At 70.4% G+C, this 229,176-nt stretch carries 206 protein-coding genes, 1 tRNA gene, 1 pseudogene and 2 riboswitches (2 of these 210 only partly in view); of the genes and pseudogenes, 128 read left to right on the top strand and 80 right to left on the bottom strand.

Features of this window, described 5'->3' with window-relative positions; translation table 11 throughout:
- Positions 1-957, bottom strand: the 5' portion of a protein-coding gene (locus ACIBCK_RS02125; RefSeq protein ID WP_399386159.1) for a cysteine desulfurase/sulfurtransferase TusA family protein. The gene continues 423 nt to the left of window position 1, outside the view; the window shows 957 of its 1,380 coding nt (coding positions 1-957); the start codon lies at positions 955-957; its stop codon lies off the left edge, out of view.
- Positions 958-1,289: 332 nt separating this feature from the next.
- On the opposite strand from ACIBCK_RS02125, the gene coxB reads away from it, so the two are divergent.
- The 4 genes from coxB to ACIBCK_RS02105 all read left to right on the top strand — a co-directional run bounded on the left by coxB (position 1,290) and on the right by ACIBCK_RS02105 (position 5,765).
- On the top strand, positions 1,290-2,252 hold the full coding sequence (gene coxB / locus ACIBCK_RS02120; protein ID WP_399386158.1) for a cytochrome c oxidase subunit II: 963 nt from the start codon (positions 1,290-1,292) through the stop codon (positions 2,250-2,252).
- The gene (gene ctaD / locus ACIBCK_RS02115) at positions 2,249-3,988 is read left to right on the top strand and encodes a cytochrome c oxidase subunit I (protein ID WP_367041102.1); all 1,740 of its coding nucleotides are present in this window, start codon (positions 2,249-2,251) and stop codon (positions 3,986-3,988) included. The genes coxB and ctaD overlap by 4 nt, the downstream gene beginning before the upstream one ends.
- Positions 3,985-4,383 (top strand): cytochrome c oxidase subunit 4, encoded by a 399-nt coding sequence (locus ACIBCK_RS02110; protein WP_399386157.1) that lies wholly within the window; start codon positions 3,985-3,987, stop codon positions 4,381-4,383. Before ctaD ends, ACIBCK_RS02110 begins: the two co-directional genes overlap by 4 nt.
- A gap of 134 nt (positions 4,384-4,517) precedes the next feature.
- Positions 4,518-5,765 carry an Ig-like domain-containing protein gene (locus ACIBCK_RS02105; protein ID WP_399386156.1) on the top strand — a complete coding sequence of 416 codons (1,248 nt, stop codon included), beginning with the start codon at positions 4,518-4,520 and terminating at the stop codon, positions 5,763-5,765.
- An 80-nt stretch (positions 5,766-5,845) separates the two neighbouring features.
- On the opposite strand, the gene ACIBCK_RS02100 is transcribed toward ACIBCK_RS02105, so the two are convergent.
- On the bottom strand, positions 5,846-6,247 hold the full coding sequence (locus ACIBCK_RS02100) for a hypothetical protein (RefSeq protein WP_399386155.1): 402 nt from the start codon (positions 6,245-6,247) through the stop codon (positions 5,846-5,848).
- Positions 6,248-6,426: 179 nt separating this feature from the next.
- On the opposite strand from ACIBCK_RS02100, the gene ACIBCK_RS02095 reads away from it, so the two are divergent.
- The 6 genes from ACIBCK_RS02095 (at position 6,427) to ACIBCK_RS02070 (ending at position 13,564) form a co-directional block, all read left to right on the top strand.
- Entirely contained in the window at positions 6,427-7,047 is a 621-nt protein-coding gene (locus tag ACIBCK_RS02095; RefSeq protein ID WP_367041094.1) for a heme-copper oxidase subunit III, read from the top strand.
- 82 nt (positions 7,048-7,129) lie between these two features.
- Positions 7,130-7,939: a c-type cytochrome gene (locus tag ACIBCK_RS02090; protein ID WP_399386154.1), complete on the top strand. Its 810-nt coding sequence runs from the start codon at positions 7,130-7,132 to the stop codon at positions 7,937-7,939.
- Positions 7,936-8,991 carry a Rieske 2Fe-2S domain-containing protein gene (locus ACIBCK_RS02085; RefSeq protein ID WP_399386153.1) on the top strand — a complete coding sequence of 352 codons (1,056 nt, stop codon included), beginning with the start codon at positions 7,936-7,938 and terminating at the stop codon, positions 8,989-8,991. Before ACIBCK_RS02090 ends, ACIBCK_RS02085 begins: the two co-directional genes overlap by 4 nt.
- A complete protein-coding gene (locus ACIBCK_RS02080) occupies positions 8,988-10,619 on the top strand; it encodes a cytochrome bc complex cytochrome b subunit (RefSeq protein WP_399386152.1) in 1,632 nt (543 codons plus the stop codon). The genes ACIBCK_RS02085 and ACIBCK_RS02080 overlap by 4 nt, the downstream gene beginning before the upstream one ends.
- Before the next feature lie 136 nt (positions 10,620-10,755).
- Positions 10,756-11,820: an anthranilate phosphoribosyltransferase gene (gene trpD / locus ACIBCK_RS02075; protein WP_367048940.1), complete on the top strand. Its 1,065-nt coding sequence runs from the start codon at positions 10,756-10,758 to the stop codon at positions 11,818-11,820.
- Positions 11,821-11,894: 74 nt separating this feature from the next.
- Positions 11,895-12,011: riboswitch (SAM riboswitch) on the top strand.
- Between the two features lie 179 nt (positions 12,012-12,190).
- On the top strand, positions 12,191-13,564 hold the full coding sequence (locus ACIBCK_RS02070) for an aminotransferase class V-fold PLP-dependent enzyme (protein ID WP_399386151.1): 1,374 nt from the start codon (positions 12,191-12,193) through the stop codon (positions 13,562-13,564).
- Here the strand turns inward: ACIBCK_RS02070 and ACIBCK_RS02065 are convergent.
- From ACIBCK_RS02065 to ACIBCK_RS02035, 7 genes are all read right to left on the bottom strand, one after another.
- Positions 13,516-14,724, bottom strand: a complete 1,209-nt coding sequence (locus ACIBCK_RS02065) for a glycerate kinase (protein ID WP_399386150.1) — start codon at positions 14,722-14,724, stop codon at positions 13,516-13,518. The genes ACIBCK_RS02070 and ACIBCK_RS02065 overlap by 49 nt on opposite strands.
- Before the next feature lie 22 nt (positions 14,725-14,746).
- Positions 14,747-16,159: an SLC13 family permease gene (locus ACIBCK_RS02060; RefSeq protein WP_399386149.1), complete on the bottom strand. Its 1,413-nt coding sequence runs from the start codon at positions 16,157-16,159 to the stop codon at positions 14,747-14,749.
- Positions 16,160-16,234: 75 nt separating this feature from the next.
- The gene (locus ACIBCK_RS02055) at positions 16,235-16,900 is read right to left on the bottom strand and encodes a response regulator transcription factor (protein WP_367041081.1); all 666 of its coding nucleotides are present in this window, start codon (positions 16,898-16,900) and stop codon (positions 16,235-16,237) included.
- Complete coding sequence (locus tag ACIBCK_RS02050) at positions 16,897-18,408, bottom strand: ATP-binding protein (RefSeq protein WP_399386148.1); 1,512 nt, start codon at positions 18,406-18,408, stop codon at positions 16,897-16,899. Before ACIBCK_RS02050 ends, ACIBCK_RS02055 begins: the two co-directional genes overlap by 4 nt.
- The gene (locus tag ACIBCK_RS02045; RefSeq protein ID WP_399386147.1) at positions 18,329-18,667 is read right to left on the bottom strand and encodes a small secreted hydrophilic protein; all 339 of its coding nucleotides are present in this window, start codon (positions 18,665-18,667) and stop codon (positions 18,329-18,331) included. The genes ACIBCK_RS02050 and ACIBCK_RS02045 overlap by 80 nt, the downstream gene beginning before the upstream one ends.
- An 83-nt stretch (positions 18,668-18,750) precedes the next feature.
- Positions 18,751-19,032, bottom strand: a complete 282-nt coding sequence (locus ACIBCK_RS02040; RefSeq protein WP_249590376.1) for an Lrp/AsnC family transcriptional regulator — start codon at positions 19,030-19,032, stop codon at positions 18,751-18,753.
- On the bottom strand, positions 19,029-19,760 hold the full coding sequence (locus ACIBCK_RS02035; protein ID WP_399386146.1) for a rhomboid family intramembrane serine protease: 732 nt from the start codon (positions 19,758-19,760) through the stop codon (positions 19,029-19,031). The genes ACIBCK_RS02040 and ACIBCK_RS02035 overlap by 4 nt, the downstream gene beginning before the upstream one ends.
- 138 nt (positions 19,761-19,898) lie before the next feature.
- On the opposite strand from ACIBCK_RS02035, the gene ACIBCK_RS02030 reads away from it, so the two are divergent.
- The 5 genes from ACIBCK_RS02030 to ACIBCK_RS02010 all read left to right on the top strand — a co-directional run bounded on the left by ACIBCK_RS02030 (position 19,899) and on the right by ACIBCK_RS02010 (position 25,314).
- Complete coding sequence (locus ACIBCK_RS02030) at positions 19,899-20,138, top strand: hypothetical protein (protein WP_363208279.1); 240 nt, start codon at positions 19,899-19,901, stop codon at positions 20,136-20,138.
- A 34-nt stretch (positions 20,139-20,172) separates the two neighbouring features.
- Positions 20,173-21,522 carry an NYN domain-containing protein gene (locus ACIBCK_RS02025; protein ID WP_399386145.1) on the top strand — a complete coding sequence of 450 codons (1,350 nt, stop codon included), beginning with the start codon at positions 20,173-20,175 and terminating at the stop codon, positions 21,520-21,522.
- A 269-nt stretch (positions 21,523-21,791) separates the two neighbouring features.
- Entirely contained in the window at positions 21,792-22,823 is a 1,032-nt protein-coding gene (locus tag ACIBCK_RS02020) for an NlpC/P60 family protein (RefSeq protein ID WP_399386144.1), read from the top strand.
- 230 nt (positions 22,824-23,053) lie between these two features.
- Positions 23,054-24,079: an NlpC/P60 family protein gene (locus tag ACIBCK_RS02015; RefSeq protein ID WP_399386143.1), complete on the top strand. Its 1,026-nt coding sequence runs from the start codon at positions 23,054-23,056 to the stop codon at positions 24,077-24,079.
- Between the two features lie 74 nt (positions 24,080-24,153).
- The gene (locus ACIBCK_RS02010; RefSeq protein WP_399387190.1) at positions 24,154-25,314 is read left to right on the top strand and encodes a hypothetical protein; all 1,161 of its coding nucleotides are present in this window, start codon (positions 24,154-24,156) and stop codon (positions 25,312-25,314) included.
- Here ACIBCK_RS02010 and ACIBCK_RS02005 read toward each other — a convergent pair.
- Positions 25,271-26,539 carry a glycosyltransferase 87 family protein gene (locus ACIBCK_RS02005; RefSeq protein ID WP_399386142.1) on the bottom strand — a complete coding sequence of 423 codons (1,269 nt, stop codon included), beginning with the start codon at positions 26,537-26,539 and terminating at the stop codon, positions 25,271-25,273. The two genes, ACIBCK_RS02010 and ACIBCK_RS02005, sit on opposite strands and share 44 nt — an antisense overlap.
- A 114-nt stretch (positions 26,540-26,653) precedes the next feature.
- Between ACIBCK_RS02005 and ACIBCK_RS02000 the strand changes: the two genes are divergently transcribed.
- Positions 26,654-27,796 (top strand): glycosyltransferase family 4 protein, encoded by a 1,143-nt coding sequence (locus ACIBCK_RS02000; RefSeq protein ID WP_399386141.1) that lies wholly within the window; start codon positions 26,654-26,656, stop codon positions 27,794-27,796.
- Positions 27,797-27,991: 195 nt separating this feature from the next.
- Here the strand turns inward: ACIBCK_RS02000 and ACIBCK_RS01995 are convergent, their stop codons facing one another.
- Entirely contained in the window at positions 27,992-29,788 is a 1,797-nt protein-coding gene (locus tag ACIBCK_RS01995; RefSeq protein ID WP_399386140.1) for an AMP-dependent synthetase/ligase, read from the bottom strand.
- 339 nt (positions 29,789-30,127) lie between these two features.
- Here ACIBCK_RS01995 and ACIBCK_RS01990 point away from each other — a divergent pair, with 339 nt between their 5' ends.
- The 6 genes from ACIBCK_RS01990 to ACIBCK_RS01965 all read left to right on the top strand — a co-directional run bounded on the left by ACIBCK_RS01990 (position 30,128) and on the right by ACIBCK_RS01965 (position 34,962).
- Positions 30,128-30,877 (top strand): metallophosphoesterase, encoded by a 750-nt coding sequence (locus ACIBCK_RS01990; RefSeq protein ID WP_399387189.1) that lies wholly within the window; start codon positions 30,128-30,130, stop codon positions 30,875-30,877.
- A gap of 90 nt (positions 30,878-30,967) precedes the next feature.
- Entirely contained in the window at positions 30,968-31,411 is a 444-nt protein-coding gene (locus tag ACIBCK_RS01985) for an SRPBCC family protein (RefSeq protein WP_399386139.1), read from the top strand.
- Positions 31,412-31,438: 27 nt separating this feature from the next.
- Positions 31,439-32,569: an ArsA family ATPase gene (locus ACIBCK_RS01980; RefSeq protein ID WP_399386138.1), complete on the top strand. Its 1,131-nt coding sequence runs from the start codon at positions 31,439-31,441 to the stop codon at positions 32,567-32,569.
- A 72-nt stretch (positions 32,570-32,641) separates the two neighbouring features.
- Positions 32,642-33,109, top strand: a complete 468-nt coding sequence (locus ACIBCK_RS01975; RefSeq protein ID WP_399386137.1) for a DUF5304 domain-containing protein — start codon at positions 32,642-32,644, stop codon at positions 33,107-33,109.
- A gap of 54 nt (positions 33,110-33,163) precedes the next feature.
- Positions 33,164-34,105: an ROK family glucokinase gene (locus tag ACIBCK_RS01970; RefSeq protein WP_367041057.1), complete on the top strand. Its 942-nt coding sequence runs from the start codon at positions 33,164-33,166 to the stop codon at positions 34,103-34,105.
- Between the two features lie 92 nt (positions 34,106-34,197).
- Positions 34,198-34,962 (top strand): endonuclease/exonuclease/phosphatase family protein, encoded by a 765-nt coding sequence (locus ACIBCK_RS01965; protein ID WP_399386136.1) that lies wholly within the window; start codon positions 34,198-34,200, stop codon positions 34,960-34,962.
- On the opposite strand, the gene ACIBCK_RS01960 is transcribed toward ACIBCK_RS01965, so the two are convergent.
- On the bottom strand, positions 34,959-35,678 hold the full coding sequence (locus ACIBCK_RS01960; RefSeq protein WP_399386135.1) for a hypothetical protein: 720 nt from the start codon (positions 35,676-35,678) through the stop codon (positions 34,959-34,961). The genes ACIBCK_RS01965 and ACIBCK_RS01960 overlap by 4 nt on opposite strands.
- The gene (locus ACIBCK_RS01955; protein WP_399386134.1) at positions 35,590-36,369 is read right to left on the bottom strand and encodes an alpha/beta hydrolase; all 780 of its coding nucleotides are present in this window, start codon (positions 36,367-36,369) and stop codon (positions 35,590-35,592) included. Before ACIBCK_RS01955 ends, ACIBCK_RS01960 begins: the two co-directional genes overlap by 89 nt.
- Before the next feature lie 156 nt (positions 36,370-36,525).
- Here ACIBCK_RS01955 and ACIBCK_RS01950 point away from each other — a divergent pair, with 156 nt between their 5' ends.
- The 5 genes from ACIBCK_RS01950 (at position 36,526) to ACIBCK_RS01930 (ending at position 41,571) form a co-directional block, all read left to right on the top strand.
- Positions 36,526-37,272 carry a lysophospholipid acyltransferase family protein gene (locus ACIBCK_RS01950; protein ID WP_367048932.1) on the top strand — a complete coding sequence of 249 codons (747 nt, stop codon included), beginning with the start codon at positions 36,526-36,528 and terminating at the stop codon, positions 37,270-37,272.
- Positions 37,273-37,338: 66 nt separating this feature from the next.
- A complete protein-coding gene (macS, locus tag ACIBCK_RS01945; protein ID WP_399386133.1) occupies positions 37,339-38,559 on the top strand; it encodes a MacS family sensor histidine kinase in 1,221 nt (406 codons plus the stop codon).
- Entirely contained in the window at positions 38,556-39,239 is a 684-nt protein-coding gene (locus tag ACIBCK_RS01940) for a response regulator (RefSeq protein ID WP_399386132.1), read from the top strand. The genes macS and ACIBCK_RS01940 overlap by 4 nt, the downstream gene beginning before the upstream one ends.
- A 159-nt stretch (positions 39,240-39,398) precedes the next feature.
- On the top strand, positions 39,399-40,436 hold the full coding sequence (locus ACIBCK_RS01935) for a 6-phosphofructokinase (protein ID WP_399386131.1): 1,038 nt from the start codon (positions 39,399-39,401) through the stop codon (positions 40,434-40,436).
- Positions 40,437-40,566: 130 nt separating this feature from the next.
- Positions 40,567-41,571, top strand: a complete 1,005-nt coding sequence (locus tag ACIBCK_RS01930; RefSeq protein WP_399386130.1) for a 2-hydroxyacid dehydrogenase — start codon at positions 40,567-40,569, stop codon at positions 41,569-41,571.
- A 7-nt stretch (positions 41,572-41,578) separates the two neighbouring features.
- On the opposite strand, the gene ACIBCK_RS01925 is transcribed toward ACIBCK_RS01930, so the two are convergent.
- From ACIBCK_RS01925 to ACIBCK_RS01915, 3 genes are all read right to left on the bottom strand, one after another.
- Positions 41,579-43,453, bottom strand: a complete 1,875-nt coding sequence (locus tag ACIBCK_RS01925) for an anthranilate synthase family protein (protein ID WP_399386129.1) — start codon at positions 43,451-43,453, stop codon at positions 41,579-41,581.
- A gap of 112 nt (positions 43,454-43,565) precedes the next feature.
- Positions 43,566-43,625, bottom strand: a complete 60-nt coding sequence (locus ACIBCK_RS01920) for a trp operon leader peptide (RefSeq protein ID WP_106977022.1) — start codon at positions 43,623-43,625, stop codon at positions 43,566-43,568.
- 10 nt (positions 43,626-43,635) lie between these two features.
- Entirely contained in the window at positions 43,636-44,223 is a 588-nt protein-coding gene (locus ACIBCK_RS01915; RefSeq protein ID WP_399386128.1) for a TetR/AcrR family transcriptional regulator, read from the bottom strand.
- Between the two features lie 51 nt (positions 44,224-44,274).
- Between ACIBCK_RS01915 and ACIBCK_RS01910 the strand changes: the two genes are divergently transcribed.
- From ACIBCK_RS01910 to ACIBCK_RS01900, 3 genes are all read left to right on the top strand, one after another.
- Positions 44,275-45,204: a DUF2867 domain-containing protein gene (locus tag ACIBCK_RS01910; protein ID WP_399386127.1), complete on the top strand. Its 930-nt coding sequence runs from the start codon at positions 44,275-44,277 to the stop codon at positions 45,202-45,204.
- 35 nt (positions 45,205-45,239) lie between these two features.
- Positions 45,240-46,592 (top strand): class II 3-deoxy-7-phosphoheptulonate synthase, encoded by a 1,353-nt coding sequence (locus ACIBCK_RS01905; protein ID WP_399386126.1) that lies wholly within the window; start codon positions 45,240-45,242, stop codon positions 46,590-46,592.
- A gap of 144 nt (positions 46,593-46,736) precedes the next feature.
- Positions 46,737-47,024, top strand: a complete 288-nt coding sequence (locus ACIBCK_RS01900; RefSeq protein ID WP_399386125.1) for a bacterioferritin-associated ferredoxin — start codon at positions 46,737-46,739, stop codon at positions 47,022-47,024.
- Positions 47,025-47,039: 15 nt separating this feature from the next.
- On the opposite strand, the gene bfr is transcribed toward ACIBCK_RS01900, so the two are convergent.
- Positions 47,040-47,519 carry a bacterioferritin gene (bfr, locus tag ACIBCK_RS01895; RefSeq protein ID WP_399386124.1) on the bottom strand — a complete coding sequence of 160 codons (480 nt, stop codon included), beginning with the start codon at positions 47,517-47,519 and terminating at the stop codon, positions 47,040-47,042.
- Between the two features lie 174 nt (positions 47,520-47,693).
- Here bfr and ACIBCK_RS01890 point away from each other — a divergent pair, with 174 nt between their 5' ends.
- Complete coding sequence (locus ACIBCK_RS01890; protein WP_399386123.1) at positions 47,694-48,326, top strand: sulfite oxidase-like oxidoreductase; 633 nt, start codon at positions 47,694-47,696, stop codon at positions 48,324-48,326.
- 12 nt (positions 48,327-48,338) lie between these two features.
- Here ACIBCK_RS01890 and ACIBCK_RS01885 read toward each other — a convergent pair whose 3' ends face one another.
- The 6 genes from ACIBCK_RS01885 to thiO form a co-directional block, all read right to left on the bottom strand.
- The gene (locus tag ACIBCK_RS01885) at positions 48,339-48,854 is read right to left on the bottom strand and encodes a DUF4396 domain-containing protein (protein WP_399386122.1); all 516 of its coding nucleotides are present in this window, start codon (positions 48,852-48,854) and stop codon (positions 48,339-48,341) included.
- A 99-nt stretch (positions 48,855-48,953) separates the two neighbouring features.
- Positions 48,954-49,844: a deoxyribonuclease IV gene (locus ACIBCK_RS01880; RefSeq protein ID WP_399387186.1), complete on the bottom strand. Its 891-nt coding sequence runs from the start codon at positions 49,842-49,844 to the stop codon at positions 48,954-48,956.
- A gap of 60 nt (positions 49,845-49,904) precedes the next feature.
- Entirely contained in the window at positions 49,905-51,857 is a 1,953-nt protein-coding gene (gene pknB, locus ACIBCK_RS01875) for a Stk1 family PASTA domain-containing Ser/Thr kinase (protein WP_399386121.1), read from the bottom strand.
- Between the two features lie 91 nt (positions 51,858-51,948).
- Positions 51,949-52,743, bottom strand: coding sequence for a thiazole synthase (locus tag ACIBCK_RS01870; RefSeq protein WP_399386120.1), 795 nt, complete (start codon positions 52,741-52,743; stop codon positions 51,949-51,951).
- Between the two features lie 6 nt (positions 52,744-52,749).
- The gene (thiS, locus tag ACIBCK_RS01865) at positions 52,750-52,977 is read right to left on the bottom strand and encodes a sulfur carrier protein ThiS (RefSeq protein ID WP_367041020.1); all 228 of its coding nucleotides are present in this window, start codon (positions 52,975-52,977) and stop codon (positions 52,750-52,752) included.
- On the bottom strand, positions 52,974-54,176 hold the full coding sequence (gene thiO, locus ACIBCK_RS01860; RefSeq protein WP_399386119.1) for a glycine oxidase ThiO: 1,203 nt from the start codon (positions 54,174-54,176) through the stop codon (positions 52,974-52,976). The genes thiS and thiO overlap by 4 nt, the downstream gene beginning before the upstream one ends.
- Positions 54,174-54,286: riboswitch (TPP riboswitch) on the bottom strand. (Overlaps the previous gene by 3 nt.)
- Before the next feature lie 183 nt (positions 54,287-54,469).
- On the opposite strand from thiO, the gene ACIBCK_RS01855 reads away from it, so the two are divergent.
- The 5 genes from ACIBCK_RS01855 to ACIBCK_RS01835 all read left to right on the top strand — a co-directional run bounded on the left by ACIBCK_RS01855 (position 54,470) and on the right by ACIBCK_RS01835 (position 58,738).
- The gene (locus ACIBCK_RS01855) at positions 54,470-55,636 is read left to right on the top strand and encodes an NAD(P)/FAD-dependent oxidoreductase (RefSeq protein ID WP_399387185.1); all 1,167 of its coding nucleotides are present in this window, start codon (positions 54,470-54,472) and stop codon (positions 55,634-55,636) included.
- Between the two features lie 65 nt (positions 55,637-55,701).
- Positions 55,702-56,067, top strand: a complete 366-nt coding sequence (locus ACIBCK_RS01850; RefSeq protein ID WP_160504555.1) for an Rv2175c family DNA-binding protein — start codon at positions 55,702-55,704, stop codon at positions 56,065-56,067.
- Positions 56,068-56,154: 87 nt separating this feature from the next.
- Positions 56,155-56,811, top strand: a complete 657-nt coding sequence (gene thiE / locus ACIBCK_RS01845) for a thiamine phosphate synthase (protein WP_399386118.1) — start codon at positions 56,155-56,157, stop codon at positions 56,809-56,811.
- An 89-nt stretch (positions 56,812-56,900) separates the two neighbouring features.
- Complete coding sequence (gene metF / locus ACIBCK_RS01840) at positions 56,901-57,821, top strand: methylenetetrahydrofolate reductase [NAD(P)H] (protein WP_399386117.1); 921 nt, start codon at positions 56,901-56,903, stop codon at positions 57,819-57,821.
- Positions 57,822-57,865: 44 nt separating this feature from the next.
- On the top strand, positions 57,866-58,738 hold the full coding sequence (locus ACIBCK_RS01835; protein ID WP_399386116.1) for a hypothetical protein: 873 nt from the start codon (positions 57,866-57,868) through the stop codon (positions 58,736-58,738).
- 13 nt (positions 58,739-58,751) lie between these two features.
- On the opposite strand, the gene ACIBCK_RS01830 is transcribed toward ACIBCK_RS01835, so the two are convergent.
- The 5 genes from ACIBCK_RS01830 to ACIBCK_RS01810 form a co-directional block, all read right to left on the bottom strand.
- Complete coding sequence (locus ACIBCK_RS01830) at positions 58,752-60,278, bottom strand: phytoene desaturase family protein (protein ID WP_399386115.1); 1,527 nt, start codon at positions 60,276-60,278, stop codon at positions 58,752-58,754.
- A gap of 45 nt (positions 60,279-60,323) precedes the next feature.
- Positions 60,324-60,938 (bottom strand): DUF4126 domain-containing protein, encoded by a 615-nt coding sequence (locus ACIBCK_RS01825; protein ID WP_399386114.1) that lies wholly within the window; start codon positions 60,936-60,938, stop codon positions 60,324-60,326.
- Between the two features lie 411 nt (positions 60,939-61,349).
- Positions 61,350-61,967, bottom strand: coding sequence for a TetR/AcrR family transcriptional regulator (locus ACIBCK_RS01820; RefSeq protein WP_367041005.1), 618 nt, complete (start codon positions 61,965-61,967; stop codon positions 61,350-61,352).
- Positions 61,968-62,017: 50 nt separating this feature from the next.
- Positions 62,018-64,102, bottom strand: a complete 2,085-nt coding sequence (locus ACIBCK_RS01815) for a YhgE/Pip family protein (protein ID WP_399386113.1) — start codon at positions 64,100-64,102, stop codon at positions 62,018-62,020.
- Positions 64,074-64,835 carry an ATP-binding cassette domain-containing protein gene (locus ACIBCK_RS01810; RefSeq protein WP_399386112.1) on the bottom strand — a complete coding sequence of 254 codons (762 nt, stop codon included), beginning with the start codon at positions 64,833-64,835 and terminating at the stop codon, positions 64,074-64,076. The genes ACIBCK_RS01815 and ACIBCK_RS01810 overlap by 29 nt, the downstream gene beginning before the upstream one ends.
- A gap of 163 nt (positions 64,836-64,998) precedes the next feature.
- Between ACIBCK_RS01810 and ACIBCK_RS01805 the strand changes: the two genes are divergently transcribed.
- From ACIBCK_RS01805 to ACIBCK_RS01795, 3 genes are all read left to right on the top strand, one after another.
- Entirely contained in the window at positions 64,999-65,535 is a 537-nt protein-coding gene (locus ACIBCK_RS01805) for an SAV_6107 family HEPN domain-containing protein (protein ID WP_399386111.1), read from the top strand.
- Between the two features lie 148 nt (positions 65,536-65,683).
- Positions 65,684-66,460 (top strand): class I SAM-dependent methyltransferase, encoded by a 777-nt coding sequence (locus ACIBCK_RS01800; RefSeq protein WP_399386110.1) that lies wholly within the window; start codon positions 65,684-65,686, stop codon positions 66,458-66,460.
- A 273-nt stretch (positions 66,461-66,733) separates the two neighbouring features.
- Positions 66,734-67,144 carry a DUF3040 domain-containing protein gene (locus ACIBCK_RS01795; RefSeq protein ID WP_367040995.1) on the top strand — a complete coding sequence of 137 codons (411 nt, stop codon included), beginning with the start codon at positions 66,734-66,736 and terminating at the stop codon, positions 67,142-67,144.
- 92 nt (positions 67,145-67,236) lie between these two features.
- Here the strand turns inward: ACIBCK_RS01795 and ACIBCK_RS01790 are convergent, their stop codons facing one another.
- From ACIBCK_RS01790 to ACIBCK_RS01775, 4 genes are all read right to left on the bottom strand, one after another.
- Positions 67,237-69,651 (bottom strand): DUF3488 and DUF4129 domain-containing transglutaminase family protein, encoded by a 2,415-nt coding sequence (locus ACIBCK_RS01790; protein WP_399386109.1) that lies wholly within the window; start codon positions 69,649-69,651, stop codon positions 67,237-67,239.
- A gap of 67 nt (positions 69,652-69,718) precedes the next feature.
- Positions 69,719-71,086: a DUF58 domain-containing protein gene (locus ACIBCK_RS01785; RefSeq protein ID WP_399386108.1), complete on the bottom strand. Its 1,368-nt coding sequence runs from the start codon at positions 71,084-71,086 to the stop codon at positions 69,719-69,721.
- Entirely contained in the window at positions 71,086-72,105 is a 1,020-nt protein-coding gene (locus tag ACIBCK_RS01780; RefSeq protein ID WP_367040989.1) for a MoxR family ATPase, read from the bottom strand. The genes ACIBCK_RS01785 and ACIBCK_RS01780 overlap by 1 nt, the downstream gene beginning before the upstream one ends.
- A gap of 226 nt (positions 72,106-72,331) precedes the next feature.
- Positions 72,332-72,955, bottom strand: a complete 624-nt coding sequence (locus ACIBCK_RS01775; protein ID WP_399386107.1) for a beta-class carbonic anhydrase — start codon at positions 72,953-72,955, stop codon at positions 72,332-72,334.
- Between the two features lie 360 nt (positions 72,956-73,315).
- Here ACIBCK_RS01775 and rsmH point away from each other — a divergent pair, with 360 nt between their 5' ends.
- From rsmH to ACIBCK_RS01695, 16 genes are all read left to right on the top strand, one after another.
- Entirely contained in the window at positions 73,316-74,272 is a 957-nt protein-coding gene (gene rsmH, locus ACIBCK_RS01770) for a 16S rRNA (cytosine(1402)-N(4))-methyltransferase RsmH (protein WP_399386106.1), read from the top strand.
- 48 nt (positions 74,273-74,320) lie between these two features.
- Entirely contained in the window at positions 74,321-74,896 is a 576-nt protein-coding gene (locus ACIBCK_RS01765; RefSeq protein ID WP_399386105.1) for a septum formation initiator family protein, read from the top strand.
- 5 nt (positions 74,897-74,901) lie between these two features.
- Positions 74,902-76,857 (top strand): peptidoglycan D,D-transpeptidase FtsI family protein, encoded by a 1,956-nt coding sequence (locus tag ACIBCK_RS01760; RefSeq protein WP_399386104.1) that lies wholly within the window; start codon positions 74,902-74,904, stop codon positions 76,855-76,857.
- 21 nt (positions 76,858-76,878) lie between these two features.
- A complete protein-coding gene (locus ACIBCK_RS01755) occupies positions 76,879-78,531 on the top strand; it encodes a UDP-N-acetylmuramoyl-L-alanyl-D-glutamate--2,6-diaminopimelate ligase (protein ID WP_399386103.1) in 1,653 nt (550 codons plus the stop codon).
- A gap of 4 nt (positions 78,532-78,535) precedes the next feature.
- Positions 78,536-79,948, top strand: a complete 1,413-nt coding sequence (murF, locus tag ACIBCK_RS01750; RefSeq protein ID WP_399386102.1) for a UDP-N-acetylmuramoyl-tripeptide--D-alanyl-D-alanine ligase — start codon at positions 78,536-78,538, stop codon at positions 79,946-79,948.
- Positions 79,945-81,015 carry a phospho-N-acetylmuramoyl-pentapeptide-transferase gene (gene mraY, locus ACIBCK_RS01745; RefSeq protein WP_160504534.1) on the top strand — a complete coding sequence of 357 codons (1,071 nt, stop codon included), beginning with the start codon at positions 79,945-79,947 and terminating at the stop codon, positions 81,013-81,015. Before murF ends, mraY begins: the two co-directional genes overlap by 4 nt.
- Positions 80,997-82,421, top strand: coding sequence for a UDP-N-acetylmuramoyl-L-alanine--D-glutamate ligase (gene murD, locus ACIBCK_RS01740; protein WP_399386101.1), 1,425 nt, complete (start codon positions 80,997-80,999; stop codon positions 82,419-82,421). The genes mraY and murD overlap by 19 nt, the downstream gene beginning before the upstream one ends.
- A gap of 81 nt (positions 82,422-82,502) precedes the next feature.
- Positions 82,503-83,825, top strand: coding sequence for a putative lipid II flippase FtsW (gene ftsW / locus ACIBCK_RS01735; RefSeq protein ID WP_399386100.1), 1,323 nt, complete (start codon positions 82,503-82,505; stop codon positions 83,823-83,825).
- Between the two features lie 6 nt (positions 83,826-83,831).
- Positions 83,832-84,926 carry an undecaprenyldiphospho-muramoylpentapeptide beta-N-acetylglucosaminyltransferase gene (gene murG, locus ACIBCK_RS01730; RefSeq protein WP_399386099.1) on the top strand — a complete coding sequence of 365 codons (1,095 nt, stop codon included), beginning with the start codon at positions 83,832-83,834 and terminating at the stop codon, positions 84,924-84,926.
- Positions 84,927-84,960: 34 nt separating this feature from the next.
- Entirely contained in the window at positions 84,961-85,749 is a 789-nt protein-coding gene (locus ACIBCK_RS01725; protein ID WP_399386098.1) for a cell division protein FtsQ/DivIB, read from the top strand.
- 274 nt (positions 85,750-86,023) lie between these two features.
- Positions 86,024-87,250, top strand: coding sequence for a cell division protein FtsZ (ftsZ, locus tag ACIBCK_RS01720; RefSeq protein WP_399386097.1), 1,227 nt, complete (start codon positions 86,024-86,026; stop codon positions 87,248-87,250).
- The gene (pgeF, locus tag ACIBCK_RS01715) at positions 87,247-87,978 is read left to right on the top strand and encodes a peptidoglycan editing factor PgeF (RefSeq protein ID WP_399386096.1); all 732 of its coding nucleotides are present in this window, start codon (positions 87,247-87,249) and stop codon (positions 87,976-87,978) included. The genes ftsZ and pgeF overlap by 4 nt, the downstream gene beginning before the upstream one ends.
- A 6-nt stretch (positions 87,979-87,984) precedes the next feature.
- Complete coding sequence (locus ACIBCK_RS01710) at positions 87,985-88,704, top strand: YggS family pyridoxal phosphate-dependent enzyme (RefSeq protein WP_399386095.1); 720 nt, start codon at positions 87,985-87,987, stop codon at positions 88,702-88,704.
- A gap of 124 nt (positions 88,705-88,828) precedes the next feature.
- On the top strand, positions 88,829-89,473 hold the full coding sequence (locus tag ACIBCK_RS01705; protein ID WP_367040961.1) for a cell division protein SepF: 645 nt from the start codon (positions 88,829-88,831) through the stop codon (positions 89,471-89,473).
- A gap of 70 nt (positions 89,474-89,543) precedes the next feature.
- Positions 89,544-89,834: a YggT family protein gene (locus ACIBCK_RS01700; RefSeq protein ID WP_160504525.1), complete on the top strand. Its 291-nt coding sequence runs from the start codon at positions 89,544-89,546 to the stop codon at positions 89,832-89,834.
- Between the two features lie 46 nt (positions 89,835-89,880).
- Positions 89,881-90,975 carry a DivIVA domain-containing protein gene (locus tag ACIBCK_RS01695; protein WP_399386094.1) on the top strand — a complete coding sequence of 365 codons (1,095 nt, stop codon included), beginning with the start codon at positions 89,881-89,883 and terminating at the stop codon, positions 90,973-90,975.
- Between the two features lie 169 nt (positions 90,976-91,144).
- Here the strand turns inward: ACIBCK_RS01695 and ileS are convergent, their stop codons facing one another.
- Together ileS and ACIBCK_RS01685 are read right to left on the bottom strand one after the other, a co-directional pair.
- Positions 91,145-94,285 carry an isoleucine--tRNA ligase gene (ileS, locus tag ACIBCK_RS01690; protein ID WP_399387182.1) on the bottom strand — a complete coding sequence of 1,047 codons (3,141 nt, stop codon included), beginning with the start codon at positions 94,283-94,285 and terminating at the stop codon, positions 91,145-91,147.
- A gap of 361 nt (positions 94,286-94,646) precedes the next feature.
- Entirely contained in the window at positions 94,647-94,838 is a 192-nt protein-coding gene (locus ACIBCK_RS01685) for a DUF1059 domain-containing protein (RefSeq protein ID WP_367040956.1), read from the bottom strand.
- A 306-nt stretch (positions 94,839-95,144) separates the two neighbouring features.
- Here ACIBCK_RS01685 and ACIBCK_RS01680 point away from each other — a divergent pair, with 306 nt between their 5' ends.
- From ACIBCK_RS01680 to ACIBCK_RS01660, 5 genes are all read left to right on the top strand, one after another.
- Positions 95,145-96,044, top strand: coding sequence for a TraR/DksA family transcriptional regulator (locus ACIBCK_RS01680; protein WP_399386093.1), 900 nt, complete (start codon positions 95,145-95,147; stop codon positions 96,042-96,044).
- A gap of 78 nt (positions 96,045-96,122) precedes the next feature.
- Positions 96,123-96,746: a signal peptidase II gene (lspA, locus tag ACIBCK_RS01675; RefSeq protein WP_399386092.1), complete on the top strand. Its 624-nt coding sequence runs from the start codon at positions 96,123-96,125 to the stop codon at positions 96,744-96,746.
- Positions 96,747-96,819: 73 nt separating this feature from the next.
- Positions 96,820-97,761, top strand: coding sequence for an RluA family pseudouridine synthase (locus ACIBCK_RS01670; RefSeq protein WP_367040950.1), 942 nt, complete (start codon positions 96,820-96,822; stop codon positions 97,759-97,761).
- Positions 97,758-98,228, top strand: coding sequence for a GNAT family N-acetyltransferase (locus tag ACIBCK_RS01665; RefSeq protein WP_399386091.1), 471 nt, complete (start codon positions 97,758-97,760; stop codon positions 98,226-98,228). Before ACIBCK_RS01670 ends, ACIBCK_RS01665 begins: the two co-directional genes overlap by 4 nt.
- Before the next feature lie 127 nt (positions 98,229-98,355).
- Entirely contained in the window at positions 98,356-99,945 is a 1,590-nt protein-coding gene (locus tag ACIBCK_RS01660; RefSeq protein ID WP_399386090.1) for a Na+/H+ antiporter, read from the top strand.
- 23 nt (positions 99,946-99,968) lie between these two features.
- Here the strand turns inward: ACIBCK_RS01660 and ACIBCK_RS01655 are convergent, their stop codons facing one another.
- Positions 99,969-101,060 (bottom strand): mechanosensitive ion channel family protein, encoded by a 1,092-nt coding sequence (locus tag ACIBCK_RS01655; RefSeq protein WP_399386089.1) that lies wholly within the window; start codon positions 101,058-101,060, stop codon positions 99,969-99,971.
- A gap of 30 nt (positions 101,061-101,090) precedes the next feature.
- On the opposite strand from ACIBCK_RS01655, the gene ACIBCK_RS01650 reads away from it, so the two are divergent.
- Positions 101,091-101,660 carry a dienelactone hydrolase family protein gene (locus tag ACIBCK_RS01650; RefSeq protein WP_399386088.1) on the top strand — a complete coding sequence of 190 codons (570 nt, stop codon included), beginning with the start codon at positions 101,091-101,093 and terminating at the stop codon, positions 101,658-101,660.
- An 18-nt stretch (positions 101,661-101,678) separates the two neighbouring features.
- Here the strand turns inward: ACIBCK_RS01650 and ACIBCK_RS01645 are convergent, their stop codons facing one another.
- The 5 genes from ACIBCK_RS01645 to ACIBCK_RS01625 all read right to left on the bottom strand — a co-directional run bounded on the left by ACIBCK_RS01645 (position 101,679) and on the right by ACIBCK_RS01625 (position 107,991).
- A complete protein-coding gene (locus ACIBCK_RS01645; RefSeq protein WP_399386087.1) occupies positions 101,679-103,187 on the bottom strand; it encodes a serine/threonine-protein kinase in 1,509 nt (502 codons plus the stop codon).
- Positions 103,188-103,228: 41 nt separating this feature from the next.
- Complete coding sequence (locus ACIBCK_RS01640; RefSeq protein ID WP_399386086.1) at positions 103,229-104,929, bottom strand: alkaline phosphatase D family protein; 1,701 nt, start codon at positions 104,927-104,929, stop codon at positions 103,229-103,231.
- Between the two features lie 104 nt (positions 104,930-105,033).
- Positions 105,034-105,852: a thioredoxin domain-containing protein gene (locus ACIBCK_RS01635; RefSeq protein WP_399386085.1), complete on the bottom strand. Its 819-nt coding sequence runs from the start codon at positions 105,850-105,852 to the stop codon at positions 105,034-105,036.
- 44 nt (positions 105,853-105,896) lie between these two features.
- On the bottom strand, positions 105,897-106,583 hold the full coding sequence (locus ACIBCK_RS01630; protein ID WP_399386084.1) for a hypothetical protein: 687 nt from the start codon (positions 106,581-106,583) through the stop codon (positions 105,897-105,899).
- 79 nt (positions 106,584-106,662) lie between these two features.
- A complete protein-coding gene (locus tag ACIBCK_RS01625) occupies positions 106,663-107,991 on the bottom strand; it encodes a DUF2252 domain-containing protein (RefSeq protein WP_399386083.1) in 1,329 nt (442 codons plus the stop codon).
- A gap of 190 nt (positions 107,992-108,181) precedes the next feature.
- On the opposite strand from ACIBCK_RS01625, the gene dnaE reads away from it, so the two are divergent.
- Positions 108,182-111,718 carry a DNA polymerase III subunit alpha gene (dnaE, locus tag ACIBCK_RS01620; protein WP_399386082.1) on the top strand — a complete coding sequence of 1,179 codons (3,537 nt, stop codon included), beginning with the start codon at positions 108,182-108,184 and terminating at the stop codon, positions 111,716-111,718.
- Between the two features lie 91 nt (positions 111,719-111,809).
- Here the strand turns inward: dnaE and ACIBCK_RS01615 are convergent, their stop codons facing one another.
- Complete coding sequence (locus ACIBCK_RS01615) at positions 111,810-111,995, bottom strand: hypothetical protein (protein ID WP_367040930.1); 186 nt, start codon at positions 111,993-111,995, stop codon at positions 111,810-111,812.
- 236 nt (positions 111,996-112,231) lie between these two features.
- Here ACIBCK_RS01615 and ACIBCK_RS01610 point away from each other — a divergent pair, with 236 nt between their 5' ends.
- From ACIBCK_RS01610 to ACIBCK_RS01595, 4 genes are all read left to right on the top strand, one after another.
- Complete coding sequence (locus ACIBCK_RS01610) at positions 112,232-113,494, top strand: NYN domain-containing protein (protein ID WP_399386081.1); 1,263 nt, start codon at positions 112,232-112,234, stop codon at positions 113,492-113,494.
- Positions 113,495-113,628: 134 nt separating this feature from the next.
- The gene (locus tag ACIBCK_RS01605; protein WP_399386080.1) at positions 113,629-114,663 is read left to right on the top strand and encodes an ABC transporter ATP-binding protein; all 1,035 of its coding nucleotides are present in this window, start codon (positions 113,629-113,631) and stop codon (positions 114,661-114,663) included.
- A 40-nt stretch (positions 114,664-114,703) separates the two neighbouring features.
- Positions 114,704-115,522 (top strand): ABC transporter permease, encoded by an 819-nt coding sequence (locus ACIBCK_RS01600; protein WP_399386079.1) that lies wholly within the window; start codon positions 114,704-114,706, stop codon positions 115,520-115,522.
- Between the two features lie 77 nt (positions 115,523-115,599).
- Positions 115,600-116,265, top strand: coding sequence for a DUF2567 domain-containing protein (locus tag ACIBCK_RS01595; RefSeq protein ID WP_399386078.1), 666 nt, complete (start codon positions 115,600-115,602; stop codon positions 116,263-116,265).
- Between the two features lie 121 nt (positions 116,266-116,386).
- Here the strand turns inward: ACIBCK_RS01595 and ybaK are convergent, their stop codons facing one another.
- From ybaK to ACIBCK_RS01575, 4 genes are all read right to left on the bottom strand, one after another.
- Positions 116,387-116,893, bottom strand: a complete 507-nt coding sequence (gene ybaK / locus ACIBCK_RS01590; RefSeq protein WP_399386077.1) for a Cys-tRNA(Pro) deacylase — start codon at positions 116,891-116,893, stop codon at positions 116,387-116,389.
- 33 nt (positions 116,894-116,926) lie between these two features.
- A complete protein-coding gene (locus ACIBCK_RS01585) occupies positions 116,927-117,667 on the bottom strand; it encodes an LON peptidase substrate-binding domain-containing protein (protein ID WP_399386076.1) in 741 nt (246 codons plus the stop codon).
- A gap of 11 nt (positions 117,668-117,678) precedes the next feature.
- Entirely contained in the window at positions 117,679-118,686 is a 1,008-nt protein-coding gene (locus ACIBCK_RS01580) for a hypothetical protein (protein ID WP_399386075.1), read from the bottom strand.
- 137 nt (positions 118,687-118,823) lie between these two features.
- Positions 118,824-120,338 (bottom strand): oxidoreductase, encoded by a 1,515-nt coding sequence (locus ACIBCK_RS01575; RefSeq protein ID WP_399387181.1) that lies wholly within the window; start codon positions 120,336-120,338, stop codon positions 118,824-118,826.
- Between the two features lie 224 nt (positions 120,339-120,562).
- Between ACIBCK_RS01575 and hisD the strand changes: the two genes are divergently transcribed.
- From hisD to ACIBCK_RS01525, 10 genes are all read left to right on the top strand, one after another.
- The gene (gene hisD, locus ACIBCK_RS01570; RefSeq protein WP_399386074.1) at positions 120,563-121,885 is read left to right on the top strand and encodes a histidinol dehydrogenase; all 1,323 of its coding nucleotides are present in this window, start codon (positions 120,563-120,565) and stop codon (positions 121,883-121,885) included.
- Positions 121,882-123,000 (top strand): histidinol-phosphate transaminase, encoded by a 1,119-nt coding sequence (locus ACIBCK_RS01565; RefSeq protein ID WP_399386073.1) that lies wholly within the window; start codon positions 121,882-121,884, stop codon positions 122,998-123,000. Before hisD ends, ACIBCK_RS01565 begins: the two co-directional genes overlap by 4 nt.
- Complete coding sequence (hisB, locus tag ACIBCK_RS01560) at positions 122,997-123,590, top strand: imidazoleglycerol-phosphate dehydratase HisB (RefSeq protein WP_135330188.1); 594 nt, start codon at positions 122,997-122,999, stop codon at positions 123,588-123,590. The genes ACIBCK_RS01565 and hisB overlap by 4 nt, the downstream gene beginning before the upstream one ends.
- 4 nt (positions 123,591-123,594) lie before the next feature.
- Positions 123,595-123,759, top strand: a complete 165-nt coding sequence (locus ACIBCK_RS01555) for a hypothetical protein (RefSeq protein WP_365822656.1) — start codon at positions 123,595-123,597, stop codon at positions 123,757-123,759.
- A 17-nt stretch (positions 123,760-123,776) separates the two neighbouring features.
- A complete protein-coding gene (gene hisH, locus ACIBCK_RS01550; protein WP_399386072.1) occupies positions 123,777-124,418 on the top strand; it encodes an imidazole glycerol phosphate synthase subunit HisH in 642 nt (213 codons plus the stop codon).
- Between the two features lie 17 nt (positions 124,419-124,435).
- Positions 124,436-125,161: a bifunctional 1-(5-phosphoribosyl)-5-((5-phosphoribosylamino)methylideneamino)imidazole-4-carboxamide isomerase/phosphoribosylanthranilate isomerase PriA gene (priA, locus tag ACIBCK_RS01545; protein ID WP_360763937.1), complete on the top strand. Its 726-nt coding sequence runs from the start codon at positions 124,436-124,438 to the stop codon at positions 125,159-125,161.
- Entirely contained in the window at positions 125,158-125,562 is a 405-nt protein-coding gene (locus ACIBCK_RS01540; RefSeq protein WP_399386071.1) for a RidA family protein, read from the top strand. Before priA ends, ACIBCK_RS01540 begins: the two co-directional genes overlap by 4 nt.
- Positions 125,559-126,314, top strand: a complete 756-nt coding sequence (gene hisF, locus ACIBCK_RS01535; RefSeq protein ID WP_399386070.1) for an imidazole glycerol phosphate synthase subunit HisF — start codon at positions 125,559-125,561, stop codon at positions 126,312-126,314. The genes ACIBCK_RS01540 and hisF overlap by 4 nt, the downstream gene beginning before the upstream one ends.
- Before the next feature lie 128 nt (positions 126,315-126,442).
- Entirely contained in the window at positions 126,443-127,063 is a 621-nt protein-coding gene (locus ACIBCK_RS01530) for an ArsR/SmtB family transcription factor (RefSeq protein ID WP_399386069.1), read from the top strand.
- A 13-nt stretch (positions 127,064-127,076) separates the two neighbouring features.
- A complete protein-coding gene (locus ACIBCK_RS01525; protein WP_399386068.1) occupies positions 127,077-128,327 on the top strand; it encodes an MFS transporter in 1,251 nt (416 codons plus the stop codon).
- 450 nt (positions 128,328-128,777) lie between these two features.
- On the opposite strand, the gene ACIBCK_RS01520 is transcribed toward ACIBCK_RS01525, so the two are convergent.
- Both ACIBCK_RS01520 and ACIBCK_RS01515 read right to left on the bottom strand, forming a co-directional pair.
- The gene (locus ACIBCK_RS01520; RefSeq protein WP_399386067.1) at positions 128,778-129,173 is read right to left on the bottom strand and encodes a VOC family protein; all 396 of its coding nucleotides are present in this window, start codon (positions 129,171-129,173) and stop codon (positions 128,778-128,780) included.
- Positions 129,173-129,808 (bottom strand): TIGR03085 family metal-binding protein, encoded by a 636-nt coding sequence (locus ACIBCK_RS01515; protein WP_399386066.1) that lies wholly within the window; start codon positions 129,806-129,808, stop codon positions 129,173-129,175. Before ACIBCK_RS01515 ends, ACIBCK_RS01520 begins: the two co-directional genes overlap by 1 nt.
- Before the next feature lie 80 nt (positions 129,809-129,888).
- Between ACIBCK_RS01515 and hisI the strand changes: the two genes are divergently transcribed.
- The gene (hisI, locus tag ACIBCK_RS01510) at positions 129,889-130,269 is read left to right on the top strand and encodes a phosphoribosyl-AMP cyclohydrolase (protein ID WP_399386065.1); all 381 of its coding nucleotides are present in this window, start codon (positions 129,889-129,891) and stop codon (positions 130,267-130,269) included.
- Here hisI and ACIBCK_RS01505 read toward each other — a convergent pair.
- On the bottom strand, positions 130,250-130,717 hold the full coding sequence (locus ACIBCK_RS01505) for a hypothetical protein (RefSeq protein ID WP_367040897.1): 468 nt from the start codon (positions 130,715-130,717) through the stop codon (positions 130,250-130,252). The two genes, hisI and ACIBCK_RS01505, sit on opposite strands and share 20 nt — an antisense overlap.
- A 78-nt stretch (positions 130,718-130,795) precedes the next feature.
- Between ACIBCK_RS01505 and ACIBCK_RS01500 the strand changes: the two genes are divergently transcribed.
- The 10 genes from ACIBCK_RS01500 (at position 130,796) to lgt (ending at position 139,186) form a co-directional block, all read left to right on the top strand.
- Complete coding sequence (locus tag ACIBCK_RS01500; protein WP_399386064.1) at positions 130,796-132,307, top strand: anthranilate synthase component I; 1,512 nt, start codon at positions 130,796-130,798, stop codon at positions 132,305-132,307.
- The gene (locus ACIBCK_RS01495; protein ID WP_399386063.1) at positions 132,291-132,986 is read left to right on the top strand and encodes a TIGR02234 family membrane protein; all 696 of its coding nucleotides are present in this window, start codon (positions 132,291-132,293) and stop codon (positions 132,984-132,986) included. The genes ACIBCK_RS01500 and ACIBCK_RS01495 overlap by 17 nt, the downstream gene beginning before the upstream one ends.
- 102 nt (positions 132,987-133,088) lie before the next feature.
- The gene (locus ACIBCK_RS01490) at positions 133,089-133,325 is read left to right on the top strand and encodes an HGxxPAAW family protein (protein WP_399386062.1); all 237 of its coding nucleotides are present in this window, start codon (positions 133,089-133,091) and stop codon (positions 133,323-133,325) included.
- Between the two features lie 96 nt (positions 133,326-133,421).
- Complete coding sequence (locus ACIBCK_RS01485) at positions 133,422-133,865, top strand: DUF2752 domain-containing protein (RefSeq protein WP_399386061.1); 444 nt, start codon at positions 133,422-133,424, stop codon at positions 133,863-133,865.
- 185 nt (positions 133,866-134,050) lie between these two features.
- A complete protein-coding gene (gene trpC, locus ACIBCK_RS01480; RefSeq protein WP_367040889.1) occupies positions 134,051-134,860 on the top strand; it encodes an indole-3-glycerol phosphate synthase TrpC in 810 nt (269 codons plus the stop codon).
- A 7-nt stretch (positions 134,861-134,867) separates the two neighbouring features.
- Positions 134,868-135,089 (top strand): tryptophan biosynthesis modulator TrpM, encoded by a 222-nt coding sequence (gene trpM, locus ACIBCK_RS01475; protein WP_399386060.1) that lies wholly within the window; start codon positions 134,868-134,870, stop codon positions 135,087-135,089.
- Positions 135,090-135,189: 100 nt separating this feature from the next.
- Positions 135,190-136,476 (top strand): tryptophan synthase subunit beta, encoded by a 1,287-nt coding sequence (gene trpB, locus ACIBCK_RS01470; RefSeq protein WP_399386059.1) that lies wholly within the window; start codon positions 135,190-135,192, stop codon positions 136,474-136,476.
- Positions 136,473-137,288, top strand: coding sequence for a tryptophan synthase subunit alpha (gene trpA, locus ACIBCK_RS01465; protein ID WP_399386058.1), 816 nt, complete (start codon positions 136,473-136,475; stop codon positions 137,286-137,288). The genes trpB and trpA overlap by 4 nt, the downstream gene beginning before the upstream one ends.
- Before the next feature lie 63 nt (positions 137,289-137,351).
- A complete protein-coding gene (locus ACIBCK_RS01460; RefSeq protein WP_399386057.1) occupies positions 137,352-138,128 on the top strand; it encodes a DsbA family protein in 777 nt (258 codons plus the stop codon).
- 77 nt (positions 138,129-138,205) lie between these two features.
- The gene (gene lgt / locus ACIBCK_RS01455; protein WP_399386056.1) at positions 138,206-139,186 is read left to right on the top strand and encodes a prolipoprotein diacylglyceryl transferase; all 981 of its coding nucleotides are present in this window, start codon (positions 138,206-138,208) and stop codon (positions 139,184-139,186) included.
- Between the two features lie 63 nt (positions 139,187-139,249).
- Here lgt and ACIBCK_RS01450 read toward each other — a convergent pair whose 3' ends face one another.
- The 7 genes from ACIBCK_RS01450 to ACIBCK_RS01420 form a co-directional block, all read right to left on the bottom strand.
- Positions 139,250-140,083 carry an HpcH/HpaI aldolase/citrate lyase family protein gene (locus ACIBCK_RS01450; protein ID WP_399386055.1) on the bottom strand — a complete coding sequence of 278 codons (834 nt, stop codon included), beginning with the start codon at positions 140,081-140,083 and terminating at the stop codon, positions 139,250-139,252.
- Positions 140,080-141,267 (bottom strand): CaiB/BaiF CoA transferase family protein, encoded by a 1,188-nt coding sequence (locus ACIBCK_RS01445; protein ID WP_399386054.1) that lies wholly within the window; start codon positions 141,265-141,267, stop codon positions 140,080-140,082. The genes ACIBCK_RS01450 and ACIBCK_RS01445 overlap by 4 nt, the downstream gene beginning before the upstream one ends.
- A complete protein-coding gene (gene rbsK / locus ACIBCK_RS01440) occupies positions 141,264-142,172 on the bottom strand; it encodes a ribokinase (RefSeq protein WP_399386053.1) in 909 nt (302 codons plus the stop codon). The genes ACIBCK_RS01445 and rbsK overlap by 4 nt, the downstream gene beginning before the upstream one ends.
- Positions 142,169-143,533 carry an ADP-ribosylglycohydrolase family protein gene (locus ACIBCK_RS01435; protein WP_399386052.1) on the bottom strand — a complete coding sequence of 455 codons (1,365 nt, stop codon included), beginning with the start codon at positions 143,531-143,533 and terminating at the stop codon, positions 142,169-142,171. Before ACIBCK_RS01435 ends, rbsK begins: the two co-directional genes overlap by 4 nt.
- Entirely contained in the window at positions 143,530-144,693 is a 1,164-nt protein-coding gene (locus tag ACIBCK_RS01430; protein ID WP_399386051.1) for an ADP-ribosylglycohydrolase family protein, read from the bottom strand. The genes ACIBCK_RS01435 and ACIBCK_RS01430 overlap by 4 nt, the downstream gene beginning before the upstream one ends.
- Positions 144,653-145,876 (bottom strand): ADP-ribosylglycohydrolase family protein, encoded by a 1,224-nt coding sequence (locus ACIBCK_RS01425; protein WP_399387180.1) that lies wholly within the window; start codon positions 145,874-145,876, stop codon positions 144,653-144,655. Before ACIBCK_RS01425 ends, ACIBCK_RS01430 begins: the two co-directional genes overlap by 41 nt.
- A 74-nt stretch (positions 145,877-145,950) precedes the next feature.
- The gene (locus ACIBCK_RS01420; RefSeq protein ID WP_399386050.1) at positions 145,951-146,943 is read right to left on the bottom strand and encodes an ADP-ribosylglycohydrolase family protein; all 993 of its coding nucleotides are present in this window, start codon (positions 146,941-146,943) and stop codon (positions 145,951-145,953) included.
- A 224-nt stretch (positions 146,944-147,167) separates the two neighbouring features.
- Between ACIBCK_RS01420 and ACIBCK_RS01415 the strand changes: the two genes are divergently transcribed.
- From ACIBCK_RS01415 to ACIBCK_RS01390, 6 genes are all read left to right on the top strand, one after another.
- Complete coding sequence (locus ACIBCK_RS01415) at positions 147,168-147,899, top strand: VIT1/CCC1 transporter family protein (protein ID WP_399386049.1); 732 nt, start codon at positions 147,168-147,170, stop codon at positions 147,897-147,899.
- 306 nt (positions 147,900-148,205) lie between these two features.
- Positions 148,206-152,801: a glutamate synthase large subunit gene (gene gltB, locus ACIBCK_RS01410; RefSeq protein ID WP_399386048.1), complete on the top strand. Its 4,596-nt coding sequence runs from the start codon at positions 148,206-148,208 to the stop codon at positions 152,799-152,801.
- Positions 152,794-154,254, top strand: coding sequence for a glutamate synthase subunit beta (locus ACIBCK_RS01405; protein WP_399386047.1), 1,461 nt, complete (start codon positions 152,794-152,796; stop codon positions 154,252-154,254). The genes gltB and ACIBCK_RS01405 overlap by 8 nt, the downstream gene beginning before the upstream one ends.
- Positions 154,255-154,588: 334 nt before the next feature.
- The gene (locus tag ACIBCK_RS01400; RefSeq protein WP_399386046.1) at positions 154,589-155,890 is read left to right on the top strand and encodes a sugar ABC transporter substrate-binding protein; all 1,302 of its coding nucleotides are present in this window, start codon (positions 154,589-154,591) and stop codon (positions 155,888-155,890) included.
- Between the two features lie 58 nt (positions 155,891-155,948).
- Positions 155,949-156,908 (top strand): carbohydrate ABC transporter permease, encoded by a 960-nt coding sequence (locus ACIBCK_RS01395; RefSeq protein ID WP_399387178.1) that lies wholly within the window; start codon positions 155,949-155,951, stop codon positions 156,906-156,908.
- Positions 156,905-157,738, top strand: coding sequence for a carbohydrate ABC transporter permease (locus ACIBCK_RS01390; protein WP_399386045.1), 834 nt, complete (start codon positions 156,905-156,907; stop codon positions 157,736-157,738). The genes ACIBCK_RS01395 and ACIBCK_RS01390 overlap by 4 nt, the downstream gene beginning before the upstream one ends.
- A gap of 29 nt (positions 157,739-157,767) precedes the next feature.
- Here the strand turns inward: ACIBCK_RS01390 and ACIBCK_RS01385 are convergent, their stop codons facing one another.
- Both ACIBCK_RS01385 and ACIBCK_RS01380 read right to left on the bottom strand, forming a co-directional pair.
- Complete coding sequence (locus tag ACIBCK_RS01385; protein WP_399386044.1) at positions 157,768-158,664, bottom strand: chitosanase; 897 nt, start codon at positions 158,662-158,664, stop codon at positions 157,768-157,770.
- 54 nt (positions 158,665-158,718) lie between these two features.
- Positions 158,719-159,450 carry an SDR family NAD(P)-dependent oxidoreductase gene (locus ACIBCK_RS01380; RefSeq protein WP_399387177.1) on the bottom strand — a complete coding sequence of 244 codons (732 nt, stop codon included), beginning with the start codon at positions 159,448-159,450 and terminating at the stop codon, positions 158,719-158,721.
- A gap of 47 nt (positions 159,451-159,497) precedes the next feature.
- Here ACIBCK_RS01380 and ACIBCK_RS01375 point away from each other — a divergent pair, with 47 nt between their 5' ends.
- Entirely contained in the window at positions 159,498-160,223 is a 726-nt protein-coding gene (locus ACIBCK_RS01375; RefSeq protein WP_399386043.1) for a vWA domain-containing protein, read from the top strand.
- Positions 160,224-160,251: 28 nt separating this feature from the next.
- On the opposite strand, the gene ACIBCK_RS01370 is transcribed toward ACIBCK_RS01375, so the two are convergent.
- Positions 160,252-161,208, bottom strand: coding sequence for a tyrosine-protein phosphatase (locus tag ACIBCK_RS01370; protein ID WP_399386042.1), 957 nt, complete (start codon positions 161,206-161,208; stop codon positions 160,252-160,254).
- 357 nt (positions 161,209-161,565) lie between these two features.
- Here ACIBCK_RS01370 and ACIBCK_RS01365 point away from each other — a divergent pair, with 357 nt between their 5' ends.
- The 3 genes from ACIBCK_RS01365 (at position 161,566) to ACIBCK_RS01355 (ending at position 164,442) form a co-directional block, all read left to right on the top strand.
- Positions 161,566-161,769, top strand: coding sequence for a cold-shock protein (locus ACIBCK_RS01365; protein ID WP_037661310.1), 204 nt, complete (start codon positions 161,566-161,568; stop codon positions 161,767-161,769).
- A gap of 94 nt (positions 161,770-161,863) precedes the next feature.
- On the top strand, positions 161,864-163,480 hold the full coding sequence (locus ACIBCK_RS01360; RefSeq protein WP_399386041.1) for a DEAD/DEAH box helicase: 1,617 nt from the start codon (positions 161,864-161,866) through the stop codon (positions 163,478-163,480).
- Between the two features lie 113 nt (positions 163,481-163,593).
- A complete protein-coding gene (locus ACIBCK_RS01355) occupies positions 163,594-164,442 on the top strand; it encodes a pentapeptide repeat-containing protein (RefSeq protein ID WP_399386040.1) in 849 nt (282 codons plus the stop codon).
- Positions 164,443-164,505: 63 nt separating this feature from the next.
- Here ACIBCK_RS01355 and ACIBCK_RS01350 read toward each other — a convergent pair whose 3' ends face one another.
- Entirely contained in the window at positions 164,506-165,420 is a 915-nt protein-coding gene (locus tag ACIBCK_RS01350) for a hypothetical protein (protein ID WP_399386039.1), read from the bottom strand.
- A 239-nt stretch (positions 165,421-165,659) separates the two neighbouring features.
- Here ACIBCK_RS01350 and ACIBCK_RS01345 point away from each other — a divergent pair, with 239 nt between their 5' ends.
- On the top strand, positions 165,660-166,457 hold the full coding sequence (locus ACIBCK_RS01345; RefSeq protein WP_399386038.1) for a S1 family peptidase: 798 nt from the start codon (positions 165,660-165,662) through the stop codon (positions 166,455-166,457).
- A gap of 345 nt (positions 166,458-166,802) precedes the next feature.
- Positions 166,803-169,883 carry an endo-alpha-N-acetylgalactosaminidase family protein gene (locus ACIBCK_RS01340; RefSeq protein ID WP_399386037.1) on the top strand — a complete coding sequence of 1,027 codons (3,081 nt, stop codon included), beginning with the start codon at positions 166,803-166,805 and terminating at the stop codon, positions 169,881-169,883.
- Between the two features lie 46 nt (positions 169,884-169,929).
- Here ACIBCK_RS01340 and ACIBCK_RS01335 read toward each other — a convergent pair whose 3' ends face one another.
- Positions 169,930-171,699, bottom strand: coding sequence for a beta-galactosidase (locus ACIBCK_RS01335; RefSeq protein ID WP_399386036.1), 1,770 nt, complete (start codon positions 171,697-171,699; stop codon positions 169,930-169,932).
- Positions 171,700-171,827: 128 nt separating this feature from the next.
- Between ACIBCK_RS01335 and ACIBCK_RS01330 the strand changes: the two genes are divergently transcribed.
- The 6 genes from ACIBCK_RS01330 (at position 171,828) to ACIBCK_RS01305 (ending at position 180,207) form a co-directional block, all read left to right on the top strand.
- On the top strand, positions 171,828-172,736 hold the full coding sequence (locus ACIBCK_RS01330) for a helix-turn-helix domain-containing protein (RefSeq protein WP_399386035.1): 909 nt from the start codon (positions 171,828-171,830) through the stop codon (positions 172,734-172,736).
- Between the two features lie 11 nt (positions 172,737-172,747).
- Entirely contained in the window at positions 172,748-173,092 is a 345-nt protein-coding gene (locus ACIBCK_RS01325) for a chorismate mutase (protein ID WP_399386034.1), read from the top strand.
- Between the two features lie 48 nt (positions 173,093-173,140).
- Complete coding sequence (gene pepN, locus ACIBCK_RS01320) at positions 173,141-175,666, top strand: aminopeptidase N (protein WP_399386033.1); 2,526 nt, start codon at positions 173,141-173,143, stop codon at positions 175,664-175,666.
- Positions 175,667-176,075: 409 nt separating this feature from the next.
- On the top strand, positions 176,076-177,467 hold the full coding sequence (locus ACIBCK_RS01315; protein WP_399386032.1) for a pyridoxal phosphate-dependent decarboxylase family protein: 1,392 nt from the start codon (positions 176,076-176,078) through the stop codon (positions 177,465-177,467).
- On the top strand, positions 177,464-178,909 hold the full coding sequence (locus ACIBCK_RS01310; RefSeq protein ID WP_399386031.1) for a lysine N(6)-hydroxylase/L-ornithine N(5)-oxygenase family protein: 1,446 nt from the start codon (positions 177,464-177,466) through the stop codon (positions 178,907-178,909). The genes ACIBCK_RS01315 and ACIBCK_RS01310 overlap by 4 nt, the downstream gene beginning before the upstream one ends.
- Before the next feature lie 116 nt (positions 178,910-179,025).
- Positions 179,026-180,207: a GDSL-type esterase/lipase family protein gene (locus ACIBCK_RS01305; RefSeq protein ID WP_399386030.1), complete on the top strand. Its 1,182-nt coding sequence runs from the start codon at positions 179,026-179,028 to the stop codon at positions 180,205-180,207.
- A gap of 10 nt (positions 180,208-180,217) precedes the next feature.
- On the opposite strand, the gene ACIBCK_RS01300 is transcribed toward ACIBCK_RS01305, so the two are convergent.
- Positions 180,218-182,023, bottom strand: coding sequence for a bifunctional metallophosphatase/5'-nucleotidase (locus tag ACIBCK_RS01300; RefSeq protein WP_399386029.1), 1,806 nt, complete (start codon positions 182,021-182,023; stop codon positions 180,218-180,220).
- A gap of 150 nt (positions 182,024-182,173) precedes the next feature.
- On the opposite strand from ACIBCK_RS01300, the gene ACIBCK_RS01295 reads away from it, so the two are divergent.
- The gene (locus tag ACIBCK_RS01295; protein WP_399386028.1) at positions 182,174-182,887 is read left to right on the top strand and encodes an SIMPL domain-containing protein; all 714 of its coding nucleotides are present in this window, start codon (positions 182,174-182,176) and stop codon (positions 182,885-182,887) included.
- Between the two features lie 176 nt (positions 182,888-183,063).
- Positions 183,064-184,500: a pyruvate kinase gene (pyk, locus tag ACIBCK_RS01290; protein WP_399386027.1), complete on the top strand. Its 1,437-nt coding sequence runs from the start codon at positions 183,064-183,066 to the stop codon at positions 184,498-184,500.
- A 67-nt stretch (positions 184,501-184,567) separates the two neighbouring features.
- Here the strand turns inward: pyk and ACIBCK_RS01285 are convergent, their stop codons facing one another.
- The 3 genes from ACIBCK_RS01285 to ACIBCK_RS01275 all read right to left on the bottom strand — a co-directional run bounded on the left by ACIBCK_RS01285 (position 184,568) and on the right by ACIBCK_RS01275 (position 187,557).
- Entirely contained in the window at positions 184,568-186,469 is a 1,902-nt protein-coding gene (locus tag ACIBCK_RS01285) for an alkyl/aryl-sulfatase (RefSeq protein ID WP_399386026.1), read from the bottom strand.
- 142 nt (positions 186,470-186,611) lie between these two features.
- On the bottom strand, positions 186,612-187,391 hold the full coding sequence (locus ACIBCK_RS01280; protein WP_399386025.1) for a helix-turn-helix domain-containing protein: 780 nt from the start codon (positions 187,389-187,391) through the stop codon (positions 186,612-186,614).
- A gap of 83 nt (positions 187,392-187,474) precedes the next feature.
- Positions 187,475-187,557, bottom strand: a tRNA-Leu gene (locus tag ACIBCK_RS01275).
- Positions 187,558-187,655: 98 nt separating this feature from the next.
- Between ACIBCK_RS01275 and ACIBCK_RS01270 the strand changes: the two genes are divergently transcribed.
- Positions 187,656-188,312, top strand: a complete 657-nt coding sequence (locus tag ACIBCK_RS01270) for a response regulator (RefSeq protein WP_367040817.1) — start codon at positions 187,656-187,658, stop codon at positions 188,310-188,312.
- A gap of 84 nt (positions 188,313-188,396) precedes the next feature.
- Here the strand turns inward: ACIBCK_RS01270 and ACIBCK_RS01265 are convergent, their stop codons facing one another.
- The 9 genes from ACIBCK_RS01265 to ACIBCK_RS01225 form a co-directional block, all read right to left on the bottom strand.
- Positions 188,397-189,113: an ABC transporter ATP-binding protein gene (locus tag ACIBCK_RS01265; protein WP_399386024.1), complete on the bottom strand. Its 717-nt coding sequence runs from the start codon at positions 189,111-189,113 to the stop codon at positions 188,397-188,399.
- Positions 189,110-189,979, bottom strand: a complete 870-nt coding sequence (locus tag ACIBCK_RS01260) for an ABC transporter ATP-binding protein (RefSeq protein ID WP_399386023.1) — start codon at positions 189,977-189,979, stop codon at positions 189,110-189,112. Before ACIBCK_RS01260 ends, ACIBCK_RS01265 begins: the two co-directional genes overlap by 4 nt.
- 3 nt (positions 189,980-189,982) lie before the next feature.
- Positions 189,983-191,827, bottom strand: coding sequence for a branched-chain amino acid ABC transporter permease (locus tag ACIBCK_RS01255; RefSeq protein ID WP_399386022.1), 1,845 nt, complete (start codon positions 191,825-191,827; stop codon positions 189,983-189,985).
- 5 nt (positions 191,828-191,832) lie between these two features.
- Complete coding sequence (locus ACIBCK_RS01250; protein ID WP_399386021.1) at positions 191,833-192,762, bottom strand: branched-chain amino acid ABC transporter permease; 930 nt, start codon at positions 192,760-192,762, stop codon at positions 191,833-191,835.
- 150 nt (positions 192,763-192,912) lie between these two features.
- A complete protein-coding gene (locus tag ACIBCK_RS01245; RefSeq protein ID WP_399386020.1) occupies positions 192,913-194,160 on the bottom strand; it encodes a branched-chain amino acid ABC transporter substrate-binding protein in 1,248 nt (415 codons plus the stop codon).
- A 255-nt stretch (positions 194,161-194,415) separates the two neighbouring features.
- Positions 194,416-195,072, bottom strand: coding sequence for a Tat pathway signal sequence domain protein (locus ACIBCK_RS01240; RefSeq protein WP_399386019.1), 657 nt, complete (start codon positions 195,070-195,072; stop codon positions 194,416-194,418).
- Positions 195,063-195,464, bottom strand: a complete 402-nt coding sequence (locus ACIBCK_RS01235; protein ID WP_399386018.1) for a hypothetical protein — start codon at positions 195,462-195,464, stop codon at positions 195,063-195,065. Before ACIBCK_RS01235 ends, ACIBCK_RS01240 begins: the two co-directional genes overlap by 10 nt.
- Before the next feature lie 86 nt (positions 195,465-195,550).
- Positions 195,551-196,024: a PaaI family thioesterase gene (locus tag ACIBCK_RS01230; protein ID WP_399386017.1), complete on the bottom strand. Its 474-nt coding sequence runs from the start codon at positions 196,022-196,024 to the stop codon at positions 195,551-195,553.
- Between the two features lie 46 nt (positions 196,025-196,070).
- Positions 196,071-198,350 carry an FdhF/YdeP family oxidoreductase gene (locus ACIBCK_RS01225; RefSeq protein WP_399386016.1) on the bottom strand — a complete coding sequence of 760 codons (2,280 nt, stop codon included), beginning with the start codon at positions 198,348-198,350 and terminating at the stop codon, positions 196,071-196,073.
- Positions 198,351-198,472: 122 nt separating this feature from the next.
- Here ACIBCK_RS01225 and polA point away from each other — a divergent pair, with 122 nt between their 5' ends.
- The 5 genes from polA to ACIBCK_RS01200 all read left to right on the top strand — a co-directional run bounded on the left by polA (position 198,473) and on the right by ACIBCK_RS01200 (position 205,098).
- Positions 198,473-201,214, top strand: coding sequence for a DNA polymerase I (gene polA, locus ACIBCK_RS01220; protein ID WP_399386015.1), 2,742 nt, complete (start codon positions 198,473-198,475; stop codon positions 201,212-201,214).
- 196 nt (positions 201,215-201,410) lie between these two features.
- Positions 201,411-201,863: a hypothetical protein gene (locus ACIBCK_RS01215; protein ID WP_399386014.1), complete on the top strand. Its 453-nt coding sequence runs from the start codon at positions 201,411-201,413 to the stop codon at positions 201,861-201,863.
- Between the two features lie 199 nt (positions 201,864-202,062).
- Complete coding sequence (locus ACIBCK_RS01210; RefSeq protein WP_399386013.1) at positions 202,063-203,763, top strand: lytic transglycosylase; 1,701 nt, start codon at positions 202,063-202,065, stop codon at positions 203,761-203,763.
- Between the two features lie 185 nt (positions 203,764-203,948).
- Positions 203,949-204,083, top strand: coding sequence for an SPW_0924 family protein (locus tag ACIBCK_RS01205; RefSeq protein ID WP_160504431.1), 135 nt, complete (start codon positions 203,949-203,951; stop codon positions 204,081-204,083).
- Between the two features lie 22 nt (positions 204,084-204,105).
- Complete coding sequence (locus ACIBCK_RS01200) at positions 204,106-205,098, top strand: DUF3068 domain-containing protein (protein WP_399386012.1); 993 nt, start codon at positions 204,106-204,108, stop codon at positions 205,096-205,098.
- Here ACIBCK_RS01200 and hrpB read toward each other — a convergent pair.
- A complete protein-coding gene (hrpB, locus tag ACIBCK_RS01195; protein WP_399386011.1) occupies positions 205,088-207,709 on the bottom strand; it encodes an ATP-dependent helicase HrpB in 2,622 nt (873 codons plus the stop codon). The two genes, ACIBCK_RS01200 and hrpB, sit on opposite strands and share 11 nt — an antisense overlap.
- A gap of 4 nt (positions 207,710-207,713) precedes the next feature.
- Positions 207,714-208,544: a class I SAM-dependent methyltransferase gene (locus ACIBCK_RS01190; protein ID WP_367040790.1), complete on the bottom strand. Its 831-nt coding sequence runs from the start codon at positions 208,542-208,544 to the stop codon at positions 207,714-207,716.
- Between the two features lie 398 nt (positions 208,545-208,942).
- On the opposite strand from ACIBCK_RS01190, the gene rpsA reads away from it, so the two are divergent.
- Positions 208,943-210,466, top strand: a complete 1,524-nt coding sequence (rpsA, locus tag ACIBCK_RS01185) for a 30S ribosomal protein S1 (protein ID WP_160504427.1) — start codon at positions 208,943-208,945, stop codon at positions 210,464-210,466.
- A 126-nt stretch (positions 210,467-210,592) separates the two neighbouring features.
- Here the strand turns inward: rpsA and ACIBCK_RS01180 are convergent, their stop codons facing one another.
- The gene (locus ACIBCK_RS01180; RefSeq protein ID WP_399386010.1) at positions 210,593-211,573 is read right to left on the bottom strand and encodes a sheath polysaccharide-degrading enzyme; all 981 of its coding nucleotides are present in this window, start codon (positions 211,571-211,573) and stop codon (positions 210,593-210,595) included.
- A gap of 177 nt (positions 211,574-211,750) precedes the next feature.
- Here ACIBCK_RS01180 and ACIBCK_RS01175 point away from each other — a divergent pair, with 177 nt between their 5' ends.
- The 4 genes from ACIBCK_RS01175 (at position 211,751) to ACIBCK_RS01160 (ending at position 214,202) form a co-directional block, all read left to right on the top strand.
- Positions 211,751-212,689 carry a PAC2 family protein gene (locus tag ACIBCK_RS01175; protein WP_399386009.1) on the top strand — a complete coding sequence of 313 codons (939 nt, stop codon included), beginning with the start codon at positions 211,751-211,753 and terminating at the stop codon, positions 212,687-212,689.
- Between the two features lie 53 nt (positions 212,690-212,742).
- Positions 212,743-213,345, top strand: coding sequence for a dephospho-CoA kinase (coaE, locus tag ACIBCK_RS01170; RefSeq protein WP_399386008.1), 603 nt, complete (start codon positions 212,743-212,745; stop codon positions 213,343-213,345).
- Between the two features lie 14 nt (positions 213,346-213,359).
- Complete coding sequence (locus ACIBCK_RS01165; protein WP_399386007.1) at positions 213,360-213,743, top strand: DUF3592 domain-containing protein; 384 nt, start codon at positions 213,360-213,362, stop codon at positions 213,741-213,743.
- Between the two features lie 84 nt (positions 213,744-213,827).
- Positions 213,828-214,202, top strand: coding sequence for a tetratricopeptide repeat protein (locus tag ACIBCK_RS01160; RefSeq protein ID WP_399386006.1), 375 nt, complete (start codon positions 213,828-213,830; stop codon positions 214,200-214,202).
- Positions 214,203-214,208: 6 nt separating this feature from the next.
- On the opposite strand, the gene ACIBCK_RS01155 is transcribed toward ACIBCK_RS01160, so the two are convergent.
- Entirely contained in the window at positions 214,209-214,469 is a 261-nt protein-coding gene (locus ACIBCK_RS01155) for a DUF6343 family protein (protein WP_399387176.1), read from the bottom strand.
- A gap of 235 nt (positions 214,470-214,704) precedes the next feature.
- Between ACIBCK_RS01155 and ACIBCK_RS01150 the strand changes: the two genes are divergently transcribed.
- From ACIBCK_RS01150 to ACIBCK_RS01140, 3 genes are all read left to right on the top strand, one after another.
- A complete protein-coding gene (locus tag ACIBCK_RS01150; protein ID WP_399387175.1) occupies positions 214,705-215,607 on the top strand; it encodes an acyltransferase domain-containing protein in 903 nt (300 codons plus the stop codon).
- Positions 215,608-215,677: 70 nt separating this feature from the next.
- Entirely contained in the window at positions 215,678-216,370 is a 693-nt protein-coding gene (locus tag ACIBCK_RS01145; protein WP_399387173.1) for a class I SAM-dependent methyltransferase, read from the top strand.
- A gap of 109 nt (positions 216,371-216,479) precedes the next feature.
- Positions 216,480-216,941 (top strand): DoxX family protein, encoded by a 462-nt coding sequence (locus ACIBCK_RS01140; RefSeq protein WP_399386005.1) that lies wholly within the window; start codon positions 216,480-216,482, stop codon positions 216,939-216,941.
- 61 nt (positions 216,942-217,002) lie between these two features.
- On the opposite strand, the pseudogene ACIBCK_RS01135 reads toward ACIBCK_RS01140, so the two are convergent.
- Positions 217,003-217,422: pseudogene (locus tag ACIBCK_RS01135) on the bottom strand (RNA-binding S4 domain-containing protein); the annotation flags it as partial.
- A 189-nt stretch (positions 217,423-217,611) separates the two neighbouring features.
- Here ACIBCK_RS01135 and ACIBCK_RS01130 point away from each other — a divergent pair.
- The 5 genes from ACIBCK_RS01130 (at position 217,612) to ACIBCK_RS01110 (ending at position 224,576) form a co-directional block, all read left to right on the top strand.
- Positions 217,612-219,003 carry a M20/M25/M40 family metallo-hydrolase gene (locus tag ACIBCK_RS01130; RefSeq protein WP_399386004.1) on the top strand — a complete coding sequence of 464 codons (1,392 nt, stop codon included), beginning with the start codon at positions 217,612-217,614 and terminating at the stop codon, positions 219,001-219,003.
- The gene (locus ACIBCK_RS01125; protein ID WP_399386003.1) at positions 219,000-220,526 is read left to right on the top strand and encodes a YfcC family protein; all 1,527 of its coding nucleotides are present in this window, start codon (positions 219,000-219,002) and stop codon (positions 220,524-220,526) included. The genes ACIBCK_RS01130 and ACIBCK_RS01125 overlap by 4 nt, the downstream gene beginning before the upstream one ends.
- Positions 220,523-221,758 carry a nitrate/nitrite transporter gene (locus ACIBCK_RS01120; RefSeq protein ID WP_399386002.1) on the top strand — a complete coding sequence of 412 codons (1,236 nt, stop codon included), beginning with the start codon at positions 220,523-220,525 and terminating at the stop codon, positions 221,756-221,758. Before ACIBCK_RS01125 ends, ACIBCK_RS01120 begins: the two co-directional genes overlap by 4 nt.
- Positions 221,759-221,804: 46 nt before the next feature.
- Complete coding sequence (gene pip, locus ACIBCK_RS01115; RefSeq protein ID WP_399386001.1) at positions 221,805-222,758, top strand: prolyl aminopeptidase; 954 nt, start codon at positions 221,805-221,807, stop codon at positions 222,756-222,758.
- Between the two features lie 846 nt (positions 222,759-223,604).
- Positions 223,605-224,576: a glycoside hydrolase family 6 protein gene (locus ACIBCK_RS01110; RefSeq protein ID WP_399387171.1), complete on the top strand. Its 972-nt coding sequence runs from the start codon at positions 223,605-223,607 to the stop codon at positions 224,574-224,576.
- Positions 224,577-224,621: 45 nt separating this feature from the next.
- On the opposite strand, the gene ACIBCK_RS01105 is transcribed toward ACIBCK_RS01110, so the two are convergent.
- Complete coding sequence (locus tag ACIBCK_RS01105; RefSeq protein ID WP_399386000.1) at positions 224,622-225,038, bottom strand: RidA family protein; 417 nt, start codon at positions 225,036-225,038, stop codon at positions 224,622-224,624.
- A 52-nt stretch (positions 225,039-225,090) separates the two neighbouring features.
- Positions 225,091-225,255: a hypothetical protein gene (locus tag ACIBCK_RS01100; protein ID WP_399385999.1), complete on the bottom strand. Its 165-nt coding sequence runs from the start codon at positions 225,253-225,255 to the stop codon at positions 225,091-225,093.
- Between the two features lie 227 nt (positions 225,256-225,482).
- Between ACIBCK_RS01100 and ACIBCK_RS01095 the strand changes: the two genes are divergently transcribed.
- Both ACIBCK_RS01095 and ACIBCK_RS01090 read left to right on the top strand, forming a co-directional pair.
- Positions 225,483-228,728, top strand: a complete 3,246-nt coding sequence (locus ACIBCK_RS01095) for an SNF2-related protein (protein ID WP_399385998.1) — start codon at positions 225,483-225,485, stop codon at positions 228,726-228,728.
- A gap of 203 nt (positions 228,729-228,931) precedes the next feature.
- Positions 228,932-229,176: the start of an SWIM zinc finger family protein gene (locus ACIBCK_RS01090; RefSeq protein ID WP_399385997.1), read on the top strand. The gene runs 856 nt beyond the window's last position; only the first 245 of its 1,101 coding nucleotides appear in the window; the start codon lies at positions 228,932-228,934; the stop codon falls past the right edge of the window.

Here is a 229,176-nt window from a genome sequence, read left to right as displayed (position 1 = left end):
GGACGAGCCGGAGGAGACCGAGAAGCCGGCCCGGTCCAGCTCGTGCAGCACTGTCTCTCCGTCGACATAGAGACACGAGAAGGTCACCAGGTGGGGGAGGCGCCGCTCCGGATCGCCCACCACCTCCACGTCCGGCACGACACCGGGCACCCGCGCCCTGATCCGCTGCGTCAACTCCCGCAGCCGGGCGCCCTCATCGGCGGCCTCGGCCTGCACGGCACGGAGCGAGGCCGCCGCGGCGACCACGGCCGGAATGTTCTCGAAGCCGGGTGCGCGCCCCGACTCCCGCTCGTCGGCGGGCCCTTGCGCGGCGAACCGCACCCCCTTGCGCACGACGAGCAGCCCCACGCCAGAGGGCCCGCCCCACTTGTGGGCACTCGCGGCGAGCAGCGACCAGTCCCCGCCCACCCGGCCCCACGGAAGGGACTGCGCCGCGTCCACCAGGAGCGGCACCCCGGCGGCGCGACACGCCGAGGCGACATCGGCCACCGGCTGCTCGGTGCCCACCTCGTGGTTGGCGGACTGGAGGCAGGCGAGGGCCGTGTCGGGGCGCAGAGCGGCGGCATACGCGGCCGTGGACACCGCGCCGGACCGCTCCACCGGGATCTCCGTCACCGCGCCCCCGTCGGCTTCGAGGGACGCCGCCGCGTGGAGCACCGAAGAGTGTTCGACCGCCGACACCACCAGATGCCGCCCGACACGCCGACGCCCCGCGAGCGCCCCGGCAATTCCGGAGTGCACGGCCTGCGTACCCGAAGAGGTGAAGGAGAGCTCGTCCGGGCGGCAGCCCACCGCGTCGGCGGCGGCCTCCCGGGCGGCATCGAGCAGCAGCCTGGCCCGCCGCCCCTCGCGATAGAGCCGAGCGGGATCGGCCCACCCCTCGTCGAGCGAGGCCTGCAGCGCCTGGCGGGCCACGGGGTGCAGGGGAGCGGAGGAAGCGACATCGAAGTAGGACACACGGCAACGCTAAAGCGTGCGCCGCGGGGAGCGCCCGTAAGGGGGCGCGGGGAACTGCGCGACAAGCCACGAAGGCCCCGCAGTCGCGGACGAGGCGGTTCCGCGGCCCGGCGGGCGCCCGACCCACCGTCAGAAAGGGGTGAACGGCAGGGGGTCCCCCCCTTCGGAGTGACCCGCGGCGCGTTAGGCACCCTCCCCGCGCGACCCCAAATAGCGTCCAGTAAGGTTTGGCCCGCATAAACATCCAAACCCCTGCCCGCCGCAGGGCGGCGACCGACGACCGAGAAGGCCGCACCCGACCGCGCGGGCCGAGACTCTCGGGAAGGCGCTACGTGAGTCCCAACGGCTCCGACCGCTCGTCGCGGCGCCCGATGCGGCGGAAGCTGCCGCAGGTGCTGACTGCGGGCCTGATCTTGGCAACCGCTACCGGTTGCACATACAAGGACTTTCCCCGCCTTGGTATGCCCACCCCCGTAACGGAAGAGGCTCCCCGGATCCTCTCCCTCTGGCAGGGCTCGTGGGCGGCAGCGCTCGCCACGGGCGTGCTGGTCTGGGGTCTGATCCTGTGGAGTGTGATCTTCCACCGGCGCAGCCGCACCAAGGTGGAGGTACCTCCGCAGACGCGTTACAACATGCCCATCGAGGCGCTCTACACGGTGGTGCCTCTCATCATCGTCTCCGTGCTCTTCTACTTCACGGCACGCGATGAGACGAAGCTCCTCCACCTGGACAAGAAGCCGACTCACACGGTCAACGTGGTCGGCTACCAGTGGAGCTGGGGCTTCAACTACATCGAGGACGTGCCGGGCTCCAACAAGGGTGACGCGAAGACGGCCAAGGAACTGGAGGCCATCCCGGACAAGTTCCGTGATGCGTTCCCGGCCAACGCCGGCGGCGTCTACGACGTCGGTACCCCCGGCCAGCGGAACCCGCAGAACGGCAACCCCGGTCCGACCCTCTGGCTCCCCAAGGGCGAGAAGGTCCGGTTCGTACTGACTTCGCGTGACGTCATCCACTCCTTCTGGGTGGTGCCGTTCCTCATGAAGCAGGACGTGATCCCGGGCCACACGAACGCCTTCGAGGTGACTCCCAACAAGGAGGGCACCTTCATGGGCAAGTGCGCCGAGCTCTGCGGTGTCGACCACTCCCGGATGCTCTTCAACGTCAAGGTCGTTTCCCCCGAGCGCTACCAGAAGCACCTCGAGGACCTGGCGAAGAAGAACCAGACCGGTTACATCCCGGCCGGCATCGAGCAGACGAAGCACGAGAAGAACCGGGAGACGAACAACCTGTGAGCATCCTCAACGAACCTCAGGGTGCCGCGGCAGCAGAAGACTCGTACGAGAACGAGCTGCCGGTACGGCGCAAGCAGCCGGGCAACGTGGTGATCAAGTGGTTGACGACCACCGACCACAAGACGATCGGCACGCTCTACCTGGTCACGTCGTTCGCGTTCTTCTGCATCGGCGGCGTGATGGCGCTCTTCATGCGCGCCGAACTCGCTCGTCCCGGCTCGCAGCTCATGTCGAACGAGCAGTTCAACCAGGCGTTCACGATGCACGGCACGATCATGCTGCTGATGTTCGCGACGCCGCTGTTCGCCGGATTCGCCAACTGGATCATGCCGCTGCAGATCGGCGCGCCCGACGTGGCGTTCCCGCGGCTGAACATGTTCGCGTACTGGCTGTACCTCTTCGGCTCGCTCATCGCGGTGGGCGGCTTCCTCACCCCGCAGGGTGCGGCCGACTTCGGCTGGTTCGCCTACTCCCCGCTGTCGGATGCCGTCCGTTCGCCGGGCATCGGCGCCGACATGTGGATCATGGGTCTGGCCTTCTCCGGCTTCGGCACGATCCTCGGCTCGGTCAACTTCATCACCACGATCATCTGCATGCGCGCACCTGGCATGACGATGTTCCGGATGCCGATCTTCGTGTGGAACGTCCTGCTGACCGCGGTTCTGGTCCTGCTGGCCTTCCCGGTGCTCGCCGCCGCGCTGTTCGCCCTGGAGGCGGACCGTAAATTCGGTGCGCATATCTTCGACGCGTCCAATGGCGGCGCGCTGCTATGGCAACACCTCTTCTGGTTCTTCGGCCATCCAGAGGTGTACATCATCGCGTTGCCATTCTTCGGAATCATTTCCGAGGTCATCCCGGTCTTCTCCCGCAAGCCGATGTTCGGCTACATGGGCCTGATCGGCGCGACGATCGCCATCGCGGGTCTCTCCGTGACCGTGTGGGCGCACCACATGTACGTCACAGGCGGCGTGCTCCTACCGTTCTTCTCCTTCATGACGTTCCTGATCGCCGTGCCAACGGGCGTGAAGTTCTTCAACTGGATCGGAACGATGTGGAAGGGCTCACTGAGTTTCGAGACACCGATGCTCTGGGCCGTCGGCTTCCTGATCACCTTCACCTTCGGTGGTCTGACCGGCGTCATCCTGGCCTCGCCGCCGATGGACTTCCACGTCTCCGACTCGTACTTCGTGGTCGCGCACTTCCACTACGTCGTCTTCGGCACCGTGGTCTTCGCGATGTTCTCCGGCTTCCACTTCTGGTGGCCGAAGTTCACCGGCAAGATGCTGGACGAGCGGCTCGGCAAGATCACGTTCTGGACGCTGTTCATCGGCTTCCACGGCACGTTCCTGGTGCAGCACTGGCTGGGCGCCGAGGGCATGCCGCGTCGTTACGCGGACTACCTCGCCGCCGACGGTTTCACCGCCCTGAACACGATCTCGACGATCTCGTCGTTCCTGCTCGGTCTGTCGATCCTGCCGTTCTTCTACAACATCTGGAAGACGGCCAAGTACGGCAAGAAGATCGAGGTCGACGACCCGTGGGGCTACGGCCGTTCGCTCGAGTGGGCGACGTCCTGCCCGCCGCCGCGGCACAACTTCCTCACCCTGCCGCGGATCCGTTCCGAATCCCCGGCGTTCGACCTGCATCACCCTGAGATCGCGGCTCTCGACCAGCTCGAGAACGCCGGGCAGAAGGACACCGCACTGTTCGGCGGCGACAAGGAGGCCGCGAAGTGAAGATCCAGGGCAAGATGTTCATCTGGCTGAGCGTCTTCGTGCTCGTCATGGCGATCGTCTACGGCTGGTGGTCCAAGGAGCCGGCGGGTACGACCGCGCTGTTCCTGGCGTTCGGCCTGTGCATCATGATCGGCTACTACCTGGCCTTCACGGCCCGGCGTGTCGACGCGGCCGCACAGGACAACAAGGAGGCCGACGTAGCGGACGAGGCCGGCGAGGTGGGCTTCTTCAGCCCGCACAGCTGGCAGCCGCTCTCGCTGGGCATCGGCGGCGCGCTCGCCTTCCTGGGTGTCGTCTTCGGCTGGTGGCTGCTGTACTTCTCGGCCCCCATCCTGATGATCGGCCTCTTCGGCTGGGTCTTCGAGTACTACCGGGGCGAGAACCAGACCCAGTGAGTCTGTGATTCCCCGCTCCACCGAAGGGCCCGGACACTCCGTCAGGAGAGTCCGGGCCCTTCGGCGTGTCACGCTTGACACTCGTACGGGTCACCCGACGCGCCGGAGCCGATGAACCTTCATACCGTGTGTTCATGAGCCACTCACCGCGAATCCGCACGGTACTGAGCTGCACCACGCTGGTGGCCGCCCTCGGGGTGGGAACCACGGCGTGCGGCAGCTCCGACGGCCACCCGCTCTCGGCGAAGCCGTACGACGCGGCGGGCCAGATCGCCTTCAACGGCCCTGTGGGCAGTCAGAAGGCGGATCCGGACAAGCCCCTGGAGGTCACCGCCCAGGGCGAGGACGGGCGCATCACCGATGTGACGGCCACCGACGCGATGGGGCGGTACGTGGCGGGTGAACTCGCCGCCGACGGCGCGCGTTGGCAGAGCACGGCGCCGCTCGCGGCGGGCGCGCACTACACGGTGCGGGTGAGCACCGAGGACGACGAGGGCGCGCCGGGCCGCAAGGTCATGACGTTCGACACGAACACGGCGGAGAAGAAGAAGCGCCTGGACGTCACCTTCGGCCCCGAATCGGGGAAGTACGGCGTGGGCCAGCCGGTCACGGCCAAGCTCAGCGCCAAGGTGAAGGACAAGAAGGCCAGGACCATCGTGGAGCGCTCGCTGAAGGTCGAGTCGCAGCCCGCCACGGAGGGCGTGTGGCACTGGGTGGACAGCGAGACGCTGCACTACCGCCCCAAGGAGTACTGGCCCACGGGCGCGACCATCAACGTCCGGAGCAATCTCGAGGGCATCAAGGTCCGCGACCGGCTCTGGGGCGGCACCGCCAAGCCGCTGAAGCTGACCATCGGTGACCGCATCGAGGCCGTGACGGACGCCGGTTCGCACTACATGACGGTCTACCGCAACGGCGAGGAGATCAACTCCATGCCGGTGACGACGGGCAAGCCCGGCTACTCCACCCGCAACGGCGTCAAGGTCGTGCTGGGCAAGGAGTACTCCGTACGTATGACCAGTGCCAGCATCGGCGCATCGGACTTCTACGACAAGCAGGTCTACTACGCGACCCGGGTCACCGACTCCGGTGAGTACGTGCACGCCGCCCCCTGGTCGGCCGGCTCGCACGGCAACGCGAACACCAGCCACGGCTGCACCGGCATGAGCACCGACAACGCCGCGTGGTTCTTCGAGACCGTCCGGCAGGGCGACATCGTGCGGGTCGTCAACAGCTCCGGCGCCGACATGGACCCGTTCGGCAACGGCTTCGGCGACTGGAACGTCGGGTGGAAGGACTGGCGGGACGGCAGCGCCCTGTTGGGCGGGGTCAAGAAGGGCCCCACGGTCCTCGACGCGGCCCGATTGCGGCCGCAGGTCTGACAGCTCCCCGACCGCTTTGCGGAGAGCACAGAACAGCGCAGAAGGCCCCGCGTGAGGACGCGGGGCCTTCTGCCGTGGCGTCAGGCCTGCACGGCCAGCCTGTCGCGCAGCAGAGCGGCCAGGGAGTCCGCGAACTCGACCGGATCGACCGGAAGGGTCACGGCCGCCTCGGCGCGGCTCCAGGTGGCCAGCCAGGCGTCCTGCGGGCGTCCCATGAGCAGGAGCACGGGCGGGCACCGGAAGATCTCGTCCTTGAGCTGGCGGCAGACTCCCATGCCGCCGATGGGCGTGGCCTCGCCGTCCAGTACGCAGACGTCGACGCCGCCCCGGTCGAGTTCCTTCAGCACGGCGGGCAGCGTCGCGCACTCGATGAACTCGACCGCGGGGACGTCTGCCGCCGGCCTGCGTCCGGTGGCCAACCGGACCTGCTCGCGGGTGCTCGCGTTGTCGCTGTAGACCAGCACCGTGGCGGTCGGCTGCATTGTTCCTCCGCTTCGTTGAGGGGCTCTCGGCCAGGGACCGATGCGCGGATGCTACTCCTCCGGACACCCCGTCAACAGCGGTTCGGACAGCCCTTCGATGGGCCATACGGGCAGGACACACCCCGCAGACACTCCGAACGGCACCCCCCGGGGTGAGGGCGGGATAAGCGACCGACATAATGTCGGTCGTGGCGACAGCAACGACAGTAGATACCGGGCACGCGCACCCGCCGGTCAATCGGCCGAACCTCACCAGCGTCGGAACCATCATTTGGTTGAGTTCCGAGCTGATGTTCTTCGCGGCCCTCTTCGCGATGTACTTCACCCTGCGATCGGTGACAGGTCCTGAGCACTGGAAGGAAATGGCGTCCGCGCTGAACTTCCCGTTCTCGGCGACGAACACCACGATCCTGGTGCTCTCCTCCCTCACCTGTCAGCTCGGCGTCTTCGCCGCCGAGCGCGGTGACGTGAAGAAGCTCCGGATGTGGTTCATCGTCACCTTCATCATGGGTGCCGTCTTTATCGGCGGTCAGGTGTACGAGTACACCGAGCTGGTCAAGCACGAGGGCCTCTCGCTCTCGTCCGACCCGTACGGCTCGGCCTTCTACCTGACCACCGGCTTCCATGGCATGCACGTGACGGGCGGTCTCATCGCCTTCCTGCTGGTCCTCGGCAGGACGTACGCGGCCAAGAGGTTCACCCATGAGCAGGCGACCGCAGCCATCGTCGTGTCCTACTACTGGCACTTCGTCGATGTTGTCTGGATCGGTCTCTTTGCCACGATCTACATGATCAAGTAAACGGGGCCGGGCCCGGACGGGCCCGACGTTCCGACTCATTCCAGAAGCATCGACGCAGAAGATCCTGACACCGGGGTAATCCGTGAAAAAGCTCTCCGCACGACGACGCCACCCGCTGGCGGCGGTCGTCGTACTACTCCTCGCGCTGGCGGCCACCGGGGGGCTGTACGCCGCGTTCGCACCCGCGGACAAGGCGCAGGCCGACGACACCGCCCAGTCCCTCGCCATCGACGAGGGCAAGAAGTTGTACTCCGTGGGCTGCTCAAGCTGCCACGGAACCGGCGGTCAGGGGTCCTCCGACGGTCCTAGCCTGGTGGGCGTCGGCGCAGCCGCCGTCGACTTCCAGGTCAGCACCGGCCGCATGCCGCTCCAGCAGCCGGGCGCCCAGGCGCCGAAGAAGAAGGCCATCTACAACCAGGCCGAGATCGACCAGCTCGCGGCGTACATCGCCTCGTTGGGCGCGGGCCCGACCGTCCCCACCGAGAAGCAGTACAGCCCGGACGGCGCGGACATCGCCAAGGGTGGCGAGCTGTTCCGCACCAACTGCGCGCAGTGCCACAACTTCACCGGTGAGGGCGGCGCGTTGACGAAGGGCAAGTTCGCCCCCACGTTGGAGGATGTCTCCCCGAAGCACATCTACGAGGCCATGCAGACCGGCCCGCAGAACATGCCGTCCTTCCCCGACACGGTGATGCCGGAGAAGAACAAGAAGGACATCATCGCGTACCTCGACGCGGTCAACGGCGAAGAGACCGAGAGCCCTGGCGGTCTCAACCTGGGTGGCCTGGGTCCGGTCAGTGAAGGCCTGTTCGGCTGGATCTTCGGTCTCGGCTCGCTGATCGCGGTCGCCGTGTGGGTCGCCGCTCGGACCGCAAAGGCCAAGAAGTCATGAGTAGCCAAGAGAAATCAGAAGAGAACCTGCCCAGCACGCAGGAGACCGAGCACGGCTCGGTAGCGGTGAAGGACGAGAATCCGTTCGCCGACCCGGGGCTGCCGCCCCATGAGCACCGTGTGCAGGACATCGACGAGCGGGCCGCCAAGCGGTCCGAGCGTGCGGTCGCCTTCCTGTTCACCCTGTCGATGCTCGCCACGATCGGCTTCATCGCCTCGTTCGTGTCGTTCCCCGTCGACAAGAGCTTCTACATCTGGCCGATCGGTCACATCAGCGCGCTGAACTTCGCCCTGGGCATGACCCTGGGTCTGGCGCTCTTCTGCATCGGCGCGGGCGCGGTCCACTGGGCCCGCACCCTGATGTCCGACGTGGAGGTCGCCGACGAACGGCACCCCATCGAGGCCGAGCCCGAGGTCAAGGCCAAGGTCATGGCCGACTTCAAGGCCGGTGCCACGGAGTCGCAGTTCGGCCGGCGCAAGCTGATCCGCAACACGATGTTCGGCGCGCTCGCCATGGTTCCGCTCTCCGGCGTCATCCTGCTGCGCGACCTCGGTCCGCTGCCCGAGGACAAGCTGCGGCACACGCTGTGGGCCAAGGGCAAGCTGCTCGTGAACATGAACACGAACGAGCCGCTGCGCCCGTCGGACGTGGCGGTCGGTTCGCTGACCTTCGCCAAGCCCGAGGGCCTGGAGGAGCACGACCACGACTTCCAGAAGGAGATCGCCAAGGCGGCCCTGATGATCGTCCGGATCCAGCCGGAGAACATCAAGGACAAGCAGGAGCTCGAGTGGTCGCACGACGGTGTCGTCGCGTACTCCAAGATCTGCACCCACGTCGGCTGCCCGATCTCCCTGTACGAGCAGCAGACGCACCACGTCCTCTGCCCGTGCCACCAGTCCACCTTCGACCTCTCCGACGGTGCCCGAGTGATCTTCGGCCCGGCCGGTCACGCGCTGCCGCAGCTGCGCATCGGCGTGAACGAAGAGGGCTACCTCGAGGCGCTCGGCGACTTCGCTGAGCCCGTCGGTCCTGCTTTCTGGGAGCGCGGATGAGCACTACGACGACGGATACGCGTAAGAAGGAGGCGCCCGCAGGTGAGCGGGTCGCCGACTGGGCCGACGGACGACTGGGGATCTACTCCCTGGCCAAGGCCAACATGCGCAAGATCTTCCCGGACCACTGGTCCTTCATGCTCGGTGAGATCTGCCTCTACAGCTTCATCATCATCATCCTCACGGGTGTGTACCTGACCCTGTTCTTCCACCCGTCGATGAACGAGGTGGAGTACCACGGCAGTTACATCCCGCTGCAGGGCCAGCTGATGTCCGAGGCCTTCAACTCGACCATGCACATCAGCTTCGATGTGCGCGGTGGTCTGCTGATCCGGCAGATCCACCACTGGGCGGCGCTGATCTTCCTCGCGGCGATGTTCGTGCACATGATGCGCGTCTTCTTCACGGGTGCCTTCCGCAAGCCCCGCGAGGTCAACTGGGTCTTCGGCTTCCTGCTGTTCGTCCTGGGCATGTTCACCGGCTTCACCGGTTACTCGCTCCCTGACGACCTGCTCTCCGGTACCGGTGTGCGCTTCATGCAGGGCGCGATCCTGTCCGTGCCGATCGTGGGCACGTACCTGTCGATGTTCCTGTTCGGCGGGGAGTTCCCCGGCGGCGACTTCGTGGCCCGGTTCTACTCGGTGCACATCCTGCTGCTGCCGGGCATCATGCTCGGGCTCGTGGTGGCGCACCTGATCCTGGTCTTCTACCACAAGCACACGCAGTTCGCGGGTCCCGGCAAGACGAACAAGAACGTCGTCGGCATGCCGCTGCTGCCCGTCTACATGGCGAAGGCCGGAGGCTTCTTCTTCCTGGTCTTCGGTGTGATCGCGGCCATCTCGGCGATCGCGACGATCAACCCGATCTGGGCGCTCGGTCCCTACCGTCCCGACCAGGTCTCCACCGGAGCCCAGCCCGACTGGTACATGGGCTTCTCCGAGGGTCTGATCCGTGTCATGCCGGGCTGGGAGATCAACCTTTGGGGTCACACGCTCGTCCTGGGTGTGTTCATCCCGCTGATCATCTTCCCGCTGGTCCTGGTCGCGATCGCGGTCTACCCGTTCATCGAGTCCTGGGTCACCGGGGACAAGCGCGAGCACCACATCCTGGACCGCCCGCGCAACGTCCCGACCCGTACGGGCTTCGGCGTCGCGTGGATCACCTGGTACATGGTGCTGCTCGTCGGTGGTGGAAACGACCTCTGGGCCACGCACTTCCACCTGTCGATCAACTCGATCACCTGGTTCGTGCGCATCGCCTTCTTCGTGGCACCGGTCCTCGCCTTCGTCATCACCAAGCGGATCTGCCTGGGTCTGCAGCGGCGTGACAAGGAGAAGGTCCTGCACGGCCGCGAGTCGGGCATCATCAAGCGCCTGCCGCACGGTGAGTTCATCGAGGTCCACGAGCCGCTCAACCAGGAGCAGCTGCACACGCTCACCGCGCACGAGCAGTACGCGCCGCTCGAGATCGGTCCCGCGGTCGACGAGAACGGCGTCGAGCGCAAGGTGTCCGGTTCGCAGAAGCTCCGGGCCAAGCTCAGCAAGGGCTACTACGGGGAGGACAACCAGATCCCCAAGCCCACCACCGAGGAGTACAAGGAGATCACCAGCGGCCACGGCCACCACTGATCACCTGAGACTCTGACAAGGTCGCCACGGCGAGAGCCCCGTCCATGCGTTCCACTGCATGGACGGGGCTCTTTGCCGTCCCCGGGGCTGGATAAGGTGTTCCTGTCCCATGCCTAGACGAACCCAGGAGCGGCAGATGAGCGCTGTGACCCCCGCAGGAGGCAACACCGCGGCGGCCCGTTCCTGGCCGGGTGTGCTGAACGGACTGCTCGAGGGACGTGACCAGAGCACCGATGACACGGCCTGGGCCATGGACCGCATCATGCGCGGCGAGGCGACCGACGCGCAGATCGCGGGCTTCGTCGTCGCCCTGCGGGCCAAGGGCGAGACCGTGGAGGAGATCTCCGGCCTCGTCCGCACGATGTACGAGCACGCCAACGTGATCGAGGTACCCGGGCAGACCGTCGACATCGTCGGCACCGGCGGTGACGGCGCCAAGACCGTCAACATCTCCACGATGTCCGCGATCGTGGCCGCCGGCGCGGGCGCCAAGGTCGTCAAGCACGGCAACCGCGCGGCCTCCAGCGCCTCGGGAGCCTCCGACGTCCTGGAGAAGCTCGGGGTGAACCTGGAGCTGCCGCTGAAGCGGGTCGTCGAGGTGGCCGAGGAAGCCGGGATCACCTTCTGCTTCGCCGTGAAGTTCCACCCGGCGCTGCGGCACGCCGGCGGGGCGCGCAGCCAGCTGGGCATCCGGACCGTCTTCAACGCCCTCGGGCCGCTCACCAACCCGGCCAAGGTGCGGGCCCAGGCGGTCGGGGTCGCCGACCCCCGGATGGCGCCGATCGTGGCCGGGGTCTTCGCAGAGCGCGGGAACTCCTCCCTCGTCTTCCGCGGTGACGACGGCCTCGACGAGCTGACGACCACCTCGACCTCCCGGGTCTGGGTCGTGCGCGACGGCTCCGTGCGCGAGGAGGCCTTCGACCCGCGGGACGTCGGCATCGACCTCGTCCCCGTGGAGGCGCTGCGGGGCGCGGACGCCTCGTACAACGCCGAGGTGGCGCTGCGCCTCCTCGACGGTGAGAAGGGGCCGGTCCGGGACGCCGTACTGCTGAACACGGCGGCCGCCCTGGTGGCGCTGTCGCCGGGCGAGGGGACCCTCGTGGAGCAGATCGGCGCCGGGATCGCGAAGGCGGCGCAGGCCATCGACTCCGGAGCCGCGAAGAAGGCCCTGGAGCTGTGGGTGGCGGCCAGCAACAGGTGAGTGTGGTGCCCACCGCAGTCCGGATGCCGGACTGCGGTGGGCACCGAGAAGATCGTGTGGCAAGATGCTGCGCAGGTCATGAGTGACAGCGATTAGGCCCCGGCTCGCTGTCCGGCAACCCTCCGTCCGTGGCGGGGTGCCCCGGGTGAAGACCAGGCCGTGGACAGCAAGGTCCATGGCAAGCGCGGACCCCTGGACATCGGTGAATGTCCGCCCCTGGGGTCCTGGTCCTCAAGGGAGCAGTCTCGTGAGCAAGCGAATGCGATAGGGCTTTCCGGCCCCTTTTCCGCACCCCCCTTTTTCTTCGTCACTGCAGCGCCTTCCGAGCGCCCTCGCAGTGAACTCGCCTGCCTTCCCACGGGAGTTCGCCATGTCTGTCACCACCGCTGCCGCCGACCGCACCGTCTGTTCCAGCCCGCTTCCCGTCCTCGGCCGTGACGTCACCGTGCCGCTGGTCACCGGCGGCGAGGTGACCTACGCGGCGCTCGACTACGCGGCAAGCGCCCCGGCCCTGCAGCGGGTGTGGGACGACGTGGCCGCGTACGCGCCGTACTACGGCAGCGTGCACCGCGGTGCCGGCTACCTATCGCAGCTCTCCACCGACCTCTTCGAGAACAGCCGGGTCACCGTCGCCGAGTTCCTCGGCTGCCGCGAGGACGACCAGGTCGTCTTCACCCGTTCGACCACCGACTCGCTGAACCTCCTGGCCGCCGCGCTGCCCGCCGACTGCCAGGTCTTCGTCTTCGAGACCGAGCACCACGCTTCGCTGCTGCCCTGGCGCGACGCCCGCGTGACGTACCTGAACGCCCCGCGCACCGCCGACCAGGCCGTCGCCACCCTGGAGCGCGCCCTCGCCGACCGTGACCCCTACGGGCCCGCGCTGGTCTGCGTGACCGGAGCCTCGAACGTCACCGGTGAGCTGTGGCCGGTCAAGGAGCTCGCCGCCGCCGCCCATGCGCACGGCGCCCGTATCGTCCTGGACGCCGCGCAGCTCGCGCCCCACCACCCGGTCTCCATCAGCGAGCTCGACGTCGACTGGGTCGCCTTCTCCGGCCACAAGCTGTACGCGCCCTTCGGCTCGGGCGTCCTCGCGGGCCGCTCCGACTGGCTGCAGGAGGCCGAGCCGTACCTCGCGGGCGGCGGCGCATCGCGGAAGGTCGCGCGGCGTACGGACGGGGGCGTCGACGTCGAGTGGCACGACACCGCAGCGCGGCACGAGGCCGGTTCGCCGAACGTCATCGGCGTGTACTCGATCGCCTCCGCCTGCAAGGCGCTGACCGAGGCGGGCTTCGACGAGCTCGTCGCCCGGGAGCGCCGGCTCATCGCGAAGGTGTGCGAGGGACTCGCCGAGGTGCCGGCCGTGAAGGTGCTCTCGCTCTTCGGTGACGACGCTCCGCGCGTCGGCGTCATCTCCTTCGTCGTGGAGGGCTGGAACAGCTCGCACTTCGCCGCCGCGCTCTCCGCCGAGTACGGCATCGGCGTACGCGACGGTCTCTTCTGCGCCCACCCGCTGGTGCGCACCCTGCTCGGCAGCGACCCGCAGACGCAGGGCGAGTGCGGCGCCCCCGAGGCCGCGCCCGGCGAGAAGTCGCTCAACGCGATCCGCGTCAGCTTCGGCGCGGGCACCCCGGACGAGCACGTGGAGCGTTTCGTGCGCGCCGTGAAGGAGCTCGTGGCGGACGGCGCACGCTGGAACTACCGTACGGAGGACGGGCGTTGCGTGCCGGACACCAACGCCGCCTGAGCCCGGGGACGTCCCTTCAGACGTGACCCCAGAACGATCATCCGCAGGGCACGCTCGGTCGCGTCGGTGAGGAACTCGCCGCCCCGGCCGAGCGCCTCGGTGAGCGAGACCGGCGCCGGCAGGATCGCGCTGTAGGCGTCCACGCCGACCGCCCGCACGTGGTGTGCGCCCTGGCCGATCGTGCCGGCGAGGACTAGGACGGGGCGGCCGAACAGCTTCGCGCGCCGCGCCACTTCGGCAGGGATCTTGCCGCGCGGCGTCTGGTGGTCCAGGGCGCCCTCGGCGGTGACGACGAGGTCGGCGCGGGCCAGCCGCGCGTCCAGGTCCAGATGGTCGAGCAGGACGTCGAAGCGGGGCAGGAGCTGGGCGCCGAGGGCCGCGAGACCGGCACCCAGGCCGCCGGAGGCGCCCGTTCCGGGGCCGAGGGAGAGGTCCGCCGTGCTGTGCAGGTCGCGGGTGAGGATGTGCGCCCAGTGTTCGAGGGCCGCCGCGAGCTGTTCGACCTGCGTGGGCGTCGCGCCCTTCTGGGGGCCGAAGACGCGGGCGACGCCGCACTCACCGGTCAGGACGTTGAAGGGGTTGCAGGCGACGCGGATCTCGGTGTCCTTCAGGCGGGGGTCGAGGCCCGAGGGGTCGATGCGGTTCAGGCGGCTCAACTCCCGTCCGCCGCGCGGCAGTTCCCAGCCGTCCGCGTCCAGGAGCCGGGCGCCGAGCGCCTGCAGAGCCCCCGCACCGCCGTCCGACGTGCCGGAGTCGCCGCAGCCCACCAGGATGCGGCGGGCCCCCGCGTCGAGCGCGGCGCGGATCAGCTCGCCGACGCCGTACGTCGTCGTGGCCCCCGGGTCGCGCAGATCGCGGGGGACCAGGGAGAGCCCGGCCACGGCTGCCATCTCCACGACCGCCGTGCCGTCCGGGAGCAGCGCGAAGTGCGTGCCGAGCCGCTGGCCGACGGGACCGGTGGCGGGCAGCGCGACCAGGCGTCCGCCGCCCGAGGTGGCCAGGGCGCGCGCGGTGCCCTCGCCGCCGTCCACCAGGGGGATCAGGTCGGTCTCGGCGTGCGGGACGGCCCTGCGTACTCCCTCGGCGATGGCCTCGGCCGCGGACTGCGCGGACAGGGACTCCTTGAAGCCGCTGGGGGCGATGGCGAAGTGGGTCAGCATGAGGTCTCCAGTGCGGGCGGGGTCAGCGGACGGGTACGCCGAGCAGCGGCCAGAGCGCCACGGCGAAGAGCAGGACGAGGGTGGCGGTCAGCGGGGCCAGGACCGCGGAGAGGCGCAGCAGGTCGCGGGGGGTGTAGGTGGGGGTGCCCGGGATGTCGGCGAAGAGCGTGACGGGCTTCGCCGAGGCGGGCAGGGTGTGGCAGAAACCGGCGGCCGCCGTGGAGGCGAGCGCGGCGGCGACCGGGTTGACGCCCGCGCCGACGGCAGCCGCGACGACCAGCGGGACCAGGACGGACGAGCGGGCCGAGCGGGACTGCAGGACCAGGTGCGCGGCCGTGCTGACCGCCACCACGAGGGCCAGGAACAGCCAGGGCGAGACGTCCAGGGGAACCCCGCCGACCAGCCACTTCGCCGCCCCCGACTCGGCGAGCGCCACGCCCATCGCCATGGTCGCCGCCATGAAGAGCAGCAGCGACCAAGGCACCGTCTTCAGCGCGTCCTTCAGGCGTACGGTGCCCAGGGCGGGGGACGAGGCGACCACCGCGCCGATCAACGCGACCACGGCGGGCGGCACTTGGTGCAGCGGCTCGCTGCACCAGAGCGCGACGACCGTGGCGAGCAGGAGGGCGCAGCGGGTCTCGGCGGGCTCCCAGGGCCCGGTTACCGGCTGCTCGCTGTGTTCCTGGAGCTGCTCGACGCTGATGTGGACCGGGCCTTTGCGGTCCGCCCGCCGGGTCGTCGTCAACAGGACGGCCTCGGCCGCCAGATGGGACGAGGCGATGGCGAGCGGCAGGCCGAGCAGCAGCCACTGCGTGAAGCCGATCCGCTCTCCGGTGGCCTCCCAGAGGACGGACACCGTGATCAGGTGCGCTCCCGCGCCGATCAGGGTCGCGACCGCGGAGAGCAGGATCACCGTCGGGAACAGCAGGGCGAGCATCACCACCAGGCGTCTGCGGTCGGCGAGGACCTTGGCCAGTGCGAGGAAGACCGGCAGCGCGAGCGCGGCGCGGCCCGACGTGGCGGGCACCGCGAAGGCCGTCACGACCAGGGCGGCGGTCGTCAGATGCGTCAACTGCCGTACGCTGCGCGCCCCGCTGACGAGAAAGGCCGCCGCCCGGCCCGCGAGACCGCTGCGGGCCACCGCGGCCGCGAGCACGAAGGCGCAGATCAGCAGCCAGACCGTCTCGTCACCGAGGGTGCCGAAGAGCGTGTCGCTGCTGATCACCCCGGTCGCGGTGAGCGCGAGCCCGGCGCCGAGCGCGATGTACGTGTCGTCGATCGGCGTACCGATCCACGCGCAGGTCGCCAGGGCGAACACGGCGAGGGTGACCCGCGCGTCGCCGCTCAGGCCGGGGAAGTTGCCGGGCACCACCAGCAGCGCGCACAGGCTCAGCGCGACGCACAGGGTGATGGCTTGGCGGGGATTCAGGGTCACGCGTCGAGCCTCGGGCCCGGCCGTGAGCCCTCAATGAGCCGCGGATGAAAGGAAATTCACCCGCGGGCCCGGATGTCACCCCGGAAGGCGGTACCCCATGCCGCGCACCGTCTCCACCCGCTGGGCACCCAGCTTCTTGCGCAGCGCCCGTACGTACACGTCCACGATGTTGGACCCGGGGTCGAAGTCGTATCCCCACACGTGCGAGAGGATCTGCTCCCGCGAGAGCACCTGCCCCGGGTGGCGCAGGAACAGTTCGAGCAGCACGAACTCACGTGCCGTCAGATCCACCGTCCGTTCGCCCGAACGTGCCCTGCGCGTACGCAGGTCCAGCGTCAGGTCCCCGCCGCGCAGCACCGTCACCTCGGGCGCCCCGGCCGCCGTGCGCAGCCTCAGGCGCACCCGCGCGAGCAGCTCCTCGAAGCGGAACGGCTTGGTCATCCAGTCGTCGGCCCCGCCCTCCAGGCCCGCCACGGTGTCCCGGACCGAGTCACGCGCGGTCAGCACGATGACCGGGGTGGTCACGCGGGCCTCGCGCAGCTGCCGCAGGACCGTGAAGCCGTCCTTGCCGGGCAGGCCGATGTCCAGGACGACCAGGTCGAAGCCGCCGGTCAGGGCGTAGTCGTAGGCCGCTTCTCCGTCGCCGACGACGCTGGTGGTGAAGCCGTTGGAGCGCAGGCCCTTCTCGACGAAGGAGGCGATGCGGTCCTCGTCCTCGACGATGAGAATGCGGTTGTTCATGGCTGTCCAGGTTCCTGTTCTCGCAGGTCGAGTACGAAGGTGGCGCCGCCGCCCGCCGTGGGCCGCAGGTCGACCCGGCCGCCGTGCCCCTCGGCGATGGCCCGCACGATGGCGAGGCCGAGGCCGGCGCCGGTGGCGCGTGAGCCGCGGCGCGCGGTGCCGCGACGGAACCGCTCGAAGATCACTGAGGCGTCCTGGGCCTGGACGCCGGGCCCGCTGTCGGCGACGTACAGCTCGATCCGGCCCGCCGAGCTGCGCGAGCCGATGCCGATGCGCTGGCCGGGGACGGTGTGCTGGACGGCGTTCTGGGCCAGCTGCACCATCGCCTGGGTGATGCGCTGGGGGTCCAGGGCGGCCTCGCCCTCGGCCACTTCGGCCAGCTGCCACTCGCGGTCGCCGAGCGCGCGTGCCTTGACGAAGACGTCGGCGGTGAGCTCGGCGAGCTGTACCGGCTCGGGGGTGACGAAGTCGGGGCGTTCGGACTTGGCGAGGAGGAGGAGGTCCTCGACGATGCGGCTCATCCGGTCGAGCTCCTCCATGACGATCCGCGTCGTCTCCTCGCGCTCGCCCGGGTCGTCGCCCATCAGTTCCAGATGGCCGCGGACGATGGTGATGGGCGTACGCAGCTCGTGGCCGGCGTCGTCCACGAACTCGCGCTGCGCGGCGAAGGCCCGCTCCAGACGGTCGAGCATGCCGTTGAACGTCTCGGCGAGCGCCGCGATGTCGTCCCTGCCCTGCACGGGGATGCGCTGGGTCAGATCCTGTTCGGTGAGCTGAGCGGCGGTCGTGCGCACCAGACGTACGGGCTTGAGGATGCGCCCGGCGACGGCCCAGCCGATGCCGGTCGTCATCAGGAGCGCCACCCCGGAGATGGCGAGCAGCATCGTGAACACGTCGCCCGCCTTGGCCTGTTCGCCCGCCGGATGGAAGGCGACGACGAACGCCGCCGCCGGGTGGCCCGCGCTCGGCGCGATCTCCACCTTCGCCCAGCGGACCTCGCCGTGGTCGCGGTGCAGCGTGCCGGTCGCGTCGGGGGACTCGAAGACCGCTCGCAGCGCCGCGCCGTCCTCGGCGAGCGGATGGCCGATCCGCGGCTCGCGTGACTGCTCCTTCTTCGCGGGCGCCTTGCCGGGGCGGCCGACCAGACCGAGGAGCTCCTCGTCGGGGTCGGCGTACTGCCGGGAGAGGAAGAGCCGCAGCAGGGGGTCCGGAGCGGCGAACTTCTCGCCCGTCTGCGGGTCGACCCCTTCGCGGGCGAGGTTGGTGAACTCCGCGGTCTCCTGGGCGAGCAGCCGGTCGATGCGGTGGTCGACGTCGCGCAGCAGGACGGAGCGGGTGGTGGCCGCGACGGCCGTGAGCGCGACGGTCATCACCACGAGCAGCCAGAGCAGGATCCGGACACGGGCGGATATCCAGCGGTGCGGGCGCTCAGCCGTCGTCACCGGGGCCGTCGTCGTCGTTGTCGCCCTGGCCGCCGCGTCCTTCGTTGCCGTCGTCGTCGTTGTCATCGCCCGAGGAATTCTCGCTCACCGGCGGTGGGGACACCGTCTCGTCGCTCGGCGTCGGCCGGGGAGTGGTGGGCCTGGCTGAGGGTGAGGGGGGCGAGGGCGCCGACGACGACGAGGACGGCGAGCCGCTCTCCAGCTCCACCTTGGGCGGGGACTTGGGCCGCTCGGGGTCGTCGGTCAGGGCGTAGCTGGTCGCGGCGATGCCGAGGGGGATCGCCACGACGGCGGCGAGCGCGGCCATGCGGTGGGTGAAGACCATGACGGTGAGCGTGCCGGGCGCGGTGCGTCAGCAGCATGAGCGGCGGATGAAGAAACCCTCATCCGGCGCCCGGGAAGGGCGAGTCAGGAGTCGAGGCCGATCGCGAACGCCGCTTCGAGGTCGTGCTGCGAGTACGTGCGGAACGCGACGTGCGTGTCCGTCGCCTCCACGCCCGGGATCTTGCTGATCTTGCCGGGGATGACGTCGGCCAGGTCGTCGTGGCGTCCGACGCGCACCATGGCGATCAGGTCGTACGTACCGGTCACGGAGAAGACCTCGCTGACACAGTCGAGGGCGGCGATCGACTCGGCGATCTCCGGGATCCGGTCCACGCTGGTCTTGATGAGCACGATCGCGGTGATCACGGCTGACTGTCTCCCTCGGTAGCCGGTGCTGGCTTCTTCACTCTAGCTGTCCACCTGCAGCGCCCCCACGCGTAGATGAAGCCCAGGGAGAACCCGACCAGGTGCGCCAGATACGCCACCCCCGGCCCTGCCGCGCCCTGCCATGCCGCGAGCCACTGCAGCACCACCCAGAACGGCAGCACCACCCATGCCGGAAACCGCAGCGGCACGAAGAAGAGGAACGGAAAGAGGCTGGTGACCCGCGCCTTGGGGAAGAGTCGGAGAAAGGCACCGAGCACCGCAGAGATCGCTCCCGACGCTCCCACCAGGGTCTGGTGGGAGCCCGCGTGCGCGACCGCGTAGGCGAACAGGGCGAGATAGCCGCAGCCGAGATAGAAGAGCGCGAACTGGAGGTGGCCCATCCGTTGCTCGGCCATCGCCCCGAAGACGAACAGGAACAGCATGTTGCCGATCAGATGCAGCCAGCTGCCGTGCACGAACAGCGCGGTGGCCGGGGCGAGCAGGGGCCGCATCGCCCCGCTGAACAGCTCGGCGGGGATCACGCCCCAGCGCTCGAAGTAGGCCTGCTGGGCGGCGAGCAGCTGGTCGCCGAGCCCGTACGCGGGATTGAGCCCGGACACCGGCGAGATCACGAAGACCAGACAGCAGACGGCGATCAGGCCGTACGTCACCGGGGCGGACTCCTCCTTGAGCATCCGGCCCACCGTCGTACCCCATGTCTTGATCATGGACAGAGCATGACGTAAGGGCGGCAACCCGTACAGACCGCCCCGCCGTGTGGACGGGCGCCGCATCGAGACCCTTACAGGCCTTAGGGTTACGGGCACCACGCACCACGGAATCCCGAAGGAAAGCGAACAGCCACGATGACGGTTCCTCTGCCGACCGACACCACCAGGTGGCGCTGCCAGCTCTGCGGCAACCTCACGCGCTTCGACGTGACCCGCAGTTCGAAGGTCGTCGAATATGTGCACCTCGACCTGGCCGGTGAGTCGAACATCGAGGAACGCGAGGTGGTCAGTGAGACCATTGAGTCGGTGCGCTGTCGCTGGTGCAACGCGGTGGACCAGGTGGAACTCGTGGACAGGCCGGGCGCCGGCTCCTGAGGGAGCGGGCCCCGCACAGGTAGTGGGGTGACGGATGGTGGAGAGCGCGAGCGGGGAGCCGGACGACGGCGCCGCTGAGGTGCTCGACCGCCCGCTGCCCGACGGAGTGCGCCGACGGGTGGTCCAGATCGTCTCGGACGGTTTCGGCGGTCTCACGGTCGGCGAACTCCCCGCACAGCTGCGGCAGTACGCCCGCTTTACACCGAACCGGCGCACGAAGTTCGCGGGCAACGCGATGGCGACCGCACTGGAGGGTGACGCCCTCTTCAGGCAGCGCATCGGCGAACGTCTCAGAGAGGCGCAGCCCGAACTGACCGGCGCCCTGGACGCGGGCTCACCACCCCCGGCCGCGGACCCCCTCGACGTGGCGGCCGCGGCCTATGTGCTGCGTCCCGCCGGCTGGGTGAAGCTGGTGACCGCCGCGGGCGAGGAGGCCCAGCGGGCGGACGCCGAGCGCGTGGACGACGAGACCCGCGCCGAGCTCGAACGGCTGCGCGAGGAACTCTCGGCGGCCCGTGGTCATACGAAGGCCGAGACCGAACGGCTGCGCGCGGAGCTCGAATCGGCGAAGAAGGAAGCCGAATCGATGCATCGCAAGCTGCGCGGCGCCCTCAGCGACGTCAAGCGCGGCGAGGCCGCCCTGCGCAAGGCCGCCGCCGAGTCCGACGCCGCACGCGCCGAGGGCCAGGCGCAGTTGTCCGCCGCCGAGAGCGAGTCCCGGCGGCTCAAGGCCCGGCTCAGCGAGACCGAGGCCGCCCTGGAGGCCAGCCGCAGGGCGGCGCGCGAGGGCCGCAGCGTCGAGGACATGCGGGTGCGGCTGCTGCTCGACACGGTCCTGGAGTCGGCGCAGGGGCTGCGCCGCGAACTGGCCCTGCCGCCCGTCTCCGTGCGGCCGGCCGAGACCGTGGACGCCGTCGAGCCGGGGCGGATGACGCCCAAGGACATCGCCGCCCGCGCGCTCTCCGAGAACGACCCGGCCATCCTCGACCAGCTGCTCGCGCTGCCGCAGGCCCACATGGTCGTGGACGGTTACAACGTCACCAAGACCGGCTATCCGACGATGCCCCTGGAGAAACAGCGGCTGCGGCTGCTCGGCTCGCTCTCGCAGCTGGCCGCCCAGACCGGCGCCGAGATGACCTGCGTCTTCGACGGCGCCGAACTCGCCGCGCCCGTGCTGCTCGCGCCGCCGCGCGGCGTACGGGTGCTGTTCTCCAAGCCGGGCGTCACCGCGGACGAAGTGATCCGCCAACTGGTGCGCGCCGAGCCTCCCGGGCGCCCCGTGGTCGTCGTGTCGACCGACCGCGAAGTGGCCGACGGGATCGCGAAGGCGGGTGCGCGGCCCGTCGCTTCGGCCGTCCTCCTGAAGCGGCTTTCGCGGGGCTAAGGGTGTGCAAGTAACTCCTGTTCCGTATGCCCGAATTGGGGCGGCGGTTGCGCGACGTAGTGTCAATTGATCATTACTGCCTGTGCGTTGTCGGTAAAATATGCCTCTCACGGTCCACTTTTTGCCCGTCAGGATTTGAACTGATCACAAGAAGGTCACTAAGGTCTCGCCTCGAACCTCCGCTCGGTTGATCACCCATCCGGGGTGACAGCGGTGGTACCCGCCGACCGGGTCTCGGTAGGCGGCTGGAGGAAGAAGGAGCCGCCTTCGTGGCGTCCCACCGTCGACCCAAGCAGCCGAGCCGCGCGCGCGTGACCGTGCTCACCGCCACCGCCGCCGCTGCCGTCGCACTCACCTCCCAGGCGGCCAACGCGACGCCGAACGAGAAGCCGAGCAAGGACGAGGTCAAGTCCAAGGTCGACAAGCTCTACGAGGACGCGGGCCGGGCCACCGACCGTTACAACGGCGCCAAGGAGAAGCAGGAGAAGCTCGAGAAGGAGATCGGCGAGCTTCAGGACAAGGTCGCGCGCGGCCAGGAGGACCTCAACGACCTGCGCGGCGGCCTCGGTTCGATGGCCAGCGCGCAGTACCGCTCCGGCGGCATCGACCCCTCCGTCCAGCTCTTCCTCTCCGCCGACCCGGACGACTACCTCGACAAGGCGTCCACCATGGACCAGTTGAGCGGTCAGCAGGTCGAGGCGCTCAAGAAGGTCCAGGAGAAGCAGCGGACCCTCGCGCAGGAGCGCAAGGAGGCTTCCGACAAGCTCAAGGACCTCGCCGACACGCGCAAGGAACTGGGCAAGAAGAAGAAGGAAGTCCAGGGCAAGCTCGGCGAGGCCCAGAAGCTGCTCAACACCCTCACCGCCAAGGAGAAGCAGGAGCTCGCCGCCAAGGAGACGCGTGCCAGCCGCGACGCCGGCGACCGCGTGGACCTCGGCAAGGAGGTCCCGGCCTCGCAGCGCGGCCAGGCCGCCCTGAGCGCCGCCGCGACGCAGATCGGCAAGCCCTACGTCTCCGGTGGCAGTGGCCCCAACTCCTACGACTGCTCCGGCCTCACGCAGTGGGCGTACAACCAGGCCGGTGTGCAGATCACCCGGACCACGTACACCCAGCAGAACGACGGCACGAAGATCGGTCGCGGCGAGCTCAAGCCGGGCGACCTGGTGTTCTTCAACAGCCTGGCGCACGTCGGCTTCTACGCGGGCAACGGGCAGGTCCTGCACGCCCCGAAGCCGGGCGCCGTCGTGCGCTACGAGTCGATGTCCACGATCGGCTCCTTCCAGTTCGGCGTCCGCATCTGAAACGACCGGCATGCCGTCCGAACGGGCGAATTCCGGCAACTCATGCTGACCGCGCGCCCCGTCGGTGACCTGCGTCTCCGGCGGGGCGTCACGTTGTGTGCACGGCCGGGTCTTTGGCCGTGACGTGATCCCACGGCTACTGTCGCGCGCATCCCCCGACGGATCGGGGGGACTTTCCCCCGGTTCGTCCTTCGTCCGGGGGTCCGTCAGCGGAGGGAGAGCGGCTTCCCGTGGGGTCCCATCGTCGTCTCGCGCTGTCCGGCCTGGACCGGAGCACGCGCGTAACCGTCCTGTCAGCCGCCGCGGCAACCGCCGCGGCCGCCTTCGCCGCACCGGCGGGCGCCGCACCGCAGGACACCCCGGCCACCACCAAGGCCAAGGTGGACCGCCTCTTCGAGCAGGCCGAGAAGGCCACGGAGGCGTACAACAAGGCCGACGAGCGCGCGGACACACTGCGCGAGCAGGTCGAGCGGGCCAAGGACAGCGTCGCCCGCGGCCAGGAGCGCATCAACACCATGCGCGGCGCGCTCGGTTCGCTCGCCGGGGCGCAGTACCGCTCGGGCGGCATCGACCCCTCCCTCGCCCTGTTGCTCTCGTCCGACCCGGACGGCTATCTGGACAGCGCGGCGGCGCTCGACCGCGTCAGCGCACGGCAGGCCGGTGAACTGACCGATCTGCAGAAGGCCCAGCGCAGCCTCGCCCAGGAGCGCACGGAGGCGGGGCGCAAGCTCTCCGAGCTGGAGAAGAGCCGCACCGCCGTGGCCCGCCACAAGCGCAGCGTCGAGCACAAGCTCGCCAAGGCGCGTCAGCTGCTCAACTCGCTGTCCTCGCAGGACCGGGAGAAGTACGACCGGGCGTCGCGCTCGGGCCGCGACGAGATGCCGGACCTCGGGAGTGCGGGGCCGTCGTCGTCGCGGGCCGCGGCGGCGATCGCGGCGGCCAGGTCGGCCATCGGCAAGCCCTACGTGTGGGGAGCCAACGGTCCCTCCGGATTCGACTGCTCGGGACTCACCCAGTGGTCGTACGCACAGGCGGGCGTCGGCCTGCCGCGCACCTCGCAGGCCCAGCGGTACGCGGGGCGCCAGGTGCCGCTGGCGCAGGCGCAGCCCGGTGACCTCGTCGCCTACCGCGACGACGCGAGCCACATCGGGATGTACATGGGCAACGGCCAGGTCGTGCACGCGCCCTACCCCGGCGCCCCCGTGCGCTACGACCCGGTCGGCATGATGCCGGTGTCATCGGTGACGCGGATCTGACCGGCCGCCCGCGGCCCGCTGCCCGTACGATCTGAAACGTGGCTGGTCGCGGGCGTGGGTCGTGGGTCATCGGGATGTGTGTCGCCCTGCTCGTCGGGTGCGGCGGTCCCGCGGCGCCCGATGCCGCGCCCGGCGACGTGCGCAGGCTGCTCGACCGGCGTGCCGACGCGCTACTCGACCGGGACGCGTGGGCGTACCGGGCCACGGGCCGGGAAGCCGAGGCCACCGAGGATTTCGACAACCTCCGCGAGGTCCCGCTCCAGTCCTGGCAGTACCGCCTGACCGACTTCCGGCGCAGCGGCACGCGGGCCACGGCGACCGCCGACCTGCGGTACCGGATCAAGGGCTACGACAGCGAACCGCTCACCACCTCGCGCGCGCTCACGCTCCAGGAGCGCGAAGGACGGTGGTACGTCACCGCTGAGGGGCCCGCGAAGAAGGCCACGCAGCAACTCTGGGACCAAGGGCCCGTGACGTCCGTACGGGGCGCTCACAGCCTCGTCCTCGGTGTCGGGCGCGGCGAGAAGGACGAGACGACGCTGCACGAGTACGCGGACCTCGCCGACCGGGCGGTCCCCCTGGTGCGGGACGCCTGGCGGGAGAAGTGGCCACGGCGGGTCGTCGTCATGGTGCCCAAGTCCCTGGAGGGCATGGCGGGGCTGCTCGGGTCGCCCGCTTCCGGGTACCAGGGGATCGCGGCGGTGACCACGGGGGAGACGGGCGGCTCCGGGGCGGCGCCCGCGGACCGGATCATCGTCAACCCCGAGGCGTACGGCGTGCTCGGCGACTTCGGCAAGCAGGTCGTGCTGACCCACGAGACGACCCACGTGGCCACCCGCGCGCACACCTCACCCGCGACCCCCCTGTGGCTCTCCGAAGGGTTCGCCGACTGGGTGGGCTACCGCGGGACGGGCCGCACCGCCGCGCAGGCCGCCCCCGAACTGCGCCGCGCCGTCCAGCGCGATGAACTGCCCGGCACGCTCCCCGATGACGACGCCTTCGGCTTCAGCGGGGACGCGGGCAAGCTGGCACAGGCGTACGAGGGGTCGTGGCTGGCCTGCCGGATGATCGCGGACCAGTGGGGCGAGGAGCCGCTGACGCGCTTCTACGAAGAGGTCGGCACGCACAAGAAGAAGCCGGGCGCCGTGGAGGACGCGCTGCGGGAGGTCCTGGACATCACCCCGCAGGAGTTCACGGAGCGGTGGCGTACGTATCTGCGCGAGGAGCTCGGCTGACCTCTCCGGACGCCGCGGCGCGCTCACGGGCCCGCGGTTCGGACACCGTCTGCCGCCACAGGTTGCGGCAGGCGAGCAGCGCCGCCGCGACGAGCAGGCCGTTGCGCACGAAGAGCAGGGTGATGCCCAGCGGGTCGCTCGCCACCACGTGCGAGAACCAGAGGGGGAACTCCAGGAACGTGACGAACGTGGCCGCGAGCACCAGGCCGGCGGGCAGCGCCATGCGGCTCGCGCGGAACGCCAGGCACACCGCGGCGACGCCGACCAGCCACAGGAGGTACTGCGGGCTGATCACCCGGCTCGTCGCCGTGAACAGCAGTACGGCGACGAAGGCGGCGTCCGCGACCGTGCTCGCCGACCGGACGCGGGCCCGTAGCCGCCACACGACCAGCCAGCAGAGGGCCACCACGGAGAGCCCTTGCGCCACCGTGCTGACCAGCGTGACGTACGGGCCGAGGAACTCCACCGAGCCGTAGTTCAGCTGTACGTCACCCCGCCAGCCGAGGTGGCGTGCGACATGGAAGACGAGCGCGCCGAGCGACTCGACCTCGGTGCCGCGGTCGCGCTGGAAGGTCAGGAAGGCGAGCGCGCCGGGCATCGTCACCAGGAAGGCGAGGGTCATGCCGACCGCGGTGACCACCGCCGCGCCCCAGGAACTCCGGGTGGCACGCGCGCGTGGCATGCCGATGAGCAGCAGGGCGGGCCACACCTTGAGCAGCGCGCCGAACCCCGCGAGCGCCCCCATCGTGCGGGGGTGCCGGGCCCCGGCTAGCAGCGCGGCGACCGCGACGGCCGTCACCATCACGTCGTAACGGGCGTACACGGTCGGCCCGAGCAGCGCCACGCCAACGACCCAGACCCAGGCCCCCCGCGGGGACTTGCCGGGCCGCAGGCCCGCGTACAGGAGCAGCCCGCAGACGAGCGCGTCGGCGAGGAGGGCGAGCACGAAGAACGCCGACGTGTAGTCCATGAAGGGCAGCAGCGCGGGGGAGAGGACCGCGAGGGCGGCGGCCGGAGGGTACTGCCAGGTGACGTCGTCGAGGGGGAAGGTGCCGGTGCGCAGGACCTCGTACCAGCCCTGATAGATGACGGCGACGTCACTGGTGACGTCGGGGCCGGGGACGGTGAGCACCTTGAAGACGCAGAGCAGCAGCACGGTCCTGGTCAGGACCCAGACGGTCAGGATCCGCGCCACGCGCACCACGCCCCTTTTCGGATACTTCATTGTGGTTCGGGGGTCAATGATGCCGCCCGGGGCCGGGGCTGGGCCAAGAGGCGGGGCCGTTCGGGAGGCTGGGCCGTCCCACGTCGCTGCGGGCTTTCGGTACTGTCGGCGACGATGCACAAGACCCTGATCGTCACGAACGACTTCCCGCCCAGGCCCGGTGGCATCCAGGCGTTCCTGCACAACATGGCGTTGCGCCTGGACCCCGAACAGCTCGTCGTCTACGCCTCCACGTGGAAGCGGGGCCGCGAGGGCGCCGACGCGACGGCCGCCTTCGACGCGGAGCAGCCCTTCAAGGTCGTACGCGACCCCACGACGATGCTGCTCCCGACCCCGCGCGTCACGCGGCGCGCGGTCTCGCTGCTGCGGGAACACGGCTGCCAGTCGGTGTGGTTCGGGGCCGCGGCGCCGCTGGGACTGATGGCGCCGGCGCTGCGCAAGGCGGGCGCGCGGCGCCTCGTCGCCACGACGCACGGACACGAGGCGGGGTGGGCGCAGCTGCCCGCGTCACGCCAACTGCTGCGGCGCATCGGTGACTCGACGGACACGGTCACCTATCTGGGTGAGTACACGCGTTCGCGCATCGCCGTGGCGCTTTCGCCCGCGGCGGCCGGGCGGATGGTGCAACTGCCGCCGGGCGTCGACGAGAAGACGTTCCACCCCGGCTCGGGTGGTGACGCTGTGCGGGCCCGCCTCGGCCTGACGGACCGGCCGGTCGTGGTGTGCGTCTCGCGCCTCGTCCCGCGCAAGGGGCAGGACACGCTGATCCTGGCCATGCCACGGATTCTGGCTCAGGAGCCTGAGGCGGTGCTCCTGGTGGTCGGGGGCGGACCCTACGAGAAGGAGCTGCGGAAGCTGGCTGCCGAGACCGGTGTCTCGGACTCCGTGCGGTTCACGGGGGCGGTGCCGTGGGAGGAGCTTCCCGCGCATTACGGCGCGGGCGACGTCTTCGCGATGCCTTGCCGCACCCGGCGGGGCGGGCTCGACGTGGAGGGCCTCGGGATCGTCTACCTGGAGGCTTCGGCGACCGGCCTTCCCGTGGTGGCCGGTGACTCCGGCGGGGCGCCGGACGCGGTGCTCGACGGGGAGACGGGCTGGGTCGTCCGGGGAGACTCCCCGGAGGCGGCCGCCGACCGGATCATCCCCCTGCTCGGCGATGCGGAGCTGCGGGCGCGGATGGGGGAGCGGGGCCGGGAGTGGGTGGAGGAGCGCTGGCGCTGGGATCTCCTGGCGGAACGGCTGCGGGAACTGCTTTGAGCGCCTGAGGGGTTGCCGCGGGTGCCTGTTGCGCGGCTGACCGCCGTCGTGGGCTTGTCGCGCAGTTCCCCGCGCCCCTTACGGGGCCCAGCTGAGCGCCCCTCAAGGGGCGCGGGAACTGCGCGAGCAACCACAAGAGACCTGGAGCCGCGAAGAGACAGGGCCCCCCACGGCGAGTGGGCGGTACCGCCAACGCTACCCGCGGTAAATCGCCTCGATCTCGTCCGCGTAGTCCTTCGCGACAACATTCCGCTTCAGCTTCAGTGACGGAGTCAGATGCCCCGACTCCTCCGTGAACTGCGAACCGAGAACGCGGAACTTACGCACCGACTCCGCCTTGGAGACGGCAGCATTACCGTCGTCCACCGCGCTCTGGATCTCCGCGAGGAAGTCCACGTCGTCCCGCAGGGAGGCCGCCGTGGAGCTCGCCGGCTTCCCGTGGTCCAGGGCCCAGCGGCCCACGAACTCGTCGTCCACCGTGACCAGCGCCCCCACGAAGGGCCGCCCGTCGCCCACGACCATGCACTCCGCGACCAGCGCATGCGCGCGGATGCGGTCCTCGATCACCGCGGGAGCGACGTTCTTGCCGCCCGCCGTCACGATGATCTCCTTCTTGCGGCCGGTGATCCGGAGGTAGCCGTCCTCGTCGAGCGTGCCGATGTCACCGGTGTGGAACCAGCCGTCGGCCAGCGCCTCTTCGGTCGCGCCCTCGTTGTTCCAGTACTCCGTGAACAGGTGCTCGCCGTGCAGCAGCACCTCGCCGTCGTCGGCGATCCGGACGACGGAGCCGGGCAGCGGCTGGCCGACCGTACCGATCTTCTGGCGGTCCCAGGGGTTGAAGGCGGTGGCCGCGCACGACTCGGTGAGGCCGTAGCCCTCGAGGACCGTGAAGCCGATGCCGCGGAAGAAGTGGCCCAGACGCTCGCCGAGCGGCGCGCCGCCCGAGATCGCGTACTCGCCGCGCCCGCCGAGAACGGCCCGCAGCTTGCTGTAGACCAGCTTGTCGAACGTCTTGTACTTGATCTTCAGGCCGAGCGAGGGACCGCCCGGGGTGTCGAGCGCGCGGCTGTACGCGATCGCCGTGTCCGCGGCCTTGTCGAAGATCTTGCCCTTGCCGTCGGCCTGCGCCTTGGCGCGCGCCGAGTTGTAGACCTTCTCGAAGACGCGCGGGACGCCAAGGATCATGGTCGGCCGGAACGAGGCCAGTTCGTCCGTGAGGTTCTTGACGTCGGGCGCGTGGCCCAGCTTGATCGGCGCCATCAGCGCGGCGACCTCGACCAGGCGGCCGAAGACGTGCGCGACGGGAAGGAAGAGGAGCACCGAGCACTCGCCGGTGCGGAAGAGGGGCTTGAGGCGCTCCACCACGTTGCCGCACTCCGCGAAGAAGCTGCGGTGGGTGAGCACGCAGCCCTTGGGGCGGCCCGTGGTGCCCGAGGTGTAGACGATGGTGGCCGGGTCGTCGGCGCCCGCGACCGCACCGCGCTCGTCGACGGTCTCCTCGGAGACGTCGGCGCCCGCGCGGTTCAGCTCGTCGACGCCACCGCGGTCGATCTGCCAGATGTTGACCAGGTCGGGCAGGCGGTCGCGCACCGATTCGACGGCGGCGCTGTGCGCGTCGAGCTCGACGATGATGGCGACGGTGCCGGAGTCGCCCAGGATCCACTGGATCTGCTCGGCGGAACTCGTCTCGTACACCGGCACGGTTACCGCGCCCGCGCTCCAGATCGCGAAGTCGAGGAGCGTCCACTCGTAACGGGTGCGGGACATCAGCGCGACGCGGTCACCGGGGCGCACCCCGGAGGCGATGAGTCCCTTGGCGGCGGCGCGCACCTCGGCGAGGAAGGTCCTGGCGTCGACGTCCTGCCATGTGCCGTTCACCTTGCGGCCGATGACGGCGACATCCGGGTGCTGCGCGGCATTTCTGCGGACGATGTCGGTCAGATTGCCGTCCGCAGGGACCTCGTACAGGGCCGGAAGGCTGAACTCGCGCAAGACTGCTGCTCCTACATAGGGCGCCGGCGCCACGACGTTGTGCGATGCGACGGTGCGGTCCAAGATCGGGCAGGTGCTCCGTGGACATGGGGGGAAAGAAGGCTGGAGCACTACTGGACTGCCCGGACGTTACCCATGGGTATGGCTTGTTCGGTAGGGGGTCCGGGCCAGATGTTCGGTGCGTCACACGTCGTTGTGGTCTGAACCGCACAGTACGCCACGCCATTCCCGACTCGGAAGTAACCGCAGGTCCGCCCCCATCTCACCCCTTCTCCGGGCCTCTACCCACGTTTGCCCGCTCGTTCTAGGGTGATCGGCATGCCAGGTTTCCGGGTCCATGTGGTCAGTGACGTGCACGGCAACACGAAGGACCTCGCCCGCGCGGGCGAGGGCGCCGACGCGCTCGTCTGTCTCGGCGACCTCGTCCTCTTCCTCGACTACGCCGACCACTCGCGCGGCATCTTCCCCGACCTCTTCGGCGAGGAGAACGCCGACCGCCTCGTCGAGCTGCGCACGGCCCGCCGCTTCGACGAGGCCAGGGAGTTGGGCGCACGGCTGTGGGCGGGCATGGACCGCGGGCCCGCCATCGAGAGCGCGGTGCGCAAGCAGTACGCCGAGATGTTCGCCGCCTTCCCCACACCGACGTACGCCACCTACGGCAACGTCGACATACCGGCCCTCTGGCCCGAGTACGCGGGCCCCGGCACCACCGTCCTCGACGGCGGGCGGGCCGAGATCGGCGGCCGGGTCTTCGGGTTCGTCGGCGGCGGCCTGCGCACGCCGATGCGGACGCCGTACGAGATCAGCGACGAGGAGTACGCGGCCAAGATCGAGGCCGTCGGCGAGGTCGACGTGCTCTGCACACACATCCCGCCCGACGTGCCCGAGCTGCTGTACGACACCGTCGCGCGCCGCTTCGAGCGGGGCAGCCGCGCGCTGCTCGCGGCCATTCACAGGACCCGCCCGCGCTACGCACTTTTCGGCCACGTTCACCAGCCGTTGACCCGGCGGATGCGGATCGGGGCGACGGAGTGTGTGAACGTGGGGCACTTCGCGAGCTCCGGCAGGCCGTGGGCCCTGGAGTGGTGATGGTGAGCCACTTCGTGCGCGGTAGCCTTCACGCGTCACACACGTACACACCACCCCCCGTACCGGACCGCATCTGGAGGAGCCACAGAGATGGCGGAACACACCAGCTCGAGCATCACGATCGAGGCGGCACCGGCCGAGGTGATGGGGGTGATCGCCGACTTCGCGCGCTACCCGGACTGGACGGGTGAGGTGAAGGAGGCGGAGGTGCTCGACACCGACGACCAGGGCCGCGCCAAGCAGGTCCGCCTCGTCATGGACGCGGGCGCGATCAAGGACGACCAGACGCTCGGGTACACGTGGACCGGCGAGAACGAGGTCAGCTGGACCCTCGTCAAGTCGCAGATGCTGCGCTCGCTCGACGGCACGTACCTCCTGCGGCCCGTGGGCGCGGGCACCGAGGTCACGTACAAGCTGACCGTCGACGTCAAGATCCCCATGCTCGGGATGATCAAGCGCAAGGCGGAGAAGGTCATCACCGACCGGGCGCTCGCGGGCCTGAAGAAGCGGGTGGAGTCGGGCCCCACGGCCTGAAACCGCGGAGGGCTAACGTTCACCCTTATGCGCACCCTCCTCGTCACCGGCCCCGGCGGCTCCGGCCGAACCACTGTCGCCGCGGCCACCGCGCTCTCCGCCGCCCGCGAGGGCGGCAGAACCCTCCTGATCACCGCCGACCGGGTCGACACCGCGGAAGAGCAAGGCCTCACCGTCCGGCGGCTCGCCCCCGGCGAAGAGTTCCGTGACGACCTCCTGGCCCTGCAGAATCGTGCCGCCTCCGCGCTCGACCTGCTCGGCGCCGGACGCCTCGAAGGCGAGGAGCTCACCCCCCTGCCGGGCAGTGAGGAGCTGGCCCTGCTGCGCGCCCTGCGGGACGCCCGACAGGCCGCGTACGACACCGTGGTCGTGGACCTGCCTCCGGTGCCCCGCGCCCTCAGCGTCCTCGCGCTCCCCGAGCAGCTGCGCCGCTATCTCCGCAGGCTGCTTCCGCCCGAACGGCAGGCGGCCCGCGCCCTGCGGCCCATGCTCGGGCGCATCGCGGGCGTCCCGATGCCCGCCGCCTGGCTGTACGAGACCGCGGCCCGCTGGGACACCGAGCTCGCCGCCGCGCAGGCCGTGATCGAGGCCCCTGACACGACCGTCCGCCTGGTCGCCGAGCCGGGACCCGGTGGCGCCGACGCCGTGCGCGCCGCCGCCACCGGCCTCGCACTGCTCGGCCTGCGCACCGACGCCCTGCACGCCAACCGTGTCCTGCCCGATGACACCGCCGACACCTGGTTCGCCGCGCTCATCGCCCAGCAGCGCAAGACCCTGGACGAGTGGCAGGAGGCGTACGGCGAGCGCCTCATCCCGCTCCCGCACCTGGGCCGCGACCCCCGCGGCGCCGACGACCTGGCCGCTCTTTGCGTGCCCGCTCCAGCCGCAGCCCCGGAGCCCGTGCGGTGGCCCGTGGTGGACGTCCTCGCCGACGAGGGCGTACTGATCTGGCACATCCCGCTCCCCGGCGCCGTACGCGAAGAGCTCGGTCTGATCCGGCGCGGGGACGAACTCGTCGTCACCGCGGGTCCCTTCCGGCGCATGGTGCCCCTGCCGTCCGCCCTGCGCCGCTGCACCGTCGTGGGGGCCGGGCTGCGCGAGGGCGAGCTGCGGGTGCGGTTCGCGCCCGACCCGGATCTGTGGCCGCGCACACGGTGAACGGGCTACCGCCGTTCGGGTAACGTCGAGAGTACGAATGCATAGGCCGCCCTCCGCAGGAGTCTGTCCGTCATGAGCGATGCCACCGAGCGCGAAGTGCCCGAACCCGAAGCGAGCGCCGACGCCGACGCGTGGGAGCAGGCGTGCGCCGAGGACCTCGCCGCGGAGAAGGCCCGGCGCCGTGCCCAGTACGGGACGCAGCCCGGATCGGCGGGCGAGGAGCTGCGCAAGCTCGTCGACGCCGTATCGGAGAAGCTGTCCGGGCTCCAGACGCCGCTGCTCGGCGCGGTCGCGCAGGGCGCCGTCGAGCAGACCGTGCGGCAGGTCGTCCAGCAGGCGAAGGCCGCCGTCGAACCGGTCATCGAGCGCAACCCCGACGTCTTCGACCACCTCGCGGCCGCCGGCGGTGAACTGCTCGCCGCCTACCGCTCCGCGGTCGAGGGCCAGGAAGGCCGCTGGACCCGCGGCGGCGACGCGGCGAAGGGTCCCGACCCGCGGGACGAGGGCCCCGGTCCCGGTGAACACATCGACCTGGACTGACTACCCCTCGGGTACGGTTGCCCATAGCGGGGCTCGACCGAAACTGAGGGACACATGGGACTCACCATCGGCGTCGATATCGGCGGCACGAAGATCGCGGCCGGAGTGGTCGACGAAGAGGGCACCATTCTCGACACGCACAAGGTGCCCACGCCGCCGACCGCCGAAGGCATCGTGGACGCGATCTGTGCCGCCGTGTCCGGGGCCGGCAAGGGGAACGACGTGGAGGCCGTCGGCATCGGCGCCGCCGGTTACGTCGACGACAAGCGCGCCACCGTTCTCTTCGCACCGAACATCGACTGGCGTCACGAGCCGCTGAAGGACAAGGTCGAGCAGCGGGTCGGCCTGCCGGTCGTCGTGGAGAACGACGCGAACGCCGCGGCCTGGGGCGAGTACCGCTTCGGCGCCGGCGCGGGCCACGAGGACGTCATCGTCATCACGCTGGGCACCGGCCTCGGCGGCGGCATCATCATCGGCAACAAACTGCGCCGCGGACGCTTCGGCGTGGCCGCCGAGTTCGGCCACATCCGGGTCGTGCCGGACGGCCTGCTGTGCGGCTGCGGAAGCCAGGGCTGCTGGGAGCAGTACGCATCGGGGCGCGCCCTTCTGCGGTACGGACAGCAGCGCGCCAACGCGACGCCGGAGAACGCGGAGATCCTGCTCGGACTCGGCGACGGCACCGTGGAAGGCATCGAGGGCAAGCACATCAGCGAGGCGGCCCGGCAGGGCGACCCCGTGGCCGTCGACTCCTACCGCGAGCTGGCCCGCTGGGTCGGCGCGGGCCTGGCCGACCTGGCCTCGCTCTTCGACCCCTCCGCCTTCATCGTGGGCGGCGGCCTCTCCGACGAGGGCGAGCTGGTGCTCGACCCGATCCGCAAGTCGTTCCGCCGGTGGCTCATCGGCGGGCAGTGGCGCCCGCACGCGCAGGTGCTCGCCGCGCAGCTCGGCAACAAGGCGGGGCTCGTGGGCGCCGCCGACCTGGCGCGCCAGGGGTGACCTCCGGCTGATCTCGAACGAGGCCCGCTGTTCCCTTCCGGGGGCGGCGGGCCTCGGCGTGGCGGCACCGCGCGGCGCGTATCTTGATCCCCATGGTGACGCTGCCCAACTCCCGGACCGAAGACGACGGTTCAGCCGTGATCCGGGTGCTCAGTTACAACATCCGGTCCATGCGGGACGACACCGACGCGCTGGCCAGGGTCATCGCCGCCTGCGCGCCCGACCTCGTACTCGTCCAGGAGGCGCCCCGGTTCTTCCGGTGGCGCAAGAAGCTGGCGCGCCTCGCACGCGCCGCCGATCTGGTGGTGCTCTCGGGCGGTGCCACCGCGTCCGGGCCCGCGCTGCTCTGCTCGCTGCGGGCCACCGTCGAGCGGACCGAGGACGTGCTGCTCCCGCTGACGCCGGGACTGCACCGGCGGGGCTTCGCCACCGCCGTCGTGCGGTTCGGCGGCGCTCGGCTCGGCGTGCTGAGCTGCCACTTGAGTCTGCAGACCGACGAGCGGTACGAGCAGGGCGGGATGCTGCTCGACCGGCTCGCCGGGATGGGTGTGGAGCACGCGGTCGCGGGCGGCGACCTGAACGACAGGCCCAAGGGGCGTACGTTCCGCAGGCTCGCGTCGGAGCTGCGGGACTGCTGGGAGACCTCGCCCTGGGGCGGCGAGAACACCTCGACGCCCAGGGACCCGCATCAGCGCATCGACGCGATCTTCGCCACCGAGGGGGTCGAAGTCCTCGGCTGCGGTGTGCCGTTGGAGCTCGACGGGGTGCGCGAGGCGGATCTGCGGGCGGCCACCGACCATCTGCCGGTGCTCGCCGCCCTCAGGATTCCCGCGGCCGGGAAGACGGCACGCGCCTAGACGACCGCCCCGCGGCCCGGGTCGTCGCCCTCCTCGTCGTCGTCGCCCTTCATCCGCGACACCAGGGTGGCGAAGCCGCCGAGGAAGCCGCCGATGCTGAGCGTCGCGAGCCACCACGTCATCTGCCAGCCGAGCAGCACGGTGAGCAGGAGCAGCAGCGGGCCGCCGAGCACCGCGAGCCAGGCGAACTTCGCCGTGACGTCCGCGGCGGGCAGCGGCGGCGGCTCCGGCGGGACGAAGTGGCCCTCGTCGTCCGCGCCGAGGTCGTCGTCCGATGCCTCGGGGGCGTCGTAGTCACGCGGGCCGCCGATGCCGGGGGCGAAGGAGACGGAGCCGCCCAGCGTCTTCTTGGACCCGGAGTCGTCCGGGTCCTCGGGCGCCGTCAGGTTCTTGGCGCTCTCGTCGCCCGACCCGGGTGTCCCGTTCGTCTCCGGTTCGAGCAGCGCCAGGTCCTCGATGGACTTGAACGGCTTGGCGCCCGGCGGGTCGGCCGGCTCCTGGCCGTACCCCGCGACGATCGCCTGCCAGGCCGCGTCCTCGTCGATCGGCAGGCCCTTGTCCTCGGAGGGCTCCTGGCGCTTCTCCGGCTCGCGGCTCTCGTCGCCGTCGGGTTCGATTCTGTCCTGCTCAGCCACCGGTGGCCGTCCCTTCCTTACCGACACTGGGGGCGAGCCGGCCGATGAACGCGTAGCTCTCCTCGAAGATCCGGTCCGCATCGTGGTCCAACGTCGCGACGTGGTAGCTCTGTTCCAGGATGGTCTCGGTGACGTCCGTGGAGGACACCTGGCCGAGAATCCTGGCCGAGTCGGCCGGGGGCACCACATGGTCCTGCGGGCTGTGCAGCAGCAGCAACGGCTGCGTCACCTGCGGCAGTTCACGGTCGAGCCGCTGGAAGAACCGGCGCAGCGAGTGGGCGGCGTGCAGCGGCACCCGGGTGTACGCGAGCTCCTCCGAGCCCTCCAGGGCGATGTCGCTGGCGATGCCCGGCGTCGTGGGCACCAGATGCCGGGCGAACGGCAGCGCGTGCGCGGCCAGGCCGTGCACTTTGTTCGCCGGGTTCACCAGGACGAGGCCGCGCACCTCGTCGCCGTGCTTCGATGCGAGCCGCAGCGCCAGCGCGCCACCCATGGACAGACCGAAGACGAAGACCTCCGTGCACCGCTCGAGGAGCCCGCGCAGCTCACGCTCCACCTCCGCGTACCAGTCCTGCCAGCCGGTGACCTGGAGGTCCTCCCAGCGCGTGCCGTGGCCCGGCAGCAGCGGGAGCGAGACGGTCAGACCGCGGCCCGCGAGGTACTCCGCCCAGGGGCGCAGGGACTGCGGGGTTCCGGTGAAGCCGTGACAGAGGAGGACGCCGACCTCGCCGCCCTCGTGGCGGTACGGCTCGGCTCCGGGGAGGACCGGCACTTCGGTCTCCTTCGTGAGATGTGGCTGCGGGGTGGGAGTACTTCACCGTACGCGACCGGACTGACACCGACCAGGGTCGTCGGGCCCTTTGGGCTTACTGCGGGTTAAGGTCTGATCCACACTTAACAGGAGGCACACGGTTTGATCTACGGCGCAATGAAGGTCGCCATCGGAGGGCCGCTGAAGCTCGGCTTCAGGCCCTGGGTGGAAGGCCTTGAGAACGTACCCGCCGATGGACCGGCCATCCTGGCGAGCAACCATCTCTCCTTCTCGGACTCCTTCTTCCTGCCCGCGGTCCTCGACCGCAAGGTCACCTTCATCGCGAAGGCGGAGTACTTCACGTCTCCGGGCGTGAAGGGCAAGCTCACGGCGGCCTTCTTCAAGGGCGTGGGCCAGCTGCCCGTCGACCGCTCCGGCGGCCGCGGCGCGGGCGAGGCGGCCATCAAGAGCGGCATCGAGGTCCTGGAGCGCGGTGAGCTCTTCGGTATCTACCCGGAAGGCACGCGTTCGCCCGACGGGAGGCTCTACCGTGGCAAGCCCGGCGGCCTCGCGCGCGTGGCCCTCGCCACCGGGGCGCCCGTGCTCCCCGTGGCGATGATCGACACGGAGAAGATCCAGCCGCCCGGCAAGGTGATGCCGAAGCTGATGCGGCCGGGCATCAGGATCGGCGAGCCGCTCGACTTCAGCCGGTACCACGGCATGGAGCAGGACCGGTTCGTCCTGCGTGCGGTGACCGACGAGGTCATGTACGAGATCATGAAGCTTTCCGGCCAGGAGTACGTCGACGAGTACGCGACGGCGGCCAAGCGCCGGCTCACGGAGGCGGCGAAGGCCGAGAAGGAAGCGGAGAAGAAGGCGGAGAAGGCGGTCGCGGCGGCCGAGAAGGAACGGTCCGGCACGTAAGCGCGTCGCTGGGAGAGGGAGCCGGGCGCACGGGGAGCCCGCCGGGCTGCCCGAGGGGTGGGGGAGATGACCAAGCGCGTACGCGTCATGAGGATGTCGGTCGAGCAGCCGCTGTGGCGTGCCCTGACCGGCTACCGCGTACTGACGATGCTGTACGCGATCGGCCTCTTCGTGGCCGCGCACGAGAAGTTCGACCGCCCCTGGGTGGCCGTCGCGTACTACGTGGTGCTCGCGGGATGGACCTTCGGCACGCTGCCGAAGGTCGCGAACGCGGCCAGCTGCACCAAGCGGTTCCTGATCACCGACCTGACCATCGCGCTGGTCGGCATCCTGCTCACGCCGGTCGCCGACTCGCACCAGCGGATCGTCCACGACGGCCCGACGCTGCCGTCGATATGGACGGCCGGCGCGGTGCTCGCCTTCGCGATCAAGGGCGGCTGGCGGTGGGCGGCGTTCGCGTCGGCCCTCGTCGGCGTCGCCAACATCGCGCAGCGCGGCAGGCCCACCCAGGACACGCTCCACAACGTCCTGCTCGTGTGCATCGCCTCCATCGCCATCGGATACGTCGTCGAGGTGGCCCGCGCCTCCGAGCGCACCCTCGCCCGCGCCCTGGAGATCGAGGCCGCGACCCGCGAGCGTGAGCGTCTGGCCCGGGACATTCACGACAGCGTGCTCCAGGTCCTCGCGATGGTGCAGCGGCGCGGCAGCGCGATCGGCGGCGAGGCGGCGGAGCTCGGCAGGATGGCGGGGGAGCAGGAGGTCGCGCTGCGCACGCTGGTGGCGGGCGGCCTGGTCCGCACGTCGCACGAGTCGGAGGACGCCTCGATGGGGGCCGTCGTCCGCGCGGTGGAAGAGCCGGACGACGACACCGATGACGCAGACGTCTGCGACCTGCGGTCCCTGCTCTTCCCGTACGCGGGCGCCCGGGTGACCGTCTCGGAGCCGGGCGCTCCGGTCGCCCTGGAGCCGAAGGCGGCCAGGGAGCTGGCCGCCGCCGTCGGCGCTGCCCTGGACAACGTCCACCGGCACGCGGGCGAGGACGCCGGAGCCTGGATCCTGGTCGAGGACGAGCCGGACGCCGTGATCGTGACGGTGCGGGACGACGGCCCCGGCATCCCCGAGGGCCGTCTCGCCGAGGCCGAGGGCGAGGGGCGGCTCGGTGTCGCCCTGTCGATCCGGGGCCGGCTGCGGGACATCGGCGGCACGGCCGAGCTGATCTCGGTGCCGGGCCAGGGCACGGAAGTAGAACTGAGAGTCCCACGGGGGAAGGCAGGAAAGGAACGATGAACGAGCAACGACAGCAGGACGGCGCCGTCAGGGTCATGGTGGTCGACGACCACCCGATGTGGCGGGACGCGGTCGCCCGCGACCTCGCGGAGGCCGGGTTCGACGTCGTCGCCACGGCGGGCGACGGCGACCAGGCCGTGCGCCGCGCGCAGGCCGCCGCGCCCGACGTCCTCGTACTCGACCTGAACCTGCCCCTGAAGCCGGGCGTCCAGGTCTGCAAGGAACTCGTCGGCGCCAACCCCGCCCTGCGCGTCCTCGTCCTGTCGGCGAGCGGCGAGCACGCGGACGTCCTGGAGGCGGTCAAGTCCGGCGCCACCGGCTACCTCCTGAAGTCGGCCTCCACCGCCGAGCTGACCGACGCGGTGCGCCGCACGGCCGTCGGCGACACGGTGTTCACGCCGGGCCTCGCGGGCCTCGTCCTCGGCGAGTACCGCCGCCTGGCATCCGATCCGGCGCCCGGCACCCCGGACGAGCCGAAGGCGCCGCAGCTGACCGACCGCGAGACCGAGGTGCTGCGCCTGGTCGCCAAGGGACTGAGCTACAAACAGATCGCCGAGCGCCTCGTCATCTCGCACCGCACCGTGCAGAACCACGTGCAGAACACCCTGGGCAAGCTCCAGTTGCACAACCGCGTAGAACTCGTGCGGTACGCGATCGAGCGGGGTCTCGACGACGCGTGATCCCTCGGGCGACCCCTCGGGCGACCCCTCATAAGGGTGAACTCGCGTGATCAACTCCCCTGTAACGGACAGGAATTGACCATCCGGACCGTCCCTGAGTGACCTGTATCACCATTAGCGTGACTCGCATACAGGTCACTGAGGCGAAGGGACGTTTCCATGGCGGCCAAGAAAATCGGAGTACTGACCGGAGGCGGCGACTGCCCCGGGCTCAACGCCGTCATCCGGGGCGTCGTCCGCAAGGGCGTGCAGGAGTACGGCTACGACTTCGTCGGCTTCCGGGACGGCTGGCGCGGTCCGCTGGAGGGCGACACCGTCCCGCTCGACATCCCGGCCGTGCGCGGCATCCTGCCCCGGGGCGGCACCATCCTCGGCTCCTCGCGCACCAACCCGCTCAAGGCGGAGAACGGCATCCGCCGGATCAAGGAGAACCTCGCCAAGTACGAGGTCGAGTCCCTCATCGCGATCGGCGGCGAGGACACCCTCGGCGTCGCCGCGCGGCTCACCGACGAGTACGGCATCAACGTCGTCGGCGTACCGAAGACCATCGACAACGACCTGTCCGCCACGGACTACACCTTCGGTTTCGACACCGCGGTGGGCATCGCCACCGAGGCGATCGACCGGCTGCACACCACCGCCGAGTCGCACATGCGGGTCCTGGTGGTCGAGGTCATGGGGCGGCACGCGGGCTGGATCGCGCTGCACTCGGGGCTCGCGGGCGGCGCGAACGTCATCCTCATCCCGGAGCAGCGCTTCGACGTCGACCAGGTGTGTGCCTGGGTGACCTCGCGGTTCAAGGCGTCGTACGCGCCGATCGTCGTCGTCGCGGAAGGGGCCATGCCCAAGGACGGCGAGATGGTCCTCAAGGACGGCACGCAGGACTCCTTCGGGCATGTGCGGCTCTCGGGCGTGGGGGAGTGGCTGGCCAAGGAGATCGAAGGGAGGACCGGCAAGGAGGCGAGGACCACCGTCCTCGGGCACGTCCAGCGCGGCGGGACGCCCAGCGCCTTCGACCGCTGGCTGGCCACGCGCTTCGGGCTGCACGCGATCGAGGCCGTGCGGGACGGCGACTTCGGGAAGATGGTCGCGCTGCGGGGCACGGACATCGTGCGAGTGCCTATCGCTGACGCTACGTCGAAGCTGAAGACTGTTGACCCGGAGCTCTACTCCGAGGTGGGCGTTTTCTTCGGCTGATCTTCGGCTGGTCTTCGGCTGATCCCGGTGGGCGGGTGCCCTGTGTCGCCGCTTCGCGGCGGATTTCTCCCACCCGCCCACCCGTTTCCCCGCAATGCCGATCCACCCCGTCGTACCTACACTCGGCCCCATGGAGATCCTCGCCTTCGGCGTGCAGGCCGACGAGAAGCCGCTGGTCGAGAAGGCCTTCGCCGCGCACCACGACGTGCGCTGTCTGGACGTCTTCCTCACCGAGGACACCGCCCCCATCGCCGCCGGCTACGAGATCGTCTCGACCAGCGTCAACGCCGATCTCGGCAACCGTGTCCTGCAGACCCTCGCGGCGGGCGGGACGCAGATGATCGCCCAGCGTTCGACCGGGTTCAACAACATCGATCTCCAGGTGGCCGAGCGCCTCGGTCTCACCATCGCCCGCGTCTCGTACTACTCGCCGTACTCCGTCGCCGAGTTCGCCTGGACCCTCGCGATGGCCGTCAACCGCCGCATCGTCCGCGCCAGCAACCGCACCCGCGACTTCGACTTCAGGCTGGACGGGCTGATGGGCCGCGACCTGCGGGGCCGCACGGTGGGCGTGCTCGGCACCGGGAAGATCGGCGAGGCGTTCACCCGGATCGCGCACGGCTTCGGGATGCGGCTGCTCGGCTGGGACGTCGCCGAGAACCCCGCGTGCGTGGAACTCGGCATGAAGTACGTCGCGAAGGAGGAGCTCTTCGCGGAGGCCGACCTGATCAGCCTGCACGTACCGCTGCTCCCCGCGACACAGCACATCATCGGCGCCGACGCGCTGCGGACGATGAAGGACGACGCGATCCTGGTGAACTCCAGCCGCGGCGGCCTGATCGACACCGACGCCCTGGTCTCGGAGCTGCGGAGGGGGCGCTTCGCGGGCGTCGGGCTCGATGTGTACGAGGCGGAGGCCGGGCTCTTCTTCCTCGACAAGTCCCTGGAGGCCATCGAGGACGACACCCTGGCCCGCCTGGTGACGTTCCCGAACGTCGTGGTCACCTCGCACCAGGCGTACTACACCGTGGACGCGGTCGGCCAGATCATCGACACCACGCTGCAGAACGTCCTGGACTACAAGGAGGGCCGCCGCAGCGAGAACGTGCTGGTCCCGGCGGCCCCCGCCTCCTAGCCCGGTCCTAGACCAGCACCCCGGACAGCAGCTCCCGCACGATCGCCGTCCCGCGCAGCGAGAGCACCGACTCCGGGTGGAACTGCACGCCCGCGAAGCCGGGCCCCCGCAGCGCGTGCACCTCCCCGGTGCCCGTGTCCCTGCTGACCTCGATGCCGTGCGCGGCAAGTTCCAGCGCCGTCTCCTCGTCGCAGCGGGCCACGAAGCTGTTGTAGAAGCCGACCGTCTCCGGCCGTCCGAACAGGTCGATCCGCGTCTGGGCGCCCTGGTACGGGACTTCCTTGCGGACGATCTCCAGGCCCAGTTCGGCGGCCAGGAGCTCATGGCCGAGGCAGACGCCGAGGACGCCGTGGCGGTGACCGCTGATCACCTCGGCGGTCAGGGAGCGCAGGAAGGTCATCTTCGGGTCGGTGGGGTCCGACGGATCACCGGGTCCTGGCCCGATGACCAGCGGACCCTCGTGCGCCAGGGCCGCCTCCCGCAGACCCGGCTCGTCGTAGCGGCGTACGGAGACCGTGAGGCCCGACGAGCGGAGCAGATGCGCCAGCATCGCCGTGAACGTGTCCTCGCCGTCGATCACCAGGGCGTGCCCGGACAGCTCCGCCATCTGCTCCTGCATCCGCAGCCAGAACGGCGCGAGCCCGGCCCGCCGGCTGTCCAGGGCCGTTCGCACCCGCGGGTCGTCGGCCAGAGCGGGGCGTACGCCCTCGTCGCGGGGCCTGCCGGGACGCACCCCGAGGGCGGCGAGGACACCCGCCGCCTTCGCGTGCGTCTCGGCCACCTCGCCCGCCGGGTCCGAGCCCCGCACGAGCGTCGCGCCGACCGGGACCCGGAGCTTTCCGTCCGCGGAGATGTCGGCGGTGCGGATCAGGATGGGGGAGTCCAGGGTCTGGGCGCCGCCCGCGTCGCGGCCGATGAGGGCGAGGGCTCCGGCGTAGTAGCCACGCCCGCCCTCCTCATGCCGCTCGATGACGCGGCAGGCGTTCTGCACGGGCGAGCCGGTGACGGTCGCCGCGAACATCGTCTCCTTCAGGACCTCGCGCGCGTCGAGGGACGACTTGCCCCGCAACTCGTACTCGGTGTGGGCGAGATGGGCCATCTCCTTGAGCCGCGGCCCGACCACGACACCGCCCATGTCGCCGACGGTGCACATCATCTTGAGCTCCTCGTCGACGACCATCGACAGCTCCTCGGTCTCCTTGCCGTCGGCCAGGAAGCCGAGCAGGTCGTCCGCCGTGGGGCCTTCGGCCGGGTAGCGGTAGGTCCCGCTGATCGGGTTCATGACGACCGTCCCGCCGGACATCCGCACATGCACCTCGGGGCTCGCCCCGACCAGCGTCCGCTCCCCGGTGTGCACGACGTACGTCCAGTAGGCGCCCCGCTCGCCCACGAGCAGCCTGCGGAAGAGAGCCAGGGCGTCCGCCCTGCCGAATCCGGGGATCTCACCCTCGTACGTGCGCCGGATGACGAAGTTGGCGCCCTCGCCCCGCCCGATCTCCTCGCGAAGCACCCGCCCGACGATCTCCCCGTACGCGGCGTCGTCGACGTCGAAGGCCCCGCCCTTGACGCGCACGTCATGAGTGGGCAGCGCCGTCAGGGCTTCGGGGAGCGGGAGTTCGTAGGTCTCGTCGGGGGTCAGGACCGTGAGCGGCGTGCCGTCGTCGCGTACGTCGAATCCGCGCTCCCTGATCTGCCGGAAGGGGATCAGGGCGAGGCCCTCGTCGGGGATGTCGGCGAGCCGGTCGTACGAGGCGACCGCGCCGATCAAAACCTCGACCGTGTCGTGGTCATGGCCGGGCGTGCGGCGGCGGAGCACGGCGAACGGACGGTCGTCCGTCAGCAGCCCCGCGAGCGGGTTCGGGATGTCCATCGGGTCTTCCATCGGGTTTGTTCCTTCTCACTCGGAGAGGAACGGCCCGCCCCGGAGAACCCGCTCCGGAAAACACTGAAGGCCGCCCCTCGGGCGGCCTTCGCGAGTCTCGATACGCGCAGAATCAGTGGGCCGCCGGATGAGCGGGCCACCACCAGTTACGAGTCGTCGTCTGCGCGTGCATGGTCCGCACCCTAGCGCATCATCAGGATGTCCAGGGCCTCGTCCAGATAGGCGCCGAACTCGTCGACGGTGGGCAGCGCCGACGGCACCGCGTGCCCGAGCTGTACGTGCCCCAGATAGACCGTGTACGCGAGCAGCCCGCGGCGCCGGGCCTCCGGCTCGGGGAAGCCGAGCCCGGCGAAGAGCTCGGCGACGTACGCCACCCGGCGCTCGGTCACGCGGCGCAGGGCCGCGGCGACCTGGGGGTGCCCGGCCGTCGCGAGGAGGGCCACCTCCAGTGAGCCGGAGGTGGCCGACGCGATGGCCTCGCCGAAGAGGAGACGGACGCGCCGCCGGGGGTCGGGCTCGGCCTCGACCTCCTGGATCATCTCCTCGGTGCTGGTCTCCGCCCAGCGGTCCAGGGCGGCCTCGATGAGGGCGTCACGGTTGGCGAAGTGCCAGTAGAAGCTCCCCTTGGTGGTGCCGAGCCGGACGGCGAGGGGCTCCACCGCGACGGCGGCGATACCGCCCTCGCCGATCGCGGTGAGGGCGGCGTCCGCCCAGTCCTGAGCGGTGAGCCGGGGCTTCGTCGCGGGCTTCTTCTGCTGCCGTTGCGCCATGACCGTACGGTACCGTATGGTCGACCATACGCCAGCGTATGGAGGTTCGTGATGAGCGCGGTAGTCAATGAACACGAGCGCGTGATCAAGGCTCCGGCGGAGGTCGTGGGCGCCCTGCTCGACCGGCTCTCCGCCGACGACGACCCCCTCTTCCCGACGCCGGCCTGGGCGGCGATGGCCTTCGACCGCCCGCTCGGCGTGGGTGCGACCGGCGGCCACGGCCCGGTCCGCTACAGCGTCACGGAGTATGAGCCGGGGCGCCGTGTGCGCTTCGCCTTCACGCCGCCGGACAACGGCTTCCACGAAATGACCGTCGAGCCGATGGGGGAGGGGCGCTGCCGCGTTCGCCATGTCCTGGAGACCGAACTCCTCGGCAGGAACCGCCTGTTGTGGCCCGCCGTCGTCCGGCCCCTGCACGACACGGTCATCGAAGAGGTCTTCGACAACGTCGAGCGGGCCGCGGCGGGCGGCTGCGCCCGCCCCGTCCGGTGGTCGCCCAGGGTGCGGCTCTACAACCGGCTCATGTGGAGCCGCCCCGAGACGGTCGGTATCCCGGAGGCCGCCCAGCTGATCCGTACCGCCGTGGACCGCCCCGGCTACGAGGACGCGTATCGCATGGAGCTGCTCCCGGGGCAGCTGCGCGACCCTGAGGCCTGGACCGGCATCCTGCGCGACGCCTTCCCGGTCATCGCCCGCGAGGGCGACGAGCTGCTCCTCGAAGTGGAGGTCCGGGGCCTGACGGCGCGCGCCTCGATCCTGGTCGACGAGCGGTACGTCACCCTGAGCTCCACCGTGCGGACCGACACCCTGCGCGGACGGATCTACTGGGCTGTGGTGAAGCAGGCCCACCCCTTCATGGCCCGTCTGATGCTGCGCCGCACGCACCGCAAGCTCGCCCTGGCGACACCGGCCGCCGGTGAGCGGGATCTCGAGCGCCGGCGCTCGGCTGTGTCGGGTCCGTCTCACTTGGTGAGCGGGTGAATGGACGGCGGACATCACCCCGTAATGTTGTGAGGGTGACCGTGAACGCTAAGACCACCCCTAACGGTGGCAACACCTGGCGAGACCTTCCCGCGGCGCAGCAGCCTGAGTACCCCGATGCCGAGGCTCTGCGCGATGTGATCGCGGACCTCGAGTCGTATCCGCCGCTCGTCTTCGCGGGCGAGTGCGACCAGCTGCGCGCCCGACTGGCCTCCGTCGCCAAGGGAGAGGCGTTCCTGCTTCAGGGCGGCGACTGCGCCGAGGCCTTCGACGCCGTGTCGGCCGACCACATCCGAAACAAGCTGAAGACGCTGCTCCAGATGGGCGCCGTCCTGACGTACGCGGCCTCCGTGCCCGTCGTGAAGGTCGGCCGCATCGCGGGGCAGTACTCCAAGCCGCGCTCCAAGGGCACCGAGACCCGCGACGGCGTGACCCTGCCGACGTACCGCGGCGACTCGGTCAACGGCTTCGACTTCGACGAGAAGTCCCGCGTCCCGGACCCCGAGCGCCTCAAGCGGATGTACAACGCCTCCGCCTCGACGCTCAACCTCGTGCGCGCCTTCACCACCGGCGGTTACGCCGACCTGCGCCAGGTGCACGCCTGGAACCAGGACTTCGTGAAGTCGTCCCCGTCGGGTCAGCGGTACGAGCAGCTGGCGCGCGAGATCGACAACGCGCTCAACTTCATGCGCGCCTGCGGGACGGACCCGGAGGAGTTCAAGACCGTCGAGTTCTACGCCTCGCACGAGGCGCTGCTCCTCGACTACGAGTCGGCGCTCACCCGCGTGGACTCGCGCACCGGGCGTCTTTACGACACCTCGGGCCACATGGTCTGGATCGGTGAGCGCACCCGTCAACTGGACGGCGCGCACATCGAGTTCGCCTCCAAGGTGCGCAACCCGATCGGCATCAAGCTCGGCCCGACGACGACCTCGGAAGAGGCGCTGCAGTACATCGAGCGCCTCGACCCGGACCGTGAGCCCGGCCGCCTGACCTTCATCGTCCGCATGGGCGCGGACAAGGTCAGGGACAAGCTCCCGGAGCTGGTCGAGAAGGTCACCGCCTCCGGCGCGACCGTCGCCTGGATCACCGACCCGATGCACGGCAACACCTACGAGGCGGCCTCCGGCCACAAGACGCGCCGCTTCGACGACGTGCTGGACGAGGTCAAGGGCTTCTTCGAGGTCCACAAGGCGCTCGGCACCCACCCGGGTGGCATCCACGTCGAGCTCACCGGTGACGACGTCACCGAGTGCGTGGGCGGCGGCGACGAGATCTTCGTCGACGACCTCCACCAGCGCTACGAGACGGCCTGCGACCCGCGCCTGAACCGCAGCCAATCCCTGGACCTGGCGTTCCTGGTGGCGGAGATGTACCGCGACCAGTAGGTATCGGTAGGTATTCCCGCACGACGCGGCGGTGGGGCACGGATCCATGTGATCCGTGCCCCACCGGCGTATCAGGGCTTTTGTGGACCTCGGGGCGTGGGTAAGGTTAGGTTAGCCTCACCGTTCATCGGGACGGCGCCGCCGATGAATCCTGCCCGGGAGGTGAACCGCGTGTACGTCTGCAACTGCTTCGGAGTCACCGAGGCGCAGGTGAAGCAGCACGCGGCCGACGGCGCCTGCACGCCCCGCCAGATAGCGTCCGCCAGCAAGGCGGGCACCGACTGCGGTTCGTGCGTACGGAGCATCCAGGCACTCCTGGGCCGGGGCGCGTGCCCCCGCAGGCAGCTTGCCGACCAGGGCGAGCCCGTCCTCACCGGCCTGGACGCGACCCTGGACACCGGCCGTGACACCGGCCTGGACGAGGCCGCCTAGCTCGCCGCAGGGTGTCTAGCTCTCCGGCTGCTCGATGAGCTGCGCGATGTAGAGCGGCTCGCCCAGCTTCTCGACCAGTTCGAGCTGGGTGTCGAGATAGTCGATGTGGTGCTCCTCGTCCTCGAGGATCGACTCGAAGATGTTCGCGGAAGTGATGTCCCCCTTGCCGCGCATCACCTCGATGCCGCGCTTGAGGCGGTCGATCGCCTCCGCCTCGATCTGCCGGTCCGCCTGGAACATCTCCGTGACGGTCTGACCCACGCGTACGTGGAAGAGCCGCTGGTAGTTGGGCAGGCCGTCGAGGAACAGAATCCGGTCGGTCAGGATCTCCGCGTGCTTCATCTCGTCGATCGACTCGGACCGGGTGTACTTGGCGAGCTTGGGCCAGCCGAAGTTCTCCTGCATCTTGGCGTGGAGAAAGTACTGGTTGATCGCCGTGAGCTCGGCGCTCAGCTGCTCGTTGAGAAATTCGATGACCTCGGGGTCGCCCTGCATCGCAGAGGCTCCTTCCACGTGGTAACTGGGCAGGTTCCGCGCATCCTTGCACCGGTGCGAGAGGCCGTCCAGTAAGTGCACGCTTAGTAGGAGTTGCCCCAATCAGCGTCCGGGCGGCCTCCATCGGCGGCCTCCTGGTCACGTCCACCTACCCGGGTCTGTCAGGATGGACACATGGGTCAGTCGGCGGATCGCGCATCTCGGGAAGCAGTGGAGCCGGAGCTCCCACCGGGGCAGCGACTTCAGCGGGGCTGGCCGGTCACCCACTACGGTCCGGTGCCGAAGTTCCGCCCGGAGCGCTGGGAGTTCAGGGTCTTCGGGGCCACCGCCGACGGTGCCAAGCACTGCTGGACGCACGAGGAGTTCTCGGCTCTTCCGTACGCCACCGTGGTCGGCGATCTGCACTGCGTCACGAAGTTCAGCATGCTCGGCGCCGAATGGGGCGGTGTCCCCGCGCGGGCGCTGGTCGAGATCGCCCCGCCGGCGCCGGACGCCACCCACGTGATGGTCTGGGCCGAGTACGGCTTCAGCTCGAATCTGCGCATGGACGACTTCCTGGACGAGCGCACGATCTTCGCCACCCACAAAGGGGGCGAACTGCTGACCGCGGAGCACGGATTCCCCCTGCGGCTCGTGGTGCCCCATCTGTACGCGTGGAAGGGACCCAAGTGGGTCCGCGGCGTCGAGTACATGACCGCCGACCGCCGCGGCTTCTGGGAGGAGCGCGGCTACCACAACGTGGGCGACCCCTGGACCGAGCAGCGCTACTCCTACCAGGAAGAGCCCGGGGACGGCCCCGAGCTCTAGTCGTGGCTCTTGTCAGTGGTGGTACTGATGCACCACCGCGTGGCCCTTGCCGCGGCCGATCATCCACTTGTTGACCGGGACGGTGATCACGAAGGCGGCGGCCAGCGCGATCGCGAGGATGTACCAGAACATCGGGTCCGCCGGGTGGGCGTCCATCGCCCCCGGCCAGAGCGCGATCACGCCGTTGTCGATGAGCTCCATCACTGCGATGGACAGGGTGTCCGCGGCGAGCGCTACCCGGAACGCCGTCCTGAAGTCGACGCCCGCCTTGAGGATGCCGCGCAGCGTCAGGGCGTAGCCGAAGAAGAAGGCCAGGGTGATCGCGAGGATCATCGTCTGTACGTTCCCCCAGCCGAGCGCGGTGCCGATGACCATGCCGAGGATCTCGCCGATGGCGCACCCGGTGAGGCAGTGGAGGGTGGCCTGCGCCGCCATGCGCCAGCTGACCTTGCCCATGCCGTGCGTGTGACCGTCGTGCGCGTGCTCGTGGTGCGCGTGCTCGGCGTGCGTGTCGTGACCGTGCTGCATGAGAATCCCCCGACGTCGGACAACGGTTCCTGCCGCCTGGCAGGAACCGTATACCCCTGGGGGGTATTCCTCAAGGGATCTCAGAGGCTTCTGGGGCTGCTAGACGCTCCGGAGCTCCTTCAGCCGTGCCACGTCCGTCGCGTGCCCCTCCTTGCCGCCCGGGGTCTCGATGATCAGTGGCACGTTCTCGGTCGCCGCGTGTGTCATCAGCTCGCGGAAGGGCTCCTCGCCGATGTGACCGGTGCCGATGTTCTCGTGGCGGTCCTTGTGGGCGCCGGCCACGTCCTTGGAGTCGTTGGCGTGCACCAGCTTCAGGCGGCCCTCGCCGACGGTGTCGACCAGGAGGTCCAGCGTCTGCTTCATGCCGCTGGGGCCGGTCAGATCGTGGCCCGCCGCGAAGATGTGGCAGGTGTCGAGGCAGACGCCCAGCTTCGGGTGGGCGTCGAGGGCGTCGAAGTAGGGGCCGAAGTCCCAGGTGCGGGAGCAGAGCGAGAAGCCCTGGCCCGCGGTCGACTCCAGGAGGAGATAGGGGTCGTCGTCGTGCGTCAGCTCGTCCAACAGCGGCAGCATCCGGTCGCGCACCTGCCGCAGCGCGACGGCGCGGTCCCGGCCGCCGGTCGCGGAGCCGGTGTGCACGACGACCCCCAGCGCGCCGATGGCGCGGGCCCGGCGCAGCGAGTGGCGCAGCGACTCCACGGACTTCTCTACGGTCGCCTCGGTGTGCGACCCGAAGTTGATGAGGTAGGGCGCGTGGACGTACGCGGGTATTCCCTCGGCGGCGCAGGCCGCGCGGAACTCCTCGTCCTGCTTCGGGTTGCCGGGCGGAGTGGCCCAGCCGCGAGGATTGGCCACGAAGACCTGGACGGCCTCGGCTCCCAGGTCACGGGCGTACGAAAGCCCCACGGACGCGAGACCGCCGGCCACGGGGACATGGCTGCCGACGGGGTTGCGTGACGAGGCGCTGAAGGAATCGGTGCTGGGGGAGTCGATGCTGCTCACGCGCTCAAGGGTGGCATGAGCGCGTGAGTCTCCCGTCAGCGGATCAACGGATCAGCGGATCTCGATGGTGATCGTGGAGCCCTTGGGTGCCTCTTCGCCGCCCTCCACGGACTGGCTCTTCACCGTGTCCCCGAAGAGGCCGAGCAGGCCGCGGTCCTCCTCGACCTCGAACTTGGCGTCCTTCAGCTCCTGCTTGGCGTCGTCGACGCTCATGCCCTCGACGTCCGGGACCTCGATCATCTCGGGGCCCTTGGACAGCGTCAGCGTGACCGTGTCGCCCTCGGCGAGCCGCTTCTGGCCCTCCCTGGGTGACTGGTCGACGACTGTGCCCTTGTCCTCGTCGGAGTAGACCCGCTCCGTCTCGATCTCAACCTTCAGGCCCAGGTCCTCCAGCTCGGAGGTCGCGTCGGCCTGGGAATCGCCGGTCACGTCCGGGACCTCGACCTCAGGACCCTTGCTGACGGTGATCGCGATGGCCGAGCCCGCCTTGCGCTTGGTGCCCGCCTTCGGGTCCGTGCTGATCACGGAGCCCTTGCGGACGTCTTCGCTGAAGGCCCTCTTCGTCATCCCGGGAGCGAACCCGGCGTCCTTGAGCTCGTCCTTCGCCTTGGCCAGCGGAGTGTCCGCGAGGCTCGGCACCTTCACGATCTCGGGACCCTTCGAGATGGTCAGCGTCACTCCGTCGTTGTCACGGATGCGCTCGCCCGCCTCGGGGTCGGTGGCCATGACCGTGCCGCGCTTGTCGGTGTCGCTGTAGGCGCGCTTGACGTCGTTGACCTCGAGCCCCTCTTCGCCGAGGCGTTTCTTGGCCGCCGACTCGGTCTTCGCCAGGAGCGGCGGGACCTTCGTGAACTGGCCGGAGTTGATGTACCAGACCCCGGCGCCGAGGCCGAGCGCCAGCAGGACGGCGGCGACCACCGCGAACGTGCGGCGGCGCGGAGCGGGGCGCCTGCGGCTAGGCGCGGCCGGTGGAGCGGGCGGCGGGGACGCGAGGACGCTCGTGCGGTTGAGCTGGTCCTGCCGGTCCTCGTCACCGTCCGTCGGAAGCGGCAGCTGTACGGAGCGTGCCGCGCGCGGGATCACGCTCGTACGGTCGTCGGAGTTGTCATGGCCGGGGTCCGCCGCCAGTGCCTGCGGCGGCACCGCGTCCAGCTGCTCCACGGAGAGCGCGGCCCGCGCCAGCCTGGCCTGCCCGAGCAGCGCCACCGCGTCGTGCGGGCGTACGTCGGGGGTGCGGGCGGTGGCGGAGGCCACCAGGTCGTCCAGCTCGACGGCGAGCCCCGGGACGGCCGCCGAGGGGGGCGGCACATCCTCGTGGAGGTGTTGGTAGAGCACCTGGGCGGGGGTCTCACCGGAGTGCGGCTTGGCGCCGGTCAGCATTTCGTAGAGCACGACGCCGCACGCGTACACATCCACGCGTGTGTCGGCCGTGCCGTGCTCTATCTGCTCGGGAGCGAGGTAGGAGACGGTGCCGAGGACCGTGCCGGTCGTGTTCGTGACGGTGTCCACCGCGCGCACGAGTCCGAAGTCGGCGACCTTGACCCGGCCGTCGTCCCCTATGAGGACGTTCTCCGGCTTCATGTCGCGGTGCACGAAGCCCGCGCGGTGCGCGGCGCCCAGCGCGGCGAGGACCGGCTCCAGGATGTCGAGGGCGGCGCGCGGCTGCAGGGCGCCGCGCTCGCGGAGCACGTCACGCAGGGTGCAACCGGCGATGTACTCCATCGCGAGATAGACGTAAGCCCCGTCGGCGCCCTGGTCGTACACCCCCACCACGTTCGGGTGCGAGAGCCGGGCGACCGACTTCGCCTCGCGGATGAAGCGGTCGACGAAAGAGACGTCGGCGGCCAGCGTCGGGTGCATCACCTTGAGCGCGAGCACGCGGTCGAGGCGGGTGTCCACGGCCCGGTAGACCGTGGCCATCCCGCCGACCGCGATCCGCCCGTCCACGCGATAGCGGCCGTCGAGCACCTGCCCGACGAGCGGGTCCTGAAGGGTCGTGTCCACGCAGGGAGTCTACGAGCCACCGCTGACAGGGTTGCCCGCCCGGGTTGGCTCGGGCCCCGACTGCAGCCGAGCTGTGACAGGCACGCGACGCTCAGAACGCGGGCCGCTCCGGATCGAGCCTGGCCATACCCGCCACGGGCGAGGACGCCTCGGCGAAGTGCCGCCGGGGAATGCGCCCTGCCCGGTACGCGAGCCGCCCCGCCTCGACCCCGTGCCGCATGCCCTCGGCCATGAGGACCGGCTCCTGCGCCCGCGTCACGGCCGAGGCGAGCATCACACCCGCGCACCCCAGCTCCATGGCGAGCGCCGCGTCGGACGCCGTTCCCGCGCCCGCGTCCAGGATCACCGGCACGCGCGCGTGCTCGACGATCAGCTGGAAGTTGTGCGGGTTGCGGATGCCGAGCCCGGAGCCGATGGGGGAGCCGAGCGGCATGATCGCCGCGCAGCCCACGTCCTCCAGCTTCCGGGCGAGGACTGGGTCGTCGTTCGTGTACGGAAGGACCGTGAAGCCGTCGTCGACGAGGGTCTCGGCGGCGTCGATGAGCTCGATCGGGTCAGGAAGCAGCGTGCGCTCGTCCGCGATGACCTCCAGCTTCACCAGGTCGGTGCCGAGCGCCTCCCGAGCGAGCCGGGCGGTCAGGACGGCCTCTCCCGCGGTGAAGCAGCCCGCCGTGTTCGGCAGGACGCGGATGCCGAGCCGGTCGAGGACGGAGAGCACCGAGCCCTGCACACCGGGATCGAGGCGGCGCATCGCGACGGTCGTCAGCTCCGTCCCGGAGGCGATCAGGGACCGCTCCAGGACGTCCAGGCTCGGCGCACCGCCCGTACCCATGATCAGGCGCGAGGAGAGGGTGAGCCCGCCGATGACGAAGGGGTCGTCTGCCATGTCGGTTCAGCCTCCTTGGACGGCGGTGAGGACCTCGACGCGGTCCCCGTCGGTGAGCGGGGTGGTGGACCAGCGCGTACGCGGGACCACGGTTTCGTTGAGCGCGGCGGCGACGCCGGACGGGGCCGCGGTGAGGGTCGCGACGAGGGCTTCGAGCGTGGTGCCCGTGGCCACGTCGCGCGCCTCTCCGTTCACGGAGACGGCGGTGACGGCTGTGTCGGACGGGAGAGTCATGCGGGCTGCTCCATGTGGTGCTGTGCTCGGGGGGTGCCGGCGAAGCGCAGGGGAGTGAACCCCCGTGCCTCGTCGGGCAGTTCACCGGTGGTCAGGGCGTGCGCCATCACGTCGCCGGTCACGGGCGTCAGGAGTACGCCGTTGCGGTAGTGCCCGGTGGCCAGCTGGAGGCCGGGCAGCGCGGTCGGGCCGAGCATCGGGGCGTTGTCGGGGGAGCCGGGGCGCAGGCCCGCGCGGGTCTCCGTCAGCGGCAGTTCCGTGATGCCCGGTACGAGCTCATGGGCGTCCCGGAGCAGCTCGTACACGCCGCCGGCCGTGACCGTCGTGTCCCAGCCGAGCTCCTCGCTGGTCGCGCCGACGACGAGTTCGCCGTTCTCGCGCGGCACCAGGTAGACGTGGCTGCCGCGCACGACGGCGCGCACGGTGCGGCTCAGGAACGGCGCGTACCGCTGCGGCACGGTGAGCCGCAGCACCTGCCCCTTCACCGGGCGCACGGGCGGCAGTACGCCCTCCGGGACCCCGTCGAGGCGCCCGCTGAGGCTGCCCCCGGCGAGCACGGTGTCACCGGCCTCCAGAGCGGTGCCGTCGGCGAGGACGACTCCGGTGGCCCGGTCGGCCACCACCGCAAGGCGCTCCGCCCACGCGTGGTGGAAGATCACGCCCGCCCGCTCGCAGGCCACGAGGAGCGCCGCGGAGAGCCTGCGGGGGTCGATCTGGTGATCGCCGTCGACCCGCAGCCCGCCCCGGACGCCGGGCGCGAGCATCGGTTCCAGACGGCGGCACTCGCGCCCGCTCAGCCACTCCGACGTGAGCCCCGACCGCTGCTGAAGGGCGTGCAGCTCCCGCAGGTGGGCACGGTCGTCGGAGTCGAGGGCGACGGCGAGCGTGCCGCTCGCGCGGTAGCCGAGATCGAGGCCGCTCGCCTCCGTCAGCTCGGCGGCGAAGTCGGGATAGCGCTGCGCGGATGCCACGTTCAGGGCGAGCAGCGTCTGCTCCCCGTAGTGCAGCTCGGTGACGGCGGCCAGCATGCCCGCGGCCACCTGCGCCGCGCCGCCGCCGGGCTCGGGGTCCACGACCGCCGTGGACAGGCCGCGCTGCGCCGCCCGCCAGGCCGTGACCAGGCCGATGATGCCGCCCCCGACGACCAGGACGTCGGTCGTGCTCGTGCTCGTCGTGTGGAGTGGTGTCCGTGGATGCATGGGTGTCCAGCCCCTCCCTTCGCCGGCATGACCCGGATCAGGTTCGTACGGTCGGAGGCCGTCCAGCCTCCCTCTCAGCCCGGTGCGTCCGGGCTCCCGCGAGTGCTCTGCACGGCAACCTTAGCCTTTGGCGTCCCGGCGCAGTAGGGCAGCTGTGCGGTCAGGGGCGGTGACGGTGTGTCAGAGATCTCCTCGCCGCGCCCTGAGGCGCGCGCCACCCGCCGTCCTACAGTGATCGGGTGAGTGAGCAGCGGAGGCAGGAAGAGCGCCGGGTCGTCATCGCGGGCGCGGGGATGGCCGGCGTGCAGACCGCCGTGGCCCTGCGCGAGCAGGGGTTCACCGGCGCGGTCACCCTGATCGGCGCGGAACCCCACCAGCCGTACGACAGGCCGCCGCTGTCCAAGGCCGTGCTGCTCGGCAAGGCGGAGGGCTCCGCCTTCGACATCGACTTCGAGGCCCTCGGCATCGAGCTGAGCCTGGGCCACGAGGTCACGGGCCTGCGCCCCGCGGAGCACGAACTGGACACCGAGCGTGGCCCGGTCCCGTACGACGCCCTGGTCATCGCCACCGGCGCCGAGCCGATCCTGCTGCCCGGCGCATCCGGAGTCCCCGGTGTCCATCTGCTGCGGACCCTGGACGACGCCGAGCGGCTGCGGCCCGTGCTCGCCGAACAGCACCGCATCGTGGTCGTCGGCGCGGGCTGGATCGGCGCCGAGTTCGCGACCGCCGCGCGTGAGGCGGGCTGCGCGGTCACCGTCGTCGAGGCCGCGGACCGACCGCTGGCCGGGGCCCTGCCCGCGGAGGTCGCGGCGCCCATGACGGCTTGGTACGCCGACTCCGGCGCCGAACTGCGCACCCACGCGCGCGTGGACCGCGTCGAACCCGGCAGCGTCTTCCTGACCGACGGCACCCGGCTGCCCGCGGACGCGGTGGTCGTCGGCATCGGCGCACGCCCCGCCACGGCCTGGCTCGCGGACTCCGGCATCGCCCTGGGCGCCCACCGGGAGGTCCTCGCCGACGACCACCTGCGGACCTCGGAGCCCGACGTGTACGCGGTCGGCGACTGCTCCTCCTTCCCTTCGGGAAGGTATGGCGAGCGCCTCCTCGTGCACCACTGGGACAACGCCCTGCAGGGCCCGCGCACGGTGGCGGCGAACATCATCGGCGATACCCCTTCGGCGTACGACCCCGTCCCGTACTTCTGGTCCGAGCAGTTCGGCCGCTTCGTCCAGTACGCCGGGCACCACGCCTCCGCCGACGAGCTGGTGTGGCGCGGCGACCCCTCGGGCGTCGCCTGGACCGTGTGCTGGCTGCGCGGGGGAGTTCTGGTGGCCGTACTCGCGGTGGGCCGCCCCAGGGACCTGGCGCAGGGCCGCAAGCTGATCGAGGCGGGTGCCTACCTCGCCGCCGAACTGGCCTCGGACCCCGCGGTACCCCTGAAGAAGGCCGTGCTGCCGTAGCGGTTGCGTCATCCCCGGGGGCCGCTGCCCGGCCGCTGTCGGTGGCCGGAGATACGCTTGACCCCGTGACCGAGATTGACGCAAAGACTGATGCTCTCGTCCCTGAGTGGCTCCACCTCCCCGACATCGCGGAAATGCTCGACGTCGAGGTGACGCGTGTGCGCCAGCTGGTCAAGGAGGGCCAGCTGATCGCCGTACGCCGTGGTGAGAACCGCGCGCTCCAGGTGCCGGCCGCCTTCATCGACGGCGACAAGATCGTCAAGGGCCTCACCGGCACCCTGACGCTCCTGAGGGACGACGGCTTCAACGACGAAGAGATGCTGGAGTGGCTCTTCACTCCCGACCCGACCCTGCCCGGCACGCCCGCGCAGGCCCTGAGCGAGAATCGCGGCACGGAGGTGAAGCGTCGCGCCCAGGCGCTCGCCGTCTGACCGACACGGAAAACCGTTGCGTACGGGCCGTGTGCCCCCCCGGGACACACGGCCCGTAGGCCACCGACGACCCGGGGGGACCTCTTCATGGCCACCAAGCCTGCCCGCGAGCAGCTCGCCGACGCCCGCCTCTACCTCTGCGTGGACGCCCGCAAGCGCCAGGGAGACCTCCCCGAGTTCCTCGACGCCGTCCTCGGCGGCGGCGTCGACATCGTGCAGCTGCGGGACAAGGGCATGGAGGCGGCCGAGGAGCTCGAACACCTCCAGGTCTTCGCCGACGCCGCCCGCAGGCACGGCAAGCTCCTCGCGGTGAACGACCGCGCGGACATCGCGCACGCCATCGGCGCCGACGTGCTGCACCTGGGCCAGGGCGACCTGCCGGTGCCCGCGGCCCGCGCGATCCTCGGCGGCCCTGACGACGTCCTCGTCGGCCGCTCCACGCATGCCGAGTCCGAGGCCGCCGCCGCGGCGACGCAGGACGGCGTGGACTACTTCTGCACGGGTCCCTGCTGGCCGACCCCCACCAAGCCGGGCCGGTACGCCCCCGGGCTCGACCTCGTCCGGTACACCGCCTCGCTCAACACGGACCGCCCGTGGTTCGCCATCGGCGGCATCGACGCGGGCAACCTCGACGAAGTACTCGAAGCGGGCGCCCGCCGCGTCGTCGTCGTACGGGCGATCACGGAGGCGGACGATCCGGGGGCCGCAGCGGCCGACGTCGCGAAGCGGCTGCGTACGGCCTGATCGGCGATCTTCGGCCAACTTCCGGGGATGCTGTCCGCAGGATGGACGGGGATTGGCCGGTGGCGGTGGACCGTGGCTAACCTGCCCGTATGGCCCTAGGCACTGCTTCCACCAGAACTGATCGCGCACGGACCGTGCGCGACATGCTCGCGACCGGCAAGACGACGTACTCCTTCGAGTTCTCGGCGCCGAAGACCGCGAAGGGTGAGCGGAACCTGTGGAACGCCCTGCGCCGGGTCGAGGCGGTGGCCCCCAGCTTCGTCTCCGTGACGTACGGAGCGGGCGGTTCGACGCGGGCGGGCACGGTCAAGGAGACGCAGCAGATCGTCGCCGACTCGACGCTCACGCCGGTCGCGCACCTGACCGCGGTCGACCACTCGGTGGCCGAACTGCGCAACATCATCGGGCAGTACGCGGACGCCGGCATCAGGAACATGCTCGCGGTCCGCGGCGACCCGCCCGGCGACCCGCTCGCCGACTGGGTCAAGCACCCCGAGGGCCTCACGTACGCCGCCGAACTGGTCCAGCTGATCAAGGAGTCGGGCGACTTCTGCGTCGGCGTCGCGGCCTTCCCCGCGATGCATCCGCGCTCGGAGGAGTGGGACACCGACGTCCGGCACTTCGTCGACAAGTGCCGGGCCGGCGCCGACTACGCGATCACACAGATGTTCTTCTATCCGGAGGAGTATCTGCGCCTTCGCGATCGGGTCGAGGCGGCGGGCTGTTCGACGCCGATCATCCCGGAGATCATGCCGGTCACGAGTGTGCGCATGCTGGAGCGGCTGCCGCAGCTCAGCAACGCGACCATCCCGCCTGAGCTCAAAGAGCGCATCCTCACAGCCAAAGACGATCCGGCGGCTGTACGCTCCATTGGCATCGAGTTCGCGACGGAGTTCTGCGCGCGTCTCCTTGCCGAGGGTGTGCCGGGGCTGCACTTCATCACGCTCAACAACTCCACGGCGACGCTGGAAATCTACGAGAATCTGGGTCTGCATCACCCGCAGGCCTGACCGGCTGTACCCCTCGGGCGGCGGCCGGGGGGAGAGGGGCGTACATGGGCTGGACGGTCCTCTACATCGCGTTCGGATGCGTCGCGCTGTGGCTGCTCGGCGAAGTGCTGTTGCAGTACAAGGCGCGGCTGCGCTGGCGGCTGCTCGCCTTCGGCGGCTTCCTCGCCGTGGTCATCGGCGTGCTGCTGCCGTCGGTGATCGTCATCGGTGCGGGCGCGATCGCCTTCGCCACCGGCCAGACGTACGTGACGCTGTCCTTCCGCCGTGGCTTCTCGACCGGCTGGGCGCTCGGCGGCCAGCCCGGCCTGAGCAAGCGCCGCAAGACGACACCGCGCGGCGCCGAGGCATCCCAGGACCCGACGCTCCAGGTCTCCGACCTCGAGTACGAGGACGCGGGTCCGGCAGGGCCGCCGCCCGAGACCCCGCCCGGCACCGGGGTCTACGCGCCTGAGCCGCTGCCCGACGACACCGGGCAGTACGGCATCTACAGCGACGCGGCGTACGCACAGCAGCAGTCGGCCCCCGAGGACAGCGGCTACGGCTACGACACCTACGCCGCCGCGGGCTACGACCCCCAGCAGCCGTACGCCTACGGCGAGACGGGGCAGCAGCAGTACGCCGCCTACTCCGACCCGTACATCGGGACGCAGACGTACGGCGGCCAGCAGAGCTACGACACGTACGGCGACCAGCAGCAGTACGCGCCCTATCCCGCCGCCGATCCCTACGGCAGCGGGGACGGGACGTACAACGAGACGCCGCCCGGCGGGGTCTGGGTGCCCCAGCAGCGCAGCGCCGACGACCCCTACGGGCAGTACGGCGGCGAACTCCCACCGGAGCAGCCGTACCCCTACCAGGGCGAGCAGGCCCAGGGGCATGGGTACGACGCGGGGTACAACGAGCAGTACCGCTACTGACCCGGCGGCTCGCTCACTGCGAGCCCCGGAACTCCGGTCCCTCCACGATCAGTCCGGCGACCAGCGTGCCGGACATGCCCGCGTGCGGAAGGCCGCCGCCGGGATGCGACCAGCCGCCGACCGCGAAGAGCCCCGGCAGCCGTGTGCTGTTGGCCGGGTGGAGCAGACGGCCCTCTCCCGCGGCGAGGGACGGGGGCGGGACCGCGCCGCCGTCCGCGCCGGTGGCCTCCGCGATGTCGGCGGGGGTGCGGACCTCGTGCCACAGGAGGCGGTCCCGCAGGCCGGGCACCACGGCCTCGGCACGGCCCAGCAACCGCTCCACGTCCGCTTCGGTGACCTCCGTGTGCGCGGGCACGGTCACCGTCAGCGTGACCGCCTCGTGCCCGGCGTCGGGGGTGAGCGCGGGGTCGTCGGGGCGCAGCACCGTGAGGGTGGGCGCGGCGGGCAGCCCGGGGCGGTCTCCGAAGAGGCGGTCGAGCTCCTCCTGGCGGTCGGGGGTGTGCAGCACCGTCCGGTGGGGTGTCCCGTCGGGCCGCGCGCCGCTCAGGGCGAGGAAGACCGTCAGACGGCTCGGCAGTCCTGATCGGGGCCGCACCTCACCCTCCGACCGTATGTTCACACCGGATTCGCCGGGCAAGGCGGATACACCGGACAGCAAGCCGTCCAGTGCGCCGGGCGCAACACCCGCGACCACGAAGTCCGCCTCTTCCGCCGTCCCGTCCGCGAGTTCGACACCTGCCGCGCGGCCGTCCTTCTCGATGATCCGGGCGACGGGGGAGTCGAACGCGAATTCGACGCGGCGGGCGAGGCACCGCTCGTACACGGCCCGTGCGAGCGCGCGCATCCCGCCGCGCACGGACCAGGCGCCGAAGGTGTGTTCCAAGTAAGGCAGGACGGCCGCGCTCGCCGGGGTCGACCGGGGGTCGAGGCCCTGCGCGAGGGCGTACTGCTCGAGGAGCGCCAAGAGGCGTGCGTCGCCGCCCAGTTCCAGTTCACCGACTTCGGTGAGGGTTCTCGCGCGCCGCTCGCGCCGCAGGAGGCGCTTGTGCGGCACCGAGGGGTAGGGCTCGCGCTCGGCGAGAACCTGCCAGTTCGGCCACAGCGGCTCTTCCAGGAGGGGACGCCGGGTGCGGTCCCAGGCCTCACGGGCGCGGTTCATGTACGCCGACCAGAGGGCGCCGGCGCCGCTACCCAGCGCTGCGTCGAGGGCATCGCCGACGCCGGCGCGCGAGGCGTTCGGCAGATCGGCGGTCGTGCCGTCCGCGAAGACGTGCCGCACGGCGGGCTCCACCTGGCAGAGATCGACGCACTTCTCCAGCGGTTCCTTGCCCGTCTTGACGAACAGGTCGCGATAGACGGCGGGGAGCTGGAGGAGGGCCGGGCCCGTGTCGAAGGCGAAGCCGTCCCGCTCGACGCTGCCGAGCGCGCCGCCGTACGTCCCCGAACGCTCGTGGACCACCACCCGGTGGCCCGCGACGGCCAGCCGGGCCCCGGCCGCCATCGCGCCCATCCCGGCGCCGATCACCACAATCCGTGCCATGCCAGGGACTTTATCGGCCACCACTGACAGTCACGCCGGGAGCCCTCAGTCCGGCGGCCGCCCCGCGTGCGCCGCCAGCCGCTTCTCCTCGCGCCGCTGCGCCCTGCGCCGCAGGAACCGTCTGATCCGCGAGACGAGGAAGAACACCAGGATCAGGCCGAGGACCAGCAGCACGGCCGCGATGATCGCCGCCGCCTCCGGGTAGAACATCGCGAAGGTGACGATCCCGCCCACCCCGAGATCCTCCGCCGTGCTCACGATGACGTTGCTGAACGGCTCCGGCGAGGTGTTGATCGCCATCCGCGTCCCGGCCTTCACGAAGTGGCTCGCCAGCGCCGTGGAGCCGCCCACGGCGCCCGCCGCCAGGTCGGACAGCGAACCGCTCTGCCCGGCGAGCAGCGCGCCCACCACCGCGCCGGACACCGGCCGGATCACGGTGTGCGCCGTGTCCCACACCGAGTCGAGGTAAGGGATCTTGTCGGCGACGGCTTCACAGGCGAAGAGGATCCCGGCGGCGATCAGCACATCAGGACGTTGCAGCGCCTCGGGCACCTCGTCGGAGATCCCGGTCGCGCCGAAGACACCGAGCAGCAGGACAACGGCGTACGCGTTGATCCCGCTCGCCCAGCCGCTGGTGAAGACCAGGGGGAGTACGGACACGGACGCGATCGTAACCAGTCGGGAACCGCTCGGCCTGGGGATGAGCACCCAGGACTGAGTATCCGTACCTAGTGCTGGAGATGAGTACCAGCGCGGATGGGTCCCGACCTGCGAAGAAGGAAGAGTGAGGGACACGGAGAAGGGCGCAGCGCCCGTACCGCCGACACGGGGCGGCGGAACGGCGCGGCGCCCTTGGCCGCTCCTCCCACCCCGCCGAAGGTGGGAGCGAGACACGGGGGAGACGGGCGGCCGCTCGGCGATGACCGGCCGGGGGGCCGAACGGGGGACTGCGGGGGAACACGGGGGAACGCAGGAAGCGCCGGGCCGGTGCCATCTGGAGAACAGGTGGCACCGGCCCGGCGCTTTTGTGCATGCCGCTCAAGGGGTGCTGAGGGCCTGCTCAGGAGCTGCTCAGCGCCCGCCGCTCACCCGGCCCTGGAGCAGGCGTGAGAGCGCCGAGTGCACGTCGTCGAGGGAGCGCTCCGGCTGGAAGGCCTGCCAGTCCAGGGCCGCCACCAGGACCATGCCGACGAGCGCGGCCGCCGTCAGGGGGATGTCGATCTCCTCGCTGAGCTCGCCGTTCTCGACGCCCGCGCGCAGGACGTCCTCGACGACGGCCACCGCCTGCTGCCTGACCACCATCAGGGTGGACTGCCAGGCGCGGTTGGTGCGCCACAGCTCGGCTACGTACAGCTGGGTGAAGGCCGGATAGCGGTCGATGAAGACCAGGCCCGCGCGGATCATCGCGTCCAGCGCGTCGACCTGGCTGCCGCCGCTCCCCGCCGCCTTCTCGGCCGCCTCCTTCAGGGAGGCGGTGAGCAGGCCGACGCCGTGCCGCAGCAGCTCTTCGAAGAGGACCGACTTGCTCGCGAAGTTGTAGTAGACCGTGCCCTTCGCGACCCCGGCCCGCTCGGCGATCTCGTCGACCGTCGTGGCCGAGAAGCCCTGCTCCGCGATGAGGGTGACGGCCGCCTCGTAGAGCTTCTGCCGGGTGGCCTCACGCCGGGTGCTGGTTGCGCTGCTGTCCATGGGCCCGATTCTCACAGGTCCTGGCGCCCGCACAGGCGCGGTTCCGGGGCTCACAGGGTCAGCTCCGGGTGCAGGCGCTCCAGGGTCCACACCTGCTTCTTGCGCGCGGAGAGCGCGGTGAGCGCCAGTGCGCCCGCCGTGAAGGCCGTCAGGACCACGCAGGCCTGCCATACGGGACCGAGGCCGCCGCCCGTGATGAGCCTCCTCAGGGCGTCGACGACGTAACTCATCGGCAAGAAGGGGTGGATCCAGCTGAAGAAGGACGGACTCGTCTGGACGGGGTAGGTGCCGCCGGCCGAGGTCAGCTGGAGCATCAGGGCCGCGAGCACGAGGATGCGTCCCGCCGCCCCGAAGCGCGCGTTGAGCCACTGCACGATCGCCGCGAAGCAGCACGTCACCAGGCAGAGGAAGCCGACCGTCCCTGCGGCCCGCGCCATCTGCAGGCCAAGTCCCCAGTGCAGGACCGACATCAGGGCCGCCGTCTGGAGCACACCGAGGGCGGCGACCGGCAGCCAGCCCGCGAAGGCGATCCGCCAGGAGGAGGCGCCCGCGGCGAGGGCGCGCCGGTTGAGCGGCTGGATCAGCATGTACGCCACCATCGCGCCCACCCACAGGGAGAGCGGGATGAAGTACGGGGCGAAGCCCGTGCCGTAGTTGGGCGCCTCGTGCATCGACCGGGAGGCGAGCTGCACCGGGTCGGCCATGACGTCGGTGCGCTGGTCGCGGTCCTTCTTGTCGTAGTCGGGGATCTTCTTGACGCCGTCGTGCAGCCCGCCGGACAGCTTCTCGGAGCCGTCGGCCAGCTTGAACATGCCGCCCTTGAGGTCGCTCGCGCCCGTCTCCAGCTTGCCGATGCCCGTGTCGAGGTCCGTGGCGCCGGTATGGGCGGTGCCGAGGCCCGTGTGCAGCTTCTTGGCACCCTTGGCGACCTTCCCCGCGCCCGCGTTGAGGTCGTTGATCTGGGTGACGGCCTTGTCCAGGTCCTCGTCGAGGTGCGGTGCGCGCTCGGCGAGTGCCTCGGACTTCTTCTGCAGCGTGGCGAGGTGCTTGTCGAGCTTCTTGACGTCGCTGTTCTGGTCCTTGACCACGGTGTTCATGTCGTCCGCGATGGTCGACACGTTCTCCGCTGCCGTCTTGGCCTTCTTGAGCCGCGGGCAGGCCGGGTCCGGTACCGGGAGGTTCTCGCAGCGCTCCGTGTAGAGGCCGCCGATGGTCTCGGAGCCCTTCTTGGCGCCGTCGGCCGCCACGGGGGCGAGCTCGACCCAGGTGTCGAGGTTGCCGCGCAGGGCCTTGGAGGAGTCGGCGACGAGCCGGGCCGTGTCCCCGATGGTCTTGCCGTTGTCCTTGAGGAAGGGCCGCACTTGGTCCGCTGTGCCGTTGACCTTGTCGGCCAGCTTCTGGGTGCCGTCCGAGACCTTCTTCGAGCCGGTCTCCAGCTTGCCGGCGCCCTTGTCGAGTTTCTTGATGCCCCCGGCCAGGTCACTGCTGCCGTTCTTGGCGTCCTTGAGTCCTGTCGCGAGCTTCTTCGAGCCCTTCTTGGCCTCACCGATGCCGCTGTCGAGCTTGTCGGCGCCCTTGGCGGCCTTCTCGGTCTCCCCGTGGATGTCGGAGAACGAGATGAAGATCTTGTCGAGGAAGGTGCGCGAGGCCTTGGTGGAGGCCGCCGTGCGCACCTCGGAGAAGACCGTCCGGGAGATCTGCCCGACGATGTAGTTGTTGGCGTCGTTCGTGCGGACCTGGAGAGCGCCGGTCTCCGGGGAGTCACCCGAACTCGACGCGACGCGCTTGCTGAAGTCGGAAGGCATCCTCAGGGAGAGGTAGTACGTCCCGTCCTCGACGCCCTCGCGCGCCTCGGCGGAGCTCACCTCGTGCCAGTCGAAGGTCTTGCTGTCCTGAAGCCCGTCGACGATGCCGTCGCCCACCGCGAGCTTCTTGCCCGAGGCCGTCGCGCCCTTGTCGTCGTTGACGAGCGCCACGGGTATGCGGTCGAGACGGCCGTACGGGTCCCAGAACGAGCAGAGGTACAGCGCGCCGTACAGCAGGGGCAGCAGCAGGAGCGCGACCAGCGCCATGCGCGGAAGTTTCCCCCTGCCGAAGCGCCTGAGCTCAAGCGCGGCCAGCTTCGGCGAGCGCATCCGCCGTCTCCTTGTCGTCGTCGTTGCGTCGGTCGGTGGACACGGCGATCGCATCCTCGGGGGCTTCGTTGCACACGGCGACGACGGTGATGCCGCTCTCCGTGAGGGACCTCAACAGGGCCCAGGCCTCACCGCGTTCGGCGTCCGACAGCTTGAGGTCGACGTCGTCCACGGCGAGCAGCCGGGGCCGCCCGATCAGGGCCAGGGCCACGGAGAGCCGCAGCACTTCGAGGCGCTCCAGGTCGCGTACGGAGGTCCGCCGTCCCTTGGGCAGTGACTCCGTGTCCAGCCCGGCCGCGGCCAGCGCCGTGTCGATCCGCAGCCGCGCCTCGGCCGCCCGCTCGGCGCGCGGCCTCAGCAGGGTCCGCAGCGAACCACCGAACCGCCGCTCCAGCAGCGCCCGTTCGTGCAGCTGCTCGGCCACGGTCAGCGCCGGATCGAGGTCCGTCACGCCGGGCACGGGCCCGAGCGCACTGATCCGGCGGACCGCGGCGAGCTGCTTGGGCAGCCGGAAGCCCCCCACGGTGGCCTCACCCTCCGTGGGGCGCATCCGCCCGGTGAGTGCGAGCAGCAGACAGGTACGGCCCGACCCCGAAGCCCCCTCGATCGCGATCAGCGACCCCGGCCCGGCCTCGACCCCGACCCCGCGAAAGGCCCAGCCCCGCGGCCCCTTGAGCCCGAACTCCCGCGCTGTGACGGCGGCTCCCCGTGCGCCGTCGTTCGACCCGTCCACAGTTCCCCCTCGCACCCTCTTTTTTGAACTGACTGGTCAGTGCAAAAACTAACGCGAACCGGCGAGCGAGGCAAAACCGCAGGTCAGGGCCGATTGTCAGTGGCGTACTACACGATGTGCACATACGGCCACATAGCCGTTACGCGACGACAGGAGGTTCGTCATGGCCCGCACTTCCGCAGCAGCCGCACGTCGGCACCGCCCCGTCGGCCCTGCCCCCGTAGCGACCGGCCCCGCGAGCGACGTGCACCCCGTCCTGCGCCGGGCCACGGCCCCGCCCGCCGCACTCGAACTGCTCGCCCAGGCCCGCGCCGGCATCGACGAGGCCGCGCACCTGGAGACTCCGAACGAGCGCTACTCCACCGCCCACCTCGCCGCCCTGCGCACCGCGGCCGCCGTCCTCGCCGCCCGCGGACGGCCCGAGACGACCCCCCGGCGCAGGCAGCGGATCCGGAGCGCCTGGGAAGTGCTCCCCGAGATAGCGCCCGAACTGACCGAATGGAGCGCCCTGTTCGCCTCCGGCGCGGCACGCAGGGCGCGCGCTGAGGCAGGCATACAGGGCGCGGCCACCATCCGGGACGCGGACGACCTGCTGCGTGACGTGGCGATGTTCTTACGCCTCGTCGAGCGGATGCTGGTGCTCCAGCCCGTGCTGCCCCAACCCAGGCAGGAGCCGCCGGACACCGACCGGGACGGGTGACGGGGCAGTCCTGGACGGGTGACGGGGCAGTCGGCCGAAGGCAATAGGGTGGGAGCGCCCGCACCCTCCCGACTGCCGCACGAGCAGCGGAGGGAACCCCCTAGCTCCGCCGCGGACCTGCGGTGGACGCGCCGAGGAGTCAACTGCCGTGTCGGACCCGATGCGCCCCCGCGCTTCTCTCCGTACCGCCGTGGTCTGGGAGGTCCTCAAGGACGCTCTCGACCGCCGGGTCAAGGCCACGGGCCGGGAGTCACACTCCCTCGACGTGCTCGACACCGGAGGCGGCAGCGGAAACTTCGCCGTGCCCGTCGCCCGGCTCGGTCACCGCGTCACCGTCGTCGACCCCAGCCCGAACGCCCTCTTCGCGCTGGAGCGCCGGGCCGCCGAGGCGGGCGTGGCCGACCGGGTGCGCGGCGTCCAGGGCGACGTACACGGCCTCTTCGACGTCGTGGAGCGCGCCGGCTTCGACGCCGTCCTGTGCCACGGCGTCCTGGAGTACGTGGACGACCCCGCCGAGGGCGTACGCAACGCGGTCGGCGCGCTGCGGCCCTCCGGCACCCTCAGCCTGCTCGCCGCGGGACTCGGCGGAGCCGTGCTCGCCAGGGCGCTCGCCGGGCACTTCACCGAGGCCAGGCAGGCGCTCGGCGACCCGGCAGGACGCTGGGGCGACGGCGACCCCGTGCCCCGGCGCTTCACCGCCGAGCAGCTCACCGAGCTGGTCGAGGGCGCGGGCGTCAAGGTCGACGCCGTGCACGGGGTGCGGGTCTTCGCCGACCTGGTTCCCGGCGTTCTGGTGGACACCGAGCCCGGCGCCCTCGAAGCCCTCCTCAAGCTGGAAGCGGCCGCCGCGGAGCTCGCCGCCTTCCACTCCGTGGCCACCCAGCTGCACGTGCTCGGTGAGACCCGGGATGCCGACGAGGCCTGAGGTCCGGCCCGGCTGCCCGCTGATCAGCGACGCAGCCGCACATGGAGTACGGCACACACCCCCCGAACGGGCTACGGGCGCCGTATGATCGAGGCAGACCGTCCGGCATGCCGGGTCGGCCGCTGGGGAATGCACGCTTCAGCGAGCCGGAGCGGCAGGGTGGTCCGGTTTGGCGAAGTTGGCGCAGAGGGGCGGGTTTCACGGGGGCGATTCCCTGCCTATCCTGAAGGGGACCCCCGGTCGCCCCGGCGACTGCACGATGAGGAGGACTCCGTGCCGCTCTCGGAGCACGAGCAGCGCATGCTCGAGCAGATGGAGCGAGCGCTGTACGCCGAAGATCCCAAGTTCGCGACAGCGCTCGAGGGAAGCGGGCTGCGTACGTACACCCGGCGACGGGTCTACCAAGCGGTCGCGGGCTTCCTTGTGGGTATCGCCCTTCTCATGGCCGGAATGGTCGCCCAGCAGATCTGGGTGAGCGTGGTGGGATTCCTCGTCATGCTGGGATGTGCGGTGCTCGCCGTCACCGGATGGCGCAAAGCGCCCAAGCCAGGTGAACAGCCGGCCGCCGGCACGCCCACGGCACCGGGCGGCGCCCCGGCTCGTCGGCAGGCCCGGCAGCGAAAGTCGATGATGGACCGCATCGAGCAGCGGTGGCAGCGCCGCCGCGACGAACAGGGCCAGTGAGTTCTTAGCTTTTCAGCAATGCGTAAGGGGTGACCGCCAAGGCGGTCACCCCTTGCGCATGTTCTCCAGCCCAGCTGCCGCCCCGCCGGCCGCTAGCCCTGCTGCTGCGAAGGCCTCCGCAGCGCCGTCCACCGCTTGGTGATCCGCTCGGACCACCGCTCCTTGACCGCCGTCCAGCGGTCGGAGAGCGCCCACACCACTCGTGCGGCGGAACGCGGCGCGAGTATCGCCCGCAGCCGGGCCGGGCGGCTCGCCGTGGCCCGCAGCCCGTCGGACACCCGGTGTACGTCGTCGGCGAGGCCGGCCACCGGCTGCGGCCGTGGCGCGTACAGCACCTGCTCGACCGCGGCCGCCAGACGATGGACGGACTCCGCGGGCGCCGCGGCGAGCTCCCCGATGCGTACGATCCGGGCCGCCGCCTTGCGCGGGGTCTGCGAATCGTCCGGCGTGATCCCGTGGTCCCAGGCCGTGTCGGTCACCTCGAGCCACGCGGCGAGCGTCCGCGCGGCCGCGTCCGCCTCCGTACGGCCCGTCGAGCCGAGGCGGACCGCCCGGATCCGCTTGCGCCACAGCATCGGCAGCAAGGGCAGGCCGATGACCGCAAGCACTCCGAGAGAGATGAGCACGATCATGTCGATCGGCGGTCCGTCGCCGCCCGAACCGCCCGCGATCGCGGGGGCGGTGCTCGCGCAGCCGCCCTGCTTCTGCTGGTCGGGCGGGCAGCTCGCGGAGGCCGACGGCTCGTCGGACGGCGCCGACGACGCACTCGGCTCGGGCACCGCCGGGTCGCTCGCGCCGTCGGACGGGGTGTCCGGGCGCGTGTAGTCCGGCACCGTGCCGCGGTTCGGGGTCGGCTCGAAGCGGGTCCAGCCCACGCCCTCGAAGTACAGCTCCGGCCAGGCGTGCGCGTCCCGCAGACCGACCGACATCGAGCCGTCCCCCTGCGCGGCACCCGGCGTGAAGCCCACCGCGACGCGTGCCGGGATGTCCAGCGTCCGCGCCATCGAGGCCATCGCGAACGAGAAGTGGACGCAGAAGCCTTCCTTCTGCTCCAGGAAACGGGCGATCGCCGCGGGACCACTGCCCGCCCGCACCTGCGTGTTGTACGTGAAGCCGCCCTCCGACGCGAACCAGTCCTGGAGCTTGACCGCCTTCTCGTAGTCGTTCGACGCGCCCTTGGTGATCTTGCGGGCCTCGGAGGCCACCACGGGCGGCAGGGAGCCGGGCACCTTGGTGAACTCGTCCGTGATCTGCTGGGGCGGCTCGGAGGCGTTCGCCAGCTGCTCGGCGGTCGGCTCCACGACGAGGCTCTTGACCTCGTACTGCGCGCCGCGTGTCGTCTGCCCGCGGTCACCCACCAGGGCGCGCCCCACCGGCTCGTACCGCCAGCGGCCGTTGATCTTCACCTCGCTCGCCGGGTAGGGCATCGGCAGCCAGTTCTGCGCGTAGCGGTCGGCGGCCGAGATGTTCGTCTGGATCTCGCTCCTGCGGACGTCGGGGTAGAGCCCCGGCGGGTCCTCCAGACGCGGCGGTACGTCTTCGATGCTCCGGACGGTGGTCTTCCAGGTGGTGCCGTCGAACTGGTCGAGGGAGACGATCCGCAAGTAGAGGTTCTCGGTCTCCTTGGCGTTCGTCTTGTACGAGATGACCTCGCGGTCGTCCGGTTCGTTCAGGCTGTCCTGGAGCGCGACCAGCGGATTCACCGCGGAGATCGTGCCGCCACCGCCGGTACCGGAGCCTCCGCCTCCGCCGGTTCCGTCCAGGAGCCCGCCGTCGAGGGCGGGGAGCGCGAGCGGCACTACGAGGGCGATGCCCAGGGCCACCGCGCCGATGCGCCGTCCCGTGCGGACCGGCGCGATCGCACCGCTGTCGGTCTCCAGGCCCCCGGAGACGCGGCCGGGAGCGCGCGCCGCGCCCCCGAAGACCCGCCCCCACTGGGAGAGCCGGTCCCGGCCCTCCGCGAGGAGCAGCAGCAGATACCCGGCGGCCGCCAGCAGGAACCACAGCCACCCGGCGCCGTCCCCGGAGAGCCCCGCGGCCACCGAGTACAGCGCGAGCAGCGGCAGTCCCGCGGGCGCCGCCGTACGGAACGTCACCGCGAGGGCGTCCACCGCGAGGCCGATCACCAGGACGCCGCCGACCAGCATCAGCCGGATGCCGTCACTGAGCGGCGCCGGGATCGCGTACTGCCCGACGTCGTTGCCGCCCGCTTCGAGCAGCATCCCGAACGCCCGGAACACGTCGGGGCCCGGAAGCACCCCGCCGATCGCCTGCTCACGGGCGAACACCAGCGTCAGCAACAGCAGCGTCACCAGGGCCTGCACGGCGACCGTGACCGGCCGGGCCAGCGGGACCCGCCGGGTGAGCGCGCCCACGCCGCTCTGCAGCGCGAGCAGGATCGCCGCCTGGACGAACCACGTCGCCGGATCGACGAGCGGCAGCAGCGCCCCCGATGCCATCAGCGTGGCCGCCGTGGCACAGAGCGCGAGTCGCGCGCGCCCACTCATGTACGTCCCCCTGTTGTCGTGCCTGTGGTCCTGCCGGACGGGCCACCGCTCGCCCCCGGCGCCCGGTTCATCCCCAGCCCCCGGTGGTCGTCCCCGCGGCGGGAGCCGGGCCCGTGCTCGCCCGCAGATGGTCCGCCTGGCGCCAGAGGTCCACCAGAGCGACCCCGGGGGGCACGGCCACGGCCGTCCAGCCCGCCTCGCGCAGCATCCGGATCCGCTCGTCGCCGGGGCCCGCGGGAGCGCCGCCGGGGCCCTGGGCCCAGACCGTGCTGTCCAGGACGAAGGCGACCGCGGCGCCGCTGCGCTGCCGCATCTTGGCGGCCACCGTCGCCTGCTCCTGGTCGAGGTCGCCGAAGAAGGCGATCAGCAGGCCTTCGTTGCCCCCGCGCAGCACGTCGTACGCGGGCGAGAGTCCCGTGCCGTCCGAGTGGTCGATCACCGCGAGGGTGTCCATCATCAGGCCCGCCGCGTCCGCCGACTCCTGGCTCGCGCCCGCGAAACCGTCCGAGCCCTCACCGGGGACGGAGTTCCCGGTGTCCGTCAACAGCCGTACCGAAAAACCCCGTTCGAGCATGTGCACCAGAGTGGAGGCCGTGCCCGACACCGCCCATTCGAAGGCCGATTCGGGCCCCGCGCCCCGGAAGGCGTGCCCCCGGGTGTCGAGGAGCACCGTGCAGCGGGCCCGCTGCGGCTGCTCCTCGCGGCGCACCATCAGTTCGCCGTAGCGGGCCGTGGAGCGCCAGTGGACGCGGCGCAGGTCGTCGCCGTGGCGGTAGCCCCGCGGGATCACGTCGTCCTCGCCGGCCAGCGCCAGCGAGCGGTTGCGCCCGTCGCCGTACCCCTTGGCCTCGCCGGTGAGCCGCACCGGAGGCAGCGCCTCCACCCGCGGGATCACCGTCAGGGTGTCGTACGTCGAGAAGGAGCGGGTCAGTTCACACATCCCGAACGGGTCCGTCAGACGCAGCTGCAGCGGCCCCAGCGGATAGCGCCCCCGCAGGTCCGAGCGGACGCGGTAGGACACCTCACGGCGGCCGCCCGCCTCCACCCGGTCGAGCACGAACCGGGGCCGCGGCCCCAGGACGTAGGGCACCCGGTCCTGGAGCATCAGGAGACCCGTGGGCAACCTGGAGACATTGTCCATCCGCAGGTGGACCCGCGCCTCCGAACTGGCGGGCACGCGCGCGGGGGAGAGCCTGCGGCTGCCCGCGACGCGGTAACGGGTGCGGTAGAGCACCGTCGCGCACACCAGCGGGAGCACGGCGAGCAGCAGCCCGACCCGGAGCAGATCACTCTGCCCGAGGACATACGCGCAGATGGCGGCGGCGACCCCGGCCGCCAGGAACGAACGCCCGCGCGTGGTCAGTCCCGCGAGCGCGGTCCGCAGCCCGCCCTTGCCCTCCTCGGCCTGCGCCGGCTGCGGCCCCCCGGCCGCCATCACAGCCTCCGGGCGCCGGGCGGCTGCTGGTTGAAGTAGCCGCTGTTCGGCTGGGCGGCGGCGGGCACGGGCGTGCGCTGGAGGATCTCCAGGACGACCGATTCGGCCGTACGCCGGTTCAACTGGGCCTGCGCCGTGGGCAGCAGCCGGTGCGCGAGCACCGCCACGGCGAGAGCCTGGACGTCGTCCGGCAGGGCGAACTCCCGGCCGCTGAGCGCGGCGGACGCCTTGGCCGCACGCAGCAGGTGCAGCGTCGCGCGGGGCGACGCACCGAGTCTCAGGTCCGGGTGGTTGCGGGTCGCTCCCACCAGATCCACGGCGTACCGCCGTACGGCGTCGGCGACGTGGACCGTGCGGACCGCGTCGATGAGCTTCACGATGTCGTGCGCGTGCGCCACCGGCTGGAGGTCGTCCAGCGGTGAGACGCCGCCGTGCACGTCCAGCATCTGCAGCTCGGCCTCCGCGTTCGGGTAGCCGATCGAGACGCGCGCCATGAAGCGGTCGCGCTGCGCCTCGGGCAGGGGATAGGTCCCCTCCATCTCCACGGGGTTCTGCGTCGCCACCACCATGAAGGGGCTCGGCAGTTCGTACGTCTGCCCGTCGATGGTGACCTGGCGCTCCTCCATGGACTCCAGGAGCGCCGACTGCGTCTTGGGGGACGCGCGGTTGATCTCGTCGCCGATCACGATCTGCGCGAAGATCGCGCCGGGCTTGAACTCGAAGTCCCGGCGCTGCTGGTCGAAAATGGACACACCAGTGATGTCCGACGGCAGCAGGTCGGGCGTGAACTGGATGCGCCGCACGGAGCAGTCGATGGACCGCGCCAGCGCCTTGGCCAGCATGGTCTTGCCCACGCCCGGCACATCCTCGATCAGCAGATGCCCCTCGGCGAGGAGCACGGTCAGCGAAAGCCGTACGACCTCTGGCTTGCCCTCGATCACACCCTCGACCGACCCGCGGACACGCTCCGCTGTGGCGGTCAGATCTGTGAGGCTCGCTCGATCGTCATAGGTCGTCACCCGGCCCTCCTCGGACACGTTCTCCGGGCCGACGCGTTTGTGTGCGGCCCGGCCCACCCCGAATCACGGACACCACGCGTGAATGGTTCAGCGTGATGCCCCACTGCGCATTCTTGTTGGGCATACCGGGTTGTGTCACTCGCCCGTGGATAACTGGCGGCGATATGTCGGGTCTTACGGCCTTTTGGCAGCCGAGTCGGTCCGGAAAGGGCCGGTCCGGACTCCGTCACGCAGGGTCGATCTCCCGCAGCAGACCTGTGGTCACATCGAAGACGAATCCCCGCACATCGTCGGTGTGCAGCAGGAACGGCGAGGTCCGCACCCGCTGCATCGACTGCCGTACGTCCTGATCGACGTCGCGGAAGGACTCCACCGCCCAGGCGGGCCGCTGGCCGACCTCGAGCTCCAGCTCGTGCCGGAACTCCTCGGTGAGGCTCTCCAGACCGCAGCTGGTGTGGTGGATCAGTACGACGCTGCGGGTGCCGAGGGCGCGCTGGCTGATCGTCAGGGAACGCATGACGTCGTCGGTGACCACGCCGCCCGCGTTGCGGATGGTGTGACAGTCGCCCAGTTCGAGGCCGAGCGCGGCGTGCAGGTCGATACGGGCGTCCATGCAGGCGACCACGGCCACATTGAGGACGGGGCGTGCGTCCATGCCCGGATCGGTGAAGGCCTTCGCGTACCGCTTGTTCGCCTCGACGAGGCGATCGGTGACGGTGCCGGCGGCGGTTATCCCACCGTTCGGCTCTGCGGGGGAGTGGCCCGTGGAGGATGCGGAAGTCGACATGGCTATGACGTTAGTCGTCACTGATCGCTCGGGCCCGCTGTGAGAAGGGACAAAGAACGTCAACGAGTCTTGTTGTGAGCTAACCCACAGGGGTGGAGCGCATGCCCCCGAACGGGTGACGGGGCGCTGTCCGAGGCTCGCCGATGACCCGTCCGCGACGCGCAGGCCAGTTGATTGACCGGGCGACGGGGTGGACTAAAGTGACGCGAAGTGGGAGGGCCGTGACCTGCTCCCCGCTGGAATGTTCACCCCGGGGATTGACCTGAATCCCCCCGCGTGCGCGGCGCGTACGTACGGCTCGGCCTCCTCCCGCTCCCGGTCGGCTGACGCCACTTCCCCGGCGCCAGCAGGTCATTCCCCTTCTGGAGCGGGCGGGGACCCGGCCGTGCGCACGTCTCGCCGCGCCGGATCTGAGAGGGCCCCTTGAGCCAGACCCGACACGTCCCGGTGATGCTCCAGCGATGCCTGGACCTGTTGGCCCCCGCGCTCGCCCAGCCGGGCGCGGTCGTCGTCGACTGCACCCTTGGACTCGGCGGCCACAGCGAGGCGCTCCTGTCGACCTTCCCGTCGGCCCGCCTCATCGGCCTCGACCGCGACAAGGAAGCGCTGCGGCTCTCCGGGGAGCGGCTCGCCCCCTTCGGCGACCGGGCCGAACTCGTCCACGCGGTCTACGACGAACTGCCCGACGTGCTCGACCGGCTCGGCATCGCGAAGGTTCAGGGCGTCCTCTTCGACCTCGGCGTCTCCTCGATGCAACTCGACGAGGCGGACCGCGGCTTCGCCTACGCGCAGGACGCGCCCCTGGACATGCGCATGGACCAGACGACCGGCATGAGCGCCGCCGAGGTCCTCAACACGTACGCACCGGGCGAACTGGTGCGGATCCTGCGCCAGTACGGCGAGGAGAAGCAGGCCAAGCGGATCGTGAGCGCCGTGGTCCGTGAGCGCGAGAAGGAGCCGTTCAGCAACAGCGCGCGGCTCGTCGAGCTGATCCGTGACTCCCTGCCGCAGGCCGCCAAGCGCACCGGCGGCAACCCCGCCAAGCGCACCTTCCAGGCCCTGCGCATCGAGGTCAACGGCGAGCTGAGCGTCCTGGAGGCGGCCATCCCGGCCGCCGTGAAGGCCCTCGCCGTGGACGGCCGCATCGCCGTCCTGTCGTACCACTCGCTGGAGGACCGGCTGGTCAAGCAGGTGTTCGCGGCCGGCGCCGCGACGACCGCGCCCGCCGGCCTGCCCGTCGTCCCCGAGCGCTACCAGCCCCGGCTCAAGCTGCTCACGCGCGGCGCCGAACTCCCCACCGAGGAAGAGATCGCCGAGAACCGCCGGGCGGCCCCGGCACGGCTGCGGGGTGCGCAGCGCATCCGCGAGGAGACTCCGTGAAGCGTGCCCGCCGGGAGGACCCGTGAACGGCGTCCCTGAGGAGGCCCCATGAGCAAGAAGCCCGAGCTGCGGGGGAGGGCCGCCCGGCTCGCGCGGCTGCTGCCTTCGGGGCAGAACCAGGCCGCGCGCACGCCGTTCGTGCTGCTCGTCGTGGTGTTGCTCGGCGGCGGTCTGATCGCCCTGCTCATCCTGAACTCCTCGCTCAACGAAGGCTCGTTCCAGCTGAGCGAGCTCAAGAAGCAGACGACGGAGCTCACCGACCAGGAGCAGGAGCTCCAGCGGGACGTGGATGCCTACGCCGCCCCCGACGCCCTCCAGCGCCGCGCCCGTGAACTCGGCATGGTGCCGGGCGGCGACCCGGCCTTCCTGAACCCGGACGGCACCGTGCGCGGCGTTCCCGGCGCCGCCGAGCAGTCCGCCCTTGAGCCCGACCCGCGCCCCCAGGAGGTGGCCTCCCCGGCGCCCTCCGTCTCGATCCCGGCGCTGCTGCCACCCACGGAGCCCGTGGAGCCCGCAGAACCCGCACTGCCCCAGGCATCCCCGGCGCCCTCCGCCACGGCCTCGGAAGCCCCGCCCACGCCCGACCTCCCCGCGACGCCCGGCCCCACGACCTCCGGCAGGTGACGTAAGTGACGGACCGCCAACCCCCGCGACGCAGGGTCCCGGGTCCCGCGCGGCCCTCGCGCCCCGCCCGCCCCGGCGAACAGCGCCGCCCCGGCGGGCCTCGCCCCGCCCCCCGCCGGCCACGCCCCGCCACCAAGGCCCGCACGATCCGGCTCGGCAGCCCGCGGCCCCGGCTTCGCATGGTGAGCCTCGGCCTGACCCTGGTGATGCTCGCCTTTGTCGTACGCCTGCTCCAGGTGCAGGCGGTCGACGCGAGCGTGTACACCTCCAAGGCCGAGAAGAACCGCTACTTCAGCCATGTCCTGACCGCCGAGCGCGGCGGCATCACCGACCGCCGCGGCGTCGAACTGGCCGCCAGCGTGGACGCGTACGACATCACGGCCGACCCCACGATGTTCACCGCGAAGGAGATGGGCATCAAGGACGCGCCCGAGCAGGCCGCGGCCCTCCTCGCCCCGATCCTCGACAAGGACGTCGACCGGCTCACCGAGCAGCTGAAGACCCCCAAGACGCGCTACGTCCTGCTCGCCCGCCGGCAGACCCCGCAGGTCTGGAAGCAGATCAAGGACCTGCGCGGCGCGCTCGACGAGAAGGCACGCACCGACAAGAAGAGCGCCAACGTCCTGGCGGGAGTCTTCCAGGACCCCAGCAGCAAGCGCGTGTACCCGAACGACGACCTGGCCGCCGGGATACTGGGCTGGGTCAACGCCGAGGGCAAGGGCGCGGGCGGCCTCGAGCAGCAGCTCAACAAGGAACTCGCGGGCAAGGACGGCAAGATCAGGTACGCCCAGTCCGGCGGCCACCAGGTGCCGACCGCCGGCAGCACGGAGACGCCCGCCGTGCCCGGCTCCGACGTCGAGCTCACCATCGACCGCGACATCCAGTGGGCGGCGCAGAGCGCCATCACCCGGCAGGTGGAGAAGTCGCAGGCGGACCGCGGCTACGTGATAGTGCAGGACACCAGGACCGGCGAGATCCTCGCGATGGCCAACTCCCCGGGCTTCGACCCGAACGACCTCTCGCAGGCCGACGGGACGGCCCTGGGCAACGCCTCGCTCCAGGACGCCTTCGAGCCCGGTTCCACCGCCAAGGTCATGTCGATGGCCGCCGTCCTGGAGGAGAACGCGGCCACGCCCGCCACCCGCGTGACGGTCCCCAACCGGCTGCACCGCGGCGACCGGCTCTTCCAGGACGACATCGACCACCCGACCTGGCACCTCACGCTCAACGGCGTGCTCGCCAAGTCCTCCAACATCGGCACGATCCTGGCCACCGGCGAACTGGGCAAGACCCAGAAGGAGGCCAACCGGTCGCTCTACTCGTACCTGCGCAAGTTCGGCATCGGCAGGGAGACCGGGCTCGGCTTCCCCGGCGAGACGTCCGGCATCTTCGCGCCCGCCTACAAGTGGTCCACCTCGCAGCAGTACACGATCCCCTTCGGCCAGGGCTTCTCGATCAACGCGATGCAGGCGACCTCCGTCTACTCGACCATCGCCAACGACGGCGTACGCGTCGAGCCCTCACTGGTGCGCGGCACCAAGGGGCCCGACGGCCGCTTCACGCCCGCGTCGAAGCCCAAGAAGACCCGTGTGGTGAGCGCGAAGACCGCCAAGACGGTGTCGCACATGCTCGAATCGGTCGTCGACGACGAAGAGGGCACGGGAACCAAGGCCCGCATCCCCGGCTACCGGGTCGCGGGCAAGACGGGTACGGCCAACCGGGTCGATCCCGAGACCGGCAGGTACAAGGGCTACACCTCGTCGTTCGCCGGTTTCGCGCCCGCCGACAAGCCGCGCGTCACCGTCTACTGCGCGATCCAGAACGCCACCAAGGGCAGCTACTTCGGCGGCCAGATCTGCGGTCCCATCTACAAGGAAGTCATGCAGTTCGCCCTCAAGACGCTCCAGGTCCCGCCCACCGGCAAGGGCGCGGCCCGGCTCCCCGTCACCTTCGAACCCTGAGCCCCCTACCAGGACATTCCCGTGACAACGATCACTACGGGGCCGGGGAACCAGCCCTCGCCACACCGCCCGCTTGGCTCTGAGCCCGGTGCGCCCGGTACGCTCACCGCCGTGCCACACGCTGATCAGTCCCAAACCACCCAGAAGGGCGTTCCCGTGACATATCCGGGACCGCCGCGGCCGGTCCAGGTCTCCGCGACGCCGCTCGCCAGGATCGCCGATCAGCTGGGCGTCGCCGCCCCGGGCACGGGGGAGGTCAGCGGCATCACGCACGACTCCCGCGCGGTCCGCCCCGGCGACATCTACGCCGCCCTGCCCGGCGCCCGGCTGCACGGCGCCGACTTCGTCGCCCAGGCCGCCGACCTCGGCGCCGCCGCGATCCTCACAGATCCGACGGGCGCCGAACGCGCGGCCGTCACGGGCCTGCCGGTCCTGGTCGTCGACGACCCGCGCGGCTCCATGGGGGAGCTCGCGGCCACGGTGTACGGCCATCCGGGCCGCGATCTGCTGCAGATCGGCATCACCGGTACGTCCGGCAAGACCACCACGGCGTACCTCGTCGAGGGCGGCCTCAAGGGCATCAAGTCGACCGGCCTCATCGGCACGGTCGAGATGCGCATCGGCGAGGAGCGGATCAAGTCCGAACGCACGACCCCTGAAGCGACCGACCTGCAGGCGCTGTTCGCGGTGATGCGCGAGCGCGGCGTCGAGGCCGTCGCCATGGAGGTCTCGTCCCACGCCCTCGTGCTCGGCCGGGTGGACGGCTGCGTCTTCGACGTCGCCGTCTTCAACAACCTCAGCCCGGAGCACATGGAGTTCCACTCCGACATGGAGGACTACTTCCAGGCCAAGGCGCAGCTGTTCAGCAAACAGCGCTCCAAGGTCGGAGTGGTGAACTTCGACGACGAGTACGGGCGCCGGCTCATCACCGAGTCCGAGGTCCCGGTCACCACCTTCTCCGCCGAGGGCCACCCCGACGCCGACTGGCGCGCGGAGGACGTCGACGTCCGGCTCTTCGACTCCACGTTCGTCGCGGTCGGCCCCCAGGGGGAGCGGATCACCGCGAAGTCCCCGCTGGCCGGTCCTTTCAACGTCGCCAACACGCTCGCGGCGATCGTCTCGCTCGCCGTAGCCGGTATCGACCCGCAGCAGGCCGCCGACGGCGTCGCGGCGGTCCCCGGCGTCCCCGGCCGCCTGGAGCGCATCGACGAGGGCCAGCCCTACCTCGCGGTCGTCGACTACGCCCACAAGACGGACGCTGTCGAATCGGTCCTGCGCGCCCTGCGCAAGGTCACCGAGAACAAGCTGCACATCGTCCTCGGCTGCGGCGGCGACCGGGACAAGACCAAGCGGATGCCGATGGGCGCCGCGGCGGCCCGGCTCTCCGACACCGCCGTACTGACCTCCGACAACCCCCGTGGCGAGGACCCCCTCGCGATCCTCGCCACGATGCTCGCGGGCGCCGCCGACGTGCCGTCCCACGAACGCGGCGACGTCGCCGTCTTCGAGGACCGGGCAGCCGCCATCCGCGCGGCCGTCGCCCGTGCCGAGCCGGGCGACACGGTGCTCGTCGCGGGCAAGGGCCACGAGCAGGGACAGGACATCGCCGGGGTGGTGCGTCCCTTCGACGACCGCCAGGTACTTCGCGAAGCAATCCAGCAAACCCAGGGATGAATCTGTGATCGCCCTCTCCCTCGCCGAGATCGCCACTGTCGTCGGCGGGCAGACGCACGACATACCGGATCCGTCCGTCCAGGTCACCGGACCGGTCGTCAGGGACTCCCGTGAAGTGGAGCCAGGCAGCCTCTTCGTCGCCTTCGCCGGCGAGCGCGTCGACGGCCACGACTATGCGTCCGCCGTGGTCGAGGCGGGCGCCGCCGCGGTCCTCGCCTCGCGCCCCGTCGGCGTGCCCGCCATCGTCGTCGACGACGTACAGGCGGCGCTCGGCGCCCTCGCGCGGCACGTCGTGGAGCGGCTCGGCGCGACGCTCGTGGCGCTCACCGGCTCCGTCGGCAAGACGAGCTCCAAGGACCTGCTCGCCCAGGTCCTGCGGAGCAAGGCGCCCACGGTCTTCACGCCCGGCTCGCTCAACAACGAGATCGGCCTGCCGCTCACCGCCCTCAGCGCCACCGACGAGACGCGGTTCCTCGTCCTGGAGATGGGCGCGCGCGGCATCGGCCACATCCGCTACCTCACCGGCCTCACCCCGCCGAGGATCGGCCTCGTGCTCAACGTCGGCACCGCCCACATCGGCGAGTTCGGCGGACGCGAGCAGATCGCAGTGGCGAAGGGTGAACTCGTCGAGAGCCTGCCCGCCGACGGCACCGCCGTCCTCAACGCCGACGACCCCCTCGTCCGCGCCATGGCTTCGCGCACGAAGGCGCGCGTCCTGCTCTTCGGAGAGGCCGCCGACGCCGACGTACGTGCCGAGAATGTCCGGCTCACAGACGTCGGACAGCCTGCCTTTACGCTGCACACACCCTCCGGGTGCAGCGACGTGACCTTGCGGCTGTACGGTGAGCACCACGTGTCGAACGCGCTTGCCGCGGCCGCCGTCGCCCATGAGCTGGGCATGTCCGCAGACGAGATCGCCCGCGCGCTCTCCGAGGCGGGCACGCTGTCCCGCTGGCGGATGGAGGTCACCGAGCGCCCGGACGGCGTGACGGTCGTCAACGACGCCTACAACGCGAACCCCGAGTCCATGCGAGCCGCCCTGCGCGCGCTCGCGGCCATGGCCAAGGGACGTCGTACGTGGGCGGTGCTCGGTCACATGGCCGAGCTCGGTGACGAGGGGCTCGCCGAACACGACGCGGTCGGACGGCTCGCTGTCCGGCTGAACGTGAGCAAGCTCGTGGCAGTCGGGGGCAGGGAAGCGTCCTGGCTCCAACTGGGCGCATACAACGAGGGTTCGTGGGGTGAGGAGTCGGTGCACGTGTCCGACGCACAGGCGGCGATCGACCTGCTGCGCAGCGAGCTGCGCCCGGGAGACGTCGTGCTGGTGAAGGCTTCCAGATCGGTCGGTCTCGAGCGGGTCGCCACGGCGCTGCTCGATGACTCCGCGTCGTCCGAGGGGCAGGTCGCCGGCCGATGAGGCAGATCCTCTTCGCGGGTGTGATCGGGCTCTTCCTGACCCTGGTCGGAACCCCGCTCCTTATCAAGTTCCTTGCCCGCAAGGGCTATGGGCAGTTCATCCGGGACGACGGCCCGCGCGAGCACCACAGCAAGCGCGGTACGCCGACCATGGGTGGCATCGCCTTCATCCTCGCCACGCTCATCGCGTACTTCCTCACGAAGATCATCACGGGCACGGAGACCACGCTCTCCGGCCTCCTCGTGCTCTTCCTGATGGCGGGCATGGGCCTCGTCGGCTTCCTCGACGACTACATCAAGATCGTCAAGCAGCGCTCGCTCGGTCTGCGCGCCAAGGCGAAGATGGCCGGACAGCTGATCGTCGGCATCGGCTTCGCCGTGCTCGCGCTGAACTGGCCCGACAACCGCAACCAGACCCCGGCCTCCACCAAGCTGTCGTTCGTCACGGACTTCGGCTGGTCGATCGGCCCGGTGCTCTTCGTGGTCTGGGCGCTGTTCATGATCCTCGCGATGTCGAACGGCGTGAACCTCACCGACGGCCTCGACGGCCTCGCCACCGGCGCATCGGTGATGGTCTTCGGCGCGTACACCTTCATCGGTGTCTGGCAGTACCAGGAGTCCTGCGCCAACGCGGTCACGCTGACCAACCCACAGGCGTGTTTCGAGGTCAGAGACCCACTCGACCTCGCGGTGGTGGCCTCCGCGCTGATGGGCGCCTGCTTCGGCTTCCTGTGGTGGAACACCTCGCCCGCCAAGATCTTCATGGGTGACACCGGCTCGCTCGCCCTCGGTGGCGCGCTCGCCGGACTCGCGATCTGCTCGCGCACCGAGATGCTCCTCGCCCTGCTCGGCGGCCTCTTCGTCCTGATCACGATGTCGGTCGTCATCCAGGTCGGCTCCTTCCGCATGACTGGCAAGCGCGTCTTCCGCATGGCGCCACTGCAGCACCACTTCGAACTCAAGGGGTGGTCCGAAGTCCTTGTGGTGGTCCGCTTCTGGATCATCCAGGGCATGTGCGTGATCGTCGGACTCGGCCTCTTCTACGCAGGATGGGCAGCCAAGAAGTGACCAGCTGGCAGGGGAAGAACGTCACCGTCGCCGGGCTCGGCGTCTCCGGTATCCCGGCGGCCCGCGTGCTGCACGGCCTGGGCGCGGCCGTCACGGTCGTCAACGACGGCGACGACGAGCGCTCCCGTACGCAGGCCGAGGAGCTGAGGTCGGAGGGCATCAGCGTCCGCCTCGGCGACGGGGCCACCCTGCCCGAAGGCACCGAACTCGTCGTCACCACACCCGGCTGGCAGCCGGACAAGCCGCTCTTCGCGGCAGCAGCCGCCGCCGGCGTCGAGGTGTGGGGCGACGTCGAACTGGCCTGGCGCCTGCGCGGCCCGGATGCCGCCCCCTGGCTCGCGGTCACCGGCACGAACGGCAAGACCACGACCGTGCGCATGCTCGCCTCGATCCTGGAGGCAGCCGGTCTGCGCACCGCCGCCGTCGGCAACATCGGGGTCTCACTCCTCGACGTCGTCACCGGCGACGAGCCGTACGACGTACTCGCCGTCGAGCTGTCCTCGTACCAGCTGCACTGGGCGCCCTCGCTGCGCGCCCACTCCGCGACCGTCCTGAACCTCGCGCCCGACCACCTGGACTGGCACGGCTCCATGGAGGCGTACGCCGCCGACAAGGGCCGGATCTACGAGGGCAATCAGGTCGCCTGCGTCTACAACGTCGCCGACAAGGCGACGGAGGACCTCGTCCGCGAGGCCGACGTCGAAGAGGGCTGCCGCGCCATCGGTTTCACGCTGAACGCGCCCGCGCCCTCGCAACTGGGCGTCGTGGACGGCATTCTGGTCGACCGTGCCTTCGTGCCGGACCGCCAGAAGCAGGCGCAGGAGCTCGCCGAGATCTCCGACGTGCAGCCGCCCGCGCCGCACAACATTGCCAACGCCCTGGCCGCGGCGGCTCTCGCACGCGCCTACGGCGTCCCGGCGACGGCCGTACGCGACGGTCTGCGCGCCTTCCGTCCCGACGCCCACCGCATCGAACACGTCGCCGACGTGGCCGAAGTGGCGTACGTCGACGACTCCAAGGCCACCAACACCCACGCCGCGGAAGCCTCGTTGGCCGCGTACGAATCGATCGTCTGGATCGCGGGCGGGCTCGCCAAGGGCGCCACCTTCGACGAGCTTGTCACCAAGTCGGCCAAGCGGCTGCGGGGTGTTGTCCTGATCGGCGCCGACCGCGCGCTGATCCGCGAAGCCCTGGCGCGACACGCCCCCGAGGTCCCGGTGGTCGACCTCGACCGGACCGACACTGGGGCGATGTCCGAGGCGGTACGGCAGGCGGCACGGCTCGCCGAGCCGGGGGACACCGTACTGATGGCTCCGGCCTGTGCGTCGATGGACATGTTCACCAACTACAACAAGCGTGGTGACGCGTTCGCGGACGCGGTCCGCGAACTCGGCGCGAGCGCCTGACGCGGACCCCGGTGGTCCGGGGGCGCCCGGCACCCTTAGGAGGGCACGTGGCAGCGTCGTGGTGGCCGGTCGGGGGCACTGATGGCCGGCAGTAGCGGGCGCGCGCCCACGCGCCTCGCCAAGAGGCCCGCACCGATCCGTTCCGCGGGCGCACCCCGCCCCCCGCGGGAGAACCCGGTACGGCGGTCCTACACCCGCGCCAAGCGGGCCTGGGACCGGCCGCTGACCGCGTACTACCTCATCTTCGGCAGCAGCCTGCTGATCACCGTGCTCGGCCTGGTGATGGTCTACTCCGCGTCGATGATCCAGGCGCTGCAGCTGGACCTGCCCGCCGCGTACTTCTTCCGCAAGCAGTTCGTCGCGGCCGTACTGGGCTCGATCCTGCTGCTCGTGGCCATGCGGATGCCCATCAAGCTGCACCGGGCGCTCGCCTATCCCATCCTCGCGGTGACCGTCTTCCTGATGGTGCTCGTGCAGATCCCGGGGATAGGGCGCAGCGTCAACGGCAACCAGAACTGGATCTATCTGGGCGGCCCGTTCCAGCTCCAGCCCAGTGAGTTCGCCAAGCTCGCCCTCGTCCTGTGGGGCGCCGACCTGCTGGCCCGCAAACACGACAAGCGCCTGCTCACCCAGTGGAAGCACATGCTGGTGCCGCTCGTCCCGGTCGCCTTCATGCTGCTCGGCCTGATCATGCTGGGCGGCGACATGGGCACGGCGATCATTCTCACGGCGATCCTTTTCGGCCTGCTCTGGCTCGCGGGGGCGCCCACGCGGCTCTTCGCGGGGGTGCTCTCGATCGCGGCCCTGCTCGGCGTGATCCTCATCAAGACCAGCCCCAACCGCATGGCGCGGCTCGCCTGCATCGGCGCCACGGACCCCGGCCCCGGCGACCAGTGCTGGCAGGCCGTGCACGGGATCTACGCCCTGGCCTCCGGCGGATTCTTCGGTTCCGGCCTCGGTGCGAGTGTGGAAAAATGGGGTCAACTGCCGGAACCGCACACCGACTTCATCTTCGCCATCACCGGGGAGGAACTCGGCCTTGCGGGGACACTGTCGGTGCTCGCCCTGTTCGCGGCTCTAGGCTATGCGGGTATCCGCGTGGCCGGACGCACGGAGGACCCCTTCGTGAGGTATGCCGCGGGAGGCGTGACCACCTGGATCACGGCGCAGGCCGTGATCAACGTCGGTGCGGTGCTCGGTCTGCTGCCGATCGCCGGTGTCCCGCTCCCGCTGTTCTCCTACGGGGGTTCGGCCCTGCTGCCGACCATGTTCGCCATCGGACTCCTCATCGCCTTCGCGCGGGAGGAACCGGCGGCAAAGGCGGCCCTGGCCATGCGGCAACCTCGGGTGAGATGGAACACGATGAGACGGCGCGTCAAGGCGCGTTCGTCCGGAGAGCGGTGAATTTCGGTGCATGTCGTACTCGCCGGTGGGGGGACCGCCGGCCACATCGAGCCCGCGCTCGCCCTCGCGGACGCCCTGCGGAGGCAGGACCCGACCGTGGGCATCACGGCCCTGGGCACGGAGCGCGGACTCGAAACGCGGCTGGTACCCGAGCGGGGCTACGAACTCGCGCTGATCCCGGCCGTACCGCTGCCGCGCAAGCCCACCCCTGAGCTGATCACCGTCCCGGGGCGGCTGCGCGGCACGATCAAGGCGGCCGAGCAGATCCTGGAGCGGACGAAGGCGGACTGCGTGGTCGGCTTCGGCGGCTATGTCGCGCTGCCGGGCTACCTCGCCGCCAAGCGGACCGGGACGCCGATCGTCGTGCACGAGGCCAACGCGCGCCCCGGCCTCGCCAACAAGATCGGTTCGCGGTATGCCGCCGGGGTGGCCGTCGCCACGCCCGACAGCAAGCTGCGCAACTCCCGCTACATCGGCATCCCGCTGCGCCACACCATCGCCACGCTCGACCGGGCCCGGGTCCGCCCGGAGGCGCGTGCCGCCTTCGGCCTCGACCCCAACCTGCCGACGCTGCTCGTCTCCGGCGGTTCACAGGGCGCACGGCGGCTCAACGAAGTCGTCCAGCAGGTGGCTCCGGTCCTCCAGCGCGCCGGGATCCAGATCCTGCACGCGGTCGGCCCGAAGAACGAAATGCCGTACGTCGAGAACATGCCCGGTATGCCGCCCTACATCCCGGTACCGTACGTGGACCGGATGGACCTCGCGTACGCCGCGGCGGACATGATGCTCTGCCGTGCGGGCGCGATGACCGTCGCCGAACTCTCCGCCGTCGGGCTTCCGGCCGCCTACGTACCGCTGCCCATCGGCAACGGCGAACAGCGGCTGAACGCCCAGCCGGTGGTCAAGGCGGGCGGTGGACTCCTCGTGGACGACGCCGAACTGACGCCCGAGTGGGTGCAGGGGAACGTACTCCCGGTGCTCGCCGATCCGCACCGGCTGTACGAGATGTCCCGCGCCGCATCGGAGTTCGGCCGCAGGGATGCCGATGACCTCCTCGTCGGCATGGTGTACGAGGCGATCGCCTCACGCCGCAACGCGTGAGACGGCACTAAAAGGCACACAGAAGGCAGGGACCGTGGCCGGACCGACCACCGCCGAACGGCAGAAGCTCGCCTCCGGCCCGCCCCGCCCCCCGCGCCGCCGCGCACTCAAGCCGCGGGCGCGCAACTTGATCCTCTCGCTGATCGCGCTCGTCCTGCTCGGCGCGGGCGGAGTCTGGCTGCTCTACGGCTCACCGTGGCTGCGCGTGGAGCGTGTGACGACTTCCGGGACGCGGATTCTGACACCCGAAGCGGTGCGCGAAGCAGCCGCGGCCCCGATCGGTGCGCCCCTGATTTCGGTCGACACCGGCGCTCTTGAGGACCGGCTGCGCAAGAAACTGCCGCGTATCGACTCGGTCGACGTCGTCCGTTCCTGGCCGCACGGAATCGGTCTGAATGTGACCGAACGCAAGCCGGTTCTCCTTATCGAAAAGGGCGGAAAGTTCGTCGAAGTGGACGCGAAGGGAGTGCGATTCGCCACGGTCGGACACGCGCAGAAGGGCGTTCCGCTCCTGGAATTGAGGCCGGATCAGGAGAACGCGGCGGCGAGTCTGCGCCGTTTCGACTCTCATCGACTGCGGCGCGAGGCGGTACAGGTCGCGGGCGCGCTGCCCGCCGCCGTGGCGCGCGATACACGGGCCGTCAAGGTCCGTTCGTACGACTCGATCTCGCTGGAGTTGAACGGCGGACGCACCGTAGCGTGGGGCAGCAGCGAGAGGGGTTCTACGAAGGCAAGCACACTCACCGCCCTGATGAAAGCCGCCCCCAAGGCACGGCACTTCGATGTGAGTGTCCCCACCGCCCCTGCATCGTCGGCGAGTTGACGCATATCGTCGCAGGCCAGCACCCTGGTTCGGCAGCGCTACGGCTGATCACATAGGGTGAAAAGAAAAACGGGAGGTTCGGCGTGTTCGTTGAACGTGCGCCACTTGTCGACTTAGTGTCCTGTTCGGAGAGTCCAAGGAACAGACACACTGGTAACCCTAAACTTCAACGTTAGGGTTCGGGTCGGCGTTCGGACCGTCCCATTCGGCATCAGTCGTCGCGGCGCTTGACCGCGAGGCGGCGACACGTAACTCGAGGCGAGAGGCCTTCGACGTGGCAGCACCGCAGAACTACCTCGCAGTCATCAAAGTCATCGGTGTCGGCGGCGGTGGTGTCAATGCCATCAACCGGATGATCGAGGTCGGTCTCAAGGGCGTCGAGTTCATCGCCATCAACACCGACGCGCAAGCCCTGTTGATGAGCGACGCCGACGTCAAGCTCGACGTCGGCCGTGAACTCACCCGCGGCCTCGGCGCCGGAGCCAACCCGGCAGTCGGCCGCAAGGCGGCGGAGGACCACCGCGAGGAGATCGAGGAGGTCCTCAAGGGGGCCGACATGGTCTTCGTCACCGCCGGCGAAGGCGGTGGCACCGGCACGGGCGGCGCACCTGTCGTCGCCAACATCGCCCGCTCCCTGGGCGCCCTGACCATCGGCGTCGTGACCCGGCCGTTCACCTTCGAGGGCCGTCGTCGCGCCAACCAGGCCGAGGACGGGATCGCGGAGCTGCGCGAAGAGGTCGACACCCTCATCGTCATCCCCAACGACCGGCTCCTGTCCATCTCGGACCGCCAGGTCAGCGTTCTGGACGCCTTCAAGTCGGCGGACCAGGTCCTGCTCTCCGGTGTCCAGGGCATCACCGACCTCATCACGACCCCGGGTCTGATCAACCTCGACTTCGCCGACGTCAAGTCGGTCATGTCCGAGGCCGGTTCGGCTCTCATGGGCATCGGCTCGGCGCGCGGCGACGACCGCGCGGTGGCCGCCGCGGAGATGGCGATCTCCTCGCCGCTCCTCGAGGCGTCCATCGACGGAGCGCGGGGCGTCCTGCTCTCCATCTCCGGCGGCTCCGACCTCGGGCTCTTCGAGATCAACGAAGCGGCCCAACTGGTCAGCGAGGCGGCCCACCCCGAGGCCAACATCATCTTCGGCGCCGTCATCGACGACGCCCTGGGCGACGAGGTCAGGGTCACCGTCATCGCGGCGGGCTTCGACGGCGGTCAGCCGCCGTCCAAGCGCGACACCGTCCTCGGCTCCGCCTCGCCGTCCAAGCAGCGTGACGAGCAGCCGTCGGCCACGAGCCGCCCCGCCGAGTCCCGTTCGCCGTACGGCGGCCTCGGCAGCGTCACGTCGCACGAGGAGAAGCCGGCCCCGGAGCCGGTCGAGGTGACTCCGGTCAACGAGACCCCGTCCGCGCCCGTGGCCCCGCCGCAGGTTCCGCCGGCCCGTCCGTACTCGGACAGCCAGGCCGAAGAGCTGGACGTGCCGGACTTCCTGAAGTGATAAGCCAGCACAGCACTGTGAGCGGCGCGCACTTCGCCTTCACCGACAGGTGGGGCGGGGTGAGCGCCGTTCCGTACGAAGAGCTCAACCTCGGCGGCGCGGTCGGCGACGACCCCGAGGCCGTGCGCACGAACCGTGCGCTGGCCGCCACGTCGCTCGGCATCACACCCGAGCGGGTCGTCTGGATGAACCAGGTCCACGGCCCCGACGTCGCCGTGGTCGACGGACCCTGGGCCGCCGAGACGGAGATCCCGGCGGTCGACGCCGTGGTGACCGCACGCCGTGGCCTCGCCCTGGCGGTCCTGACCGCGGACTGCACGCCCGTCCTGCTCGCCGACCCGGTCGCCAAGGTCGCGGCGGCGGCTCACGCGGGGCGGCCCGGCATGCTGGCGGGGGTCGTACCCGCCGCCGTCGAGGCGATGGTGAAGCTGGGCGCCGACCCGGCCCGCGTCGTCGCCCGCACCGGGCCCGCCGTCTGCGGCCGCTGCTACGAGGTTCCGGAGGCCATGCGCGCGGACGCCGCCGCGATCGAGCCCGCGGCGTACGCCGAGACGAGCTGGGGTACGCCGGCGGTCGACGTGACCGCGGGGGTGCACGCCCAGCTGGAGCGGCTCGGGGTGCACGACCGCGAGCAGTCGCCGGTGTGCACCCGGGAATCCGGTGACCACTTCTCGTACCGCCGCGACCGGACCACCGGTCGTCTGGCGGGCTATGTCTGGCTGGACTGATAGGGCATGACGGACCGTAAGTCTCAACTCGCCGCAAATCTGGCGCAGGTCGAGGAGCGCATCGCCGCGGCGTGCGCGGCGGCCGGGCGCAAGCGAGAAGAGGTGACCCTGATCGTGGTCACCAAGACCTATCCCGCGAGCGATGTGCGGATCCTCTCGGAGCTCGGGGTGCGCCATGTCGCCGAGAACCGTGACCAGGACGCGGCCCCCAAGGCCGCCGACTGCTCGGACCTTCCCCTGGCTTGGCACTTTGTCGGTCAGTTGCAGACCAACAAGGTCCGTTCCGTGGTCAGTTATGCCGATGTGGTCCAGTCCGTGGACCGCCCCAAGCTCGTCACGGCACTGTCGGCCGGCGCCGTGCGCGCGGAGCGGGAGCTCGGCTGTCTGATCCAGGTCGCCCTCGACGCCGAGGAGAACGGGCGGGGCGAGCGCGGGGGTGTGGGCCCCGGTGGCATCGAGGAGTTGGCCGGACTCGTGGCAGGGGCTCCGGGGCTGCGTCTCGACGGTCTGATGACCGTGGCACCGCTCACCGGTCCTTACGCGGGGCGGCAACAGGCGGCGTTCGAGCGGCTGATGGAATTCTCAACCCTCATGCGCGCGGCTCATCCGGCTGCGAACATGGTGTCGGCAGGGATGAGTGCGGACCTCGAACAGGCCGTGGCGGCCGGAGCGACACATGTGCGCGTCGGTACGGCGGTACTCGGAGTCCGACCCGGGCTCGGGTAACGTCGCCAAGAAGTCGGACCACAGCAGAAAATATGGTCATTCTCGCTGTTGGGCGGGGAGACCTCGTGGATCGCGGGCAGTTGGTGACGACAGCCGATCCACCACAGAGCGGAGGACTCAGAGCATGGCCGGCGCGATGCGCAAGATGGCGGTCTACCTCGGCCTCGTGGAGGACGATGGGTACGACGGTCCGGGGTTCGACCCCGACGACGAGTTCGAACCCGAGCCGGAGCCCGAGCGGGACCGCAGGCGGCATGAACCGCCACACCAGTCGCACCAGTCCCGTCAGGCACATGTGTCCGATCGGGACGAATCGGTACGAGTGGTACAGCCCCCCGCACAGCGTGAGCCGGTCGCCCATTCCGCTTCGCTAGCCGCGGAATCCGGACGTCCGGCACGAATCGCCCCCGTGGCATCCATCACACCTGAACGCCAGAGCCTGGAGAAGAACGCACCGGTGATCATGCCCAAGGTCGTGTCCGAGCGGGAGCCCTACCGCATCACCACGCTGCACCCGCGGACGTACAACGAGGCCCGTACCATCGGGGAACACTTCCGCGAGGGCACCCCGGTGATCATGAATCTGACCGAGATGGACGACACGGATGCGAAGCGACTTGTCGACTTTGCCGCCGGTCTGGTCTTCGGCCTCCATGGCAGCATTGAACGAGTGACGCAGAAGGTGTTCCTGTTGTCGCCTGCTAACGTCGATGTAACGGCGGAGGACAAGGCTCGCATCGCAGAGGGCGGGTTCTTCAACCAGAGCTGAGACGTAAGTGAAGCAGTAACGCAGAACCGGCAAACGCAGCACGAGTAACAGGGGAGAGGGAACCGCGAACATGAGCGTGGTCTGGCAGGTGCTTTACATCGCGCTGATGTGCTTCCTCATCGTGCTGATCTTCCGGTTGGTCATGGACTACGTCTTCCAGTTCGCCCGCTCATGGCAACCCGGCAAGGCGATGGTGGTCATTTTGGAGGCCACCTACACTGTCACTGATCCACCGCTCAAGCTTCTGCGGCGGTTCATTCCGCCGCTGCGTCTCGGGGGCGTGGCGCTCGACCTGTCCTTCTTCGTACTGATGATCATCGTCTACATCCTGATCACCGTCGTCAGGTCGGTGTCTGTGTGAACGATACGGTCTTGCCGAATGCCGACGACTACGTTGAGGTGAAGAGATGCCGTTGACCCCCGAGGACGTGCGGAACAAGCAGTTCACGACCGTCCGCCTCCGAGAAGGCTATGACGAGGACGAGGTCGATGCCTTCCTCGATGAGGTCGAAGCCGAACTGACTCGCTTGCTCCGCGAGAACGAGGACTTGCGCGCCAAACTGGCCGCTGCCACCCGCGCCGCCGCGCAGAACCAGCAACAGGGCGGTATGCGCAAGCCTCCGGAACCGCAGGACCAGCGCGGTCCGGGCGCCCCGGTGCCCGCCGCAATATCGGGTCCGCAGCCGGTGCCGCCGCAGCAGCAGCACCCGCAGCACCAGCAGATGGGCGGCCCGCCGCAGCTGCCCGGTGGTGCGCCGCAGCTGCCCGCAGGCCCCAGTGGCCACGGCCCGCAGGGCGGTCCGCAGGGTCCCGGCCCGATGGGCCAGGGCGGTCCGATGGGCGGCCCCATGGGTGGTCCCATGGGCGGCCACGGTCCGCAGATGCCCCAGCCCGGTCAGGGCCCCGGCGGCGACAGCGCCGCGCGTGTGCTCTCGCTTGCCCAGCAGACCGCTGACCAGGCGATCGCGGAGGCCCGTTCCGAGGCCAACAAGATCGTCGGCGAGGCCCGCTCGCGCGCCGAGGGCCTCGAGCGTGACGCCCGTGCCAAGGCCGACGCCCTGGAGCGGGACGCGCAGGAGAAGCACCGCGTCGCGATGGGCTCCCTGGAGTCCGCCCGCGCGACGCTGGAGCGCAAGGTCGAGGACCTGCGTGGCTTCGAGCGCGAGTACCGCACGCGTCTGAAGTCCTACCTGGAGTCGCAGCTCCGTCAGCTGGAGACCCAGGCCGACGACTCGCTGGCCCCGCCGCGGACCCCGGCGACGGCTTCCCTTCCGCCGTCCCCGGCGCCTTCCATGGCACCGGCCGGCGCGGGCGCCCCGTCGTACGGCGGTCAGCAGTCCATGGGCAACCAGCAGAACGCCGGTCCGTCCTACGGCGGCCAGCAGCAGATGTCGCCGGCGATGACCCAGCCGATGGCGCCGGTGCGGCCGCAGGCCCCGCAGCCCATGCAGCAGGCCCCGTCGCCGATGCGTGGCTTCCTCATCGACGAGGACGACAACTGACGGCCGTTTCCACGCCTTAGGCGTCGGCAGCGTTCAGGGCGAGGCCCCCAGTTCTTCTGGGGGCCTCGCCCTTTTGTGCGTGAGCACACCTTTGTGCGTGAGCACGCAAAGCCGAAGGCCCGGTCCCGCCAAGATCTTGGCGGGATCGGGCCTTCGGGTTTCTGGGCGGCTACGCCTTGCGGAGGCGGAACGTGAGCGCCAGGGATTCGTCCGTGAACGTCTCGCCGTACGCGTCGTCGGCCTCGCCCTGGGAGAAGTCCGTGGCGAGGACCTCGTCCGCGATGAGGCCGGCGTGGTCGGACAGGGCCGTGATCACGGCCGGGTCCGTGGAGGTCCAGCGCAGGGCGATCCGGTCCGCGACGTCCAGGCCGCTGTTCTTGCGGGCCTCCTGGATCAGGCGGATCGCGTCACGGGCAAGGCCTGCCCGGCGCAGCTCCTCAGTGATCTCCAGGTCGAGGGCGACCGTGGCGCCGGAGTCGGAGGCCACCGACCAGCCCTCGCGGGGGGTCTCCGTGATGATGACCTCGTCCGGGGCCAGCGTCACCTTCTCGCCGTCGACCTCGACCGAGGCCGTGCCCTCGCGCAGGGCCAGGGACAGGGCGGCCGCGTCGGCGTCGGCGACGGCCTTGGCGACCGCCTGGACGCCCTTGCCGAACCGCTTGCCCAGCGCGCGGAAGTTGGCCTTCGCGGTCGTGTCGACCAGTGAGCCGCCGACCTCGGAGAGCGACGCGAGCGAGGAGACATTGAGCTCCTCCGTGATCTGCGCGTGCAGCTCCGGGTTGAGTGTCTCGAAGCCCGTGGCGGCGATCAGCGCGCGCGACAGCGGCTGGCGGGTCTTGACGCCGGACTCCGCGCGCGTGGCGCGGCCCAGCTCCACCAGGCGACGTACGAGGACCATCTGCTTCGAGAGGTCCGGGTCGATCGCCGACAGGTCGGGCTCGGGCCAGGATGTCAGGTGGACCGACTCCGGGGCGTCCGGGGTGACCGGCACCACCAAGTCCTGCCAGACGCGCTCCGCGATGAACGGCGTCAGCGGGGCCATGAGACGCGTGACCGTCTCCAGGACCTCGTGCAGGGTGCGCAGGGCCGCCTTGTCGCCCTGCCAGAAGCGGCGGCGGGAACGGCGTACGTACCAGTTCGAGAGGTTGTCGACGAACGTGGACAGGAGCTTGCCGGCGCGCTGGGTGTCGTAGCCCTCCAAAGACTGCGTGACCTGGTCGGTGAGCGCGTGCAGCTCGCTGAGCAGCCAGCGGTCGAGGAGCGGGCGGTCGGCGGGCGCCGGGTCGGCGTCGCTGGGGGCCCACTTCGACGTGCGGGCGTACAGGGCCTGGAAGGCGACCGTGTTCCAGTACGTGAGGAGCGTCTTGCGGACGACCTCCTGGATGGTGCCGTGGCCCACGCGGCGTGCCGCCCACGGGGAACCGCCGGCCGCCATGAACCAGCGCACCGCGTCGGCGCCGTGCTGGTCCATCAGCTGGATCGGCTCCAGGGTGTTGCCCAGGTGCTTGGACATCTTGCGGCCGTCCTCGGCGAGGATGTGGCCGAGGCAGACGACGTTCTCGTAACTCGACTTGTCGAAGACCAGGGTGCCGACGGCCATCAGCGTGTAGAACCAGCCGCGGGTCTGGTCGATGGCCTCCGAGATGAACTGCGCGGGGTAGCGGCTCTCGAAGAGCTCCTTGTTCTTGTGGGGGTATCCCCACTGCGCGAACGGCATCGAACCGGAGTCGTACCAGGCGTCGATGACCTCGGGGACGCGGGTGGCGGTCTCCTGGCAGGTCGGGCAGGGGAAGGTGACCGCGTCGATGTACGGGCGGTGCGGGTCGAGCTCCGACTGATCGGTGCCCGTCAGGTCGGAGAGCTCGGCGCGCGAGCCGACGCACGTCAAGTGGCCTGCCTCGCAACGCCAGATGGGCAGCGGGGTGCCCCAGTAGCGGTTGCGGGACAGCGCCCAGTCGACGTTGTTGGTGAGCCAGTCGCCGAAGCGGCCGTTCTTGACCGAGTCGGGGAACCAGTTGGTCTTCTCGTTCTCCTGGAGGAGGCGGTCCTTGATGGCCGTCGTGCGGATGTACCAGGACGGCTGCGCGTAGTAGAGGAGCGCCGTGTGGCAGCGCCAGCAGTGCGGGTAGCTGTGCTCGTACGGGATGTGCTGGAAGAGCAGGCCGCGGTCCTGGAGGTCCTCGGTGAGCTTTTCGTCGGCCTTCTTGAAGAAGACACCGCCTACCAGCGGGAGGTCCTCCTCGAAGGTGCCGTCGGGACGCACCGGGTTCACGACCGGGAGGCCGTAAGCGCGGCACACCTTGAGGTCGTCCTCACCGAAGGCGGGGGACTGGTGGACCAGACCGGTGCCGTCCTCGGTGGTGACGTAGTCGGCGTTGACCACGTAGTGCGCGGGGGCCGGGAACTCCACCAGCTCGAAGGGACGCTGATAGGTCCAGCGCTCCATCTCGGCGCCGGTGAAGGTCTGCCCCGTGGTCTCCCAGCCCTCGCCGAGGGCCTTCTCGACGAGCGGCTCGGCGACGACGAGCTTCTCCTCACCGTTCGTCGCGACGACGTACGTGACGTCGGGGTGCGCGGCGACCGCGGTGTTGGAGACGAGGGTCCAGGGAGTGGTCGTCCACACCAGGAGGGCCGCCTCGCCGGCCAGCGGGCCGCCGGTGAGCGGGAAGCGGACGAAGACGGAGGGGTCGACGACCGTCTCGTAACCCTGCGCCAGCTCGTGGTCGGACAGGCCCGTGCCGCAGCGCGGGCACCAGGGGGCGACGCGGTGGTCCTGGACCAGGAGGTCCTTGTTGAAGATCTCCTTCAGGGACCACCAGACGGAGTCGACGTACTCCGGGTTCATGGTGCGGTACGCGTCGTCGAGGTCGACCCAGTAACCCATGCGGTTCGTGAGGTCGGTGAAGGCGTCGGTGTGCCGGGTCACGGACTCACGGCACTTGGCGTTGAACTCGGCGATGCCGTACGCCTCGATGTCCTTCTTGCCGTTGAACCCGAGCTCCTTCTCGACCGCGAGCTCGACCGGCAGGCCGTGGCAGTCCCAGCCGGCCTTGCGGGCGACGTGATAGCCCCGCATGGTGCGAAAGCGCGGGAAGACGTCCTTGAAGACGCGGGCCTCGATGTGGTGGGCGCCCGGCATGCCGTTGGCGGTGGGCGGACCTTCGTAGAACACCCACTCGGGGCGGCCCTCGGACTGCTCCAGGCTCTTGGCGAAGATCTTCTGCTCGCGCCAGAAGTCGAGCACGGCGTGCTCAAGGGCGGGCAGGTCGACCTGGGCGGGCACCTGGCGGTACTGCGGCTGCGTATGCAACGGCTGCGTGTTCAACGCGCTTCCTCCGGCGGACGATTCCGTTCCGTCGGAGGGACGAGAGCCGCTTGTCGCGCTCCCGCGGTACCACCCTCCTTGGCCCTCCGCGCGCGTGTGGCGCGCGGGAAAGCCCCCTCATTGGGGTCGCGATGCCGGGTCTACCGGCCGCTGCCTGGGCTGCGGCTTTCTTCCGGCGGCTCCGGGGTGATCTTCGCGTCGTGCCTGCCCCCGGGCTCACACCGTCCCCGGGTCGCTCATGGCCGCGTACGCCGCTACTCGTCCCCATCCACGCTTCTCGCTGTGCCCAGTGTACGGGGCCGGGGCGGGCGGGGCCGACCGGTTTTCGGGGCGGCGGGCGGGGGCCTCAGGCGTGCTGGGGGACCTCGTCACGAAGGGAGTCGCGGACCATCTTCCGCAGCTCCGCGCTGTCGGTGTGACCGTGGACCGACACGGCGTGCTCGCTGGCGGCGCGGACCACTTCCTCCTCCTCGCCGGAGATGGCGAGGGTGCAGTTGGTCTCGCTCGGGAATTCTCGGCAGTCGGCTGTCTTGCGCATGACGCACCTTCTCTGGTCAGGCACCAGTTTATGCCCGTTTGGGGCCTGGATACGGGCTCGGGCCCGGAGCCGTCGAGGCCGCCGGGGCTGACCCGAATGGCGACATGCGCGGCGCCCGTCTCCCGGCCCGTCATGGCGGGCGGATTACCGGGCTGGGAGCTGGGCACAACGCATGCATGCTCGCCGCGCGGCACCCGTGGGGCGGGCGTATCGAGCGGCGTGCCCCGTTGCCGCGGACCCTGAGTCGATTTATCGTCCCAGCACGATCGCGCGTGCAAGATCACAAAATGTGAAGGGGCCGCGGCCATGGTGGCGAAGAAGACCGCCGTACAGCATTCGGCGTCAGGCAGATCCACGGGCGCGGCCACCAAGAAGACGGCTGCGAAGAAGACGGCTGCGAAGAAGACGGCTGCGAAGAAGACCGCGGCCAAGAAGACGGCCGCCAAGAAGGCCGTGGCGAAGAAGGCAGCCGTCAAGAAGGCTGTCGCCAAGAAGGCGGTCGCCAAGGTCGCCGACATCGGCAAGAAGACGGAGGCCGGGGCCGCGGACGACGCGACCCACGAAGCCCCCGCCGCGAAGAAGGCTCCTGCGGCCAAGAAGGCCCCCGCGGCCAAGAAGACAGTCGCCAAGAAGGCGGCTGCCAAGAAGAGCACGGCCAAGAAGACGGCTGCGACAGCGGCCGAGGGTGCGGCTCAGGCCGCGGAGACGACGGGAGCCACGACAGTGGTCACGAAGAAGACTCCGGGCACGGCGACGGCGGCCAAGAAGCCGACGGCGGTGCCCAAGGCGCGTGTCGCGGCGGCGGAGCCCGGTGAGCTCGCGGTCCGCCCCGGCGAGGACCCCTGGACCCCGGAGGAGGTCGAGGAGGCCCGCGCGGAGCTCCAGAGCGAGGCGCTGCGGCTCGGCAGCGAGATCACGTCCTCCGAGGACGCCCTGGCCGGCCTGATGCGCGACTCCGGGGACGGCGCCGGCGACGACGACGCGGACACCGGCACGAAGAACATCACCCGGGAACACGAGATGTCGCTGGCCGCCAACGCGCGCGAGATGCTCGAACAGACCGAGCGCGCCCTGGAGCGGCTCGACGCAGGGACGTACGGCATCTGCGAGAACTGCGGCAATCCCGTCGGCAAGGCGCGGATGCAGGCCTTCCCCCGGGCGACCCTGTGCATGGACTGCAAGCAGAAGCAGGAACGGCGCTACTGAACACGGCCTGACCACCTGGTGCCGTACGTGTGTGCCGTACCCTCGTCCCCAGTCAGGTACCTAGGTCGAGGGACTCACGTGGCAGAGGCGGAGCGCATCATCGGTACGCCGGACAACCCTGAGGCGGCTGGGGCCGAGCCGGAGCACTCCGCCTCGGGCTCCGGCGACGCGGCGGGGCAGGACGAGCAGGTGTCGCCGGACGAGCAGCGGCCCAAGGGCAAGCGCAAGCTCCTGGCCCTGTTCGCGGTGGCCGCGCTCGCGTATGCCCTGGACCTCGTCAGCAAGATGATCGTCGTCGCCAAGCTCGAGCACCACGAGCCGATCGAGGTCATCGGGGACCTGCTGCAGTTCAACGCCATCCGGAACGCGGGCGCGGCCTTCGGCATGGGCGAGGCGTTCACCGTGATCTTCACCTTCATCGCGGCCGCGGTGATCGTGGTGATCGCCCGGCTGGCCCGCAAGCTCTACAGCCTGCCGTGGGCGATCGCGCTCGGCATGCTGCTCGGCGGCGCCCTAGGGAACCTCACCGACCGGATCTTCCGTGCCCCCGGAGTGTTCGAGGGAGCGGTGGTCGACTTCATCGCGCCGAAGGGCTTCGCGGTGTTCAACCTCGCGGACTCGGCGATCGTGTGCGGCGGCTTCCTGATCGTGATCCTGTCCTTCCGCGGCCTGGACCCGGACGGGACCGTCCACAAGGACTGAGGTCCCGCGTCCCGCGAGGCCCTGCGGGGTCCTGCGGTGCGGGAGTGTCAGTGCGCTCCTGCATACTCAATGGGTGAGCACGATTCCCGAGATCCGTACCCTGCCCGTGCCGGACGGCCTGGAGGGCGAGCGCGTCGACGCCGCCATCTCCCGCATGTTCGGTTTTTCCCGCACGAAGGCCGCCGAGCTGGCGGCGGCAGGCAAGGTGATGGTCGACGGCAGCGTGGTCGGCAAGTCCGAGCGTGTGCACGGCGGCGCCTGGCTGGAGGTGGAGATGCCGCAGGCGCCCGCTCCGGTGCAGATCGTCGCCGAGCCCGTCGAGGGCATGGAGATCATCCATGACGACGACGACATCCTCGTGATCGTCAAGCCGGTGGGCGTGGCCGCGCACCCGAGCCCCGGCTGGAGTGGCACCACGGTGATCGGCGGCCTCGCGGCCGCCGGGTATCGCATCTCGACCTCCGGTGCCGCCGAGCGCCAGGGCATCGTGCACCGCCTCGATGTGGGCACCTCCGGGCTGATGGTGGTCGCCAAGTCGGAGCGCGCGTACACCTCCCTGAAGCGGCAGTTCAAGGAGCGCACGGTCGACAAGCGTTACAACGCGCTGGTGCAGGGCCACCCCGACCCGATGAGCGGCACGATCGACGCCCCCATCGGCCGCCACCCGAACCACGACTACAAGTGGGCGGTCACGGCCGAGGGAAAGCCCTCCGTCACGCACTACGACCTCATCGAGGCGTTCCGGGCGGCCTCGCTGCTCGACATCAAGCTGGAGACGGGCCGCACGCACCAGATCCGCGTGCACATGGCGGCCCACCGCCACCCGTGCGTGGGCGACCTGACGTACGGCGCGGACCCGACCCTCGGCAAGCGCCTCGGTCTCACGCGCCAGTGGCTGCACGCCGTGCGACTCGGCTTCGAGCACCCCGGGGACGGCCAGTGGGTGGAGTTCGAGAGCACCTACCCCGACGACCTCCAGCAGGCGCTGGACCGGGTGCGGGCGGAGAGCTCATGAGCGCCGAGGTCACCTGCCGGGTCGCGGTGGAGCCCGACGACCTGGAGGCCTGCTTCGCGGTCCGCAAGGAAGTCTTCGTCGTGGAGCAGCAGGTCCCCGAGGACCTCGAGTACGACGCGTACGACGCCGACGCGGTGCACGTCATCGCGGTCCGCGACGACGGTCTTCCGCTGGGCACGGGCCGGCTGCTCACCGGCGAGGCGGCCGCGGACAAGAACGGCGGCGACGCCGAGGTGGGCGCGCTCGGCCGGCTCGCGGTGGCCAAGGCCGCGCGCGGCCTCGGTGTGGGAGCCGCCCTGGTGCGGGCGATAGAGGACGCGGCACGCGCGCGTGGCCTCACCGCCGTGGACCTGCACGCGCAGACGCATGCCCTCGGGTTCTACGAACGTCTGGGGTACGAGGCGTACGGCCCCGAGTTCCCGGACGCGGGCATCCCGCACCGCGCGATGCGCAAGGCGCTGGGCTAGCGGCGCCACCGGCATTGAGCCGGTTCGGGGGGAACGCGTGGCAGGGTTGAGGTCTTGATCGTCCGAGTCTCGGACACCTTCGACCCGAACTCCTTCGAACCGCCTCGAAACCGCCGGAGGGCGCACCGTGGACCAGCTGGCGCTGCTGCTCATTCTGTTGCTCGGGGCCGTGGTGACGGTGCCGCTCGGGGAGCGGCTCGGACTGCCCGCGCCCGTCCTCATGACGCTGGCCGGGATCGCACTCGCCTTCGTCAGCTGGGTGCCGAACATCGAGATCCCGCCGGACTACATCCTCCCGCTGGTGCTTCCGCCCTTGCTGTACGCGGCCGTCCAGCGCACCTCCTGGCGGCAGTTCACGGCCAACAGACGCCCCATCTTCCTGCTCGCCGTGGCCCTGGTCTTCGTGACCACCGCGGCGGTCGCCGCCATCGCCAACTCGGTCGTCCCGGGCCTTCCGATCGCCGCCGCCGTGGCGCTGGGCGCGCTCGTGGCGCCGCCCGACCCGGTCGCCGCGACGGCCGTCGCCGGGTCGCTCGGGCTGCCGCGGCGCCTCGTGTCGATCCTGGAGGGCGAGGGGCTCTTCAACGACGTCACGGCGATCGTGCTCTACCACGTGGCGATCGCGGCGGCGATCAGCGGGACGTTCTCGTGGCCGTCCGCTGTGGGGCAGCTGGTGCTCTCCGGAGTGGTCGCCGTCGCCGTGGGGTTCGCGCTCGGCTGGGTCACCAACAAGCTCATGGGGCTGCTCGGCGAGGCCACCCTGCAGACCGGCCTGACGCTGCTCGTGCCCTTCGTGAGCTACGTGCTGGCCGAGGAGCTGCTCGGCTCCGGCGTGCTCGCCGTACTGACCACCGCGCTCTATCTGGCGGAGCACAGCGCGGACGCCGACGACGTGCTCGGGCGGATCACCGGGCAGACGTTCTGGCAGATCGTCGACACCCTGGTCACCGGTGTCGCCTTCGGGCTCATCGGGCTCGAACTGCACAACGTCTTCGGCACGGCGAGCGGCCGTGAGATGCAGATGCTCGGCTGGGGCGCGGCGGTCGTCGCGGTCGTGGTCGGCGTACGACTGTTGTGGCTGCTGCCCGCGACCTGGCTCGCCAAGCGGCTGCACAAGCTGCGGGACGTCGACGAGGAGATCCCGACGACCTGGCGCGAGACCGTCGTCATGTGGTGGTCCGGGATGCGCGGTGTGGCGTCCGTGGCCCTCGCCCTGGCCATTCCGCTCAAGACGGAGAACGGCGACCCCTTCCCGGCCCGCGACGAGATCATCTTCATCGCCTTCTGCGTGATCATGGCCACCCTCGTCGTCCAGGGGCTCACCCTGCCCTGGCTGGTGAAGAAGCTCGGGGTGCGCGCGGACACCGACGCCGAGCGGGCCGTCGAGCGGGACCTCGCCATCCGGGCGGCCAAGGCGGCCAAGCGCCGCCTCAAGGAGATCGAGGAGGTCGAGGAGCTGCCGGAGGACCTCTCCGAGCGGCTGCTGCGCGGGGCCTTCGACATCGGGGCCAGGATCAGCCCCGACATCGTCGACGACGAGCGGCGCGAGCGGTACTCCAAGCGCGCCGACCGGCTCAAGGCGGTCCAGCGCATCCAGCGCGACATGATGTCGGCCGCCCGCCACGAGATCCTCGCCGCGCGCAGCGAACCCGGCGCCGATCCGGAGATCGTCGACCGGGTCCTGCACCAGCTCGACGTACGCAGCCTGCGGTCCTGAGGCGGTCCGCCCCGAGGCCGGGCTCAGCCCCGGCCCGTGCGCGGCACGATCGGCGGCGGCGGATGCGGACGGTCGCCGTCCGGCGGCGGTTCGGCCCAGGCCGTGTTGACCCGCGGCAGCGCGTACGCGTGGTGGTCGGTCAGCCAGCGGACCAGATGCTCGCGCACCGTCACCCGCACCGTCCAGATGTCGTCCGCGTCCTTGGCGGTGACCAGGGCGCGGACCTGGATCGTGTTCGGCGTCGTGTCCGTGACCGCGAGGCCCCAGTCCCTGCCGTCCCAGGCCGCGCACTCGCGCAGGATGTCCTGGAGCTTCTCGCGCATCTCGGTGATGGGCGCGGAGTGGTCCAGCTGGAAGAAGACCGTGCCGGTCATCTGGGAGCCGCCGCGCGACCAGTTCTCGAAGGGCTTCGACACGAAGTACGACACCGGCATCGTGATCCGGCGCTCGTCCCAGGTCCGTACGGCCAGGAAGGTCAGCGTGATCTCGTCGATCGTGCCCCACTCGCCGTCCACGACGACCGTGTCGCCGATCCGCACCATGTCGCCGAAGGCGATCTGCAGCCCCGCGAAGAGATTGGCGAGGGTGGACTGGGCCGCGACGCCCGCGACGATGCCGAGGACGCCGGCCGACGCGAGCAGGGACGTCCCGGCCGCCTGCATGGCGGGGAACGTGAGCAGCATCGCACCGACGGCCACCACACCGACGATCGCGGTGACCACCCGCTGGATGAGCGTGACCTGCGTACGCACCCTGCGGACGCGGGCCGGATCGCGGTGGGCGTTGGCGTACTGGGCGTAGGTGGCCTCGACGATGGCGGTCGCGATGCGGACCAGGAGCCAGGCCACCGAGCCGATGAGCACGAGGGTCAGGGTCTGGCCGATGCCCGCCGAATGATCCTCGGCGATCTTGGCCTGCCCGAAGGAGCCGCGCAACAAGGTGGCGCACATGACGAGTTGGAGCGGCAGCCTGCAGCGGCGCAGCAGGCCCCACAGGGGGTTGTCGGGGTGACGGTCGTCGGCCCGGCGTAGCAGCACATCGGCCAGCCATCCCACGGCCAGCGTGAGCACGACCGAGCCGCCGACCACGATCAACGGACGCAGTACGTTCTCCATGCCCCCGAGGGTAGGTGGCACGATGGCCTCATGAACATCATGCTTTTCCACTCGACGTACGGGCTGCGGCCCGCGGTGCACGCGGCGGCCGACCGGCTGCGCGCGGAAGGACACGAGGTGTGGACGCCCGACCTCTTCGACGGGCGCACCTTCGACACCGTCGAGGAAGGCATGGCCTTCAAGGACGAGCTCGGCAAGGAGGAGCTCCTGAAGCGGGCGATTCTGGCCTCCGCGCCCTACTCCGAGCGGGGTCTGGTCTATGCCGGGTTCTCGCTCGGCGCCGCCACCGCGCAGACCCTCGCCCTCGGCGACGCCAAGGCGCGTGGGCTGCTTCTCCTGCACGGCACGTCCGACATCGCGGAGAACACGACGGCGGACGAGCTGCCGGTGCAGCTGCACGTCGCCGAGCCGGACCCGTTCGAGACGGACGACTGGCTGAGCGCGTGGTACCTCCAGATGGGGCGCGCGGGCGCCGACGTCGAGGTCTACCGCTACGCCGGAGCCGGTCACCTCTACACCGACCCCGACCTGGACGACTACGACGCCGAGGCTGCCGAGGCGACGTGGCGGACGGCGATCGGCTTCCTGGAATCCCTCTGACCGGTCACCCGGTGCCCCTCACGCGCGCGTGCAGCGGCCTACCGGTGCGCTCGCGGGCGGCTTGCACATCAGGCCGAAGTCGGCGCTGCTGGAGCTGAGATACCGCCCGGCGCACTCCTTGTCGGTGGTCCTGCCGCGCTCGGCGCAGAACCGCAGCGCGGCCCGGCCGTCCGCGAAGGGTCCGGGAGCGTAGATCACCCAGTAGCCCGGTCGCAGCGACGCGTAGTCGTCACTGCGCAGATACTGCGCTTCCGGCACGTCCTTGCGCACGGTGGCGAGCCTGCGGTCGCGGGCGTCCGTGCCCGTGCCGACGGGCTCGGAGTGGAGCTGGGCGATCCAGCTGCCCGCAGCGGGCGGGACGCCGGGCGATGACTCGGGCGCCGTGGTCGGGCTCTTGCCCGGGTCCGGATTCTTGCCCGGGTCCGAGCTCCTGCCCGTCTCAGGGCTCTTGGACGCCTTGACGGGTTCCGACGAAGCCTTGGACGAAGCCCCCGCGGAGGCGCCGCCCTTGCCCCCGGCCCCGCCCGTGCCCGACCCGTCCCGCAGGGCCAGCACCAGCGCGGCGCCGGCCACCAGGGCGAGCGCCACCGCGACCGCCGCGAGGAGCACCGGCGTACGGCGTCGGGGCTCGGCGGGCGGCGGCTCCACCGGGAGCGCCGGCCGGTCGGAGATCTCCGTCGGCTGCCAGGAGACGTCGCTCGCCACCGCGGCGAGCATCGCGTCCAGGCGCTCCGCGTCCGGGCGCAGCGCCGGGTCGCGCACCAGAAGGGCGTTCAGGACCGGGGTGAGCGCCCCCGAGCGCGTCGGCGTCGGCACGGGCTCGTCGAGCACGGCGGCGAGTGTGGCGAGCGTCGTGGCGCGGCGCAGCGGGCTGACGCCCTCCACGGCCAGGTACAGGACGAGGCCGAGCGACCAGAGGTCGGCCGCCGGGCCCTGGTCCGTGCCGCGGATGCGCTCGGGCGCCATGTACTCGGGCGAGCCGATCAGGTCGCCGGTCGCGGTGAGTTGCGTGGAGCCGACCAGCGTGGCGATGCCGAAGTCCGTGAGGACCACGGAGGGGCCTTGGCCGCCGGAGGTCTCGCCCCGCAGCAGGACGTTGGCGGGCTTCACGTCCCGGTGCAGGATGCCCGCCGCGTGGGCGACGCGCAGCGCCGAGAGCAGCTCGCGGCCGATGCGTGCCGCCTCCCGCGGCGTCAACGTGCCCTGCTCCAGGAGATCTTGGAGCGTGCGCCCCGGCAGCAGCTCCATCACCAGCCAGGGGTGCGGGCCCGTGTCCACGATGTGGTGGATCGTCACCACATGCGGGTGGTTGAGGCGGGCGAGCGCCCTGGCCTCGCGCAACACGCGCTCCCGCAGGACGCGTGACTGCTCGCCCGTCAGCTCCCGTGCTGCGGGCCGCACCTCCTTGATGGCCACCTCGCGGTGCAGCACGGTGTCGCGCGCTCGCCACACCGTGCCCATACCGCCGCTGCCGAGCCGCTCCAGCAGCTCGAAGCGCCCGTCCACCACGTCCCCCTGGCCACTCATGTCGTTAGGGTAAGGGGCGTCGGCGACGGGCGTGACCCGGGTCAGCGCACCGGGGAGTACGTCCGCTCGACCCGCTGGGTGCCGGTGAGGGTGCGGTAGGACCGGGCCCACGTGGACGTCGCATCGGGGACCTTGCGGTCGGACAGGACGTAGTAGTCCATCTGGGAGCGCTCGGCGGTGACGTCGAGGACGCCGTAACCGTGCGAGTCCATGTCCAGCCACTTCACGTGGCGGTTGGCCGCCTTCACCGCGCCCACCGCGACCAGCGAGAGGGTGTGCGGGGCGACGTGCAGCATGTCGTCCACGTTGTCGGAGGTCACGGACGTGACCACGAACTCCGTGGCCGCGGAGGGCGACGCGGGGTACGTGGCGGCCCTGACCGGCACGTCGTTCGCCCACGCCATGTGGATGTCCCCGGTGAGGAAGACCGTGTTCCGGACTGCCTTGTCGACCAGGTGGGAGATGAGCTCCTTGCGGTCGTCCGTGTAGCCGTCCCACTGGTCGCCGTTGACGGCGAGACCTTCCTTGGGCAGGCCGAGCAACTCCGCGATGGGTTCGAGCAGATGGGCGGGCACGGAACCGAAGGCGACCGGCGAGATCATCACCGAGGTGCCGACCAGCTTCCAGGACGCGTCCGACGAGGCGAGACCCGCCTTCAGCCAGTCGAGCTGGGCGCGGCCCGTGATCGTACGGTCCGGGTCGTCCACGTCGCCGCTGCCGAATCCCGCCTGTTCGGAGCGGAAGGAGCGCAGGTCGAGCAGGTGCAGATCGGCCAGCTTGCCGAAGCGCAGCCGACGGTAGACCGTGCCTTCAGTAGAAGGGCGTACGGGCATCCACTCGAAGTACGCCTGTTTCGCGGCCGCCATGCGCTGCGCCCAGCCGCCCTCGGACTCCGGGGAGTGGTTCACCGCGCCGCCCGACCAGGTGTTGTCGGCGAACTCGTGGTCGTCCCAGATCGCGATCAGGGGGTGCGTCGCGTGCATCGCCTGTGCGTCCGGGTCGGTCTTGTGGGCGCCGTGCCGGGTGCGGTAGTCGGCGAGGCTGACGATCTCGTGCCGCGGCTCGTGCTGACGCACCCCGTACTCGGCGGCGGGGTACTCGCCGCTCTGGTACTCGTAGATGTAGTCGCCGATGTGCAGCACCGCGTCGAGCTCCGTGCGGGCCGCGAGATGGCGGTACGCGGAGAAGTAGCCGGCCTCCCAGTTGGCGCAGGACACCACGCCGAACCGGACGCCGGGGGCCGCCGCTGCGTGCGCGGGGGTGGTGCGGGTGCGGCCCACGGGGGAGTGCACCGGGGTGCCGCCGTCGCCGGAGCCGCCCACGGAGAAGCGGAAGTAATAGGTGGTGGCAGGGCTCAAGCCCCTTACGTCGGCCTTGACCGTGTGGTCGCCGGTGGCCCGCGCGGTCGTGCTTCCGTGGCCGACGACCTGGGTGAAACCCTTGTCCTTGGCCAGCTGCCAACTCACCTCGGTGTCGGGCCCCTTGCCGGAGCCCGGCGTGGCCTCGGGTGTCGGCGTCACGCGGGTCCACAGCAGAACACCGTCGGGCAGGGGGTCGCCGGACGCGACTCCGTGGTGGAACGCGGGCCCTTCGGCGGCGTGGGCGAGGGGGGCCGCGGCGAGCGGCGCGACGGCCGCGGTGGCGGCGGCGGCCTTGACGACCGTACGGCGGCTCGGGGCCGCGGAGTTGAGCGGCCTCGCCGGAGAGTTGAGCGGTCTGTGGGCGCTGTTTCGACTGGTCACAGGCGATCACCTTACTGATCGGTAATCGCCAAGAGCGGGCGAACGACGAAACGTTCGCCCGCTCTTTGGTCAAGTGCCGCTCAACGAGCGGCTCTTGAGGCCGTTCAGGCCTTGAGGGCCGCGTCGATGGCCTTCTGGTAGTCCTCGACCGTCGACGGAGCGTTCTTCTTGTCGGGGCCGGTCAGCTTCTTGCCGTCCATGACGAAGGAGGGTGTGCCGTCCACGCCGTCCTTGTTGTCGTCGAACTTCTTCGACATCTCAAGGGCCCAGCGGTCGTACGTGCCGTCCTTGACGTCCTTGGCGAAGGTCTTGCTCTTCTTGAGCTCGGGGACCTCGTTCGCGATCTTGGTGAGGAACGCGTCGTCCTTGAACTTGTCCTCGGTCTCGGTGGGGTGGTTCTCCTTGGAGAACATGGCCTTCTTGTAGTCGAGGAAGGCCTGGTCGCTCACGTTCAGGGCGGCGCCGAGCGCGCTGAGCGCGTTCTTGGAGCCCTCACCCGTGAGGTTGCGGTCGAGGAACGAGGCGCCGATGAACTGGATCTTGTACTTGCCGTCCTTCAGGTCCTTCTCGACCGTCGGGCCGACCGCCTGCTCGAAGCTGGCGCAGACCGGGCAGCGCGGGTCCTCGTAGACCTTGAGGGTCTTCTTGGCGCTGTCCTTGCCGAGGACGACGGTCGTGCCGTCCGTGCCCGAGGAGTTCGCGGGCTTGACCAGCTTCTCGTCCTTGGCGGCTTCCCAGTGGCCGGGCTTGTTGGCCTGCATGACGGCGTAACCGACGCCGCCGGCGATCGCCAGGACCGCGACGACGGAGACGCCGACGATCATCGTCCGCTTCCGCTTCTGGCGCTTGCGCTCGGCTTCCTGCTGGGCGCGGATCCGCTCGCGGGCCGCCGACTTGGCCGCCTGGCTGTTGCGCTTGCTCATGATGATGTTCTCCGTAGGGGTGACATGCGTGGGGACGGTGATGCTCAGGCGAAGACGGCCGAGCACGGCGGTCCACGCCGTCCCACGAAGTGCACGAGAAGGCGCGTGCGCGCGGTCCGCGCCCGGCTCGCGGGGCGCGGACCGCGCCGCACGGGCCGCGGGCGGACGCCCACCGCGGCGACCGCGATGAGCAGCGGCCGGAAGGTGGCGGCGGTCACCGCGCGCAGCACCTGGGCCAGGGCGCGCTCGCCGCGCCGCAGCCAGGCCGCCGCGAGCAGCCCCACCGCGATGTGCGCGCCGAGCAGCAGCCAGGCGGCGGCCGGGTCGGCGTCGGCGAACAGCACGGCGCCGCGGTGTCCGTCGCCGCCGGTCATCCGGGCCAGCGGGGTGCCGACACTGGCGCCACCGCACAGCACGTCGAAGCCGACGGAGCGCAGCGGGCCCGCGACGGGGCCGCCCGCCTGGCCGTAACAGACGTGCTGCCCGGTGGTGAACACCGTGTCGGCGGCCAGTTCGAGCGGGATCAGCAGGGCGGCGATGCGGCCGTAACCACGCTCGCGCCCCGCCAGGGCGTACGCGATGACGAAGACCGCGGTGGCGATCACGGCGACGGTGGTCAGCGGCAGCGGGGCGCGGGAGAGCAGCACGTGCGACGCGGCGGAGAGCGTCACGACGAGCGCCGTGAAGAGCGCCGCGCGCACGGTTCTGAGCTGGGTCCCGGATATGTCCATCGCGATGCCGAGTGTGCCATGTGCTTCCGTAAGGCAGCCCTAAAGGGTGCCTATGAGTCGCACGATGCCGTCTTCGTGCCTACAGACCCGGAATCCGGCCGTTACGGAACAGGTCGACGAAGATCTGGTGGTCCCTGCGGGCCCGCGCGCCGTACTCGTGCGCGAAGTCCACGAGCAGGTCACCGAAGCCTTCCTCGTCCGCCGCGATGGCGGCGTCGATGGCACGCTCCGTGGAGAACGGCACCAGGTCCGAGTGGCCGCTCTCGTCGTCAGCGGCGGAGTGCATCGTGGCGGTGGCGCGGCCCAGGTCGGCGATCACCGCGGCGATCTCGTCCCAGTCGTCGATGTCCGACCAGTCCAGGTCCACCGCGTACGGAGAGACCTCGGCGACCAGCTGTCCGGCGCCGTCCAGCTCGGTCCAGCCCAGCCACGGGTCGGCGTGCGCCTGGAGCGCGCGCTGCGAGATGACCGTGCGGTGGCCTTCGTGCTGGAAGTAGTCACGGACCGCGCCGTCGGTGATGTGCCGCGAGACCGCCGGGGTCTGCGCCTGCTTGAGGTAGATCACGACGTCGTTCTCCAGGGCGTCGCTGTTGCCCTCGAGAAGGATGTTGTACGACGGCAGGCCCGCGGAGCCGATGCCGATGCCGCGGCGCCCGACGACGTCCTTCACGCGGTACGAGTCGGGGCGGGTGAGCGAGGACTCGGGCAGCGTCTCCAGATAGCCGTCGAAGGCGGCGAGCACCTTGTACCGCGTGGCCGCGTCGAGCTCGATGGAGCCGCCGCCCGGGGCGAAGCGGCGCTCGAAGTCGCGGATCTCCGTCATGGAGTCCAGGAGGCCGAAGCGGGTCAGGGAGCGAGCGTCGCGCAGCGCGTCCAGGAGCGGGCCCTGGGCGGTGTCCAGGGTGAAGGGCGGCACCTCGTCGCTCTTGGCGCCGGTCGACAGGTCGTGGATCCGCTCGCGGTACGCCGCCGCGTAGATCCGGACCAGGTCGGTGATCTGTTCGTCGCTGAGCGCCTTCGTGTACCCGATCAGGGCCACGGAGGCGGCGAAGCGCTTCAGGTCCCAGGTGAAGGGGCCCACGTACGCCTCGTCGAAGTCGTTCACGTTGAAGATCAGGCGGCCCTGGGCGTCCATGTACGTGCCGAAGTTCTCCGCGTGCAGGTCGCCGTGGATCCACACCCGCCCCGTGCGCTCGTCCAGGTAGGGACCGCCGTGCTGCTCGCGCTCCAGGTCCCCGTAGAAGAGGCAGGCCGTGCCGCGGTAGAACGCGAAGGCGGAGCCGGCCATCTTCCGGAACTTCACCCGGAACGCGGCGGGGTCCGCGGCGAGGAGCTCACCGAAAGCGGTGTCGAACACGGAGAGGATCTGCTCGCCGCGCTGCTCAGCGGTGGGCTGCGGGTCCGACATCGCGGGGTGCCTCCAGGTAACGGGTGGTGCCAGGTCGTGCATGACATTTTGGACAGGCCTTCCGACCTGTCCAACGCACGACGGTACCCCCGAGTGCCCGCCGCTTGTCAGTGCTCCGGATTAGACTTCCACGCTGTCCCCCCAGACTGCCCGCAGCCTGTCGCCAAGAGTTCCCCGGAGGCCTCCCGCCGTGACCAAGCCGCCCTTTACGCACCTCCACGTTCACACCCAGTACTCGCTGCTGGACGGTGCCGCGCGGCTCAAGGACATGTTCAACGCCTGTAATGAGATGGGCATGACGCATGTCGCCATGTCCGACCACGGCAACCTCCACGGGGCGTACGACTTCTTCCACTCGGCGCAGAAGGCGGGCGTGACGCCGATCATCGGCATCGAGGCGTATGTGGCGCCGGAGTCCCGCCGTAACAAGCGGAAGATCAAGTGGGGTCAGCCGCACCAGAAGCGCGACGACGTGTCCGGTTCGGGTGGTTACACCCACAAGACGATCTGGGCGGCGAACAGCACCGGCCTGCACAACCTCTTCCGGCTGTCCTCGGACGCGTACGCCGAGGGCTGGCTCCAGAAGTGGCCGCGTATGGACAAGGAGACGATCTCCCAGTGGTCGGAGGGTCTCATCGCCTCCACCGGCTGCCCCTCAGGAGAGCTCCAGACCCGGCTGCGCCTCGGCCAGTTCGACGAGGCGGTGAAGGCCGCCGCCGAGTACCAGGACATCTTCGGCAAGGACCGGTACTTCCTGGAGCTGATGGACCACGGCATCGACATCGAGCGCCGGGTCCGCGACGACCTGCTCCGGGTCGGCAAGAAGCTCGGCATCCCGCCCCTGGTGACGAACGACTCGCACTACACGTACGCGCACGAGTCCGTCGCCCACGACGCCCTGCTCTGCATCCAGACCGGCAAGAACCTCTCGGACCCCGACCGCTTCCGCTTCGACGGCACCGGCTACTACCTGAAGTCCACGGACGAGATGTACGCCATCGACTCCTCGGACGCCTGGCAGGAAGGCTGCCGCAACACGCTCCTGGTGGCCGAGCAGATCGACACCACCGGCATGTTCGAGAAGCGCGACCTGATGCCGAAGTTTGACATCCCGGAGGGCTTCACCGAGGTCACCTGGTTCCAGGAGGAGGTCCGGGTCGGCATGAACCGCCGCTACCCGGGCGGTGTCCCCGAGGACCGGCAGCAGCAGGCCGAGTACGAGATGGACATCATCATCCAGATGGGCTTCCCGGGGTACTTCCTCGTGGTCGCCGACTTCATCATGTGGGCCAAGAACAACGGCATCGCGGTCGGCCCCGGCCGTGGCTCCGCGGCAGGCTCGATCGTCGCGTACGCCATGGGCATCACCGACCTCGACCCCATCACGCACGGCCTGATCTTCGAGCGGTTCCTCAACCCCGAGCGCGTCTCCATGCCCGATGTCGACATCGACTTCGACGAGCGCAGGCGCGTCGAGGTGATCCGGTACGTGACCGAGAAGTACGGCGCCGACAAGGTCGCCATGATCGGCACGTACGGAAAGATCAAGGCGAAGAACGCCATCAAGGACTCCGCGCGCGTGCTCGGATATCCGTACGCGATGGGCGACCGCCTCACCAAGGCCATGCCCGCCGACGTCCTCGGCAAGGGCATCGACCTCTCCGGCATCACGGACCCCAAGCACCCGCGCTACAGCGAGGCGGGCGAGATCCGGGGGATGTACGAGAACGAACCGGACGTCAAGAAGGTCATCGACACCGCCAAGGGCGTCGAGGGCCTGGTCCGGCAGATGGGCGTGCACGCGGCCGGCGTCATCATGTCCAGCGAGCCGATCGTGGACCACGCGCCGATCTGGGTGCGGCACACGGACGGCGTGACGATCACGCAGTGGGACTACCCCCAGTGCGAGTCGCTCGGCCTGCTCAAGATGGACTTCCTGGGCCTGCGAAACCTCACCATCATGGACGACGCCGTCAAGATGGTGCGGAACGACAAGGGCGTCGACCTGGAGATGCTCTCGCTCCCGCTCGACGACCCGAAGACCTTCGAACTGCTCTGCCGCGGTGACACGCTCGGCGTCTTCCAGTTCGACGGCGGACCGATGCGTTCGCTCCTTCGCCAGATGCAGCCCGACAACTTCGAGGACATTTCCGCCGTCTCGGCCCTGTACCGGCCGGGCCCGATGGGCATGAACTCGCACATCAACTACGCGGAGCGCAAGAACGGCCGCCAGGAGATCACGCCGATCCACCCGGAGCTCGAAGAGCCCCTGAAGGAGACGCTCGGTCTGACCTACGGCCTCATCGTGTACCAGGAGCAGGTGCAGAAGGCCGCGCAGATCATCGCCGGCTACTCCCTCGGCGAAGCCGACATCCTGCGCCGCGTGATGGGCAAGAAGAAGCCCGACGAGCTGGCGAAGAACTTCGTCCTCTTCCAGGAGGGGGCGAAGAAGAACGGCTACTCGGACGCCGCGATCCAGGCCCTGTGGGACGTCCTGGTCCCCTTCGCCGGCTACGCCTTCAACAAGGCGCACTCCTCCGCGTACGGCCTCGTCACGTACTGGACCGCCTACCTCAAGGCGAACTACCCCGCCGAGTACATGGCGGCGCTGCTCACCTCGGTGAAGGACGACAAGGACAAGTCGGCCATCTACCTCAACGAGTGCCGGCGCATGGGCATCAAGGTCCTGCCGCCCAACGTGAACGAGTCCGTGCACAACTTCGCCGCCCAGGGCGACGACGTGATCCTCTTCGGTCTGGAGGCCGTCCGGAACGTCGGTACGAACGTGGTCGAGTCGATCGTCCGCTCCCGCAAGGCCAAGGGGAAGTTCGCCTCCTTCCCCGACTACCTCGACAAGGTCGAGGCCGCCGCCTGCAACAAGCGGACCACGGAGTCACTGATCAAGGCGGGCGCCTTCGACACCATGGGGCACACCCGCAAGGGCCTGACCGCGCAGTACGAGCCCATGATCGACAACGTCGTGCAGGTCAAGCGCAAGGAGGCGGAAGGGCAGTTCGACCTCTTCGGAGGGGGCGAGGAGACCGGCGGCGAGCCGGGCTTCGGGCTCGACGTGGAGTTCTCCACCGACGAGTGGGAGAAGACGTATCTCCTCGCCCAGGAGCGGGAGATGCTCGGTCTGTACGTCTCCGACCACCCGCTGTTCGGCCTGGAGCACGTCCTGTCCGACAAGGCCGACGCCGGCATCGGACAGCTCACCGGCGGCGACTACTCGGACGGTTCGATCGTCACCATCGGCGGCATCATCTCCGGCCTCCAGCGCAAGATGACCAAGCAGGGCAACGCCTGGGCGATCGCGACCGTCGAGGACCTCGCGGGCTCCATCGAGTGCATGTTCTTCCCGGCGACGTATCAGCTCGTCTCGACGCAACTCGTCGAGGACGCCGTGGTGTTCGTCAAGGGCCGCCTCGACAAGCGCGAGGACGTGCCGCGCCTCGTCGCGATGGAGCTCCAGGTCCCCGACCTGTCGAACGCGGGCACCAACGCGCCCGTCCTGATCACCATCCCGACGGTGAAGGTGACCCCGCCGATGGTCAGCCGCCTCGGCGAGATCCTCAGTCACCACCGCGGCAACAGCGAGGTGCGGATCAAGCTCCAGGGGGCGCAGAAGACGACGGTGCTGCGGCTCGACCGCCACCGGGTACAGCCGGATCCCGCCCTTTTCGGTGACCTGAAGGTGCTGCTCGGCCCGTCCTGTCTCGCCGGCTAGGCCGAACCGCCGCACACGCAGAAGGGGCGCGCCCGGAATTCCGGGCGCGCCCCTTCGCGCATATACGCCTGCGTGGGCGTCAGTTGAGGCGTCAGTTGTGGCCGAAGCGACGCTGGTGCTTGCGGGCGACCTCGGCCGGGCTGCCCTGCGACTGCACGGCGTCCTTCATCCTCGACTCGGCCTGCTCCGCCGACGACTTGGCCTGCTCCTGCGCCTGCTCCGCGGCGGAAGCACGGTTCTGATCGCCACCCTGCTTGCGGTTCTTGTTCTTGCCCATGGTGATCTTCCTCCTGAGGGGGATCTGGGGGCCAGGACGCGACCAGATTCACATATGGCGACAAGCTGCGCATTTCAGAGAATTACCGTGCGTAATAAGCCCTGTCGGAGAGTGAAGTCGACATACGCCACGCCGAAGATCGAGTTCCGGCCGTTAACCTCCGCAGGGTCGGGCAGACTCGAAGGAAACCCGAACCATTACTTCCAGGGAATCTCCAGGGAAAGAGGGTGGATCGCGTGGACCGCTGCATCGTCCTGGTGGACGCCGGGTATCTGCTGGGTGCCGCCGCGAGTCTCCTCGCGGGCGAGCCGTCCCGGTCCCGGATCACCGTCGATCACACCGCCCTGATCCAGGGCATCCGTGAGCGCGCCGAATCCGACACCGAGCGCCCCCTCCTGCGGATCTACTGGTTCGACGGAGCCCCCGACCGCGTACCGCAGCCCGAGCACCGCAGGCTGCGCGTCATGCCGCGCGTGACGGTCCGGCTCGGCGCGCTCACCCGCAGTGACGGACGGTGGGCCCAGAAGGGCGTCGACGCCGCCATGCACGCCGAGCTGACGGAGCTGGCCCGCAACCGCGCCTGCTCGGACATCGTGCTCATCACCGGCGACGGGGATCTGCTGCCCGGCATGATGGCCGCCAAGGAGCACGGCGTCGCCGTCCACCTGTGGGCCGTCCAGGCCGCCGACGGGGACTACAACCAGTCCGAGGACCTGGTGGCCGAGGCCGACGAGCGCCGCGTCCTGGACCGGGCCTGGATCACCAAGGCCGTACGCCCCAAGGAGCTCACCGGCGTCTGCGCGCCCCCTCCCGTCCCGCGCCCCGAGATCGCCGCCATCCTCTCCGCGCCCCTGCCGGAGTCCGCGCTCGCGGCCAGCGCCCAGCGGGCCGCCGACGAGGCCGCGGGGGTCCAGCACGGCCAGCAGCACGGTGAGCACGCCGAAGCCGGGGCCAACGGCGACAGCGGCGGCCCGCACCACATCCCGCCGGGCAAGGGCGTGCCCACCCCCAAGGACCTGGCCGCCCTGCGCGGCCCCGGCACGCAGGCCGCACAGCACCCCACCAACGCCACGCTGCGCTGGTCGTCCGACAAGGGGTGGGTCGAGCGGCCCGGCGGCGCCGCGGAGAGCCCGGAGGCCGCCGCCCTGCCGACGCTCGCCCAGCTGACGACCGCCGAGCAGCGCTGGGCCGACCGCGAGGAGGACATCACCACCGTCGGCGGTGACCCCTTCGAGGTCGGGCAGGTCTTCGCGCGCCGCTGGATGGCCCGCCTGCCGGAACAGCACAACCTCCACAAGCTCTCGACGATGTACCCGCGCATCCCGCACCGCGTCGACGGCGAGCTCCTGCGGTACGCGGCCCGCTTCGGACTGCTCGCCCACAAGGACGACCAGATCGACGAACACGACCGGTACGCGATCCGGGCGGGCTTCTGGCGCGAGATCGACGTCCACACAGCGGTGGAGCATGCACCGGTGGGCGACCGCTCCGGCGAGTGACCGAACAGCCACGCGAACGGGTGAAGGACACGTCCGCAGATGAGTGACCGAACACGTCCACGGATGACCGATACGGGGCGTACGGGGCGCCCCGGGCGTCGCGGCGGGCACGGGACCCCGTACGCTCGTCCCTCGTGAGTACGCGCTCGGCACAGGCAGTCCGACAAGGGCTCCGACAGGGTCACGGCAGTGATGCCGTCTGCGCGGTGCGCGACCTCGTCAAGACGTATCCCGCCGCCCGTGGCAGGCGCGGCACGCCCGCGACACCCGAGGTGCGCGCCACCGACGGCATCAGCCTGGAGGTCAGGCGCGGCGAGATCTTCGGCCTCCTCGGGCCCAACGGCGCGGGCAAGTCCACCCTCGTACGCCAGCTGACCGGCCTGATGCGGCCCGACAGCGGGAGCGTCGAGATCCTCGGGCACGACATCCTGCGCCACCCCGAGCGGGCCGCGCGGATCCTCGCGTACCTGGGGCAGGAGTCCACCGCGCTCGACGAGCTGACCGTCTCGCTCGCCGTGGAGACGACCGCGCGGCTGCGCGGCCTCGACGTCCGCGCGGCGCGGGCCGAGCGGGACGGCGTACTCGACGAACTCGCGCTGACCGGCCTCGCCTCGCGTCCCCTCAAGAAGCTCTCCGGGGGGCAGCGCAGGCTCGCCTGCTTCGCCACCGCCCTGGTGGGGCAGCGGCCGTTGCTCGTCCTCGACGAGCCGACGACCGGCATGGACCCCATCGCGCGGCGCGCGGTGTGGGGCGCGGTCGACCGGCGCAGGGCCGAGCGCGGCACGACGGTGCTGCTCGTCACCCACAACGTCATCGAGGCCGAGACGGTCCTGGACCGGGTCGCCGTCCTCGACCACGGCAAGGTCATCGCCTGCGACAGCCCGGTGGGCCTGAAGGAACAGGTCGCGGGCGAGGTGCGGGTGGAGCTCGTCTGGCGGGAGCGGGCGCCGCTGGACGTCCCCGAGGTCTTGGCGCTTCGCTCGTCCGCGGTCGAGTCGGGGCGCCGTTGGTCCCTGCGGCTCGCGCCCGACGAGGCTCGGGCCGCTGTCGCCGCGGTCACCGGCGGGGACGCCTTCGCCTCGCTGGACGATTTCACCTTGGCCACGCCGAGCCTGGAGGACGTGTATCTCGCCCTGGGCGGGAACGGGGAGGGGCTGGTCAAGGCATGACCTCCGCCGGGCGGATGAACAGCGACAGGAAGGTTGTTCGGTGAGTGCCGTTCCCCTGGAAGCGGCCGTGCGGGCCGACGACCGCGAGTGGCAGGCCGACGCCGCCGAACCCCTGGGGCCCCGCGCGCGGTTCTTCCCCGCGCTCGCTGCCGTCTACCGGGCGCAGCTGTCGCGGGCGCGGGTCGCCCGCATCCCGCTGCTCTTCGTGGCGACCTTCCAGTCCGTCGGGATCATGATCCTGATGCGGGGCGTCGTCGACGGGGGAGACGAGGCGCGTGCCGTCGTCGCCGGGTCATCCGTGCTCGTCGTCGCCTTCGTCGCGCTCAACCTCCTCGCGCAGTACTTCGGACAGCTGCGGGCCGACGGCGGCCTCGACCACTACGCCACGCTGCCCGTGCCGCCCGCCTCGGTGGTCCTCGGCGCCGCGGCGGCCTACGCCTCGTTCACCGTGCCCGGCACGCTCGTCACCGCGGTCGTCGGATGCGGCCTCTTCGGGCTTCCGCTGGCCCACCTGTGGGTGCTCGCCGCGGTGATCCCGCTGGCCGGCGCCGCGCTCGCCGGCCTCGGCGCCGCCCTCGGGCTGCTCGCGCCCCGGCCCGAACTGGCCACACTGCTCGGTCAGTTGGGCATGTCCGCTGCGCTGCTCCTCGGTGTGCTCCCGGCCGAGCGGATGCCTGGCTTCCTGCAGTACGCCCGTGACCTGCTGCCTTCCACGTACGGGGTCGAGGCGTTCGCCCGCACCTTCGGGCCGCATCCCGACTGGGCGGCGGTCGCCCTCGACCTCGCGGTCTGCGCGGGCGTCGGCGTCGCCTCGCTGGCGATCGCCACCTGGGCCTACCGCCGTGCGGCCGTGCGCTGACGCGGTCCTCGCCGTGGTCCACGGGGTCCCCGCTGTGCGGTGAAGCGGTCACCGGGCAGTACTGGCACCATGTGTGGGTGACTGCACCGCTGACGCCCTCCCAGCCGCCCCACGACCAGCCCCCGCACGACCCCTGGCAGCAAGCCGCTCAGCCGTCGGGAGCCGTTCCCTCCTCGGCGTACGAGGAGGACGGTCCTGATATGAAGACCGAAGTGCGGCAGGCCGCCGTGATCGCGGTCGCGCTGGCGGTGTGCGGCGTCCTGCTCGGGCTGCTGTGGCTGTGGCTCGCCCCCCGCGTCCCGTTGATCGCGGACAGCGAGGCGGTGTTCCTCAAGGACACCGAGGGCGAGCAGGCGATCGGGGTCGACGGAACGTTCACTCTGCTCGCACTCGCGTTCGGTGCGGTGAGCGGCGCCGTGGTGTTCCTGCTGCGCAGGCGGGGCGGCATTCCGCTGGTCGTCGGGCTGACGGCCGGGAGCCTGCTGGGGGCCGTGATCGCCTGGCGCCTCGGCATCTTCCTGGGGCCCGAGACGGATGTCGTCGCGCACGCGAAGTCGGTGGGCAAGGGCGTCGCCTTCGACGCCCCCATGGAGCTCAAGGCCAAGGGCGCGCTGCTCGCCTGGCCCGTCGCCGCGCTGCTCGTGCACCTGGGGCTCACGGGCCTCTTCGGGCCGCGCGACCCTGAGCCGTACCCCATGGCGTACGGCGACGACCCAGGGCGCACCGACGGCAACCCTGCCTGAGAGAGCTCAGGCAGGACGCCTGCCGTGATTCGCCTTGCCTTTGCGGACCCGCCACTTCCTCTTGCGCGTCTTCTTCGACATGAGAGTGGTACTAGTCGAGCCCGCGGCCCCCGTCGAGGCCCTATTCACGCCCGATCGGGGCCAATACCGCGCCCGTGAGCCGCGCCAGGTCGCCGGGGGCCAGTTCCACTTCCAGGCCCCTGCGGCCCGCCGAGACGCAGATCGTGGCGTGCCCCGACGCCGAGTCGTCGAGAACCGTGCGGAGCTTCTTGCGCTGGCCGAGCGGCGAGATGCCACCGCGCACGTACCCGGTGGTGCGTTCCGCGGCAGCGGGGTCCGCCATCACCGCGCGCTTGCCGGAGACCGCCGTGGCCAGGGCCTTGAGGTCCAGGGTGCCCGCCACGGGGACCACGGCCACCGTCAGCTCGCCGTCGATGTCCGCGACCAGGGTCTTGAAGACCCGGTCGGGGGAGACGCCCATGGCCTGGGCGGCCTCTTCGCCGTACGAGGGGTGCGCGGGGTCGTGTTCGTAGGCGTGGACCGTGTAGGGGGCGCCCGCAGCGGTGAGGGCCACCGTCGCCGGGGTGCCGCCCGCGCCCGACTGCTGCTTCTTCTGCTTCTTCGCCAAAGCGCTCGCGCCTTACGTCAGTTGCGGCTCGTGTCAGTTGAGGCTCGTGGTGCCGCGCGTGAGGTCCGTCGCGGGCAACGACGGCAGATTACGGATGATCGCGGTCTCGGCGCGAAGGACTTTCAGTTCGTCGTGCAGGCGCGATGCCGTGTCCGGCGCCTCCAGGAGCCGCTGCTTGGTGGGGGTGTCCAGGACGGCGGCCGCCGCGACCAGATACGACACCACGGACGGGTCGTCCGGCAGCTCGGCGCCCGTGGACAGGGACCGCTCGCGCGCCCCGGCGAGCCGCTTCTGGTAGGAGCGAAAGGCCCGCAGGACCCCCTCGGCGAGCGCGCCCGCCTCCTCGCCGGGTTCCTCCGGCAGCTCCTCGACCTCCGCGGTCAAGAACGCGCCCGACGCGTCGACCGAGTGCAGGCGCACCCGTGAGGTACCGGTGGCGAGGACCTCGAAGCCGCCGTCGGCGCGCTCCCTGATCGTCGCCGCGTCCGCGATGCAGCCCACCGCATGGAAGGCCTTGAGCGGGTCGTCGCCGAAGCCGGCGGTCGGGCCCTGCTCGGGCTGCGACGTGGGGTCCGGGAGGCCCGGGGCGCTCGGCGCGACCTCGAGCCCGTCGCGGATCGCGACGACCGCGAAGAGGCGCGGCTCCTCGTCGGGGGTCTTGAGCAGGTCGCGCATCATGGCGCGATAACGCTCCTCGAACACGTTCAGCGGGAGCACGAGCCCCGGGAACAGCACCGAGTTGAGCGGGAAGAGCGGAAGCCGGACGGTGGTCACGAGCCGAAAGCCTAATGGTCGCCGGAGCCCGTACGTCCGCCGCCGGTGCGCAGCGGGGTCCCGGAGGCCACCTCGATGCGTATGCCGTCGCGCAGTTCCAGGAACTGGCCGAGCGGATCGTCGGCCATGCGGTCCCAGGGGAAGGACGTCGCATAGGGCCCGATGAGGCGCAGCTGTTCGAGGGCGTCGCTCCACCGCTCGAGCCGTACGAGGACGAACGCGAGGACGTTGCGGACCTCCGCGGGCCAGAGGTCCCCGGCCTCGTACTCCTGAGAGACGGCGATCCCGAGGTCGGCCGCGGCGTCCAGGCGCTCCCGCGGCACACTCCCCGAAGCGCTGGTGAGATAGGCGAACGCGGCGCGCGCGGGCAGCGCCTGGATCAGCGATCCCGGCAGTGCGTCCCGCGCGGCACGCTCGGCGAAGTCGAAGCACTGGCGGTGCGAGCCGTACCAGGCGGCCGAGAGGTACTGGAGGGCCGAGGCGTGGCAGCCGTAGTGGTGCGAGGAGCGGTGCACCGCCTCGGCCCGGAGCGCGTCGAAGACCGACTGCGGGGCGTGGGTGCCGCGGGCGTGGTCCAGGGCGATCCGCCACGGCACGGGATCGCGCGGGTCGGCCTCGGCGGCCGCGGTGATCAGGGGCGCCGTCTCGCGCAGCAGCTCGGCCCTGGCGGGCGACTCCCAGCCGCGGACGACCGCGAGCTCGGCCTTGACGAGCAGCACGTCCGGGTCGTGCGGGGCCGCCGCCCGCCAGTCGTCGAACCACTCGGAGCGGGAGCGGGCGAAGGCGGCCAGACGCGTCGTGTAGCGGTCGCGGTTCTCCCACTCGTTGCCCTCGCGCGTCATGGCGAGCAGCTTGGCGGCAGGGCCGTGGTCGCCCCGGCCGGCGGCGACGAGCGCGGGGCCGAGGCGGTCGTCGGGTGCGTCGAGGAGCACCTCGTCGTCGGGGGTCAGACCGGCGGCGAGGAGCGGGGTGTGCCTGACCATGCGGGCGGTACGGATCAGGGCGCGCAGGAATGCCATCGTGTGGGTATTGAAAGCCGCAGGTCGGGGCTGTGCCAGGGGGTGGCCGGTGAAGCTTTCGCATCGGTCGTTCGGTTGCCTGACACATGGTCAAGGAAGGGCAAAATATCTGCCCCCTCCGGCCACCCGAGGCCCGCTCAGTTCCTCCGCAGCAGCCGTGTCGCCCCCGCAGCGACCGTCGTCGCGAGCACCCAGCCGAGCAGGATCAGGATCGCCGCGAACCACTGCCAGCCGCCGCGCAATTGCCAGTAGCCGTCCTGGCCGAGGTTGATGACCGGCAGCAGCAGATCGAGGGAGTACAGCGCGGGGTTCCAGTTCGGATGCTCTCCGTCCTTGATCGCCGGGTGGTCGGCGCGCGAGAAGGCCACCGCGCTCACCGCCCAGAGCACCGCCATCCACAGGGCGGCGCGTCCCGGCCGGTAGCCGTAGGCCACCGTCCAGTCCTGGGCGAAGCCCCAGAGCTTCGCCGCGAGCGGCAGGGTCTCGCGGCGTCTGCGCTGCTTGGCGAGGAGGACCTCACGGGCATCGGCGTCCTCGCCGCCGTTGCGCAGGACGGTGGCCAGCTTCTCGTACGGCTCGGGGTTGTACTCGGCGGTCGCGGCCGCCACCCAGCTCAGCCGCCGGGAGAGCGGGAAGCTGCCCTGCGGGACGAGGCTCTCGTAACTGAAGCCGCCCATCTGGAGGCCGCCGGGGCCCGGCCAGCTGATCGACTTGTCGATGAGCGTGACGACCTTGGCGCCGGACAGGATGATCTTGCCGCGTTGCGGGGCCTCGCTGAGGAAGCGCAGCTCGGGGGTCTGGACGCGGCGCAGCGAGACCTCCTGGTCGTTCTCCAGGGTGAAGCGCGCCTGGGCGAGGTCGACGGCGTCCCCGAAGCGGCCGTCGTCGAGCCGGATGCCGCCCTGACACTCGAAACGCTGGATGCGGGTGCCGCGCGGGGGTGTGGTGCCGCTGGTCACGGGGGGATCGCCGAGTGCGGCGGGCGTCATGTACAGCGTGCGTTCCACGGTCATCTGCGGGGCGTTGAGCGCCCGCTGGCCGTACGGATTGGCGAGCTTGCTGCCGCGCAGGCTAAAGGAGACGCCCACTTTCGCGCCCCGCAGGCTCAGCTGACCGTGCGACTCCATCATCTCGGCCTGGAGGTCCTGCCCGACCGAGAGCCCGTCGCCCATGATCGAGTTGCCGCGCCGGTCGCGGTAGATCACGGCCTGGTTGATCAGCAGGTCGGTGCCGATCTGGGCGTCCGTGAGCCGCATGCCGTTGTGGATCCGGCAGCGCGGCAGATGCAGGTCGCCCTCCGTGTGCACGCGGGCCGCCTCCACGCGCGGGATCGAGCAGTTGACGAGCCGCAGCGTGGTGAACTTGGCCTCGGGGACGAGCACTTCCTTCTCGAAGCGGCAGTGCTTGAGCTCGGCGTAGGGCAGGATCTCGCCGCCCGCCAGGTCGAGTACGTCCGTGATCTGCAGACCCGAGAGCTTCAGCGAGGAGACCCGGCCGGAGAGCGCGGGCGGCCCGTCGAGGAGCAGCCAGCACACGATGCGCGCGCGCACGCTGCGCTCCGGACCCCAGGGGTGGCCGCCGTGCGGATCGTCCGCCATCGAGTCCCCGGACCGGAGGTCATAGACGCTGCCGTTGCGGAAGGCCTGCCACATGCCGATCTCGGCGGCGGTCAGTCCGTCCGGCGGGTCCCCGGTGCCGGTGTCGTCGACCACTGCTGTTGTCCTCCCCGTACCGCGATACGCCTCTGTCTCGTACACCTGTTTCATGCCCGCTCGGTGACGGGCTGAACGCTAGTGGTGAACGTCGTCTCCCGGGATCTATATCAGCCAGTGATACGGCGTCCGGACCGGAATCAGGGTCTGAGAGAATTGGCCATGTGATCTCCCGAATCGATCTGCGCGGCGACGCCCTCCCCGAGGGCCCCGCCCTGCGCGCCCTGCTGCCCCGTGCCGACTTCGACGTCGCGGCCGCCCTGGAGAAGGTGCGGCCCATCTGCGAGGACGTGCATCATCGTGGCGACGCGGCGCTGATCGAATACGCGGAGAAGTTCGACGGAGTACGCCTGAAGCAGGTCCGCGTCCCGGCGGCCGCCATCGCCGACGCCCTGGAAGGCCTCGACCCGCTCGTGCGCGAGGCGCTCGAGGAGTCGATCCGCCGCGCCCGCATCGTGCACCGCGAGCAGCGCCGCGCCCCGCACACCACCCAGGTCGTCCCCGGCGGCTCGGTCACCGAGAAGTGGGTGCCGGTCGAGCGCGTCGGCCTGTACGCGCCCGGCGGCCGCTCGGTCTACCCCTCCTCCGTGATCATGAACGCCATCCCGGCGCAGGAGGCGGGCGTCGAGTCGATGGCGCTCGCGTCCCCGCCACAGAGCGACTTTGACGGCCTTCCGCACCCGACGATCCTCGCGGCCTGCGCCCTGCTCGGCATCGACGAGGTCTACGCGGTCGGCGGCGCCCAGGCCGTCGCCATGTTCGCGTACGGCACCGAGACCTGCGCCCCGGCCAACATGGTCACCGGGCCCGGCAACATCTGGGTCGCCGCCGCCAAGCGTTACTTCACCGGACGCATCGGCATCGACACCGAAGCGGGCCCGACCGAGATCGCGGTCCTCGCCGACGACACGGCCGACGCCGTGCACGTCGCGTCCGACCTGATCAGCCAGGCCGAGCACGACCCGCTCGCCGCCGCCGTCCTGGTCACCGACTCCGTGGCCCTGGCCGACGCGGTCGCCAAGGAGCTGGAACCGCAGGTCGCGGCGACCAAGCACGTCGAGGACCGGATCGCCCCCGCCCTGGCGGGCAGGCAGTCCGCGATCGTCCTGGTCGACGGCCTGAAGGAGGGCCTGCGCGTCGTCGACGCGTACGGCGCAGAGCACCTGGAGATCCAGACCGCGGACGCCGCCGCCGTCGCGGACCGCGTCAAGAACGCGGGCGCGATCTTCGTCGGCCCCTGGGCGCCCGTCTCCCTCGGCGACTACTGCGCGGGCTCCAACCACGTCCTGCCCACCGGCGGCTGCGCCTGCCACTCCTCGGGGCTCAGCGTCCAGTCGTTCCTGCGCGGCATCCACATCGTCGACTACACCCGCGACGCGCTCGCCGACGTCGCCCAGCACGTGGTGACGCTCGCCGAGGCCGAGGACCTGCCGGCGCACGGTGCGGCTGTGAAGGCCCGCTTCGGATGGAAGGTGCCGACCAAGTGACCGTCCGAATCGACGACCTTCCCGTACGCGACGAACTGCGCGGCAAGTCCCCCTACGGCGCCCCCCAGCTCGACGTACCCGTACGCCTGAACACGAACGAGAACCCCTACCCGCTGCCCGAGCCGCTCGTCGAGCGCATCGCCGAGCGCGTCCGCGAGGCGGCACGCGACCTCAACCGCTACCCCGACCGCGACGCGGTCGAGCTGCGCACCGAGCTCGCCCGCTACCTCACGGACACCGGCGGCCACGAGGTCACCCTGGCCAACGTCTGGGCGGCCAACGGCTCGAACGAAGTCATCCAGCAGCTCCTGCAGACCTTCGGCGGGCCCGGCCGCACCGCCATCGGCTTCGAGCCCTCGTACTCGATGCACGGCCTCATCGCGCGCGGCACCGGCACCGGCTGGATCTCGGGCCCCCGCACGGACGACTTCACGATCGACGTCGAAGCGGCGAAGAGGACCATCGCCGAGAACCAGCCCGACGTCGTCTTCATCACCACGCCCAACAACCCCACGGGCAACGCCGTCCCGGCCGACACGGTCCTCGCGCTCTACGAAGCCGCGCAGTCCGCGAAGCCCTCGATGGTCGTGGTCGACGAGGCGTACGTGGAGTTCAGCCACGGCGGCTCGCTGCTGCCGCTGCTCGCGGGGCGGCCGAACCTCGTCATCTCGCGCACGATGTCCAAGGCCTTCGGAGCGGCGGGACTGCGCCTCGGCTACCTCGCCGCCGACCCGGCGGTCGTCGACGCCGTACAGCTCGTACGGCTGCCGTACCACCTGTCGGCCGTCACGCAGGCCACCGCGCTCGCCGCCCTGGAGCACACCGACACGCTCCTGAAGTACGTCGAGCAGCTGAAGCAGGAGCGCGACCGGCTGGTGAGCGAGCTGCGTGCGATCGGCTATGAAGTGACCGACTCCGACGCCAACTTCGTCCAGTTCGGGCGATTCGACGGCGAAGGGGGCGCCCACGCGGTCTGGCAGCGCATCCTCGACCGGGGCGTCCTGGTCAGGGACAACGGAGTACCGGGCCGGCTGCGGGTCAGCGCCGGAACGCCGGAAGAGAACGACGCGTTCCTCGATGCGGTACGCGAACTGAAGAAGGAGCAGCTGGCATGAGTCGCGTTGGACGGGTCGAACGCACCACGAAGGAGACGTCGGTCCTCGTCGAGATCGATCTCGACGGCACCGGCAAGGTCGAGGTTTCGACGGGCGTCGGTTTCTACGACCACATGCTCGACCAGCTCGGCCGCCACGGCCTCTTCGACCTCACGGTCAAGACCGAGGGCGACCTGCACATCGACACCCACCACACGATCGAGGACACCGCCCTCGCCCTGGGCGCCGCCTTCAAGCAGGCACTCGGCGACAAGGTCGGCATCTACCGCTTCGGCAACTGCACGGTCCCGCTCGACGAGTCCCTCGCCCAGGTGACGGTCGACCTGAGCGGCCGCCCGTACCTCGTGCACACCGAGCCCGAGACCATGGCGCCGATGATCGGCACGTACGACACGACGATGACCCGGCACATCCTGGAGTCCTTCGTCGCGCAGGCCCAGATCGCCCTGCACGTCCACGTGCCCTACGGCCGCAACGCCCACCACATCGTGGAGTGCCAGTTCAAGGCCCTCGCCCGCGCGCTGCGTTACGCATCGGAGCGCGACCCGCGCGCCGCCGGGATCCTCCCCTCCACGAAGGGCGCGCTGTAAAGCCATGACCGGCCTCACCACCATCCTCATCGTCGTCGGCCTCTTCCTGATCGGCGGCATCATCTCCTTCGTCAAGCAGGGGATGCCCAAGGGCCTGATCACGCTGCTCTCCATCGCCGCGGCCATGTGCCTCACCGCGGGGATCATGCGGCTCGACTACTGGAACTGAGGGGAGCTGATCCACGTATGACCGCTCCCAAGAAGGTCGTCGTCTTCGACTACGGCTTCGGGAACGTCCGTTCCGCCGAGCGCGCCCTCGCGCGCGCCGGTGCGGACGTCGAGATCACCCGTGACTACGACAAGGCCATGGCCGCCGACGGTCTCCTCGTCCCCGGTGTGGGCGCCTTCGCCGCCTGCATGCAGGGGCTCAAGGAGGCGCGCGGCGACTGGATCGTGGGCCGCAGGCTCGCGGGCGGCCGCCCCGTGATGGGCATCTGCGTGGGCATGCAGATCCTCTTCGCGCGCGGCATCGAGCACGACGTGGAGGCCGAGGGCCTCGACGAGTGGCCCGGCACCGTCGAGCCGCTGAAGGCGGACATCGTGCCGCACATGGGCTGGAACACGGTCGACGCGCCCGAGGGCTCGCAGCTGTTCGCCGGTCTCGACGCCGAGTCCCGCTTCTACTTCGTGCACTCGTACGCCGTGCACCACTGGGACTTCGAGGTCGGCAACCCCGCCTTCCGTGCGCCCAAGGTCGCCTGGACCACGCACGGCGAGCCCTTCGTGGCCGCCGTCGAGAACGGCGCGCTGTGGGCCACGCAGTTCCACCCCGAGAAGTCCGGCGACGCCGGCGCCCAGCTCCTCACCAACTGGATCGGAACCCTCTAGGAATGTCAGGGACCTCTGTGAGCAAGCTCGAACTCCTCCCCGCCGTCGACGTCCGCGACGGCCAGGCCGTACGCCTCGTCCATGGCGAGTCCGGATCGGAGACCTCCTACGGCTCCCCGCTGGAGGCCGCCCTCTCCTGGCAGCGGTCGGGCGCCGAGTGGCTGCACCTGGTCGACCTGGACGCCGCGTTCGGCACCGGCGACAACCGCGCGCTCATCGCCGAGGTCGCGGGCGCCATGGACATCAAGGTCGAGCTGTCCGGCGGCATCCGCGACGACGCGTCCCTGGAGGCAGCGCTCGCCACCGGCTGCACCCGCGTGAACCTCGGCACGGCGGCCCTGGAGACCCCGGAGTGGGTCGCCAAGGTCATCGCGTCGCACGGCGACAAGATCGCGGTCGGTCTCGATGTCCGCGGCACGACGCTGCGCGGCCGTGGCTGGACCCGCGACGGCGGCGACCTCTACGAGACCCTGGAGCGCCTCAACTCCGAGGGCTGTGCACGCTACGTCGTCACCGACATTGCCAAGGACGGCACGCTGCAGGGCCCGAACCTGGAGCTTCTGCGGGGCGTCTGCGCGGCGACGGACCGTCCGGTGGTCGCGTCGGGCGGCGTCTCGTCCCTGGACGACCTGCGTGCGATCGCCGAACTGGTCCCGCTGGGCGTCGAGGGCTCGATCGTCGGCAAGGCGCTGTACGCGAAGGCCTTCACGCTCGAAGAGGCCCTCGCGGCGGTGGCGTCGTGAGTGACATCGTCCGCAGGGTGAGCTCGGGCGGTCCGTGGGAGGAGGCCATCGGCTACTCCCGCGCGGTCGAGCTGCCGAACGGGCTCGTCCTGGTGTCGGGCTGCACGTCGGTGGTGGACGGCGCCATAGAGGCCGGTACTCCCTACGAGCAGGCGGCCAACGCCTTCCACGTCGCCGTCGAGTCCCTGAAGCAGCTGGGCCTCGGCCGGGAGCACGTCGTACGCACCCGCATGTATCTGACCCACGCGCGGGACGTGGAGGAGGTCGGCCGGGCCCACAAGGAGCTCTTCGACGACGTCCGCCCCGCCGCTTCGATGATCATCGTCTCCGGCTTCGTCGACCCGAGTCTGGTCGTCGAGGTCGAGGTGGAGGCGTACCGGCCCGGGGCGGGTGCGCGATGACGCTCTCCGTGCGAGTCATCCCCTGCCTGGACGTGGACAACGGCCGGGTCGTCAAGGGCGTCAACTTCCAGAATTTGCGCGACGCGGGCGACCCCGTCGAGATGGCCAAGGTGTACGACGCCGAGGGCGCCGACGAACTCACCTTCCTGGACATCACGGCGTCGTCGGGCAATCGCGAGACGACGTACGACGTGGTCCGCCGCACCGCCGAGCAGGTCTTCATCCCCCTCACGGTGGGCGGCGGCGTCCGTACCGCCGAGGACGTCGACAAGCTCCTGCGGGCCGGCGCGGACAAGGTGGGCGTGAACACGGCCGCCATCGCACGCCCTGAGCTGATCCGCGAGATCGCGGAGCGGTTCGGGCGGCAGGTGCTCGTCCTGTCGGTGGACGCGAGGCGGACCGCGTCCGGGAGCTTCGAGGTGACGACCCACGGCGGCCGCGAGTCCGCCGGGATCGACGCCGTCGAGTGGGCGCACCGGGCGGCGGAGCTCGGCGCGGGGGAGATCCTGCTCAACTCGATGGACGCGGACGGCACGAAGGACGGCTACGACATCGAGATGATCGCGGCGGTACGACGCCACGTCACCGTCCCGGTCATCGCGTCCGGCGGCGCGGGCCGCCTCGACCACTTCCCGCCGGCGATCGAGGCGGGCGCGGACGCGGTGCTCGCCGCGTCGGTCTTCCACTTCGGGGATCTGCGGATCGGCGAGGTGAAGGACACGCTGCGGGGGGCGGGGCAGCCGGTTCGCTGAGGGGTTCCGTCTACGTCGTGCGTTGAGCCCCGGTCGTTTGGTGGCCGGGGCTTCTCGCTGTCCAGATGGGAAAGAAAAGTTGCGCAGTTTATATTGCGCAACTTTTCTTTCGTATCTACGGTCGAGGCATGGACGACCAGCAGAAGTCAGACGGCGATCAGCAGAAGCCGGGCGAGACCCGCCGGATCACCGACCTCGGCACGCTCAAGGCCCTGGGGCATCCGTTGCGCCTGCGGGTCTACGGCGCTCTGCGGGTCTCGGGCCCCTCGACGGCGTCCCAGCTCGCCTCCCAGGTCGACGAGGCGGTCTCGCTGGTCAGCTACCACCTGCGCAAGCTCGCCGAGCACGGCCTCATCCAGGAGGCCGACGTGCAGAGCGAGGACGCGCGGGAGCGGTGGTGGCAGGCGGCGCAGGACACCCTGAGCTTCCGGCACGAGGACTTCAAGGACTCGCCGGAGGGGGCGGCCACGCATGTGGCCGTCGTGCGGAGCCTGATCTCGTATCGCCAGGAGCAGTACGAGACCTACCTCGCCCAGCAGGCCGCGTGGGGCGCCGAGTGGCGCATGGCGGCCGACCAGTCGGACTTTCTCGCCCGCCTGAACCCCGCGGAACTCACCCGCCTCAACGCCGAGATCCACGCCCTGGTCAAGACGTACGAGGCGCGGGGCAAGGCCGCGGAGGCGGCGGGCGACAGCGAGGGGCGCGAGAACGTCGCCGTACACCTGGCCAGCTTCCCTTTCCGGCTCTGAGAGGCCTGCTCCCATGACCACCACCGGCATACGTACGGTTCCGGCTCCTGCCCCCGAGGAGCCCGCGCATCGGGACGGCAACGTCCTGCGCTGGCTCGGTGCGTACAGCGCGTCCGCGGTCGGCGACAACGTCTACTTCCTCGCCCTGTCCTGGGCCGCCGTCCAGTCCGGGGGCCCCGCGCAGGCAGGCCTGGTGATGGCCGTGAGCGCGGTGCCGCGTGCGCTGCTGATGCTGGGCGGGGGAGTCGTCGCCGACCGCTTCGGCCCGCGCAGGGTGGTCATCAGCAGCGACGCGGCGCGGTGCGCGGCGGTGTTCGCGGTGGCGGGACTGCTGGTCGTGGCGAGCCCCGGGGTGTGGCTGCTCGCCGTGCTCGGGGTGGTGTTCGGGACGGTCGACGCGCTGTTCATGCCCGCCGTCGGGGCGCTGCCCGCTCGCATCACGGGCCGGGGCCAGCTGGCGAGGGTGCAGGGGATGCGGGGTCTGGTGGTCCGCCTCGCCCACGTCGTGGGCGCCCCGCTGGGGGGTCTCGGGGTCGCGCTCGGCGGCTCCGCGGCCGCGTTCGGCATCGCGGGGGCGCTGTTCGCGGTGTCGCTGCCGCTGCTGATCTCCCTGCGGGTGGGGGAGCTGCCGGCCGACGACACCGCGGGCGGGCGGACCGCGTGGGGCGACCTCGGCGACGGGCTGCGGTACATCCGCGGGCACCGCGTGCTCGCACCCCTGACGCTGGTCGTCGCCCTGGCGGACCTGGGGTTCGTCGGGCCGCTGAACATCGGGCTCACCATGCTGGCCGACGAGCGTGGGTGGGGCGCGTCGGGGATGGGCCTGGTGCTCGCCGGGTTCGGGACGGGCGCCGGGGTGTCGGCGCTGTTCCTGACGGTGCGGGGGCGGGTGCCGAGGGCCGGCCTCGTGCTGTCGCTGACGTGCCTGACCGGAGCGGTGGGCGTGGGCACCATCGCGTACGTGCCCGGCCTCTGGACCGCCATGGGGGTGGCGCTACTGGTGGGGCTGCTGATCGGCCTGACAGGAGCGTTGACTGCGGCGCTTGCGCAGACGGAGTCCGCCCCGGCGTACGTGGGCCGCGTGACCTCGGCGTTCAGCGTCTTCAGCCTGGGGGTTGCCCCGCTGACGTATCCGCTGACGGGCGTGGCGGTAGGGGCGTGGGGGACGGCCCCGGTCTTCACCGCAAGCGCGACAGCATGCGCCTTGGCCGGCGCCTACGGCCTCTGCTCCCGAAGCCTCCGAGCAGCGGAACTACCTCGCTGAGCCGCTTGGGCTCGACTGCCGGGGGCCCTGGGCTCGGATGCCCGCGGCGCCCCGCATTGCCCCGAAGGCCGCCGCCCCTCCCGGCTGCGGGCAGCCGTTCGGGGCAGGGGATGGGCGCCGCCGCGCGCCACCGATCCCGGTGTCCGCGGCCAGTGCAGCCGCGAGCGTGGCACCCCCGCGCTCGGCGCGCGTCGAGCCGGAGCCCTGCGGCAAGTGCAGGCGCAAGCCCGGCTGACGGGCCCCGGGCCCCAGCGTCCGCTGCGGTGAGGTGGGGGGGGGGGGAGCTACCCGCTTGCCTGGATGAGCTGCACCCCGATTCCCCGCCGTTTCCTCCAGCACCCGCACCGCCGCGCTCGGCGGACGTCGAGCCGGAGCGCTGCCGCGAGCGCAGGCGCAAGCCCGGCTGACGGGGTCCCGGGGTCAGCCCTCGCCGCGGTGAGGCGGGGGAAGCTACCCGCTCGGTTGCATCAGTTGCACCAGGTTTCCCACCGTGTCGTCAAGGACCGCGGTGATCACCGGGCCCTGTTTCTCGGGGCCGTGGGCGAACCGCACTCCCAGGCCGACGAGGCGCTCGTGTTCCGCGCGGATGTCGTCCACCCCGAGCACGATGCACGGGATGCCCGCCTCGTGCAGGGCCTTGTGATAGGGCTCCGCGATGGGGCCCTCGCCCGGTTCGAGGAGCAGCTCCACGTCACCGTGGCCGCCCGCCGCCCCGACCGTGACGAAGGGCGTCCCGCCGGTCGGCACCACGTGATGCCGGGTCTCGAAGCCCAGTACGTCCGTGTAGAAGGCGTGCGCCCTCGCCACATCGTCCACGTACACCCCGGCCATCGAGACCCTGATCATCAGATGCCCAGTTGCTTCGTCTCGTGCAGTCGGGCGATCGCGTCCTTGTCACCGTCCAGTTCGACGTTGGCCGCGTCCTGCCGGCCGTGCGCGAACATCACCAGTTCGGACGGCTCTCCCGTCACCGTCACCACGGGAGTGCCGCGATGGGCCACCGCCGTCTGGCCGTCCGGGCGGCGTAGGACCACACCCACCGGCGCCTTGCGGCCCACCAGGCGGGCCATCCGCTCCAGGCGTGACCACAGGGTGTCCGAGAAGACCGGATCGAGCTCGCGTGGCGTCCAGTCGGGCCGGGCACGGCGCACGTCCTCGGTGTGGACATAGAACTCGACGGCGTTCGAAGCCTCGTCGATCTGCTTGAGGGAGAAGGGGGAGAAGCGCGGCGGACCCGTCCTGATCAGCTGGATCAGTTCCTCGTACGGCTTCGCGGCGAACTCCGCCTGCACACGCTCCAGGCGCGAGGCCAGCTGCTTGATCAGCAGCCCGCCCGCGGCATCGGCCCGGCGCTCGCGGACCACCACGTGGGCCGCGAGATCTCGGGTGTTCCAGCCCTCGCAGAGAGTGGGGGCGTCGGGGCCCTCCGCCTCCAACAGATCGGCGAGGAGAAGTCGTTCACGCTTGGCATGGGTCGACATGCCACCAGCCTACGACTCGGTACAGGGTCCGCCCAGTGGACGCGGCCCGGCGAGGCCCCGGAGCGCGGCACAATGGCCCCATGACCGCCACGCCCCCGCCCAGCAGCCTGGACCCAGAGATCGCCGCCCGCCTCAAGCGCGGCACGGACGGCCTGGTCCCCGCCATCGCCCAGCAGTACGACACCGGCGAGGTGCTGATGCTGGGCTGGATGGACGACGAGGCCCTGCACCGCACGCTCACCACGGGACGCTGCACGTACTGGTCGCGCAGCCGTCAGGAGTACTGGGTCAAGGGCGACACGTCGGGCCACTTCCAGTACGTGAAGTCCGTGGCCCTGGACTGCGACGCGGACACCGTCCTGGTCCAGGTCGACCAGATCGGCGCCGCCTGCCACACCGGCACCCGCACGTGCTTTGACGCCGACTCCCTGCCGGTCACCTTCACCGGCACCGAAGCGTGATCGTCTCGCCGTCCCGCAGCACGATGCGGGACGGGTCACCGGCCCAGGAGCGCCCGGCGACATCCGCGCGGCACTTCTCGCGTACGCCGCTCACGCCCCACTCGGTCATGAACTGACCCAGGGTGAAGTCCCGCCACTCCTCCGACTCCACATGCAGGGTGCCGGTGGTGTCGTGCGTGTGCAGCGGGCTGTAGCGGGGCTTCGGCCCCGAGCGGTCGATGCCGATGTCCGCCGGGACCGTGACGGGGCTGCCCCCGGACGTCACCTTCAGGGTGGTGTGGATGTGCATGTCCATCGCCTCGGAGTCGAGCATCTCCAGGCCCGCGGCCCGGACCCGCTCCGGTACGTCCTTGGGGGCGGGCCACACGACGGGCCCGGGGGCGGCCGCCGCGAACGCGGTCGAGGCGAGGAGGAGGGCGAAGGCGGGCAGCATACGGCGGTTGGTCATCCTCCCGTTCTAGTGGCAGGCACCGTGCCCGTCGGCCCGCGACACCGGCCGCCACCCGCACGGCCGTAAGCTCCTCCCATGGATCTCGAGACCTTCCGCAAGCTCGCGAGCGACCGCCGAGTGATCCCCGTCAGCCGCAGGCTCCTCGCGGACGGCGACACTCCGGTCGGGCTCTACCGCAAGCTCGCCGCCGAGCGGCCCGGCACGTTCCTCCTGGAGTCCGCGGAGAACGGCCGGGCTGCGTTCTCGTGGTCCCGCTACTCCTTCGTCGGCGTCCGCAGCGCCGCCACCCTCACCACCCGCGACGGAGCGGCCCACTGGCTGGGCACCCCACCCGTCGGCGTCCCCACCTCCGGTGACCCCCTCGACGCCCTGCGCGCCACCGTCGAGGCCCTGCACACCCCGCGCGACCTCGCCTCCGGGATGCCGCCGTTCACCGGCGGGATGGTCGGCTACCTCGGCTACGACATCGTGCGGCGCCTGGAGAAGATCGGACCCGGCGAGCGGGACGACCTCAAGCTGCCCGAGCTGACGATGCTGCTCACCAGCGACCTCGCCGTCCTCGACCACTGGGACGGATCCGTGCTCCTGATCGCCAACGCGATCAACCACAACGACCTGCAGACGGGCGTCGACGAGGCGTACGCCGACGCCGTGGCCCGCCTCGACGCCATGGAGGCCGACCTCTCCCGGGCCGTCTCCCAGCCCCCGGCCGCCCTGCCGCCCTCCGAGCTGCCCGAATACACCGCGCTGTGGGGCGGCGAGCAGTACCAAGAAGCCGTCGAGGACATCAAGGAACGCATCCGCGCGGGCGAGGCCTTCCAGGTCGTGCCCTCGCAGCGCTTCGAAACCCCTTGTGACGCAAGCGCGTTGGACGTCTACCGCGTGCTGCGGGCCACCAACCCCTCGCCGTACATGTACCTCTTCCGCTTCGACGGCTTCGACGTCGTCGGCTCGTCGCCCGAGGCCCTCGTCAAGGTCGAGGACGGACGCGCCATGGTGCACCCCATCGCCGGCACCCGGCCGCGCGGCGCCACCCCGCAGGAGGACCAGGGCCTCGCCGACGAGCTGCTCGCCGACCCCAAGGAGCGTGCCGAGCACCTGATGCTCGTCGACCTGGGCCGCAACGACCTGGGGCGCGTCTGCGAGCCCGGCTCGGTCGAGGTCGTCGACTTCATGTCCATCGAGCGGTACTCCCACGTCATGCACATCGTGTCGACGGTCACCGGCCAGGTCGCCGAAGGCCGCAGCGCCTTCGACGTCCTCACCGCCTGCTTCCCCGCCGGCACCCTCTCCGGCGCCCCCAAGCCGCGCGCGATGCAGATCATCGACGAGCTGGAGCCCTCCCGGCGCGGCCTGTACGGCGGCTGTGTCGGATATCTCGACTTCGCCGGCGACTCCGACACCGCCATCGCCATCCGCACCGCGCTCCTGCGCGAGGGCACGGCATACGTGCAGGCCGGAGCGGGCGTCGTCGCCGACTCCGACCCGGTCGCCGAGGACACCGAGTGCCGCAACAAGGCGGCGGCGGTCCTGCGGGCCATCCACACGGCGAACCGGCTGCGGCGCCCCGATGGACGTGAGGGATAGTGGACGGGTGACTTCTGCCGTACCTCCGCCCCGCACCCAGGCCGCCGACGCCGCCGAGGCCGACGCCGAGCCCGAGACCCGGGCCCAGCGCAGCGGCCGGCGCAGCATCGCCGTCGCTCTGCTGTTCGGCGCGGTCGGCGCTGCCCTCGCACTGCTCGCCTCCCGCCAGACCTGGGCGAAGGGCACCGCTTCGGTCGCGGGCGGCGAACTGCCGCTGAGCGCCACGGGCAGCGACGTCACGGGCGTGCCCGCGGCCCTCGCGATAGTGGGTCTTGCCGCGCTCGTCGCCGTCTTCGCCGTCCGCAAGGCCGGGCGGATGCTCGTCTCGCTGCTGCTCGCGCTGAGCGGCGCGGGCACGGTGGCCGCCGCCCTCCTCGCCGCGAACGACAGCGGCGCCCTCGACGAGAAGGCCGCCGAGGCCTCCGGCGACACCGCCGCCACGATCGGTGATCTCAGCCACACGGCCTGGCCGTACGCCGCAGCGGCCGCGGGCGCGCTGATCCTGCTCGCCGGTCTCCTCGCCCTGACGTACGGCAGGTCCTGGCCCGCGATGTCCGGACGCTACGAACGCGACGGCGCACCCCGCCCCCGCAAGGCGCCGCCGAAGGTCGACCCGGACCGGCCCGAGGACCTCTGGAAGGCCCTCGACCGCGGCGAGGACCCGACGCGCGAGGCATGACCCCGCGCTCAGGGCACCTGCCCGCGTACGGGACAATGGAGCGGTGAGCGTCTCGCTCACCCCACGCATCACCACCACGCATACAGCAACGAGGAGCAAGTCATGGCGGGCAGCAGCCACGGACACACCCCGGCCGCCTGGACCGGTGTCACCATCGCCTTCATCGGTTTCTGCGTATCGGGTGCCTTCATGGTGTTGGCCAACCCGCTGGGCTTCTGGGCCGGCATGGTCATCATCGCCGTCGGCGGCGTCGTGGGCATGGCCATGCGTGCCGCGGGCCTCGGCGCGAAGCCCCGGCAGTCGCAGCCGCAGGGACAGCTCGCGCACTCCGAGGGCTGAGCTTCACCGACGTACGTGGGAGGCGGTCCCGGCAGGTGCCGGGGCGGCCTCCTTTCGCGTTTCCCTGCCGGGCACGGGCCGCCGCCGAAGGGCACAATGCGTCGGGTGAACGCTGAACCCGAGAGCGCGGCACCACCCGTCGGCCCCGCACTGCGGCGCCTCGCCGTGCCCGTCGGCGTGCTCGGCTCGGTGATCGCCGCCTTCGCCTACGTGGGGACGGTCGACCCGAACGAGCCCGGCCACTACCCCGCCTGCCCGTTGCTGCGGCTCACCGGGGTGTTCTGCCCCGGCTGCGGCGGACTGCGCAGCGCCTACGCCGTCGTCCACGGAGACTTCACGACGGCACTCGGCGCCAATGCCCTCGCCGTCGTCGGGTTCGGTGTCTTCGCGCTCCTGTGGACCCTCTGGGCGGTCCGTGCGGCGCGCGGACGACGGCTGCGGATCGAGTTGGGGTCCGTACATCTGTACGGGATCGGGGTGCTGGTCGCGGTTTTCACCCTCGTACGCAATCTGCCGTTCGGGGCATGGCTGCATCCCTGAATGCCGAGAAAGACCAGGTGGCCGGGGTATGAGGTGTCCAGGTCGTGGGACTGGCGTCAACCGGATGCGGGGCCTTCGCCCTCCTGCGGATACCATCGCAGTGACCATCGGAAATGCCTGATGAGGCAGCCGAACAGCTTGAGGTTCAAACAGCAGCTTCACCGTCAGGGAAGGGGGCCGCTCGCGTGAGTGTGCTCGACGAGATCATCGACGGAGTCCGTGCCGACCTCGCGGAACGGCAGGCGCGCGTCAGCCTCGACGAGCTCAAGGAGCGCGCGGCCAAGGCTCCTGCGGCCAAGGACGGGGTCGCCGCACTGCGCGGCGACGGCGTCAAGGTCATCTGCGAGGTCAAGCGCTCGAGCCCGTCCAAGGGTGCGCTCGCCGCGATCGCCGACCCGGCCGGGCTCGCCGCCGACTACGAGGCGGGCGGCGCCGCCGTCATCTCCGTGCTCACCGAGGAGCGCCGCTTCGGCGGATCGCTCGCCGACCTGGAGGCCGTCCGCGCCAAGGTCGACATCCCGGTGCTGCGCAAGGACTTCATCGTCACCTCGTACCAGCTGTGGGAGGCGCGGGCGTACGGCGCCGACCTCGTCCTGCTGATCGTGGCCGCCCTGGAGCAGCCCGCCCTGGAGTCGCTCATCGAGCGCGCCCACTCGATCGGCCTCACGCCGATCGTCGAGGTGCACGACGAGGACGAGGCCGAGCGGGCCGTGGACGCGGGCGCGCGGATCATCGGTGTCAACAACCGCGACCTCAAGACCCTGAAGGTCGACCGCTCCACCTTCGAGCGCGTCGCGCCCGAGCTGCCGGACGACGTCGTCAAGATCGCCGAGTCCGGTGTGCGCGGCCCGCACGACCTCATCGCGTTCGCCAACGCGGGCGCCGACGCGGTGCTGGTGGGCGAGTCCCTGGTGACGGGCCGCGACCCGAAGGGCGCGGTCTCCGACCTGGTCGCCGCGGGTGCGCACCCGGCCCTCCGGCACGGGCGGAGCTGACCCTCCCATGTCCATCGCCGTCCGCCTAGCCCCCGGTTGCCGCCCTCGCGGCTGCCGGGCGCCGGCGCGGCGTGTGCGGGGCCGCAGGGTGCGGTACGTCATCGGAGATGAACCGGGTCAGGTGAACGGGATGCGATGGCCGAGCGCCCCGTCAGGGGCGCGGGGAACTGCGCGACCAGCCACGGCGTCGCGTCGGCCGGACGAATCGTCTGCCCTTCACGGCGCGTAGCCGTCCTCACCCCGGTGGGGCTTGCTCGCGCAGTTCCCCGCGCCCCTGGCGGGGGCGATCGCATCGCAGATCACCCATTCCCGCCATGTGAGGTAGAGGCATGTCCAGCGAGTACTTCCACCCCGACCCGGAGGGTCAGGTCCCCAGCGCCGAAGGCTACTTCGGCGCCTTCGGCGGCAAATTCATCCCGGAGGCCCTCGTCGCCGCCGTGGACGAGGTCGCCGTCGAGTACGACAAGGCCAAGAACGACCCCGAGTTCGCCCGCGAGCTCGACGACCTCCTGGTCAACTACACCGGCCGCCCCAGCAGCCTCACCGAGGTGCCCCGGTTCGCCGAACACGCCGGTGGCGCGCGGGTCTTCCTCAAGCGCGAGGACCTGAACCACACCGGCTCGCACAAGATCAACAACGTGCTCGGCCAGGCCCTGCTCACCAAGCGCATGGGCAAGACCCGCGTCATCGCGGAGACCGGCGCCGGCCAGCACGGCGTCGCCACCGCCACCGCGTGCGCGCTCTTCGGCCTCGAATGCACCATCTACATGGGCGAGATCGACACCGAGCGCCAGGCCCTGAACGTGGCCCGCATGCGCATGCTCGGCGCCGAGGTCATCGCCGTGAAGTCCGGCAGCAGGACCCTGAAGGACGCCATCAACGAGGCGTTCCGCGACTGGGTCGCCAACGTCGACCGCACGCACTACCTCTTCGGGACCGTGGCGGGCCCGCACCCCTTCCCCGCCATGGTGCGCGACTTCCACCGCGTCATCGGGGTGGAAGCTCGGCGCCAGATCCTGGAGCGCGCGGGGCGTCTCCCCGACGCCGCCGTGGCCTGCGTGGGCGGTGGCTCGAACGCCATCGGCCTCTTCCACGCCTTCATCCCGGACGCGGATGTGCGGCTCATCGGCTGCGAGCCCGCAGGGCACGGCGTCGAGACCGGCGAGCACGCGGCCACGCTGACCGCCGGGGAGCCGGGCATCCTGCACGGCTCGCGGTCGTACGTCCTCCAGGACGAGGAAGGGCAGATCACCGAGCCCTACTCGATCTCCGCCGGACTCGACTACCCGGGCATCGGCCCCGAGCACGCCTACCTCAAGGACAGCGGCCGCGGCGAGTACCGCGCGGTCACCGACGACGCGGCCATGCAGGCACTGCGCCTCCTGTCGCGCACCGAGGGCATCATCCCGGCCATCGAGAGCGCCCACGCGCTCGCCGGGGCCCTCGAGGTCGGCAAGGAGCTCGGCAATGACGGGCTGATCATCATCAACCTGTCCGGCCGCGGCGACAAGGACATGGACACGGCCGCCCGCTACTTCGGCCTGTACGACACGGACGCCGCCGTCGAGGCGGACGCGGGCAACGGTGCCGCGGAGATCGAGGGGGACGCCAAGTGAGCGGCAACATCAGTCTGCTGGACGACACCCTCGCGGCCGCCAAGGCCGAGGGGCGCTCCGCCCTCATCGCCTACCTCCCGGCCGGGTTCCCGACCGTGGACGGCGGCATCGCGGCCATCAAGGCGGTCTTCGACGGCGGCGCCGACGTCGTGGAGGTCGGCCTCCCGCACAGCGACCCGGTCCTCGACGGCCCCGTCATCCAGACCGCCGACGACATCGCGCTCAAGGCGGGCCTGAAGATCGCCGACGTGATGCGCACGGTCCGCGAGGCGTACGAGGCGACCGGCAAGCCGGTGCTCGTCATGACGTACTGGAACCCCATCGACCGCTACGGCGTCGAGCGCTTCACCGCCGAACTCGCCGAGGCGGGCGGCGCGGGCTGCATCCTCCCCGACCTGCCCGTCCAGGAGTCGGGCCTGTGGAGGGAGCACGCCGAGAAGCACGGCCTGGCGACGGTCTTCGTCGTCGCGCCGAGCAGCAAGGACGAGCGGCTCGCCACCATCACCGCGGCCGGCTCCGGCTTCGTGTACGCGGCGTCCCTGATGGGCGTCACGGGCACCCGGGAGTCCGTGGGCGAGCAGGCGCAGGAACTGGTGCGGCGCACCAAGGCCACCACCGACCTGCCGGTCTGCGTCGGCCTCGGCGTCTCCAACGCCCGCCAGGCCGCCGAGGTCGCCGGCTTCGCCGACGGCGTGATCGTCGGCTCGGCGTTCGTGCAGCGGATGCTGGACGCCGAGGACGAGGCGGCAGGACTGGACGCCGTACGCACGCTCGCGAGTGATCTCGCCCAGGGGGTTCGCGGCAACGCGTAACTCGTACGGGTGGACCTGGGACCGGGGAGGCATGCTCGTGCCTCCCCGGTTCGTTGGCGGGGTGTGAGCGAGAAGAACCGTGAGGGAAAGCGCGCGGCCCGCGACCGGCTGGCGGAAGAGCGAGAGCGGCAGAAGTCGCGGGACAAGCAGCGCAGGGTGTTGATCGTGAGCGCCGCCGTCGTGGGCGTCCTCGCGCTCGCCGCCGTGGCCGGTCTGGTCGCTGCCAACTCGGGCGACGACAAGGACACTTCGGGCCCCTTGTCGGTCCCCAAGGGGGCGACCGGTGAGGATCAGCTCGCCATCCCCGTCGGCAAGGACAGCGCCAAGTCCACCCTCACCATCTGGGAGGACTTCCGCTGCCCCGCCTGCAAGCAGTTCGAGGAGATGTACCGCAAGACGATCCATGAGCTCACCGGCAAGGGCCAGCTCAAGGTCGAGTATCACCTGGCGACGATCATCGACGGGAACATGGGCGGCAGCGGCTCCCTGCGCGCGGCGAACGCCGCGGCCTGCGCCCAGGACGCCGGGAAGTTCACGCCGTACCACGACGTGCTGTTCACGAACCAACCCCCGGAGACGGACGACGCGTTCAGCAAGAACAGCAAGCTGATCGAGCTCGCGGGCAAGGTGGACGGGCTCGTGAACGACACCTTCAAGAAGTGCGTGGACGACGGCAAGCACGACAGCTGGGCCCAGAAGTCGAACAAGGCCTTCCAGGAGGCGGGCCTGCAGGGCACGCCGAGCGTGCTGCTCGACGGCAAGAACATCTTCGCCGACCAGAAGAACCCGCTGACTCCGGCGAAGCTGAAGGCGAAGGTCGAGGAAGCCAACAGGGGCTAGCGGTGAGGTCCTGTTATGGAGACGTAGCCGGGCTGGTTGCCTCGGGCACCACCCGGCACGGTAGCGTCGGACCTGCCATGGACCTTGCCTTCATTCCCAGCCCGTCGCGCGGTGTGGTCGAACTCGGACCCATTCCGCTGCGCGGCTACGCGTTCTGCATCATCATCGGCGTCTTCGTCGCCGTCTGGCTCGGCAACAAGCGGTGGATCGCTCGCGGGGGCCGCCCAGGCACCGTGGCCGACATCTCCGTCTGGGCCGTGCCGTTCGGCCTCGTCGGCGGGCGTCTCTACCACGTGATCACGGACTACCAGCTGTACTTCAGCGACGGCCGTGACTGGGTGGACGCCTTCAAGATCTGGGAGGGCGGCCTCGGTATCTGGGGCGCGATCGCGTTCGGCGCGGTCGGCGCCTGGATCGGCTGTCGCCGGCGCGGCATCCCGCTGCCCGCCTGGGCCGACGCCCTCGCCCCCGGCATCGCCTTCGCCCAGGCGATCGGCCGCTGGGGCAACTGGTTCAACCAGGAGCTGTACGGCAAGGCCACGGATCTGCCGTGGGCCCTGAAGATCACGTCGGCGGAGGACGGCCGGGTACCCGGCACGTACCACCCGACGTTCCTCTACGAGTCCCTCTGGTGCATCGGCGTCGGCTTCCTGGTCATCTGGGCCGACCGCCGCTTCAAGCTGGGACACGGCCGGGCGTTCGCCCTGTACGTCGCCTCGTACTGCGCAGGACGCGGCTGGATCGAGTACATGCGGGTCGACGACGCGCACCACGTGCTCGGACTGCGTCTGAACGTCTGGACCGCCATCGCGGTGTTCGTGCTCGCCGTCGTGTACTTCGTGCTCTCCGCGAAGAAGCGCCCCGGGCGCGAGGAGATCGTCGAGCCCGCGCCGGACGGCGAGGACGACTCGCCGGGCGAGTCGCCCAAGGACGAGGACAAGGCGAAGACCGACCTGTCCAAGGACGCCGAAACGGACTCGGTCTCGGACAAGGTCAGGGACGAGGACGGCGACAAGGGCAAGGACGGAGCCGGAGCCGAGTCCGCCAAGAAGGGCTGACGCGCTCTCTGCCGTTGCGTACGTCGATGGGGCCACCGGATCACGGATCTGGTGGCCCCATCGCTATGGGCGCCGCCGCGCCAGGTCGAGCACCCGCCGCGCCCCCTCCACCACGGCCTTGTCCACGAAGGTGCCGTCCGGCAGCGCCAGGGCGCCCTCCTCCGTCGTCGATGCCTTGACGATCTGCTCGGCGTGGTCGATCTCCTCCGGGGTGGGGAGGTAGGCGCGTTCGATGGCCGGGAGCTGGCGGGGGTGGATCGCCGCGCGGCCGAGGAAGCCCAGGGAACGGCCGTGCGCGCAGGACGCCGCCAGGCCCTCGATGTCACGGATGTCGGCGTACACCGACTGCGCGGGCGGTGCGAGGCCCGCGGCTCGGGCGGCCACCACCACGCGCGCACGGGACCAGTCGAGGCCCGCGTCGTCGCGTACCCCCAGGTCCGCGCGGAGGTCCGCCTCGCCGATGGAGACGCCGCGCAGGGCCGGGTGGGCGGTGGCGATGGCGAAGGCGTGCTCCAGGCCCACGGCCGACTCGATCAGGGCGTGCAGGGCGGGGGCGCCGCCGTCCGCGGGGGCGGAGCGCTCCGCGACGCGTACGACGTCGGCGGGGCAGGTCACCTTGGGCAGACGGAGACCGGACACCCCGGGGAGATGCGCGATCGCCCCGAGGTCGGCCTCGGCGAGCGGACTGTCCAGGGCGTTCACGCGGACGTGGACCGGGACGGCGGGAGTCTCGCCGAGCAGCTCGGCCGTCGCCGCGCGCGCGTACTCCTTGCGGTCGGGCCCCACCGCGTCCTCCAGATCGACGATGACGGCGTCGGCGCCCGCGAGCAGCGCCTTCGCCACGACGGACGGCCGGTCTCCGGGCGCGTACAGCCAGGTCAGAGGTGTTTCCTTCACAGGGCGCCCTCCTTGCGCAGCCCGGCGATCTCCCCTTCCGTCAGGCCCAGTTCGGTCAGGACCTCCGCCGTGTCCGCTCCATGGGGGCGGCCTGCCCACCCGATCGAGCCCGGCGTCTCGGAGAGGCGGAAGAGGACGTTCTGCATGCGCAGCGGGCCGAGCTCCGGGTCGTCGACGGTGGTGACGGTGTCCAGCGCCGCGTACTGGGGATCGGTCATCACGTCGCGTACGTCCTGGATGGGAGCGACCGCCGCCTCCGCCTTCTCGAAGGCCTCGATCACCTCGGCGCGGGTGTGCAGGGCGATCCAGGCGCCGACCGCCCCGTCGAGCACGTCCGCGTGGGCCGCGCGGTCCGCGCCCTTCGCGAACCAGGGCTCGGAGATCAGTTCCGGGCGGCCCACCAGGCGCATCACGCGCTCCGCGATCGACTGGGCGGACGTGGAGACCGCGACCCAACTGCCGTCCGCCGTACGGTAGGTGTTGCGGGGCGCGTTGTTGGTGGAGCGGTTGCCGGTGCGGGGCTGGACGTGGCCGAGCTGGTCGTACCAGAGCGGCTGCGGGCCGAGGACCGTGAGGATCGGCTCGATGATCGCCATGTCCACCACCTGGCCCTTGCCCGTCCGGTCGCGGGCCGCCAGCGCCGTCATCACCGCGTACGCCGTCGCGAGCCCCGCGATGGAGTCGGCGAGCCCGAAGGGCGGCAGGGTCGGCGGCCCGTCCGGCTCACCGGTGATCGCCGCGAAACCGCTCATCGCCTCCGCGAGGGTGCCGAAGCCGGGGCGGCGGGAGTACGGGCCGAACTGGCCGAAGCCCGTGACGCGGGTCAGGACGAGACGGGGGTTCACCCCGCTCAGCTCCTCCCAGCCGAGGTCCCACTTCTCCAGGGTCCCCGGGCGGAAGTTCTCGACGATGACGTCCGCCGTCGCGGCGAGCCGCAGCAGGGTCTCGCGGCCACCGGGCGTGGAGAGATCGAGGGTCATCGTGCGCTTGTTGCGGCCCAGGATCTTCCACCAGAGGCCGACGCCGTCCTTCGACGGGCCGTGCCCACGGGAGGGGTCGGGCTTTCGCGGATGCTCGACCTTGATGACCTCCGCGCCGAAGTCGCCGAGCATCGTGGCGGCGAGCGGGCCCGCGAAGAGCGTCGCCAGGTCGAGGACGCGGAGGCCGCTGAGGGGAGCTGTCATGACGCGGTGCCGTTCGCCTGGGTGTCGATCTCGGAGCGGAACGGCATGGACGACGACGCCCCCGGGCGCTGGACGGAGAGCGCTGCGGCCGACGACGCCCACGTGAGCGCGTCCGCCACGGAGCCCCCTTCGGCCAGCGCTACCGCGAGGGTGCCGACGAAGGTGTCGCCCGCGCCGGTCGTGTCGACGGCGGTGACGTGCGGGGCCGGGACCATGACCGGCTCGGCGTCCCTCGTCGCGTACAGGCTGCCGCGTGAGCCGAGCGTGATGACGACCTCGGGGACCTGGGAGAGGAGCGCGCGGGCGGTTTCGTGCGGATCGGTCAGGCCGGTGAGGGTGGCCGCCTCGTACTCGTTGGGCACCAACAGGTCGATGGAATCGAGGAGTTCGGGAGACAGTGGCTGAGCGGGTGCCGGCGTGAGAATGGTGCGAACACCGTGCCTTCTGGCGGCCTGCGCGGCGGCGAGTACCCCCTCCACGGGGATCTCCAGCTGGAGCAGGAGGGCGTCGGCGGAGGCGATCAGACCCTCGTCGCCCGGGGCGAGTGCGGTGAGCGTTCCGTTGGCGCCGGGGATGACGACGATCGCGTTGCCGCCCTCGTCGTCGACCACGATGTGCGCGGTCCCGGTGGCCGCGGTGTCGACGGTGCGCAGCAGGTCGGTGTCGACACCGGAGTGTTCCAGCGCGGCGCGCAGCTGGGTGCCGAAGGCGTCGGCGCCGACCGCGCCGATCATCGACACGGCGTCGGCGCCCGCGCGGGCCGCGGCGACGGCCTGGTTGGCGCCCTTGCCGCCGGGGAGCGTACGGAACTCGCGCCCGGTGACGGTCTCCCCGAGCTGCGGTGCCTTGCTGACGTACGCGACGAGGTCCATGTTCGTGCTGCCGAGCACGGCGATGTGGGTCATGGGTGCGGTCTCTCCTGGGCGAGTTCGGTGGTGAGGTCGGCGAGGGTGTCGAAACCGATGCCGTCGAAGCCGGGGACGGAGCTGGCAAGGCGGTTCTTGAGCGGGGACGTCCAGCGGTCGGGCAGCGCGCCCGGGTGGCCCGCGAGCAGGCCCGCGATCGAGCCCGCGGTCGCGCCGTTCGAGTCGGTGTCCCAGCCGCCGGACACCGCACGGGTGATGGAGCCGGTGAAGTCGCCGTCGGCGTGGGTGAGGGCGGCGGACAGGAGGGCGGCGTTGGGGATGACGTGTACCCAGTGGTGGTGGCCGTAGGTGGCGTGCAGGTCGTCCACCACGTGGTCGAAGTCCGCTTGTTCGTGGGCGAGTTGAATGCCGTGGCGGATCGCGTGGGCGAGGCGTGAGTCCTGCGGTACGACGGTCAGGCCCGCGCGGAGGCAGTGGTGCACGTCTCCGGTGCCTGCCGCCGCCTCGGCGATGGTGGCCGCCGCGAACATCGCGCCGTACACGCCGTTGGCGGTGTGGCTGAGGCTCGCGTCGCGGCGGGCCTGGCCGGCGGCGGCCGTGGGTGCGCCCGGGTTCGTCCAGCCGTGGACGTCGGCGCGGATCAGGGCGCCGATCCATTCGCGGAACGGGTTGTGGTGGGTGGCGGTGTGCGGGGGCTCGATGCCGGTGAGGAGGTTGCGGTAGGCGATGCGTTCGGCGGTGAAGGTGCGGGCCGCGGGGAGCTCGTCCAGCCAGAGCCTTGCCACGTCCGTGGTGGTGAAGTCCTTGCCGTGGCGTTGGAGCAGGCGGAGGTTGAGGAGGGGGTAGTTGAGGTCGTCGTCCTCCGGCATGCCGTCGATGTTCTCGGCGAGGGAGGTGTGCGCGGAGCGCTTGTTCCAGGGGTGGGTGTTCTTGAGCTCCTGGGGGAGGCCCTTCTCCGTGAACCAGGTGCATAGGGGCCAGTTGCCTGTTGCTTTGGCGAGGCTGCGGATGGCTTCAAGGGGGAGTTTTTCTACCGGCTTGCCCAGGAGGCAGCCGGCTGCTCTGCCTAGCCAGGCGGCGTGTAGGCGGTGGCGTAGGGCGGTGTTGAGCCCACCCTCCCCCACTCTCAACTCCGTTCGAGCGGGGGGACCCCCATCGCCCTGCGGAACGCCTGCCCACAACACGGGCGGCTGCGACAGTTCGGTCAGGAGTTCCTCCGCCAGAGCCCGCAGGTGGGGAGCGGGGGGTGTCGGGGACGCGCCTGCTCTTGGTGGGGCCAGGTGGCCGCCTGCCTTCAGCCAGCGGGACCGGATCGCCTCGACGTCCTTGCCCTCCTCCTCCGACTGGCGGAGTTCGTGGCCCACCAGGTCCTCCGGCTGGACCCAGGTGAGGCGGATCATGGGGTGGCCGTCAGGGCCGCGTAGGCCGACTCGTGGGCTCGGCGGCGTCGTACGTCGCGGGTGAAGATCTCCCGGGTGACCTCCGCGAGCGTCGCCGCGGGTGCGTGCAGGTCGAGGCGGCTCGCCTCCGCGACCGTCTTGGACCACTCGGGCGGGGCCTCCGAGCCGAGGGCGCCCGCGATCGCGCCGCTCATGGTCGCGATGGAGTCGCAGTCACGGCCGTAGTTGACCGAGCCGAGCACCGTGTGGCGGTAGTCGCCGTCGCCCACCAGGAGCATGCCGAGCGCGATCGGGAGTTCCTCGATGGAGTGCAGGCGGGAGGGACGGCGGGCCCCCAGGGATGGGGCGCGGTAGTCAGGGCCGACCGTGTCGAAGGGGATGACGGCGGTGCGCAGCGGGTCGAGCGCCGACTCGAAGTCCCGGTGGTGGGAGGCGACTTCGACCGCCGACTCGATCGCTGCCCGCGTTCCGTCCTTCGCGAGGGAGAGGGCGGTGTCGATCACCGAAGTCGGCGTCGCGCCCGGCGCGCAGGCCGCCGCCACCGCCGCGGCGAAGACCGCGGCCGCCTCACGTCCGTACGAGGACTGGTGCGCGCCCGCGATGTCGAGGGCCTCGGCATACGCGCCCTCCGGGTTCGCCGCGTTGACCAGGCCGACCGGTGCCATGTACATCGCCGCACCGCAGTTGACGATGTTTCCGGTGCCCGCCTCGCGCGGGTCGACGTGGCCGTAGTGGATGCGGGCGACGATCCACTTCTCGGCGAGGAAGACGCGGTGGAGCGGGATGGTCTCCGTCTCCATCTCCGGGATCCAGCGGGGGTTCGTCATGAGGTCCGGGACCAGGTGATCGGCCACCGCGTAGGCGTCCAGGTGGTCGCGGACGGTGGCGTACACGCGGATGAGCGCGTGCGTCATCAAGGTGTCGTCGGTGATGTGTCCATCACCCTTGTGGTACGGCGCGATGGGGCGGGCGGTACGCCATTGGTCGCCGTTCCAGGGGCCGACGATGCCGTGTACGCGACCGCCGTGCCGTTCGACGATCTGCTCGGGGGAGTAGCCCTCGACGGGACCGCCGATGGCGTCGCCGACCGCCGCGCCCACCAGGCAGGCGGTGATGCGGTCAGGGAGATCCGGGCCCGTTGGGTCCATTGATGCCTTCATGCCGGAATTGTCCTCCCGGAGCGGTCGGTTCCGTGGCTGCCAGGTGCCCGGCGAGTTCCACCAGGTCGGTGCCCGCGAGGCGGGGGAGCGCGCAGCCGGAGAGGGTGCGGCAGGCGTCGCGCCAGGAGTCGGGGACGGCGGTGGCCGTGCCGAGCACGCCGGTCAGCGCGCCGGCCAGGGCGGGGGCGGAGTCCGCGACACGGGAGAGGCAGGCCGCGGCGGGCACCGCGTCGCGGATGCGGCCGCGGGCCGCGGTGGTCAGGGCCAGGGCGACCGGGACGGTCTCGGCGGCGGCGATGCCGTAGCTGTAGACGTGGTCGACGATCTGGTGCTCCAGGAGCGGGACGAGACCGAAGGCTCCGTCCTCGGTCGTCTGGGTGCGGGCGAGCTTCACGGCGTGCCAGGCGTTGCGGCCGATCTCGGTGTGCTCAGGGAGCTGGGCGAGGGCGGCGTCCACGGTCGCCTCGACGTCGGCGCCGCCGAGCGCCGCCGCGATCGCCGCGGCCATGGCGCGGGCGCCGTGCACGCCGTCGCCGTCCTGGGTGTAGCGGGCGTCGAACTCGGCCAGCGCGGCGGCCTGTTCGGGGTCGCCCGGGTGGACGAGGGCGAGGACGCAGGCGCGTACGCAGGCGGCGTCGTCGAAGAAGTGGGGGTTGTCGTGGCCGGTGGCGGGCGGGCGCAGGCCGGTGGCGAGATTGCCGAGGCCCGCGCGTACGGAGATGCGGGCGCGCAGGGGGAGCACAGCGGACTCGACCTCGGGGGCGCGGGCCGCCGCCGCGGCGATTTCGCTGGCAAGGGTGTTCCAGGCCAGGTCGAGGGCCGCGCGGACCCGGCGGTCCCGCGACAGCTGGGGGTCGAGCGTCCCGTCCGCCGCGCGGAGCAGTGACTCGGCGGCGAAGGCCGCCCATTCGGCGTCGTCCGAAGGGCCGAGGCGGAGGGGTTCCGGGGGTTGGTTGAGCGCGATGGGGACGGGGAGGGTGGTCGTCGCGTTCTGCTCGGCGAAGGTGTCCAGTTCGCGGGTGAGTCTTCGTGTCCACTCGGGCATGCGGGCTGCGCGGTGCCTGGCCGCGGGCCAACCGGCGGCGTCGCCCGCCGCGAGGCCCAGGAGCAAGCCCTCGATGTGGCTTGCGGATGCCGCGCTTTGCTGGACGCCTCGGTGATCCGCACCCGGCGGTGTGGGCACAGCAGGGACGGCTGCGGGGTAGACGGGTGGGTGGGTGGGGGAGATCCGCCGCGAAGCGGCGGGCTTGTCGGCGGTCACGAGACCCCCAGGTCAGAAACAAGCAACTCCGCCACGTCCAGCACGTGGTGGCCCCGCATCGAGGGAAGGCAACTGCCCCGCGCCGGGGCGATCGCGGCCGCCCATGGCGGTGGGATCGCGGAGGCGCCGCATGTCGCCCCCGCCAGGGCGCCCGCCACCGCCGCGGTGGTGTCCGCGTCCCGCCCCATGTTGACCGCGGTCAACACCGCATCCGGGAAGTGGCCCAAGGCCGCCGCGTACGCCCCGAAGGCGAGCCCCACCGCCTCGGGGGCGAGGTCGGTCCAGGGGTAGCCGCCGATCACCACCGCGGAGCGGACCGCGCGTTCGCCGCGAGGAGCCGCCGCCACCGCGCGCCGCAGCGAGCGGGACGTCCAGCAGTCCTCCGGGATGACGGACAGAGCCGCGGCCACCACGGAATCCACCGGCGCCCCGCCCATCGCCGCCGCGACCCCCGCGGCCACCGCCTGCCCGCCGTAGATGCCCTCACCGTCATGGCTGACCGAGCCGTCGATCGCGACGAGCCGGGCGGCTTCGGCGGGCTCGCCCGCGGCGAAGACCCCGAACGGCGCGGCCCGCATCGCGAGGCCGTCGCTCCACGCGTGCCGGTGCTGCGCCGAGATGGGCGCCGCGAGGCCTCGGCGCAGGTTCTCCAGCGTGCCGCGTTCGCTGAAGCCCGCGCCACGGAAGGGCCCCTCGTCGAGGTCCGCGATCCACTCGTGCCAGGCGGCCTCGACATGCGCGACGGTGAGCTCCGAGCCGTGCCGGGCCAGGAGGAGCCCGGAGAAGATCGCGTACTCCGTGTCGTCCGTGCCGCAGGGATGCTCGGCGACGTAACCGGTGATGCGTCCCCAGCGGCGGCGGATCTCGGAGGGCTTCATGTTCTCGGCGGGCGCGCCCAGCGCGTCGCCGACCGCGAGGCCGAGAAGCGCGCCGCGCGCCCGCTCTCTCAGGCCGGTCACTCCGGTCGCTCGTGTCACACCGGTCGTCATGCTGTGCCTCCCTGGTGCCGAGACGTGTGTTTTTATCCCTGCCACGCGCCGCCCCCGACGCGAGCACCGCAGCACCGACGTCACCCCTCCGCCCCATGCGCTCACCGGTTCGATGAACCCGCGTTCACATGCGCACAAGCGCAGGTAAGTACGGCCTTCCTTGCTGGCGAGAGCGATTTTTCGCGCGTACTTTCGAGATCGTCCAAGCACTGAGGGGGCTCACCATGGCGATCATCGAGACCGAAGCGGTACTGCACGAGGCACACCGCGACAACCACACCCACCGCGACGTCAACGGCGGCTGGCTGCGGCCCGCCGTCTTCGGCGCGATGGACGGCCTGGTGTCCAACCTGGCCCTGATGACCGGTGTCGCGGGCGGTGCCGTCTCGCAGCAGACCATCGTCGTCACGGGGTTGGTCGGTCTCGCCGCTGGCGCCTTCTCCATGGCGGCCGGCGAATATACCTCCGTCGCCTCGCAGCGTGAGCTCGTCCAGGCCGAACTCGACGTGGAGCGGCGGGAGTTGCGCAAGCACCCGGCGGACGAGGAGCGGGAGCTCGCCGCGCTCTACGTCTCGCGTGGCGTCGAGCCGGGCCTGGCCCGTGAGGTCGCCAGGCAGCTGTCCACGGATCCCGAGCAGGCCCTGGAGATCCACGCGCGCGAGGAGCTGGGCATCGACCCCGGCGATCTGCCCTCGCCGGCCGTCGCCGCGGTCTCCTCCTTCGGCGCCTTCGCGCTCGGCGCCCTGCTTCCCGTACTGCCGTATCTGCTCGGCGCCGACACGTTCTGGCCCGCGCTGGTGCTCGCGCTCATCGGGCTCTTCGCCTGCGGTGCAGTTGTGGCCAAGGTGACCGCGCGATCCTGGTGGTTCAGCGGACTTCGGCAGCTCGCGCTCGGCGGAGCGGCGGCCGGTGTGACGTACGCCCTGGGCAGCCTGTTCGGTACCGCCGTAGGATGAACCCTCGCAGTCCTATGCGGGACCCTGCATAAGTAGTCGTTACTCGGCGGTTTCGAATCCTTAACCACCGGGCATGAGCCGTAAGCGCTGCGGGCAATGAGGCCTGTGCCGCTCTCGGGCCTACGGTCATCGATCTGTCCGCACGGGGTCCCCCACCGCTCTTCACGCCTCTGGGCGGTGTCCACATGGTGGAATGAGCTATCCGCTTTTCGAGAAGCGTTCCATCATGTAACCTGCTCGAAATTTTGCCTGGGCCAACGTCGTCCCACGCTTATTGCATATGCCACGACGACGACGGGAGAGCCAATGCGTACGCACGCCTGGTCGCCCATGGACGGTCGCCCCGCCCCTCAGGGCATGTACGACCCCCGTAACGAGCACGACGCCTGTGGTGTCGGGTTCGTGGCCACCCTCACCGGTGTAGCCAGCCATGAGCTGGTCGAACAGGCGCTGACCGTACTGCGCAATCTCGAACACCGTGGCGCCACCGGCTCCGAGCCGGACTCCGGTGACGGCGCCGGAATCCTGCTCCAGGTGCCGGACGCCTTCCTGCGCGAGGTCGCCGGATTCGCGCTCCCCGAGGCCGGCGCGTACGCCGTCGGCATCGCCTTCCTGCCGGTCGACACCGCGGGCACGACCGACGGTGCCGTCTCACAGATCGAGACGATCGCTTCCGAGGAAGGCCTGACGGTCCTCGGCTGGCGCGACGTTCCCGTCGCCCCCGAGCTGCTCGGCTCCACCGCTCGCTCGACGATGCCGGTCTTCCGGCAGATCTTCGTGGCCGACGGTGAGAGCACCGGCGTCGCGCTCGACCGCAAGGCCTTCGTCCTGCGCAAGCGCGCCGAGCGTGAGGCAGCGACGTACTTCCCCTCGCTCTCCGCCCGGACCATCGTCTACAAGGGCATGCTGACCACCGGCCAGCTGGAGCCGTTCTTCCCCGACCTGTCCGACCGCCGTTTCGCCACGGCCGTCGCGCTCGTCCACTCGCGCTTCTCCACGAACACGTTCCCGAGCTGGCCGCTCGCACACCCCTACCGCTTCGTCGCGCACAACGGCGAGATCAACACGGTCAAGGGCAACCGCAACTGGATGCGGGCGCGTGAGTCGCAGCTCGCCTCCGACCTGTTCGCCTCCGCCGGTGAGGCGAGCACCGACAAGCTCGACCGCGTCTTCCCGATCTGTACGCCGGACGCCTCGGACTCCGCGTCCTTCGACGAGGTGCTCGAACTCCTCCACCTCGGCGGCCGTTCGCTTCCGCACTCGGTCCTGATGATGATCCCCGAGGCGTGGGAGAACCACGGCTCGATGGACCCGGCCCGCCGCGCCTTCTACCAGTACCACTCCACGCTGATGGAGCCCTGGGACGGCCCGGCCTGTGTCACCTTCACCGACGGCACCCAGGTCGGCGCGGTCCTCGACCGCAACGGCCTGCGCCCCGGCCGCTACTGGGTCACCGACGACGGCCTCGTCGTCCTCGGCTCCGAGGTCGGCGTGCTCGACATCGACCCCGCGAAGGTCGTCCGCAAGGGCCGCCTGCAGCCGGGCCGGATGTTCCTCGTCGACACCGCCGAGCACCGCATCGTCGAGGACGACGAGATCAAGGCCGCCCTCGCCGCCGAGAACCCGTACCAGGAGTGGCTGGAAGCAGGCGAGATCGAGCTCTCGGACCTGCCCGAGCGCGAGCACATCGTGCACACGCACGCCTCCGTCACGCGCCGCCAGCAGACCTTCGGCTACACCGAGGAAGAGCTGCGCATCATCCTCGCGCCGATGGCCAAGACCGGCGGCGAGCCGCTCGGCTCCATGGGCACCGACACCCCGATCGCCGCGCTCTCCGAGCGCCCGCGGCTGATCTTCGACTACTTCACGCAGCTGTTCGCGCAGGTCACGAACCCGCCGCTGGACGCCATCCGTGAAGAGCTCGTCACCTCGCTGCACTCCTCGCTCGGCCCGCAGGGCAACATCCTGGAGCCGACCGCCGCGACCTGTCGCAGCGTCACGCTGCCCTTCCCGGTGATCGACAACGACGAGCTCGCCAAGCTCATCCACATCAACGCCGACGGCGACATGCCCGGCATGACCGCCGCGACCCTCTCCGGTCTCTACCGCGTCGGCGGCGGCGGCGACGCGCTCGCCGCCCGCATCGAGGAGATCTGCACCGAGGCCGACGCCGCCATAGAGGCCGGCGCCCGCCTGATCGTGCTCTCCGACCGGCACTCCGACGCCGAGCACGCGCCGATCCCCTCGCTCCTTCTCACCGCGGCCGTCCACCACCACCTCATCCGCACGAAGCAGCGCACCCAGGTGGGTCTGCTCGTCGAGGCGGGCGACGTCCGCGAGGTCCACCACGTGGCCCTCCTCATCGGCTACGGCGCCGCGGCCGTCAACCCGTACCTCGCGATGGAGTCCGTCGAGGACCTCGTCCGCGCCGGCACGTTCCTGCCCGCCGACGAGGACGGTGGCGCCGAGACGGCCATCCGGAACCTGATCTACGCGCTCGGCAAGGGCGTCCTGAAGGTCATGTCCAAGATGGGCATCTCGACCGTCGCCTCCTACCGCGGCGCACAGGTCTTCGAGGCTGTCGGTCTCCAGGAGAACTTCGTCGCGAAGTACTTCGTCGGCACGACCTCCAAGATCGGCGGAGTCGGCATCGACGTCATCGCGCAGGAGGTCGCCGCCCGGCACGCCAAGGCGTACCCGAGCTCGGGCATCGCCTCCGCGCACCGAGCGCTCGACATAGGTGGTGAGTACCAGTGGCGCCGCGAGGGCGAGCCGCACCTCTTCGACCCGGAGACGGTCTTCCGCCTGCAGCACTCCACGCGCAACCGCCGCTACGACATCTTCAAGAAGTACACGGACCGCGTGAACGAGCAGTCCGAGCGCCTCATGACGCTGCGCGGCCTGTTCAACCTCAAGTCGGACCGCCCCTCGATCTCCATCGACGAGGTCGAGTCGGCCGCCGACATCGTCAAGCGGTTCTCGACCGGCGCCATGTCGTACGGCTCGATCTCCCGCGAGGCGCACGAGACCCTCGCCATCGCCATGAACCAGCTGGGCGGCAAGTCCAACACCGGTGAGGGCGGCGAGGACCCGGACCGCCTGTACGATCCGGCCCGCCGGTCCAGCATCAAGCAGGTCGCCTCCGGCCGCTTCGGTGTGACCTCCGAGTACCTGGTGAACGCGGACGACATCCAGATCAAGATGGCGCAGGGCGCCAAGCCCGGCGAGGGCGGCCAGCTGCCCGGCCACAAGGTCTACCCGTGGGTCGCCAAGACGCGTCACTCGACGCCGGGCGTGGGCCTGATCTCCCCGCCGCCGCACCACGACATCTACTCCATCGAGGACCTCGCCCAGCTGATCCACGACCTGAAGAACGCGAACCCGCAGGCGCGGATTCACGTGAAGCTGGTCTCCGAGGTCGGCGTCGGCACGGTCGCCGCGGGTGTCTCCAAGGCCCACGCGGACGTCGTCCTGATCTCCGGCCACGACGGCGGTACGGGCGCGTCCCCGCTCACCTCGCTCAAGCACGCGGGCGGCCCCTGGGAGCTCGGCCTCGCCGAGACCCAGCAGACGCTCCTGCTCAACGGCCTGCGCGACCGCATCGTGGTCCAGACCGACGGTCAGCTCAAGACCGGCCGTGACGTCGTCATCGCCGCGCTGCTCGGCGCCGAGGAGTTCGGTTTCGCGACCGCGCCGCTCGTCGTCTCCGGCTGCGTCATGATGCGCGTCTGCCACCTGGACACCTGCCCGGTCGGTATCGCCACGCAGAACCCGGCGCTGCGCGAGCGGTTCTCCGGCAAGGCCGAGTACATCGTCAACTTCTTCGAGTTCATCGCCGAAGAGGTCCGCGAGATCCTCGCCGAGCTGGGCTTCCGCACCATCGAGGAGGCCGTCGGCCACGCCGAGCTCCTCGACACCGAGCGCGCCGTCAAGCACTGGAAGGCGCAGGGCCTGGACCTGGAGCCCCTCTTCCACGTGCCGTCGCTGCCCGGCGGCGCCGTGCGCCACCAGATCGCCGCCCAGGACCACGGCCTGGAGAAGGCGCTCGACAACGAGCTGATCAAGCTCGCCTCCGACGCGCTCTCCGCCGCCGGGGCGACCGACGCCCAGCCGGTCCGCGCGCAGGTCGCGATCCGCAACATCAACCGCACGGTCGGCACCATGCTCGGCCACGAGGTGACGAAGAAGTTCGGTGGCGCGGGCCTGCCCGACGACACCATCGACATCACCTTCACCGGCTCGGCGGGCCAGTCGTTCGGCGCGTTCGTGCCGCGCGGCGTGACCCTCCGCCTTGAGGGCGACGCCAACGACTACGTCGGCAAGGGCCTCTCCGGCGGCCGCGTCATCGTCCGCCCGGACCGCGGCGCCGACCACCTCGCCGAGTACTCGACGATCGCCGGCAACACCATCGCGTACGGCGCGACGGGCGGCGAGCTGTTCCTCCGTGGCCGCACGGGCGAGCGGTTCTGCGTCCGCAACTCCGGTGCGACGGTCGTGTCCGAGGGCGTGGGCGACCACGGCTGCGAGTACATGACCGGCGGCCACGCGGTGGTCATCGGCGAGACGGGCCGCAACTTCGCGGCCGGTATGTCGGGCGGCATCGCGTACGTCATCGACCTCGACCGGGACAACGTCAACCCCGGCAACCTCGGTGCCGTGGAGGCCCTGGACGACTCCGACAAGAAGTGGCTGCACGACGTCGTGCGCCGCCACCAGGAGGAGACCGGGTCGACCGTCGCCGAGAAGCTGCTCGCCGAGTGGGACACCGCCGTGGAGCGCTTCAGCAGGATCATCCCCAGCACGTACAAGGCAGTGCTCGCCGCCAAGGACGCCGCCGAGCGAGCCGGTCTCTCCGAGACCGAGATCACCGAGAAGATGATGGAGGCGGCGACCAATGGCTGATCCCAAGGGCTTTTTGAACCATGGCCGCGAGGTCGCGCAGACCCGCCCGGTCGGCGAGCGCGTCCAGGACTGGAACGAGGTCTACGTTCCCGGCTCCCTCCTCCCGATCATCTCCAAGCAGGCGTCGCGCTGCATGGACTGCGGTATCCCGTTCTGCCACCAGGGCTGCCCGCTGGGCAACCTGATCCCCGAGTGGAACGACTTCGCGTACCGCGAGGACTGGTCGGCCGCCTCCGAGCGGCTGCACGCCACGAACAACTTCCCGGAGTTCACGGGCCGCCTGTGCCCGGCGCCGTGTGAGTCGGCGTGCGTTCTCGGCATCAACCAGCCTGCCGTCACCATCAAGAACGTCGAAGTCTCGATCATCGACAAGGCGTGGGACGCGAACGACGTCAAGCCGCAGGCGCCCGACCGGCTCTCCGGCAAGACCGTCGCCGTCATCGGTTCGGGCCCGGCGGGCCTGGCCGCGGCCCAGCAGCTGACGCGGGCGGGCCACACGGTCGCCGTGTACGAGCGCGCGGACCGCATCGGCGGCCTGCTGCGCTACGGCATCCCCGAGTTCAAGATGGAGAAGCGCCACATCAACCGCCGCATCGAGCAGATGCGCGCGGAGGGCACCAAGTTCCGTACGGGTGTGGAGATCGGCCGCGACATCGACGCGGCGAAGCTGCGCAAGCGCTACGACGCGGTGGTCATCGCCGCGGGCGCCACGATGGCACGTGATCTCCCGGTCCCCGGCCGTGAGCTCAAGGGTGTCTACCAGGCGATGGAGTACCTGCCCCTGGCCAACAAGGTCCAGGAGGGCGACTACGTCACCACGCCCGTCTCCGCCGAGGGCAAGCACGTGGTCGTCATCGGCGGCGGCGACACCGGCGCGGACTGCGTGGGCACGGCGCACCGCCAGGGCGCGGCGTCCGTGACGCAGCTGGAGATCATGCCGAAGCCGGGCGAGGACCGTGCCCCGCACCAGCCGTGGCCGACCTTCCCCATGCTCTACAAGGTGACCTCCGCGCACGAGGAGGGCGGCGAGCGGGTCTACGCCGTCTCGACCACGCACTTCGAGGGCGACGAGGACGGGAACGTGCAGTTCCTGCACCTCACCGAGGTGGAGTTCATCGACGGCAAGCTGACGCCGAAGGCGGGCACGGAGCGCAAGATCCCCGCCCAGCTGGTCACGCTCGCGATGGGCTTCACCGGTACGGACCGCGAGAACGGCCTGGTGGACCAGTTCTCCCTGGAGCTGGACGAGCGCGGGAATGTCGCCCGCGACGCGGAGTTCCACACGAACGTGCCGGGTGTCTTCGTGGCCGGTGACGCGGGCCGAGGCCAGTCGCTCATCGTATGGGCGATCGCGGAGGGCCGCTCGGCGGCTCGTGGCGTGGACCGTTTCCTGACCGGGGCGAGCGACTTGCCGTCACCGATCCGCCCGACGGACCGTTCCCTGATGGTCTAGTACCTGCGGCACAACCCCATATACGTCCCGTACAACGGCGTACGGAACTGAGCGACGCCCGCCTTGTCCCCGACCGGACTTGGGCGGGCGTCGTGGCGTTCCGAGACCGCAGCTCACGGTGGCCGCACCACCAAGCCGCCGCTGCGCGGCGAATCTCCCCCACCCCCGCCAAGCGCAGCGCAAGTGCACCCCGTGCAACGACCATTGCTTGCAACGCAAATCACGTTTCGGCCCCGCTAGCCGAATGGGTCTAGACCGCGCGCTGAGCGTGCGACCACAATCGCTCCCACAACGGAACGGCGCAGTTACAGCACGTACCCATGAGGGGGCCGGTATGAAGCGACGGGTCATCGCGGCAGGTATCGCCATGACGCTCGGACTGACCGCGACGGCATGCGGCAGCGATGACGGGAGCGACAGCGGCGACAAGGCGACCGACGGCAAGGGCAAGACCCTCACCGTGTGGATCATGGAGGGGACGAACCCCGACGCCAGGCCCTTCTTCAAGGAGGCCGAGAAGGCGTTCCAGAAGAAGACCGGCGCCAAGATCCACGTCGAGTACCAGCAGTGGGCCACCGCGCAGAAGAAGTTCACCACCGCCATCGAGGGCGGCGAGGACCAAGTCCCGGACGTGGCCGAGGTCGGCACGACCTGGGTGCCGCAGTTCGCCGAGACCGGCGCCCTCGTCGACGTGACCGACGACGTCAAGAAGTCGGGCCTGAACGACGACCTCGTCGAGGGCCTCGCGGACGCGGGCACACTCGACGGCAAGCAGTACGGCATGCCCTGGTACGCGGGCGTCCGCAGCATCGTCTACCGCAAGGACGTCTTCGAGAAGCACAAGCTGAAGGCCCCGACCACCTGGAAGGAGCTCCAGTCCGCGGCGAAAACGCTGAAGGACAAGGAGCCCGGGATGATCCCCTTCCCGGTCGCGGGCGGCGCCGAGATGTTCGCCACCCCCTTCATCTGGGGCGCCGGAGGCGAACTCGCCACCGAGCAGGGCGGCAAGTGGAAGTCCGGCATCAACTCGCCCGAGGCCGTGAAGGGCATCGAGTTCTACACGGGCCTGGCGACGAAGGACAAGGTCTCTCCGGCCAAGGTGAACACCTGGACGGAGAAGGAGGTCGGCGACGCCTGGGGCAAGGGCCAGGTCGCGATGTCCGTCAACGGCAACTGGACCCCGAAGGCCATCGTCGAGGCCAACCCCGACCTCAAGGGCAAGCTGGGCGCCGTGCCGATCCCCGGCCAGGACGGCGGCATGAGCAAGTCCTTCCTCGGCGGCTCCTACCTGTCCACGTTCAACACGGACAAGAAGGACCTCGCCTGGGAGTTCGTGAAGATGCTGACCACCGGTGACTTCGCCGCCAAGTGGGCCGCGGAGACCAACTACTTCCCGGGTCAGAACTCCGAGCTGAAGAAGATCGAGGCGAAGAAGGACCCGCTGGTCGAGCCGTTCGCCAAGCAGATGCTGGAGGCCGGCGCGACCGTCCCCAAGACCAAGGCGTACGGCGAGATCCAGGCATCGAAGGTCATCCCCGGCATGGTGCAGTCCATCCTGACCGGCAAGTCCTCCGTCCAGGAGGCGGCGGACAAGGCCGCCAAGGACATGGACGCGATCTTCGCCAAGGACAAGTAGGCAAGGTCGAGTCGGCACCGTGAAAGTGAAAGACACGCTCGTCGGCGACGGGCCCCGGATCCCCGGGGCCCGTCGCCCCGCCGCCCCCCGCCCGGAACACGAAGCGGCCCTCCGCAAGAAGAGGCTCGTCGGCCTCACCCGCCCGTGGCTGCTCCTCACCCCCGCCCTCCTGGTCCTCGCGGGCCTGCTGCTCTGGCCGCTGATCCAGGTCGGCAAGCTCTCGATGCAGGACTACGCCGTCAAGTTCGGCGGCGGAGTGGGCACGTACACCGGCTTCGACCACTACGCCGACCTGCTCAGCAGCGAGCTCCTGTGGAAGACGGTCCTGCCCAACACGGCGTTCTTCGCGATCGCCTGCGTCGGCCTCACCGTCGTGCTCGGCACGCTCGTCGCGCTGCTCCTCAACCGCCTCGGCCCGACCTGGCGGCTGATCTGCTCCATCGCGATCCTCGCGGCCTGGGCGATGCCCGCCGTCACCGGCACATACGTCTGGGTCTGGCTCTTCCAGCCGCAGGACGGCATGGTCAGCCAGATCGCGGGCTCGATCGGGCTCATCGATCCCGAGACGACCAACTGGTTCACCGAGCGCGGGCCGTTCTACGCGATCGCGACCGTGAACGTCGTGCACCACGGCTTCCCGTTCGTCGCCATCACCGTCCTCGCGGGCCTGATGACGATCCCCAAGGAGCTCTACGAAGCGGGGGAGCTGGACGGCGCCAACGCCTGGCAGCGGTTCTGGAAGATCACGCTGCCGACGATTCGGCCCGTCTTCCTCGTGGTGACCATCCTCTCCACCATCTGGGACTTCAAGGTCTTCACCCAGATCTATCTGATGCCGGGAGGCGACGGCGCCAACGAAGAGGTCTACAACCTCGGCGTCTTCTCCTACATCCAGGCGTTCGCCAAGAACGACTACGGTGCGGGAGCGGCGGCAGCGGTCCTGCTCACACTCCTGCTGCTCGCCATCACGATCGTCTACATCCGCACGCTGTTCCGGCAGGGAGAGGAGGACCTGTGAGCGTCCGTCGCGCCTCACTCGCCGCACGCATCGGCCTGCCCGTCGCGGTCGCAGCGCTGCTGCTCTTCGCGCTCTTCCCTGTGTACTGGATGATCTCCACGGCACTGGACCCGAAGGCGATCACCCGCGGCTCGGACGTGCTGCCGAGCGGCATCAGCTTCGAGCACTTCACCTACGTGTTCGAGAAGGGCAACTTCGGCACCTACCTGCTGAACTCGGCGCTGGTGGGCTTCGGCACGATCCTGGCCGCCGGAGTGCTCGCGCTCTTCGCGGCCATCGCGGTGGCCCGCTTCAAGTTCCGGTTCCGCACCTCCGTACTGATCATGGTGCTGATCGTGCAGATGGTGCCGCTGGAGGCGCTCGTCATCCCGCTGTTCATCCAGATGCGGGACTACGAACTCCTGAACTCGCTGCTCGGCCTGACGATCGTCTACATCGCGCTCTCGCTCCCCTTCGCGATCTGGACCCTGCGCGGGTTCGTCCAGACCGTGCCCAAGGAGGTCGAGGAGGCGGCGTACATCGACGGTGCCTCGTGGTTCCGGATGTTCCGGTCGGTGCTGCTGCCGCTGGTGGCGCCCGGACTCGTCGCGACCTCGATCTTCGCCTTCATCACGGCGTGGAACGAGTTCGTCTTCGCGTACACCTTCATGAAGGGCAGCGACAAGTACACGGCCGCCGTCGGCATCTACCAGTTCTTCGGTGAGAACTCCACGGCCTGGGGCCCGGTCATGGCCAGCTCCACGCTCATCACGGTGCCGGTGATGATCTTCTTCGTGATCGTGCACCGGAAGCTCGGCTCGGGCCTAGCGGCGGGAGCGGTGAAGGGCTGAGCGACTGAGGGATCGGGGGGCGTTCAGGGTTACGGGACCTTGAACGTCTCCCCGTACACCTTCCAGGTCAGTGGTGTCTTCAGGCCCAGATTGCCGTCGTAGAGGAACTGGCGCTGGGCCGTCTCGACGCGGGTCGTGTCGCGGTGGGCCTTCTTCTCCTTCATCGCCTGGGTGCGGATGTCGAGGAAGATGTCCAGGTACGCCTTCTCCTTGCCGCCCTGGGCCGGCGTGTTCGCCTCCTTGAGCGCCGCCTCGCGCAGGCCGTAGAAACCGCGGGCGCCCGTGCCGGGGCCGTGCAGGACCATCGCGTCGTAGTAGATGAACTGGCCGAGCGTGCCGAGCCCGTCGAGCTTGGCCAGGCGCACCGCCGGGTCGAAGTACACGCGGTCGCGCGTCCTGTCCTGCGCCTTGCGGAACGCGGGCTTCGCCGCCTCCGCCTTCCACGCCTCGGTGAAACCGGGGTCCAGGCCCTCGTGCGAGTCGGTGCCGTCGACCTTGCGCAGGGCGGGCAGATAGCGGGCGAGGCCGTTGTCCGGGTCGTCCTTGGTGTACTGCTCGACGAGGGTCAGCAGGTCGTTGGTGCCGGTGCAGAAGCCGATGATGCCCGCGGTGTAGCCGTTCCCGTCGCCGATGTCCTCGATGTAGCCGTACTGGCCGCGCCAGTTCAGCGTGGAGTTCTCCGCGCTGGTCACGAGCTTCTGGGCCAGCTCCTTCTTGGCGGGCGTCGCGAGGCCCGGGGGCAGCTGGGCGATCAGCTTGTCGTCGGCCTCGATCTCGGACGCCGACTTGTCCTTGTCGTACGGACGCTGGCTGCCGGGCCCGCTCTGACCCGCGGCGGCATCGCTGTCCGAGTCCCCGCCCGCGAGGTAGACGGCGACCGTGGCGAGCGGGGCGACGGCGAGAAGGAGGAGGCCTGCACGTTTCATTCGCACAAGAGTACGTGCGGTTTCGCGGTAGCGCGCCTTCCGGATCTCGGATCCCTACCCCGCCGTAGACCCCCCGTCCACCGCGAACTCCGCCCCCGTGATGTACGAGGACGCCTCCGACGCGAGGAAGAGGATCAGTTCCCCGACCTCCTCGGGGCGGCCCATCCGGCCCAGCGGCAGGTGGGACCAGTCCCGGTCGGCCGAGGCGGAGGCGATCATGGGGGTGTCGATCGCCCCCGGGTGAACGGAGTTGACCCGCACCCCGTACCCCGCGAGGTCCAGCGCGGAGGAACGAGTCAGCCCCCGCAGCCCGAACTTCGTGGAGCCGTAGGCCGCGTGCCCCCGTATCCCCACGAGCCCCGCGGTCGACGAGACGTTCACGATCGAGCCGCCGCCGGCATCCCGCAGCGCGGGCAGCACCGCCTGGATGCCGAGGAACGGGCCGAGGAGATTGACCCGGAGCAGGGTCTCGAAGTTCTCGTACGTCTCCTTCTCCACGGACGCCGTCCGCCACAGCGCCGCGTTGTTCACGAGCGCGTCCAGTCGCCCGAAGGCCTGGACCCCGGCCGCCACGGCCGACGCCCAGCTCTCCGCGTCCGTGACGTCATGGCGTACGTAAAGGCCCTGCTCGCCAAGGGACTCGGCGACCTCCCGGCCCTCCTCCTCGCGGATGTCCGTCACCACGACCCGCGCCCCCGCCTCCGCGAAGAGCCGCGCCTCTGCGGCCCCCTGTCCACGGCCCGCACCGGTGATCAGTACCGTCTTGCCCTCAAGGCCGTAAGAGATCACGTGACCGCCAAGAGCGGACAGGAGCCAGGGGAATGGGGCCGCGCATGGGACCGGCGATCAGCCTGAGCAAGGTGGAGGAGGCGGCACCCGCCCTCGTGAGCCTCTACAAGACCGCGGGGGTCAGCCTGCGCAAGCACGGCCTGGACGGCCAACGCGCCGCCGTCTACCTCGTCGTCGACTACTCCGGCTCCATGAAGCCGTACTACAAGGACGGCACCGTCCAGGCCCTTGCCGACCGCGTCCTCGGTCTGTCCGCGCACTTCGACGACGACGGCACCGTGCCCACGGTCTTCTTCTCCACGGATGTCGACGCCGTCACGGAGATCGCCCTCGACCGTCACCACGGGCGGATCGACGAGATCGTCGCCAGGCTCGGCCACATGGGCAAGACCAGTTACCACCTGGCGATGGACGCCGTGATCGACCACTACATGGACAGCGGTTCCACGGCGCCCGCCCTTGTCGTCTTCCAGACCGACGGCGGCCCCATCAACAAGCTCGCCGCCGAGCGGTATCTGTGCAAGGCGTCGAAGCTGCCGCTGTTCTGGCAGTTCATCGGCTTCGGCGACGCGAAGAGCAAGCAGTTCGACTACCTCCGCAAGCTCGACGAACTCGCCGTCCCCGCCAAGCGCGCCGTCGACAACGCGGGCTTCTTCCACGCGGGCCACGACCCCCGGACCGTCCCGGACGACCGTCTGTACGACCAGTTGGTGGGGGAGTTCCCGGCCTGGCTCGCGGCGGCGCGGGCGCAGGGGATCGTGACCGCCTGACCCCCGTGGCACCCGCCCGCCGGGTCGCCTAGCCGACCATCCGCTCCCGCAGCGCGAGAATCGTCCGCGTATCAAGCCCGAGTCCCTTCCTCAGATAGTTGGCGAAGCTTCCGTACTGTTGCGTCACCTCGGTCAGCGCCGCCTCCAGATAGCCGGTGCGGACCTCCTGGAGCGGGATGAGCAGATCGGGGTTCTGCATCAGACCGCTCTGCTTCAAGCCCTCGCGCACCTTCGCGTCGTACGCGGCCCGGTAGGTGTTGGACGCCAGGAAGTCGCCGACGGCGGTGCGCTCGGGGACGCCGACGGCGCGCAGGAGCAGATAGCTGGTCCAGCCGGTGCGGTCCTTGCCCGCCGTGCAGTGGTAGAGCAGCGGTGCGGCCTTGCTGCCCCGGGCGATGTCGCGCAGGGTGGCCGCGAACTGCGTGCGGTTGGGTCCGTCGGTGATGAAGCTGCGGTACACGTCGCGCATGAAGGCGTCCGCCTTGCCGTTGCCCAGCATCTCCTCCTGCTTGACCGGGTCCCTGGAGCCGATCACGGTCATCAGCGTCGCGAAGAGGCCGTTGTCGCTGATGGGCCGGGCCGTGGGCGTGAGCCCGGCGGGCAGCCGGTCGGCTCCGTCGTACTGGACTTCGGCGGGCACCCGGAAGTCGACGACCTTCTTCAGGCGGAGCCCGGCGAGGGTGGCGACATCGGCGTCGGTGAGCTTCGCGAGCGCGTCGGCGCGGAAGACCTGGCCGTAGCGGACACGCTCGCCGTCGTAGGTGCGGTAGCCGCCCAAGTCCCTTACGTTGACGGCGCCTTGGAGAGGTATCTGGCGTACGCCGTCGGATGCGGGGCGGGGGTGCAGCGGGGCGTGCCGGGCCGTGCCGCGCTCGGGTCCGGCGGCTCCGGCGGGTTCGGCGTGGGCCGCCCCGGCGGGCAGGGTGCCCAGGGCGAGCGCGGAGAGCGCCACTCCGACTGCTGTACGGGTCCGGGTGATGCGCATTGGGCCGCCTTCCTCGGTAGCGGTCGCCATGGCCACTCGTCGCTCAACCAAGCGATTGTTTGGTTGAAGGTAGCGGGGTGCCCTGACAGGAGGAAGGTGTGTGCGGCAGGTATCTGCGGGGCGATGCGGAGGGTGCCGTGCCGCCTGGTGGCAGCCCCGAGGTGGGCGGGTCCCTCGTCCGTGTTAGGCTTATGCGTCGCAGTTTTGGTACCCATGAACTTTATGTGCGCCTGACGGGAATGCTCCGAGGGCGCATTATTGTTTTTCTCCGGTCTCTCCGGGATGGGGGTCATTGCAGCGCTTGGAATCCACAATTCCGTGGTTTTCCTTACTCTGCCCCTGTTATAGGAGATTGACATGGCAACTGGCACCGTTAAGTGGTTCAACTCGGAAAAGGGCTTCGGCTTCATCGAGCAGGACGGCGGCGGCCCCGACGTCTTCGCCCACTACTCGAACATCGCGTCCTCGGGCTTCCGTGAGCTCCTCGAGGGCCAGAAGGTCTCCTTCGACGTCACGCAGGGCCAGAAGGGCCTGCAGGCCGAGAACATCGTTCCCGCCTGAACGTCGTAGCACGCGAACCTCATAGCCGGGGCCCGCACCGGAAAGGTGCGGGTCCCGGCTTGTGCTGTCACCAGGTCCAGGAAGGCATTTCCGTATGAATCGCTCCGAACGCCCTGCGCGTCCTGCCCGCAGGCGCTCCACGAACGCACGCGGAAAGGCCCCGGTGGCCGGCGGCGGCCAGGCGAAGGGCGCCGCGAAGAAGCCGGGCCGCGCCAAGCCGAGGCCCGTCGGCGGTGAATTCGCGCTGCCCGAGAGCATCGAACCCGCGCTGCCCGCGGTCGAGGCGTTCGCCGACCTGGACATGCCCGAGGCCCTCCTGAAGACGCTGGCCGCACAGGGCGTGACCGAGCCCTTCCCGATCCAGGCAGCCACCCTCCCCAACTCCCTCGCGGGCCGCGACATCCTCGGCCGCGGCCGCACCGGCTCCGGCAAGACCCTGGCCTTCGGCCTCGCGCTCCTCGCCCGCACCGCGGGCCGCCGCGCCGAGCCGCGCTCGCCCCTCGCCCTGGTCCTGGTCCCCACGCGTGAGCTCGCGCAGCAGGTGACGGACGCCCTGACGCCGTACGCGACGTCCGTGAACCTGCGCATGTCGACGGTCGTCGGCGGCCTGTCCATCACCAAGCAGGCGGGGACGCTGCGCCGTGGCGCCGAGATCATGGTGGCGACGCCGGGCCGTCTCAAGGACCTGATCGAGCGCGGCGACGCGGACCTCTCGCAGGTGCGGACGACCGTCCTCGACGAGGCCGACCAGATGGCCGACATGGGCTTCATGCCGCAGGTCACCGCGCTCCTGAAGCAGGTGGAGCAGGGCGGCCAGACCATGCTCTTCTCCGCCACGCTCGACAAGAACATCGACCGCCTGGTCCGGATGTTCCTCACCGACCCGGTGGTGCACTCGGTCGACCCGTCGGCCGGCGCGGTCACGACGATGGAACACCACGTCCTGTACGTGCAGGACGAGACCGACAAGAAGGCCGTCGCCCTGCGGATCGCCGCCCGCGAGGGCCGGGTGATCATGTTCCTGGACACCAAGCGCGCCGTCGACCGCTTCACCAAGCGGCTGCTCGCCAACGGTGTACGGGCCTCCGGGCTGCACGGCGGCCGTTCGCAGCCGCAGCGCAACCGCACCCTGGACCAGTTCAAGACCGGGCAGGTCACCGCGCTCGTCGCCACGAACGTGGCGGCCCGTGGCATCCACGTCGACGACCTCGACCTCGTCGTGAACGTCGACCCGCCCACCGACCACAAGGACTACCTCCACCGTGGTGGGCGTACGGCGCGTGCCGGTGAGTCCGGCAGTGTCGTCACCCTCGTCCTGCCCGACGAGAAGCGGGAGATGACGCGTCTGATGTCCGACGCGGAGATCAACCCGAAGACGGCGCGCGTGAAGTCCACGGACGAGGAGCTCTCCCGCATCACCGGTGCGCGTGAGCCGTCCGGGGTGCCGGTGGTCATCGAGGTTCCGCAACAGCAGCAGGCCTCGCCGCAGCGGGCGCGGCGGGGGCGTCCCGCCGGGCAGGGTGGCGGGCGTCCCGCCGGGCAGGGGTCCGGCCAGCGTCGGGCTCGCCCCCAGGGGCAGTCGCAGGGCGGTAAGCCTTCCGCCGGTGGCGGGACTGGTGGGGGTCGGCCTTCCGCCGGTGGCGGGGCCGGTGGGGGTCGCGCCCGGCGTGGTGGCCGCCCCTCCGGGGGTGCGGGGCGTAAGGCGGCGTAGTACTCGTGCCCGGCGGCGGGGTTTGTGCCCCGCTGCCGGGGGCGCCGAACAGGCCTTTCCCACCCACCCGCCCGTTTGCCCCGCAGCACCGGTGAGCGCCCGAGGAGGCCCCGATGGCTGAGAAGCGTGAGCGTCAACTGCTGCCCCTCGCAGAGGGCGTCGGCCAGCAGGACCTGCGTGCCGACTGCGGGAGTTGCTTCGGGCTCTGCTGCGTGGCCCTCACCTTCGCCAAGTCCTCGGACTTCCCCGTCGACAAGGCGGCCGGCACCCCCTGCACCAACCTCCAGCAGGACTTCCGCTGCGGCATCCACCAGAAGCTGCGGCAGACGGGCTTCTCGGGGTGCACGGTCTACGACTGCTTCGGCGCCGGTCAGCGGGTCTCCCAGGCAACGTACGGCGGTATCGACTGGCGCCAGGATCCCGACTCCGCCCGCCAGATGTTCGACGTCTTCCCCGTCATGCGCCAACTGCACGAACTGCTCTGGTACTTGACCGAGGCGCTCGCCCTGCCCCAGACCCGGCCGATCACCGCGGAACTGCGGCGGGCCCTGGACGAGACCGAACAGCTCGCCCAGGGCGCCCCCGCCGCCGTGGCCGAGACGGACGTGGCCGCGCACCGTGCGGACGTGAACGTCCTCCTCCTGCGCACCAGCGATCTCGTGCGCGCGAACATCCACCGGAAGAAGAAGGACCGCCGAGGGGCCGACCTCTTCGGCGCCCGCCTCCGCGGCGCCGACCTCCGAGGTGTCTCCCTCCGCGGCGCCTGCCTCATCGCCGCCGACCTCACCGGCGCGGACCTCCGCCAGGCCGACCTGATCGGCGCGGACTTCCGGGACGCGGATCTGCGGGGCGCCGACCTCACCGGCAGCATCTTCCTGACGCAGTCGCAGGTGAACGCGGCCAAGGGAGACGACGGGACGAAGCTGCCGCCCGCCCTGGCCCGCCCGGCACACTGGAGCTAGGTCCGGCCCTGGCCCGCCCGGCGCACTGGAGCTAGGTCCGGCCCCGGACCCGGCTCGGGGGCTTCACGTGTCGCACTCCAGCACCGTCCGGCACAGCGTGCACCGCGCCCGCACCCGCCCCCGGGCAGGCAGCCGGATCCGCTGCCGGCAGGTGGGACAGGGGAACGACACCCGCAGCGGCTCGGCGGCCCCGCCCGACCCGCGGGAGAACGAGTACTCCCCGCCCCCGGCCGATGCTCCCGCCCCGCCGGAGCCCCGCTCCAGCGCCTGCCGCCGGTCCTTCGCGTACCGCCGCCGGCCCGCCCAGCCCGCAGCCGTCAGCGGAGGCTGCTGCTCGTCGCGGCGGGCCTGGGCGAGACCCTTCGTATAGGCGGTGTATGCCTGCGGGCTGGTGAACCACGTCTCCGGCGCCTCACCGAAGGCGATGGCCCGCTTGGCCAGTACGTACCCGAACTCCTCCGGCGTGAGATACCCGAGCTTCTGCGACGAGGCGCTGTCCTCGCGGTAGGCGTCCAGGAGGAGCCATCCCGCGCCCAGATACGTGGTGGCGGTGTCCGTGAGGATCTCGTTGTCGCGCGTGCCGGGGAACACGAGATCAAGCCGGTGCAGATACACGTGCATGACCTCGTGGGCGAGCGCCGCGCCGATGTCCCTGCGGTGCGTACGGAACCGGTCGTTGAGTTCGATGAAGTACTCGGGCCCCGCGGTGAGTTCGACGTTCGCCGCGTGTTCCATCGCGCGGAAGCCGACGATCATGCGGGCGTCCGGGAGGCGGAGATGGCGGACCATCTCGCGGGCCACGCGCTGCACGCCCAGATGCAGGTCGTCCTGGTCGGAGAACGCGACGTCGGCGGGGGCGATGCTGGTGTCGAAGGTGTGGACGCCGTCGTACGACAGGCGTTTGTAGAGCGCGGTGATCGCCGAGCGCACCGTCTCCAGGTGGGGGTAGCCGTGCACCACCGGCCCGCCGTCCGCCATGCCGGCACCCCCTGGAGACGTTCCTGACCGGCCTCCACTGTAAGGCGGTGTCCGTCGGCAGGACCGGGCCATGCGGCGGGTGTTGGCCGAAAACCGCCCCTTGCTCTATGCGGACACCGATCTCCATAATCCGACCCAACGCTTTGGCGGGCTCATGCCATTCTCGCGTTCGTCGTGGGGTGGTGTGGGTCCCGCTGTCGCGTGCAACCCCCCACGAACCCCCCACGAAGGGAAGCCCGTTGAACACCAAGCCGCGTGGAGTCAAGAGAGCCGCCACCCTCGGTGCCATCGCCCTCGCCGCCGTCAGTCTCCAGCCCGTCGCCGCGTCCGCGGCCCCGCACCCCGGCCCCACCCCGGGTGAGCGCGTGGTCGGCGGCACCCCCGCCGAGCAGGGTGAATTCCCGTTCATGGTCCGTCTGTCGATGGGCTGTGGCGGTTCGCTGTACGCCAAGGACATCGTGCTGACCGCCGCCCACTGTGTGGACGGTTCGGGCGACAACACGAGCATCACCGCCACCGGTGGTGTCGTGGACCTGGAGAGCCCGGACGCGATAAAGGTGAAGTCCACGAAGGTCTTGCAGGCGCCGGGCTACAACGGCAAGGGCAAGGACTGGGCGCTCATCAAGCTGGCCAAGCCGATCGACCAGCCCACGCTGAAGATAGCCAAGGACACCAAGTACAACGAGGGCGAGTTCGACATCGCCGGCTGGGGTGCCGACAAGGAGGGTGGCGCGCAGCAGCGTTACCTCCTCAAGGCGAAGGTGCCCTTCGTGAGCGACGCGGACTGCGAGGCCGCGTACGGCGCCGACCTCACGCCCGGCGAGGAGCTCTGCGCCGGGAAGCTGGCGGAGGGCGGCGTGGACACCTGCCAGGGTGACTCCGGTGGGCCCATGTTCCGCAAGGACGAGGCCGGGGAGTACATCCAGGTGGGCATCGTCAGCTGGGGCAATGGCTGTGCACAGCCGAAGTTCCCCGGGGTCTACACCGAGGTGTCGACGTTCGCGGGTGACATAGAGAAGGCGGCTTCGGAACTCTGAGGGTCCGCTGGACGCGGGGTCTGACCAGTGCGGTCGGGCCCCGCGTTTTGTTTGTGCCGCGGATTGCGTTCGTGGGTGGGTGCGGGGCCGCGCCGGTATGTCCGTCCTCGCTATCGTCCGGTGGCTGATCGATGGTCGCTGCGGGGCAATCGGGTGGGTGGGCGGGAAAGGCTTGTTCGGTCAGGGTGGATGCGGGGTGATGGGCGGGTGGGTGGGAGAGGCCTGTTCGCGCAGCGGGCTGCCGGGCGCCGTTAGTCCAAGTCCTGGCCCCCCTTTGTCCATGGGCCCGCACCGCCCTCCCGGCGCAGGGTGACCGCACCGAGATCCGTCCCACGGAGGGGTGCCATGCAGCCGTCAGACACGTCCGGTCCAAGCCGCAGAGCCGTAGTCGCCACGGGCGCGCTCGCCGGGGTCGGCGCCGCCGTCGGCCTCGGAGGCGTCGCGACCGCCGCGCCGGGCGAAGCCGTCCTCCGCTCGGCCGAGCTGGAGGTGCGGGTCGCCACCGACTTCCCCCGCATCGTCTCGTACACGGACCGCGCCTCCAAAGCGGTCCTGCACGCACAGCCGGAGGCCGTCACCACGCTCCTGGTGGACGACGTCACGCACACCCCGACGGTCACCACCAAGAGGCGCGGCGGTGATCGGATCGAGTACGTGCTCGGGCTCGCCGGCGGCAGGACCACCCTCACCGTCGAGATCGCCGTCGAGGGGCGCCAAGTCCGTTGGCGGGTGAGCGAGATCGCTGATTCCGACGCCCTGCGCGTCGGCACGCTCCGCATCCCCGGCCTCGCCCTCCTCGCCGTACGCAGCGATCAGCCGGGCGCCACCCTCCTCGCCGCGAAGGTCCAGCTCGACAAGGCCAAGAGCGGTGACACCGAGGTCAAGCCGGCCCCGGACACCGCCGCGGAAGCGGCCACCGGATGCGCATACGCCGTCGTCGCACACGACACGCTGGGCGGCGCCGTCGAGACCAACACCGTCTACGACAAGCCCACCACCGAGGCCGGAACCACCTGGGACAACGGCCGGCTGTGGCGGGAGACCGTCAGGAGGGGCGGGCACGTCGAGGCCCGGCTGACCCCGGGGGAGTGGACCTACCGCGCCGCCACCGCCGCCGTCGGCGACACCGAGCCCCTGCCGTACGCCACCGTCGTCATCACCGGCGACCGCAACGGCGACGGCAAGGTCGACTGGCAGGACGCCGCCATCGCGTTCCGCGACATCATGGTGAAGCCGCTCGGCGCGGACGAGCAGCATCTGCGGGTCGTCCCGCACATCCCGTTCAACTTCGCGTCCCAGGCGACGAATCCGTTCCTGGCGACCCTCGACAACGTGAAGCGGATCCACCTGGCCACGGACGGACTGCGGCAGTACACACTGCTCAAGGGATATCAGTCCGAGGGACATGACTCCGCGCACCCCGACTACGCGGGCAACTACAACACGCGGGCGGGCGGCCTCGACGACCTCAACACCCTGGTCAGGGAAGGCAAGAAGTGGAACAGCGACTTCAGCGTGCATGTGAATGCCACGGAGTCCTATCCGGTCGCGCACGCGTTCTCCGAGAAGCTCGTCGACAAGGCCGATGAGCAGTGGGACTGGCTCGATCAGAGTTACCGCATCGATCAGCGCCGTGACCTGGTGTCCGGTGACATCGTCAAGCGGTTCGGCGATCTGCGGGGCGAAGCCGACGGCGCGCTCAACGCCCTCTACATCGACGTGTTCCGTGAGTCAGGGTGGACCTCCGACCGGCTGCAGCGCGCCCTGCGCGAGCAGGGCTGGATCGTCACCAGCGAGTGGGGTCACGGCTTCGAGCGCTCGTCCGTCTGGTCGCACTGGGCGACGGAACCGGATTACGGCCCTGACACCTCCCGGGGCATCAACTCCCGGCTGATCCGCTTCATCCGGAACCACCAGAAGGACGTATTCGCCGACAAATGGCCGACTCTTCTGGGCATTGCCCGCATGGGCAATTTCGAGGGGTGGGTCGGGAAGACCGACTGGGCCTACTTCTACGACCTGATCTGGACCGACTCGCTTCCCGCCAAATATCTCCAGGCCTATCCCATCAAGTCCTGGGGCGAGCACGAGATCAGCTTCTTCGGGGGGACGGAGACGATCGTCTCCGATGCCGACGGGGGCCGTCGGATCGTGACCGACGGCCGGGTCGTCTACGACAAGGGGAGCTATCTGCTGCCCTGGGAGCCCCGTAAGGCAACCGATCCCGTCAAGCTCTACCACTACAACACGGCGGGTGGTAAGGGCAGTTGGACGCTACCCCGCGGCTGGTCCGGCCTCTCCAAGGTCGCGTTGTACCGGCTCACCGACCAAGGGCGGGTCTTCGTCGCCGATGTCCCGGTGCGCGGCGGCAAGGTCACCCTCGACGCCGAGGCCAAGCAGCCCTACGTCCTCTACCGCAGGCGCGCCGCCGCGCTGCCCGACCCCGGCTGGGGGCAGGCCACCCCACTGCACGACCCCGGGTTCAACTCCGGTTCGCTGCGGGGGTGGAAGGTCTCCGGTCCCGCCTCCGTCGAACTCAGCAAGCTCGGTGACTACGAACTGGTCATCGGCTCGGGCGGCAAGGCCGCCGTCGGGCAGCGGCTGCACCGTCTGAAGGCTGGGGCCTACATCGCCTCCGTGCAGGTCGAGGTCGGGGAGAAGGCCGGGGACGAGCGCAAGGCCACTCTGGAGGTGCGCACCGCCGACGGCGTCACCGCCGCCAATTGGACGCGTACCTCAACGGCCGGCAACTACGTGGCGGCCGACCGCAAGCACGACACCCGCTTCCAGCGCATGTTCGTCCCCTTCACCGTCCCCGACGGTGGCGGTTCGGCCGAGCTGACGCTGCGGGCCGACGCGGGCCACGCGCGCGTGCGCTTCGACAACGTACGCATCGTCCCCACCACGCGGGGCGGCGCCCCCGGAGAGGGCAGGCTCGTCTCCGAGGACTTCGAGCATGTCCCGCAGGGCTGGGGGCCGTTCGTGAAGGGTGACGCGGGGGATGTCACCGACCCGCGCACCCACATCGCGCAACGGCACGCCCCGTACACGCAGCGCGGCTGGAACGGCAAGGCCATCGATGACGTCATCGACGGCTCGCAGTCCCTCAAGTCCCGCGGCGAGAACGCCGGGCTCGTCTACCGCACCGTCCCGCACACCGCCCGCTTCGAGGCGGGCAAGCGCTACCGCGTCACCTTCCGCTACGAGAACGAGAAGGCGGGCCAGTACGCATGGATCACCGCCGTGGACGAACCCGCGGCCCGTGAGATCGACCGCAAGGAGCTGCCCGTCGCGACCGAACTCACCGTTCTGACCTACGAGTTCACCGTCCCGGCCAAGGGCGAGGCGTGGGTCGGGCTGCGCAAGAGCGGGGACGACGGGACCGCCGAGTTCGCCCTGGACGCCTTCGAGGTACGAGAGGTCTGAGGTTCCGTCGGACGGGCTGATCCCCCTTTCAGCCCGTCCGGCGTCCTCAGCCGGCCGGGACCGGGGAAAGAGAAACCGCGCCCGCCGCCCCGGACGCTCCCGCCAGTTCGAGCACCCACACCTCGTTCTCCCCCTCCCGGAGCACCGCCCCGGGAACGTACAGGGAGGACTGCGGCCCCACCTCCCAGTACCGCCCCAGATTGAACCCGTTCACCCACACGAACCCCCGCACCCAGCCGGGCAGTTCGAGCACCGCGTCACCCGCGCCACGGACGACGACCGAGCCCCGGTACAGCCCCCGCCGCCCACCCTCGGCCTCAGTGGCGGGCACCCTCCTGACGGCCTCCGCCGAGGAGAACGCATCCAGCCGCAGCCCCCTCGCCCCCACACCGTGCAGGTACTGCCGCTCATGCAGCACCCCGCCCGTGATGCCCTTCGCCTCCCCGGTCCGCGGCCCGTAGTTGACCCTCCCCAGGGACTCCACCCACAGCTCCACGCGCGCGTGCCCCGCGACGGGCTCCGGCAGAGCCGGTTCCTCCTCGGTCAGGACACCCGCCCGCACCCCGTCCACGTACACCACGGCCAGGTCCCGCAGCCCCCGTACGCGCAGCGGGTACGGCTGCCGCGGGCCCGGCACGGTCAGCGTGTACTGGACCAGGCCGCGGTCGACGTCGAGCTCTTCGAAGGTGGGCGGTACGGCGTACTCCGCCACGGGACCGCCGAGCGACTCCATGACGGTGGACAGGGGTGACCAGTGCGTGAGGTCGGCCGAAGCGCGCTCCCCGAGCGGGGGCAGCGGCGCGGGCGGCTCCGGCAGCGGGCCCCGCGCGTACGGGGCGAGCACCTCACGGAAGCGCCAGAACTTCTCCGTGGGGCGCCCGAACTCGTCGATCGGCGCGTCATAGTCGTACGAGGTGACGTCCGGCTCCAGGGCCCCGTCATGCAGGGCGCCACCACCACGGTTCGCCCCCGCCCACCCGGCGAAGTTCGTGCCACCGTGCGCCATGTAGAGGTTGACCGAGGCCCCGCACTCCAGGATCTCGCGCAACGCCTCCGCCGCGTCGGCGGCGTCCCGTACGACATGCTCCGCGCCCCAGTGGTCGAACCAGCCGCACCAGAACTCCATGCACATCAACGGCCCCTTGGGACGGTGCCCCCGCAGCGCCCCGAAGCCCGCGCGGGCCTGCGAGCCGAAGTTGACCGTCGCCAGGACACCGGGGACGGACCCGCCGGTGAGCATGTGGTCCTCGGGCCCGTCGGAGGTGAACAGCGGCACGGTCACACCCTCGGCGCGCAGCAGATCCGCGAGATGACGCAGGTAGACCTGGTCCGAGCCGTAACTGCCGTACTCGTTCTCCACCTGCACCATGATCACTGGACCGCCCCGGTCGTGCTGGCGCGGCACGACCTCCCTCAGGAGACGGCCGAACCAGCGGTCCACATGCCCCAGATACTCCGCGTCGCGCGTACGCGCGCGTGCACCCACCGCGCCCGTCAGCCAGTGCGGAAGACCGCCGTTCTCCCACTCGGCGCAGATGTACGGACCGGGCCGCACGATCGCCCACAGCCCCGCCTCCCGCGCGGCGTCCAGGAAACGGCCGAGCGCCTCGACGTCGCCGAACTCCCCGGGACGCGGCTCGTGCAGGTTCCACGGGACGTACGTCTCCACACAGTTGAGCCCCATCGCGCGCAGCATCGCGAGACGGTGCCCCCACTGCGCCTCGTGCACCCGGAAGTAGTGCAGCGCCCCGGAAAGCAGCCGTACGTGCCGCCCGTCCAGTTCGAAATCGTCCTCGCCCACCCTGAAGCCGTTCATCGTGTCCTCTCGCTCACGTACTGCTCCGTCACGATCACCTCTGGCGGGCGGCAGGGTCCATGGACAAAGATCTAGGCGGGTTGGACGCAGCGAGCGGGCCGCGGCCCGGATGAGAGGGGCACCAGCGGATGTACCACACATGGATGCGGTTCTTCACGCCCGCCCCGGCCCACCACCGCCTCGGCCTCGCCTGCCTCGGCGTCGGCCTGCAGCACGGCCTCCTGCCGACCGTGGGCCCACGCACCCTCGACCACCACGTCGCCGTCGTCGTGACCGCGGGCGGCGGCTGGTTCCAGGGACCCGACGGCAGGCGTACGACGGTGACGGCGCCCGCGCTGATCTGGCTCACCCCCGGCGTGCGCCACCACTACGGGCCCGACCCGGAGACCGGCTGGGACGAGTGCTTCGTCGACTTCACCGGGCCCGCCACGGCGACGTACACCGAACTCGGCTACATAGAACCCACCCGGCCCGTCGTGCCGCTCTCCGACGCCACCGGCGCGCGGGCCGCCGTCGGGCGCATCGCGCGCGCCGCACGGCGCGGCAACCCGCTCCTTGAGGTCGAGACGGGCGCCGCCGTCCACGAACTCCTCGTCGCGCTGCGCAGGGCCCGCGCCGACATCGCCCCCGACGGCGACCCCGTCCTCCAGGCGCTGGCCCGCGACGCCTTCCAGCCGCACTCCGTCGCCGAGCACGCCGCACGCCACGGCATGACCCCCGCGGAGCTGCGCACGGCGGTGCGCAGGGGCGCCGGCTGCAGCCCCAAGGACTACCTCCTGGGCATCCGCCTGGGGCGCGCCAAGGAGCTGCTCGCCGCCACCGAGCTGCCGGTGGCGGCCGTCGCCCGCCGCGTCGGCTACGACGACCCCGCCTACTTCTCGCGTCTGTTCACGCGCCGCGTGGGCATGGCACCCGTACGCTTCCGTGAGCAGCAGGGACGCGCGGTCCCCGGCGGCTGGTCGCAACAGATTCCCGACCCGGACCACCCGCCGATCCTGCGCTCTTCCGCCGTCGGCGGCGAAGGCGCGGCAACGTAGGCTCGTGGACCATGACCACCAGCCACACAAGTGACGCGAACGGCGCCGGGGCCAGGGACACCACGGACGCAGCCGTGCGCGCCGAGCTGTCCCGCCTGCGCGACAGCATCGACAACATCGACGCCGCCGTCGTCCACATGCTCGCCGAACGCTTCAAGTGCACCCAGCAGGTCGGCCATCTCAAGGCCAACCACCACCTGCCGCCCGCCGACCCGGACCGCGAGGCCCGGCAGATCGCCCGGCTGCGCGAGCTCGCCGAGAACGCGAAACTGGATCCGGCGTTCGCCGAGAAGCTCCTCAACTTCATCATCGCGGAGGTCATCCGCCACCACGAGACGATCGCCAAGTCGTCGTGACGGGGAGCGGCGGGGCCGCTTGTCAGTGACATCAGGCAGCATGGACGCATGCCCGTACTGACGCGCGACGAAGCGCAGACCCGAGCCCGGCTCATCGACGTCCAGCGGTACACGGTCGAGCTCGACCTCAGCCGCGGAGCCGAGACCTTCGACTCCCGTACCGTCATCCGGTTCACGGCGCTCGGGGAGCCCGCGGCCGGTCGTGCGGCCACGGTGGACACCTTCGTCGAGCTCAAGCCGGCCGAGCTGCGCTCCGTCACCCTCGACGGGAAGGCGCTCGACCCGCGGGGCCTCGTCGAGAACCGGCTCGCGCTCACCGGGCTCACCGCGGGCGAGCACGAACTGCGCGTCGACGCGGCCATGCGCTACTCGCACACCGGCGAGGGCATGCACCGCTTCACCGACCCCACGGACGGCGAGACGTACACGTACACGCAGCTGTTCATGGAGGACGTGCAGCGCGTCTTCGCCGCCTTCGACCAGCCCGACCTGAAGTCCGTCTTCGAGCTGACCGTCACCGCCCCCGAAGGCTGGACGGTCCTCGCGAACGGCGTCACCGAGCACGTCGGCGGCGGCACATGGCGGGCCGCGGCCACCCCGCCGATCTCCACCTACCTCGTCGCTGTCGCCGCGGGCCCCTGGCACTCGGTCCGCACCGAACACCGCGGGCTGCCCTTCGGTATCCACTGCCGCCGCTCCCTGGCCCCCTTCCTCGACGCCGACGCCGACGAGATCCTCGACGTCACGCGCGCGTGCTACGACCGGTACCACGAAAAATTCGACGAGCCCTACCCCTTCGACTCCTACGACCAGGCGTTCGTCCCCGAGTTCAACGCGGGCGCCATGGAGAACCCCGGACTCGTCACCTTCCGCGACGAGTTCATCTACCGCTCCGCCGTCACCGAGACCGAGCGGCAGACCCGCGCCATGGTCATCGCCCACGAGATGGCCCACATGTGGTTCGGCGACCTCGTCACCCTGCGCTGGTGGGACGACATCTGGCTGAACGAGTCCTTCGCCGAGTACATGGGCTTCCAGACCACCGCCGAAGCCACCCGCTTCACCCACACCTGGACCGACTTCGGCGTCGCCCGCAAGTCCTGGGGGTACGACGCCGACCAGCGCCCCTCCACCCACCCCGTCGCCCCCGACCCGGACGCCGTGCCCGACACCGCGTCCGCCATGCTCAACTTCGACGGCATCTCGTACGCCAAGGGCGCATCCGCCCTGCGCCAACTCGTCGCCTGGCTCGGCGAGAAGGACTTCCTCGCCGGCATCAACACCCACATCGCCCGGCACAAGTTCGCCAACGCCACCCTCGCCGACTTCATCGAATCCCTCGCCCACGCCACCGACCGCGACGTACACGGCTGGGCCGACGCCTGGCTGCGCACCACCGGCGTCGACACGCTCACCTCGAACGTCACGCACGACGCCCGGGAGTGGACACTCGACATCGACCGCGAAGGCAGCCGTCCCCACCGCATCGCCGTCGGGGTGTACGACCGCGACCTCACCGACAGCCAGGGCCTGGTCCTGCGCGAGCGCCACGAGCGGGACGTCCCCCACTCCGGTGTCCCGGCGCCGCGCGACGGCGGCCGCCCCGCCCTGATCGTCCCCAACGACCAGGACCTGACCTACGCCAAGGTCCGCCTGGACGAGGTCTCCATGGAGACGGCCCTGCGCAGCCTCTCCCGCGTGCCCGACGCGCTCACCCGCGCCGTCCTGTGGAACAGCCTGCGCGACATGGTCCGCGACGGCGAACTCGACGGCATGACCTACCTGGAGACGGCCCGCGCGCATCTGCCCGCCGAGACCGACCTCGCCCTCGTCCAGGGCGTCCTCGCCTTCGCCACCACCCACATCGCGGGCCGCTACCTGCCGCCGCCGCTGCGAGGCGTCGCCCTCACCACCCTCACCGAGCTGTGCCGCGACCTGATCAGGCGCACGGAGGACGGCTCCCACGCGGGCCTGCGGCTCACCGCCGTGCGCGGCTTCATCGACGTGGCGACTCGCCCCGACCCGCTCCAGGAGTGGCTCACCGAAGGCACCGTGCCCGGCGGCACCGAGCTCGACCCGGAGCTGCGCTGGCGCGTCCTGACCCGCCTCGCGGTCCTCGGCGCGGCCGACGAGTCCGCGATCGCCGCCGAGCTGGAGCGCGACCCCAGCGCCACCGGGCAGGAGGGTGCCGCCCGCTGCCGTGCCGCGCTGCCCGACCCGGAGGCCAAACGCCGCGCGTGGGAGGCGATGTTCGCCTCCGACGACCTCTCCAACTACCTCTTCACCGCCACCGCCCAGGGCTTCTGGCAGCCCGAACAGGCCGACCTCGTACGGGAGTACATCCCCCGCTACTACGAGGACGCGGTAGCCGTAGCGGCCCGCCGAGGCCCCGCCATCGCCGACGTCGCCGGCCGCTGGGCCTTCCCCGCCTCCTCGGTGGACACCGAAACACTCCACCTGGGCAAGCAATGCCTGCACAACGCCAACCTCACCCCCGCCCTACGCCGCAAACTCACCGACCAACTGGACGACTTGGCAAGGGCATTGCGAGTCCGAGAGACGAGGACCGCCTAGCGCCCCGTAGGGGGCGCGGGGAACGGCGCGAGCAACGACGACGGACCCGCAGACGACCCGCGACGGGGGCGCCCCGCAGGGGCGCGAGGAACGGCGCGAGCAACGACGACGGACCCGCAGGGATTCCACGGCGGGTTGCGCCCCGTAGGGGCGCGAGGAACGGCGCGAGCAACCAGAGCGGACCCGCAGGCAATCCACGACGGGGGCGCCCGGAAGGGGCGCGGGGAACGGCGCGCCCAGCCACGGCGGACCCGCAGCCGAATTCCGCCTATCAGGCCCCGCCGCACCCCGCGCCTTCTCCACGCGGCAGTACCACTTTCGGGTTCGGATCGTTGAGCTCTCCGGGCGTGCCGTCCACTCGGCGGACAGGCTGGTCGTCCCCGCCCACGCGCACCCGAAGGACGTCGCCATGAGCACTCCGCCACCCCTCGCCGGAGGAGCCCAAGGACCCGACGCGCTACCCCCCTTGCTCACCGCCACCCTCGACGCCCTGCGCACCGGAACAACCGCCCGCGGCGGACCGCTCCCCGCGGGCGGCCCCACCGCGGTCGCCGCCCGGGTCCGCGAGGCCACCGGCGACGTACTGCCCGCCAGAGGCGAAGGCGCCGAAGCGGCCCTGCGCACCCTGGTCCACGCGCTGGCGGAAGGCGCCGCCGACCCCGCGGACGCCCTCTGCGCCGCCCACCTGCACTGCCCACCCCTCGCCCTGGCCGTCGCCGCCGACCTGGCCGCCTCCGCACTCAACCCCTCCATGGACTCCTGGGACCAGGCCCCCGCGGCCTCGGAGATCGAAACCCTGGTCACCCGCGCCCTCGCGACCGAGGCGTACGGACCCGGCAGGGCGGACGCCCTCGTCACCACCGGCGGCACGGAGTCCAACCAGCTCGCCCTGCTCCTCGCCCGCGAGCGCACCGCCGCGCACGGCCCCGTCCAGCTCATCACCGGCGCGAACGCCCACCACTCCCTCGGCCGCGCGGCCTGGCTCCTCGGCATGCCGGAACCGGTCACCATCCCCGCGCCCGCAGGCGTACTCGACCCGGCCGCACTCGACGAGGCCCTGGCCGAACTCAACGGCCCACCCGGCACCTTCCTCGTCGCCGCCACCGCAGGCACCACCGACGCCGGACTCATCGACCCCATCGACCAGATCGCCGGCCTCTGCGCGGACCACGGCGCCCGCCTGCACATCGACGCCGCGTACGGCGGCCCGCTGCTCTTCAGCGACGTGCGAAGAGACCTCCTGCACGGCATGGAACGCGCCGACAGCATCACCTTCGACCTGCACAAGCTCGGCTGGCAACCCGTCGCCGCCGGCCTGCTCCTGGTCCGTGACGGCCACGACCTCACCGCGCTCGGCCACCACGCCGACTACCTCAACGCGGGCGACGACACCGAAGCAGGCCTCCCCGACCTCCTCGGCCGCTCCCTGCGCACCACACGCCGGCCCGACGCACTCAAGATCGCCGTCACCCTCAAGGCCCTCGGCCGCGAAGGGATCGGCGCGCTCGTCGACCAAGTCTGCGACCAAGCACAGGAGTTCGCCGCACTCGTCGCCGCGCACCCCGGCTTCGAGCTGTACGACCTGCCCGTCATCAGCACCGTCCTGTTCAGGCCCGTCGACGCCGACGACGACCACATCGCCTACGTCAGGCGGGAACTGCTCGCCCAAGGCCGAGCCGTGCTCGGCCGGGCCACGATCAGCGGACGCCGCTGGCTCAAGGCCACCCTGCTCAACCCGCACACCCGGCCCGGCGACCTCGCCGAGCTCCTGAAGCTCGTGGAAGGAACCACCCCCCGATGACCGGCCAGAACGACAAGCCCGCCCCGCCGCTCACCACCCCCGAGGACCCCCGGGACCTGGTCGGCATCGGCATCGGCCCCTCCAACCTCTCCCTCGCCGCCCTCGCCCAGCCCCTGACCGGCCTCGACACCGCCTTCTACGAACAGCGGCCGGGCTTCCACTGGCACCCCGGGCTCCTCATCGACGGCGCGAGCCTCCAAGTGCCCTTCCTCGCGGACCTGGTGACCCTCGCCGACCCGGCGAGCCCCTGGTCCTTCCTCAACTACCTCAAGACCCGAGAGCGGCTCTTCCCCTTCTACTTCGCCGAGCGATTCCACATCCAGCGCGCCGAATACGACGCGTACTGCCGCTGGGTCAGCGAGAACCTGCCCGCCCTGCACTTCGGGCACCAGGTCGACGCCGTCCGCTGGAACCCCGAACGGGACCTCTTCGAAGTCGACTTCACCCAACTCGACGCCGAAGGCGAAGCCGAAGCGCTCGGCCGCACGTACACGAAGAACATCGCCGTGGGCGTCGGCACCGCACCCCACATCCCCGACCCCCTGAAGCCCCTCGCCGAAGCCCCCGCCGTCCCCGTGATCCACTCCGCGGACTACCTCCTGCACCGCGACCGGCTCCTGGCCGCCGACCACGTCACCGTCATCGGCTCGGGCCAGTCCGGCGCCGAGGTCTTCCTCGACCTGCTCAAGCACCGCCCGGTGGGCGCCGAGAAGATCCACTGGCTCGCCCGCACCGAGGCCTTCGCACCCATGGAGTACTCCAAGCTCGGCCTGGAACACTTCACCCCCGACTACACCCGCTACTTCCACTCCCTGCCCGAAGCCGTGCGCGACGGCCTCGTCCCCCACCAGTGGCAGCTCCACAAGGGCATCGACGCCGACACCATCGCCGCCATCCACGACGAGCTCTACCAGCGCACCCTCCACGGCGGCTGGCCCGACGCCGTCCTCACCCCGGGCGTCTGCGTACGCACCGCGGGCCGCGTCGCCACCACCCGCGTGGAACTCCACCTCGAACACCTCCAGCAGGGCACCCGCTCCCGCCTCACCACGGACGCCGTCGTCCTCGCCACCGGCTACCGCGAGCGCCCCCTCGACCAACTCCTCGCCGGCCTCGACCCCTACATGCGCCGGGACTCCTCGGAACGCCCCCGCATCGACGAGGAGTACCGCCTCGTCCTCGACCCCTCCATCACCGCCACCGGCAACCACATCTACGTACAGAACGCCGAACGCCACACCCACGGCGTCGGCGCCCCCGACCTCGGCCTCGCCGCCTGGCGCAGCGCCACCATCCTCAACTCCCTCACGGACACACCCCCTTACCCGCTCCCGCAACGCACCGCGTTCACCAGCTTCGGCCTCCAGGAAACCCCGGCTCGCCGCCCCACGGGCCTGATCGGCGAACAACGCGGCAGCAACCTCGTACGCCTCAAGAACTGACCGAGCGGCGATGGGGGGTATTGTCCGCCCCCAAGCGCCGCCACACCGCCGAATATTCCCGCACGAAATACGCCGCCCAGCGAAATACTGGCCCCGCCGACCCTGTTCAGCCGATCATGACCACAGACCTCAAGGCCTCCTGGACCGCCGCCTTCCGTTCCGCCGTCGTCAGCCCCCACGAACACATCGACCTCTTCGAACTCCGGGGCTTCGCCGGCCAGACCGTACGCCAGATACTCCGCCTCGACGGCGGCGGCGAAGCCGTGCGCGTCCGGCTCACCAACCGCTACGGCACAGAGCCCCTCCACATCGGCGGCGCCCGCCTCGCCCGACGCACCGAAGGCAGCGGCATCGAGTCCGGCAGCGATGTCCCGGTGCGCTTCGGCGGCGCCGAGGACTTCACCGTCCCGGCCGGGGAGGAGATCGTGAGCGACCCCGTCGAGGGCACCGTCGCCGCCGGAGACGAATTGGCCCTCAGCCTCTGGCTGCCCGATGACACCGGCCTGTCCACCTACTCGGCCGTGCCCCTGCGCACCGGCTACGCCGTGCCCGGCAACGCCCTCACCGCGCCGACCCTGGACGGCATCGAAGGCCTTGAGGAGCTGGCGACACGCCACTTCATCACCGGCATCGACGTGCTCGCCCCACCCGCGACCCCCGTCGCCGTGGCCTTCGGTGACTCCTGGTTCGAGGGCGCAGGCACCACCCCCGACACCGACCACCGCTTCCCCGACCTCCTGAACGAACGCCTGCGCGCCGCCGGACACACCGGATGGGTGGTGAACCAGGGCATCTCCGCGAACCGGCTGCTCACCGACGAGATCGGCGAACATGGCCTGGCCCGCCTCGACCGCGACGCCCTGGACGTGCCCGGCGTCACCCACGTCCTGGTCCACTTCGGCCTCAACGACCTCGGCGTCCCCGGCCAGGAGGCATACCCGCAGGCCGCGCCCATCCCCTCCGCCGAGGACCTCATCGCGGGCTTCACCGCCCTCGCCGACCGGATCCACGCGGCGGGACTGACCGCCGTCGCCACCACCGTCGGCCCGTTCAAGGACACCATCTTCGAGGGCTACTCCACCCCCGAGGGCGTCGCCGTCGCCCGCCAGGTCAACGACTGGATACGAGGCGCCGACAGCCCCTACGACGCCTACGCCGACCTCGCCGCCGCCGTCGCGGACCCCGCCGACCCCGACCGGATCCACGATGCCTACGACAGCGGCGACGGCCTGCACGTCAACGACGCAGGCGCGCAGGCCCTCGCCGACGCCGTCGACCTCGCGGCCCTGAAGGCCTGACCGAACACGGTCAGAACACCGGCGTACCGTCCCGGGTCAGCTTCCAGTCCACCGACGCGAACTGGGCCGGGTCCACCGTCCCCTTCGCCTGCACCCACTGAATGATCGTGTTGCGGATCTCGTCCGAGTTCGCCCACAGCTGCTTGGCGGCGGCCACATGCGGGAAGTTGCCGCCGCCGCTCGCACGGTAGTTGTTCACCGCCAGCACGAACTCGGCCTTCGGGTCGATCTCCTTGCCGTCGAAGCTGAGCTTCGCGATCCGGGAACCCGCGGGCTTGGCGATGTCGATCTCGTACGTCACGCCGTAGAGCGCGTCGTAGTTGTAGTCCGGGATGTTGTCCGCGTTCGTCAGCTTCGCCGGGTCCACGGGGGCGCCGGCCGCCGTCCGCACGTAGTAGCGCGCCGAGAACTCCAGATACTCCTTGAGCTGCGCACCCGTGACGAGCCGCGCCTCAAGGGTGTTCTCGAACGGGTAGAGACCCGCCGCGTCCTTGATCGTCACCTCGCCCGCCGGGATACCCGCCGTACGCGAGAAGCACGAAGCCTGCGACAGCACGGGCAGCGCCGCGTACTGGCCGCCCTTGAGTGCCTCCTTGACCGTCTCAGCCTGGACATGGCTGATCAGGTCGATGATCGCGACATCCTTGTACGGGCCTTCGGCCGTGCTCATCGCCTGCGTCGACGTACCGATGACCTGGTTGACGTAACCGACGACCTTCTTGTGCTCGTCGGCCAGCAGCCGCGTGATCTTCCTGTCCTCCGCCGCCGCATTGGAGTTGAGGACCTGCGCGCCGACCTTCTCCACCGTCCAGCGGCCCTTGGACCACACCAGATCGAAGTCGAACAGCGTCAGGCGCTGGCCCCACTTCAACGGCTCGGACAGGACGACCTTCTTGCCGGTCTCTTTGTTCTCCACGAAGTACTCGGCGATCTCCGTGTGCGCGTGCCCGACCAGAATCGCGTCGATACCGGGTACCTGCTCGGCCACCAGACCCGCCGCGTTCTCGATGTGCGGGAGCTGATCACCGTACGAGGACGTTCCGCTGGAACCGGAGTGCGCCGAGACGATCACCACGTCCGCGCCCATGGAACGCAGCTTCGGCACCCACTTCGCCGCCTGCTCCTCAAGGCCCGGGAACGTCATCTTGCCCTGCACGTTCGCCTTGTCCCAGATCGCGATACCGGGGTTCGTCAGGCCGAGGACCGCCACCTTCACGTCACGCCCGTGCGGAGTACGAAGGCGCTTCATGAAGTACGGCGGGAAAGCGGGCCGCTGCGTCTTCGCGTCAAGGGCGTTGGCGCCGAGCAGCGGAAAGTCACACTGCTCCTCGAACTTCCGCAGCACGGGAATGCCGTAATTGAACTCGTGGTTCCCGAGCGCCGCCGCGTCATAGCCGATGCTGTTCATCGCCTGCGCCATCGGGTGGACCGGGCCCCGCTTCGCCGTGATCGGATCGATCTTGGCGTAGTAATAAGAGAGTTGGGTGCCCTGAATGGTGTCGCCCGCGTCGATCAGGAGCGTGTTGCGGCGGCCTCTCTCCTCACGGATCTCGTCCACGAGAGTGGAAATCTTCGCCAGGCCCACGTCGTTGTGGTCCTTGTCGTCGAACTCCTTGTCCGTGAAGTAGTCCCAGTTGAAGACATTGCCGTGCAGATCCGTCGTGCCCATGACGGTGAACGAATACCGCTTCTTCCGCCGGGCGGGCTTCGCGGCTGCCTGCGCCGACACGGCGGGCGCGACGGCCACGCCGCCCGCGAGCGCCACACCCGTGGCGACGGCGGACTTGCCCAGGAACTTCCGGCGGTTCAGCGGCATTTCATACTCCCCTTGGACCTCAGGTCGACCGACGTAACGCGCGTAGATGACGCGCGTAGATTCTGACCCCGACCGGCCCACCGGCAACAGACCCCGCAGGTTTCGATCCGATGACTGTCCGGTGCCGCCCCCCAGTGCAAGAGTGGCCGCATGGACGACACCACCCCCACCCCGGCCCCCTACGGCACCCCCGGCGCCCCCCGCCTGGCCGTGAAGGGCGAAGCCCACCTCGAAGTCGACCCCGAGATCGCCCGCATCGGCATCACCGTCAGCGCACGCGGCACCGACCGACGCGACGCCCTGAACGACCTCACGCGCCGCAACGCAGGCGTCATCGACCTCGTGAAAACCTACGGCGAATCCGTCGAGACCCTGGAGACCGGCGCCTTCTCCATCAGCCCCGAACTGACCAAACACGGCCGCGGCGAACGCATCCGCGCCTACCACGGCCGCGTCCACATCACCGCCGAACTCACCGACTTCACCGCACTCGGCGAACTCACCACCCGCCTCGCCGACCTCGAACTGACCCACGTCGACGGCCCCTACTGGGCTCTGCGCCCCGACTCACCCACCCACCGCGACGCCCGACAGCAGGCCGTCAGGGAAGCAGTGCAGCGGGGCAGGGAGTACGCGGACGCGCTCGGAACCACCCTCGCCGCCCTCGTCGAACTCGCCGACATCGGCGCCGAGAACGCCCAGCCCTACGGCTACGGCGGCCCCACCCCCACCATGCGCACCGTCGCCTACGGCGGCGCCGCCGACATGGGCCAGGAAGCCGCACCCCTCGACCTCGAACCCCAGCGACAACACGTCTACGCACAAGTCAACGCGCGCTTCACGATGACACCACCACAGCTGTAGACACGGAGAGACTCCGTAGCCACGAAGGGACTTCACGTCGCGGGGCGGACCGTACATCGCTCATCAGAGCAGCGCCCCGCACAATTCAACACTTGTCAATAACCTTTCATGCAAAGGTTGTTGAGTAGTCATGCCCAACCAATTCGCTACCGGCCGGTAAGGCCTAGGCTCGAAGCATGCGCCGAGCAAAAATCGTCTGCACCCTGGGCCCCGCCACCGACTCGTACGACCAGATCAAGGCACTGGTCGAAGCCGGAATGGACGTAGCCCGCTTCAACCTCAGCCACGGCACGTACGCCGAGCACGAGGAGCGCTACCAGCGCGTACGCAAGGCATCCGACGAGACCGGCCGCAGCGTCGGCATCCTCGCCGACCTTCAAGGCCCGAAGATCCGCCTCGGCCGCTTCAGCGAAGGACCCGTACTCCTCGAACGCGGCGACGAGTTCACCATCACCGTCGAAGACGGCGTCGAAGGCGACCGACAGACCTGCGGCACCACCTACGACGGCCTCGCCGAAGACGTCACCCCCGGCGAACGCATCCTCGTCGACGATGGCAAAGTGACCCTCGAGGTCACCGCGGTCGACGGGCCCCGCGTCACCACCACCGTCGTCGAAGGCGGCATGGTCTCCGACCACAAGGGACTCAACCTCCCCGGCGTCGCCGTCTCCGTCCCCGCCCTCTCCGACAAGGACGAGGCCGACCTGCGCTGGGCCCTGCGTTCAGGATTCGACGTCATCGCCCTCTCCTTCGTACGCAGCGGACGCGACATCGAGGCCGTACACCGCATCATGGACGAGGAAGGCCGCCGCCTCCCCGTCATCGCCAAGATCGAGAAGCCGCAGGCCGTCGAGAACATCGACGACATCGTCGCCGCCTTCGACGCCATCATGGTCGCCCGCGGCGACCTCGGCGTCGAAATGCCCCTCGAACAGGTGCCGATCGTCCAGAAGCGAGCCATCAAACTCGCCAAGCGCAACGCCAAACCCGTCATCGTCGCCACCCAGATGCTCGACTCGATGATCGACAACTCCCGCCCCACAAGGGCCGAGGCAAGCGACGTCGCCAACGCCGTCATCGACGGCACCGACGCCGTCATGCTCTCCGGCGAGACCAGCGTCGGCAAATACCCCATCGAGACCGTCCGCACCATGGGCCGCATCGTCGAAGCCGCCGAGGAAGACATCCTCGCCAAGGGCCTCCCGCCGCTCACCGAGCGGAACAAGCCCCGCACCCAGGGCGGTGCCGTAGCCCGCGCCGCCGCCGAAATGGGCGACTTCCTCGGCGCCAAATTCCTCGTCGCCTTCACCCAGTCCGGCGACACCGTCCGCCGCCTCTCGCGCTACCGCTCGCCCATCCCACTCCTCGCCTTCACCCCCGACCGATCCACCCGCTCACAACTCAACCTCACCTGGGGAGTGGAAACCTTCCTCGGCCCACACGTCGACTCCACCGACGCCATGGTCCGCCAGGTCGACGAACTCCTCCTCAAGTACGGCCGCTGCGAAAAAGGCGACGTCGTCGTCATCACCGCAGGCTCCCCACCCGGAGTCGCCGGCTCCACCAACCTCGTACGCATCCACCACATCGGCGAGGACGACAGCCCCCAGTAGGAGGACTGTCCACAGGGACCGAGGGGCCGCTCCCGGGGAGCGGCCCCTCGCGCGTATGAGGGGCCGCCTAGGGCGTCACGATGGCGAACCCCGGATCAGGCTTCTCCACCACGCCCAGCAGATCGGTGAGAAGCGAGACGTCACCCTCCACCTTGATGTCACCAAGCCCCTTACCCCCCAGCATCGCCAGCAACTGCGGCTTGGTCATCGTCAACGTAACCCCCGCACCCGGGTCCTTCGCCGCATCGCTGCGATACGTCAACACCCCATGCCGCAACGTCAGATGCCACACCTTGCCGAGCGCCGGAAGACTCCAGTCCATCCGCAGCTCCAACTCCCACGCCTTCGGACCATTCACACGAATCGCCACGGAGTCGATCAACTGATCCACGGAGAGCGCCATCAACATGTCAGCGCTCACCACAGAGGTGGGGGAGCCCTGCACACCCTCACGCAACTCCTGAGCACCCATCAGATAGAAGTTCCGCCACACGGCATTCTCCGAAGCCTGACCCAACTCCACGTACAGCCGGGCAAGTTCGGACTTGGCGGCCTTGTGGTGGGGGTCCGCGAACACCACATGATTGAGCAAAGTCACCGCGAACCGCAGATCGCCGCCCTTCGCGAACACCCTGGCTTTGGCGACCGTAGCCGTACGACCCCCCATCGCCTTGACGTACCGCTTGGCCTCCTCGATAGGAGGGTGCTCCCACAGGTGCGCTGGGTTGCCGTCGAACCACCCCATGTACCGCTGATAAATGCCCTTCACGTTATGACTCAGCGACCCGTAATACCCACGATTCGCCCACACCCCCGCAAGCGCCGGCGGCAACTCGATCTCCTCGGCGATCTCCCGCCCCGTCATCCCCGCATTGATCATCCGCAACGTCTGATCATGCATGTACGCATACAGATCCCGCTGCTGCTCAAGCAGCTCCACAATCGTGTCCCCACCCCACGTAGGCCAATGATGCGAGGCGAAGGCGACATCGACCCGCCCATCGAAGAGCACGACAGACTCATTCAGATAATGCGCCCACTGCCGGGCATCCCGCACCTGCGCGCCACGCAACGTAATGATGTTGTGCATCGTGTGCGTCGCGTTCTCCGCCATACAGACCGCACGCAAGTCCGGCAGCACGAAATTCATCTCGGCCGGCGCCTCGGTCCCCGGCGTCATCTGAAACTCGAACCGCACCCCGTCGACCGTCTCCACCTGACCGGTCTCGGTGACGTCCTTGGTCGGCGGAATCAACCCGATCGACCCCACGGAAACGGACTGCCCCAGCCCACAACCAATCTGCCCAGCAGGCGACTTGGGCAGCAACGCACCGTACATGTACCCGGAGCGCCGCTGCATGGCAGTCCCGGCATACACATTCTCCGAGACGGCATGCTCCATGAAACCGTCAGGAGCGAGGATCGGCACCTCACCGGCCCCATCCGGCAGCACGCCACGGCAGCCGCCGAAGTGATCGACGTGCGGATGGGTGTAGATGAGCCCGGTGACCTTCTTGTCACCGCGGTGCGCGCGGTACAGCTTGAGCGCGGCGGCAGCGGTCTCCGCCGAGATCAGCGGATCGATCACGACGACACCGGTGTCACCCTCGATGAGGGTCATGTTCGACAGATCGAGGCCACGCACCTGATACACACGGTCGGTGACCTTGTAGAGCCCCTGCTTCGACACCAGCCGCGACTGCCGCCACAGGCTCTTGTGCGCGGTCTTGGGCGCGTCCTTCTTGAGGAAGTCGTACGCGTCGCCATCCCAGACGACCTGGCCCTTGGCGTTCTTCACAACACCCGGGGTGAGGGCCGCGATGAACCCCTTGTCGGCATCGGCGAAGTCGTCCCCGCCCTTGCGTGTGCCCTCACGGTCGACGGCGGATGCGGTCTGCGGATTCATGGCCACGGCTGCCGCGGCGGCACCTGCGGCGGCGACGAAGGTACGCCGGTTCAAGGGAGTCATGCGGCCGAAGATCGCAGCGGGGTGCGGGGCGGGGCAAGGGTTTCCGGGGGATTTGGGGCAGCTCCCAGGGAGGGCGGGGGAGGGGAGTGACGCGTCATATTGCGTGGGTGGGGGTGGGGCGGTACTTCGGGCGGTATCGCGGTCAGTACTTGGGGCCTACGTGGGCGTCCATGAGGGCTACTGATGCCCTTCGGGCGACGGAGACGTTGTACGGGCTGCCGTTACGGGTGCAGTTCCTCCACTCGACGCCGAGCTTGTCGAGGGTGTCGGTGTAGAGCTTCCGGATGTCGTCGGAGACGTTGGTGAACCAGTACCTCGGATACTCGTAGCGTTTGCGCTCGCCACCGACCAGACGGGTCGTCCAGTTGATGTTCCTGCAGCCGTCGGAGTGGATGAGGCCGCGGACAAAGTCCCAGGGATGGGCGTCGACGATGTCCTGTTGCCAGGGTTCGAGGGCGATCCGGCGCTCGTGCTTCTTACCGGGCCCGTGCTGGGGAAACATGCAGGTCCAGTGCTTGCTGTAGGACTTCACTTCGGTACACCCCGATCGACTGCGCGGCTTGACGCTGGGGAGTGGCATGACCCGGCGCATGGCTTCTGCAGCGGCTGAGACCAGGCCGGTTTGCTCCGCGTTGCAGAAGATCGACAAGTGGTGCTGCCTGGGTTTCGAGATGATGTGGCCGTCTCCCAGGTAGAGGCCCAGAAGATAGGCGTACGCGATTTCGTCGAACCCGCGGCCGGTGCACCGCGGGCAGTCCGTCGGTTGCCTGTACTTCTCGCCGTGTGCTCGCCGATCTTCACTGCGCCACCATCCGATCGTCCCCCGCGGAACACCGAGACGATCGGCGACGATGCGGTTGGGGATGCCCAGACGCATCGAACTGACGGCCAGGACGCGAATGGCAGTGCTGTGTTGTTCCATGCAGCTACTCTGCGTGAGGCACCGCTGCTCCGGGCAGGAAAAAGCGGACATTCACGAGAACGTGAACATCCGCTTTCTTCGGGTGCCGGGTGCGGGATTCGAACCCGCAAGCCCTTTCAGGCAGAGGTGTTTGAGACCTCCGTGTATACCGTTCCACCAACCCGGCCAGCCACTGCCGGAACTATACCGGGTCACCGTGGCGCGCTGCAGCTAGGTAGGCTGGCGAGGCAGCAATACCTGCCCGGCCCGCACCTAGGAGCCCCCGTGACTTCCCCCGAGTCGCCCCAGCCCGTAGCCGATGACGACGACAAGTCGCACGTGCCTCCGCTGACGACCCGTGTCGTCATCGCCGAGGACGAGGCTCTCATCCGGCTCGACCTCAAGGAGATGCTCGAGGAAGAGGGTTACACCGTCGTCGGTGAGGCCGGTGACGGGGAGAAAGCCGTCGAGCTGGCCCGCGAGCACCAGCCGGACCTGGTGATCCTTGACGTGAAGATGCCCGTCATGGACGGCATCTCGGCGGCCGAGAAGATCGCCGAGGAAAGCATTGCCCCGGTGCTCATGCTGACCGCGTTCTCGCAGCGTGACCTGGTGGAGCGGGCCAGGGACGCGGGCGCGATGGCGTACCTGGTGAAGCCGTTCAGCAAGACCGACGTCGTGCCCGCGATCGAGATGGCTGTCTCGCGCTTCGCTGAGCTGAAGACGCTGGAGAGTGAGGTCGCGGACCTCACCTTGCGGCTGGAGACGCGGAAGCTGGTGGACCGTGCGAAGTCGATTCTTCAGACGGAGTACGGCTTGACGGAGCCCGCCGCGTTTCGCTGGATCCAGAAGACGTCGATGGACCGGCGGCTTTCGATGCAGCAGGTCGCGGAGGCTGTCATTGAGGATGCCGACGAGAAGAAGGCGGCCAAGGGGCAGTAGCCCCCCGGTCCTCAGGACGCGTACGAGAAGGGCCCGCACCCCGAAGCCGGGGTGCGGGCCCTTTCCGTATGCCGGGACGGAGTCCTAGTCCTCGCCGAGGTACGCCTTGCGCACGGATTCGTCGTGCAGCAGGTGGTTGCCGGTTCCGGAGAGGACGATCTTGCCGACCTCCATGACGTGACCGTGGTCGGCGAGCGAGAGCGCCGCCTGGGCGTTCTGCTCGACGAGGAGAATGGTCGTGCCCTGGGATTTGAGTTCGGCGATGGTCGCCATGATCTTCTGCATCATGATCGGTGACAGGCCCATGGAGGGTTCGTCGAGCATGAGCAGTTTGGGCTGGGACATGAGGGCGCGGCCCATGGCGAGCATTTGTTGTTCGCCGCCGGAGAGTGTGCCCGCTGCTTGCTTTCTGCGTTCTCCGAGGATGGGGAAGAGTTCGTAGGCGCGCGCGATGTCCTTTTCGATGGCGGCTTTGTCGCTGCGCAGATATGCGCCGAGTCGCAGATTGTTCTCGATCGTCATGCGGGGGAAGATGTGCCGGCCCTCGGGAGAGTGGGCGAGGCCGAGCGAGACGATCTGGTCGGCGCGGTATTTCCGCAGTGCTTTCCCGTTGAATTTGATGGAGCCGCCGACCGGCTTGAGCAGTCCGGACAGGGTGCGCAGCGTGGTGGTCTTGCCTGCGCCGTTGGTGCCGATCAGGGTGACGACCTCGCCGGCCTCGACCTTGAAGGAGATGCCTTTGACGGCTTCGATCTTGCCGTAGGCGACCTTGAGGTCCTCGACTTCGAGCAGTGCGGTCATCGGTTGTTCTCCTCGTTGCCCGTGGCGTCGGCTTCTGTGCTGCCGGGGGCTCCTTCGAAGGGTTCGCCCAGGTAGGCGGCGATGACGCGGTCGTCCTGTTGGACGGTTTCGCTGCTGCCCTCGACGAGTTTTTCGCCTTGGACGAGTACGGCTACGCGGTCGCACAGGTTGAAGATGAAGCGCATGTCGTGCTCGATGACGAGGACGGCGATGCCCATGTCCCGGATGGCGAGGACGAGTTCTTCGGTGGCGCGGGTTTCTTGGGGGTTCATGCCGGCGGTGGGCTCGTCCAGGAGGAGGAGGCCGGGTTCGCTTGCCAGTGCGCGGGCGATTTCCAGCTTGCGTTGTTCGCCGTAGGGGAGGTTGCGGGAGAGGTGTTCGGCCTTGTCGGCGAGGCCGACGAACTCGAGGAGTTCCAGGGCGCGTTCCCTGGACTTGGCCTCGGCCTTGTGGAAGCCGGGTCCGCGCAGGAGGGCTGACCAGAGGCCTTCTTTGGTGCGTGTGTGGCGGCCGACGAGGACGTTTTCCAGGACGGTCATGTTGGCGAACAGACGGATGTTCTGGAAGGTGCGGGCCACGCCGGCCGCGGTGACCTTGAAGGATTTGCTGGGCAGGACCTTGTCCTTGTACCGGACTTCGCCCTCGGTGGGGATGTAGAGGCCGGTGAGGCAGTTGAAGAAGGTGGTTTTGCCGGCGCCGTTGGGTCCGATGAGGCCGACGATTTCGCCGCTGTTGACGGTGAGGTCGACGGAGCGTACGGCGGTGAGGCCGCCGAATCGCATCGTGACGCCGCGGGCGTCCAGGACGGTCTGCCCGGCCGGTGTCGCGGCGGGGTTGTCCTTGCTGGTGGTGGTGTCGGTGGTCATGGCTCAGGCCCCTGTCTTGCTGAGGACTGTGGGTGGCGGCGTGTCGCCGGGGGCCAGGTCGGCTTCGTGGAATTCGAGCTGGCGGCGGCGGTTGGGGATGAGGCCTTCGGGGCGGAAGCGCATGAGGAGTGCGAGTGCGAGGCCGAAGGCGAAGAGCTGGTAGTCGCCCAGGAACGAGAGTTTGCTGGGGATGAGGTAGAGCAGTGCCGCGCCGACGAGGGGGCCGCTGATGGTGCCCATGCCGCCGAGGACGACCGCGGCGAGCAGGAACGCGGAGTTCGGCGGGACCGTGTTGGCGAACTGGTATTGCTCGGGTGTCACGGTGTAGGTGACGTGGGCCTGTACGGTGCCGGCGAGTCCGGCGAGGGTGGCGCCGAGCGCGAAGGCGATGAGCTTCACGCGGAAGCCGTTGATGCCCATGGCGAGTGCGGCGGTCTCGTCTTCGCGGATGGCGACCCAGGCGCGTCCGATGCGGGAGTCGCCGCTGCGCCGGAAGACGAGGACGACGACGAGGGTGATGAGCAGCATCAGGAAGAAGTAGTTCGCGAATCGGCCGATGGTGACGCCGAAGATGCTGTGCTCGATGCCGAAGTCGAAGCCGAAGATCTTGAGGTTCGGGATCGAGGAGATGCCGTTCGAGCCGTTGGTGATGTCGGGGCCCGATGTGCCGTCGGAGTTCATCGCGACGAGTCGGAAGATCTCTCCGAAGCCGAGGGTGACGATGGCGAGGTAGTCGCCGCGCAGTCGCAGGGTCGGGGCGCCGATGAGTACGCCGAAGACGAGTGATGCGCTCGCGCCGACGAGGATGGCGCCCCAGAACGGCAGGTGGACGTCGAAGGGTGAGGACGGGGATCCGGAGACCATGGATGCCGCGTAGGCGCCGACGCCGAGGAAGGCGACGTATCCGAGGTCGAGGAGTCCGGCGAGGCCGACGACGATGTTCAGGCCGAGTGCGACGGTGGCGAAGATGAGGATGTAGACGCCGATGGTGGCGTACTGGTCGTCGCTCTGGGTGAACGGGAAGGCCGCTGCGGCGGCGAAGGCGCCGCCGAGTGTGATGTTGCGGTGCCGTGCGGTGTAGGTGGAGACCTGGGCGACGAGTCCGGCCTTGGACAGTGCGGCGAAGCTGAACGCGACGGTGATCAGGAAGCCGACGAAGAGTTCGTCGTATTCGGTGCCGATGCCGTAGGTGAAGACGAGGAGGCCGACGGCGAGTGCGGCGACGATGATGAGGATTTCGACGTAGCTGGGGAGCTTGCGCGGCGTGGGGGGTGCTTCGGCGGCGAAGGCGCCCTTGAAGACGGTCATCGCGTTGCGCATGCGGTGTTTGAACTGTTCGCCGCTGGTGTCTTCGGGGTCGACCGGGTAGGTGTGCGGTCGTGTGAAGGGCAGGGCGAGGGCGCCGGTGAAGGCGGCGAGGGTGGCGAGGGCTGCGACCCAGCCGCCGGGGTCGAGGTTGGCGAGGCCGCCGAGTTGGTAGCTGATCGAGATGATCGTGTACCAGGTGGTGGCGAAGGCGGCGAGTGCCGCGTATTTGAGGGCTGCGTCGGCGCCGCCGGGGGCGAGGGCGCGTACGCCCTTGATGCCGTAGGAGGCGAGGCCGTAGAGCGTCGTCAGGAGTCCGGCGATCAGGACGAGGACCTGGAGGCCGCCGGGGTAGCCGTAGACGGTGAGGTCGCCGGGGAATTTCGCGGTCCAGGTCCATGCCATGAACGTGGAGATGACGGTGAGGATGCCGCCGCCGGTGGCCAGTGCGCGGGCGGGGCCCACGGGGATGGCGATGAGTCCGGTGGCGGTGTGGTCCTGCTTGGGGGTGGGCGCGTCGGCCGCGGTGGTCTGTGTGGTCATGGTGGTCACGCCCTGTCCGCGACGCGCTCGCCAAGGAGGCCTTGTGGCCTGACGAGGAGTACGACGATGAGGAGTACGAAGGCCCAGACGTCGGCCCAGGACTGCCCGCCGAGCTGGCTCATGCCGGGGATGTCGTTCATGTAGGCGGTGGCCATGGCTTCGGCGATGCCGAGGACGAGGCCGCCGATCATGGCGCCGTAGATGTTGCCGATGCCTCCGAGTACGGCGGCGGTGAAGGCTTTGAGGCCCCAGAGGAAGCCCATGCGGAACTGGACTTCTCCGTAGCGGAATCCGTAGGCGACGGCGGCGATGCCGGCGAAGGCGGCGCCGATCGCGAAGGCGACGACGATGACGCGGTCGGTGTTGACGCCCATGAGTTTGGCGGTGTCGGGGTCCTGTGCGGTGGCTTGCATGCCGCGTCCGACGCGGGTCTTCATCACGAAGTAGCCGAGGGCGAACATGCAGATCGGGGCGGTGATCAGCAGGAAGATGTCGCCGGGCTGGATGGTGACGGAGCCCATGTGGATGGAGTCGCCGGGCATCTCGGGGAAGGTGCGGGACGACTTCGCGTTGGGGTACCAGGCCCAGACGGCCTGCTGCAGTGCGAGGGAGAGGCCGATGGCGGTGATGAGGGGTGCGAGGCGGGGTGCGCCGCGCAGGGGGCGGTAGGCGAAGCGTTCGGCTCCGACCGCTATGAGGGTGGAGACGATGACGGCGCCTATGAGCATGAGCGGCAGGGCGAGCCACATGCTGGTGCCGCCCGGGAGCCACAGCCAGACGGTGAGGGCGCCGAAGCCGCCGACCATGAAGATCTCGCCGTGGGCGAAGTTGATGAGCTGGACGATGCCGTAGACCATTGTGTAGCCGATGGCGATCAGGCCGTACATGGATCCCAGTAGCAGGCCGTTGACCAGCTGTTGCGGCAGTTCGTGCACCGCAGGTCCTCCGAGTCTTTCGGTGTCGTTCGGCCTGCGGGCGGTGGCGGTGGGCCTGGCAGGACGGACGGCTTAGGTGACGGATGCGACGCCGCGCGGGGCGCTGTCTGAGGCAGCGCCCCGCGCGGTGGTGTCGTGCTGCGGGGTGGTTCAGCCGGTGAAGGTGCCGGACTTGACCGGCTTCCAGCCCTTGGTCGGGTCCTCGGTGGACTTCACCTGGTACACGGTGAGTTGCTTGTTGGTGGCGTCGCCGTATTCGTCGAAGGAGACCTTGCCGGTCACGCCGTCGAAGGAGACGTCCTGCATGGCTTCGACGATCTTGGCGCGGGCGTCGTCGGGCAGCTTGCCGTCGTTGTCGTCGACGACCTTCTTGACTGCTTCGATGATCGCCCAGGCGGAGTCGTAGGAGTAGCCGCCGTAGGCCTCGTAGGCCTCCTTGTAGCCGGCCTTCTTGTAGTTGGCGATGAACTCCTTGGCGGAGGGCAGTTCTTCGACGGGCTGGCCGACGGAGGTGGCGTAGTCGCCCTTGCCTTCCTTGCCTGCGAGCTTGACGAAGTCGGCGCTGTAGATGCCGTCACCGCCGACGAGCGGGATCTTGGCTCCGGCCTTCTTCATCTGCTTGCTGAGCGGGCCTGCGGCGGGGTACTCGCCGCCGTAGTAGACGACGTCCGCGTCAGAGTTCTTGATCTTGGTGGCGACGGCGCCGAAGTCCTTGGTGTCCGGGTTCACGTGCTCGGTGCCGGCGACCTTGCCGCCGAGCTTCTTGAACTCGTCCGTGAAGGTGGCGGCCAGTCCCGCGCCGTAGGTCTTCTTGTCGTCGACGACGAAGACCTTCTTCTTCTTGGCCTCGTTGTAGAGGTACTGCGCGGCGAACGGGCCCTGGATGGCGTCCGTGGTGGCCGTGCGGAAGTAGGCCTTGTAGGGGCGGACCTTCTTGCCGCCGTTCCAGTCCTGGCCCTGGGTCATGGCCGGGTTGGTGTTGGCGGGGGAGACCTGGACGAGCTTCGCGTCGTCGAAGACCTTCTGCATCGACTCGCCGACGGAGGAGTTCAGGGGGCCGACGGCGCCGAGGATGTCCTTGTTGGCGACGAACTTGGTCGCGTTGGTCTGGCCCGAGGCGGGCTGCCCCTGGTCGTCGGCGGACTCCACCTTGAAGGTGATGCCGTCGACGTGCTTCGTCTCGTTGGCCTGTTTGGCGGCGAGTTGCACGGAGTTGCGGATACCGAGGCCCAGCGCGGACAAGTCGCCGGTCAGCGGCGCGTCGACGCCGATGACCACGGTGGTGCCGCCGCCCGCGGAGTCTTCCTTGTCCTTGTCGTCGCGTGAGCCACAGGCGGTGAGGGTGAGTGCCCCCGCGGTGAGTGCAGCGGTGATGGCTATGAGCGAACGTTGACGCACGATCAGTCCTTTCCCCTGGCACGGCCGTCCCCTGTTGGGTGGCCGAGTCGAGCGCGGAACCGAACTGACAGGAATCCGGTGGGCGCGGTGACTGGCCGTGACTCTAAGGGCCGCTTTGTACCTGGTGGAGTGGTCAGGCCAAAGGTGTGACGCTCTTGTTATGCCACGGAGTATTCCGGGCTGGAACTCAGGGGGTGGTTGGGGCGGAATAAGCCACCTTCGGTGCATCCCGCATGCTGAGAACTTGCAGGACTGTCAGGGTGTTTTACTCATGACATCAGTGTTCGGGGGGCATGCGGCTGTCAGGGCCCCTGAAAGATCTTTTGCGTACCTCTCGCCGAGGATGAAGCTCTGTAACTGCATTGCCCGCACATTACGCAGTGTTACGACCAGGAAAGGGAGTCCGGCATTCCGTTGCACCTTTCCGCATTCGCGAATGTGCATCGTGATCTGTGCCGTCCTAGGGCTTCCCGTTTTTACGGTGAATGGGGTATAGGGGGCGACAGTGACCGACAGCCCTTCCGACGTCTGGGTGATCCGCCTGACGGAAACCGGCGGCCCCGAGTTCTGACTGAGGCGGACGGTGAACCTGAACGTGCGCTCGCCCGTCCTCGGGTGCGTCATGTCGCCCCGGTAGGTCACCGACACGGTCTGCGACGGATAGAGCGGGGGCGGCGGCGCAGGGGGCTGTGGACGGGTCAGGTAGAGGGTGAGCCCGGCCGCCCCGACGATCACGGCGGTGGCGATGGCCAGGGCGGTGCGACGGCGCCGGGTGAGCGGCGGGCGGGGCCGCGGGGGGCGCACGGCGGCCTGGTCCGTGGCGGCGGCGCGGCCGGCCCGGGTCTCGCCGTCGGCCCGGGTCTCGTAGGTGTCGTCGCCGGGCTCGATGGGGCCGATGGCGTTCACACCCACGGCCCGTCGCTCGGCTCCCCGTGGAGGTAGCGCTCCTCGCACCGCTCGCGGGCCTCACGGGCGATCAACTCCCGCCCGGCGTCCGCCCCGTGGCGCCCCCGTTCGGTGCGGGCCAGGTCGAGGGTTTCCCTGAGGATCGTGTACTGGCCGTTGGAGAGGCCCATCGACTGGTAGTCGCCGTAGGTCTCCTTGCCCGAGTCGTAGATCTGCCGCCCCCACTTGGTGATCAGGGCTGTGCAGAGGTCCTGGGGAGGGGTGGTGGTGGGGGAGGGCTCGGGGGTCTTGCTGTGGGCGTCTTCGGCAGGAGAGAGATCCTTGCAGCCGGTGACGCCGGGGGCGGCGGCCAGGAGGGCGGCGAGGGCGAGCGCACAGAGCTGTTTCCGGTGCCTCATGCGCAGACGCTAGACCGGGGCCGCACGCTCCGACAATGCGTGGGGCGCGCCTGTTCCGGCAGGAGGCGCGCCCGCCCTCAACCGCCTCAGCCGGCGGAGCCGTTGGGCGTCACGTCACGCAGCAGGCAGGTCAGCCGCGCGGTGCACACCCGCTTGTCCTGCTCGTCGGTGATCACGATCTCGTACGTCGCCGTGGAGCGGCCCCGGTGCACGGGCGTCGCCACGCCGGTGACCAGGCCCGAACGCGCGCCGCGGTGGTGCGTGCAGTTCAGGTCGACGCCGACGGCGAGCTTCTTGCTGCCGCCGTGCAGCATCGAGCCGACCGAGCCGAGGGTCTCGGCGAGGACGGCGGACGCACCGCCGTGCAGCAGGCCGTACGGCTGGGTGTTGCCCTCGACGGGCATGGTGCCCACGACGCGGTCGGCGGAGGCCTCGACGATCTCGACGCCCATCCGGGTGCCCAGGTCGCCCGCGGAGAAGAGGGCGGGCAGGTCCACGCCCAGCGCGGCGTACTCGTCGATGACCTCTTGCGGGAACTTCACGCTGTGCTGCTCACCCATCGGGCCCGGCTCCGTTCGTCGTCCTCACCAGTCGCTGAGCGAACGCTCAGTCGGTCCCTGATTGTTCCAGGCGCACGACGACGGACTTGCTGGCGGGGGTGTTGCTGGTGTCGGCGGTCGCATCCAGCGGGACCAGGACGTTCGTCTCGGGGTAGTACGCCGCCGCGCAGCCCCGGGCCGTCGGATAGTGCACGATCCTGAAACCGGGCGCGCGCCGCTCGACGCCGTCCTTCCACTCGCTGACGAGGTCGGCGTACGACCCGTCGGCGAGGCTCAGCTCACGGGCGTCCTCGGGGTTGACCAGGACGACACGGCGGCCGTTCTTGATGCCCCTGTAGCGGTCGTCGAGGCCGTAGATCGTGGTGTTGTACTGGTCGTGCGAGCGCAGCGTCTGGAGCAGCAGGCGGCCCTTGGGCAGGTCGGGGAACTCGACGGGCGCCGCGGTGAAGTTGGCCTTGCCGGTGGCCGTGGGGAAGCGGCGCTCGTCGCGCGGGGCGTGCGGCAGGGCGAAGCCGGCGGGGTCGGCCACGCGTGCGTTGAAGTCCTCGAAGCCGGGGATCACGCGCGCGATGCGGTCGCGCACCGTGGCGTAGTCCTTCTCGAACTCCTCCCAGGGCGTGGCCGATTCGGGGCCGAGGACGCGGCGGGCGAGGCGGCACACGATGGCCGGCTCGGAGAGCAGATGCGGGCTCGCGGGCTCCAGGCGGCCGCGCGAGGCGTGCACCATGCCCATGGAGTCCTCGACGGTCACGAACTGCTCGCCACCACCCTGGACGTCCCGCTCGGTGCGGCCGAGCGTCGGCAGGATCAGGGCGCGCGCGCCCGTGACGGCATGCGAGCGGTTCAGCTTCGTCGACACGTGGACGGTCAGGCGGGCCTTGCGCATCGCCGCCTCCGTCACCTCCGTGTCGGGCGACGCCGCCACGAAGTTGCCGCCCATCGCGAAGAACACCTTCGCCTCGCCGTCCCGCAGCGCCCTGATCGCGCGGACGACGTCCAGGCCGTGCTCGCGCGGCGGCGCGAAGCCGAACTCCTTCTCCAGGGCGTCGAGGAAGGCCGGGGCGGGCCGCTCGAAGATGCCCATCGTGCGGTCGCCCTGCACGTTCGAGTGGCCGCGCACCGGGCACACGCCCGCTCCCGGACGGCCGATGTTGCCGCGCAGCAGCAGGAAGTTGACGACCTCGCGGATCGTCGGCACGGAGTGCTTGTGCTGGGTCAGGCCCATCGCCCAGCACACGACGGTGCGCTTCGATGCGAGGACCATGGCGAGGGCCTCCTCGATGCGCTCGCGCGTGAGGCCGGTCGCGGCGAGGGTCTCGTCCCAGTCGGCGCCGCGCGCCGCCTCGGTGAACTCCTCGTACCCGTGGGTGTGTTCGCGGACGAACTCCTCGTCGACCGCTCCCTCGGTGTCGAGGATGAGCTTGTTCAGGAGGCGGAACAGGGCCTGGTCGCCGCCGAGGCGGATCTGCAGGAAGAGATCGGTGAGGGCGGTGCCCTTGAGCATGCCCTGCGGGGTCTGCGGGTTCTTGAAGCGCTCCAGGCCGGCCTCGGGCAGCGGATTGACCGTGATGATCTTCGCGCCGTTGTTCTTCGCCTTCTCCAGGGCGGAGAGCATGCGCGGATGGTTCGTGCCCGGGTTCTGCCCGGCGACGATGATCAGATCCGACTTGTAGAGGTCTTCGAGCAGGACGCTGCCCTTGCCGATGCCGATGGTCTCCGTGAGGGCGGAGCCGGAGGACTCATGGCACATGTTCGAGCAGTCGGGCAGGTTGTTCGTGCCCAGCTCGCGGGCGAACAACTGGTACAGGAACGCCGCTTCGTTGCTGGTGCGGCCCGAGGTGTAGTAGACGGACTCGTCCGGGCTTTCCAGGGCGGCGAGCTCCTCGCCGATGATGTCGAAGGCCCGCTCCCAGGAAACGGGCTCGTAGCGCTCGGCGCCCTCGGCCAGATACATGGGGTGGGTGAGGCGGCCCTGCTGGCCCAGCCAGTACCCACTGCGGGTGGCGAGGTCGGTCACGGGGTGCGCGGCGAAGAAGTCGGGGGTGACGCGGCGCAGCGTGGCCTCCTCGGCGACCGCCTTCGCGCCGTTCTCGCAGAACTCCGCCGCGTGCCGGTGCTCCGGCTCGGGCCAGGCGCAGCCGGGGCAGTCGAAGCCGTCCTTCTGATTGACCCGCAGGAGCGTCAGCGCCGTGCGGCGCACCCCCATCTGCTGCTGGGCCATGCGCAACGAGTGACCGATGGCGGGAAGGCCCGCCGCGGCGTGCTGCGCCTGCGCGACCTGCGGCGCGTCCTGGACCGGATCACCCTTGGGCGACTTCCTTGCCATGGTCGGCTCCCCTTCGAGCACGTGCGTGAGCTACGTCTTCGATCCTCCCACGCGCCGCTGACAGCGCGGTCGCGGGTGAGGGTTGGACCGGACTGTCAGTGGGGCGTGGCAGGATCGGGGACGTGGCAGAAAAAGCAGCGAAGAAGAAGTCCGAGACCGCGACGAAGCCGAGTGGCGAGCAGCGTCCGCGCCTGCTCCTCATGGACGGGCACTCCCTGGCCTACCGGGCGTTCTTCGCGCTGCCCGCGGAGAACTTCACGACCGCGACGGGCCAGCCGACGAACGCGATCTACGGCTTCGCGTCGATGCTGGCGAACACCCTGCGCGACGAGGCGCCCACGCACTTCGCGGTGGCCTTCGACGTTTCGCGCAAGACGTGGCGCTCCACGGAGTTCCCCGAGTACAAGGCGAACCGCTCCAAGACCCCGGACGAGTTCAAGGGGCAGGTCGAGCTGATCGGCGAGGTCCTCGACGCGATGAACGCCGTGCGGTTCGCGGTGGACGGCTTCGAGGCGGACGACGTCATCGCCACCCTCGCCACCCAGGCCGAGGCGGCCGGCTTCGACGTCCTGATCGTCACCGGTGACCGCGACTCCTTCCAGCTGATCACCGACCACGTGACCGTGCTGTACCCGACCAAGGGCGTATCGGAGCTGACGCGCTTCACCCCGGAGAAGGTCGAGGAGAAGTACGGCCTCACGCCCAGCCAGTATCCGGACTTCGCGGCCCTGCGCGGCGACCCGTCCGACAATCTCCCCGGTATCCCCGGTGTGGGCGAGAAGACCGCCGCGAAGTGGATCAACCAGTTCGGTTCCTTCGCCGACCTCGTCGAGCGTGCCGAAGAGGTCAAGGGCAAGGCCGGACAGAACTTCCGCGACCACCTGGACGCGGTGAAGCTGAACCGCGTCCTCACGGAGATGGTCCGCGACGTCGAGCTCCCCAAGCAGGTCACCGACCTGGAGCGCGCTCCGTACGACCGCACGGCCCTCGCCATGGTCCTGGACACCCTGGAGATCCGTAACCCCTCGCTGCGCGAGCGACTGCTGGCCGTGGACCCCGGCGCCGAGGTGGCCGATCAGACCCCGGCCGAGCCCGGCGTGGAGCTGGACGGCACGGTGATCGGCACGGGTGAGCTCGCCCCGTGGCTCACCGAGCACGGCAACGCGGTCCTCGGCATGGCCACGGTCGACACCTGGCAGCTCGGCACGGGCTCGGTGACCGAGGTCGCCCTCGCGGCGGCCGGGGGAGCGGCGGCCTGGTTCGACCCCTCCCACTTGGACGAGGCCGACGAGAAGGCCTTCGCCGCCTGGATCGCCGACCCGAAGAAGCCCAAGGTCCTGCACAACGCCAAGGCCACGATGCGGGTCTTCCCCGAGCACGGCTGGACGGTGGACGGCGTCTCCATGGACACGGCGCTCGCCGCGTACCTGGTCAAGCCCGGCCGTCGCTCCTTCGCCCTGGACGCCCTTTCCCTGGAGTATCTGGGCCGGGAGCTCGCGCCCGCGTCGGCGGCCGAAGGCCAGCTCGCCTTCGGTACGGAGGAGGACGACCGTGCCGAGGCCGACGCACTGATGTCGCAGGCCCGCACGATCCTCGACCTGGGCACTGCCTTCGGCGAGAAGCTCCCGGAGGTGGGCGCGGGCAACCTCCTCACCGACATCGAGCTGCCGACGTCCACCCTCCTGGCCCGCCTTGAGCGGCACGGCATCGCGGCCGACCGCGCCCATCTGGAGGCGATGGAGCAGCAGTTCGCGGGCGCGGTGCAGCAAGCGGTGAAGGAGGCGCACGCGGCGGCGGGCCACGAGTTCAACCTCGGCTCGCCCAAGCAGCTCCAGGAAGTCCTCTTCGGCGAGCTGAACCTCCCCAAGACGAAGAAGACCAAGACCGGGTACACCACGGACGCGGACGCCCTGGCCTGGCTCGCGGCCCAGACCGAGAACGAACTGCCGGTCATCATGCTCCGCCACCGCGAGCAGGCGAAGCTCCGCGTCACGGTCGAGGGCCTCATCAAGTCGATCGCCGCGGACGGCCGCATCCACACGACGTTCAACCAGACGGTCGCGGCCACGGGCCGCCTGTCCTCGACGGAACCGAACCTGCAGAACATCCCGGTCCGCACCGACGAGGGCCGGGCGATCCGGCGCGGCTTCGTGGTCGGCGAGGGCTTCGAGTCCCTGATGACCGCGGACTACAGCCAGATCGAGCTGCGCGTGATGGCCCACCTCTCCGAGGACGAGGGCCTCCTGGAGGCGTTCAGCTCCGGCGAGGACCTGCACACCACGGTCGCCTCGCAGGTCTTCTCCGTCGAGGGCACCGCCGTCGACGCCGAGATGCGCCGCAAGATCAAGGCCATGTCGTACGGCTTGGCGTACGGCCTCTCCGCGTTCGGTCTCTCCCAGCAGCTGAACATCGAGGCGGGCGAGGCCCGCGCGCTGATGGACACCTACTTCGAGCGGTTCGGCGGCGTCCGGGACTATCTGCGCCGGGCCGTCGACGAGGCCCGCGCGACGGGCTACACGGAGACGATGCTGGGCCGCCGCCGGTATCTCCCCGACCTCAACAGCGACAACCGCCAGCGCCGCGAGATGGCCGAGCGGATGGCCCTGAACGCGCCCATCCAGGGCACGGCGGCGGACATCGTCAAGATCGCCATGCTGAACGTGCACCGCGCCCTGACGGAGGCGAAGCTCGACTCCCGCATGCTGCTCCAGGTGCACGACGAAATCGTCCTGGAGATCGCGCCGGGCGAGCGCGCCGAGGTCGAGAAGCTCGTCCGCCGCGAAATGGCGGGCGCGGCGTCGCTGCGGGCCCCGCTCGACGTGTCGGTGGGCGTGGGAGCGGACTGGGAGTCCGCCGCGCACTGAGGGCCGCGCCGGGCTTGAGCGGGGTGTCCCTGGCGCACCGCGAAGCACCGGCCTCGCCGGATTCGTTCTCGATCGCCGCACGGGCTGGGAATCCCAGCCCGTGCGGCGATTCAGGACATTTTGTACAGAATCTTGGCCTCACCCTAGTGGCCCCCGCCCCCGGGCCCCGCAGAGGCGCCCCGGCCACGATGACCGCATGGCCCTTCACCTGCGAAGCTGCCGGGCGGTCATAGCCACGGCCCTAGCCACAGCCCTCGTCCCCCCGATACCCGCGAGCGCCGCCCGAGCCAGCGCAGCGCAACGCGCGGCCTCCCGCACCGCCCGCAGCGACCCCACCTTCGCCGCCCAGCTCACCCGCGACATCCGCGCCGCCCTGGTCGCCCGGCGGAGCACCGTGTCCGTCGCCCTCCACGACCCCGCCACGGGCCTCAGCTGCGCCCTCGGCAGCAGCCGCCGCTACGACACCGCGAGCGTCGCCAAGATCATGATCATGGAGGCGGCCCTCCGTCGTGCCCAGGCCTGGGGCCGCGGCCTCTCGCACGACCACCCCACGACGAAGTACGCGGCCCGTACCATCGAGCGTGTATCGCGGGCCGTGCACCGCGCACTCAACAAGGGCCGCGCGAGCGGGCAGGAGCTCACCTCGTAGAACGAGGCGCGCTGCGACGCCCGGCCGACCCTCCACCCGAACAGGACGCGGCCAACCGGTGAAAAGCGGGCGCGAACGGGTGCCTGGGCGCTGGAAGTTGTCGTAGTGTCGCCTGAGTCGGCCCGCTGGGGAGCACAACGGGGAACACAGCAGAGTGGGCGGCGGCACGCACAGTCGTCAAGGGGAGGGGTCTACGGTCATGGCGGCGGTATTCGGCAGGCGGTTGCGCAGGGGAGCGGTGACCACGGCGGTGGCCGCGGCGGCGGTGGCCGCACTCGCGGCGTCCCAGGCCCCGGGCGTGACGGACGTCCCGCGCGACGAGCGGGCGGGGGCATCAGGCGCCACGCCGCCGGCCGAGGACTCCGCGACCGGTAACTCCCCCTATTACACCGATCTTCCGGAGCTGAAAAGCCCGGTCCCGCCGACCGGACCGCCCGACGGCGGCACCGGCGACGCCGAAACCGACTCGGAGATCCCGGCCACCGTCCTCGACGCGTACAAGAAGGCCGAGGCGTCCCTGGCCACGTCCAAGCCGGGCTGCAACCTCCCCTGGGAGCTGCTCGCCGCGATAGGCAAGGTCGAGTCAGGGCAGGCGCGTGGCGGCCGCGTGGACGCGAACGGCACCACCGTCGGAGACATCCTCGGCCCGCCCCTCAACGGCAACGGCTTCGCGAAGATCACCGACACCGACAACGGCGCGTACGACGGCGACAGGACGCACGACCGTGCCGTCGGCCCCATGCAGTTCATCCCCTCGACGTGGGACACCTGGGGTCAGGACGGCAACGCGGACGGCAAGACGGACCCGAACAACATCTACGACGCCGCGCTCGCCGCCGGTAGTTACCTCTGCGCGAACGACCGCGATCTGTCCGTCGAGGCCGATCTGCACAAGGCGATCCTCAGCTACAACCACTCGACGGAGTACCTGAACACGGTCCTGACGTGGCTGGCGCACTACCGCGACGGCATCCGCGAGATCCCCGACGGCTCGGGCGTCCTGCCGGGCGACCGCAGCGACAACAACAGCCCCGGCACGAGCCCCACGCCCACGCCCCCGGTATCCGGTTCGCCCTCGCCGAAGCCACCCAAGTCCGGCGACGACAAGCCCGGTGGCGACAAGCCCTCCGAGCCCGGCAACGGCGGCGGCAGCCCGACCACCCCGCCGACCGGCGGCGGCTCCGAGACCCCGAAGCCCCCCTCGCCCACCGAGCGGGTCGCGAGCCTGGAGGACGCCGGCACCGGCAAGCTCGCCGCGACCGCCGGGGACGCCTTCGCCGAACGCGTCGAGGTGCGCACGGAGTCCAGGTCGGGCTCCGCGGTGGCCAAGGTCAAGGTGCGGTTCGCGATCGTCGGCGACACCGACGCGCGCTTCCCCGGCGGCGCCACCAGCGCGACCGTCACCACGAGCGCGTCGGGCAAGGCGACCGCCCCCGTCGTCAAGGCGGGCGAGAAGACCGGTGAGTTCAAGGTCAGGGCCACGGTCGTCGGCCGCTCGCTGCCCGCCCTCGCCTACACGGCGACGGTCACCGCGCGGCAGGCCGACGCCCTGGTCAGGACCAGCGACAAGGCACTGATCTGCGAGCCCGGCAAGGAGTTCGCCGACCAGGTCGAGATCAAGGCCACGTACAAGGGGGAGACAGCCGACCGCGTGGCGGCCACCGCCACCATGGTCAAGTCGGCTGCCGACGCCACGGCCAACGACAAGGGCCCGTACTTCAAGGACGCCGACGGCAAGCCGGTCCGCGCCCTCAAGGCCCTGAAGACGGACGCCAACGGCGTGCTCAAGCTCCCCAAGATGTACGCCGACGACGCCGCGGGCACGTTCCTGCTGCGGGTCACCACCGCGGGCGGCGCGACGCTCACGGTCGAACTGAAGGTGGCGGCGCCCGCGGCCTAGCCCCGGACCCCGTACGCACTCCCGCACACAACGCCCCTGCGCCCGCCCGGCGCAGGGGCGTTCGTCTGTGTGCAACGTGTTCTCATCTGGCCGCCGCGTTGCTACGGTGCCCCAGCCCTGACGCCCTGTCAGTTCAGGGCCGGCGTCCTGGACGCCGTCAGTTTTCCCGCCTCGGGAGGCTCCGCATGCGCGCTCTCATCGCCGCCGCGACCGGTCTTGCCGTCGCCCTCGCCCTGGTCCTGACCATCACCGCGATGGGGGCCCCGCCCGGCGAGACCTCGCCGGAGCCGCTGCTCACCACCGTCCCCAAGCACCCCTGACTCCGTAGGGAGGGCCGCCGCGATGCGCCGTAAGGCCAGCCTGATCCTGCTCGCCTTCGCCGTGTTCTGCACGGCGATGTCCCCGCTCATGCGCTGGTACGCCTTCCCGCGCCTCGCCAAGATCCCGCCGAGCCAGTACCAGGAGGCGGTCCTGGAGGCGAAGAACCCGACGCTCATCGACTACGGCTCGATGCGGGCCAAGAAGGTCGACAAGGTCACCATCGTGCAGACCCTCAAGGGCAACGTGGAGGCCTCGGAGAAGATCGAGAAGAGCGCGGACCGCGACGTCGTCGTCTGGGACGCCCTCTCCTACGTCCAGGACGCCGACGGCAAGATGGTCTCCAAGGTCCCCGAGCGCTACATCTTCGACGCGCACAGCCAGGAACCGGTGCACGCCACGGGCGAGATGGTCGACGGCGACGCGGTCAAGCGCGAGGGCATCGAGTTCAAGTGGCCCTTCCTGACCGAGAAGCGGGACTACGAGTACTTCGACGCCCAGGCCCGCGTCACCAAGCCCATCCACTACAAGGGCACACAGACCTTCCGCGGCGTGGATGTCTACTACTTCGAGCAGACCATCCCCTGGACCAAGGTGCCCTTCCCCAAGACCATGCCGGTCAAGGGCATCACCCCGGAGTCCCTCGCCAAGACCGGGACCACGCGCTGGTACACCACGGTCCGCAAGTTCTGGGTCGACCCCACCACGGGGGCGCCCGTCTACGGCGAGGAGATCCAGAAGAACGAGCTGCGCGGCGGCACCCTCCTCGGCGACCGCGACAAGGTCACCGTCTTCGCGGGCCACGTGAAGATGCGCGAGGACTACATCCAGAACACGGTCGACCTGGTGAAGTCCCAGCGCGTCCTGGTCCTCCTCCTCACGTCCTATCTCCCCTGGGGCTTCCTGGGCCTCGGTCTGCTCCTGCTCGCCCTGTCCCTCTGGCTGGAGGCCCGCAGCCGCAGGCCCGGCGAACCGGAGGCGACGGCCGCGCCCGAACCGGAACCCGTCAACGCCTGAGCCGGGCGTTGGTGAACCGCGTCGCCTCGGCGGCCGCAGGATCCTCCGGCCACGGATGCTTCGGATACCGCCCGCGGAGCTCGGCCCGCACGGCCCGATAGCCGTCCCGCCAGAAAGAGGCAAGATCGGCGGTGACGGCGGCGGGGCGGCCCGCGGGGGACAGCAGATGCACGAGGACGGGCACGCCGCCGTCCGCGACGCGCGGGGTCTCGGCCAGCCCGAACATCTCCTGCAACTTCACCGCAAGGACGGGCTGTTCGGGATCGGAGTAGTCGACGCGGATCCTGGACCCGCTGGGCACGGCCACCCGCTCCGGGGCGAGCGCGTCGAGACGCGTCGCCTCGCCGCTCGCCCAGGGCAGAAGCCGGTTCAGGGCCTGCCCCGCGTCGATGCGCCGCAGGTCGGCCCGGCGCCGCGCCTTCGACAGCTCGGGCTCCAACCACTCGTCCACGCGCGCGTGCAGGGCGCTTTCGGAGACGTCGGGCCAGGGCGCTCCGAGATGCCGGTGCAGGAACGCGAGGCGCTCCCGCAGCTCCCGCGCTCCTTGGGACCAGTTCAGGAGCGAGGTCCCTTCTTCCCTGAGCCCGGCGAGCAGCCCTTCTCGTACGAGTCCGGGGGCGGGCTTCTTCAGGGGCCGCACCACCAGTTCCACGGCGCCGAGCCGCTCGACGTGCCGCGCGACGAGATCCCCTTCGGCCCAGGCCACCTCGTCCCCCTCGCTGTGGAGGGGCGCGGCCGCGCTGCGGGCGACGTCCTCGTCGATGTGGCCGCCGAGCAGCACGCGCGCGTGACCGGCGCCCACCGGCCGGTCCGCCACGGCGACGGCGATCCACTCCGCGCCGGTCAGCGCGGACCCGGACCGCACCTCGGCGCGGGTCCCGTTCGCCATGAGATACGTGCCGTCGCCGCGCCCCTGGGCCACGCGCTCGGGAAAGGCAAGAGCGGCGACGAGCCCGGCGACGCGCTCGTCGCTCCAGAGATCCTGAGGCTTCCTGCCTGCCCGCCCGGCTGCTCCGGGGTGCCGGGTGGGTGGGTGGGAAAGGTCTTGCGCCGAAGCTGCCGGTTGCGGCGTACCAGCTTCCGGCGGCGACGCCCCAGCCCCCGCGGCAGCGGTGAGCCGCCGCACCTCCGTGCGCCAACGCGCCGCGTACCCGTCACCGCCCCGCCGGGCCGCGCGCCAGGCCGCCGCGACGTCATCCCCGTACTCACGCGGCGGCTCCTCGCTCAGGAGGGCCACCACCTCGGCCGCACGGCGCGCACCCACGAGGGGTGCCGCGTCCAACAGGGCGCGCGCCAGGCGGGGATGCAGCCCGACCCGCGCCATCCGCGTGCCCCGCTCCGTGACCCGCCCCGACTCCGGGGACACCGCACCGACCGCGGTCAGCACGGCTCGGGCCGCCGCCATCGCGCCACCCGGCGGTGGATCGAGCAGGGCGAGACCGGAGGCGTCCGGGTCCCCCCAGCACGCCGTCTGCAAGGCGAAAGCGGCAAGGTCCGCCAGCTTGATCTCCGGCGCCGGAAAGCGCGGCAGACGGGCGTCCTCCGCCTCCGCCCAGCACCGGTACACGGCCCCCGGCGCCTCACGCCCGGCGCGACCGGCCCGCTGCCGCCCCGCCGCCTGCGAAGCCCGTACCGTCGCCAGCGCGCTCAGCCCGCGCGCATGATCCACGCGCGGCTCACGCGCAAGCCCCGAGTCGACGACCACCCGCACCCCGGGCACCGTCAGGGACGACTCGGCCACGGACGTCGCGAGCACCACCCGCCGGGCGCCTGGTGACGAGCCCGCAAGCACCGCGTCCTGCACGTCGGCGGAGGCCCGCCCGTGCACCTGCAAGACGTCAGCGGGCACGTCGCCCAACTGCCCCGCCACCCGCGCGATCTCGCCGACCCCGGGCAGGAAGCACAGAACGTCCCCCTCCCGCTCGGCGAGCGCACGCCGCACGACCGACGCCACATGTGTGAGCAGCGCCGGATCCACCCGCATCCCGTGCGGCGGCCGCACCGCCCGCGCGGGCGGCGCCCAGAGGACCTCCACCGGATGCGAGGTGCCCCGCGCCTCCACCACGGGGGCATCCCCGAGGACCCGCGCCCACCCTTCCGCGTCCGTCGTCGCCGACGCCGCCACCAGACGCAGCTCGGGCCGCAGCGCCACCCGCACGTCGACCAAAAACGCCGCCACGGTGTCGGCGTCCAGATGCCGCTCGTGGCACTCGTCGATGATCACCACGTCGACGCCGCTCAACTCCTGGTCCCGCTGCAACCGCTGCAACAGGACACCTGTCGTGACGACCTCCACGCGCGCGCGTGGCCCGACCACACGCTCACCGCGCACCGTGTAACCGACGCTCTCCCCGACCTTCTCGCCGAGGAGCCACGCCATCCGCCGCGCGGCGGCCCGAGCGGCGATGCGCCGCGGCTCGGCGACCACCACACGTCGTACGGGAGCGCCGTCCCCGAGAAGCCCCGCGAGGGCCAGCGGCACCAGCGTCGTCTTGCCCGTGCCGGGAGGAGCGCACAGCACGGCGCTGCCCGGCCCCTCCAGAGCGGAACGCAGCGCGGGCAGCGCACTGCGGACGGGCAGGTCCAGGGCTTCGTTACGGAGACGACTCACGCACTCAGTCTCGTACGCAGACGTAGATCGCCGTCCCCGGGATCAGGTTCCCGCGCAACGGGGACCAGCCGCCCCACTCCTGTGTGTTCCACGCCGGCCACTCCGGCTCCACCACGTCGACCAGCCGGAGACCGGCGGCCACGATGTCCCGCACCCGGTCGCCGAGCGTGCGGTGGTGCTCCACATAGACGGCGTTCCCGTTCTCGTCCTGCTCCACATAAGGGGTGCGGTCGAAGTAGGAGGCCGACACGGAGAGCCCCTCGGGACCCGGCTCGTCCGGGAACGCCCAGCGGATGGGGTGCGTCGCGGAGAAGACGAGCCGGCCCCCGGGGCGCAGGACGCGCCGCGCCTCCTTGAGGACCATCACGGGGTCGGCGACGAAAGGCAGCACCCCGTAGGCGGAGCAGACGAGGTCGAAGGCGCCGTCCTTGAAGGGCAGCACCCCGGCATCGGCCTGGACCAGCGGAACGCTCCCGCCGATCCGCAGCGCGTGCTGCAACTGCCGGTGGGAGAGATCGAGGGCGACCGGACGCGCGCCCTGCGCGGCGAGCCAGCGTGAGCACTGCGCCGCACCCGCGCCGATCTCCAGGACATCCTTGCCCTTCAGCTCCTCGGGCGGGCCGAGGAGTTCGGCCTCCACCTCGTCGAGCCCTTCAGGACCCCAGACGAAGCGGTCGTCACCGAGGAAGGTGCCGTGCTCGATCTGGTAGTCGTCCGCGTTCCGGTCCCACCAGCCGCGGTTGGCGCGGCTGCTCTCCGTGACATCGGCGTCACGGCGGGTGGCTTCCGGTTCGGGCGTCTCGGGCAGCTCGGACTCTTGGATGATCGGCTCCATCGTCGTACTCTTCCGTCTGGCTTCGTCGAGGCTCGTCGCGGTGAGGGTGGCCGCGGGGCGCCGGAAAGGCGTCGCGCCAGGGCGCTGTGCGGCCCGTGTGGCCTCACGCGACAGCATTTGTGCCGGGTATGCGGCGTTCCGCCCCGGGTGTGCGCCTTCGCGCATTGACCCTGTCCGGCTGCCCCCGTATGCTACAAGTTGCGCTGCGAGCCTGCCGTCCTCAGACCTAGCGGGATGCGCTCGCATCTGTTGCATGTCCCCTCGGTTGTCGAGGCGCCTTCCGTTTCTTCGGAAACAGGAATCGGCGCTTCCCAGGCTGTCCGGCTTCTTCAGAGCGAAATCGGTTCCGGCGCTAGCAGTACCTACGACTCACTGTCCGTACCGGAGCCCTTACCCACATGACGAGCAGCACCGAGACCACCGCCACCACTCCGCAGGTAGCGGTCAACGACATCGGTAACGAGGAAGCCTTCCTCGCCGCGATCGACGAGACGATCAAGTACTTCAACGACGGCGACATCGTCGACGGCGTCATCGTGAAGGTCGACCGGGACGAGGTCCTGCTCGACATCGGTTACAAGACCGAAGGCGTCATCCCGAGCCGCGAGCTCTCCATCAAGCACGACGTCGACCCGAACGAGGTCGTCGCGGTTGGTGACGAGATCGAGGCCCTGGTTCTCCAGAAGGAGGACAAGGAAGGCCGTCTGATCCTGTCCAAGAAGCGCGCTCAGTACGAGCGTGCCTGGGGCACGATCGAGAAGATCAAGGAAGAAGACGGCATCGTCACCGGTACCGTCATCGAGGTCGTCAAGGGTGGTCTCATCCTCGACATCGGCCTCCGTGGCTTCCTGCCGGCCTCCCTCGTCGAGATGCGCCGCGTCCGCGACCTCCAGCCTTACGTGGGCAAGGAGCTCGAGGCCAAGATCATCGAGCTGGACAAGAACCGCAACAACGTGGTCCTGTCCCGCCGTGCCTGGCTCGAGCAGACCCAGAGCGAGGTCCGTCAGACCTTCCTCACGACCCTGCAGAAGGGTCAGGTCCGCTCCGGCGTCGTTTCCTCGATCGTCAACTTCGGTGCGTTCGTGGACCTCGGCGGCGTCGACGGTCTCGTGCACGTCTCCGAGCTTTCCTGGAAGCACATCGACCACCCCTCCGAGGTTGTCGAGGTCGGCCAGGAAGTCACCGTCGAGGTTCTCGACGTGGACATGGACCGCGAGCGCGTGTCCCTGTCGCTCAAGGCGACGCAGGAAGACCCGTGGCAGCAGTTCGCCCGCACGCACCAGATCGGGCAGGTTGTTCCCGGTAAGGTCACCAAGCTCGTTCCGTTCGGTGCGTTCGTGCGCGTCGACGAGGGCATCGAGGGCCTGGTCCACATCTCCGAGCTGGCCGAGCGCCACGTGGAGATCCCGGAGCAGGTCGTCCAGGTCAACGACGAGATCTTCGTCAAGGTCATCGACATCGACCTCGAGCGTCGCCGGATCTCGCTGAGCCTCAAGCAGGCCAACGAGTCCTTCGGTGCCGACCCGTCGGCCGTCGAGTTCGACCCGACCCTGTACGGCATGGCCGCGTCCTACGACGACCAGGGCAACTACATCTACCCCGAGGGCTTCGACCCCGAGACGAACGACTGGCTCGAGGGCTTCGAGACCCAGCGCGAGGCTTGGGAGGGCCAGTACGCCGAGGCGCAGCAGCGCTTCGAGCAGCACCAGGCCCAGGTCATCAAGTCCCGCGAGGCGGACGCCCAGGCCGAGGCCGAGGGTGCTGCGGCTCCCGCGTCCTCGACCGGCGCCCCGGCTGCCGGTGGCAGCGGTGGCGGCGGCGGCGGTTCGTACTCCTCGGAGTCGGACGACAACTCCGGCGCCCTGGCGTCGGACGAGGCGCTCGCCGCCCTTCGCGAGAAGCTTGCCGGCGGTCAGAGCTGAGGCTCGCCCCTAGGCAGTAGCTGAACGCTGCGGGCCCGCATCCCTTCGGGGGTGCGGGCCCGTTGTTCTGTTCGGGTGCGGGTCCGGTGGGGGCTGGGCGCGCAGTCCCCGCGCCCCTTCAGGGCGCTACGGCGTCACCGGGATGTTCGTCAGGCCCTTGCCGCCCGTCACCGTGTTGCTGCTGTAGACCGTCGTTTTACAACTGCCGCTGTGGTTGGTCACGTTGATGGCCAGCTGCTTGTCGCCCGTCGCGCCGGTCAGGTTGGACTTGTTGCCGCGGAACACCGTGCCGCAGCCCCAGCCCGACTGCTGGCTGTGGGTCTCGTAGCCGTTGTTCGTGGTGTTCTTGCCGGTGTTGTTCTCGATGACGTAGTTGTTGCCCTTCACGTCGATCCACGAGTCGTCGTAGTTGTTGCCGGTCAGGCCCTTGCCGTCGAAGGTGTTGCCGGTGACCTTGCCCCCGGTGGTGCCTTCCTTGAGGTCGACCGCCTCGCCGCCGACGTCCGGGCCGATGGTGTTCCCGATGATCTGTACGTTGTCGCTCTGATCGGAGAGCGTGTTGGCGCTGCCCACATAGACGCCCTCTCCCATCCCGCGGCCGTCGTTCCCGGTGTCGTAGATCCGCGAATTCTTGATGACGCCGTCGGTGCTCGACTTCCGGAAGTGGACGCCCTCCATGTCGAGGCCGTGGACCGTGACCGTGTCGACGGTGACGCCCTTCGCGGAGTCGATCATGATGCCCTTCTGGCCGCCCGTGACGGTGATGCCCCGCACGGTCCAGTAGGAGGCGCCGTTCAGATGCAGGCCGTACCCGCCGCCCGCCGTGAGCACCGCCTTCGAGGAGCCGGTCAGGGTGATGCGGGCGCCGGAGCTCGCGGCCGTGCTCGTCTTGAAGTTTCCGGTGTACGTGCCGTCGGCGAGGTGGATCGTGTCGCCCGGGGAGGCGCCGGTGAGCGCGGACTTGAGCTCGGCGGCCGTGGAGACCTCGATGGTCTCGGCGGCCGTGGAGGCGGGGGAGGCGGTGGCCGAGACGGTCAGGCCTCCGGCGAGAGCTGTCGTGGTGAGCGTGGTGAGCGCCGAGATGAGCAGGGTGCGTCGGGTGCGCATGTGGGGTGACCCTCCGGTTCTCGTACATGAACGCTGGGTGTGCACATGAACGTAGAGGCGGGTCATGTTCGCGTCAAGGTCTGGACCAGGTCGGTTGGCCGCCCAGGAGGGAATGCCCCTGGCCTGACGGGTGTTCTGCTGTACGAGTCACGACGAAGAGGGCGAGGAGCGGTCACAGTGCTTGATCCGCAGGGTTTGTACGCATGGGAGCCGAAGGGCCTCGCGGTCGTCGACATGGCGCTCGCCCAGGAGTCGGCCGGACTGGTCATGCTCTACCACTTCGACGGCTACATCGACGCGGGCGAGACCGGCGATCAGATCGTCGAACGCCTCACGGAGAGCCTGCCGGGCCAGGTGGTGGCGCGCTTCGACCACGACCGGCTCGTCGACTACCGCGCGCGCCGTCCGCTTCTCACGTTCCGGCGCGACCGCTGGACCGACTACGAGGAGCCCACGCTCGACGTGCGGCTGCTCCAGGACGCCACGGGTGCGCCCTTCCTGCTGCTCTCCGGGCCCGAACCCGACATCGAGTGGGAGCGCTTCGCGGCGGCGGTCGGGCAGATCGTGGAGCGGCTCGGTGTGCGCCTCTCGGTGAATTTCCACGGCATCCCGATGGGCGTGCCGCACACCCGCCCCGTGGGCCTCACACCGCACGGCAACCGCACCGACCTGGTGCCGGGACACCGGAGCCCCTTCGACGAGGCGCAGGTGCCGGGCAGCGCGGCGTCGCTCGTCGAGTACCGCCTCCTGGAGGCGGGCCACGACGTGCTCGGTGTCGCCGCGCACGTCCCGCACTACATCGCGCGCTCCGCGTACCCGGACGCCGCCCTCACGGTCCTGGAGGCGATCACCGCCGCGACCGGCCTCGTGCTGCCGAGCGTCGCGCACGGCCTGCGCACCGAGGCGCACCGCACCCAGACCGAGATCGACCGGCAGATCCAGGAGGGCGACGAGGAACTGGTCTCCCTCGTGCAGGGACTTGAGCACCAGTACGACGCGGCGGCCGGCGGCGACGCGCGCGGCAACATGCTGGCGGAGCCCATGGACATCCCGTCGGCCGACGAGATCGGCAAGGAATTCGAGCGTTTCCTCGCCGAGCGCGAGGGCGACGCGTAGACGATGCCCGGCCGAGGGGGCGGAGAGTAAGGCCAACCCCTAAGCTGCCGGTCATGCTGAAGGTGGGCCTGACCGGCGGTATCGGCGCCGGCAAGAGTGAAGTATCGCGTCTGCTCGTCGCGTCCGGAGCCGTGCTGATCGACGCCGACAAGATCGCGCGGGAAGTCGTGGAGCCCGGAACTCCGGGTCTGGAGAAGGTCGTTGAGGCCTTCGGCCGGGAGATCCTCGCTCCGGACGGCACCCTCGACCGGCCGAGGCTCGGCTCGATCGTCTTCGCCGACCCCGAGAAGCTGGCCGTCCTGAACTCGATCGTCCACCCCCTCGTCGGCGCCCGCTCCGCCGAGCTGGAGGGCGCGGCGTCCGAGGACGCCGTGGTCGTCCATGACGTGCCGCTGCTCGCGGAGAACGGCCTGGCACCTCTGTACGACCTCGTGGTCGTCGTCGACGCGAGCCCCGAGACCCAGCTGGACCGTCTCGTGCGGCTGCGCGGCATGAGCGAGGAGGACGCCCGCGCGCGGATGGCGGCCCAGGCGACGCGCGACAAGCGCCTGGAGATCGCCGACATCGTGATCGACAACGACGGCCCGCTGGAAGGCCTCGAACAGCGCGTCGCCGCCGTGTGGGCGGACCTCGCGCGGCGGGCGCGGGCGGCTTAGAAGGAGGCGGGGGAGTGGTCGTACTGGCGGTGTTCACCGCCCTGGGCGGCCTGGTCGCGCTCCTGGCAGGCGCCTACGGCCTGCGGCGGACCCGGCGCATCACGGCGGCGGGCGAGGTCGCGCAGGCCCTGGTCAAAGCCGTGCCGCCGGGGGCCGAGCGGCCGGTGCTGCAGTTCGAGACGGGGGACGGCCGTGTCGTCGAGGTGGTGTCGCCGGTGCCGCCGAGCCGCAGGCACCCGCTCGCCGCGGGTGACCGGGTGCGCATCGCGTACGACAGTGACGACCCCCGGGAGACCGTCGTCATCGGCCACGAGCGCAGGGGCATCGACCGGGGATTCGTGGTGGCGGGGGCGGCGGTTCTGGCGCTGGGTCTTGTGCTCACGGTCCTTGCGCTGTGAGGCTCCGGGCGCCCGATGGGGAGCGGCGGAATAGGCGTCGGCGTAGCGGGCGTTGACACAGTGCAGCGAGGGAAGGAGTCACGCGTGCCCGAAATTACCCCGGAGACCCATGTCATCGACTTCCGTGCGGCGGAGCAGCTCCTTGCCGCCCGGGACCCCAGAGGCGCCGTGAAGCTGCTCGACACGGTCATCGCGGCCCACCCCGAGAACACGGCGGCGCGGCTGCTGCGGGCCCGTGCGTTCTTCGCCGCCGCTCAACTGCGCGCCGCCGAGCTGGAGTTCAGCATCGTCCTGGAGCGTGAGCCGGACAACGCCTTCGCCCACTTCGCACTCGCCCGTACCTACGAACGTGCGGCGCGGCCCGACCAGGCCCGGCGCCACTTCCGCCTCGCCGCGGCGCTCGATCCGCAGCCGGAGTATCTGGCGGCGGCACGCTTCGACGACGCCGCCGAGGGCTGAGGCGGGCTAACGGGCCCTCGGGGGGTCGTACGGCGGGATGTCGCGGCCCGGCTGGAAGTGCGGGCCCTGATGGATGTGGCGCAGGATCATCGCCATGTCGGCGGTGACGATCAGCCACAGCACGCCGCAGGCCACGGCCCACTCGGGGCGTCCCGCGAGTGCGAAGGCGACGGTGCCGAACGTGGCCCAGACCAGGCCCCACACGCTGAACCACAAGCGCATGCGCAGGGGACTGCGCGCGGTCACCGGTTCACTGCCTGTGCGCATCATGAGAGGTCATCTCCTCCCTCTCCGCCTTCTCCGCCGTGCTGCCGGGCGTGCCCTCCTTCCAGGATCCACCCGTGGGCGGTGGACCGGAAGGGCGGGAGGCTTCAAGATCGTAAGAGTGTCGATCGGGGACGGGACTGTGCTGGATGTACTGAGGGACCGGGCGAGGACGGACGAGCGCCTCGCCGCGTGGCTGAAGGATCTTGAGGACGCGCCGGAGCCGCGGGCGGAGGCGGTGCTGCCCCCGGCCGACGAGCTGCCGGATGTACTGCTCGACCTGGCCGTGCCCCACGAGGACATCAATGACCTGGTGGCCCTGCGCCGCCGGCTGACGGGCGACCCGGGGGCGCGATGGCTGCTCGACCGCAGCGTCGACGGGACGGTGCGGGACATGGGGAAGGCCGGGGCGGGCCCGCAATACCCGCCACTGCCCGCCGAGTTGGGCGGGCTCGGGGCCTTCTTCTACGTCTACGTGTTCGTGGCGGCGCTGCCCTACGTACGCGCCTATCACCGGAGCCGCGGCATCCCGGACGACATCTCACGGCGTACGCTCGCGGACCTCGGCCGGCACATGGCGGTGCACCGCCGGGCGCGCGGTGGTCCCGGGCTGCTGCATCCGGAATGGAACTCCCTGCATTTCCGGGGCGAGCTCTACCAACTGGGCCGGTTGCAGTTCCAGCGCGCCGTCCTGGGGGAGCGGATGGGCGGGGAGGTGGCCGCGGCGGGGCATTCCGCGGGCCGGGGCGAGCCCTGTCTGAACCTCCACATCACCGACTTCCGGGGGCCGCTGTCCCCGGAAGCCTGCGACCGGTCGATGGCTCACGCGCGGGAGTTCTTCGCGCGGCACTTCCCGGAGGAACGATATGAGACAGCCGTGTGCCACTCCTGGCTGCTCGACCCACAGCTGAAGCGGTATCTGCCGTCCGACTCGAACATCGTCCGCTTCCAGGAGCGTTTCCACCCGGCGGCCGGATACGAGCAGGAGCCGGACGACTCCACCCCCGTCGCCTTCGTCTTCGGTGACCAGGGCCTTCCCGTGGCCGAACTGCCAAGGCGCACAAGGGTGGAGCGGGCCGTGGGCGACCACTTGCGGGCGGGCGGTCACTGGTACGGGGGGCATGGCTGGTTTCCGCTGTAGACCGTGGGGCCGCGGGGAGAGGTGGGAACGGGCCCTCGGAGCGCTTCGTTGAGGTGGCATGAATGTCGAGATGCGTGAGGGATACGAGGGGACGGGCCCCGGAGCGATCACGCCGGACGGCTGCGCGGTGGAGCTGTACGCGCGCCTGTCCGCCGGGGACGAGCCCGATGTCATCGCCGGTGCGGTGCCGGCCGGGGCGCACATTCTGGAGCTGGGCAGCGGCGCGGGGCGGGTGACGCGCCCCCTCCTGGAGCGCGGCTTCAGGGTCACGGCGGTGGACGAGTCCGCCGAGATGCTTCAGAAGGTGGCCGCGCTCGACGGGAGGGTGCGCACGATCCGGAGTCCGATCGAGGAGCTGGACCTGGGGGAGCGGTTCGAGGTGGTGACGCTCGCGTCGTTCCTCGTGCACACCGGCGACCTGGCGGTCCGGCGCGGGATGCTGCGGGCCTGCCGGAGCCATGTGACGGACGACGGCTGTGTGCTGATCCAGCGGGAGGGCGCTGACTACCACACGAACCTGCCGAGGGAGCGGGCCGACCCGGGCGGTTACACGGTGCGGATCGTGTCGGCGAAGCCGGTGGGCGACGGGGTGAACGAGGTGCACGCGCAGTACGTCTTCCCGGACGCCGTGTGGACCCAGACCTTCCGCGCCCGGCCGCTCACGACGGAACAGTTCGAGAGGGCGCTTGAGGAAGCGGGGCTCAGGGTCGACAAGTACCTGACGGATGACGGGATATGGGTGCGGGCCGTGCCGGTCCGCTGAGGCGGAGGCCCTGTGCGGGGATGGCTCGCCGACCGGCGATGAGTTCCGCGGGGCGGCCCGGTCTATCACGGTGACAGCACAACAGCCCCTGCTCACCGAGGAGATCACCATGACCACGGCCGCCTCCGCCATCCCCGCCACTACCACGGGCACCCCCGCCACCACCGGCCGCCGCTCCACCCGTATCGCGCTGCGCACGGTCCAGGTGGTGCTCGCCCTGTTCTTCGTCATCGCCAGCGGGGTGCCGAAACTGGTCGCGCACCCCTCGGCGGTCGAGGTCTTCGAGAGACTCGGATGGGGCGATCCGGGGATGTACACGATCGGTGCGCTGGAGGTGCTCGGCGGGATCGCGCTGCTGGTTCCGGTGCTCGGCTCCGTCGGCGCGACGGCCCTCATCGGGCTGATGACCGGCGCGTTCATCGCGAGCGTGACCGCGCTCGGCGGGGAGAACGCCGCCACCCCGCTCATCCTGATCCTGCCGCTCGCGTGGATCGCCTGGGCCCGGCGCGGGCGGACGACGGAGCTCGTGCGTCTCCTCGTGCGACGCGGGGGCGTGAGAAGCGGGGATTGAGAAGCGGGGAGTGAGAAGCGGCTTACGGGGCCGGGGCGGGTGTCCGGCCGGGACCGGCTCAGCCCTCGAAGCCGCGCAGCCGTTCCATCTCCCGGCGGTCGCGCTTGGTGGGGCGCCCCGTACCCCGGTCCCGCACGCCGGCGGGCGCCACGGCCTCGCGGGGCGGCGGGGGAGGGCTGTTGTCGACGTAACACTCGACGGCCACCGGCGGGCCGACGCGCTTGCGGATGAGGCGTTTGACGACGACGACGCGTTCATGGCCGTCGGCATGCCGAAGACGCACTTCGTCGCCGACGTGCACCCCGTAAGCAGGCTTCACCCGCTCGCCGTTGACCCGCACATGGCCGCCCTTGCAGGCCGCGGCCCCCATGGGGCGGGTCTTCACCAGACGTACGGCCCAGATCCAGGCGTCGACGCGCACGGAAGCCCCGCCCGCGACACCGCCCGCGCTCGCCCCACCGCCTGAAGTCTCCGTAGCCATACCCCGACTTTAGTGCCTGCCCGGCGGCTCGGGCCGGGGGCCGGGACGCACAAGCACGGCGCGACAGCGGTGCGGCAGCAGTGCGGCATCCCCTCCCGCACGGCGAGCCGTGCGGAAACCGTTCCCCTCGGAGTCCGATAATTCGGGCTATTCGTCGCAAAGCAGGACGCAGACCGAGGGGTGCCGCCCATGAAGCTCGAAGCCACCGTCGATGACCTGATGGATTCGTTGCGCGCCGACCTCGAACGGCTCGCGGCGATCCCGTCGATCGCCTTCCCGGGCTTCCCGACAGCACCGGTGCACGAGGCGCACGATCTGCTCGTCGAGCTGCTGCGGGAAGCGGGCGTGCCGAGCGTCGAGCGGCTCGACCTGCCGGACACCGCGCCCGTGATCTACGGGCAGATCCCGCCACCGACTCCCGACGCCCCGACGGTGCTGCTCTACGGCCACTACGACGTCCAGCCGCCCGGCGACGAGAGCCTGTGGAAGTCACCCCCCTTCGAGCCGACCCCGATCGAGGGGGGCCTGCGCGCCCGTGGCATCGCCGACGACAAGTCCAATGTGATCGCGCACCTGGGGATGCTGCGGGCCTACGGTGGCCGCCCGCCCGTCGGGATCAAGATCGTCATCGAGGGGCAGGAGGAGTACGGCAGCGCCTTCGACGACTATCCCCCCACCGACCCGGAGCGGTTCGCCTGCGATGCCATGGTGGTCGCCGACCTCGGCAACCTGAGGCCGGGCACCCCCACCCTCACCACCGCCCTGCGCGGCGCGTCCGAAGTGGTCGTGGAGGTCCGCACCCTCGACGAGCCGCGCCACAGCGGGGAGTTCGGGGGCGCGGCGCCCGACGCGCTGCTCGTACTTCTCAAAGCCCTTGCCACCCTCCACGACGTACACGGGGACGTGGCAGTGGAGGGCCTTCGGCGCGAGGACTGGAGTGGCACGAGCTACACCGAGGACGAGTTCCGCGAGCTGGCCGGAGTGGTGGACGGGGCGCCGCTCATCGGCAGCGGCAGCCTCGGCGAGCGGCTGTGGAGCGGCCCCGCGATCACCGTCATCGGCCTGGACGCGCCCACCGTCGAGCACGCGGCGTCGGCGGTCGTGCCGTACGCGCGCGCCAAGTTGAACCTCCGCTTCCACCCCCGTCAGGACCCGGAGGAAGCGCAGGGGAAGCTGGTCGACCACCTGCGCTCGCTCAGGCCCTTCGGCGTCCCCCTCACCGTCACGCCCGGCGACACGGGCCCCGGTTACGAGGCCGCCACCGGCGGACCCGCCTACCGTGCGGCCCGCGCCGCGCTGAAGGAGGCCTGGGGTGAGGACGCCTCGTTCGTGGCGACCGGCGGTTCGATCCCGCTGGTCAACGGTCTCGCGAAGGCGGCGCCCGGCGCCGAGGTCCTGCTCTTCGGCGCCCAGGACAGCATGTGCAATCTGCACGCCCCGAACGAACGCGTCCTCTTCTCCGAGCTGCGCAACACGGTCGTCGCCATGACGGCCTTCGTGCGCGAGTACGCCGCCGACTTCGGCGGATCGGACCCAGGCTCTGGTTCCGGTCCTGACGGCGCCGCGCGGAGCCGCGCATGAGCACCACCGCGACCGACCCCGGCACCGAAGAGCCGCGGCACAAACGGAAGTTCACCTTCCCCAGCGCCCTGACCATCCTCGCGATCGTCACCGTGGCCGTCTGGCTGCTCGCCTTCCTCATCCCGTCCGGCGCCTACGACCGCAACGACAAGGGCGCCCCCGTCCAGGGCAGCTACCACCGCGTCGACTCCGGCCAGACGTTCGTCGACCGGCTGAACGATCTCTTCCTTGCCCCGGTCAACGGCCTGTACGGCATCCAGGACGAGAAGTCGGGTGTCGTCGGGCCCGACCTGGCAGGTGAGCTGTACGGCAGCGCGGGCGTGTTCCTGTTCGTGCTCGCCATCGGCGCGTTCATCACCGTCGTCTTCGCCACCGGCGCCCTCGACCGTGGCATCGGCCGCCTCGCCCACCGGCTGCGCGAGCGCGGCGCGATGCTGATCGCGGGCGTGATGCTCGTCTTCTCCGTCCTCGGCACGGTCGAGGGCTTCGCGGAGGAGACGCTCGGCTTCTACGGCCTGATCGTGCCGCTGATGCTCGCCCTCGGCTACGACCGGATGGTCGCCGTCGGCGCGATCATCCTGGGCGCCGGGGTCGGCGTGCTCTGCTCGACCGTCAACCCGTTCGCGACCGGAGTCGCCTCCTCCGCGGCGGACATCTCACTGGGCGACGGCATCGTGCTGCGGTTCGCGATGTGGATCGTCCTGACCGCGGTCACCATCGCCTACGTCATCCGCTACGCGAAGCGCGTACGGAAGGACCCCGAACGCTCACTCTCCGGCTTCCTGCCCGGCGACCGCGAGCAGACCGCCGCCGACGCGGGCGAGGTGCCGGAGCTGACGCGGCTGTACAAGGCCGTGCTCGTCCTGGTCGCGCTCGTCTTCGCCTTCATGATCTTCTCGGTGGTGCCCTGGTCGAGCGCGCTCACCGGCGACGCGGACGCGAAGCCGTACGGCTTCGAACTGGGCTGGTCCTTCCCGCAGTTGGCGGCGCTCTTCCTCTGCGCGGCGGTGCTCGTCGGGTGCGTGGCACGCATGGGCGAGCAGAAGCTCAGCTCCACGATCACCCAGGGCGCGGCCGACTTCATCTCACCCGCCCTCGTCATCGTCCTCGCACGCGGGGTCACGGTGATCATGAACAACTCGAAGGTCACGGACACCGTCCTGCACTCCATCGAGGGCGTGGTGAAGGGCACGTCCTCCGGCCTCTTCGCGATCATCGTCTTCGTCGTGAACCTGCCGCTGGCCTTCCTGATCCCGTCCACCTCCGGCCACGCGACCCTCGCCATGCCGATCCTCGCCCCGCTCGCCGACTTCGCCGGGGTCTCACGCTCCGTCGTCGTCACGGCCTGGCAGGCGGCGAGCGGCTGGATGAACCTCTGGGTGCCGACGACCGCCGTGACCATCGGCGGCGTCGCGCTCGCGAAGGTCGGCTACGACAAATACCTGCGGTTCGTCTGGCCGCTGTTGGCCATCCTCTTCGTACTGATCTGCGCCTTCGTGGCGCTAGGAGCGGCGCTCACATGACAACAAACTCATCGGCAACCCCCTCGGCGAACCCGCCGGCGAACACCTCCGCCGCCCCGGCTCGTCCCTCGGCCGCCGCCTACCGCAACCTCGCCGTGGCCACGGTCGGGTTCACGCTCACCTTCTGGGCATGGGACCTGATCGCACCGCTCGGCAGCGACTTCGGGGAGCGGCTCGGGCTCTCCTCGTTCGCGCAGTCCCTGCTGGTGGCGGTGCCGGTCATCGTCGGCTCGCTCGGCCGTGTCCCGGTCGGTGCGCTCACCGACCGCTACGGCGCCAAGCGGATGTTCCCGCTGATCTCGGCGCTCACGATCATCCCGGTGCTGCTGATCATCCCGGCCAGGGACAACTACGTCGCGATGCTCGCGGTCGGCTTCCTCCTCGGCCTCGGCGGCACCACGTTCGCGATCGGCATCCCGCTGGTCAACTCCTGGTTCCCGCCCGCCCACCGGGGCTTCGCGCTCGGTGTCTTCGGCATGGGCATGGGCGGCGTGGCCCTCTCCGGGTACTTCACGCCCCGCATCGCCAAGCACGGCGACAACCTGCCGTTCCTCGTCGTGGCGATCGCGCTCGCGGCGTACGCGGTCCTCGCGGCCCTCCTGATCACCGACCGCCCCGACCGGCCGGTGCCCACGAGCCCCCTCGCGACCCGGCTCGGCGAGGCGGGCAAGCTGCGGGTGACGTGGGAGCTGTCCGCGCTGTACGCGATCGGCTTCGGCGGCATCGTCGCCTTCGGGGTCTATCTGCCCACGTATCTGAAGACCTGGTACGACCTCTCGCCCACGGACGCGGGCACCAAGGCCGCCGGGTTCGCGCTGGTCACCGTCATCTTCCGGCCCGTCGGCGGCTGGCTCTCCGACCGGATCCACCCGGCGACGGTCACCTCCTTCGCGCTGGCCGTCGTCGCCCTCTTCGCCATCGTGCAGGCCTTCGAACCGGGCCTGAACCCCGGCGGCACGATCTGCTTCCTGGCCATGGCGGCGGGCCTCGGCACGGCGAGCGGCAGCGTCTTCGCGCTCGTCTCGCAGGTGACACCACAGGCGCAGGTCGGGTCCGTCACGGGCATCGTGGGCGCGGTGGGCGGCCTCGGCGGCTTCGTCCCGCCGCTGGTCATGGGCGCGATCTACAGCGCCAAGGACTCGTACTCGATCGGCTTCATGCTGCTCTCGGACCTGGCGCTCGCGGGCTGCGTGTACGCGTACGGGCGGATGCGGGGGCTGCGGGCCGGGTAACCGCTGAGGCACGTGGTGCGCGCCGTACGCGAGTTATCGTCGGCCGATGGGCCTTTATCCGGAGATCGAGCCGTACGACCACGGCATGCTCGAAGTCGGCGACGGCAACCGCGTGTACTGGGAGGTCTGCGGAAATCCGCAGGGGAAGCCGGCGGTCGTGCTGCACGGTGGGCCGGGGTCGGGGTGCACGCCGTTCTTCCGGCGGTACTTCGACCCCGACGCGTACCGCGTGGTGCTCCTCGACCAGCGAGGGTGCGGCCGTTCGACGCCGCCCGCCAGTGATCCCCGTACCGACATGAGCGTCAACACGACCGGGCATCTGCTCGCCGACCTCGAGCTGCTGCGGCGGCATCTGGGGATCGAGCGGTGGCTGGTGTGGGGCGGCTCCTGGGGGTCGGTGCTGGGCCTTCGGTACGCGCAGACGTACCCCGACCGGGTGACCGAGCTCGTCCTCACCGGGCTCGCCACGGGAAGCCGGGCCGAGGTCGAACTCATGACCAGGGGCCTCGGGCAGTTCTTCCCCGAGGCGTGGGAGGCGTTCCGGGACGGGGTCCCGGCGGGGGAGCGGGACGGGGATCTCGCCGCCGCCTACAACCGGCTCCTGGAGTCCCCCGACGCGCAGGTCCGGGCCGCCGCCGCGCGGGCATGGACCGACTGGGAGACGGCCTTCGCCTCGCAGCCGCCGCGGTCCGTTCCCCGGTACGAGGACGAGACCTTCCGGGCGGGGTTCGCCCGGACCGTCACGCACTACTTCGCCCACGACCACTGGCTCGGCGGTGACGAGGTCGTCCTGCGGGACGCGGGGGCGCTGGCCGGAATCCCGGGAACGCTGGTGCAGGGGAGTCTCGACTTCGGAAACCTGGTGGGCATCCCCTGGCGGCTTCAAATGGCTTGGCCCAACGCCGAGTTGATCCTTGTCGGTGCTGCGGGGCATGACGCGGGGGCACGGGGGATCGCGGATGAGTTGGTGGCGGCGACGGATCGGTATCGGGCGGGGTAGGACGCCCGCATGAGGTGAGCGCGTCCGGCGTTCGAGGACGAGGGGGGCGGGCTCGGGGATCAACCAGGGATCAACCAGGGGCCAACCCCTTCCTCCTCGCCTCCTCGCCGAAGAGCGACCACGAGCCGCGCCGGCGGCACCATCAAACCTCCCCCGAACATCAAACCTCCACCGAAGGCCCGCACTTGAGCGCCGCCGTCGGAGTGATTCTTCGGGTGAACTGTCGCCCGACCGGCGGTGTACGGGGCATGAGCGGGGCCGGGCGACCGCAGACTCCGGAGAACGCGCCGGGCCGGACCGGCGTCGAGTCACTGGAGGTGCCCGGTGTCGCAGCCGCCCTTCCGACCACCCGTCCGATCCCGCCCCCGCCTCACCCGGCTGCTGGCCACCGTGCTTCTGCTGGGCGCGGCGGCGTCCGGCGGGGCTGAGGCGTCCGGCGGGGTGGTGTCCGCTGCGGCGGCGGTGGGAGCGGGCGGGGGTGGTGATGCCGGCTTGCGTGATGGCGCAAGTGCGCGTGCTGGTGCCGCTCCCGCTCCCAACGGCGCGGGGAGGCGTGCCGGGGCTGACGGCGTGAATGAAGGCGTGAACGACGGCGTCGGCTCGCGTGGTGGTCTCGGGTCCGTGCCTGCCGCTGCTCGGACTGGTGACGCCTCCGTCTCGGCTGCGCCGGTGGGCGTTGCCTCCGTCTCCGCGCCGGTGGGCGGCGGCTCCGCCTTCGCGCCGGTGGGCGGCGGCTCCGCTCTGGCGGGCAATGCCTCCGCCTCCGCCCTGGCGCGGAATGCGCCTGCCTCCGCCGTTCAAGCGGGCGGCGCCTCCGCATCGCCTGTGCCCGGCCCCGTTCCTACCTTGACGGGCAACGCCTCCGCAGCTACGTCGCCGGAGCCCACCCCCGCCCCGACGGGCACCGCCACCCCCACCCCCACGGGCAACGCCGCCCCCGGCCCCACCTTCTGGGTCGATCCGAACAGTGCCGCTGCCCGGCAGGTCGTCGCATGGCGCAGCCAAGGGCGGGCGGGCGATGCTCAGCTCATTCAGCGCATCGCGGGGCGTCCGCAAGCCGTCTGGTTGCACAGCTCGGGGCCGGAAGCCGTGGTTCGTGCAGCCACGGAAGCGGCCGCCGCCGAGGGGCGCACCCCGGTGCTCGTCGCCTACTTCATCCCGCACCGCGACTGCGGCGACTACTCCGACGGCGGGGCGGGGGACGCGGCGGAGTACCGGCAGTGGGTCGACGAATTCGCCGCGGGCATCGGGGACCGCGCCGCGTACGTCATCGTCGAACCGGACGCCGTCGCCCACGAGATCTCGGGCTGCGCGAAGGCTGACGCCGCCGAGCGGTACGGCCTGCTCGCCTACGCCGTCGACCGCCTCAAGGCACGCCCGCACACCAGGGTCTACCTGGACGCGGGCAACTCCAGCTGGATCCCCGACGAGCAGCGACTGCTCGCCCCGCTGCGGCAGGCAGGGATCGCGAAGGCCGACGGCTTCGCCCTCAACGTGTCCAACTACCGTACGAACGAGGAGAGTCTGGCCTACGGACGCCGCATCGCCGCAGCGCTCGGCGGCGACAAGCACTTCGTCGTGGACAGCAGCCGCAACGGCAACGGCCCCTACACCGGCGGCGACGACGAGCCCTGGTGCAACCCGCCCGGCCGAGCCCTCGGTACCCCGCCCACCTCCGCCACCGGCGACCCCGCCCTCGACGCCTACCTGTGGATCAAACGCCCCGGCGAGTCCGACGGAACCTGCCGGGGCGGGCCGAGAGCGGGGCAGTGGTGGCCGGAGTACGCACTCGGGCTCGCGAGCAGGGCGCGGGGCTAGAGCTGGTGCCGGCGCGGGGGCCGGGGCTGGGCCTGGGCCTGGGCCTCAGGTGGTCTCGGGTACGACCGCCGTCGCCGTGATCTCGACCAGCTGGCCGGTGTAGCCGAGGCACGTCGTGCCGAGCAGCGTCGAGGTGTGCGGGCCCTTCGCGAGCAGGTCGGAGGCGCGGACGACCTCCCATGCCTCGCTCAGCGGGCCCGGCTCGTCGCTCACGACGTACACGGTGCTGGCCACCACCTGCGTCAGATCGCTGCCGATCGCACGCAGGGCTTCGTCGAGATTGGCGATGACCTGTTCGGTCTGGCGCGTCACGTCCCCCTCCCCGACGAGGGTCCCCTCGGGGTCGAGCGGCACCGACCCCGCCATGAAGGCGAGTGCGGTGCCGGCCTCGACGACGGCGGCGTGGGCGTATCCGGGCGGCGGGAAGAGGGTGGGCACGACGGTGCGGCGCGTGGTGGTCATGGGCCCGATCCTGCGGGAGCGGGCCGCTGCCGCGCACCCGAATTCCCTCGGACTATGCGGGGTCCGCGACTCCGGTGGCCACCAGGACGCCACAGATCAGCATGAAGCATCCGACGACGACCGGGCCGAGGCGAGCCGCCGGTTCTCCCGAGGACGCGTTCGACCGGCCGAAGACATTCCGCTGGTTCACCGCCCGCTGTGCGAACTTCTTCCTCATCGCTATCAAAGCTATTCCCGCGATGATGGCGAAAGCCGCGACGAATGCCCTCATGTGTCTCCCCCTGGTTCCGTACCGAGGTAGGGAGTTACAAGTGCCCCTCAGATCCTGGTTGAAGCCCGCGCCCGCGCCCGCGCCCGCGATCCGTGGCCGACGCCGGATTACTGTCAGTAAGGCTTCCTGACAGCGCTCGCCTCAGGGCGGCTGGCCTAGGCTGGCGTGCGGGAATGCCGTACGAGGTAGTGATGGTGAGCGAGGTGGTGAACGTGATGGCGGGGGTTGCCGCGACCACGGGTGCCACCGCTGCCGTGCCTTCCGCGGAGGGGCGGCGGTTCGCGGAGCTCGTACGGTCCTGTGCTGCCGTTTTTCTTCCGGCCGAGGTGCCCAGGGAGGGGCGGATCGCGTTCTGGGCGCCTGAGGGGAGGCTGCCCGCGGGGCTTGCGGGTGCCGGGCCTGACGCGGAGCGGCTGTCCGGTGAGAGCGGGCTGCCCGGCGAGGGAGATCACGGCGGCGAGAGGGATCACCACGGCGAGGCGGATCACGGCGGCGAGGGTCGCAGCCCCGGTGCCGTCGAGGGCGAGATCGCCGTCGTACGCCCCCACGGCAAGGGCGTCCGCACCCGTACCGTCCCCGCCCTGATCCTGCCCGTGGCGCAAGCCCTCCCGCTCCTCCTGCTCGCCGCCCCCGCGCACCCCGCGGTGGCCTGCTGGGCCGCCGCGGCCCGGCACGCCCTGCACCTGGCCGCGCGAGGCAGGCTGCTGCCCGGCCTGACCGGCGGTGACCTCGACGCGTGGCGCGCCGGGCCGCTGGACGCCGCCGACGTCATGCAGCTGCGGGCGATCGCCGTAGCCATGCCCGCCGAAGCGCACGCCGTACCGCTGCCCGGCAGCAAGCCCCTCCTGCTCCCCGAGCCGTTCGCCCTCGTCAGAGCCTTCGTCGACGCCGTGGTGGACACCCTGCCGCGTACGCCCGCCGCGGCACACGCGGTCGGCGCGCCCTTCGCGGCACGGGAGCCGCAGCGGCTGCCGGGCGCGCGGGAGTGGGCCGCGGAGGTGGCGGCCGGGATGGACGCCGGGGTGCGGGTGTCGCTGCGGCTCGATCTGCAAGCGCATGAGGTGTTCGACCTGGAAGCGCACGAAGGGTTCGACGGAGCGCCGGTCGACGTACCCGACGGCGGACGGCCGGTGGACGACGTACCTGATGGCGGACGGCCGGCGGACGAGGGCGAGATCGCGCCCGGCCCTCGCGAGAGCGCGCCCGCCCCTCACGAGCGCGCGCCCAGCCCCCACGAACGCGCCCCCGGCCCCGAAGCCGGCCCCCGTGACGGCGTGGCCAGCCCCGCGGCAGCCGTCGTGCAGGTGCACAGCCTCGCCGATCCCACCCTCGTGGCGGACGCGGCCCAACTCTGGTCCGGTGTCGACCACTTCGGCCCCCGAGCCCGCGTGGACACACTGCTCGCGGTGCGGCGCGCGGCCCGCGTGTGGCCGCCGCTGGCCCGCCTGCTGGAGCGGCCCCGCCCCGACGTACTCCCGCTGACCGAAGGCGAGTTGTACGAACTGCTCGGCGCGGCGGCGACCAGGCTCGGTGCGGCGGGGGTGGCCGTGCACTGGCCCCGCGAGCTGACGCGCGGCCTGACGGCGACCGCTGTCGTGCGCCCCGCTCCCGGCACGGCGGCCGACAACTTCGACTTCTTCAAGACCGAGCAACTGCTGGAATTCCGGTGGCAGTTGGCCCTGGGCCCCGACGGCGGGGAAGGCGAAGGGGGAGAAGGCGGGGGACCCCTGACCGAGGTGGAGATGGACATCCTCGCGGAGGCGCACCGCCCGGTCGTACGCCTGCGTGACCAGTGGGTCCTGGTCGACCCCGAACTCGTACGCAAGGCACGCAAGCGGGATCTGGGCCTCCTGGACCCGGTGGACGCGCTGTCCGTCGCGCTGACGGGAGCTGCGGAGGTGGAGGGCGAGCGCGTCGAGGCGGTTCCGATCGGAGCCCTGGCGCGGCTGCGGGAACGCCTGACCGACGACCTGCGCCCCATCACTCCGCCGCCCGCGCTCTCCGCCACCCTCCGCGACTATCAACTCCGTGGCCTGGCCTGGCTGGACCGGATGACGTCGCTCGGCCTCGGCGGCTGCCTCGCCGACGACATGGGACTCGGCAAGACGGTCACGCTGATCGCCCTCCACCTGCACCGGGCACGCCCGGAGCCGACGCTGGTGGTCTGTCCGGCGTCGCTGCTCGGCAACTGGCAACGGGAGATCGAGAGATTCGCGCCGGGGGTGCCGGTGCACCGCTTCCACGGAGCGGGCCGCAGCCTGGCCGGTGACCTGGAGGGCGGCTTCGTCCTGACGACGTACGGGACGATGCGTACGAGCGCACCCGAACTGGCCGCCCAGGCTTGGGGATTGGTGGTGGCGGACGAGGCGCAGCACGTCAAGAACCCGCACGCGGCGACGGCGAAGGCGCTGCGCACGATTCCGTCGGCGGCGCGGGTGGCTCTCACCGGCACTCCGGTGGAGAACAACCTCTCCGAACTCTGGGCGCTGCTCGACTGGACGACGCCCGGCCTCCTCGGCCCGCTCAAGGCGTTCCGGGCCCGCCACGCCCGCCTGGCGGAGGGCGGCGAGTTCGCCGAGAACGACGAGGCGATGGCCCGCCTCGCCCGCCTGGTGCGCCCCTTCCTCCTGCGCCGCAAGAAGTCCGACCCGGGCATCGCCCCGGAGCTGCCGCCCAAGACGGAGACGGACCACCCGGTGACGCTCACCCGCGAACAGGCGTCGCTCTACGAGGCGGTCGTACGCGAGACGCTGGCGCGCATCGAGGCGTCCGAGGGCATCGCGCGGCGGGGCCTGGTGATGAAGCTCCTGATGGCGCTGAAGCAGATCTGCAACCACCCGGCGCAGTACCTGAAGGACGGCGAGCTCGCGACACGCGGGGGCCGTCCGCGCTCGGGAAAGCTGGAACTCCTGGACGAACTCCTCGACACGATCCTGTCGGAGGACGGCGCGGTCCTCATCTTCACGCAGTACGTGGAGATGGCGCGCCTCCTCGAATCGCACCTGGCGCGGCGCGGTATCGGCACGCAACTCCTGCACGGGGGTACGCCCGTGGCGCGGCGGGAGGAGATGGTGGACCGCTTCCAGTCGGGCGAGGCCCCGGTGTTCCTCCTCTCCCTCAAGGCGGCGGGCACGGGCCTGAACCTCACCCGGGCGGGCCACGTCATCCACTACGACCGCTGGTGGAACCCGGCGGTGGAGGAACAGGCCACGGACCGCGCCTACCGCATCGGCCAGACCCAGCCGGTCCAGGTGCACCGCCTGATCACGGAGGGCACGGTGGAGGACCGCATCGCCGAACTCCTCGCAGCGAAACAGGCGTTGGCGGACGCGGTACTGGGCGAGGGCGGCGAGTCGGCACTCACGGAACTGTCGGACGCGGACCTGGCGGACCTGGTGTCGCTGCGGAGGGCGTCATGAGGGGCGGGCGACGCGGCGCGATGACCCCCGCCAGTCGCGCAACCGGCGCCAGCCGCGTGTTCCCCCCGCTCCCACAACACCCCGATCCTCAGGCTCCGTTCGCCACCTCCTGGTGGGGCAACGCCTGGATCGGCGCGTTGGAGGAGACATCGCTCGACGCGGGTCGTCTCGCCCGGGGGAGGGCGTACGCGCGTGAGGGGCACGTGGATACGATCACCGTCGCGCCCGGCCGCATCGTGGCGTACGTACACGGCAGTCGCCCCCGCCCCTACCGCGCCGAGATCCGCATGCGCACCCTCGCGCCCGAGGACTGGGACGGGTTCCTGGACGCGGTGGCCACGGAACCCGCGCACATCGCGGCGCTCCTGGACAAGGACATGCCGCACGCCCTGGTGGACGCGGCGCAACGGGCAGGCGTGCAACACCTCCCGGGCCCGGGTGACTTGGT

Source organism: Streptomyces sp. NPDC051218 (genome assembly GCF_044455475.1).
Lineage (GTDB): Bacteria > Actinomycetota > Actinomycetes > Streptomycetales > Streptomycetaceae > Streptomyces.
Note: the sequence above shows the minus strand (reverse complement) of the source record. Positions and strands in the feature narration are given on the sequence as shown.

Bases quoted from the DNA above. Each gene is read 5' to 3' on its own strand.
- ACIBCK_RS02010 (WP_399387190.1), top strand. From the start codon at position 24,154: ATGTGTGTCGCCCTGCTCGTCGGGTGCGGCGGTCCCGCGGCGCCCGAT.
- ACIBCK_RS01145 (WP_399387173.1), top strand. From the start codon at position 215,678: ATGCGTGAGGGATACGAGGGGACGGGCCCCGGAGCGATCACGCCGGAC.
- ACIBCK_RS01520 (WP_399386067.1), bottom strand. From the start codon at position 129,173: ATGATCAGGGTCTCGATGGCCGGGGTGTACGTGGACGATGTGGCGAGG.
- ACIBCK_RS01190 (WP_367040790.1), bottom strand. From the start codon at position 208,544: ATGGAGCCGATCATCCAAGAGTCCGAGCTGCCCGAGACGCCCGAACCG.
- ACIBCK_RS01790 (WP_399386109.1), bottom strand. From the start codon at position 69,651: ATGAGTGGGCGCGCGCGACTCGCGCTCTGTGCCACGGCGGCCACGCTG.
- ACIBCK_RS01950 (WP_367048932.1), top strand. From the start codon at position 36,526: ATGAAGGTCGCCATCGGAGGGCCGCTGAAGCTCGGCTTCAGGCCCTGG.
- ACIBCK_RS01305 (WP_399386030.1), top strand. From the start codon at position 179,026: ATGACCACAGACCTCAAGGCCTCCTGGACCGCCGCCTTCCGTTCCGCC.
- ACIBCK_RS01935 (WP_399386131.1), top strand. From the start codon at position 39,399: ATGGCGGCCAAGAAAATCGGAGTACTGACCGGAGGCGGCGACTGCCCC.
- ACIBCK_RS01700 (WP_160504525.1), top strand. From the start codon at position 89,544: ATGAGCGTGGTCTGGCAGGTGCTTTACATCGCGCTGATGTGCTTCCTC.
- ACIBCK_RS02005 (WP_399386142.1), bottom strand. From the start codon at position 26,539: ATGAAGTATCCGAAAAGGGGCGTGGTGCGCGTGGCGCGGATCCTGACC.
- ACIBCK_RS01215 (WP_399386014.1), top strand. From the start codon at position 201,411: ATGGCCCTTCACCTGCGAAGCTGCCGGGCGGTCATAGCCACGGCCCTA.
- ACIBCK_RS01340 (WP_399386037.1), top strand. From the start codon at position 166,803: ATGCAGCCGTCAGACACGTCCGGTCCAAGCCGCAGAGCCGTAGTCGCC.
- ACIBCK_RS01910 (WP_399386127.1), top strand. From the start codon at position 44,275: ATGAGCGCGGTAGTCAATGAACACGAGCGCGTGATCAAGGCTCCGGCG.
- ACIBCK_RS02035 (WP_399386146.1), bottom strand. From the start codon at position 19,760: ATGATCAAGACATGGGGTACGACGGTGGGCCGGATGCTCAAGGAGGAG.
- ACIBCK_RS01615 (WP_367040930.1), bottom strand. From the start codon at position 111,995: ATGGGCAAGAACAAGAACCGCAAGCAGGGTGGCGATCAGAACCGTGCT.
- ACIBCK_RS01925 (WP_399386129.1), bottom strand. From the start codon at position 43,453: ATGGAAGACCCGATGGACATCCCGAACCCGCTCGCGGGGCTGCTGACG.
- ACIBCK_RS01900 (WP_399386125.1), top strand. From the start codon at position 46,737: ATGAATCCTGCCCGGGAGGTGAACCGCGTGTACGTCTGCAACTGCTTC.
- ACIBCK_RS01300 (WP_399386029.1), bottom strand. From the start codon at position 182,023: ATGCCGCTGAACCGCCGGAAGTTCCTGGGCAAGTCCGCCGTCGCCACG.
- ACIBCK_RS01630 (WP_399386084.1), bottom strand. From the start codon at position 106,583: ATGGACATATCCGGGACCCAGCTCAGAACCGTGCGCGCGGCGCTCTTC.
- ACIBCK_RS01285 (WP_399386026.1), bottom strand. From the start codon at position 186,469: ATGACTCCCTTGAACCGGCGTACCTTCGTCGCCGCCGCAGGTGCCGCC.
- metF (WP_399386117.1), top strand. From the start codon at position 56,901: ATGGCCCTAGGCACTGCTTCCACCAGAACTGATCGCGCACGGACCGTG.
- ACIBCK_RS01855 (WP_399387185.1), top strand. From the start codon at position 54,470: ATGGCCGGCGTGCAGACCGCCGTGGCCCTGCGCGAGCAGGGGTTCACC.
- ACIBCK_RS01815 (WP_399386113.1), bottom strand. From the start codon at position 64,102: ATGCGCTCGCCGAAGCTGGCCGCGCTTGAGCTCAGGCGCTTCGGCAGG.
- hisH (WP_399386072.1), top strand. From the start codon at position 123,777: ATGACCGCTCCCAAGAAGGTCGTCGTCTTCGACTACGGCTTCGGGAAC.
- ACIBCK_RS01295 (WP_399386028.1), top strand. From the start codon at position 182,174: ATGGACGACACCACCCCCACCCCGGCCCCCTACGGCACCCCCGGCGCC.
- pip (WP_399386001.1), top strand. From the start codon at position 221,805: ATGGGCCTTTATCCGGAGATCGAGCCGTACGACCACGGCATGCTCGAA.
- ACIBCK_RS01710 (WP_399386095.1), top strand. From the start codon at position 87,985: ATGACGGACCGTAAGTCTCAACTCGCCGCAAATCTGGCGCAGGTCGAG.
- murD (WP_399386101.1), top strand. From the start codon at position 80,997: ATGGGCAGCCAAGAAGTGACCAGCTGGCAGGGGAAGAACGTCACCGTC.
- ACIBCK_RS01485 (WP_399386061.1), top strand. From the start codon at position 133,422: ATGCGTCGGGTGAACGCTGAACCCGAGAGCGCGGCACCACCCGTCGGC.
- ACIBCK_RS01680 (WP_399386093.1), top strand. From the start codon at position 95,145: ATGGTGGCGAAGAAGACCGCCGTACAGCATTCGGCGTCAGGCAGATCC.
- ACIBCK_RS01415 (WP_399386049.1), top strand. From the start codon at position 147,168: ATGGCGATCATCGAGACCGAAGCGGTACTGCACGAGGCACACCGCGAC.
- ACIBCK_RS01525 (WP_399386068.1), top strand. From the start codon at position 127,077: ATGACCACCACCGGCATACGTACGGTTCCGGCTCCTGCCCCCGAGGAG.
- ACIBCK_RS02000 (WP_399386141.1), top strand. From the start codon at position 26,654: ATGCACAAGACCCTGATCGTCACGAACGACTTCCCGCCCAGGCCCGGT.
- ACIBCK_RS02070 (WP_399386151.1), top strand. From the start codon at position 12,191: ATGTCTGTCACCACCGCTGCCGCCGACCGCACCGTCTGTTCCAGCCCG.
- ACIBCK_RS01555 (WP_365822656.1), top strand. From the start codon at position 123,595: ATGACCGGCCTCACCACCATCCTCATCGTCGTCGGCCTCTTCCTGATC.
- hisB (WP_135330188.1), top strand. From the start codon at position 122,997: ATGAGTCGCGTTGGACGGGTCGAACGCACCACGAAGGAGACGTCGGTC.
- ACIBCK_RS01120 (WP_399386002.1), top strand. From the start codon at position 220,523: ATGACAACAAACTCATCGGCAACCCCCTCGGCGAACCCGCCGGCGAAC.
- ACIBCK_RS01350 (WP_399386039.1), bottom strand. From the start codon at position 165,420: ATGGCGGACGGCGGGCCGGTGGTGCACGGCTACCCCCACCTGGAGACG.
- ACIBCK_RS01980 (WP_399386138.1), top strand. From the start codon at position 31,439: ATGCGCACCCTCCTCGTCACCGGCCCCGGCGGCTCCGGCCGAACCACT.
- ACIBCK_RS01385 (WP_399386044.1), bottom strand. From the start codon at position 158,664: ATGAAACGTGCAGGCCTCCTCCTTCTCGCCGTCGCCCCGCTCGCCACG.
- ACIBCK_RS01310 (WP_399386031.1), top strand. From the start codon at position 177,464: ATGACCGGCCAGAACGACAAGCCCGCCCCGCCGCTCACCACCCCCGAG.
- ACIBCK_RS02025 (WP_399386145.1), top strand. From the start codon at position 20,173: ATGGTGGAGAGCGCGAGCGGGGAGCCGGACGACGGCGCCGCTGAGGTG.
- ACIBCK_RS01260 (WP_399386023.1), bottom strand. From the start codon at position 189,979: ATGACCACCGACACCACCACCAGCAAGGACAACCCCGCCGCGACACCG.
- trpD (WP_367048940.1), top strand. From the start codon at position 10,756: ATGAGCGCTGTGACCCCCGCAGGAGGCAACACCGCGGCGGCCCGTTCC.
- ACIBCK_RS01315 (WP_399386032.1), top strand. From the start codon at position 176,076: ATGAGCACTCCGCCACCCCTCGCCGGAGGAGCCCAAGGACCCGACGCG.
- ACIBCK_RS01970 (WP_367041057.1), top strand. From the start codon at position 33,164: ATGGGACTCACCATCGGCGTCGATATCGGCGGCACGAAGATCGCGGCC.
- ACIBCK_RS02030 (WP_363208279.1), top strand. From the start codon at position 19,899: ATGACGGTTCCTCTGCCGACCGACACCACCAGGTGGCGCTGCCAGCTC.
- ACIBCK_RS01575 (WP_399387181.1), bottom strand. From the start codon at position 120,338: ATGTGGCAGGCCTTCCGCAACGGCAGCGTCTATGACCTCCGGTCCGGG.
- ACIBCK_RS01695 (WP_399386094.1), top strand. From the start codon at position 89,881: ATGCCGTTGACCCCCGAGGACGTGCGGAACAAGCAGTTCACGACCGTC.
- mraY (WP_160504534.1), top strand. From the start codon at position 79,945: ATGAGGCAGATCCTCTTCGCGGGTGTGATCGGGCTCTTCCTGACCCTG.
- ACIBCK_RS01940 (WP_399386132.1), top strand. From the start codon at position 38,556: ATGAACGAGCAACGACAGCAGGACGGCGCCGTCAGGGTCATGGTGGTC.
- ACIBCK_RS01180 (WP_399386010.1), bottom strand. From the start codon at position 211,573: ATGCGCACCCGACGCACCCTGCTCATCTCGGCGCTCACCACGCTCACC.
- ACIBCK_RS01365 (WP_037661310.1), top strand. From the start codon at position 161,566: ATGGCAACTGGCACCGTTAAGTGGTTCAACTCGGAAAAGGGCTTCGGC.
- ACIBCK_RS01655 (WP_399386089.1), bottom strand. From the start codon at position 101,060: ATGGAGAACGTACTGCGTCCGTTGATCGTGGTCGGCGGCTCGGTCGTG.
- ACIBCK_RS01280 (WP_399386025.1), bottom strand. From the start codon at position 187,391: ATGGAACAACACAGCACTGCCATTCGCGTCCTGGCCGTCAGTTCGATG.
- ACIBCK_RS02050 (WP_399386148.1), bottom strand. From the start codon at position 18,408: ATGACAACGACGACGACGGCAACGAAGGACGCGGCGGCCAGGGCGACA.
- ACIBCK_RS01580 (WP_399386075.1), bottom strand. From the start codon at position 118,686: ATGGCATTCCTGCGCGCCCTGATCCGTACCGCCCGCATGGTCAGGCAC.
- ACIBCK_RS01210 (WP_399386013.1), top strand. From the start codon at position 202,063: ATGGCGGCGGTATTCGGCAGGCGGTTGCGCAGGGGAGCGGTGACCACG.
- ACIBCK_RS01495 (WP_399386063.1), top strand. From the start codon at position 132,291: ATGGACGTGAGGGATAGTGGACGGGTGACTTCTGCCGTACCTCCGCCC.
- ACIBCK_RS01370 (WP_399386042.1), bottom strand. From the start codon at position 161,208: ATGCGCATCACCCGGACCCGTACAGCAGTCGGAGTGGCGCTCTCCGCG.
- ACIBCK_RS01400 (WP_399386046.1), top strand. From the start codon at position 154,589: ATGAAGCGACGGGTCATCGCGGCAGGTATCGCCATGACGCTCGGACTG.
- ACIBCK_RS02105 (WP_399386156.1), top strand. From the start codon at position 4,518: ATGAGCCACTCACCGCGAATCCGCACGGTACTGAGCTGCACCACGCTG.
- ACIBCK_RS01625 (WP_399386083.1), bottom strand. From the start codon at position 107,991: ATGTCGGACCCGCAGCCCACCGCTGAGCAGCGCGGCGAGCAGATCCTC.
- ACIBCK_RS01265 (WP_399386024.1), bottom strand. From the start codon at position 189,113: ATGACCGCACTGCTCGAAGTCGAGGACCTCAAGGTCGCCTACGGCAAG.
- ACIBCK_RS01430 (WP_399386051.1), bottom strand. From the start codon at position 144,693: ATGAAGGCATCAATGGACCCAACGGGCCCGGATCTCCCTGACCGCATC.
- ACIBCK_RS02080 (WP_399386152.1), top strand. From the start codon at position 8,988: ATGAGCACTACGACGACGGATACGCGTAAGAAGGAGGCGCCCGCAGGT.
- ftsW (WP_399386100.1), top strand. From the start codon at position 82,503: ATGGCCGGCAGTAGCGGGCGCGCGCCCACGCGCCTCGCCAAGAGGCCC.
- ACIBCK_RS01225 (WP_399386016.1), bottom strand. From the start codon at position 198,350: ATGGCAAGGAAGTCGCCCAAGGGTGATCCGGTCCAGGACGCGCCGCAG.
- ACIBCK_RS01100 (WP_399385999.1), bottom strand. From the start codon at position 225,255: ATGAGGAAGAAGTTCGCACAGCGGGCGGTGAACCAGCGGAATGTCTTC.
- ACIBCK_RS01095 (WP_399385998.1), top strand. From the start codon at position 225,483: ATGCCGTACGAGGTAGTGATGGTGAGCGAGGTGGTGAACGTGATGGCG.
- ACIBCK_RS01645 (WP_399386087.1), bottom strand. From the start codon at position 103,187: ATGAGTGGCCAGGGGGACGTGGTGGACGGGCGCTTCGAGCTGCTGGAG.
- ACIBCK_RS01805 (WP_399386111.1), top strand. From the start codon at position 64,999: ATGGCCCGCACTTCCGCAGCAGCCGCACGTCGGCACCGCCCCGTCGGC.
- ACIBCK_RS01820 (WP_367041005.1), bottom strand. From the start codon at position 61,967: ATGGACAGCAGCGCAACCAGCACCCGGCGTGAGGCCACCCGGCAGAAG.
- pepN (WP_399386033.1), top strand. From the start codon at position 173,141: ATGCCCGTACTGACGCGCGACGAAGCGCAGACCCGAGCCCGGCTCATC.
- ACIBCK_RS01505 (WP_367040897.1), bottom strand. From the start codon at position 130,717: ATGACCAACCGCCGTATGCTGCCCGCCTTCGCCCTCCTCCTCGCCTCG.
- ACIBCK_RS01685 (WP_367040956.1), bottom strand. From the start codon at position 94,838: ATGCGCAAGACAGCCGACTGCCGAGAATTCCCGAGCGAGACCAACTGC.
- ACIBCK_RS01445 (WP_399386054.1), bottom strand. From the start codon at position 141,267: ATGACAGCTCCCCTCAGCGGCCTCCGCGTCCTCGACCTGGCGACGCTC.
- thiS (WP_367041020.1), bottom strand. From the start codon at position 52,977: ATGACTCTCCCGTCCGACACAGCCGTCACCGCCGTCTCCGTGAACGGA.
- ACIBCK_RS02055 (WP_367041081.1), bottom strand. From the start codon at position 16,900: ATGAACAACCGCATTCTCATCGTCGAGGACGAGGACCGCATCGCCTCC.
- ACIBCK_RS01870 (WP_399386120.1), bottom strand. From the start codon at position 52,743: ATGGCAGACGACCCCTTCGTCATCGGCGGGCTCACCCTCTCCTCGCGC.
- ACIBCK_RS02100 (WP_399386155.1), bottom strand. From the start codon at position 6,247: ATGCAGCCGACCGCCACGGTGCTGGTCTACAGCGACAACGCGAGCACC.
- ACIBCK_RS01890 (WP_399386123.1), top strand. From the start codon at position 47,694: ATGGGTCAGTCGGCGGATCGCGCATCTCGGGAAGCAGTGGAGCCGGAG.
- ACIBCK_RS01435 (WP_399386052.1), bottom strand. From the start codon at position 143,533: ATGATCCGCCTCACCTGGGTCCAGCCGGAGGACCTGGTGGGCCACGAA.
- ACIBCK_RS01420 (WP_399386050.1), bottom strand. From the start codon at position 146,943: ATGACGACCGGTGTGACACGAGCGACCGGAGTGACCGGCCTGAGAGAG.
- ACIBCK_RS01325 (WP_399386034.1), top strand. From the start codon at position 172,748: ATGACCACCAGCCACACAAGTGACGCGAACGGCGCCGGGGCCAGGGAC.
- rbsK (WP_399386053.1), bottom strand. From the start codon at position 142,172: ATGACCCACATCGCCGTGCTCGGCAGCACGAACATGGACCTCGTCGCG.
- rpsA (WP_160504427.1), top strand. From the start codon at position 208,943: ATGACGAGCAGCACCGAGACCACCGCCACCACTCCGCAGGTAGCGGTC.
- bfr (WP_399386124.1), bottom strand. From the start codon at position 47,519: ATGCAGGGCGACCCCGAGGTCATCGAATTTCTCAACGAGCAGCTGAGC.
- thiO (WP_399386119.1), bottom strand. From the start codon at position 54,176: ATGCATCCACGGACACCACTCCACACGACGAGCACGAGCACGACCGAC.
- ACIBCK_RS02085 (WP_399386153.1), top strand. From the start codon at position 7,936: ATGAGTAGCCAAGAGAAATCAGAAGAGAACCTGCCCAGCACGCAGGAG.
- ACIBCK_RS01635 (WP_399386085.1), bottom strand. From the start codon at position 105,852: ATGAGCAAGCGCAACAGCCAGGCGGCCAAGTCGGCGGCCCGCGAGCGG.
- gltB (WP_399386048.1), top strand. From the start codon at position 148,206: ATGCGTACGCACGCCTGGTCGCCCATGGACGGTCGCCCCGCCCCTCAG.
- ACIBCK_RS01205 (WP_160504431.1), top strand. From the start codon at position 203,949: ATGCGCGCTCTCATCGCCGCCGCGACCGGTCTTGCCGTCGCCCTCGCC.
- ACIBCK_RS01930 (WP_399386130.1), top strand. From the start codon at position 40,567: ATGGAGATCCTCGCCTTCGGCGTGCAGGCCGACGAGAAGCCGCTGGTC.
- ACIBCK_RS01705 (WP_367040961.1), top strand. From the start codon at position 88,829: ATGGCCGGCGCGATGCGCAAGATGGCGGTCTACCTCGGCCTCGTGGAG.
- ACIBCK_RS01235 (WP_399386018.1), bottom strand. From the start codon at position 195,464: ATGAGGCACCGGAAACAGCTCTGTGCGCTCGCCCTCGCCGCCCTCCTG.
- ACIBCK_RS01530 (WP_399386069.1), top strand. From the start codon at position 126,443: ATGGACGACCAGCAGAAGTCAGACGGCGATCAGCAGAAGCCGGGCGAG.
- ACIBCK_RS01375 (WP_399386043.1), top strand. From the start codon at position 159,498: ATGGGACCGGCGATCAGCCTGAGCAAGGTGGAGGAGGCGGCACCCGCC.
- ACIBCK_RS01835 (WP_399386116.1), top strand. From the start codon at position 57,866: ATGGGCTGGACGGTCCTCTACATCGCGTTCGGATGCGTCGCGCTGTGG.
- ACIBCK_RS02065 (WP_399386150.1), bottom strand. From the start codon at position 14,724: ATGCTGACCCACTTCGCCATCGCCCCCAGCGGCTTCAAGGAGTCCCTG.
- ACIBCK_RS01500 (WP_399386064.1), top strand. From the start codon at position 130,796: ATGGATCTCGAGACCTTCCGCAAGCTCGCGAGCGACCGCCGAGTGATC.
- ACIBCK_RS01915 (WP_399386128.1), bottom strand. From the start codon at position 44,223: ATGGCGCAACGGCAGCAGAAGAAGCCCGCGACGAAGCCCCGGCTCACC.
- hisF (WP_399386070.1), top strand. From the start codon at position 125,559: ATGACGCTCTCCGTGCGAGTCATCCCCTGCCTGGACGTGGACAACGGC.
- ACIBCK_RS01255 (WP_399386022.1), bottom strand. From the start codon at position 191,827: ATGACCACACAGACCACCGCGGCCGACGCGCCCACCCCCAAGCAGGAC.
- ACIBCK_RS01130 (WP_399386004.1), top strand. From the start codon at position 217,612: ATGAAGCTCGAAGCCACCGTCGATGACCTGATGGATTCGTTGCGCGCC.
- ACIBCK_RS01650 (WP_399386088.1), top strand. From the start codon at position 101,091: ATGAACATCATGCTTTTCCACTCGACGTACGGGCTGCGGCCCGCGGTG.
- ACIBCK_RS01335 (WP_399386036.1), bottom strand. From the start codon at position 171,699: ATGAACGGCTTCAGGGTGGGCGAGGACGATTTCGAACTGGACGGGCGG.
- coaE (WP_399386008.1), top strand. From the start codon at position 212,743: ATGCTGAAGGTGGGCCTGACCGGCGGTATCGGCGCCGGCAAGAGTGAA.
- ACIBCK_RS02045 (WP_399386147.1), bottom strand. From the start codon at position 18,667: ATGGTCTTCACCCACCGCATGGCCGCGCTCGCCGCCGTCGTGGCGATC.
- ACIBCK_RS01125 (WP_399386003.1), top strand. From the start codon at position 219,000: ATGAGCACCACCGCGACCGACCCCGGCACCGAAGAGCCGCGGCACAAA.
- pyk (WP_399386027.1), top strand. From the start codon at position 183,064: ATGCGCCGAGCAAAAATCGTCTGCACCCTGGGCCCCGCCACCGACTCG.
- ACIBCK_RS01105 (WP_399386000.1), bottom strand. From the start codon at position 225,038: ATGACCACCACGCGCCGCACCGTCGTGCCCACCCTCTTCCCGCCGCCC.
- ACIBCK_RS01975 (WP_399386137.1), top strand. From the start codon at position 32,642: ATGAGCGATGCCACCGAGCGCGAAGTGCCCGAACCCGAAGCGAGCGCC.
- ACIBCK_RS01140 (WP_399386005.1), top strand. From the start codon at position 216,480: ATGACCACGGCCGCCTCCGCCATCCCCGCCACTACCACGGGCACCCCC.
- ACIBCK_RS01515 (WP_399386066.1), bottom strand. From the start codon at position 129,808: ATGTCGACCCATGCCAAGCGTGAACGACTTCTCCTCGCCGATCTGTTG.
- ACIBCK_RS01490 (WP_399386062.1), top strand. From the start codon at position 133,089: ATGGCGGGCAGCAGCCACGGACACACCCCGGCCGCCTGGACCGGTGTC.
- thiE (WP_399386118.1), top strand. From the start codon at position 56,155: ATGGCCACCAAGCCTGCCCGCGAGCAGCTCGCCGACGCCCGCCTCTAC.
- ACIBCK_RS01405 (WP_399386047.1), top strand. From the start codon at position 152,794: ATGGCTGATCCCAAGGGCTTTTTGAACCATGGCCGCGAGGTCGCGCAG.
- ACIBCK_RS01965 (WP_399386136.1), top strand. From the start codon at position 34,198: ATGGTGACGCTGCCCAACTCCCGGACCGAAGACGACGGTTCAGCCGTG.
- ACIBCK_RS01155 (WP_399387176.1), bottom strand. From the start codon at position 214,469: ATGCGCACAGGCAGTGAACCGGTGACCGCGCGCAGTCCCCTGCGCATG.
- ACIBCK_RS02095 (WP_367041094.1), top strand. From the start codon at position 6,427: ATGTCGGTCGTGGCGACAGCAACGACAGTAGATACCGGGCACGCGCAC.
- lgt (WP_399386056.1), top strand. From the start codon at position 138,206: ATGGACCTTGCCTTCATTCCCAGCCCGTCGCGCGGTGTGGTCGAACTC.
- trpM (WP_399386060.1), top strand. From the start codon at position 134,868: ATGTCCATCGCCGTCCGCCTAGCCCCCGGTTGCCGCCCTCGCGGCTGC.
- macS (WP_399386133.1), top strand. From the start codon at position 37,339: ATGACCAAGCGCGTACGCGTCATGAGGATGTCGGTCGAGCAGCCGCTG.
- ACIBCK_RS01360 (WP_399386041.1), top strand. From the start codon at position 161,864: ATGAATCGCTCCGAACGCCCTGCGCGTCCTGCCCGCAGGCGCTCCACG.
- ACIBCK_RS01230 (WP_399386017.1), bottom strand. From the start codon at position 196,024: ATGGGTGAGCAGCACAGCGTGAAGTTCCCGCAAGAGGTCATCGACGAG.
- ACIBCK_RS01200 (WP_399386012.1), top strand. From the start codon at position 204,106: ATGCGCCGTAAGGCCAGCCTGATCCTGCTCGCCTTCGCCGTGTTCTGC.
- ACIBCK_RS01665 (WP_399386091.1), top strand. From the start codon at position 97,758: ATGAGCGCCGAGGTCACCTGCCGGGTCGCGGTGGAGCCCGACGACCTG.
- ACIBCK_RS01830 (WP_399386115.1), bottom strand. From the start codon at position 60,278: ATGGCACGGATTGTGGTGATCGGCGCCGGGATGGGCGCGATGGCGGCC.
- ACIBCK_RS01330 (WP_399386035.1), top strand. From the start codon at position 171,828: ATGTACCACACATGGATGCGGTTCTTCACGCCCGCCCCGGCCCACCAC.
- ACIBCK_RS01985 (WP_399386139.1), top strand. From the start codon at position 30,968: ATGGCGGAACACACCAGCTCGAGCATCACGATCGAGGCGGCACCGGCC.
- trpB (WP_399386059.1), top strand. From the start codon at position 135,190: ATGTCCAGCGAGTACTTCCACCCCGACCCGGAGGGTCAGGTCCCCAGC.
- ACIBCK_RS01785 (WP_399386108.1), bottom strand. From the start codon at position 71,086: ATGGCGGCCGGGGGGCCGCAGCCGGCGCAGGCCGAGGAGGGCAAGGGC.
- ACIBCK_RS01885 (WP_399386122.1), bottom strand. From the start codon at position 48,854: ATGCAGCACGGTCACGACACGCACGCCGAGCACGCGCACCACGAGCAC.
- hisI (WP_399386065.1), top strand. From the start codon at position 129,889: ATGACCGCCACGCCCCCGCCCAGCAGCCTGGACCCAGAGATCGCCGCC.
- ACIBCK_RS01960 (WP_399386135.1), bottom strand. From the start codon at position 35,678: ATGCGGACCGGATCTTCGAGGAGAGCTACGCGTTCATCGGCCGGCTCG.
- ACIBCK_RS01355 (WP_399386040.1), top strand. From the start codon at position 163,594: ATGGCTGAGAAGCGTGAGCGTCAACTGCTGCCCCTCGCAGAGGGCGTC.
- ACIBCK_RS01765 (WP_399386105.1), top strand. From the start codon at position 74,321: ATGAGCAAGAAGCCCGAGCTGCGGGGGAGGGCCGCCCGGCTCGCGCGG.